We start from the raw sequence: 230686 nt of genomic DNA on the forward strand, positions 1-230686 counted from the left end.
CTCCCGCCTCGTCCCAGATTTCGTTCCAGCGCACCAGCCGCGTATAGACCTGCTGGCTGAGCTTCTTCATCTTTTTCGGCACGGTCAGGTCGCCCACCCCCTGTTCGCGCAGCGTGTCGTCCAGCGCCAGCAACAGCGAATCGAACAGGGCCTGAGAGGTTTCGCGATAGTGTTCGTCGTCCGATTTCAGGCGGTTGATCAGCAGGACGACATGCAGCACCAGAAGCTCGAAACGCGCGCCGATTTCATCCTTCACGCCATAATCGGTATAGAAAACGACCTGACGCGACTGCGCCACAGCCGCCGCATAGAGGGCTTCGCCGGCTGCGCGCGTCGGGCTGGGCTTTTTCAGACCCAGACTTTCGCCGAGCGAGCTGAGGAATTTGTCGAGCATTTACGTCCCCGTCTCCGTTTGCGTTCTTGCCAAGCCGGAATATTTATGGCCTTCATTCGGCCCCAAGATTGCACTAAACAGTCTGGCACCCAAGGTCAAACCCGAACGGAACCTGATGATCAAGCCGTCCACCCTTCTGGCCCTCGCCGCCGTTGCCGCCGCCGCTTCCACACTCGGCGCCTGCGCCCCCAGCGTGTCGCGTCAGGGCTATCTCGCCATCGAAGCCAATCCCGCCACCGACATCAAGGTGGGTGAGGATACGCAGACCAGCGTGCGCACCAAGTTCGGCTCCCCGTCTCAGGTCGCGACCTTCGACCCCGGCGTGTGGTACTATATCACGCAAACGACCTCGAAAATGACCTATAAGCCCGCGACCCTGACCTCGCGCAGCGTCACCATCGTCGAATTCGACAAGGAGACGCAGGCGGTCAAGACCGTGAAGACCCTGTCGCTGGCCGACAGCCGCCAGATCGCGCTGAACCCCAACAAGACGCCAACACGCGGCCGCGAACTGACGGCGCTGGAGCAGATCCTCGGCAATGTCGGTCGCCAGACCCTCACCAACGAAGAAGACACCAATCCGGGTGGCCAGCGCCGCCGCGAATAGTCTTCTCTTGGTATGAAACTGAAAAACCCCTCCGGAGACTGTTCCGGAGGGGTTTTTGTTTCTCCACAGATAGACGGGATGTGGGGCGGCCACTTTAGGGAAACCACAGATTACACAGATTTCTCAGATTATGCGTTTCAAATGGCCGCGACCGCCTCCAGAGGCTCCACGGCGCGGAGCGCCAATCTGTGAAATCTGTGTAATCTGTGGTTCTCAAAAAGTCGAAAATCCCGCAATCGCGTTACGGATGCGAACCTATCCGCGACCATCTGTGTCGAGAGCGGCGCTCACGCCAACGCCGCCCCCCAGTGATCAGGCTACATGCGCCAGCACAGCCAGCAGCAGCAAAGCGACGATATTGGTGATCTTGATCATCGGATTGACCGCCGGGCCCGCTGTGTCCTTATACGGGTCGCCCACCGTGTCGCCGGTCACCGAGGCCTTGTGCGCCTCAGAGCCCTTGAGGTGACGCACACCGTCCTTATCGACAAAGCCATCCTCAAACGACTTTTTGGCATTGTCCCAGGCGCCGCCGCCTGACGTCATCGAAATGGCGACGAACAGGCCGGTGACGATCACCCCCAGCAGCATGGCCCCCAGCGCTTCAAAGGCCGGGACCGCGCCGCCTATGGCATAGACGATCCCGAACAGGACCAGAGGCGACAGGACCGGCAGCAGGGACGGCACGACCATTTCGCGGATGGCCGCCTTGGTCAGCATGTCCACGGCGCGGCCATAGTTGGGCTTGGACGTCCCGGCCATGATGCCGGAGTCTTCGCGGAACTGACGCCGCACCTCTTCGACCACGGCCTGCGCCGCCTTGCCGACCGCCGTCATGCCCATGCCGCCAAAGAGATAGGGCAAAAGGCCGCCGATCAGCAGGCCCACCACCACCCACGGCGAGGACAGGGAGAAGGTCAGTTCCCCCAGCCCCTCGAAGAAGGAGCCCGGCGCTGCATTGGCGGCGAAATATTTGAGGTCCGACGTGTAGGCGGCAAACAGCACCAGCGCCCCCAGACCCGCCGAACCGATGGCGTAGCCCTTGGTGACGGCCTTGGTGGTATTGCCCACGGCATCCAGCGCGTCGGTGGTGTGGCGCACCGCCTTGTCGAGGCCCGCCATTTCGGCGATCCCCCCCGCATTGTCGGTGACCGGCCCGAAGGCATCGAGCGCCACGATCATCCCGGCGAGGGCCAGCATGGTGGTGGTGGCGATCGCAATGCCATAGAGCCCGGCCAGCAGGTAACAGCCAACGATGCCGCCGACGATAATCAGGGCCGGAATGGCCGTGGCTTCCATCGAAACGGCCAGCCCCTGAATGACATTGGTGCCGTGCCCGGTGACCGAGGCCTGGGCGATCGACACCACGGGCCGCTTGCCGGTGCCGGTATAGTATTCGGTGACGACAATGAAGCCCGCCGTCACCGCCAGCCCGATCAGGCCGCACCAGAACAGGGTCAGGCCGGTAAAGCCCGCCGGCGCGCCCGCATAGGTAATCGGCGTATCGAAGCCGATCACCAGTTCGATCACCGCCGCCAGCGCGCCGATGGACAGGACGCCGGTGACGATCAGGCCCTTATACAGGGCGTTCATGATGTGGTTGTCCTTGCCCAGACGGACAAAGAAGGTGCCGACGATAGAGGTGATAATGCACGCGCCGCAGATGACCAGCGGCAACAGCATCATCGGCCCGACCAGAGCCGTGCCCGCAAAGAAGATCGCCCCCAGCACCATGGTGGCGACCGTCGTCACCGCATAGGTTTCAAACAGGTCCGCCGCCATGCCGGCGCAGTCGCCGACATTGTCGCCCACATTGTCGGCAATGGTGGCCGGATTGCGCGGGTCGTCTTCGGGGATGCCCGCCTCGACCTTGCCCACCATGTCGCCCCCGACGTCCGCGCCCTTGGTGAAGATACCGCCGCCCAGACGCGCGAAAATCGAGATCAGCGACGCACCGAAGCCCAAAGCCACTAGGGCGTCGATTACCGGACGGCTGGTAGCCTCAAGGCCCAGCACATCGGTCAGGATGAAATAATAGCCCGCGACGCCCAAAAGCGCGCCGGACGCCACAAAAAGGCCGGTCACGGCCCCGGCTCCGAAGGCGAGGTTCAGCCCCTGTTGCAGGCTGTGCGAGGCGGCTTCGGCGGTACGCACATTGGCGCGCACCGAAATCAGCATCCCGGCAAAGCCCGCCGCCCCGGACAGGACCGCACCGATCAGGAAGCCAACGGCAGCATAGGTGCCCAGCACCAGAAAAGCGGCGATGAAGATGACCACACCCACAATGGCGATCGTCGTATATTGCCGCTTGAGATAGGCCCCGGCCCCTTCCTGAATCGCCGCCGCGATTTCCTGCATCCGGGCATTGCCCTGTGGTTTTTTAAGCAGACTGAGGGTCTGAACGACCCCGTACACCAATCCTAACACGCCAGCCGCTATGACCAGCCCTATCCATGACGTCATACCAAACCCCTGTCGTTCTTTGTTGTGGCACGCCGGGTGACGTGCGCGCCGGGAAGGCACGTCCATACCCTCCCCGCAAGGTCAGGAGAGTGCCGCAACTTTCAGACAGGTGCAAGTTAGGTAATTACGAAAGTAATCGCCGCAAAATGTCGCAGATTTTATTGCGCCGCAACCGGTAATCGGCTTTCACGAACCCGTGAACACTTAACGGATTAGCCGTCGCGACACACCGTCAGTTCATCGACTTCTTGGGGTTCTGAGCCAGTATTTCCAAGGCGGCGATATTGCCCGCGCCGGCGATCTTGGTGAATTCCGGGATCATCACCTGTTTGAAACGCGCCTCATCCAGCTTGTCGCGTTTGTTCGGCAGCGCGAAACTTTGCTTGTGCGCCGCACGGATAAGCGCATCGCGGAAATAGGGTTCCTTGAGTCGCAGGGCGTTGACGTCGGCCTTGGGCGTCAGGTTTATGCGCAGGGTCACAAACAGATAGTTGATCAGCCGCCCGTTGTCGGTCACCGGCAGGGCGACGGGGGCCAGCTTGACATAGGGCTCACCCCCCTCCTTCTTCTCGCCCCCTTCGGAAGCAAAAGCGGGCGCGGCAAGGGCGCAGAGCAACAGGCTGAGCAAAAGGCGTCGGGTCTGGGTCATGGCCTGAATTTAGGCGAAAACGGTTTAGAAGCCGTTTAGGGGGCCGGTTTCATGAGGAACGCCCTCAGAAACGCTTTTGTGAAGATGGTTTTCTAACAAAGCGCGGCACACATGCGGTGCACCTGATGAGACTTTTTCCTGCCTCAGACGTGGACCCAGCCCTTGTCCTCGATCTCGATGACCTTGCCGCCGCTGATGACCGAGACCTCGCCGGTTCCGGCTTCGCAATGGCCGATCTCATAGAAACCGGCGGCCTTCAAAGCCTCAGCCCCGGCGGCATCGGCCGTGCACAGGATCTGGTAATCGTCGCCGCCGGTGATCAGATCGGTCACATCGGCCCCCTGCGCGATGGCGGCGCGGGCAGCCGCTGAGGTCGGTACGCGGTCGAGGTCGATCACAAGCGCCACCTCAGAGGCTCTGGCCATATGCAGGGCGTCAGCGATCAGACCGTCTGAGACATCCATCGAGGCATGGGCATGGTCGAGCACCACCTCAGCCAGATCGTCGCGCGGCTGCGGCAGGCGATAGGCCTGCACCAGATGCGCCTTGTGCGCCTCAGACAGTTCGTCGAATTCCCCGCGCAGCACGCGCAGGCCCAGATGGGCGTCGCCGATAAAGCCGCCGACCAGCACATGATCCCCAACCCGCGCGCCGGCGCGCGACAGGGCGCGGCCTACGGGCGCATGACCAAAGGCGGTAATGCTGAGCAGCAGCGGACCTTCGGTCGAAACCGTATCCCCGCCGAACAGGTCGAAATCAAATTCATCCTGATCGAGGCGCAGACCCGCCGCAAAGGCCGCCTTGCCCTCATAGGCCATGCCCTTGGGCCAGGCGGTCAGGAGTTGATAGCCATAGGGGTCGGCCCCCTTGGCCACGAGGTCGGAGATATTAACCCGCAACAGCTTGCGCGCCACCTGATCGAGCGGGTCGGTCGAGAGGAAATGCACCCCTTCGACCATGGCGTCGGTGGTGACCACAAGGTCATAGCCTTCGCGCGCGCCCAGAACGGCCACGTCGTCGATCAGGCCGCGCGCCTCGGCAGTCAGTCCGGCCAAGGGCTTGAACAACCGGTCGATGACGCTGAATTCGCTGTTGTCGCCGGTCATGGGAGGCTTACCTTGCGTCCTTGGCGATACCGTCCAGAGCACCGTTGACGAAACGCGCCTCTTCATTGCCGAAGAAGGCCTTGGCGATCTCGACATATTCGTTGATCACCACCTCGACGGCGACATCGGGGCGGAATTTCAGCTCCCACGCCCCGGCGCGCAGAATGGCGCGCAGCGTGGTGTCGATGCGGTCGAGACGCCAGTTGGAGGCCAGACGCTCGGCGATCAGCACATCGATTTCGGCCTGAGCCTTGACGATGGTGCGCAGACCGTCGGCGAAAAAGGCCTCATCGGCCGTGCCCAGACGCTGCTCCTCACCGCCCTCGCCTTCGATGTGGCCATCAAAGCGGAAGTCGGCAAATTCGCGGATGACCGACTCAACGCCCGTCCCGGCAATTTCCATCTGATAGAGGGCCTGCACCAGCACCAGACGCGCCACGGTGCGGGCGCGCTTTTCCTTAAGCGACAGACGCCCGGACTCGGCGGACTCATTGGCGTTCAGTTGCTCGATGACCGACTTCAGGCTCAGCGGATCAACCATGGTTGCCTCCGCGCAGCGCCTTCTTCAGGGCGATCATGTCGAGCGCCACCTTGGCGACCGTGCCGCCCTTGTCGCCTTCCGAGCGGCGGGCGCGGGCCCAGGCCTGATCCTCGTCCTCGACGGTCAGGATGCCGTAGCCGATGCACAGAAGCTGTTTCAGCGTCAGGTCCATCAGACCGCGCGCCGATTCTTCGCACACATAATCGTAGTGGGTCGTCTCACCACGAATGACGCAGCCCAGCGCGACATAGCCGTCATATTTGCGCCCGGCGGGTCCCTGAGAGGCGTCTTCGGCCATGGCGATAGCGCCCGGCACCTCAAATGCCCCCGGCACGGTGATCACATCATATTCCGCGCCATAGGCTTCCAGCGCCGCCTTGGCACCGGCCAGAAGCTCATCGGAAATATCCTCATAAAAACGGCTTTCGACGATGAGGATGCGCAGGGGGGTATCAATGGTCAAGAGTTCAATCCTTGAGGACAGGTTCAGTCCGTACTTACTGGCTTATCGAGAACATAAAAAGCCAAATCTGACGACAGGATGCGTTTAGCTGAGCGGCTTCCAGTCGATGATCTGAAGCCCGTAGCCTTCCAGCGCGGCGGGTTTCGGCTTGGAATCCGACAGGGCGATCATGTCACGCACCCCCAGATCGAGGAGGATTTGCGCGCCGACGCCATAGTCGCGCAGGCCGCGTGGCTGAGGCGTTTCGGTGTCATCGGCGGCAAAGCGGTTGGAAATCACCTTGGGGTCGAGGTCGCGGAGCATGACCATGACCGCCGGGCCGTCATAGGCCGCCAGCGCCGTCATCGCCTGTTCGACCAGACCGGCACGACCGTCCGAGGCCCCCAGCACGTCGGCGGCGACATCGAGCTGGTGCATCCGCACCAGGGTCGCCTTGTTCGGTACCGGCTGATGCTTGACCAATGCGATATGTTCGCCCTGATCGAGGCGGTTACGATAGACAAACAGGCGAAACTGACCGCCCCACTGGCTCTCGAACGGCTTTTCCAGCACGCGATCGACGAAGCGCTCGGTGCGGCGGCGATAGGCGATCAGGTCGGCAATGGTGCCGATCTTCAAGCCGTGTGTCTGGGCGAATTTGATGAGGTCGGGCAGGCGCGCCATCGTCCCGTCGTCGTTCATCACCTCACAGATGACGCCCGCCGGGTAAAGGCCCGCCATGCGCGAAATATCGACCACGGCCTCGGTATGACCGGCGCGCACCAGCACGCCGCCATCACGCGCCACCAGCGGGAAGACGTGGCCGGGGCTGACGATATCGTCATAGCCCTTGGTCTGGTCGATGGCCACGGCGATGGTACGGGCGCGGTCGTGCGCCGAAATGCCGGTGGTGATGCCGTCCTTGGCCTCGATGGCGACCGTGAAGGCCGTGCCGTTGCGCGCGCCGTTTTCAGCGGCCATCGGCGGCAGGCGCAACTGACGCGAACGCTCCCCCGTAATGGCCAGACAAATCAGGCCGCGCCCGAAGCGCGCCATGAAGTTAACCACGTCCGGCGTCGCCATCTGGGCCGGGATGCAGATGTCGCCCTCGTTTTCGCGGTCCTCGGCATCGACGAGGATGTAGGGGCGGCCATTGCGGGCGTCCTCCAGAATATCCTCGATGGTCGAGATGGGGCTTTCGGAGCTGACCGGATTGAGGTCGGTGGCGATACGGTTGAAGGTCATGGATGTCTCTTACGAGTACGCTCCCTCACAGGAGCGCAGGAACAGGGGGCGCGAGTTTAGATCGTTTCGCGCCAGCGCGCGGCATAGCGTGCCATCAGGTCGATCTCAAGGTTTAACTTGTCGCCCACCTTGCGGTCGGACAGAGTGGTATGCGTCCAGGTGTGCGGGATGATGGCCACGCCGAACACATCGTCCTCGACCTCGTTGACGGTCAGCGAAATGCCATCCAGCGCAATCGAGCCCTTATGCGCGATGTAACGATGCAGCGGGCGCGGCACCCGCACCTTCAGGCGGTAGGCGTCACCGTCTTCGGTCAGCGTGATCAGCTCCCCTACCCCATCGACGTGACCCGATACGATATGCCCGCCCAGCTCGTCGCCGACCTTCAGCGCCCGCTCAAGGTTGACGCGGTCGCCCACACGCCAGTGATCGAGCGTGGTAACGGCCAGAGTTTCGTTCGACAGGTCGAGCGTGTAACGGTCACCGCGCTTTTCCACCACGGTCAGACAGCAGCCGGAATGGGCGATAGAGGCCCCGATATCGACGGTTGAAAGGTCATAGGCGGTCTGCACCTCAAATCGGGCCCCGCCCTCGTGGCGGTCAATGGCGGTCAGGGTGCCTATATCGGTGATGATGCCTGTAAACATACTGCGTCCTTACTTGCCGTCTCTGCGTCAAACGGAGACGGCGCTACTCCAGCTCGTAGCTTTCCCATAAATCGTCGCCTACCGCTTGAACGCCCACGCGGGTGAAACGGATCACCCGGTTGATGTCCGCAATGTCGAGAAACCCGATCACGGCGCGACCGTCACCGCCCAATATAGTGGGCGCGCGGAACCATTCCAGTCGGTCCACCGCCCCCAGCTTGACAAAGGCCGTGGCGATTTGCCCGCCACCTTCGACAAACAGGCGGTCGATCCCGGCCTCATTGAGTGCTTCCAGCGCCGCGATCAGGTCCACGCGCTGATGCCGTGAAGCGACTTTTAACGCTCGCACGCCCAGCGAGACCAGTTCCGGATTAAGGTCGTGCGTCGTCACCACATAGGTCGGGATGACGCGCGCCGTCTGCACCAGCTTGGAATGCAATGGGATGCGCCCGCGCGAATCCAGAACGACGCGCGCCGGCTGATAGCCCTCATAGCCCTGCAAACGCACAGTCAGTTCGGGATCATCTTTTAAAACAGTTTCGATACCGACCAGCACAGCATCGTGCGAGGCCCGCAGTTCGTGCACGGCACGGCGGGCAGGCTCACCGGTGATCCAGCGGCTTTCGCCCGTGTGGGTGGCGATGCGCCCGTCGAGGGTGGTGGCCAGTTTGAGCGTGACGAACGGACGGATCATAATGCCCCGGTTTCACGCATCGTCTGTGGCGGACAGGTCCTGTTCGCCCAGACCCTGACGGATAGGCGACGGGTCGGTCGGTTCGGGATTGCCGGCCGGGGCGGGCGTGAGCGGGGCATCCATACCGTCGCTGTCAAAGCCTTCGGCCCCCAGAAACTTCGCGAAATCAGAGGTTTCCTGAAAATCCCGATAGACCGAGGCATAGCGCACATAGGCCACGGAATCGAGCGAGCGCAGGGCCTTCATGATCAGTTCGCCGACCACTTCTGACCCGATTTCGGTTTCGCCCAGGCTTTCGAGCTGACGCACAATGCCCGACACCATGCGGTCGATACGCTCCGGGTCAATTTGACGCTTGCGCGTTGCAAGCGAAATCGAGCGTTCCAGCTTTTCGCGGTCGAACGGCGTGCGGCGGCCCGAGCGCTTGACGATAAGCAGTTCGCGCAACTGCACCCGTTCAAAGGTGGTAAAGCGCCCGCCACATTCGCTGCATGAGCGGCGACGGCGAATGGCTGCCCCATCCTCGGAGGGACGGGAGTCCTTGACCTGGGTTTCCGGGTTTCCGCAGAAGGGGCAGCGCATTCAGGGCTCCAAGCGCAATCCGAAACGTGGACACCGGTTTCGGATGAATTGCGCGACAAAAATAACTACGCGTAGATCGGGAAGCGCTGGGTCAGGGTCTTGACCTGCGCGCGCACCTTCGCCGTCACGGCCTCATCCGGCGCGCCGGAGTTAGAGGCCATGCCATCGACCACATCAGCAATCAGGTTGCCGATCAGGCGGAACTCTTCCTCGCGGAAGCCGCGGGTCGTACCCGCCGGGGTGCCCAGACGCACGCCGGAGGTGATGGTGAAGGGCTGCGGGTCGAACGGGATACCGTTCTTGTTACAGGTGATGAAGGCCTCTTCCAGCGCGTGCTCGGTCGCCTTGCCGGTCTGGCCCTTGGGGCGCAGATCGACCGACATGACGTGGCTGTCGGTGCCGCCGGAAACGACCCCCAGACCGCGCGCCATCAGGGTTTCGGCCAGCACCCGGGCATTGGCCACGACCTGCGCCGCATAGGCCTTGAATTCCGGTTGCAGCGCCTCACCAAAGGCCACGGCCTTGGCCGCTATGACGTGCATCAGCGGGCCGCCCTGAAGGCCGGGGAAGACCGCCGAATTGATCTTCTTGCCCAGCGCTTCATCGTTGGAGAGGATCAGGCCGCCGCGCGGACCGCGCAGGGTCTTGTGCGTGGTGGTGGTGACGACGTGGGCGTGCGGCAGCGGGTCCGGATAGACGCCGCCCGCGACCAGACCGGCATAGTGGGCCATATCGACAAACAAATAGGCCCCGACGCTGTCGGCGATCTGACGGAAGCGGGCAAAGTCGATGTGACGGCTGTAGTTGGAGGCCCCGGCGATGATCAGCTTGGGCTGATGTTCCTTGGCCAGCGCTTCGACCTGATCATAGTCGATCAGGTGGTTGTCCTCGCGCACGCCGTAGGGGACGACCTTGAACCACTTGCCCGACTGGTTGGCAGGCGAACCGTGCGTCAGGTGACCGCCACAGGCCAGATCCATGCCCATATAGGTATCACCCGGTTGCAGCAGCGAGAAGAAGACCGCCTGATTGGCATTGGCCCCCGAATGCGGCTGCACATTGGCAAAGGCGCAGTTGAACAGTTGCTTGGCGCGCTCAATGGCCAGCTTTTCAACTTCGTCGGCATATTCACAACCGCCATAGTAGCGGCGGCCCGGATAGCCTTCGGCGTATTTGTTGGTCAGGACCGAACCCTGCGCCTCCAGCACGGCCTTCGAGACGATGTTTTCCGAAGCGATCAGCTCGATCTGGTCCTGCTGACGGGTCAGCTCGCCCTTGATCGCCGCCAGAACGGCCGGGTCGGCATGGGCCAGGTCGCTGTTGAAATAGCCTTGCGGGATGAAGGAAGCGGGAGCGTTCACGAGCTTTATCCTGTCGTCTGGAGGAAGGTCGGCACTATGTATAGCGCATCGTCCGAAATTGCGCGTCTGTTAAACCTTTGAGACAATGAATCCAAGCGAAAACGTCTGGTCTTGAGGTTTAGCAGATAATGCCGCCGCGCCCGCCGTTCAGCGGTGGCGGCTTAAGCGCTTCGAGGCGGTTTTTCAGCTTCTGCACGGCCAGCCGCTTGACCGCCTCCGGGTCCGTGGCGGGCCCCAGGGTTGAGACCTCTTCGCCCGACACCGGATCGACCGCCGTGACCTTCAGATAGGCGCCGTTGCGCTGAAGTTCGAGGAGAAATTCGGACATGGGTTAGCCCCTTTTCTTCCAAAGGCTAGGGTTGCGGCGTGTATGCAGCACCGCCACTACATACAGAGTACGATCCTCCAGCCTCTAATACAGTTGATAAGGAAAATCAGCCAGCCGGGCGCGTCTAAGCCCGGACTGCACTTCTGCATTTCTGAAGGGAGAGCGACAGATGTTTGCCAGTACGTCGGTTACCTGCTGGTTGAAACGGCGACCAAGCTGCGGATTTTTCGATGCGTACCATCTTGACGCCTCCATGACCTCACGCCGGGCAACGGGTGTGAACTCAAAAAGATATTCGGCCACTACAGGTCGCGCTCAAGCTCGGCCCGGATCACGTCCCAACTTACGGAGCGGGCCTTGTCCTGCTCGAAGGTCTGCATCCGTCGCTCAAGCTCGGCCATATGCCACGCCGGAACAGGGACATCCTTTTCCTCAAGACTATCCCACAACGCCTCGATCAGTTCGAGGCGCTCCTCTACCGTCAGATCAGAGATCGCAATTTTGGACAGAGCGTTCATACAGAAAGGGTACGTCCAATTGCCGCTTTCGGCAAGTCTTAGCCTTAGCCCTCAGCGGCTCGAAATATTGAAGGCATTGCCGTCGGGATCGGCCCCCTGACAGAAGGTGATCTCCGGCGTCACCCACAGCTTGCCCATGGGCACACCCTGCGTGATCAGCGACTCGCGCAGCGCCGCTACATCATCCACGTGAAAAGCGATCTTGGGCGTATGGCCGTTGGGTTCGCCCTTGGCCCCGGCGTGAAGGGCGATGCGACAGGCGCCGGCATCCAGTTCGCGCCAGCCGTCTTCATCCTTCACCACAGGCAGCCCCAGAACATCCCGATAGAAGACGGTCATGCCGTCCATATTATCCGTGAAATAGATGATATGCGACAGGCGAAAGGTCATACCCTTGTCAGGCCACCGCCGGCATACGGGCCACGTTGCAGTGGCTCCACAGCTTGTCCATCGCCTTGACCAGCTCATCCATCATATCGTCGTCATGGTCCGGTGACGGCGTGAAACGCAGGCGCTCGGTGCCCTTTGGCACGGTCGGGTAGTTGATCGGCTGCACATAGATATTGAAATCATTGAGCAGCATGTCCGAAATCATCTTGCAATGTACCGGATTGCCGACCAGCACTGGCACGATATGGCTGACCGACGGCAGGACCGGGATACCCAGTTCACGGAACCGACGCATCAAGGTCTGAGCGCGTTCCTGATGGGCGATGCGGCGCTCATTGTGCGCTTTGAGCCAGCGCACACTGGCCGCCGCACCCGCCATCACCGCCGGGGGCAGCGAGGTGGTGAAGATGAAGCCCGAGGCCCACAGGCGGATAGCGTCGCACATGGCGGCCTTACCGGCAATATAGCCACCCATCATGCCAAAGGCCTTACCGAGCGTGCCTTCGATAATGTCGATCTGATCCATCACGCCGTCGCGTTCGGCCACACCGGCCCCGCGCTCCCCGTAGAGGCCCACGGCGTGCACTTCGTCAATATAGGTCAGGGCATTGTATTTCTTGGCCAGCGCGATGGTGCCGGCGATGTCGGCAATATCGCCATCCATCGAATAGACCGACTCAAAGGCGATGAGCTTCGGAGCATTGACCGGCGCGGCCGCCAGCAGTTCTTCGAGGTGCGCCAGATCGTTGTGACGGAAGACGTGACGCGCCCCGCCGCCATTGCGGATACCCGCAATCATCGAGGCGTGGTTCAGCGCATCCGAAAAGATGATCAGGCCCGGCAAAATCTTGTACAGGGTCGTCAGGGTCGCTTCGTTGGCGACATAGCCCGACGAGAAGACCAGAGCGGCCTCCTTGTGGTGCAGATCGGCCAGTTCGGCCTCAAGTTCGTTATGATACCAGGTCGTACCGGAGATATTGCGCGTCCCGCCGGAGCCCGAACCGGCTTCGTCGATGGCGCGGTGCATGGCCTCAATCACCACCGGGTTTTGCCCCTGCCCCAGATAGTCATTGGAACACCAGACCGTGACGTCGCGCTCGCTCCCGTCCTCGCGCTGCCAGGTGGCGCGCGGGAAGGCGCCACGATGACGCTTCAGATTGGCAAAAACGCGGTAACGGCCCTCCTTGCGGACGGCGTCAATGGCGGCCTCGAATGCGGCGGTGTAATCCATGTACTTATCTCAACCCTGTTTCCGCACGAGAAACGGGGCCCTCGGTGGGTTGTTGTCAGGGTCTCAACGCCCTGTTTGACCATAGCCGGTATAGTGGGTTGTACCGCCTGTGACCAGTGTCAATATGCCATAGGTTCAGACCCGTGGCGCATCAAATCTGCACAAGAGGCTGGCGCATAATGACGCACCTGTTTTTTGCCCGCATACCCGCACAATCGAACTGTGTTTGCATTATAATGAATTTTTTGCAAATATAGGCTTTCTTGAGCTCTGTTAAATACAGCCAGCAAAGGTCCGGTCATGAATGCTTCGCCGTCCAAAGCCGTCGCCGATACTGCCTTTAGCGGCCCCTCCGGCAGCGTCGCCTGTGAGGAAGATGAGCGCAACCTGGCCTATGTCGTCTATGGCCTGCTGTTCATCAGCCCCTTTTCGCTGGGCATCACCGCCCTGATCGGCGCCGCGCTGGCCTATATCCGCAAGACCAACTGCACCTCCTATATTCAGACGCATTTTCGCTATCAGATCAAACACTTCTGGGCGGTTTTTGCGCTCTGGGGCATGGCGACCTTTATCGCGGTCATCTGTACTGTGGTGCTGACCTGGACGCTGGCCAATCTCATCTGGTCGCAATACGACATTTCGGACTGGCGACATATCGACCTCGACCTCAGCGATCTTGATATTTCCAGCATCCCCGTTTCCACGATCCTCGGCGTCTCTTCGGGCTATGTGATCTCGGCCCTGCTGACCTTCATGGCCACTGTGTGGATTCTGGCCGCCTCAGTGAATGGCCTTCTCAAGCTCAATAATCACAAGCCGATTGGCAAACGCTTCAGAACGGCGTAAGCCCCTGCCCCGTTGATCTGGTAATTACGCGTCGCGCCGGGCGATGCGTTTGAACGGGGTGCTTACATGACCTTCTCCCCCCTTGTCGGTGCCTACCCTTTGTCCCGCCCGCGCCGCCTGCGTCAGTCGGGGTGGGTGCGTGATCTGGTGGCCGAACACCGCCTCACCGTGGCGGACCTGATCTGGCCGATCTTTGTGCACGACAAAGACATGGCGCGTGACCCCATCCGCTCGCTCGAAGGCGTTGATCGACTGAGCATTGCCGAAGCGGTCAGGGAAGCTAGGGAAGCCCATGCGCTGGGCATACCGGCTCTGGCCCTGTTTCCCAATATCGACCCGTCGCTGCGCAATGATGTCGCCACGGCCGCTTATGACCCCGACGGCCTGATCGCCCGCACCTGTCGCGCCATCAAATCGGCCGTGCCGGAGATAGGTCTGATCGTCGATGTAGCGCTCGATCCCTTCACCTCGCACGGCCACGACGGCATCCTCAGCGACGGCAAGATTCACAACGAAAAGACCATCGAGATTCTCACCCGGCAGGCGCTGGTGCAGGCCGAGGCCGGGGCCGATGTACTCGCCCCCTCTGACATGATGGACGGACGAATCGGCGAGATTCGCAAGGCGCTGGAGGCACAAGGCCTGACCGACAAGCTGATCCTGTCCTACGCCGCCAAATACGCCTCGGCCTTCTACGGCCCGTTCCGCGACGCGGTCGGCACCTCGGCGCTGAAAGGCGACAAGAAGACCTATCAGATGGACAGCGCCAATACGGATGAGGCCCTTCGCGAAGTCGCCATGGACCTTCAGGAAGGCGCCGACATGGTGATGGTCAAGCCCGGCCTGCCCTATCTCGACATTGTGCAGCGCGTGTCGGAAACGTTCAAAGTGCCGACCTTCGTCTATCAGGTGTCGGGCGAATACGCGATGATCAAGGCGGCGGTCAATGCTGGCTTCATGGACCACGACAAGTGCGTATTCGAAACGCTGCTCGCCTTCAAACGGGCCGGCGCATCGGGGGTGCTGACCTATTTTGCCAAATATGTGGCGGAGAAGTTAGCGCGATGAGCGATAACGATTACGAGTATCCGGTCAAAACCCTCAATGTAGCCTTAGCGTCCACCGACTGCGTCAAACTCATAACCGATCATCGCGATGATTATAGTCAATATGAAGGTTATATCATTGCGTTGACGGAAAAGCTTGCCTTGCTCCAAACCATTGACGATTGGCATACCGATGGGTTTGCCGTTTTTGCTCTTAGTCACCTTGTCGGTTGGCGACAAAGCCCGACTGAAACCGGACGTTCAATCATTCTACGTTCTTTCGGTATTCACAAAGGCGTACAACCCGATGGCATAAATTTAAATAGTCTGCCAGAACTCTGCTGGGCACTAAAAACTTTGGAAAAAACCATCGCTGTCAACATAGGTAATGAGTGTGAAGTCGGAGAGATTGCTCAGGTTTCACGTCGCCTTGTTTTGAATGGCATTGATGCTGTGGCCGCGCCTTTGGAAGGCCCCGTCGAAATCGACTGGGAAGACATAAGTCAAATTAGCTTTGACGATGAATATACAACCGGCTTCAAGGCCTATCTCCAGTCTCTGAAAAGTTGAACATTTACTTCCGCCGTGCCTCAAGACGCGCGTGCAGCGATGAGGTGTCCCAGCGCTGGCCGCCCATCGCCTGCACCTCGGAATAGAACTGATCGACCAGCGCGGCGACGCTTAAGTGTGCGCCGTTTGAGCGCGCCTCATCAAGCGCAATCCCCAGATCCTTGCGCATCCAGTCCACGGCAAAGCCGAAGTCGTATTTGCCCTCAGCCATGGTCGCCCAGCGGTTCGACATCTGCCACGACCCCGCCGCACCCTGCGAAATAGCCTGAAACACCAGCTCCGGATCAATATCGGCGCATTTGGTAAAATGGAGCGCCTCGGCAATGCCCTGCACCGCCCCGGCAATGGCGATCTGGTTGCACATCTTGGCCGTCTGGCCCGCGCCCGCCTCGCCGATCCGTGTCAGAGATTTGGTATAGGGCAGGGTCACCGCGCGCACGCGGGCCAGTTGCGACTCTTCGCACCCGACCATGACCGACAAGGCCCCATTGACAGCCCCCGCCTGTCCGCCGGACACTGGCGCATCGGAAAAATGCAAACCTTTCCCGGCACATAGGACCGAAAGCTCACGCGCCAGTCGGGCCGAAGTTGTCGTGTGGTCGATGATCAGACTGCCCGCCGCCATGCGCTCCGCCGCCCGCGTCACCAGATCGCGCACATCGTCATCGCGCCCGACACAGAGGACCAGCACCTCGGCATTTTCCACGGCCTCTTCAAAGTCGGTGGCAAAGGCCGCACGGTGCGCCTCGCCCCACGCCATCGCCTTATCCACCGAGCGGTTGAAGCCCACGACCTCGAAACCGGCCTTCAACAGATGACCAGCCATGGGGGCGCCCATGACGCCCAGACCTGCAAATACGATACGCATGAAATGCCTCAAACGGGTAAAGGGTGAGTCTGGCCATAGCGGCCACGGAAATAGGTCAGGCCGTGGTCGCCAAAATGGGTTTCCGACTGATCGAAGGCTTCGACCTCACCCACGATCACCAGATGATCGCCCAGCACCTGAGTCTGGTACTGACGGCATTTCAGCCACGCCAGCGCCGCTTTCAAACGCAGCGGTTCGTCGGCAAACGACAGGTCGTCGGCTTCGCGGCAATAGGGGTTTTCACGGAAGAAGCGGTCGGACAGATCGCGTTGCGCCGCGCTGAGGATATTGATCCCAAAGCTCTGCGCCTCGGCAAACAGGGCATAGCGCTCCGATTTGAGGTCCAGCGACCACAGAATCAGCTTCGGCTCCAGCGACACCGAGGCGAACGAGTTGATGGTCAGCCCCATGACGCACGGGTGGCCTTCGCGGTCCACCACGGGAATGGTGACGACTGCCACGCCGGTGGCAAAGGTGCCCAGGGCGTGACGATAGGCCAGACGATCAGGGTCGCTCAACGGAACCTCATGGCAACAGGAATACCCCCTCCTTTGACCCCAAAAGCCTGCGAGGGTCAATCGCTGAAACCGCTTCAAAACGGGCGGCTTCAACCGCCTGTTAAGATTAATGACCGATAGATTGATGAACTACCGGAGTTCGTATGGCCAGTCGCGACGCCCCCGTTGTCATCAAGAAAGTCAAGAAGGTCGTCGGCGGCGGACACCACGGCGGCGCGTGGAAGGTCGCCTATGCCGACTTCGTGACCGCCATGATGGCCTTCTTCCTGCTGATGTGGCTGATCAACACCACCTCCCCCGAACAGAAGAAGGGCGTTGCCGATTATTTCGCCCCGGCCAGCGTGTCTCAGACCACCTCCGGCTCCGGCGGGATTCTGGCGGGCACCGCGATTGGGCGCGACGGCGTCAAACAGGAAGGCGCAATGGCCTTTATCGAGCAGATGGCCCCCGAAGCCCCGGACGTACAGGACCGCGATGGTTCCTCAAAAAAAGCCGCCGACCTGTCGCAGAACACCGAAGAGGAACTGCGCGAAGAATTGCAAAAGCGCGAAGAGGCCTCGTTCCGCTCGGCTGCCGAATCGCTGCGTCAGGCGCTTCAGGACATGCCCGAACTGGCCGAACTGTCGAAAAACATCCTCGTCGATCAGACGCCGGAAGGGTTGCGCATCCAGTTGATTGATCAGGAGGGGCGCGCCATGTTCAACGCCAACTCCACCCAGCCCAATGACCGGGCCCGCCTGCTGCTGCGCGCCGTGGCCAAGGTCGTCAATCAGTTGCCAAACCGTATCTCCATCACCGGCCACACGACCGGCACCCCCGGCGCGGGGCAATCCGACAAGGACTGGAAACTGTCGGCAGATCGCGCCGATGCCTCGCGTCAGGTGCTGCAAGGGGCCGGCGTCGATCAGGACCGCATCGCGCAGGTTTCGGGCAAGGCGGCAAAGGAACCTCTCTATCCAGACGACCCCACCCTGGCCGGAAATCGCCGCATCGCCATTATTCTGCTGCGCGAAGCCCCTGTTCTCCCAGAAAACCCTTCTCTTTGAGATAAAAATGGGGTCTGATAAGCCGGTAATCAGATCAGGCACCCTCCCATGAGCGAGCATTTTCCGGGACGAAAGCTCAGATACTATCTGACCATTCCTGGCCCCTGCCCGTATCTGGAGGGTCAGGAGGAGCGGAAGGTGTTTGTGCACCTGCCCCCCCTCGAAGCCATCAATGTCAATGATCAGTTGTCGGCCATCGGCTTCCGTCGCTCTCAGAACATCGCCTACCGCCCGGCCTGCCCCGCCTGCCGCGCCTGTCAGTCGGTGCGCATCCCCGTACATGACTATCAGCACAACCGCACGGACAAGCGCATCCTGAAGCGCAATGCCGGTCTGACGCGGCATTTCCGCGAGGCCGAGGCGACGCGCGAGCAGTACGACCTGCTACAGAAATATCTCAAGGTGCGCCACCCCGACGGCGGCATGATGGACATGACCTGGCCCGATCTGGTGGCCATGGTCGAAGACACGCTGGTGCGTACCCACATCATCGAATACCGGCTGGACGGGCAACTGATCGGCTGCGTGCTGGTCGATGCGCTCAACGACGGCCTGTCGCTGGTCTATAGCTTCTACGATCCGGACCTGATGAACCGCTCGCTGGGCCGCTTTGTCATTCTGGACCACATAGATCAGGCGCAGCGCGCGGGCTATGCCTATGTCTATCTCGGCTACTGGGTGAAGGGCTCGCCCAAGATGGACTATAAGGCGCGCTACAAGCCGCTGGAGGCCCTGACCGATTTCGGCTGGACCGAGATTGATCCCGATCTGACGGACGCAGGGTCAGCCGAGGACTGAGTTGAGGCCGCGCCCGGCAGCAAAGGCGCCATAGACAATGCCGCCGACATACAGCGTGGCCGCCAGCGCAAACACCTGCCCCAACAGCACAAACAGGCCATCGCGCTGGATCATGCCGACCGCCGTCAGCAAAATCGCCACCGCCGGTAGGGTGTTGGAAAAGGGAATGATCCCCAGCGGCAGCATCATGATCACAGCGGCATAGATCAGGACCAGCGCATTGACGCGGTTCGACACCGCCCCGCTGGTCAGCCTCAAAAGGCGGGGTTTGACAAAGCGGTCGATCTTCGACACCACGCCAACCCCGCGTTGCAGTACCGGCACCAGCTTCGCCGTCTCGATCTCACGGTCCAGTATCTTTTCCGGCAGCCACGGCAGGCGGTTGAAAAGGATGGCCACCGCAATCAGGATGATGGCGGCGCTGAACGGGATGGAAATGCCCGGCACCGACACAGGGATCAGAAACGGCAGGCACAGCAGCACACACAGCAGCAGCAGCCCCTGCTCGCCCATCATGTCGATCAATTCCCGCAGCGTCGTATGCTGCCCCTCAATGCGGCCCACCGTGTGGGTCAGCATGGCACTGAGGGTTTCCGAGGTGTCGTGAAAGCCGAAAATCTTGCGCATACCGCATTGCAGCGAAAGCGGCATAAAGACGCAAGTGGAAAATCGTTTGCGTGGCTGGAGGTTTTTAGAGAAAGAGAGAACCACAGATTACACAGATTGCACAGACGACGTGCGCCGTGACTATCGCGGGTTTCCGCCACACACTGTGCCTGCAAAACCGGACAGTATGGGGCTGCGTACCCGGGCCTGACAAAAAAGAGACGCGCCGGGGCGCGTCCCAATCTGTGTAGCCTGTATTTCTTTGAAGTCTTAGGCTGGACGCAGCTTGCGCAGGCCGCGTGGGGCCATCTTGCCGACGCTGGCGCGCTTACCCACAAAGTCTTTCCAGTCCTTGAAGTCGCGCGCCTTGCCTGATCCGTCGTACCACTGCACCGGCCCGGCCTGATCGAAGATCGCGATGTCCTTCACGCCGCCGTCCTTATAGCCTTGCAGCTTGACGCCCTTGCCGCGCGCCATTTCCGGCAGTTCCGAAACCGGATAGACCAGCACCTTGTTGTTTTCACCCAGAATAACCACGTGGTCTCCCGTCACCGGCAAAGCGGCAAAGGCCTCGGTGCCATCCGCATTGAGCACCGACTTACCGGCCTTCTTGTTGCCGACGGCGTCCTCTTCGTTCATCACGAAGCCATAGCCGTTCTTCGACACCATCAGGCGTTTAGCCCCCGGCGTGAACATGAAGACGTTGACGATACGGGTGTTTTCTTCCATCTCCAGCATCAGTTGGAGCGGTTCGCCGTGCCCGCGACCGGACGGCAGCTTGTCGCAGCCCAGCGTAAAGAAACGCCCGTCAGAGGTCATGATCAGCAGCTTGTCGGTATTGTAGCCGGGCACCAGGAAGCCGAGATTATCGCCTTCCTTGAACTTCAGCTCCGACGGATCATCGACGCGGCCCTTAGTGGCGCGAATCCAGCCGCGTTCGGACAGGATGACGGTCAGGGCTTCCTTGGGCAGATAGGACTCGATGGCCGCCACCTCGACGCCCTGCGGCGCTTCGGCAAAGGTGGTGCGGCGCGCCGACAGAAGTTGCTTGCGGACCTCGGTCAGTTGTTCGTCGATCCGCTTCCACTGCTTCTTTTCGGAACCCAGCAGGGACAACAGGCCGTCGCGTTCCTTCGACAGCTTGTCGTGCTCGCCCTTGATGGCCATTTCTTCGAGACGCGCAAGCTGCCGAAGCCGCGTATCGAGGATGTAATCGACCTGCACCTCGGTCAGCTCGAAACGCGCCATCAGGGTCTGCTTCGGCGTCTCGTCCTCACGGATAATGCGGATCACCTCATCCAGATTGAGGAAGGCGATCATCAGGCCGTCGAGGACGTGCAGACGCTTCTCGATCTTGTCCAGACGCCATTGCGACTGCCGGATCAGCACTTCGCGGCGGTGGTCGAGGAACGAGGTCAGGATGGTCTTCAGACCCATGACGCGCGGCGTGCCGGTCTTGTCCAGCACGTTCATGTTGAAGGCAAAGCGCGTTTCCAGATCGGAGATCTTGAACAGGCTTTCCATCAGCACTTCGGGGTCGATATTGCGCGTCTTGGGCTCAAGGATCAGGCGCACCTCTTCGTCGGATTCGTCGCGCACATCGCCTAGCAGCGGGGCCTTCTTGGCCTCGATCAGGTCGGCCAGTTGCTCGATCAGGCGCGACTTCTGCACCTGATACGGGATTTCGGAGACAAGGATGCGCCAGGCCCCACGCCCCAGATCCTCGACCTCATAGCGGGCGCGCACCCGCACGCTGCCGCGCCCCGTCTCATAGGCCTCATAGATGGCTTCGCGGCGCTCGACGCAGATCCCGCCGGTCGGGAAGTCGGGCCCCGGAATGATGGCCATCAGGCCGTTGGTATCGGTATCGGGTTCGGCGATCAGCAGCTTACAGGCGTCGATAAGCTCCGCGACATTGTGCGGCGGGATGGAGGTCGCCATGCCGACAGCGATGCCCGTCGCCCCATTGGCCAGCAGGTTCGGAAACGCCGCCGGCAGGACGACCGGCTCCTCGTCCTGACCGTCATAGGTCGGGCGGAAATCGACGGCGTTCTCGTCTATGCCGTCCAGCAGCAGCATGGCCGCCGTGGTCATCTTACATTCGGTGTAACGCATGGCGGCGGCAGAATCGCCGTCGATATTGCCGAAATTCCCCTGCCCATCGACCATGGGATAGCGTTGGGCGAACCATTGCGCCATCCGCACCAGCGCGTCATAGATCGACTGATCGCCGTGCGGGTGGAAGTTACCCATGACTTCCCCGACGACCTTGGCCGATTTGCGCGCCGCCGCCTGCGGGTTCAGCCGCATATTGTGCATGGCGTACAAGACGCGCCGGTGCACCGGCTTCAGGCCGTCGCGCACGTCCGGCAGGGCGCGGTGCATGATGGTGGACAGCGCATAGGCCAGATAGCGCCGCGACAGGGCCTCGCCCATCGGTTCGCTGAGGATACGGCCACCTTCGTCAGGAATCACATCGTTGCTCATGCCTTATGCGTAAGGCTTTCGCGCTTTTCGCACAAGCACATATGCAGAACAGGTTGTGGAGGGAGAGACCCTCACCAATTGTTGCGGCCATCCAGCGCTTCGACCGGCAGGCTGTTCAGATCAAAGCCATCCACCATGCGCATATTGATGGCGACGATGCGCTGTTCCGGCACGACGCCCGCCTCCCCCTTGGGTGTACCGTCGGCATTATAGGCCGAGGCCCAGTCCGGGCTGTCACCGTGCGTATTGCCGCCGCAATGGCCGCAGAAATGATGCTGATTGAGGCCGCGACTGGCCGAATAGGTGCGATCGTGCGTCGCACTGTGGATCGTCACCTCACCTGGCGCAAAATAGGCCCACACGGCCCCGACGCGATGGCAGTAGGTGCAGTTACAGGTCCGCCCGCCTTCGGGGGCTTTTAAGATGTCGATGCGGGTCGCGCCGCAATGGCAGGTGGCGGTGAGGGTCATGGTTCGCTCCTTTGAAGGCGCGAACGTCGCAGACCGTGATGACAAAATCTGTCAGCAAGGATCAGGGATCAGAACAGGGCGTCCACGGCGTTTTGCAGATCGTTTTCGAGGCGCTCGGCCCGCCCGTGAATATGGGCGTCCATTTCAACGACGCGCGCCTTCAGGCTGTCCAGACGCGCCGCGAGGTCTTCGCGCGCCACTTCGTCTTCAAGATTCGAGCTGAGCAGAATCTGGATGCCGGATTCGAACTCTTCGAGCGCCTTTTCACAAGCCGCATCGAAAGGTTTACGCACAGCCTCCGGCGAGGCCTTATAGGCGGCAATCACCACGTCTTTCTGCTCGAAGCCGGAATTTTCGAAATGCTCGACATAGCCGCGGCGACGCCAGTCCATCAGCTCCTCGGCCATGTCCGGCATGTCGAGGCCCATTTCGAACAGCATGATCGCTTCGTTGAACAGGTTGAGGTAATCCGTCGCCAAACCCGTCTCCGGATTGACGTTCGCCGCCCGCAGTTCCTGTTCGCTATACCCTGACATACCCGCCAAACTACCCGCCCAAATCGAGCCCATCGGCCCAACCTAGTGAAAACACGTTACCAAAGCATGGAGAACAGTGTTTTCGCGCACATTTTAAAAACGGAATCACCCGTCGCGTACACTGTCGATAAGGCGAGTGCGGATTTCGGGCAAGGGCTGATTGAGCGGGTGAAAGATATGCCGTTCCAGAAAATAGCCGGTCAGGTCCAGCCCCCGGCGCAGATCGTCCGCGTGAACGCCACCTTGTGACGACAGCAGAAATCCCGGTAAAGGCAACAGCTTATCCTTATAGGGCTCGCCTTCGCGGCGGCTGACGGCGCGGGCCGAACGCGGCGAGACGTAGATCAGATCGTCGCGGCTGCCGCTCACGGCACAGGCCGACAGGTCGAGACCGAACCCTACCGCCTCCAGCAGGCCCATCTCGAAACGCACATAGACGTAGGGCCAGACGCCGGGCAGGCCAAAGGCATTGATCAACGCTTCAAAGGCATAGAAGGCCCCCGGATAGGCCTCGCGTTCGGGCAGGACGGCGCGCGTCATGACACAGGCGCACTGCACCCCGATCAGGGCCATAGGGTCATCGAAGATGTCCGCCGAGGCATCGCCTTCCGGTTCCAGCGTGGCCGACCCCAGTTGGTCGGCGGTGCGCGCCCGATAGGACAGGCGCACACGGCTGGCCGGTTGCAGATAGGGCTTGAGCCGGCGTGACGCGCCGCCGGGCACATGGGCGGCGATATGGCCGTGTTCCAGAGTCAGAAAATGCACCACCGCACCGGTTTCCCCGTGCGGCCTGGCGCTTAAAACAAAGGCATCGTCTTCGAAGGTCACGACGATCCCCCCTTCACGACGCAAGAAAATTTCACGTCAGGCTGAGACGAAACGTGCGCTTTTCGAGAACCGGCGCGCAGCGTACTTAAGTACGTGAGCACCGGAAGCGCAGAAAAGTGCCCGTTGCAGGCCAGCCTCACGTGAAATTACTCCCCGAACTCCAGACCGAACTGCGCATATAAGGCCCGGTCGTCGCTCCAGCGTTCATTGACCTGCACGTGCAGGAAGAGGTGCACCTTGCGGTCGAGAATCTCCATCAGCTCCTGACGGGCACGCTGACCGATCCATTTCAGGGTCTGACCGTTTTTGCCCAGCACGATGGCGCGCTGACCGTCGCGTTCGACGAAGATGGTCTGTTCGATGCGCGCCGCGCCGTCCGGCATGTCCTTGAAGTCGGTCGTCACGACGGCGCAGGCATAGGGCAGTTCCTCATGCACGCGCAGGAACAGCTTTTCGCGGGTGATTTCGGCGGCCAGAATACGCACCGGCGCATCGGCCGCCTGATCTTCCGGATAAAGCCACGGCCCCGAAGGCATTTTATCGGCAAGCGCCTCCATGAGGTCGGCAATGCCATTGCCCTTTTCGGCCGAGATCATGAAGACCTGATCGAAAACGCCTTCCTTGAACAGGCTGTCGGCCAGGGCCAGCAGGTTGTCACGGCGCAGAAGGTCGATCTTGTTGAGCACCAGAATGGCGCGGCGATTATTGGCCTTCAGGCCCGCCATGATGGTCTCGGCGTCTTCGACCGCCAGCTTGTCGGCACCGGTCGGCTTGGTGTCGGGGGCCGGGAAATGCACGGCCAGATGCGCCGGAGCGTCAATCAGCATGACCACGATGTCAGCATCTTCGGCCCCGCCCCACGCCGATTTGACCATGGCACGGTCGAGACGCCGGCGCGGCTTGAAGATTCCCGGCGTATCGACCAGCACGATCTGCGCCTCACCATGAATGGCGATGCCGCGCACCGGAAAGCGCGTCGTCTGCACTTTTTGGGTGACGATGGAGACCTTGGAGCCGACCAGAGCGTTGACAAGGGTGGATTTGCCCGCATTGGGCGCGCCGATGATGGCGGCGAAACCCGCGCGCGTCGTCGCGGGAGAAGAAGAGGTGATCGTCAATTAAGACCTGCGTATTCGATAAAGCTGAGGGCCGCCGCCTTTTCGGCCTCCTGACGGGACTTGCCGCTGGCGACGACGGGATCATAGCCTTCTAGCGTGAGCGCGACCTTAAAGATAGGGGCATGATCGGGACCGGTGCGCTCCACGATCTCATATTTCGGTGAAGCCAGCTTCTGCTGCGCGGCCCATTCCTGAAGGTGCGACTTGGGGTTCAGGTGCGAACGGGAGTGGCTGGCGCGGATATGCGGTTGCCACAGGGGGGCGAAGATGCGCCGCGCCGTCTCAAAGCCGCCGTCGAGATAGACCGCCGCGATCAGGGCTTCGCAGGCATCGCCCAGAATGGTCAGGTTGGAGCGCCCGCCGCTTTTGGTTTCACCAGGGGCCAGACGCATGGCGGCCCCTACGCCCAGCGATGTGGCCACCGCCGCACAGGTTTCGCGGCTGACCAGCCCGTGCAGGCGCTGCGACATCTCGCCTTCGGCGGCCTGCGGAAAGGCCTGCATCAGGGCTTCGGCCACCAGCAGGCCCAGCACGCGATCCCCAAGAAACTCCAGCCGCTCATTATCGCCGGAGACGGTCTTTTTGGGGCGCCCGTCGCTGACACTGGCGTGGGTAAGCGCGCTGTCGAGCAGTTGGCGGTCCACAAAACGGTATCCGAGTTTCGCCTCCAGTTCATCCAGCACCTTCTGCCGATGACCGGAGGCATCCCTTTGCATACGTGTCATTATTTCAGGGACTTGAAGAAACGGTCCCAGCGCAGGTCGAGCCAAGTCCACGGCTTGAACAGCGACGCGCCCTTGTTCCACGAGATCAGCACCATGACCGCCTTGCCCTCAAGGTTTTCGGCAGGCACGAAGCCGACGCCCGGCTGGAACGGATCGGCAGGCGAGAAACGGCTGTCGAGCGAGTTGTCGCGGTTGTCGCCCATCACAAAATATTGGCCTTCGGGCACGGTAAAGACCTGCGTGTCGTCGGCCTCAGGCTTATAACCCATGTCCTGCGTCAGGTGGGTCGCGCCGTCAGGCAGGTCTTCCTGCATGACCTCGACGCCCTGCGTCGCATAGGTAATGCCGGCGGAAATCGGCCCCTTGTCGATAGTGGTCACCGGCTGGTCGTTGATAAAGACCTGACCATTCTTCACCTGAACGCGGTCGCCGGGCAGGCCGATGACGCGCTTGATGTAATCGACCTTGGTGTTGCTGGGCAGCTTGAACACCACGATGTCGCCGCGTTTGGCCTGCTTTTCGAAGACACGGCCCGAAATCACCGGCGGCGAAAACTGGATGGAGTGCTTCGAATAGCCATAGTCCCACTTGCGCACCACGATGTAGTCACCCTCGTAGAGGTTGGGCTCCATCGACGCCGAGGGGATGGTAAAGGGCTGGAAAAACAGCGTGCGGAAGACCAAAGTGATGATCAGGGCGATCGCGACGGTCTTGATAATATCCGACCATTCGTCCTTGATCGCCGACTTTTCGTCGCCTTCCACGGTTGCTTTTTCGGTCACCGCGTCCTCAACGACCTTGTCTTCAGCGCTCATCACTCAGCCCCATATCCTTTAGCGCTATTAGCTTTAAGCGCATTCCTTCGACCTGTCTATTTTTAGATTTCGGCCAAAAATAGACGTTACATTTTATTCAGGGTTAGTCCGGCACGGCCTCGATAATCACATAGGCCCCGGCCAGATCGCCCTCATCCGTCAGGCTGAGGTGGATGCGTGCCGCACTGCGCTGCGGCAGCAGCGCCTGAAGCCGGTCAAGCGCGCCGTTTTTAAGCGTCACCTCAGGCTTGCCCAGCGCATCATTGCGCACCTCTATGTCGGTGAAATGAAAGCCGCGCAAACCGGTGCCCAGCGCCTTCATCACCGCCTCCTTGGCGGCAAAACGCTTGGCCAGAGCGGCATGAACCGGCGTTTTCGACAGGGCATAGGCCTGCTCGGCGGGCGTGAACACGCGGTCTAGGAATTTCTGACCGAAGCGTTCGACCGACTGCCGGATGCGCCGCGCGTCGGTCAGGTCCATGCCCACGCCAAGGATCATAGGCGCGCAGCGTCCATCAGGTGCCGCATACGGCTGACCGAAGCCTCAAGCCCTACAAAGATGGCTTCACCGATCAGGAAGTGGCCGATATTCAGTTCTTTGATCTGAGGCACACGCGAAATAAAGGTCACGGTATCATAGTCGATGCCGTGGCCCGCATGGACCTCGATGCCGACCTCGGCCGCCATATGCGCCGCCCATTCGAGCTTCTTCATCTCGGACTCAACGATGGAGCGTTCGCCTTCGCGCCAGGCGTCGCACAGGGCGCCCGTGTGAAATTCGACGACGGGCGCGCCGATATTCGACGCTGCCGAAAGCTGTACCGGATCGGTGGCAATAAACAGCGAGGTACGGATGCCCGCCGCATTGAGTCGCGCGACCGCGGGCCCAACGACGTCTATATTACCCGCCACATCCAGACCGCCTTCGGTGGTACGCTCCTGACGGCGTTCGGGCACCAGACAGCAGGCGTGCGGCTTGAGATCGAGCGCAATGCCCATCATCTCATCGGTCACCGCCATCTCAAAGTTTAACGGCTTACCAAACTCATCACAGACGGCCTTCAATGCCCAGATATCCTTATCGAGCACATGGCGGCGATCTTCGCGCAGATGCGCCGTGATGCCATCGACTCCGGCCTCCAGCACCTGACGGGCGCCGCGCACCGGGTCAGGCGCATGGCCGCCGCGCGCATTACGCACCGTGGCGATGTGATCAATATTGATCCCCAGACGAATGCGATTCATGGACGTCAGGCCTTTTGCGACAGACGGCGGCTGCCGGGGTCCTGCACCGGAATGGCGGCCAGTTCCGGCGGCAGGGCATCGGCGGGATAGGCGGGCACTTCCAGGCTGGCCAGCGAGATCAGCGGCACGCCGACATCCGCCTTGCCCCCCGACCGATCCACGATGCAGGCCGCCGCGACGACTTTGCCGCCCAGCGCCTGAATGGCGGCAATGCATTCGCGCGACGACAGGCCGGTGGTGACGATGTCTTCGACCATGACCACCTTCGCGCCGGGTTCGATGTGAAAGCCGCGACGCAGCTTGAACTCACCCTCGACACGCTCAACATACATGGACGGGACCTTCAGGTGACGCGCCGTCTCATAACCGGGGATGATGCCGCCCACGGCCGGTGAAATCGCCACATCGACCTGCCCGGCCTGCGCCACGATCTTTTCGGCCAGCGCCTTGCACAGGCGCTCACAACGATCCGCATTCATGAAGACGAGGTTTTTTTGCAGGAACAGCGGCGAATGCAGCCCGCTCGACAACACAAAATGCCCCTCTCTCAGGGCATTGGCGTCACGAAATTCATTGATCACGTCTTCAGAAGTCATGGGAGGTCCCGGCCGTATGGGTTTTGCCGCTACATAGGCCAAATCGCCGCCGAACCCAATAAATATTTAGACCGCATCGTGTGACTTTGTGATTTGCCTGCATTTCCACCTTACTTTAAAGTAAGGAAGTAAAGGAGCGTCAAAAATGAGCACTGCCACTCTCACCACTAAAGGTCAGATCACGATACCCGCTGAGGTGCGCAAAGCCATGGCTGTGGGTCAGGGCGACCGGGTGGAATTTGTGGAGGTGGAACCCGGCAAGTTTCTGCTGTTTGCTGCCACGCGCTCTATGACAGAACTGAAAGGCCGCTTCGGCAAGCCGGACCGCCCCGTCCGTATCGAAGAGATGAATGACGCCATTGCGAGGGCGGCATCCGGCAAATGATCGGGCTCGATACCAACGTCATCGTTCGCTACATCATGCAGGACGATCCGGATCAGGCGGCTTTAGCCTCAGCGGTTATCGAAAGCCTGACCGACGATCAGCCGGGTTTTGTATCCGTGGTGACCTGTGTCGAAACCGTGTGGGTGCTGACGCGCAGTTATAAACTCACACGCGACGCCATCATTGAGACGCTGGAGATTTTACTGGGGGCCTATCAGCTCCGTTTTGAGCACAAGCCAGACCTCTATCGCGCGCTTGCCGATTACAAAGCCGGCAAGGCGGACTTTGCCGACGCCCTGATCCACCGGCTAAATCTGAGCGCCGGATGCGAAAGGACCCTGACCTTTGATGTGGCGGCGGCAGATCACGCAGGCATGACCCTCATCACGCCGGAATAAACCCGGCTCAGCCTCTGATCCGCTCAACCCCCTCGACCGAGGGATTGGTGCGGATGGCGGCCGTGATATTGGTCAGGTGGCGGGCATCCAGCACCTCGACCTCGAATTCAGCATCGAGAAAATCGACCTGCTGATTGGACAGGCGGATATTGACGATATTGCCCTTTGCCTCGCCGATCAGGGTGCAGACCTGCCCCAGCACGCCCGGCTTGTTGCGCATATTGGCGCGGATGCGGGCGGGCGAGACGGTGTTCTTTTCGGCGTTGAGCGTCCATTGCAGGTCGATCCACACCTCCTTACGGCCCTCATAGGCCTCAAGTTGCTCGCATTCGATGGAATGGACGTGGACCTCTGCGCCTTCAACAATGCCGACGATACGGTCGCCCGGCACCGGGGTGCAGCAGCGCGAAAAGACGATCTTCTGCTGCGGCCGCAGGGCGTGGCCGCGCACAAAGGCTGTGGCGTCTTCGCCGTCCTTGATGCGACTGAACGAATCGGTGGTCAGGGTGGCGGGCAGTTTCAGGCCGGGGAACAGGGCCTCCAGCACCTTGGCCGGCGCGATCTTGCCGCGGCCACAGAGTTCAAACAGTTCGTCCTCGCTCTGCACCTGAAAGCGCTCGAAGGCCGGACGCCAGGACATGTCGGTCAGGGTCTTTTCGACCTGGGCAGCCCCGCGTTCCAGCGCCGAGCGCCCCAGACGGATGAAGTCGTCGCGCTGGGTCTGACGGATACTGCGGCGGATGGCGGCGCGCGCCCGACCGGTAATGGTCAGGGACTGCCAGTCCGGGTTCACGCGCGCTTCGACGCCGGTGATGATTTCGACCTGATCGCCATTCTGCAAGGGCGTGCGCAGCGGCTTGTGCTCGCCATTGATGACCGCGCCAATGGCCTTATCGCCCACCTCGGTATGGACGGCATAGGCGAAGTCGAGCGGCATGGCCCCGCGCGGCAAGGAGATCAGGCGGCCCTTGGGTGAGAAGCAAAAGACCTGATCGAGGAACATTTCGAGCTTGGCGTGTTCGACCCATTCTTCGGAATCGCCGCCGTTTTCCGCGATCTGCACGATGGCGCGCAGATTGGCGATGGGGTTGCGCTCGGCCCACTGGGTCGCCGCCGCCTCATCGAAGCCATAGGACTGGTTCTTATAGCCCCAGTGCGCCGCCAGCCCCTCTTCGGCCACCCGGTCCATCACCTCGGTGCGGATCTGCATTTCGATGCGCGCGCCCTTGTGGCCGATGACGGTGGTGTGCAGGGACTGATAGTTGTTGGATTTCGGCGTCGAGATAAAGTCCTTGAAGCGGTCCTGCACGCAGGGCCACTTACGATGCAGCACGCCCAGCGACAGGTAGCAGTCGTCCGGGCTATCGACGATGACGCGAAACGCCACAATATCCGACAGTTGCGAGAAGCCGATCGACTTGCGTTGCAGCTTGCGCCAGATCGAATAGGGCGATTTCTCCCGCCCCGACACCCGCGCCCGGATACCAGCCACCGACAGGGTGTCCTGAATGTCGCGGGCGATATCGGCGACCGCCGCGCCCTTCTGATCGCGCAGATCGGCCAGTCTTTGCAGGATGGCCGCCCTCCCGCGCGGATTGATGAAGGTAAAGGCCAGGTCTTCCAGCTCAGTGGCGAAGCGGTTGCAGCCGATCTGACGGGCCAGCGGCGCATAGACCTCCAGCGTCTCGCGCGAGATGCGCTCACGCTTGTGCTCCGGCACGTATTGCAGGGTGCGCATATTGTGCAGCCGGTCGGCCAGCTTGACCAGCAGCACGCGCACGTCCTTGGAAATGGCCAGAATGAATTTGCGCAGGTTTTCCGACTGCTTGGTATATTCGGACTTCAGCTCCAGCCGCGTCAGCTTGGTGACGCCTTCGACCAGTTGCGCGATCTCTTCGCCAAACAGCGACGCGATTTCCTCGCGCGTGGCGGGCGTGTCCTCAATAGTGTCGTGCAGCAGCGCCGTAACAATGGCGGCCGAGTCCAGCTTGTAGTCGGTGAGAATCCCCGCCACCTCGATCGGATGAGCGAAATAGGGGTCGCCGGAGGCGCGCAACTGCGCCCCGTGCATCCGCATGGCATAGACATAGGCGCGGTTGAGCAGCGCCTCATCGACGGTCGGATCATAGGCCGCCACCCGGTCGATCAGTTCCATCTGACGCAGGAAACGACGCTTGGGAGCCGGTTTAGCCTCGGAGGTCTGCGAAGACGCAGGCTTTTCAGCCTGCGTCTTCTCCGTCAGAGACGGCATTTCAGGGGGTGTCTGGATCGGAGGGGCTTCCGCCGGCGGATCGAGCGGCGGGGTTTCCGCCGGATCGACGGGGGGCGTTTCGGGAGGGGGGATAACATCCCCTTCCTCAGGCTCACCCGGCGGGACTTCCGGCGGCGTTTCTTCCGGGAAACCGGGCGGCACAGCAGGCGGTTCGCTTTCAGACGAAACCCGTGCCGTGATTACCGATTGCCCTTCTGCCGACATTTCCAGAACCGTACTCTCTTCATACATGCAGGCTCCTTAGATAAGAGCCCCGCCACGCGAGTCAAAGAGTAACCCCGCAAGCCCTTAATCGCCAATAAAAAAGGACGGTTTACAGGCAAAGTTACGGGCACGGTGGCGCACAGATAAAAACACCGGCCTGAGCGTCAGACCGGTGTTTTAAAAACGCTTTGAATAGCAGAGGCTTAGTAGCGTTCTTCCTGACCGCCATCGCGGTCGGACTGAAGCGCGCGGATCAGCTCGCTTTCCGACATCTGCTGGTGCTGCGGATCAGCCAGCAGGGCCAGGGTCTCGGCCTCTTCCTCAGCCTCGGTACGCTCATCGACGCGTTGCAGCGAGGCGATCAGGCTTTCGGTCAGGCTTTCCGGCGGCAGCTTGTCCTCGGCGATCTCACGCAGGGCTACGACCGGGTTCTTGTCGTTGTCGCGGTCAAGCAGGATCGAAGCACCCGAAGAGATGGCGCGGGCGCGATGCGCCGCCAGCAGCACCAGATTGAAACGGTTATCGACCTTCTCGACGCAATCTTCGACGGTAACGCGAGCCATGCAGAACCCTTTGCAAATAATGACAAAAACGCCGCCGTCAAGACGTATCTCGCCTTGACCGACAGCGTGAGCCGTGTTCGTTCGCCCCGTCTTTACCCAGTGTCGCTGCAAAAGACAAGAATTACTTGTCATTTGCGTTCAAGCCGCCGTGCAGCGGTTGCACCCCCGCCCCGCCTCGCCTAAGAGACGCGCATCATGTCCGCTGCGCCCTCCCCTGTTACGTCCCCGTCCGCCCTGTCGCGCTGGAGCGGCTATGCCCTGGCTCTGGCCGGGGCGTTCCTGTTTGCCACCAAGGGCATCTTTATCAAGCTGGCCTATGCCTATGATGTCGATGCCTCAACGCTGCTGACCCTGCGCCTTCTGATCGCCACCCCCTTCTTTATCGCAGTGGGCCTGATCACCCGCTACCGTCAGCGCAAGGCCGCGCCCCTGTCGGGCAGCCTCTACCTCAAGGCGCTGGCGGTGGGCGCGCTGGGCTATTGGTTCGCCAGCTATACCGATTTCGAAGGACTGGTGTACCTGTCGCCGCAGTTTGAACGCCTGATCCTGTTCACCTATCCCCTGTTCGTCATCCTTCTGGGGGCGTGGCTGTTCCGTCAGCCTTTGAAGGCCATGGCCCTGCCCGCCTTTGTGATCGCCTATGCCGGTCTGGCCCTCGTCTTCTGGTCCGAAGCGGGCAGCGGCGGGCCGGACGTCGCCATCGGCGCCGGCTGGGTCATGGCCTCCTCCGTCGCCTTCGCCCTCTATCTGCTGCTGGCCAAGCCGCTGATCGCGCAGATGGGCGCCGCCCTCTTCACGTCAGTGGGAATGGTCGGAGCCGCCCTCGCCACCTTCATCCACTTCGGTCTGACCCATCAGGCCAGCGCCATCCCGGCCGATGCAGGTCTGTGGGTGCTGGCGCTGGGTCTGGCCATAGGCGCGACGGTCCTGCCCGGTTATCTGGTTAGCTTCGCTCTGGCGCGCATAAGTTCTCAGGCCAATGCCGTCATCGGCTTTATCAATCCCATCTTCACCATGGGACTGAGCGTTCTGATCCTGAAAGAAAGCCTGTCGCTCATCGACCTGATCGGCACGGTTCTGGTGCTGGGCGGCGTCGGTCTCTACACCTGGCTGGAACAGCGTCCTCAGTTGCTCAGCAAGGCGGACGTATCCTCCGCCGGATAGGCATCCGTCCCCACCGTCACCCGCGCGTAAAGGTCCCGCGCGCTTAGCCCCAACATCGGATGCACCCAGTCGGGAGCAATCTCCGTCAGCGGCCCCATGACAAAGCCCCGCTCATGGGCGCGCGGATGCGGCAGTATCATGTCACCGTCGATTACGACATCCCCATAGGCGATAAGGTCGAGATCGAGCACGCGCGGCTGATTGGGCTGCGGCCCGCGCACACGACCGGCCTCGGCCTCAAGCGCGTGCAACTCTATTAGTAAACGCTGCGGCTTCAAAGTCGTAGAGACCGCGAATACGGCATTATGATAGGGCGGATACTCAGGGTTTGGCCACGCCTGAGAACGCCACAAGGATGAAATCTGCGTAACCTTTATCCCGTATTGGCACAAGCGCTTGACAACCCTGTGTAAGGCCTGCAAAGGATTAAGCTCGTCGTGAGGCAAATTCGCACCGTAGGCTATATAGATAGCCGGTGTGATTTCAGAGAACGACGCTACTGTTTTAGTCATTTTGATTCTTCAATTTTCAAACGAAAGCTATTTGAATGAGTTTTTATCCAACTGACAAGATTGCTCTTTTTATCGACGGCGCCAATCTTTACTCAGCCGCCAAGGCGCTCAACTTCGATATTGATTACCGCAAGCTTCTCGATGAGTTCCGCAAGCGCGGCATTCTTCTGCGTGCCTACTACTATACGGCTCTGGTCGAAGGGGATGACTATTCGCCGATACGCCCGCTCGTGGACTGGCTCGATTATAACGGGTTTGCCCTGATCACCAAGACCGCCAAGGAATATACGGATGCGCAGGGCCGTAAGCGCTGGCGCGGCGATATGGATATCGAAATCGCCTGCGACATGATGGAAATTGCTGAGCACGCGGACCATCTGGTCCTGTTTTCCGGTGACGGCGACTTCCGCCGCCTGATCGAGGCCGTTCAGCGCAAGGGCTGCCGCGTCACTGTCGTGTCCACCGTGAAGTCGCAGCCGCCCATGACTTCCGACGAACTGCGCCGTCAGGCCGACACCTTTGTCGATCTGGCCGATCTGGCCAGTGTCGTGGGCCGCCCGCGTCAGCAGCCCGCCAATACCCGCAACGAAGAGTTTGAGGACTAAAAGAAGAAGGCCCCACCACCCGGCGGGGCCTTCTGTCTATCCGTGATCCTTGAGCAGGCGAGCTTTTTCGCGGCCCCAATCGCGCTTGGCCTCGGTTTCGCGCTTGTCGTGCAGTTTCTTGCCCTTGGCCAGAGCGATCTCGACCTTCACCCTGCCCTTGTCGTTGAAATAGAGCTTGGTGGGCACGATGGTCATGCCTTCGCGCTGCACGGCAATCATGAAGCGTGCAATCTCACGCCGATGCATCAGCAGTTTGCGATGACGGCGCGGCTCATGGTTGAAGCGGTTGGCAAAGCCATAGTGCGGAATGTCGGCATTGATCAGCACCAGTTCGTCGCCATTCTCGATCGAGACATAGGACTCGGCGATATTGGCGCGGCCCTGACGCAGCGACTTGACCTCGGTTCCGGTCAGGACGATGCCCGCCTCGGTATTGTTTTCGAGGAAATAGTCGAAGCGCGCCCGCCGGTTATCGGCGATGACCTTATAGTTGGATTGCTCTTTTTCGGCCAAGTCAGAGCCCCGCGGCTTTCATCGCCTCATCGACCAGCGGTCGCACGGTGGCGGCGCAGGGCACGATGGGCAGGCGCACCTCGTCGGTCGTCTGGCCCAGACGGCTCAGGGCGTATTTGGTGGGCGACGGCGAGGCATCGGCAAACAGCACCTTGTGCAGCTTGATCAGTTTGTCCTGCCAGAGGCGGGCCGTGGCGAAATCGCCGTCTTGCGCAGCCTTGTAAAGCGCCACCATTTCCGCCGGCGCGACGTTGGAGGTGACTGAAATCACGCCGTGACCGCCATGCGCCATATAGCCCAGAAGCGTCGGATCATCGCCGGAGATAAACGAAAAGCCCGGTTCGATAGCGATGCGCAACTGGCTCATGCGCACCAGATCGCCGGTGGCGTCCTTGATGCCGACGATGTTGGGTAGCTTAGACAGGCGCACAATGGTGTCGTTGGAAATGTCGATGACCGTGCGGCCCGGCACGTTATAGAGCATCACCGGTATTTCAACCGAATCGTTGAGTGCCTTGAAATGTTGGTACAAACCCTCCTGCGACGGCTTGTTGTAATAGGGCACGACGACCAGCACGGCATCGGCACCGACCGTCTTGGCGTGGCGCGCCAGTTCCAGCGCTTCGGCGGTGTTGTTCGACCCGGCCCCGGCGATAACCTTCACGCGACCGGCAGCGACTTCGACGCACAGACGCACGATTTCCTTATGCTCGTCCATCGACAGGGTCGAGGTTTCGCCCGTCGTACCTACCGGCACCAAACCGTGCACACCGGCCTTGATCTGCGTCTCCACCAACTGTTTGAAGGCCGCATAGTCCACCTCACCGTCTTTGAACGGCGTTACCAGCGCGGTAATGACGCCGGAAAACAGGGGCAGAGCATCAGCGTTAGACATGGAGGTCATCATCCGGATTAAGCAGATCGAAATGTGGGGATGAGCCTTAAAACCACAATGGATTTGCTGCAACGACTTTGTAAAAAGAAAACGTCGGAATAAGGCGCGACTTGCGTCGAACCTAAATATCCGCACCATTACGCCATCAGGTTTTGCTCTGACGGTTTTTGTGATCGAAGCGTGACCACCGCACCGCGGAAATCACGATAAAAACCCCGGACACATAATTGTGCCGTCATGTGCGGCCATTATGACCCGCCGCCTACGCTTAAGGAATTTGTGATGACCAAGGCTTTCCGGACATTCAATGCGCGCTCGCTGACGTCGTGGTGCCGCTGGATGGGTGGCGCAGCCCTGATCGCGCTGACGGCGGGGGCGGCCCTGTCGCCCGTTCTGGCGCAGGATACGACATCGGCACCGCGCCCCTATCAGGCGGGGCTTATCACGGAAACCGAACGCGCCACGCTGAAACAGGCCCTAGAGGCGGCGCGCAGCAAGAATTTCGCTTTGGCCGAGTCTCTGCGCGGCAGCTTAAGCGATCCGGTGGCGCGCAAGATCGTGCAATGGGCCATCCTCAATAACGACGGTGATGTCTACGGCTTTGCCGCGCTCGATGGCGCGCGCCGCGACCTGTGGGGCTGGCCGCGCGAGCAGAAGCGTCAACTGGCCGCTGAAAAGCAGATCGTCAATTCCAGCCTGACGCCGCCGCAGACCATCGACTGGTTCAAGGGCGCGCCGCCCGTTTCGGTCGATGGGGCCATGGCCCTGATCAGTGCCTATGAGCGCGCCGGTCAGACGGAGGCCGCCTCGGCACTGGCGCGCTCATGGTGGCGCGATCAGGCCTTCGACCTGACCGATCAGACGCGTTTTCAGACCAGCTTTGGCCGCTACCTGACGCCAGAAGACCATAAGGCGCGCCTGACCACCCTGCTGCTCGGCACGCAAGGGCCCGCCACCAATGCCATGCTGCCGCTGGTCGATGAAACCAGCCGCAAGGTGGCCACGGCCGCCATGGCCCTGCGCTCCGGCTCGGCGTCCGGCGTGACCCTGTACGAACAGGCGCTGACGGTCAGCCCGCGCAATCCGGTGCTGGCCTATGAGCGTCTGCGGGCGCTGCGCCGCGCCAAGCTGGAGACGCTGGGCTTTGGCCTGCTGGCCGACCTGCCCGCTGCTCCGGCCTCGGACGCCGCCATGAGCAATCTGTGGGTCGAGCGCCTCTCCTATTTCCGCGCGGCGCTCAAGGCCCGCAATTATCAGGCCGCCTATGAGGCCATGAACGGCGGGGGCTTTCCCAACGGCGAAAAGAAGGCCGAGGGCGAATTCTTCGCCGGGTGGACCTCCCTGATCCGCCTGAACCGCCCCGATCTGGCCCTGCCGCATTTTGAAAAGGTGCGCGAAGCCGGGACCTCTCCCATTACCCGCAGCCGCGCCCACTACTGGCTGGGCCGCGCCTACGAGGCCCGGGCTCAGGCCGGCGACGCCGAAAAGGCGCACGCCCATTTCGTCGAAGGCGGTCAGTTCATCTACGCCTTTTATGGTCAGCTGGCGGCCGAAAAGGCCGGTGTGAAGGCCATCACCCTGGGCAAGGACCCGGTGCCGACCGCCGCCGACCGCGCGCGCTTCGACAATCGCGATATGGTCAAGGCCGCGAAAATTCTGGGGCAGAGCGGAGAACGCGACCTGTTCAACGCCCTGATTCTGGCGCTGGACGACGTATTGCCGACCGCCGAAGAGCAGGCCCTGCTGGTCGATCTGGCCGGGACCTACAGCACGCAGGATCTGGCCATGCGCGTGGCGCGCGTCTCGCAGCAGCGCGGCTTCTACCTGCCGGAACGCGCCTATCCGCTGCGCAAACTGCCCGCCGTGAAATCCCCAGAAGGGGCCTTTGTGCTGGCCATCACGCGTCAGGAATCGGGCTTTGACCCGATGGTACGCTCAAGCGCCAATGCGCGCGGCATGATGCAGTTGATCCCGCCGACCGCAAAGGGCGTGGCGCGGCGTATGTCGCTGACCTATTCCGACTCGATGCTGTACGATCCGGACTATAATATGCAGTTGGGGGCGTATCATCTGGGCGAACTGGTCGATCGCTACGGCGGTTCCTACGTCATGGCCGCCGCCGGCTATAATGCCGGACCGAACCGCCCGCCGCAGTGGATTGTCGATTGCGGCGATCCGCGCGGCGAAACGGCGGACCCCATCGCCTTTATCGAGTGCGCGCCCTTCACCGAAACGCGCAACTACATGATGCGGGTCATGGAAAACCACGCCGTCTATCGCGCCCGCCTCAATGGCGGCACCGCCCCTCTGACGCCGATGGCCGACCTGAAACGCGGCATGATCATCGCCTATACACCGCAAACCGGCGACAGCGAGGATACGGGCAGCCTGCCAACCGGCCCGATCAACTATAATGAGCTGAAGTCTACGTCAGGGAACTGACTGGCCGGGTGGCCAGATAAAGGTCTTGCCCGTCGTCCGTCTGACGGAACCCGCCCGTCAGGTGGAACACTTCGGCCAGAAGGGACGGCGTAAACACCGTCTCAGGGCGGCCGAACCCGGCCCGATACCCGTCGTGCATTACACACAGGTCGTCACAGAAGGCCGCCGCCAGCCCAAGATCGTGCAGACTGGCGATCACGACATGGCCGCGCGCGGCCGCGGCCTTCAGCACGCCCAGAACCTGACGCTGCCACGCCGGATCAAGCGCCGTCAGGGGCTCATCGAGCAGCAGAACCGGACACGCCGTCGCCAGAAGCCGCGCCAGAAGCACCCGCGCTGTCTGACCGCCGGACAGCGAAAAGACGCGTCGGTGCGCCACATCGCCCAAGCCCACCTCCCGCAGTGCCGCCGCCGCGCGCGGCTCGGCATCACGAAAACGCTGCGCCCCCAGTTGCACAATCTCCTGCACCGTCAGGTCCCAGCTTATGCTGCGCGCCTGCGGCAGGTAGCCGATACGGGCGGACCGTTCAGAGAGGGATAAGGACGACAGGGCGCGATCGTCGATCCGCACCGCCCCCGCCGACAGGGCGACCAATCCCGCCAGTGCGCGCAGAAACGTCGTCTTGCCGGAACCGTTGGGTCCGACAAGGCCGTAAAGGCGGCCCGGCTCGAAGCGTAAAGTAACGTCGCGGACGGCTTCGGTCTGCCCCAGACGGACATGGATGTTCTGTGTTTCGATCATCCCTGCACCCATTCCTTCGCGCTTTTCCACGCCAGAAGCGCGAACAGGGGCGCACCGATCAGCGAGGTCAGCACCCCCAGTCGAATATCGGTCGAGGTCGGCAGCAGGCGCACCGCCCCATCGGCCAGCAGCACCATCACACCGCCCGCCAGTCCTGATGGCGCGATCAGCCGATAGGGGTCGCGCACGCCCAGACCGCGCACCAGATGCGGCGCGGCCAGCCCCACAAAGCCGATCACCCCCGATACGGCCACGGCCAGCCCGGCCAGCACGCTGATGGCGACAACCGACAGGGCCGCCAGTTGGCGCAGATCGACGCCTTGCGAGCGCGCCGTATCCTCGCCGAGCGTCAACACCCTCAGACCCGGCCCCACCCGCCAAAGCATAAGCGCCGCCAGCAGAAGCCCCCCCGCCGCCAGGGCCGCATCCGTCCAGCTACGGTTTTCCACCGAACCCATCATCCAGCCCAGAATCTCGGCGGTCGTCACCGGCGAGGGCGACAGATTGAAGACCAGCGCCATCAGCGCCCCGGTCAGGCTCGACAACCCAACCCCCAGAAGAATCAGCGCTTGCCGGTCGGGAAAGCGGCTGACAAAGGCCAGAATAATCAGCGACACGCCGCCTGCAAACAGCAGGGCAAAGCCTTCAACGGCCCCCGGTGTCAGCCCGAGGCCCAGCACGATGGCCACCGCAGCCCCCAGACCGGCCCCGCCCGACACGCCCATCAGCCCGGGTTCGGCCAGCGGGTTGCGGAAATAGCCCTGCGCCACTGCGCCGGCCACCCCCAGCATGGCGCCGACCAGCAGCGCACACAGATTGCGCGGCAAGCGGATCTGCCAAACGATCTCTCCGGCCAGACTGCCGGGTGCGCGCAGGGCTTCGGCATAGTCGGCGGGGCTCAGGGCCACCTCGCCCATGCCCATCAGCAGGATCAGCAAAAAAGCCGCCGAAAGGGCCAAAATCGTCCAGAGTTTCAAGAGAGTGTCTCCGCCAGTTCAGGCAGGCCAAACGCCGCGTACCACGCACTGCACGCCAGCATCGGGCTGGGGATGGTTACATGTGCCGCCCGCTCGATACGCGCCCGCACCAGCGGATGCCGCCCCGGCGCGCGACGCATGGCATAGGCGTCGTCATAGAAGCCCAGAGCATAGACGTCCGCCCTCTCCCGCAGGAAAAGTTCGGGCGACAGATAATAGAAATAGGGCTGCGACGCCACCAGCCGATGACCGGTCGCGCCTATGATCTGCCCCACCCAGGTCGAGGCCCCCGCTGAAAAGCCGGAAGGCGTATAGTAGAGCACCTTACGCGGCCGGACCGGCACCGGAACCCGTAACAGGGCGGCAGTCATGTTTTGCGCTTCGCGTGTTCCGGCCTGCGGCACCCCCAGTTGGGACGCCACGGTTTCAACCTCAGCCCCAGCCTGAGCGAAGGTCGAAACCTCGTTGATCTGAACGGTTTTTATGCCATGCGCCTGCGCCTGAGCGATCAGTCGGGCATCGCCGCCCCAAGTCCGCAGAATAGCGTCAGGCTTCAAAGCCAAAAGCGCCTCAAGCGTCGGGCGGCGTAGCGGTATCGCCCCCGCACGGCTGCGATAAAAACTGTCCTGATGGCGCGCGCGCGGCGACAGACTGAGGATATGATCGGACGGCAGCAAGGCCAGCGCATACTGGTCGGCGCACATGTCCAGCGACACAACACGCAGGGGTTTAGCCCCGGCACCACACGCAAAAAGGCCCAACCCGCCAAAAAACAACCATAGGATGATATTTTTCACCCGATTTACCACCTCTGATTGGTTATCCACAGGGCCTTTTTCCGTCTTACTGGCCACTCCACAGGCCGTCGCGCCAGTTTCCGAAGAAGGGTATCCACCCTGTCGGATTACGCGTCATGGGGGGAGACATGCCGCCGGAACCCAAACGCCAGCCCGCTCTGTCGCCGGACCTTGCCGAAAGCGCGCGCCCGAACCTATACGTCGTCTCCGATTCCGCAAGGGGCATCGCGCCCCTGCCCGCGCGTTTTTCGGCTCGCACCCCGCCCGCCGTCTGGCAGTGGGCGGCACTGGCGGCTCTGACCCTCGCCCTGGTGAGCGGCCTGTGGCTGGCCTTCGGTCCGCTGACTCAGGCGCTCTACTGGCTGTGCTGGGGCGTGTTCATGCTCAATGCCAGCCTGCGTCTGGCGGCCTGCGTCGTGCCGGTCGTCACGCACACGCCGGCCCCCCTCGCCGATGCCGACCTGCCGGTCTATTCGGTGATCGTTGCCCTCTATAAGGAAGCCGCCATTGCGCCGCAACTGATCGCCGCGCTCGAAGCGCTCGACTATCCGCGCCACCGGTTGGAAATTCTGTTCGCCATCGAAGACGACGACCCTGAAACCCTCATCGCCTTTGAACATCATCTGAACCGCGACCTGCACCCGCATCGGGCGCACATGCGCGTCGTGCGGGTCGAAACCGCGCCCCCGCGCACCAAGCCGCGCGCTCTCAATTTTGCGCTTCAAAGGGCGCTGGGCGATCTGGTCGCGATCTATGACCCCGAAGACATCCCCGTGCCCAGGCAGTTACGCGAAGCGGCGGCGCATTTTGCCAGCCTGCCCGCCAGGGTCGCCTGCCTTCAGGCCCCCTTGCGCCCCACAGGGGCACGCGGCTTCATCGCCCGTCAGTTCGCCGCCGAATACGCCGTGCAATTCGACGTGCTTCTGCCGGCCCTGCACCGGGCGGGCCTGACCTTTCCGCTGGGCGGTACCAGCAACCATTTCCGTGTCGAGGCGTTGAAAGCCGCAGGCGCGTGGGACGCGCATAATGTCACCGAAGACGCCGACCTCGCCTACCGTCTGGCGCGACAGGGCTATGGCAGCGGTCTGATAGCCGCGCCGACGCGCGAAACTCCGCCACCGGACACGCGGACCTGGTTGCCGCAACGCACGAGCTGGCTAAAAGGACATATGCAAACCCTGCTGGTCCATACGCGCAGCCTACGCGATCTGCCGGTGATGACGGGGTTAGGCCTGATGCTCAGCCTGGGCATGAACGTCTTTTCCGCCCTGTTCTACGCCCCGTTTGTGGCGCTGGTGCTGGCCGGGCGGCTCATCAACCTCTTGCAACCCGGCCTCGGTGGCATGGCCATACCCGATCTGATACTGCTGATTTGCGGGCCGGGCTTTGCTCAGATCGCCCTGCACGGGGCCGCCCGCCGCGCGGGCCTGAACCTGAGCCTGTGGGATCGCCTGAGCCTGCCTGTTTACTGGGGGCTGCAATCCTTTGGTGCTGCCTTTGCCCTCTATCAGCTTGTGAGGCGTCCCTTTCACTGGGACAAGACCGAGCACCTTCCCGCCGAACCCGCACCTGCCCCGGCCTCATAGACGTAACCGCAGGATTTGACGCGGACGGCGGCTGGCGGTATGGCCAGCGCATGACCCAGATCAGCCCGACGCCCCTGACCCTGCGCACCCTGCCGTGGCGCGACTACGCCCTGATTGACTCCGGCAAAGGGCTCAAGCTCGAACGCTATGGCGACTATCTGGTTATCCGGCCAGAGCCGCAATGCTGGTGGTCGCCGAAATATCCCGAGTTGTGGGACAAGGCCGACGCCGTCTTCGATGCGGAAAACGAAGACGAAGATGGCGGCCGCTGGTCGTTCCGCCGCCGCCCGGAAGAGCAGTGGGCGCTGGGATATGATCGAGTCAAATTTTACGGCCGCTTCACGTCCTTCCGCCACCTTGCCTTTTTCCCGGAACAGGCCGCCAACTGGGCATGGCAGAAAACCGCCATCGAAGCGCGCAACGACCAGCCGCGCGTCCTCAACCTGTTCGGCTATACCGGCGTCGCCAGCCTCGTTTGCACCGCGGCCGGGGCGCGCGTCACCCATGTCGATGCCTCCAAGAAATCCGTCGCCTATGCCCGTGACAATGCCGCATTGTCCGGCATGGAAGACGCCCCCATCCGCTGGATCGTCGAAGACGCCCGCAAGTACGTGCAGCGCGAGGTGAAGCGCGGTTCCAAGTACGAAGGCATCATCCTCGACCCCCCGAAATATGGACGCGGCCCCACTGGCGAAGTGTGGCGGCTGTTCGAAGACCTGCCCGAACTGCTCGATCTGTGCGCGCAGCTTCTGTCGGACGACGCGGCCTTTTTCCTGCTCAACGCCTACGCGGCGCGCGTCTCAGGCCCGGCCCTGGCCCATCTGATGGCCGAGACGATTGGCCAGCGTCCCGGCCGCATCGACTACGGCGAACTGACTTTGTGCGAAGACCCAAAGACGCCCAAGGGCGCGAAGCCATCCCTGATCGCCCCACGCGAATTCGGCCTGTCCTTCTTTGCACGCTGGATGAAGGAGCCGGTCTAAGCTCATGTCTATAAAACAGATTACATCCCTCACCAACCAGACGATCAAGGACATTCGCGCGCTACATATGCGCAAGGAACGCGAGGCCACGAAGCAGTTTCTGGCCGAGGGTCTGAAGATCATTATCGACGCGCTGGATCAGGGAATTGCGCCGCAAATCCTGATCTATGGCAAGGACGCCGATCACCACCCTCTGCTTCAGCGGGCCATTGACGAGACGCTGAAAGCCCGCGGGCAGGTGCTTGAAGTGACGCGCGACATCCTCGAAAAAATCTCGCGCAAGGAAAATCCGCAGATGGTGCTAGCGGTCTTTGCCCAGCGCATCCGGCGTCTGTCGGAGATCGACCCCGACAGCCATGAGGTCTGGGTGGCGCTGGAGCAGGTGCGCGATCCCGGCAATCTGGGGACCATCATCCGCACCGCCGATGCGGCGGCCATCGGCGGTGTCATCCTGATCGGGGACTGCGTCGATCCGTTCAGCGTCGAAACCGTGCGCGCCACCATGGGCTCGATCTTCGCCTTGCCGATCGTCAAATGCACACGCGAGGAATTTATCGCCGATCGCGGTCGCTGGAGGGGCTCCGTCGTCGGCACCTTACTGACAGCCAAACACGATCACCGCAGCGCGCCGTACAAGCGTCCGACGCTTTTGCTGATGGGCACCGAGCAGTCGGGCCTGACGCCGGACATTGCCAACACCTGCGACCTGCACGTCAAGATTCCGATGCGCGGGCGGGCCGACAGCCTCAACCTGTCGGTGGCCACCGGCATCATGATCTACGCCGCCTGCGGCCTGTAATCGCTTCTTTACGCCGCCGCAGCGTCATACCTATTTCGCCTTTCGCCACTCTGCGGCAGCCTCTCCGGCAGGAAAGGGCGTCACATGGTCTCGAAAATCGTCAAAGGTCTGATGCTGCTGGGCACGTTCGCTGCCCTTGGGGCCTGTGGTTCCTATGGCGCGCGCTATCACTATAACGGTGCGTATTATCAGAAATCCCCGCCCAATTACGAAGAACCGCGCTGCGATCGCCTCTACGATACCCGCCATTGCGAACGCTATTACGAGCGTCACCCCAAGGGTTAAGTGCCCTGGTTTGCGAAGATAAACTCCGCGCCGCAGCCCCCCTAATGCCTCCCCTGTGAGCCACCTCGCTCAAGCCGCGAGATTCATTACATATTTGTCATTCAGACTGCGTTCAGATTCAGGGCAGTATGCCTTGGCTGGGGCTTGGGCTGGGTGCTTGGTCCCCTGTATCACTAACGGGATCAACACCAATGAAACTGACCTTGAAACTTCTGGCGGTAGCGGCTGTGGCCGTGACGCTCTCCGGATGCCTGATGTATCTGGATGGGAAGGCCGACGCGAACGGTGCCCTGCAACCCCAAGGTGCCCTCACCCTCAAAGCGCAATGAACTTCATTACCGCTGTTCCTACCTCCCCTTACCCAGAGAGACTCAAGATGAAATCGCTTATCCTCAAAGTGGCCGCCCTGACCGTCCTCGCCGCCAGCCTGTCGGGCTGCGTCGTCATCGTCAAGGACGATCAGTCGAAGCCCATCCACAACCACGAAACCAAGACGACCACGACCAAGACTCAGGCGTAGTCGTAAGGCCCGCCACGGGACAGGGCGCGTTGATAGGCGTCGCGGGCGTGGATGCGCGCGACAAAATCCTGCAAGATCGCGCTCTGTCCCGCTCCGGCGCGGCTCACCGCCGCCTCGACCGGGAAGCTCATCATGATGTCGGCGGCGCTCAAGGCGTGGCCCGCGAACCAGCCTGTGTCTTTCAGCGACGCCTCCCAGAAGGCCAGATGCGTCGTCAGGCCCGGCGTCACCATCTTGGCCTCAAGCCCCTTGGCGATCTGACGCGCGATCGGGCGGATCAGCCCCGGCACCTTGCCCGGCAACTGGCTGGTGATCAGTTTCAGCAGCAATAGCGGCATGGCCGACCCTTCGGCATAGTGCAGCCAGTAGCGCATCTGTAGCCGCGCCTTCAGATCTGCGGGCACCAGCCGTCCCTGCCCATAGGTGTCCAGAATATAGTCCACAATCGCGCCCGTTTCAGCGATGGTCAGGCCGTTATCGGTAATGACCGGCGACTTGCCGAGCGGATGAATGGCCTTCAGTTCGGGCGGCGCGAACATGTCGGGATCGCGCTGATAGCGCACGATCTCATAGTCGAGCCCCAGTTCTTCCAGAAGCCACAGCACGCGCTGCGAACGCGAATTGTTCAGGTGATGGACGGTGATCATGGCAACTCCTGTGGCTTATACGTGGGGTGTAGAGCGCATTCCGAAAAGTGTGCAACGGTTTTGGCTTCGCCGAACTCCGTTTCGGAATCAAATGCGCGACAAAAAAATGTTTTACGTACCACGCGGCTTGGCCCGCGTGGTGGGGTCGGCGTCGCGGGGGTTTTCCGGCCAGACGTGGCGCGGATAGCGACCCTTCATGTCGCTGCGCACCTCCGCCCATGAGCCGTCCCAGAAGGCAGGGAGGTTTTTCGTAATCTGGATAGGGCGATGCGCCGGCGACAGCAGAGCCAGGGTCAGTGGCGTCCGCTGCGGCCCCACCACGGGGTGCTGCGTCACGCCATACAGTTCCTGCACCCGCACCTCCAGCCGCGGCCCGCCTTCGGCCCCATAGTCGATGCGGATATTCGACCCCGTCGGCATCCGCCAGTGTTCGGGCGCCAGTGTATCGAGCGCGCGTTGCTGGTCATAATCGAGCCGCCCCAGCAGGGCCTGATACACGTCGCTGGCGGTCAGCGAAAGAAGGGGCCGCCCCGCGGCATAGGGGCCCAGCCAGTCGGCCAGACCGCTCAGCAGGGCCTCATCCGACAGGTCGGGCCAGGTCGGGTCCTGCGCGTGTAGAAAATTGACCCGCGCGCGCAGGCTTTCGGCATTTTCGGAAAATTTGAGGACTTTCAGCCCCTTGGTGCGGATTTCTTCAGCCTCGGCCTCAATCAGCAATTCCGGTGGCACGGCGGGTAAGGGCTGGCTCGACAGGATCAGCTCGCCGAAGCGCACCTGCGCCAGCGCGCGGTAGCGGCCATTAAAGCGCTCCAGCACGGTGCGCTTTTCCAGTCGGTCCGCAAACAGGCTCAAGACCTCGGCCTCGCTCAGGGCCGCCCCCAGCAGCACGCGGTCGCGCCCGGCCCCGCCGCCCAGATCGCCCACCGCGATATAGGGCGCGCGCGCCAGCGGATCATGTTCATCGACATAGACGCCGCGCCCATTGGCCATGACAAATTCCCCGGCCTTCCCCCGCGCCTTGGCCACGCGCTCCGGGAAACATTCGGCCAGCAGGGCATGGACCGATTTGACGGCGCTTTGCGCATACGCTGCGTCCTTCGGCAGATCACGCACCAGTTGCCCGGCCAGACGCGCCCAGGTCTGCGCCAGCTGCCGCGCCTGCGCCACCTTGGGCGAACGCTCCTTCGACAGGCCCTCCAGCCGCAGGTCGAGATCGGTCGCCTTGCCCCCCAGACCGTTTTCCGACAGTAACACCGCCAGAGCCGCCCCCTGATCGCTCAGGCCATCGCGCGCCGCCAGCAGCAGCATGTGCCCCAGACGCGGCGACATGGGCAGCCGCCCAACCAGCCGCCCGTGCGGCGTGACTTCACCCTTTGCATCAAGAATATCCAGCCCGCGCAGCAGCTTTTCGGCCTCGTGCAAAGCCGCCTTCGGTGGATGATCAAGCAGAGCTAATCCGTCTGTCGATTTCGCCCCCCACAGGCGCAGGTCAAGCACCAGCCGCGACAGGTCGGTATCGAGGATTTCCGGCCGCGCAAAGGGGATCAGAGACCGGTCGTTTTCTTCATCCCACAGGCGGTAGCAGTCGCCCGCCTGCGTCCGCCCGGCCCGCCCGCGCCGCTGATCGGCGGCCGCTTTTGAGACGCGCTCGGTCACCATGCGCACCACGCCGCGCGCCGCATCGAAGCGCCCCAGCCGCGCCACGCCGCTATCGACCACCATCGACACCTTGTCGAGCGTCAGCGAGGTTTCGGCAATGGCCGTGGCCAGCACGATGCGCGGCGTGCCGGGGGCATTTTTGGCCAGCACCCGCGTCTGATCCTTCGCCTCCATCGCGCCATAGAGCTTGTGCACCTCAATGAAGGGCGGCAGGCCCTTTTCGGCCAGCAGAGTCGCCACACGGTGGATTTCGCCCTGCCCCGGCAGGAAGACCAGCATCGTCTCGGCACGCTCGGGCGTCAGCCGCGCCGCCACCCGCGCCACGACCTTCGCCACATCCTCTTCCAGCCGCAGAGTCTGATCGCGGCCGGTATAGTGGGTGGTCACCGGAAAGGCGCGGCCCAGAGAATGAAACACCTCCGCATCGGGCAACACGCTTCGGACGCGCTCCCCGTCCAGCGTTGCCGACATGACAAGAATACGCAGATCGTCGCGCAGCACGCTCTGGCTGTCGCGGGCGAAGGCCAGCCCCAGATCGGCATCGAGGCTGCGTTCATGAAATTCGTCGAAAATGACGCAGCCCATGCCTTCCAGCGTCGGATCATCGACGATCAGCCGCGAAAACACCCCTTCGGTGACGACTTCGATGCGCGTCTGTTTGGATACCCGGCTGTCGCCGCGCACGCGGTAGCCGACCGTCTGGCCCACGGGTTCGCCCAAGACCTCCGCCATACGCATGGCCGCCGCCCGCGCCGCCAACCGGCGCGGCTCCAGCATCACGATCTTTTGCCCGGCCAGCCACGCTTCATCGAGCAGGGCCAGTGGCACGCCCGTCGTCTTGCCCGCCCCCGGCGGCGCGATCAGGATGGCGGTCGTCCGCTCAGCCAGAAAGGCCCTCAGCGGCGCAAAAATCTCTTCAATGGGCAGCACGGTCTGTTCCGACAAAAAACGCCCCGGCTCTGGAGCCGAGGCGTTCTCTGTAACCTATGCTTGTCAGCAATCAAGGCTTAGCTGATTGGCGGCACCGAGCTGGGCGGCACATCCGAGTCGTCCTCATGCACCTCGATCAGACCCTTGCCGACGTGCGAATGGCTGCGGCTGTAGCCAAAGTAGATGACCAGACCGATGGCGCCCCAGATGGGCAGCACCAGCTTGGCCACCAGCGGCAGGTTGAGGTAGAGGCCCAGCGTTCCGGCAATGGCCAGCGGGGCGACGATCCAGATCAGCGGCGTCTTGAACGGACGGCGACGGTTCGGATCGGTCTTGCGCAGGACCAGAACCGCGATGGCCACCATGAAGAAGGCAAACAGCGTACCGGAGTTGGAGATGTCCGCCAGTTGACCGACCGGGAAGAAGGCGGCCGCAATGGCGACGAAGATACCGGTGAAGATGGTGACCTTCCACGGCGTCTTCCACTTCGGGTGCACATCGGCCAGCTTTTCCGGCAGCAGGCCATCGCGGGCCATGACGAAGAAGATGCGCGTCTGGCCATAGATCATCATCAGGATAACCGACGGCAGGGCGATCGAGGCCGCCAAACCGACCAGATTGCCGACCTGAGCGAAGCCGTTGATGCGCAGAACCTCGGCCAGAGCTTCGCGCGAACAAACAATGGGGGCATTCCCCGCCGCCGCCAGTTCCTTACAGTGGGCCGCAAAGGCCGCCGAATCGGGTGACAGGACGACACCGGCGGCGTCACGCAGGGGCTGAGCGCCGACCGTGCCGATCACACCGGCGGCGACCAGCAGGTAGAAGATGGTGCAGATGGCCAGCGACCCGATCAGGCCGATGGGGACATTGCGCTGCGGGTTCTTGGTTTCTTCGGCGGCGGTCGAAACCGCATCGAAGCCGACATAGGCGAAGAAGATTGAGGCGGCGGCCCCGATGACCCCCAGACCGTCATGGCCGAACAGACCCGTCGGCATCAGGGGCGTGAAATTCTCGCCTTTGAGCAGCGGCAGGCTGAGGACGATGAAGGCCGTCAGCGCCGTCACCTTGATCACCACCAGAATGGCATTGACCATGGCGCTTTCGGACGTCCCCATGACCAGCAACCACGTCACCAGCCCCGCCACGATGATGGCCGGCAGGTTGACGATACCGTGGCTGAAGTCGGCGACCGGCATATAGCCGTTCATCGACCAGGCCGGCCCGTTACTGAGGAGTTCCGGCAACGCAAACCCCGTCGCGTGTTCGATCAGCCCCATAATATAGCCGGACCAGCCAACGCAGACGGCAGACGCGGCCACCGCGTATTCGAGAATGAGGGCCCAGCCGACCATCCAGGCCAGCAGTTCGCCCATCACCGCATAGGTGTAGGTATAGGCCGAACCCGACACCGGCACCATCGAAGCCAGTTCGGAATAGCAGAGCGCGGCCACCGCACAGACAAAACCGGCCACGATAAAAGAAAGCATCATCCCCGGACCGGCCTTCTGAGCCGCCGCTGCCGTCAGGACGAAGATACCCGTCCCGATGATCGCCCCAATCCCCAGCATGGTGAGCTGGAAAGCGCCCAGCGAGCGATGCAGAGACTTCTTTTCTGCGGTCGCCAGGATCGCATCCAATGGCTTAATGCGCCAAGTGTTCATTTGTCACCCTTTGATGAACTCTGATCTGGTCGGGACCATCCCCTGAGGATTATCCAGACCCCCCTATCTTTTTTACTGACTTCCGTTGATGCGAAGCCGAAGGTTTTGAGCCTATAATGCAAAAGTTCACTCTGCAACCAAGTTCACGCCACAGGCTTAACCATTCTGTCACGAAGTGCCACAGTGCGTGATCCAAATGCCTCTATCCGGACCCTTATGACCGCTGACCCCCCTATCCGTTTGTTCGTTGCCCCCGTCACGCCGCTACAGCAGAACTGCACCGTCGTGTGGTGCACGAAAACGCAGAAAGCCGCCGTGATCGACCCCGGCGGCGATATCGAGCCGGTGCTGTCCGAAATAAAGCGACGCGGCCTGACGGTTGAGAAAATCTGGGTGACGCACGGCCACGCCGACCACGCGGGCGGGACGGAGGCTTTGCATGAGGCGACGGGCGCGCCCATCGAAGGCCCGCACGAGGACGACCGCTTCTGGATCGAACGCATCCCGGAAGACGCCAAACGCTGGGGGATTTACGACGCCCGAAGCTTCGAGCCGACGCGCTGGCTCACGCACGGCGACACGGTGACCCTGGGCGAAACCGAATGGCAGGTGATCCACTGCCCCGGCCATACGCCGGGCCACGTCATCTTCTACCACCCCGAAAGCCAGTTCGCCCAGGTGGGGGATATTCTGTTTCGCGGCTCGATCGGGCGCACCGACTTTCCGCGCGGCAACCATGCCGACCTGATCAACGCCATCACCACGCGGCTTTGGCCGCTGGGCGATGTGCAGTTCGTCTGCGGGCACGGCCCGATGTCGAGCTTCGCCGCCGAACGCGCCCACAATCCGTTTGTCGGCGACCGGGTGATCGCGCAGTCGGCCCCCAATCGCTCGGGGCCGGGCTAACAAAAAAACCCCGCCGAAGCGGGGCTTTCGAGGTTTAGCCTTTGAGTAGCGGCACCAGCTTCTGGGCGATGCCCATGTCGCCGATGATCTTCAGCTTGCCCTGCATGAAGGCCATCATCGGATCGAGCTGGCCCTGCGCCAGCGCCTTCAGGTTGTCGATGGAGACGACGACCGTAGTATCGGCGGGGCCGTCTTCGTTGGAGACGACGTTCGGCACATTGGCGGCATTGATCAGGATCTTGCCATCGTCACCGAAGTCGAGCTTGACGATCTTGCCCAGACCGGAGTTTTCGCCCACGGCGGCGGTGATTTTTTGCGTAATGGCGGCCAGATCGGACATGGTCATTTCCTCTGAGTGTGTGTAAGGCGCTTGAGTTGACGCCGTCGGGCTTGACCTTAACGGCAATTTTTTCAGACACAAGCGTGACCAAGCGTCAGGTCGCGGTAAATTTTTCGGGATAAGTCCATGCGTAGCTTTGAGGCGGTCATAATCGGGGCCGGTGCCGCCGGATTGATGTGCGGCATCGAAGCGGCAAAGCGCGGTCGCAAGGTGGTCGTCATCGACCATGCGCGGGCCCCGGCGGAGAAGATCCGCATTTCCGGCGGCGGGCGTTGCAACTTTACGCACCTTGAGGCCGCGCCCAAACACTATCTGTCGCAAAACCCGCATTTCTGCAAATCGGCGCTCAAGCGCTTCGGACCGTGGGATTTTCTCGACCGCGTCATCGCCCACAATATCCCCTATCATCACAAGACCGAAGGCCAGTTGTTCTGCGACAACTCGGCCAAAGACATTATCGACATGCTGCTGGGCGATCTGCGCGCCCACGGCGGCGAACTGTGGCTGCAAAGCCCGGTGCAGGGGCTCGACAAGACGCCAGAGGGGTTTCGCCTCTCCCTGCCGGATGGCGTGATCGAGACGACGAAGCTGGTGCTGGCCACGGGTGGTCTGTCGATCCCCAAGATGGGGGCGACGGGCTTTGCCTATGAGGTGGCGCAACGCTTCGGGCATGGGCTGATTGCCCCGCGTGCGGGCCTTGTGCCCTTTACGCTGGGCGGACAAAAACTCGATTATATTTCAGGACTTTCCGGCGTCTCTCTTCAGGCACGCGCCCGCATCGGCAAGACGGTGTTTGAGGACGGATTCCTGTTTACCCACCGCGGCCTGTCGGGGCCGGCCATGTTGCAGATTTCGTCCTTCTGGACACCGGGACAGACGGTGGAAATCGACCTCCTGCCGGGTACCGACGCTTTGGCCGTTTTGAAGGAGCGCCGCCAATCCACGCCGCGCCAGCATATCGGCAATGTCCTGCCCGACCTCGTGCCGGCGCGCCTGAGTGAACGCATTCTGGAGGCCACGATCATCGCCCCTGAGACTCGCATTGCCGACCTTTCGGACAAGCGCTTAAGCGCGCTGACGGCCCTGATGCAGCCGTGGGCGCTGATCCCCGACGGCACCGAAGGTTACCGCACCGCCGAGGTGACCGTGGGGGGGATTGACACCCGGCAAATCTCTTCGCAAACCATGGAAAGTCTGCTCTGTCCCGGCCTGTACGTTATTGGCGAAGCGCTGGATGTTACGGGTTGGCTGGGCGGCTATAATTTCCAGTGGGCCTGGTCATCAGGCTGGGCGGCGGGGCAAGCCATATGACATCACTCCTGTTTCGCGATCGCAACGCCGCTCATTCAGGCCGGGTCAGCTTTATCGAGCTGTTCTTCGATCTGGTTTTTGTGTTCGCTATCACGCAGTTATCGCATTCGCTTCTGGCTCATTTCACCCCAAGAGGCGCGCTGGAAACGGGGTTTCTGCTGCTCGCCGTATGGTGGGTATGGATCTATACCTCGTGGGTGACCAACTGGATGAATCCCGAAAGCGGGCCGGTTCGGGTCATGCTGTTCGTTCTGATGCTGGTCGGGCTTGGACTGACAACCTCTCTGCCGCAGGCCTTTTCCAGCCCGACCCACGGACTGATCTTCGCCGGCTGCTACGTGGCCATGCAGGTGGGGCGGTCGCTGTTCATGGCTATCAATGTGCGCGCCCATAGTCATGAAAACCATCTGAATTTTATTCGCATTACGACGTGGTTCGTGGTGTCGGGTGCCTTCTGGATAGGGGGCGCATTCAGTCACGGCGACGCCCGGCTGGGTCTGTGGGCGATAGCTCTTCTGATCGAATATATCGGGCCGCGCGCCTTTTACTGGGTGCCGGGTATTGGCAAGTCGTCATTTGAAACCTGGGACGTCGATGGCGAACATCTGGCCGAACGCTGCGGCTTATTTGTTATCATCGCCCTCGGCGAGTCGATCCTCGTCATGGGGGCCAGCTTTGCAAAGGAAGCCCTGTCCATTGATACCACCCTCGCCTTCCTGCAATCCTTTATCACCTGTATCGCTATGTGGTGGCTCTATTTTGGCATCACGGCCAGTAAGGCCAGCCATAAGATCGCCACGGCGGAGTTGCCCGGCGAACTGGCGCAGGTCGCCTATACCTATGTCCATCTGTTATTGGTTGCGGGGATTATACTGACGGCCGTCGGTGACGAGCACGTTCTTCTGCATCCGCATGAAGCGGCGGGGGTTGTCAATATGACGTCGATCCTTGGCGGCCCCGCCCTCTACCTCCTTGGTAACCTGCTGTTTATCCGCGTTACGAGCGGTCAGTGGGCCCCCTTACATGTGCTAGGGATCGTTATGCTCATCGCTACAGGCGGTTGCGCCTGTTACGGAGCCTTGGCGCTGAACGCGCTGGGTCTGGCCTTTGCCAGCGCCGCCGTTATGGTTGTCGTGTCGCTTGTTGAGCCGTGCCTTTACCGACAGTTGAAGCCGTCTGCCCGCCTTCACGCCGAATGATTCTTATAGAAGTAGGACGGCGGACAGGCGTCGTCATCACCGCACAATAAAGGCCAGACTGACCAGCCAGGCCATACCCCCTAAAGTACCGCTCCATAGCGCAATCTGGACAGCCACCTGCATCATGGCCTTGCGGCGCTGCTCAGCATTCTCAAAACGCTTTTTCCGATACTGTTTATCGGCCTGCATACAGTTCATCGGGAGCCTCCTTCCAGATAGAACAGGTCTTCGACACGACAATCGAGCACCTCGGCCATTTTGAGCGCCAGCAGGGTCGAAGGCACGAAGACCTCGTTTTCAATGGTATTGATTGTCTTGCGCGATACACCGGCCATCACGGCCAGATCGGCCTGCGTCAGATTGCGGGCTGAACGGATATCTTTCAGCCGGTTTTTAAGCCTCACTTCGTGCATTGGGCCCTATCCCCGGTAAAGCCAGGCATAGATAAACGAATTGAGCGTGACCCCCGTTGCCAACAGTAGCGGCAGGACGACGCGGGCATCCACCTGAGTAAAGAAGGTCGCCGCATAGACGGCGGCGACCGCCAGTAACAACCCCCAATATCCCCCTTGATAGGCGTATCTTGTGACATGGGCGGTGCGCTCATCATCGATCAGTCGCGTCACCTGTCGGTTGCGTCGCAACCACGCCATCTGCACGAACACGCCCCCCAGACTTATCGCCCAGATCGGCCAGCTGAGTGTCTGGATGAGGCTCCACTCTTGCGGGGACCAGCCGAGGAGGCCGGTCTGGTTTAAACCTTGCGAACCGATCCACGCAAAATAGGCAACACCATTAATGGCCAGCAACAAACGCCGCCAGAGTCTCTGTCTTTCGGCCTGCTCAATCCGCTTTTCGTTATCCACGTCGGTCGCCTTAGAAATATAACCCATAGGTTACATGTAACCCATGGGTGACATATCGTCAAGAACCGAAAAAAGCCTCCGGAGCGAACCCCGGAGGCTTTTTTGTTTCGGGGTCGAGGGGTCGAGACCCCTCGCCTTTCATTCCTTACTACTCGGCCGCAGGGCCTTCGAGCAGGACTTCCGCCGGCAGCGGCTCCATCGTCTCTTCGCGCTGATGGGCCAAAGCCTCGTCGCGCTTCATGGCGATGCGTTGCAGGCGGCGCAGATAGGCGCCGGTGCCGACCGGGATCAGACGGCCGACGATGACGTTTTCCTTCAGGCCGTCGAGGGTGTCGATCTTGCCCTGCACCGAGGCTTCGGTCAGGACGCGCGTCGTTTCCTGGAATGAAGCGGCCGAGAAGAAGCTCTTGGTGTTGAGCGAGGCCTTGGTGATACCGAGCAGGACCGGGGCCGTGAGGGCCGGACGACCGCCACGCTTTTCGGCCTTGAGGTTCTCGGCTTCCACTTCGCCCTTGTCGAGCTGATCGCCCTTGATGAGGCCGGTATCGCCGGGCTCCAGAATTTCGACCTTTTGCAGCATCTGACGGACCACGACTTCGATGTGCTTGTCGTTGATCGGCACGCCCTGCAGACGATAGACCTCCTGCACCTCGTTGACGAGGTATTCGGCCAGCGCCTCAACGCCCTGAATACGCAGCAGATCGTGCGGATCCGGGTTGCCGTCGATGATGTAGTCGCCCTTTTGGATGATATCGCCGTCGTGGACGGAGATATGCTTGCCCTTCGGGATCAGGAATTCGACGGGTTCGCCACCGTCCTCCGGGGTGATCTTGATGCGGCGCTTGTTCTTGTAGTCGCGACCGAATTCGACGCGGCCATCCATTTCGGCGATGACGGCGCAATCCTTCGGACGGCGGGCTTCGAACAGTTCGGCGACGCGCGGCAGACCGCCGGTGATGTCGCGGGTCTTGGCACCTTCGGTCGGGATACGGGCGATGATTTCACCCGGACGGACCTCGTCGCCATTGCCGACGGATAGAATGGCCCCGACCGGCAGCAGGTAGCGGGCTTCGGCCCCGTTCGACAGACGCTTATAGGCGCCGCTGTCATCAACCAGACCGAGGGTCGGACGCAGATCCGCCGCGCGCGAAGAGGCGCGGAAGTCGGTGACGACGCGGTTGGTGATGCCGGTGGCTTCGTCGGTTTCCTCGCGGACCGATTGACCTTCGGTCAGATCTTCGAAGCGGATCTTACCGCCGACTTCGGTGATGATCGGGGTGGTATAGGGGTCCCACTCCGCCAGACGCTGGCCCTTCTTGACCTCGGTGCCCTCTTCGACGCGCAGACGCGAGCCGTAGGGCACCTTGTAGGTTTCGCGATCCTTGCCATCGTGATGGATGGTGATGATCAGGTTGCGCGACATGGAGATCAGGTCGCCGTGCGAGCCACGGACGGTCGGAGCCGCCGACAGCTTGATCACGCCGTCCGACGTCGTCTCATAGAAGGACTGCTCGGCCACCTGAGCCGTACCGCCGATGTGGAAGGTACGCATGGTGAGCTGGGTGCCCGGTTCACCGATCGACTGCGCGGCGATGACGCCGACCGCTTCACCCATATTGACGCGGGTGCCGCGGGCCAGGTCACGACCGTAGCAGGCGGCGCAGGTGCCCTGTTCGGCCTCACAGGTGAGGACCGAGCGCACCTTGACCGACTGAACGCCGGAAGCTTCGATCTGATCGACGACGTTTTCATCGACATAGGTGTCGGCCGACACCACGACTTCGCCCGAAGCGACGTCCTTGATGTCTTCGGCCGTGGTGCGACCAAGGACGCGCGCGCCCAGAGACACCAGCACGTCACCGCCTTCGACGACGGCGCGCATGGTGATGCCCTTGGTCGTGCCGCAGTCCTCTTCCATGATGATGCAGTCCTGAGCCACGTCCACGAGACGACGGGTCAGGTAACCGGAGTTCGCCGTCTTCAGAGCCGTATCGGCCAGACCCTTACGCGCACCGTGGGTCGAGTTGAAGTATTCAAGAACGGTCAGGCCTTCCTTGAAGTTCGAGATGATCGGCGTTTCGATGATCGAACCGTCCGGCTTGGCCATCAGGCCGCGCATCCCGCCGAGCTGCTTCATCTGGGCCTGCGAACCGCGGGCACCGGAGTTGGCCATCATGTAGATCGAGTTGATCTCCTTTTCACGGCCATCGTCGGTCTTCAGCTTGCGGCTGATTTCCTTCATCATCTCGTCCGACACGCGGTCGGTCGCCTTGGACCAGGCGTCAACCACCTTGTTGTACTTCTCACCCTTGGTGATCAGACCGTCGGCGTATTGCTGCTCGTATTCTTCCACCAGCTTGCGCGTCTCTTCGACGATGCCGTGCTTGGTTTCGGGGATAACGATGTCGTCCTTACCGAACGAGATACCGGCGCGGGCAGCTTCCTTGAAGCCCAGAGCCATCATCTGGTCGGCGAAGATCACCGTCGCCTTCTGACCGCAGTGGCGATAGACCACGTCGATCAGGTTACCGATTTCCTTCTTGGTCAGGTTCTTTTCCAGAACGCGGACGCCGATGGAAGCGTGCAGCGGCAGCAGGGCAGCGATCTTCATGCGGCCCGGCGTCGTGTCGATGACGCGGGTGCGCTGAACGCCGTCCGGGTCCACTTCGGTGAAGCGGCACTTGACCTTGGCGTGCATGGAAACGACACCGGCGTCGAGCGCCGACTGGATTTCGTTGAGGTCGGCGAAGATCATGCCTTCACCCAGCTCACCGTCCTTGACCAGCGACAGGTAGTAGAGACCCAGCACGATGTCCTGCGACGGCACGATGATCGGCTTGCCGTTAGCGGGGCTGAGGATGTTGTTGGTGGACATCATCAGCACGCGCGCTTCAAGCTGCGCTTCGAGCGACAGGGGCACGTGGACGGCCATCTGGTCGCCGTCGAAGTCGGCGTTGAAGGCCGAACAGACGAGCGGGTGCAGACGGATCGCCTTGCCTTCGATCAGCTTCGGTTCAAAGGCCTGAATGCCGAGGCGGTGCAGGGTCGGGGCGCGGTTGAGCAGGACCGGGTGTTCACGGATGACCTCTTCGAGGATGTCCCACACCTGCGGCTGCTCGCGCTCGACCATGCGCTTGGACTGCTTGACGGTGCCCGACAGGCCCTTGGCGTCGAGTCGCGCATAGATGAAGGGCTTGAACAGTTCCAGCGCCATCTTCTTGGGCAGGCCGCATTCGTGCAGCTTCAGTTCCGGACCGACGGTGATAACCGAACGACCGGAATAGTCCACGCGCTTACCAAGCAGGTTCTGACGGAAGCGACCCTGCTTACCCTTCAGCATGTCGGCCAGCGACTTCAGCGGACGCTTGTTGGCACCTGTGATGACGCGACCGCGACGGCCGTTGTCAAACAGGGCATCGACCGATTCCTGCAACATCCGCTTTTCATTGCGGATGATGATGTCCGGCGCGCGCAGTTCCATCAGGCGCTTCAGACGGTTGTTGCGGTTGATGACGCGGCGATAGAGGTCGTTGAGGTCAGAGGTGGCGAAACGGCCACCGTCCAGCGGCACCAGCGGGCGCAGTTCCGGCGGGATGACCGGCACGACCGTCAGCACCATCCATTCCGGACGGTTGCCGGATTCGATGAAGTTTTCGATCAGCTTGAGGCGCTTGGAGGCCTTCTTGGCCTTCATTTCCGACGGATTGTCGGCCAGTTCGGCACGCAGCTTGTCGGCGACCTCGTTGAGGTCCATCGACATCAGCATGTTGCGGATGGCTTCGGCCCCGATTTCAGCGGTGAAGCTGTCGTCGCCGAACTCTTCCTGATAGCGATAGTACTCGTCTTCGCTGAGCAGCGAGTTGAGCTTCAGCGGCGTCAGGCCCGGCTCGGTGACGATGTAGTTTTCGAAGTACAGAACGCGCTCAACGTCCTTCAGCGCCATGTCGAGGAACATGGCGATGCGCGAGGGCAGCGACTTCAGGAACCAGATGTGCGCAACCGGCGACGCCAGCTCGATATGGCCCATGCGTTCACGGCGAACGCGCGACAGGGTCACTTCGACGCCGCACTTTTCGCAGATAATGCCCTTGTACTTCATGCGCTTGTACTTGCCGCACAGGCATTCGTAGTCCTTGGTCGGACCGAAGATACGGGCGCAGAACAGGCCGTCACGTTCCGGCTTGAACGTGCGGTAGTTGATGGTTTCCGGCTTCTTGATCTCACCGAACGACCACGACAGGATCTTTTCGGGCGAGGCCAAGGTGATGCGGATCTGGTCGAAGGTCGGGGCGACCTGGACCGGATTGAAGATATTGAGGACTTCCTGGTTCATATGAATTCCAGCTTTCCGTCATTAGAACTTAGTGGGCAGCGATGCGGGAGAAGGCCCCCTCCACCACTTCGTGGTTCCCCTCCCCCGCTACGCAGGGGAGGAGCTTAGGCGAAGGTCAGGACTATCCCTGCCCGTTTTCCAGTTCCACGTTCAGACCCAACGAACGCATTTCCTTGATCAGGACGTTGAAGCTTTCCGGGATACCGGCTTCGAAGCTGTCGTCGCCGCGGACGATGGCTTCGTACACCTTGGTCCGGCCGGCCACGTCGTCCGACTTCACGGTCAGCATTTCCTGCAGGGTATAGGCGGCACCATAGGCTTCCAGAGCCCAGACCTCCATTTCCCCGAAGCGCTGACCGCCGAACTGCGCCTTACCGCCCAGCGGCTGCTGGGTGACGAGCGAGTATGGCCCTATGGAGCGTGCGTGGATCTTGTCATCGACGAGGTGGTGCAGCTTCAGCATGTAGATGATGCCGACGGTGACCGGACGCTTGAACTGCTCACCCGTCAGACCATCGTACAGGATCGACTGACCCGAACGATCGAGACCGGCAAACTCAAGCATGTTCTCGATGTCGTTGATGTGCGCACCGTCGAAAACCGGGGTCGCGATCGGCACGCCGCGCGCGAGGTTTTTCGCCAGTTCGATCAGCTCTTCTTCCGTTTCCGGCAGCTCCTGATCGGCACCGTAAGCGCCCTTCAGGTGGTCGATGAGCGCCTGCTTCTGACCGCCGTTCTGCCACTCTTCGAGCAGGTTGGTGATCTGCTTGCCGATATTAGCGCAGGCCCAGCCGAGGTGGGTTTCGAAGATCTGACCGACGTTCATGCGCGACGGCACGCCCAGCGGGTTCAGCACGATATCGACGTGCTCACCATCGGCGAGGAACGGCATGTCTTCGACCGGGAGGATCTTGGAGATAACCCCCTTGTTGCCGTGACGGCCGGCCATCTTGTCGCCCGGCTGAAGCTTGCGCTTCACGGCCACGAAGACCTTGACCATCTTCATGACGCCCGGCGGCAGTTCGTCGCCGCGTTGCAGCTTTTCGACCTTGTCCTCGAAGCGGCGGTCCAGACGCTTGCGGGCGTCTTCGAACTGGCGCTTCATGGCCTCCAGTTCGCCCATCAGCTTCTCGTCTTCGAGCGCGATCTGCCACCACAGGCCCTTAGAGATTTCGGAGAGCTTCTCTTCGGTGATTTCACCGCGACCCAGACCCTTCGGGCCCGAAACGGCGGTCTGACCGAGGATGACTTCCTTCAGACGGCCATAGATGTTGCGCTCAAGGATCGACAGTTCGTCGTCGCGGTCCTTGCCTAGACGCTCGATTTCGGCGCGCTCGATAGCCATGGCGCGTTCGTCCTTGTCCACACCGTGACGGTTGAAGACGCGGACTTCGACGATGGTACCGGCGACGCCGGGGGGCAGACGGAGCGAGGTGTCGCGCACGTCCGAAGCCTTTTCACCGAAGATGGCGCGCAAAAGCTTTTCTTCCGGCGTCATCGGGCTTTCGCCCTTCGGCGTCACCTTGCCGACGAGGATGTCGCCCGGCTGCACTTCGGCACCGATGGCCACGATACCGGCTTCGTCGAGGTTGCGCAGGGCTTCTTCGCCGACGTTCGGGATGTCGCGGGTGATTTCTTCCGGCCCAAGCTTCGTGTCGCGGGCCATGACTTCAAACTCTTCCAGGTGGATAGAGGTGAAGATGTCGTCGCGCACGATGCGTTCGGAAATCAGGATCGAGTCTTCGAAGTTGTAGCCGTTCCACGGCATGAAGGCGACGAGGACGTTGCGGCCCAGAGCCAGATCGCCGAGGTCGGTCGAAGGGCCGTCCGCGATGATGTCACCGGCCGACACCTTGTCACCCACGTTCACGATCGGACGCTGGTTGATACAGGTGTTCTGGTTCGAGCGCTGGAACTTCGACAGGCGATAGATATCGACGCCCGGCTTGGTGGGATCAAGCTCGTCCGTGGCGCGCACGACGATACGGGTGGCGTCAACCTGCTCGATCACGCCGGTGCGGCGGGCAGCGATGGTCGCCCCGGAGTCGCGGGCGACGACCGATTCCATGCCGGTACCGACGAAGGGCGCATCGGCCTTCACCAGCGGCACGGCCTGACGCTGCATGTTCGAACCCATCAGCGCGCGGTTGGCGTCGTCGTTTTCGAGGAACGGGATCAGGGCCGCGGCGACCGAAACGACCTGCTTCGGCGACACGTCCATATAATCGACGGTCGGAGCCGGTTGCAGACCCGGCTCACCGTTGACACGGCCCGGCACGAGGTCTTCGACAATGCCTTCGCTGCCCAGCTTGATATTGGCCTGAGCGATGACGTGCTTGGACTCTTCCATCGCCGACATATAGACGACTTCGTCCTGCGGCTTGCCGTCGATGACCTTGCGGTACGGGCTTTCGATGAAGCCGTACTTGTTGACGCGGGCGTGGGTGGCCAGCGAGTTGATCAGACCGATGTTCGGGCCTTCCGGCGTTTCAATCGGGCAGATACGGCCATAGTGGGTCGGGTGCACGTCGCGGACTTCGAAGCCCGCGCGTTCGCGCGTCAGACCGCCCGGCCCAAGGGCCGACAGGCGGCGCTTGTGCGTGATTTCCGACAGCGGGTTCGTCTGGTCCATGAACTGCGACAGCTGCGACGAGCCGAAGAATTCACGCACCGCCGCCGCGGCCGGCTTGGCATTGATCAGATCGTGCGGCATGACGGTGTCGATATCGACCGACGACATGCGCTCCTTGATGGCGCGTTCCATGCGCAGTAGGCCGACGCGGTACTGGTTTTCCAGCAGCTCGCCCACCGAACGCACGCGACGGTTACCGAGGTTGTCGATATCGTCGATTTCGCCGCGACCGTCGCGCAGACCGATCAGGATGCGCAGGATCTTCAGAATATCGTCCTTGCGCAGGGTGCGCTCAGAGTCGGCGACGTCCTGCTCAAGGCGCATGTTCATCTTGACGCGGCCCACGGCCGACAGGTCGTAGCGCTCCAGTTCGAAGAACAGGCCTTGGAACATGGCTTCGGCGGCTTCGATCGTGGGCGGCTCGCCCGGACGCATGACGCGGTAGATGTCGAACAGCGCATCTTCGCGCGACGTGTTCTTATCGACGCGCAGCGTATTGCGCAGATAGGCACCCACGGTCACGTGGTCGATATCGAGGACGTCGATGGTGGTGAAGCCCTGCTCTTCCAGTACCTTGATGGCGGCGGGGTCCAGCTCGTCACCGGCTTCGGCGTAGATTTCGCCGGTCTCGAAATTGACCGCGTCGCGCGCCAGATACTTGCCATTCAGGGCGTCCGGCGACAGCAGCAGCGCCTTCACCGTGTCACCCAGCTTCTTGGCGGTACGCGCCGAAATCTTGGTCCCGGCCTGCGCGACCACTTCGCCCGAGTCGGCGTCGATCAGGTCGAATTCCGGCTTCACACCGCGCCAGCGCTCGAACTTGTACGGCGTGACCCAGCCGGCATCGCGCTTCTCATAGGGCACGACGTCGTAGAAGGTGGTGAGGATTTCTTCGCCGTCCATGCCCAGCGCCGACAGGAAGGTCGTGGCGGGCAGCTTGCGGCGGCGGTCGATACGCACATAGACGATGTCCTTGGCGTCGAATTCGAAATCGAGCCACGAACCGCGGTACGGGATGATGCGCGCGCCGAACAGGAGCTTGCCCGACGAATGGGTCTTGCCCTTGTCGTGGTCGAAGAAGACGCCCGGCGAGCGGTGCATCTGCGACACGATCACGCGCTCGGTGCCGTTGACAATAAAGGTGCCCTTGTCCGTCATGAGTGGGATATCGCCCATATAGACGTCCTGCTCCTTGATGTCCTTCACCGAACGGGCACCCGTGTCCTCGTCCGTTTCAAACACGATCAGGCGCAGCTTGACCTTCAGCGGAGCGGCATAGGTGATGTCGCGCTGAATGCACTCTTCGACGTCGTATTTCGGCTCTTCGAACTCGTAAGAGACGTATTCGAGGGTCGCACGCTCGTTGAAGTCCTTGACCGGGAAGACGCTCTTGAACACGGCTTCCAGACCGTCGTCAACGCGCTCCGAAGCGCGGACGAAACGTTGCAGGAATTGTTCGTAGGAGGAGCGCTGAACCTCGATCAGGTTCGGCATACGGATCGCTTCGGGGATTCGGCCAAAAGACTTCCGAATCCGCTTCTTTTCGGTGAACGATAAGGCCATCGTTGTTCCTGTAAAGCGTTTGAGACGCAGTGAATGTGTCGAGAGACCCCGGATGGGGCATTGAGAAACAGTTGGATGCGCCCGCTCTTTTATGACCGTTTGCGGTCAAAGACGCTGTTTTTCAATAACTTTCCAAAACAGAAAGTCAGGCCCCATCGCCGGTGGAAAGAGCAGAAGACCGGCATTCGGGCAGGTTTAAGGACGCAATACGCCTTAAAAGGGAGGATGCCATAGCGCAACTGTCCCCACTTGTCGAGGGGGTGTGGGGGATTATTTTGCAAGTCACGCGAGGCTCAATTGCCCGTGCCACTTTAGCCCCTCACCCTTGAATCAGAGAAGGCTACTTAGTGCGAACGCCCGTAGTCCCCGTTGAGCAGGTCTTTAAACCCCGGATCGGCAATGGCCTCCCCGGCCCCCAGTGGCTGACCCAGCATGGCGGCGGCGTCCCCGTCCGGCGACCAATAGAGATTGGCGCTGTGCGTGGCCGACATAAAGCCGTGGGGATTGTCCGGCCCTAGGTAGATGCGATGCGGGGCCGTCAGATAGAAGATATTGCGGGTGATGCTCACCCCGGCGTCGCGGTCGCCGGCGCAGCCGTTCCAGCAGATCGACCAGAAGATTGCGCGCAGCGACCAGAAGTCCTTGTCCGTAATGTCCGGAATCCGTGTACGGATGATGATATTGCCGTCGATCTTCAGGTTGCGGATGCCATTGGTCCCGACGAACTTATCGACATCGTCGCTGATATTGTTGGCGATGGTCACGTCGTGCGTATTGCCGGCGATTTCCAGAAAGCCGCCCTTGGTATTGCGCGACAGATTGTGGTGCACAAAGGTGTGGTGCGCGTCGAAGAAACGGTCCTCGCCGTCCAGTTCGACCGCCGCTCCGTCATTGACATAGGCCCCGCCATAGAAGCCGTAGTTTTCAATGCGGTTGTGCGCCACCTCATTGTGCGGCCCGACAATGACAATGGCCATCGCGCCCCAGTATTCGGTGATGCGCGAGGCGTCGTGAAAATAATTGCCCTTCACAAGTGAGTTCGCGCCACGCACGCGAACACCCACCGGCATATTGTTGAATTCATTGTTTTGCAGGGTGACGTGGTGGGTGGTGGCATCGGTATAGATACCGGCCATATCGGTCACCAGTTTGTGCTGGTGGCTTTCCTTCCACGGCAAGGGCGGCTCATCCGGCGGCGGGGTGGCCCCGTCATAGAGGTAGAGGTTTTCGACGGTCACATAGCTGCCGTACACCGACACAACCCGCCCGAATTCCAGCCCGAAGCGCGGGTTCATCAGCTTCGGCGCGGGCCCCTCGCCATAGGCGCTGACCACGATGGGTTTGGCCTCAGTGCCGGACTGGGCAATAGTCAGATGCCCGACAAAGGCGGTGCCACGCGCCAGCAAGACACGATCGCCGGGTTCAAGCGTCTGGGCATTGACGCGGCTGAGGCTGCGCCAGGGTTGCGCCTGAGTACCCGGCTGGGCGTCGTTACCGGTCGTCCCATTGACGTAATAGTCCGCCGCCATGGCCGGTCCAGCCAGACAGCACAGCACACCGATCCATTTCCACATCGCAGCCTCCATTGCCCCTCAGTAAGGCAGGGCGCACGAGAAATGACAAGTGGGCGATCATCACGCCACCCTCAAAAGCGGCACCGGAAAGGTTGCATGGCACCGCGACGCAAACATAAATAGGTATTTAAAAACATGCGCTTACTCCATGTCTCATTAACCAAACCGAAAGACCGGCCGAGGAATAACATCACTATAAGTGCGCCGCGAAACCGACGGCCCGATACAGTTCAGCAGGGAGGCATTAAGAGATGGGCTTATTTTCCAACGCGAAGACCGATACGGAAAGCCAGTCGTTCAAGGAGCTGTGGTCGGTTTTGAGCCGTCACGCCGGAGTCGGCCTGTGGGACGCGGTGCTGCATAATGGCGACCCGATGCACCGCGAAAGCCAGTGGCGCTGGTCGGAAGAGTTCCGCCGTCTGCTGGGCTTTCAGCCCGGCGATGTGGCGGGCTTCCCCGAAGAGGTCCATTCGTGGTCGGACCGCCTGCACCCTGAAGACGCGCAGGCGACCTTTGACGCCTTTGGTGCCTGTCTGGCGGACCGCTCGGGGCAGACGAAATACGACGTGCAATATCGTCTGAAGAGGCGCGACGGGGCCTATCGCTGGTTCCGCGCCATCGGCGGCGTGGTGCGCAATACGCAGGGTACAGCCGTTCGCGCCTGCGGGGCATTGATCGACATCCACGAGGAACGCGACGCGGTCACCCGCTTTGAGCTGCTGGACAGCTTTGCAGGCGTCGGTCTGTGGGACGCCATCATCCACAATGCCGATCCGATGCACGCCCAAAGCCGCTGGCGCTGGTCCCCCGAACTGCGGCGTGTGATGGGTTTTGCCCCGCACGACTATAAGGGATTTCCGGACGTGGTATCCTCCTGGGCCGACCGCCTGCATCCCGAAGACGCCCAGCCGACCTTCGATGCCTTTTCCGCCTGCCTCAATGATCGCACGGGCAAGCTGAGCTATGATGTGACCTACCGTCTCAAGATCGCTGACGGCAGCTACAAATGGTTCCGGGCGGTGGGCGGCGTGCTGCGCGACCGTTCCGGCACCCCGCTGCGGGCCTGCGGCTCGCTGATCGACGTGCACGAACAGAAACTGGCCGAGCTCAGCCGCGTTGAAGAAGGCCGCATTCATCACCGCATTACGCAACTGGTCGAAAGCATGGTCACCGACTCCACCGCCGTCGCCACCCAGTCCTCCGGCGAAATCGCCGCCATTGCCGGGGCGACTGACGAACTGGCCCTGTCTATCCGTGAAATCGCCAGCCGTGTGCGCCGTTCCTCCGAAGCCACGGCACAGGCGTCGGCCAATGTCGGCGAAACCTCAAAGGTCTTTTCAGAGCTACAGGCTTCTATCGCCCAGATTTCCGAAGTGGTGACCCTGATCAACGGCATCGCGTCGCAGACCAATCTGCTGGCCCTCAATGCCACCATAGAGGCGGCGCGCGCGGGCGAAGCGGGCAAGGGCTTCGCCGTCGTGGCGACCGAGGTCAAGCAACTGGCGACGCAATCGGCCAATGCCACCAAGCAAATCCAGTCGCATATCTCCACCATCCAGACGGCGGCCGAAAAAGCCTCGGCCTCGATGAACGAAGTGACCCACGTAACCCAGACCACGGAATCTATCGGTTCGGAAATCGCGGGCGCGGTGTCGCAGCAGGATGCCGCCTCTCAGGAGATCGCCCGCCGCGTCGATGAGGTCTCGCAAAAGTCGCTGCAACTGGAAACCCTAATCCAGAATTTCGCCTCCGACGTCCGCGAAAACATCAACCAGCTCGAAAAGCTGCGGGCCTGAGCCCTGGGTCGCTCAAGGCGTGTCTGAGCCGCTGATCAGCGCCAGACGCGCCCTGTCCTTCGGGCGTCCGAAGAGGCGCAGCAGGGCCGCCTGTTCGCTCGGGGTCGGCACCCGCACCCCTTCGATCCACGCATCACTTTCGATTCGCAACTCACGCCAGTCGCCCGCTGAAAACACTTGCAATCCGCCCATAAAGTCGATCTCCAGCCCGCCCGGTGGACGGTACTGAAAATAAGGGCGGGAGCGAAAGCGATTGTCGGCGCGCGGCGGACTCACGGGCACGCCCAGGGCGATCCGGGCGGCCTCGATGACCTCTGAGGGGCCATAAACATCCACGTCGCGTACCGTGACCGGCAGCCCGCTCAGTGACAGGGCCGCCGAGCCGATCAGCCACCACGGCTGTTCGGGCGGCATCAGGCGGCGGATCAAATCCAGTGAGCGGCGAAGGTCGGGCGGCATGGACGTATCGGCTATGGGTACAAAAAAAGCCGGGGTTTGTGCCCCGGCTTTTTGGTTTTATTCTTCGACGGCATCGCGGGTCGCGCCGACCCGCTGGGCCAGAGACGCCCCCATGAAGGCGTCCAGATCACCGTCCAGAACCCCTTGCGAATCCGAGGTTTCGACGTCGGTACGCAGGTCCTTGACCATCTGATAGGGCTGAAGCACGTAGGAGCGAATCTGGTGACCCCACCCGATATCGGTCTTCTGGTCTTCGAGAGCCGCCTGCGCCGCCTCGCGTTTTTGCAGTTCCAGCTCGTACAGGCGGGCACGCAGCATCTTCCACGCTTCGTCGCGGTTGGCGTGCTGCGAGCGTCCGGCCTGACAGGCCACAGCAATACCGGTCGGGATGTGCGTCAGGCGCACCGCCGAGTCGGTCTTGTTGACGTGCTGACCGCCCGCCCCCGACGCGCGGTAGGTATCGGTGCGCACATCGGCCGGATTGATGTCGATGACGATGGTGTCATCGACCACCGGATATACCCACACCGAAGCAAACGAGGTGTGGCGGCGCGCATTGGAATCGAAGGGCGAGATACGCACCAGACGGTGCACCCCGGCCTCGGTCTTCAGCCAGCCATAGGCATTGGTGCCCTTGACCATGATGGTCGCCGACTTGATGCCCGCCTGTTCGCCGGGCGTCTCTTCTTCGATGGATACCGTCATGCCGTGCTGGGTGGCCCAGCGCGTGTACATGCGCAAAAGGATACCGGCCCAGTCGCACGACTCCGTGCCCCCGGCCCCGGAATTGATTTCGACATAGGCGTCGTTGCCGTCGGCTTCGCCGGACAGGAGCGCCTCAAGCTCGGCGCGGGCCGCCTTGTCCTTGATGGCTTTCAGCATGGCGCGGGCTTCTTCGAGCAGTTCCTCGTCGCCCTCCATATCGGCCAGTTCGGCATAGTCGAGCGCGTCCTTAAGCTCTTTGGTCAGGCTGTTGACCGCCTCGACGCCGCCGCTCAGCTTGGTGCGTTCGCGCATCACGGACTGCGCCTCTTCGGGCTTGTCCCACAGCGTCGGGTCTTCGACCCGCGCATTCAGTTCGTCGAGACGTCTTAGAGCGACGTCCCAGTCAAAGACGCCTCCTGAGCAATCCGATGGATTGCTCGATGTCCCTGGCCGAAGCCTCAACATCCAGTCGCATTACAATGTCCTTACGGTAAAAAAGGTAGCCGTGGGGGATAGCCGCGCCCGCGCAAAATGGCAACACGTTTCGCGGTCAGGTGGCCGCGATCGGAGGAGGTTCAGTAAAGAACCTCTTCCTCGATCTCATCGACGTACTTCTTCTTTTTCGGCTGATCCTGCGGGGTCGCCTGATTGGACGGTTGCCCCGTCAGGCCGTCGCGCCACACCTCGTTATAGGGCTTGGGACCATCGACCACATCGGGGGCGCGCTCAATAACCTTGGGCTCGGTGCCGGGGCGGAAGGCTTCCTCATGGCCGCGGATCGACACATAGACCGCGTCCTTCGGCTTGCGGAAGTCCTTGACGGGCTTGTTCTTCGTCGCCGAGGCCATGAAGTCGATAAAGATCGGCAGGGCCGCCGAGCCGCCGGTTTCCGACTCGCCCAGAGAGCGGTTGTCGTCGAAGCCGACAAACACCCCCGCGACCAGATCGGGCGTAAAGCCGACGAACCACGCCGAGCGGTATTCATTGGTCGTGCCGGTCTTCCCGCCCAGCGGGATGCCCAGCGCACTGGCGCGCGCCGCCGTACCGCGCTGCACCACGCCCTGCAGGAAGGAGTTGATCTGATAGGCGACAATGGGGTCCATCACCTGCTGCCCTTCGGGCGTCAGGCGCGGCGATTCCGTGCCGTCAAAGGCGCGCGTACAGCCGGCCGGACATTTACGCTGATCGGCCCGGTAGATGACCTTGCCCTGATAGTCCTGCACCAGCTCGATCAGGTGCGGCTTGATCCGCCGCCCGCCATTGACGAAGGCCGAATAGGCGGCGGTGAGCTGATAGGGCGTGGTTTCCGTCGAACCCAGCGCGTTGGACAGATAGGGTTCCATACTATCGACGGCACCGTACTGCACCACCTTGGCCGCCACCGTCTTCATGCCCACCTTGTCGGCAAGGCGCACGGTCATGGCGTTGCGCGACAGCTCAAGTCCCTTGCGCAGGGTTTGCGGCCCGTAATAGGTGCGCGAATAGTTCTTGGGCGACCACGACTCGCCATTGGCCCCCTTGAAGGTGATGGGACCATCGACCACGATGGAGGCCGGGGTGAAATCGCCTTCCAAGGCCGTGGCATAGATGAACGGCTTGATGGCCGAACCGGGCTGACGCTTGGCCTGCGTGGCGCGATTGAACTTCGACAGAGAGAAGGAATAGCCGCCGACCATGGCCACGACGCGGCCCGTCCACGGGTCGATGGCGACCAGCGCGCCATTGACCGCCGGTACCTGCTTCAGGGCATAGGCCCCTGTCGCGTCACGCGCCACATAAATCAGGTCACCGGCTTTGAGCCCTGCCCCGCCCTGCGCCCACGCCACGTCCGAAGCGCGGAGATTGCCGTGGTTTTCGCCCGCTGGAGCCTCGGCCAGACGGATGGCGCCACCGGCGCGCTCGACCACCGCGACCTGCCAGTCGGGGCGTTCAAACGGCGCCTTGCGCCGTTCGGGCAGCTTGGCCTCGACAGCGGCGGCCTCCTGCTGCCAGCCCTCATTGATACCGCTGATGTTCCCCCATGCGCCGCGCCAGCCGTGACGGCGGTCATAGAGTTCGAGCCCGTCCATCAGGGCAATGCGCGCCGCCGTCTGGAGTTTGGGGTCGAGCGTGGTCTTCAGATAGTAGCCCGCCGAATAGATGTCCTCACCGAACAGCGCCTTGGAACGGCGCTCGACCTCCGACACGAAGAAGTCGGCATCGCGGTACTTGGTGCGCTGCGGGGCCGACTGCACCACCAGATCCTCACGCATGGCGGCCTCGGCCTCGGCCTTCGTCACCCAGCCAACCGACGCCATTTCGCCCAGAATCCAGTTGCGGCGGGCAATGGCCTGATCCTTGCGACGGATGGGGTGATAGTTGTGCGGCCCCTTGGGCAGGGCGGCCAGATAGGCGGCCTCAGCCAGGGTGAGCTGATCCACCGACTTGCCGAAATAGTTATAGGCCGCCGTGCCGATCCCGTTGGAGCGATAGCCGAGATAGATGTCGTTCAGATAGAGTTCGAGGATCTGTTCCTTGGTCAGGGAGGTTTCGAGCCGCCGCGCCAGAATAAATTCCTTCAGCTTGCGCCCGATGGTCCGCTCATTCGACAAAAGGACGTTCTTGGCCACCTGCTGCGTGATGGTGGACCCGCCTTCGAGGCGGCGGCCCTGCACGAAATTGATCACGTTCTTGACCATGGCCCGCGACAGGCCACCGACATCGACGCCAGAATGGTTGAAGAAGTTGCGGTCTTCGGCCGCCAGAAAGGCGTGGCTGATGCGATCGGGGATGCGGTTATAGGGGATGAAGATGCGGCGTTCCTGCGCAAATTCACCGATCAGCGTGCCGTCCCACGCGAACAGGCGCGTCGAGGTCGGCGGGCGGTAATCCACGATCTCGTTCCCATCGGGCAGGTCATGAAACAGCCATGCGGCATAGATGGCGATGGCAAAGCCCGCTACGGCCACCAGCGACATCAGCACCACCCCCGCCATGGCGAACCAACGCTCAGTGGATTTCACAAACACCCTCCGTCACCGCGACGCGGTTCCGTTACAGAGAGCCGTCCGCATCATATCCCGCCGTGTGTATCAAAGCCCGCCCGTCCCGCAAAGCCCTGATCACGGCCCTCTGCGGCTTATTGCGGGCAAATGCGGCTTATTGGCGACGCTTTGACCGCAACAACAAAGCCCTGCCGCAACGGCAGGGCTTTGTACGCAAGGCGCTTGCGGGATCAGCGGGCGACGAAGCCAAACGAGGCATAGCGCACATCGTTGGCGAAATACTGATCAATCGCCTTCACCAGTTGCGAGGCCAGCCGGTTGCGGTCACCCGAATCGTTGAGACGCTTCTCATCCTCTTCGTTGGTGATGAAGCCCATCTCCAGAAGCACTGCCGGCACGTCCGCCGCCAGAAGGACGACAAAACCCGCCTGACGATGGCTGCTCTTGAGCAGCGGCACATCGCCATCCAGATTATCGAGCATCAATTCGGCAAAGGTCGCCGAACGGTTCTTGGTGGCGCGCTGCGTGAGGTCGATCAGGATGCGCCCGACCGTCTTGTCCGTCGCGCCCGTCGGCAGGGCCCAGTCGCCGCGGTTCATGGCGTTGCGCGCCGCGCGTTCGGTGCCGGAATCCGACAGGGTATAGATAGAGGCCCCCTTGGTGGCCGTGTTCGGGCCGGAATCGGAGTGCAGCGAGATAAACAGGTCGGCATTGGCGTTGCGGGCGATACGGACGCGGGCCACCTTATCGACATAGACGTCGGAATCGCGCGTCATAATGACCTTGTAACGCCCCGTGGCTTCCAGCCTGGCCTTCAGCGCCTTGGCTGCCGCCAGATTGACATCCTTTTCCCACGACGACGCGCCGCGCGCACCGGGGTCGTGACCGCCGTGGCCGGCATCGACGACAATGATCTTCTTGCCCGTGCGCGGTTTGTCAGCCGCTTCGGTGCGCAAGGCAGGGGGAATGGGCGCGGTATCGGCCACGGCCTTTGCCGCAACGGTCTGCGGCGCGGGCGCATCGGCGGGCACAACGTCGATCACGTAGCGGTAGGTGCCGATACCATCGGCGGGCGGCAGCAGAAACCGGCGCGCGATGCGGGCATTGCCGTTGAAATCGAGGCGCAGGCGCGTCATGCCGGCCGTGGTGTCGAGCTTCCAGCCCTTGATAAGGCCCTGCCCCTGCCCGCTCAGCGACGCACCGACATCCGCGCCCGACAGGCCGAGAACAGCGCGTTGCTGATCCGCTTCACGGCTGAGCAGTTCGCCCTTGACCGACGACTGCAGGTCGATGACCAGTCGCGTCTGACCCGGCGCGCCCCCGAGGCGCACATTGACGACATCGCCGCTGGAGGCCGCTTCGACCGGGGTGATGTCCCCTGTCGCGATAACAATGGCGCCCGCCATCAGGGCTGCCAGCCATAGCTGGCCTTTGCCGGCCAAACGCCACGCACGTCGGATCATTCACCCGCTCCACCAAAATACCGTGGACGCCTTTCTGGCGCCGCTGCTTTGTATTGTGACCGTATGGATACACGATGCGGGTAGCGATCTCGTTAACAACAAAAATAATTGCGTGCTTTTCTTTTGCGCAACCTTGTTGCATATTCGCCGCGTGCAAGACGGATTGCGCCCGTCAGGCCCTGGCTCCCCAGCCCGTCTGATAAGCGAGTCCCGCACATTTCCGGTGCCCGGTCCGTGGCCTTTTTTGATTGTCGCGCGCACCTTTCACCGGACAACACCTCTTTTGAGGAGGTCCTGTTCCGGTCCTGTGCGGCCGGTCTGGCCCTCTTCCGGCGAAACCTTCCCTCGCGGAATCCCTCGCCACTCCGAATGAAATTCACCGGCGCGTCCGCCAAAGGGGCCTCAATCGGCACCGGGACGCTTCGGCCAAGCGTAGTTAGAGCATTCGTCGGCTCAGTCGGGCCGCTTCATTGCTCTGATTTTTTGTAACGCCTTACGTGTTTCCGAAACGTGCCAGGAAAGTTTCATGGCCGTTTGGGCACAAGGCTCGAAGGTATTAAACACCCAATGGGCTGTGCCGCTCATTTGAACAGGCTCCGGATATCTGCCGCTCCGCGCTCCTTGCGCGCCGGACCGGGCCTTTGCGCACGCCTTTCACCCCAAATCAGTCAGCGCCCCCTGTCACCGCCCGGCCCTGTGTCCGGCGCGGGTTTAAGGCGAGCGCGCTGCGGAGATCGCGTTAATGTCGAAAACCATGTTAATCGACGCGACGCACGCGGAAGAAACCCGCGTCGTCGTTCTGAACGGCTCAAAAGTTGAGGAATTCGATTTTGAAAGCCACGCCCGCAAGCAGTTGCGCGGCAATATCTACCTCGCCAAGGTCACCCGCGTAGAGCCCTCGCTTCAGGCGGCCTTCGTGGAATATGGCGGCAACCGCCATGGCTTTCTGGCCTTCAACGAAATCCACCCGGACTATTATCAGATACCGGTCGCCGACCGCGAAAAGCTGATGGCCGAGCTGGCGGCGCAGGCTGCCGCCAATGGTCACGACGAGGCCGAGGACGAGGATCACGAAGACGACGGTGACGACCTGCCGGACGAGGAGCGCCGCCTGCGCGCCCACCTGATCAAGCGCTACAAGATTCAGGAAGTCATCAAGCGTCGTCAGATCCTGCTGGTGCAGGTGGTCAAGGAAGAACGCGGCAACAAGGGCGCGGCGCTCACCACCTATCTGTCGCTGGCCGGGCGCTACTGCGTGCTGATGCCCAATACGGCGCGCGGCGGCGGCATCAGCCGCAAGATCACCAACGGGGCCGATCGCAAGCGGCTGAAGGCCGTGGCGCAGTCGCTCGACGTGCCGCAGGGCATGGGCCTGATCGTGCGCACGGCCGGGGCCAAGCGCACCAAGACCGAGATCAAGCGCGACTATGACTACCTGCTGCGCGTGTGGGAAAATATCCGCGAAACGACGCTGCGTTCCAACGCCCCGGCGCTGATCTATGAGGAAGAAGACCTCGTCAAGCGCGCCATCCGCGACCTGTTCGACAAGGATTTCGACCACGTGCAGGTCGAGGGCGTCGAAGGCTACAAGTCCGCCAAGGACTTCATGCGCATGATCATGCCGTCGCAGGCGAAGAAGATTCAGCTCTATAATGGCGGGATGCCGCTGTTTGCGCGCCACGGCATAGACGACATCCTCAACCGCATCTATTCCCCGGTCGTGCCTCTGCGTTCGGGGGGGTATCTGGTCATCAACCAGACCGAAGCCCTGGTCGCCATCGACGTCAACTCCGGCAAATCGACCAAGGAGCGCAATATCGAGGCGACGGCGCTCAAGACCAATCTTGAAGCTGCCGAAGAGGCCGCGCGCCAGATGCGTCTGCGCGATCTGGCCGGTCTGGTGGTCATCGACTTCATCGACATGGATGAGTCGAAGAACAACCGCGCCGTCGAAAAGAAGCTCAAGGACGCCCTCAGCGAAGACCGCGCCCGCATCCAGATGGGCAAGATTTCCGGCTTCGGCCTGATGGAGATCAGCCGTCAGCGCCGCCGCACCGGCTTCCTCGAAGGCACGACGGTCATCTGCCCGCACTGCGAAGGCATGGGCCGCGTCCGTTCGACCGACTCCTCGGCTCTGGCAGCCATGCGCGCCATCGACCTTGAGGCCATGACCAATGGCGCCGGCGCCATCACCATCAAGCTGCCGCAGGCCGTGGCCCTCTATATCCTCAACGAGAAGCAGGTGCATCTGGCCAAGCTGCGCCTCGAATGGGGGCTCAAGGTCAATGTCGAGATCGACTCCGACCTGAACCACGCCGAATTCGAGATCGTGCGCACCGTCCATGCCGATGAGGTGGAATTCACGCCGCCGCCGCGTCCCGATCCGATCATCGACCTCGGTCCCGACCCGGACTATGACGAGGACGAGGACGAAGACGTCATCGCCCTCGACGAAGAGGCCATTGAGCGCGAAGACACGGACGACGATGAGGCGTCCGAGCGGACGGAAGCGCGTGAAGACCGCGATGACCGTCGCGGCCGCCGCCGCCGCCGTCGTCGGGGCCGTCAGGACACCGAAGCGCGCGTCGACTCTGAGACCGCCGATGCCGAATCCGTTGACTCGGAGTCTGAGGCCGACAGCGAAGACGAAGACGCTGAGGACGACGGCGATTTCCGTCGCAACCGTCGCCGTCGTCGCGGCCGCCGCGGGGGCCGTCGCAACGGTCCGGACGCCCGCCCGCGCGAAGCCTATGCCTGGGTGCGCGCCCGCACGCCGTCGCTGGAAGAACCCTATGTGTGGATCGACCCGTTCGACGAATCGCAGGGCAAGCGCGCCCCTCAGCCGGGTGAAACGCCGGACGGCTTCGACGTGATCGAAGTGGCCGCTGAAACACCGGTGATCGCTGGGGATACGCCCGAAGCCGCCTCGGTGCTGGGGGCCGCGACTCAGGCACCGACCTCGCTCGTGCCCGAAGACCTGCGCGATCAGCCCGCCCCCAAGGGCAAGCGTCCGCCGCGTAAGCGGCGTGGCAAGGCCGAAGCCGAAGCCGAAGCGAGCGAACCCGTCGCGGTCGCCGCTGAACCTGCCGCGATGGAAACCGCGCCTGAGCCGGTCATTGACGCCGTGCCGGACGTGGTGGCCGAAGCCGTTGCGGAAGAGGTGGTCAAACCGGCCCGCAAGACCCGCTCGCGCAAGAAAAAGACCGACGAACCGGTGGCCGAAGTCGCCGCAGAGCCCGCACTGGCCGCCGAACCGGCGGTGATGGAAACGGCGGTGGAACCTGCGCCGGTCGAAGCCGTCGCCGAAACCGCTCGGGAACCCGTCCTTGCGGAACCGGTGCTGGAAAACGAACCGATGGGCGGCAGCTTCGCCCTCACAGCGCCCGAGCCCGATCCGGCGGAAATCAACACGCCGCCCGCCAAGCCCAAGCGCGGCTGGTGGCGCCGATAAAAGCACAAGGCCCGCAATGTTCACGTTGCGGGCCTTTTGTTGTCGTCAGCCATCCGGCTTTTCCGGTTGTGTGGGGGCCTTAGATTTGTCACTCTTACTGCCCATATAAAGCTGAACGAAATCCGCGACAGAGACGTGCCTATGGTGTGGAACGGCCTTAAACACAGAGCGTCTGGCTGGCTGAAGCCTCTGGCGGCGGCCTCGCTGATGACTCTGGCCGTCACCGGACTGGCCCCGAAGGCGCAGGCCCAGACCGTCATCCGCGACACCGAGATCGAGCGCTTCCTGCATAAAGAAACGCGCGGCATTCTGACCGCGTCGGGCCTCAATGCCGATCAGGTACAGTTCCTGCTGATCGCCGATCAGTCGATCAACGCCTTTGCCACTTCGCGTCAGATCATCGGCCTCAATACCGGCATGATCGGCGAAGCCGAAACCCCCAATGAGCTGTTCGGCGTCATCGCCCACGAAGCCGGCCACCAGGCGGCCGGCCACACCGTTCGCTCCGACGAAATCTATCAGGCGGCCAAGGCCCCGATGGCCATTTCACTGGGACTGGGGATTATCGCCATTCTCGCCGGGGCCGGGGATGCAGGCGTGGGCCTTCTGGGTTCGTCGCAGACCTTCGGCACGCTGGGGGCGCTGCGCTACATGCAGACGCAGGAATCCGCCGCCGATATCGCGGGCGTCAAGGCGCTGGAGCGCGCCGGCATGTCCGGTCGCGGTCTGGTCGAATTTTTCGATAAGCTGCGCAATTACGAGACCTTTTCCAACGCCGAGCGCTATCAGTATTTCCGCACCCACCCCCTGTCGCGTGACCGTGTCGCCACCCTGCGCCGCCTGGTCGAGCAGCAGCCGCACAAGGACGCGGTGGACTCGCCGGAACTGATCGCGGAATTCAGCATCGTCAAGGCCAAGCTGTCGGGCTTCCTCGATCACCCGCAAAAGGTGTTCATGCGCTATCCCGAAAGCGACCGCTCCTTCCCGTCGCGCTACGCCCACGTCATCGCTTGGTACAAGCAGACCGAGGTGAAGAAGGCGCTGACCGAGCTGGATCAGCTTCTGATCGAACAGCCGAACAATCCCTATCTTTGGGAACTGAAAGGGCAAATCTATTTCGAAACGGGTCAGACGGCGCTGGCCATCCCCGCGCACCGTAAATCGGTGGAGCTGCTGCCCGATGCGCCGCTGTTGATGGTCAATCTGGGGCAGGCCCTGATCGCCGCCGGCGGGGACGACAATCTGCGCGAAGGGATCGACCGCCTCAACGCCTCGCTGAAATACGAGGCCGACAACAGCTTTGCCTGGAACCTGCTGGCGCAGGGCTATGATGGCCTGAAAATGCCGGGTCAGGCGCGTCTGGCCTCGGCCGAAGCCGAATTCTATCAGGGCAATATCCCGCAGGCCCGCACCTTCGCAGTGTGGTCGCAGAAAAACCTGCCCAAGGATTCCGTCGAATACCGCCGCGCCCGCGACATCGTCCTGACCACCTCCTCGCTCATGGGTATCGACCCCGTGGAGGAAGAAACCCGCCTTCGCCGCTAAGAAAGTTGATAAGTGACCGATACCCCCGAAACGCCGACGCCTGCACCGGAAACCAAAACAGAGACGCCCGCCCTCGCCCCGCATGAGCCCCTGCTCAGCAAATCCAATCTGGCGCTGGCTCTGGCGACCGGGGCTTTCGTACTGGCGCTGGCCCCCTATGTCCTGCCTAATATTCAGGGCCTGATCGTGCGCGGTGGCCTGATGACGCGGCCCGAAGTGCTGGTCGATGCCTCCACCGCCCTGCGTGAAAAGCAGGACGCCGAAACGCGCAAGAGCGTTGAAACCGCCATCAAGGCCAATGAAGGTTCGATCATCGCCGCCGACGATCCCATCCTCGGTAACCCGTCGGCCCCCATCACCATTATCGAGTTCCACGACTATCTGTGCAGCGCCTGCCGCGCCAGTCACCCCAGCCTGCTGAGCTTCCTCAAGGCCAATCCCGATGTGCGCGTGGTGATCAAGGAATATCCGATCATCGGTAAGGACAATTCGCGCGTTCTGGCCGGTCTGGCCTTGGCCGCACGCGACACCGGCCACTATGCCGCCGTCCACAACGCGCTCTATAGCCACGAACTCAGCTCTCAGGCCGATGTCGATGCGGCCCTGACCGCTGCCGGGGTCGATCCGGCCAAACTGCACGCCAAGGCCCAGTCGCCGGACGTTCAGGCCAAGATAGATGAGACCCTGCAACTGGGCTACAAGCTGGGCATCGGTGCCACGCCCAACTTCATCGTCGATGGCGTGCTGGTCAATGGCGGCGATATCCCGCAGCTCCAGACTCTGGTGACGGCGGCGCGTCAAAAGGCCAAGTAAGCGAAACGACTCTGGGGGCCGTTGCCCCCAGACCCCTGATAGGGGTTTCACGAGGATCTATCCCCGCGCAATCCGCCTGTGTCATCATGGCCTCATGGATGTCCTCGCGGAAAACAAGGCGGAACTGAGAGCGCTGCTGGCCGAACGTCGCGCCGCCCTGCGCGATTTTGCCGACACGGTGCTGGGGCACGTGACCTCCCTTTCGAAACCGGAAACCGCCCTCGAAGCGGAGCGCACGGCCCGCGCCGTCATGACCGCCGATCGGATGCTGTGTCAGGTGTTTGCCCCGCCACCGGAGCCCAGACCAGCCAAGGCCGCCACCGCACGCCCTGCCCGCTTTGATGAGGACGAGGAAGAGTACGAAGAACGCTATCCCGGCGACAAGCGCTACACGATCGACGAAAAGGCGGCGCAGATTCTGGCGCTGGAGCGTGCCGAGGCCGAAATCGCCCGCCACGAACTGTACGAGACCCGCCTCGGCGAAGTGGAAGAAAAGCTCGTCCGCCTTGCCAAAGGCATGCACCTCGCCCTCTGGCGTGACGACGGTTATGTCGATGGCGACGTCAGCGATCTGATGGCCTTATGGCGTGAATATCACAAACGCATTGTGAACGAGACCGGGAAGCCTCCGGACGTTGAACTGCGTCGCCACCCGGCCATCTTCACCCCCGACTATCACCGGGCACATCTCGAAAGGCTGGAAAAGGGAGAAAGGATCGCCCCGGATTAGATCGTCTTAAGATCAGATCAACCCCGCCAGAGGCGAGGACGGATCGGCATAGAGCTTCTTCGCCATACGCCCGGCCAGATAGGCTTCGCGGCCGGCGATCACCGCGTGCTTCATCGCCACGGCCATGCGGATCGGGTCCTTGGCTTCGGCAATGGCGGTGTTCATCAGAATGGCGTCGCAGCCCAGCTCCATGCCCACAGCCGCATCCGACGCCGTACCCACGCCCGCATCGACCAGCACCGGCACCTTCGCGTTCTCGATAATGATGCGCAGCGTCACGCGATTCTGGATGCCGAGACCCGAACCAATGGGCGCACCCAGGGGCATGATGGCGCACGCCCCGGCCTCTTCCAGCTTCTTGGCATAGACCGGATCGTCCGAGCAGTAGACCATGACGTCGAAACCGTCTTTGACCAGCAGCTTCAGCGACCGCAGCGTTTCTTCCATATCGGGATAAAGCGTCTTGGGGTCGGACAGGACCTCCAGCTTGACGAGGTTCCAGCCGCCGGCCTCACGCGCCAGACGCAGGGTGCGCACCGCATCCTCACCCGTGAAACAGCCCGCCGTATTGGGCAGGTAGGTGAATTCGTCCTGTTTCACATAGTCCATCAGCATGGGCTGGTTCGGATCGGTCAGATTGACCCGCCGCACGGCCACGGTGACGATCTCCGCGCCCGACGCCCGCGCCGCCGCGGCGTTCTGGGCATAGTCCTTATACTTGCCGGTGCCGACGATCAGGCGCGAGGAAAAGGTGCGCCCGGCAACGGTCCAGGTATCAGGGGAAAGAGCGGCGGTCGGTTCGGTCATGAGTATCGGTCCCGTATGAAACGCTTTGGCGTCTCTATACGGCTTTCTGCTGGCAAAACCACCCCTTCACGCGCGGCAATCGCGCCATGAAATAAGTTGTGTTCGGATGAAGCGACGCGATTAAGGCTTAACCACGGATAGACCCGATTCAATCGCCGCCGCCGACAAAGTGGACGATCTCAAAGCGGTCTCCGGCCTCGATAGGCGTGGCGACATAGGCCGATTTGGGCACGATTTCGAGATTGCGCTCCACCGCCACCTTGCGCGGATCAATGCCGATCTGTTCGATCAGCGCCATCACATTGGCGGCCAAAACCTCGGTTTCTTCGCCATTCAACAGAATTTTCGTCATTTTCGGATCGTTTTCGGGCGAAAAAGCCCGCTTTTTCTTGTGAGCACGCGCAACAGGGGATACAAGACCGCATCCCACAGGATCAGGCTTTGCATGTCGAAACCCATATATGTCCTTAACGGCCCAAACCTCAACCTTCTGGGGGTGCGTGAGCCGGAAATTTATGGATATACACGTCTTTCGGACATCGAGGCCCGGTGCACCGCGCTGGCCGCCGCCCGTCATGTCCCGGTCGTCTTTCGCCAGACGAATCACGAAGGCGAACTGATCGACTGGGTGCAGGAGGCGCGCGAACACGCCTCGGTCCTGATTCTCAACCCGGCCGGCTATGGCCACACCTCGGTCGCGTTACTCGACGCGCTGAAGGCCCTGAGCCAGCCAATCATCGAATGCCACCTGTCGAACCCTCACGCCCGCGAACCGTTCCGCCATCACTCCTATGTGTCTCTGGCGGCCAAGGCGGTTATTGCCGGTATGGGGGCGATTGGCTATGAACTGGCTATCGAGGCGGCCCTACGCCTCATCGAACAATAGCCCACCGGCCCGTTCCTACGCACGGCCCCACCCCCTAACCAAGGTAAGCGCATGTCATCGCAAAAACCGGTTGACCCGATCGACCCCCGCCTCATTCGCAAGCTGGCGGACATCCTGAAGGAAACCGAGCTGACCGAAATCGAGGTCGAGCAGGGTGAACTGAAGATCCGCGTCGCGCGCACCCTGACCGCCGCGCCGGTCGCTGCCCCCCTGACGACATACGCCGCTCCGGTCGCCGCTCCCGCCCCTGTGGCCGCGGCTGCGGCTCCGGTTGCGGCCCCTGCCGCCGCCGAAGCGCCGAAAGCCGCCAAGGACGCCCTGAAATCACCCATGGTCGGCACCGTCTATCTGTCGCCGCAACCGGGTGCCGCCACCTTCGTCAAGGTCGGCGACAAGGTGAAGGCCGGTCAGACCCTGCTGATCATCGAAGCCATGAAAACCATGAACCCGATCCCGGCGCCCAAGGACGGCACGGTGTCGGAAATCCTCGTGTCCGACGCCCAGCCCGTCGAATTCGGCGAAGGCCTCGTGGTAATCGACTAACGCCATGTCCGACACCCCCAAACTGTTCGACAAGATCCTCATCGCCAACCGCGGCGAAATCGCCCTGCGCGTCATCCGCGCCTGTAAGGAGATGGGGATTGCCACCGTTGCGGTGCATTCGACCGCCGACGCCAACGCCATGCATGTGCATCTGGCCGACGAAAGCGTCTGCATCGGGCCGCCCGCTGCCGCCAAGTCGTATCTCAACATTCCGTCGATCATCGCCGCCGCCGAAATCACCGGCGCTCAGGCGATCCACCCCGGCTATGGCTTCCTGTCGGAAAACGCCCGCTTCGCCGAAATCGTCGGCGCGCACGGCATGACCTTCATCGGGCCTCAGCCGGACCACATCCGCCTGATGGGCGACAAGATCACCGCCAAGCAGGCGGCCAAGGACTCCGGCATCCCCGTCGTTCCGGGCTCTGACGGCGGCGTGGCCACGGTCGAAGACGCCATCGAAGCGTCGAAATCCATCGGCTTCCCGCTGATCATCAAGGCCGCTGCCGGCGGGGGCGGTCGCGGCATGAAGGTCGCGGCCAATGCCGACGTGCTGGCCGAACAGGTGATGAGCGCCCAGACCGAGGCCGCCGCGGCCTTTGGCGACGGCACGGTCTATATGGAGCGCTACCTCCAGAAGCCGCGCCACATCGAGGTTCAGGTCATCGCTGACAGCCACGGCAATGTGGTGCATCTGGGCGAACGCGACTGCTCGCTGCAACGCCGCCACCAGAAGGTGCTGGAAGAAGCCCCTTCGCCCGTCATCGACGCGACGGCGCGCGACAAGATTGGCATGATCGTCGTCGAGGCCATCCGCAAGATCGGCTATCTGGGCGTCGGCACCATCGAGTTCCTGTACGAGGATGGCGAGTTCTTCTTCATCGAGATGAACACCCGCCTTCAGGTCGAACACCCGGTCACCGAATTTGTCACCGGCGTCGATCTGGTCCGCGAACAGATCCGCATCGCGGCGGGCCTGCCCCTGTCCTTCACCCAGGCCGATATCGACCTGAAAGGCCACTCTATCGAAGTGCGGATCAATGCTGAAAACGCCCGCACCTTCGTCCCGTCGCCCGGTACGGTCACCGACTTCCACACCCCCGGTGGTCTGGGCGTGCGCATGGATTCGGCGGTCTATAACGGCTACACCATCCCGCCCTATTACGACTCGATGATCGGCAAGCTGATCGTCTATGGGCGCGACCGTCCCGAAGCCCTGGCCCGCCTCAAGCGCGCCCTTCAGGAAACCGTTGTGGCCGGTATCGACACCACGATTCCGCTGTTCCTTGACTTGCTGAACGAAGCCGATATCCAGAAAGGGGATTACAATATCCACTGGCTGGAAAAGTGGATCAAGGCGCAGGAAGAGGCGAAGGTATAACGCCCGTTTCTTCGAGAGGGTTTGGCTACATCTCTTATACCTCCCTGCCTTTGGCGGGGAGGAGGACCATTTGCGGAGCAAATGGGGGCGGGGTGGCCTGAGCAAGTTGGCGCTGTTGCCTCACGACAAGAGCCCCCACCACCACATCTCGCCGACTGCGTCGGCTCGTGCGGTCCCCCTCCCCACCACAGGTGGGGAGGTATAATTGGCTTACAGAGGCCCCCAGCCCAGAATGGGGGAGTGTAGATGGCCGACTTTACGTTAGACGATCTCGTTCAATGCTACCGCACCGGGATTTTTCCGATGTCGGATGCGCGCGACGATGAGACCCTGTTTCTGGTCGATCCGCCGCTGCGGGGCATATTGCCGCTGGAGGGCGTCCATGTGCCGTCGCGATTGGCGCGCACCGTGCGCAACACAACCTTCACCGTCAAGATCGACACGGCCTTTCGTCAGGTCATCGAACTGTGCGCCGAAAGCGCCGCCGACCGAGAAAGCACGTGGATTTCCCATTCCATTCAATCGCTTTACGAAGCCCTGTTCGCGCGCGGTCTGGCCCACAGCGTCGAGGTGTGGGACGGCGCAAGGCTGGTCGGCGGGCTTTATGGCGTGGCCATCAACGGGGCCTTTTTCGGCGAAAGCATGGTGTCGCGCGCCACGGATGCCTCAAAGATCGCGCTGGTGCATCTGGTGGCGCGGCTGCGCGCCGGTGGCTATCGCCTGCTCGACTGTCAGTTTTTGACCGACCATCTGCGACAGTTCGGCGTCATCGAAATTCCGCGTGAGGACTACAAGGCGCGCCTGAAAGACGCGCTGTCGGTCGAAGGCGACTTCTACCGGCTGGCGACCGCCGTAACCGGCAAGGGCGTCCTGCAACTGACCACCCAGACGTCATAGACCGGGTGTTCCATCCCGTTAACGCCCGGCGTCGAGGCATAGGTCCAGCCCCGGAACACGTCCTTCGGCTTGGGCACCGTGCCGTTGGCCGCGGGCTGGGGCGAGGTGCGTACCTCCAGATAGGTCATGGTGTCGCTCATCGCCTCGTCCTGCGCCGAGGTTTCGCAGGCCTTTACCGTATAGACCATGCCGCGATAACGCTTGGGCTTGCCCACCGGCGCTTCGAAGCGGATGGCTTCGCCGGTCACCTTGTCGAGCACCGTCAGGATAGCCGCCCCATAGCGCACGCGCTTTTCCGGCGGCACCACAACGGTCGCCACCGAAGACTGAGACGCACTGCTGACGGGTGGCGCATTGCCGACCACCTGACCGGTGGAATCGACATAGGGCGTGGTCGAAGCCGGGCGCGTCGCGGCGGCGGTCGGCGGGGCCGCTGACGGCGTGCCAGCCCCTACCCCCTGCGGCTGAGCCGCGACGGGGGCGGACGGGCGGTTCACCGGCTGGGTCGCGGTGGCGCGCTGCGGCGTATTGCGTTTACCCCCGTTCGGATCGTAGGGCTTATACTCGACGCCGTCGATATAGTAGGGTTCGGGATCGAAGTCGGCATTGTCGCGCGCATCGCGGCGATCACGGCTTGGCTCCCGGCGCGGGGCTTCTTCGTCGGGCGGGATGTTCTGGGCATAGAGCGGCAAGGCGATGGCGGCCACGCCGGCCATCAGCAGCACCGCCCGAACCATCACGCCGGTCTTTCTCATCAGGGCTTCCACGCCTCGTAATCGCCCGACTTCGAGGCCTGACGCTCGCCTTCGGCGTTCAGCGACCCCTTGGGGAACTGCGCAAACGGCGTGCCCGACAGGTTGGGCAGGTGCGGCTTTTCCCACGACTTGCGCGGCAACGGCGCCACCGTCGGCGGCTCGTCGTACATATAGTGCATCCAGCCGTGCCAGTCGGGCGGGATCTTCGAGGCGTCGGCATAACCGTTATAGATCACATAGCGGCGCGGCTTGTCGCCGTAGCTTTCCTTGGTGTTCCGGGCCTGATAGTACTTGTTGCCGAATTCGTCGGTCCCGACGAGCTTCGACGTGCGGCCGATGGTGAACAGCGTACCGAGCGTCGCACCGCTCCACCACAAGAAGGCTTTATCCAGCAAGGTCTTACCCTATTTCACTAAAGACGGAGACGGACTCCGCCGGTTATGCGTCCCCTGACTTATAAAGCGCCGCTGCATCTGCGTAAAGCGCTTCAAAGGCCGCCACTTGCGAATTATCCCCCACGAGAGTCTCACGCAACATATTGTGGATGGATCAGCGCGCCCGCCCCACATTTATTGCTGAAAGGTTAAAATCGGTCTAGGCTTTATCCCCAACTGTGTTCGCCAATCCGGGGAAGCCAATGGCAAAGATAATGTCCGGCGATTCTGTCCTGCCCGATCTGTCCTTTGCGGCGCGCGCCGAACAGGCCCAGCCGGTGCTGGAATGGCGCGAAATCGAACGCGGCCCCGACAGTTTCAGCGTCCTGTGCCCGCGCGACTGGACGACGGCGCAAAGCGAAGCCTGGCACGACTGGGTCGAAGCCCTGCCGCGTGACCTGCCCGAAGGGGCGTTTCCTCCCGTGGCCGAAGGGCTGGATGGCGCTTTCTACCTCTATGCCCATCGCTTAGCGGCGTGGGGGCGGGTGTACGGTATAGTGCGCGAAGACGAGGCGCAGGCCTTTGCCGCCGAACTGGCGGCGACCCTGCGGCTGGGGCTGGCCGCACCGGGGACGGGATTGCGGACGGGGCACCGTGTGCCGCTGCTGGATGGCACGAAATCCGCCCAGACGGAGACCCGCTACGCCGATATCGAAGACCATGCCTGTGTGCGTGAGCTGCGCGACCTTCTGGTCGGGGCGCGCTCCGAAGCCGTCGCCCGCGCCACCCGCGATCAGTTGCACGCCGCCCTGTCCGGCATCACGGCTGCCATTGCCCGCGCCGAGGGCGAACAGCGGGCCAGTCTGCACCACAATCCAGCTCTGGCCCGCGCGGCGCTCAAGGCCCGCCGTCTGGGGGCCTCAGATGCCCTCATTCAGTCAGTTATTCAGTCCACGGACGGTTTGACCGGCGACAGTGCCCTGCCCGACTGGTCTTTGCAAAATGTCGAGGCCGACCGACCCGCCCCGGCCGTCATCGTCACGGCGCGCCGCGACCTGATCGCTGCCGGTGATCCGTCGGCGCGCCTGGCGGCGCAGGCGGCGCTGGAAAGCGGTCGCCTGTGGGTCGCCTTCGATCCGGACGCCGCCGAGGCGCTGGACGACGCCCTGATCGCGCCGCGCGCCGCGCTCAACGCCTATGGTTTCCTTAAGCCAACCGGCTTCGATGTCGAAGGCTTTGCCGCCTGCGCCGCCCTGTGGACCGTGGCGCTCGATATCGAAAGCCACCTGACCTTTGCCGCCACGCCCGAAGCGGCGCTGCGTCTGGCCGAGCATCGGCCCATCGCCCTGACCGTGGCGGGCCTCAGCGAAACCCTTATGGCGCTGGGGCTGAGCGCCCAGACCGAAGCCGGACAGGACTTTGCCGCGGCCCTGATGGCCGTGCTGGATGCCGAAAGCGTGCACGCCTCTGCCGTGCTGTCGCGTCACCTGACGCCCTATGCCGGGTTCGCCGCCGAGCGCGACGACCGGGTATCGGCGCTGAGTCAGAAGCTCTATCGCCTGTCGGGCCTCAAAAGCGCTGACCTTAAGGCGCACGCCCTGACCCGCCTGCAAGCGGCCCTGAAACTGGCCAAGCCCACCGGCCTGCGCCACGTCCAGACGACGACCCTGTTCGACGATCCGGAATTGTCGCTGCGGCTGGGCGTGACGCTGGGCGATGCGCCCCTGACCGCCCTGACCGTGGCCATGGAAGGCGCCGACGGCGTCTTTGTGCGCGGCCTGCACCCCGCCGTCTGGCAAGGGCTGAGCGGCGATGAGCGCGACGCGGTGCGCACGCATCTGCTGGGGCACCGCACGCTGGACGGCGCACCGCATATCCATGCCCAGACCCTGAAAGCCAAGGGACTGAGCGATTTTGAAATCGCCGCCCTGGAGGCCGCTCTGATCACCGCCCACAGCCTCGATGAGGTGGTGTCCCCGGCGGTGTTGAATACTGATTTTATCAAGGATATCTGGGGCATCAGCGACGAAGACCTGCACGCGCCGGGCTTCAGCCTGCTGCGCCTGATGGGCTTTACCGCCAACGAAATTGCTGAGGCGCAGGCCTTTATCTTCGGCCATGACACCCCGGAGGGGCTGCCTGATGCCCTGCGTCAGCGCCTGAGCCCCCCCGGCCTGAAGGCGCGTCTGGCCCTGCGGCACAAGCTCGAAAGCTTTGCCTCGGCCCCGGCGGCCTCGGCCCTTGTTCTGGAGTGGGATAAGGGCGTGCCAGACGCGCTCAAGGTTCTGGCTCAGGCCGCCGATAGCGGTCTGCGCGCCATCGGCCTCAAGCGTCAGCCGGCCCCGCCGTCGCTGACGCTCGATATTCCGGAATTTGAGGAGGCCCGCCGCCCGGCCCCGGAACCGGTGCGCGAAGCCCCGGCCCAGACGGTCATCGAGAAGATCATCGAACGCGACCGCGAACGCCAGAAGCTGCCCGACCGCCGCAAGGGCTATATCCAGAAGGCCAGCGTCGGCGGCCATAAGGTCTATCTGCATACCGGTGAATACGAAGACGGTTCGGTCGGCGAAATCTTCATCGACATGCACAAGGAGGGCGCGGCCTTCCGTTCACTGATGAATAATTTTGCCATCGCCGTGTCGATCGGCCTGCAATACGGCGTGCCGTTGGACGAATTTGTCGATGCCTTCGTCTTTACGCGCTTTGAACCGGCCGGTCCGGTCAGCGGTAACGACTCGATCCGCTCGGCGACCTCGATCCTCGACTATATCTTCCGTGAGCTGGCGATTTCCTATCTCAACCGCGAAGACCTGTCGAATGCCGACCCGGATGAGTTGAACGCCGACGGTCTGGGGCAAGGGCATGGCCTGTCGAAACTGGCCGATGACGGCAATGAAGGCATTGCCGCCTCGCACCTGATTTCCAAGGGGTTTATGCGCGGACAGCCGGACAATCTGGTCGTCGTGCCCTTTGGACGCAAGACTCCGAAATCCGACGATCAGTCCCTGCCCCCCGAAGCGCAAGGGGAATAGTCTGTTTTATACCTCCCTGCCACTGGCGGGGAGGGGGACCGCACGAGGCGAAGCTGAGATGCGGTGGTGGGGGTGAGCTATTAAAGCGGAATGATTTCCAGTGGAATCATTCCGCTCAAGCCGCCATTGAGGCGGCCGCCGCAGGCAGGGCTCAGAGTGCCTGATCGAAAAGAGCCCCCACCACCCCTAATGCAGTTCACTTAAGGGCCGATACAGTTCTCTGGTCGTATTTTCTGGGCAAAGTTTTGACGACACGGGGGCATGATCGCCCCCGTTTTGTTGAGAGTAACAAATCGCCGAGTCTGTTTCGCAGCCTGACGAGATGTGCTGGGATTTTTCCGGGTGCTTCGATCGCCATCCATCCCCATTCCTGACGCAGATAATGCAATGTGGCGGTAAAGCTGAGCTGAGTTGGCGGAACTTCGGCTTCGACGGCGATTTCGGCCATTTCCAATCGGACCAGATTGTAGGCCAGCAATGCCCCCCAGACCTCTTGGCAGACGGTTTCGGGGGTTCCGCTACGCAGGGTAAGTTCACTGCCAAGAAGCTCCTGCTTGAGTTCGCGATAGCTGGTTTCGATGCGCCAGCGTTCCTCGTACTGATGGACGATGTCCTTGGCCGGATAGGCCTTGGTATCCATCAGGGATGTCAGCAGGATGCGCTTTTTGCCATGTCGCGTGGTCGTCTCGATCGCCCTGGCCTCCCATGAGGCGGGTAATCCCGGTTCAGCCTGGCGGGCCTGCGGTGACACCTTCATACGCACCCGATAGTCACCCGGGGTTTGATCGAGGCGCTCCCACACGCAGTTTGCTTTGGCCGGGATCAACCAATGGCGCTGCGTGCCTTGGGTCTGCAACCGCAGCAAAAGACTAGCACTAAAGAATCCCTTGTCGAAGACTGTCAGAGAATGGTCCGGCACCTGGTCAACAAGGGATTTAGCGTAGAGCATCTCGTTTGTATCGTAGGCGCCAAACACCGCGTCGCGCACCAGATGTGTAGCAAGGGCCGTCAACGTCAGCAGGCGTAACTGCGGATAAATGGCAACAACGCCCGACGTGTAGCTTTGAGCGCCAAAATGTGCACGGTTCTCCTCGCTGTCGGACGTCCGCAACGTGCTTCCATCCACGGCGTAACGCGTAAGTCCGCGCCAGGCTCGACCGTTTTGATGCCGCTCGTCCCAGCAGGCGGCGCATATGGCAAAGAGCTGCGCCAAAGGGGCTTGACCCAAGCGTTGCCGGGCCTGGGTCAGGGCACTCTTGGCAATATCGGGATTCACCTCGTCGGGCAAAGCAAGGCTAAGATGGGCAGCCACATCCGCAATCGACTGATGGCGATAAAGAGCGAGCGCTATCACCAGCCACACCACCTGCTCCGCAGGAAGTTTGCGGCGCCGTACACTCGCCTTGCCTGTCGCCGCTAAGGCCTGCGAGATCCACCCCACATCGACCGAGCGGGAAAGAGCCGTTAAATCAACATGATGTCCAATGCGAGCGCGCATGAAAGTAAAGCCAGAATGATGAACGAATCACCATCCTGGCTCATATATTTTACTGAATGATTCTTAAGTGAACCGCATTACCCCACCACCCCGCCCTTCGGGCGCGGTCCCCCTCCCCAGCAAGCTGGGGAGGTATATGGGTCTTACGCCCAGGCCTTTTGTTTCAGCCATTCTTCGGCAATCTGCACGGCATTGAGCGCCGCGCCCTTGCGCAGGTTGTCGCCGCTGACGAACAAAGTCAGGCCGTGCGCCACGGTCGGATCGCGGCGGATGCGGCCCACCTGCACCGGATCGCGCCCGGTGACGGCCAGCGGATTGGGCACGTCGGCAAGTTCGACGCCGGGGGCTTCGGCCAGCAGGGCCAGCGCCGCCTCCGGCGTCATCGGGCGCTCGAATTCGGCATTGATCGACAGGGAATGGCCCGTAAAGACCGGCACGCGCACGCAGGTCGCCGCTACCTGCAACTCAGGGATGTCAAGGATCTTGCGGCTTTCGTCGCGCAGCTTCAGTTCCTCTTCCGTATAACCGTCCTCGCCAAGCACGTAGTTGAGCGGCACGACATTATAGGCGATCGGCACGGCCCATTTGCGCACCGTTCCCAAATCGACCGCCGTCCCGTCCTGCGCCAGAGCGGCGCAGGCGTCGGCACCCGCCACGATCTGATCACGCAGGATTTCGACCCCTTCCATGCCGCCGCCGGACACGGCCTGATAGGTGCTGGCGATCAGGCGCTTCAGCCCCGCCGCCTCGTGCAGCGGCTTCAGGACCGGCATGGCCGCCATGGTCGTGCAGTTGGGATTGGCGATAATGCCCTTGGGGACGTTGCGCAGGGCGTGCGGATTGACCTCAGCCACCACCAGCGGCACGTCGGAATCGCTGCGCCAGGCCGACGAATTGTCGATGACGATGGCCCCGGCGGCGGCCACCTTTTCGGCCAGCGCCTTTGAGGTCGAACCGCCCGCCGAGAAGAAGACGATATCGAGGCCGCTATAGTCGGCGGCGGAAGCGTCCTCCACCACGATTTCACGGTCTGCGAAGGTCACCCGACTGCCGGCCGAGCGGGCCGAGGCAAACAGGCGCAGCTTGTTCAGCGGAAAGCGGCGTTCAGCCAGAATGGACAGCATCATGCCGCCGACCAGGCCGGTGGCGCCAACTATCCCCACATTGGGAAACTGCGTATAATGGGATTGATCGTTCATAGGTCACGTCTCCTGCGTCAAAAAGGTTTGGCGGGAGGCGCGAGGTGTTGGGTTTTCTGTGAAACCTGCCCCGCGCGTTCCGCGGGGCTTCGTCCAGATGCCTTGGCTTACACCGTCAGCACGACCGGACCGGCCCCGCGAAGCGGGTCGGCTTGGTAGTGGCTTTGGTGGCGGTCATCTGAAACATGAAAGCGGCTTTACCGGGAATGAGGGGTTTTGTAAACCGCTCTTATACCCCCGGTTTATGGGCGGGGTATAGGCGCAGGCCCCGTTCTTGCTTAAGACAAGCGAAACCATAAGAGGTGTCCCATCATGAAACGCATCGCTCTGGCTGTGGCCGCGCTTTCGCTGTTTGCCCTTCCCGCTTCGGCGCAAAACCCTGTGCAGATCGACCGTGCAGGCTCGGGCGCATCCTGCCCCGGCTGCAACCTGTTTCAGGCCGATTTCTCCGGCAAGACGCTGAAAGGCAAGAACTTTGCGGGAGCGCGCCTGCGTCAGGCGGACCTGTCGAGCGGCATCTATAACGGTACGACCTTTGCGGGCGGTGACCTGCGTGACCTTAACGGGTTTGGCTCGCTGTTCGGCCATGCCAATTTCGCGCGCACCAATCTGACCAATGCCAATTTCGTCGGGGCCTATCTCGAAGGGGCCAATTTTGCGGGTGCCAATCTGAGCGGCGTCAACTTCTCCGGGGCCGAGATGGCGTCGGCGCGCGGCATCACCCAGCGCATGATGGATCAGGCCTGCGGCGACAAGACGACCGTGGCACCGAAGGGTATCCGCGTTCCGGTGTGCTAAACCTATGGGGTTTGGGGCCTGCGGCCCCAAGTCTTCATATATTCAAAATAAAAGCCTGCCGGTTTCCGGCAGGCTTTTATTTTGAAAGTAAAAAGGTTTGTGGGGTCACGGACCCCACACCCCATTCACATCAGCTCACCTTGATCGGCAGTTGCGTCCGGATATGCAGTTCCTTCAACTGCTTCTCCGTCACCTCCGACGGCGCGCTCATCATCACGTCCTGCCCCTGCTGGTTCAGCGGGAAGGCGATGACCTCGCGGATCGCCGTCTGACCGGCCAGTAACATCACAATGCGGTCGATACCGGGGGCCAGACCACCGTGCGGCGGCGCGCCGTACTTGAAGGCGTTGAGCATCCCGCCAAACTGGCTTTCGACCACATCGGCCCCATAGCCCGCGATCTCAAAGGCCTTAAGCATGATCTCCTGCTTGTGGTTCCGGATCGCGCCGGAGCACAGCTCATAGCCGTTGCAGACGATGTCGTACTGATAGGCCAGAATGTCGAGCGGGTCCTTGGTGAGGAGCGCCTCCATCTCGCCCTGCGGCATGGAGAAGGGGTTGTGCGAGAAATCGACCTTCTTCTCGTCCTCATTGTACTCGAACATCGGGAAATCGACGATCCAGCAGAAGCGGAACTGATCCTCGTCCACCAGGTTGAGATCGGTGCCGACCTTGGTGCGCGCCAGACCGGCGAACTTGTAGAAGACCTTGGGGTCGCCAGCCACGAAGAAGGCCGCGTCGCCCTGCCCCAGACCCAGAGCCGTCATCAGCGCCGTGGTGGCGTCGTTGCCGAGGTTCTTGGCGATGGGGCCGCCCCACGCGCCCTGATCCTCGGACCAGAAGATGTAGCCGAGGCCCGGCTGGCCCTCGCCCTGCGCCCACGAATTCATGCGGTCGCAGAAGGCGCGCGAGCCGCCCTTGGGGGCCGGAATGGCCCACACGGCATTGGCGCTGTTTTCGAGGATACGCGCGAAGAGGCCAAAGCCGCCGCCGCGGAAATGCTCCGACACGTCCTGCATCTCGATCGGGTTGCGCAGGTCGGGCTTGTCCGAGCCGTACTTGGCGATGGACTCTTTGTAGGGGATGCGCTGGAACGGATAGCTGGACACGCGCTTGCCTTCACCGAACTCGGTAAACAGGCCGTGCATCACCGGCTCGATGGCCGCGAACACGTCTTCCTGCGTCACAAAGCTCATCTCGATATCGAGCTGATAGAATTCCAGCGAACGGTCGGCGCGCAGGTCTTCGTCACGGAAGCACGGGGCGATCTGGAAATAGCGGTCGAAACCCGACACCATCAGCAACTGCTTGAACTGCTGCGGCGCTTGCGGCAGGGCGTAGAACTTGCCCGCATGCAGACGCGACGGCACCAGGAAGTCGCGCGCCCCTTCGGGTGACGAGGCCGTCAGGATGGGGGTCTGGTATTCCAGAAAACCCTGCGCCACCATACGGTTACGGATCGACTGAATGACGCGCGAGCGCAGCACGATGTTCTTGTGCAGGGTTTCGCGACGCAGGTCGAGGAAGCGGTTTTTCAGTCGGATTTCTTCGGGATATTCGGGCTCCCCGAACACCGGCAGCGGCAGCTCGGCGGCTTCGGACAGCACTTCGATATCCGACACCACGACTTCGATAGCCCCGGTCGGCAGGTTGGGATTGACAGTCGCCTCATCCCGCGCCACCACCTTGCCATCGACGCGAATAACGCTTTCAGCACGCAAGCGTTCAACCTTGGCAAAGCCCGCGCTGTCCGGATTGAACACCAGTTGCGTCAGGCCGTAATGGTCGCGCAGATCGATGAACAACAGGCCGCCGTGGTCGCGCTTGCGGTGAATCCAGCCCGACACGCGCACCTCGGCGCCGGCGTCGGTGGCGCGCAGCGCGCCGCAGGTATGGGTACGGTAACTATGCATTGTGAGTCTCTGAATCCGGCTCAAAAAACGGTTGGGGGCTAGGGCACATGACAGGGGCGGATTGTCAAGACTTGTGTCCGGACTCCCGGCAAAAAGCCGCCCCCGAATTTCATTTTATTTTGCAAGTGAGATGTTTTTTTGGATTTTAACCTCGGATGCACACGGATGATCGCCTGCGGCGATTGCACGGATAGTCAGACCCACACGCCTTGATCTGCTCGGGCCTTCCGTGTCTATCCGTAGTAGCTTTTCCCCAGATTAGTCCCCGAAACGACCCAAAGCCATAATGCGCCTGCCGATTGCCTTCTGCGCCCCATCTTCCTAAGTTAAGCGCATGGCGCATCAGTACCCGCTCGACCTGTCCCTGCCTGCCCCCTATGCGGCGGCGAACTTTGTCGTCTCCGACGCCAATCGCGCCCTGTTCGACCTTCTGAGGCCGCCCGCCGAATGGCTGAACCCGCATCTGGTGCTGACCGGACCAGCCGGCACCGGCAAGACCCACGCCGGCCATGTGTTTGCTGAAACGCACGGGGCGCACTGGCTGAGCCCCGGCGTGCCCGTACCCGACACCGCCACCCGGTTCGTGGTTGATGAGGCCGAAAATTTCGATCAGGAGGTCCTGTTCCACCTTTATAACCGCACGGCGGCGAACGGCCGCCTGTTGCTGCTGTCACGGCTGCACCCGGCGCAATGGACCATCCGTGTGCCCGATTTCGAGTCGCGGCTGAAGGCCATGCGCGTCGTCGATATGCCGGAACCGGACGATAGCCTGCTGAAAAGCGTGCTGAAGAAGCTGTTTGAAGCGCGCGTCATCACGCCATCCGACGACGTGCTGGAATATCTCAGCCGCCGCATGGAGCGCTCCGTGGCACACGCCCAAAAAATTGTCACGGGTCTTGAGGCATATGCCAATGGCCGCGCCTTTACCCGGTCTCTGGCCCGTCAATTTATCGAGACGAGTGAAAATATGACTTGGTTCGACGATTGGGATGAGATTTAGTTGGGCCAAAGCGCATAATAAAAAGGATTCTGAACCGCTATGCCCGCCTCCGAAACCGTCAATGACATCATCCGCACGAACGCGCCGGCGGCGGCTGAGCTTCAGCCAGAGTCTCAAATTGACCTGACCTCGGACGAGGCGCTGGGCGATGCGCTCTATATCAACCGCGAACTGTCGTGGCTGGCTTTCAACAAGCGGGTGATCGAAGAGGCCGAAAATCCGCGCCACCCGTTGCTGGAGCGGCTGCGCTTCCTGTCGATTTCGGCCAACAATCTCGATGAATTCTACATGGTGCGCGTCGCCGGTCTTCAGGGTCAGGTGCGCGAAGGCGTGCGTATCCTGTCCGAAGACGGCCACACCCCGGCCGAACAGCTTGAGGCCGTCAACAAGGTCGCTCAGGCCCTGATGAACAAGCAGCAGACCATCTGGTCCAAGCTGAAGGCCGAGCTTTCGGCCAATGGCCTGATCCTGCTGGATCACAAGGAGGTCACCAAGACCGACACGGCGTGGCTGGAAAAGCGCTTCCATGAGCAGCTTTTCCCCGTGCTGACGCCGCTCGCCATCGACCCGGCGCACCCCTTCCCCTTCATACCCAATCTTGGCTTCTGTATCGCGCTGAAACTGCAACGCCGGGCCGATGCCAAGGTGCTCTACGCGCTGGTGCCCATCCCCACGGGCGTGCGTCGCTTCTGGGAGATTGGCGGCAATTCGCGCGGTCAGAACACGCGGCGCAAATTCGTCACGCTGGAGGGCATGGTGGTCATGTTCGCCCAGCAGATCTTCCCCGGCTTCGATATTCTGGGCAAAGGCGTCTTCCGCATCATCCGCGACTCGGACATCGAAATCGAGGAAGAGGCCGAAGACCTGGTGCGTGAGTTCGAGGCCCTGCTGAAGCAGCGCCGCCTCGGTTCGGTGGTGCGCGTCAAGTTCGGCGCCTCCATGCCCGAAGACCTGCGCGAATTCATCATCGAGCAGTTGCACGCCCAGCCGCAGGACGTGACCATTGTCGATGGCATTCTGGGCATGTCCGAGCTGTCGCAGCTTATCCCGCCCGACCGTAACGACCTGAAATTCAAGCCCTACACGCCGCGCTTCCCGGAACGCATCCGCGACAATGCCGGGGACATCTTCTCGGCCATCCGCGAAAAGGACATTCTGGTCCACCACCCGTTTGAAAGTTTCGACGCTGTGGTGCAGTTCCTGCGGCAGGCGGCGCGCGACCCCAACGTCATCGCCATCAAACAGACGCTTTACCGCACCTCAAAGGACTCGCCCATCGTCGCGGCCCTCATCGAAGCCGCCGAGCAGGGCAAGAACGTCACGGCGCTGGTCGAAATCAAGGCGCGCTTTGACGAAGAGGCCAATCTGCGCTGGGCCCGCGCCATGGAACGCGCGGGCGTGCACGTCGTCTATGGCTTTGTGGAGTACAAGACCCACGCCAAGCTGAGCGTCGTGGCGCGCCGCGAAGGCGAGGCCCTGCGCACCTATTGCCACTTCGGCACCGGCAACTATCACCCGGTGACGGCCAAGGTCTATACGGACCTGAGCCTGTTTACCGCCGACCCGGCGCTGGGGCGCGACGCCATGCGCGTCTTCAACTTCATCACCGGCTATGCCCGCCCGGACGTGATGGAAAAGCTCTACTTTTCGCCCGTGACGCTGAAGCAGGGGCTGATCTATCTGATCGAACAGGAAATCGCCAATGCCCGCGCCGGCAAGCCCGCGCAAATCTGGGCCAAGATGAATTCGCTGGTCGATCCGGTGATCATCCGCAAGCTCTATCAGGCCTCGCAGGCCGGGGTGCAGATCGACCTCGTCATCCGCGGCATCTGCTGCCTGCGTCCGGGCGTGGCGGGCTATTCGGACAATATCCGCGTCAAGTCGATCGTCGGGCGCTTCTTGGAGCACACGCGCATCGTCTGCTTTGCCAACGGCCACGCCCTGCCGTCGGATCAGGCCCGCGTCTTCATCTCCTCCGCCGACTGGATGAGCCGCAATCTGGACCGCCGTGTCGAGACCCTGATCCCGGTGGACAATCCCACCGTCCACCGTCAGGTGCTAGATCAGATCATGGTCGCCAACCTCAATGACGAGGCGCAGTCGTGGAACCTGTCGTCAGACGGCACCTATACGCGCTTTGATACGACCGGCCTCGATGCGCCCTTCTCCGCCCACGAATACTTCATGACAAACCCGTCGCTGTCCGGTAGAGGTCGCGGCGTCAAGGATCTCCCCCAAGCGTTTGATCATGTCGGTGCCCGAAAGTAGCTTTGCCCCCCTTCCCGCCGCGACGGCCCTGCCCGCCGCCTACTACACGGCCGTCATCGACATCGGGTCCAACTCGGTGCGTCTGGTCATCTATCGCGTCGAGGGTCGCTCGATCTGGCCGGTGCACAATGAGAAGGTGCTGGCCGGGCTGGGGCGTGAACTGATGAGCAGCGGCCGCCTGAGCCCGTCGGGCTGCCGTGACACGCTGATCGCGCTGAAACGCTTTCGCTTTATCGTTGATTCCTACCCCCTGTCGCAGGTGCACGCCGTGGCGACCGCTGCCATCCGTGAGGCCGAAGACGGCCCGGACATGGTGCAAACTATTGAGGCCGAAACGGGCTTCAAGGTGCGCGTCCTCAGCGGGGCCGAAGAGGCCTATTACTCGGCGCTGGGCGTGCTGTGCGGCCATGATGATGCGGTCGGCGTGGTGGGCGACCTCGGCGGCTCGAGCCTTGAACTGATTGATCTGCAAGGTGAAAACGCCTTCAAAGGCATTACCCTGCCCCTGGGGCCGTTTGCGCTCGGGGCTCCAGCGGCGGTCGATATCGACAAGACCCTGACGCGCATCCGTGAGGTTCTGACGCCGCACAAGGATCGCTTTCAGTTTGCAACCTTTCATGCAGTCGGCGGTGCGTGGCGCAACCTCGCCATCATCTGGATGCAGAAGGCCAACTATCCGCTTCAGATCGTTCAGCAATTTGAGCTGCCCGCGCGCGAAGCCCTCAATATCTGCCGCCTGATCGCTACCCAGTCGCCCGCCTCGCTGGAACGCATCCGCGGCGTCACCAAGCGGCGCATGGAGCATCTGGCCTATGCGGCTCTGGTGCTTCAGGCCCTGATCGAAACCTTCGGCTTCGACACCATCAACTTCTCGGCCAACGGTCTGCGCGAAGGCGTCCTGTTTGAACAACTGCCGAAGGCCGTACAAAAGCGCGACCCGCTGATCGAAGGCTGCGCCGCTCTGGGGGCGCGTCAGGGCATCAGCAATGATATGGGGCCGGCTCTGGCCCAGTGGGTATGCGATTTCTACGATACCACCTCCGGCATCGACATACCGGATGTGCGTCTGATCCGCGCGGCCTCCAAGTTGGCCGACATGGGCGCGCTGCTGCACCCCGACCACCGCGCCGACCTCGTCTGCGATCAGGTGCTGCGTGCCCCCATTCCGGGGCAGAACCACGCCGAGCGCGTCTTCCTCGCCTCGACCCTGTTCACCCGCTATTCCGGCGACGCCTATACCAAGGAGCCGGTGCTGATCAGCCGTATTCTAGGCGATGACGGGCTTGAGCGGGCTACACGGCTGGGTCTGGCCCTGCGGCTGGGCTGCGACCTTTCGGCCAAGTCGGGCGCCCTGCTCAGCCACGCCCACCTGACGCAGCAGGGCCGCGATCTGGTGCTGGAGGCCAAGAGCGGCTGGGAAGACCTGCTCCTGGGCGAACAGACCCGCAAACGCGCCAAGGCGCTGGCCAATGCGCTGAAACTCAACCTGAAAATGGGAAGTTATTGAGGTCTGCCCCTCTCCTCCCTGTTGCGCAGCAATGGGGAGGTGCCGAGCTTGCGAGGCGGAGGGGGATGACACGGAAAAAGGCCGGGGACGCGATTCCCGGCCTTATCTGATTTCAAGGGGCCGCGCGCGTAACCGACGAAGGCGCAATCCCCCTCCGTCAGTCTGCTTCGCAGCCTGCCACCTCCCCATGCCTTCGGCACAGGGAGGCGATTTTGACTTACTTACCGGTCAGTTCTTTCACCAGCGCCTTCTGGTCATAGACCTTGTCCAGCGCTTCAAGGATGGCGGTCGAGGCCACGGTGACGGTGCGGTTGATCGTACCGTCGTAGTAGTACGCACCACCCAGAGAATGGATATTGCCGTCAAAGGCCGCGCCCACGACTTCGGCCTTGGCATTGATCACCGGCGAGCCGGAATTGCCGCCGATGATGTCGTTGGTCGAGGAGAAGTTATAGACGATCTTCGGGTCGATCTTGCCCTTGGCGGCGGCAAACTTCGGCGACAGCTCATAGGGGTCGTTGCCCGTGGCACGGTCATAAAGGCCCGCGAACTGCGTAAAGGCCGGCACGGTCTGACCGCGATAGGTCCAGCCCGTCACCTTGCCATAGGACAGGCGCAGCGAGAAGGTCGCGTCCGGATAGGTCGAGTTGCCGTAGGCCTTGAAGCGGATCTTGGCGACCTTTTCGGCGGCGATGCGCGTCGGGCCCGAAACCCTGGCTTCGTATTCCTTGCGTAGCGCCAGAGCCTGATCGTCGATTTTCAGCGCATACTGAATCATCGGGTCATCAGAGGCCTGAATGGCCGCCAGACCACCCTCCCACAGGGCCTTGCGCACCGCCGGATCACCCAGCTTCGTGCCTTCGATCAGGCGCTTCGACAGGCCTTCGGGCGATTCCTTGCCCAGCATCAACTGGGTGATGGCGTTATCGGTGGTCAGATATTCGCGCGCCTTGAGCAGGCGGAATTCGAGGAAGATGCGCTCATGCGCCGGGATGATGTTCGCCTTATCCAGAAGGCGCTTTTCCACCAGCGGCAGGCGCGTATCGGCAAATTCCGGCAGGCGCTCGGCCGACGGCTTGGCGCGCTCCTTGGCGGCACGCACCAGGGTGCGGGCATAGGAGAAGAGGCTCGACGAATTGAGCGACGAGTCGAGGAAATAGTAGGGCAGATAGAGGTCCTTGGCCGCCACCTGAACCGCCGACAGATCGGCCCACGGATCGCCATAGAGCGCCTTGTCCTCCGCGCTCATACCCGCCTTCAGGGCGACTTCCTCGGCGCGCTTGGCCTCCATGACCTTGGGGTCCTGAAGCGCCAGTTGCTGACCATAGAAGACCTTGAAGCCGTTTTCGAGGCTGGTCAGGGTATCGACGGTGATCTTCTTGTTGGCCTCAGATTCGGCGCCAAACTGGATCAGCCGGCCGCGCAGTTCCGAGCGCATCAGTTGCTGGGTCGGAATGGTCACATCGCGCAGGGTTTCAAGCTGAGAGACGGTCAACAGACGGCTGGTCGAACCGGGGTTACCCGCCACCAGCACCAGCTCGTTTTCCTTGGGCGCCGTCGTGGCGAATTTGAGGTGCTGCGGCGTCTTCACCGGCTGACCATTCTCGTACAGGCGCAGGAAGCCGGAATCGAGGTTGTAGCGCGGGAAGTTGAAATTGTCGGGGTCACCGCCAAAGAAGGCGGCCTTATATTCCGGATAGAAGACCAGACGCACATCGGTGTAGCGACGGTACTTATAGAGCTTGTACTCGCCGCCCTGATAGAAGCTGATCACCTGACAACGGATCGTCTTGTCGTCGCCGCACCCGGCCTTTTCCAGCTCAGCCGACTTGACGTTCTGCGCCTTGACGAAATCGCCGCCGGTCAGGCCCTTGGTGGCGGCATTGATGTCCTTGGTCACGTCGGTGATCGACAAAAGGATTTCCGCCGTCTGACCGGGGCAGGTCTTTTCCTCGGTTCGCGCCTTGGTCACGAAGCCGTCACTGACGTAATCCGTCTGCGGCGTAGACAGGTCCTGCGCACAGGCAATCACGCAGTGGGCATTGGTCAGCACCAGACCGTCCGGCGACACCACTGAGGCCGAGCAGCCCGACAGGCGCACCGCCGCGGCCTGCACCTTGTCCATCCACGCCTTATCGAGCGTCACACCGTAGGTCTCCTTGACCTTGGCGGAGGGGAAGTTGTCGAAGGTCCACATGCCTTCGTCGGCCAGAGCCGTACCCGGCGCGGCAGGAGCCATGACGGCGGCCAGCGCAAAGGCGGCCCCGTAGGTAAGGACGGATTTCAGCGACATGCGAGCGCATCCTGTGTAAATTTATAACAGGCTGCGGACTTTACATGAGCGCCTTTGTTGCGCAAGAAACCTTAACAGCGGCCGGATTACATTTTTGTTAGAATATCGCGCACGGCGGCGGGATAGAGCCGGTGTTCCTCTGTCAGCACCCGCGCCGCCAGCGTATCGGGCGTATCGCCCTCAAGGATCGGCACGCGGGCCTGAGCGATCAAGGCCCCCTCGTCCACCCCGGCGGACACCCAGTGGATGCTGCACCCGGCCTCGGCATCCCCGGCGTCTATGGCGCGTTCGTGGGTGTGCAGGCCCTTGTATCTCGGCAGCAATGACGGGTGAATATTGATCATCCGTCCCTCCCACTGCGTCACCAGCCACGGCGTCAGGATACGCATATAGCCGGCCAGACAGATGAATTCGACGCCACGTGCCCGCAACTCAGCGTCGATGGCGCGCTCATGCGCCTCGCGGTCCTTGCCGAAGGGCTTGTGATCAACGGCCAGCGCCTCGATGCCTTGCGACGCGGCCCACTCAAGCCCGGCGGCGGCAGGATCGTTGGACACCACCACGACACATTCGGCCGGAAAGTCCGGGGCTTTGGCAGCTTCGACAAGGGCCATCATATTGGACCCCCGTCCGGAGATGAAAATGGCGATTCTGGTTTTGTGCGTCATGCAGTCCTCCTACTCCCCCAACCTGTTTGGGGGAGGTGGCATCCGCGGAGCGGATGACGGAGGGGGGCTCGGATAAGCACCAACAACGCAGTGCTTTCGCAGCTTGCGCTGCCCCCCACCACCGCATCTCGCCGCATACATGCGGCATCGTGCGGTCCCAACGCTGACGAAAGCTATACTTTCGCTGGCGCTATACCCCAGCAAGCTGGGGAGGTATATGCCTATTCCGCGACCAACTGGCCGCAAATAAAGGCGTCTTCGCCCGCATTGAGCAGCGCCGCCAGCACCGCGTCGGCATTGTGCGGCTTCACATAGAGCACGAAGCCAACACCACAGTTAAAGGTGCGTAGCATTTCGTGTGTGTCGATATTGCCCGTCTGCATCAGCCACTGGAAGACCGGCGGGAAGGTCCAGCCGTCGAAATCGAACTCGGCCTTCAGACCCTCGGCAATGGCGCGGCCGGGGTTTTCGATCAGGCCGCCGCCCGTGATATGCGCCCCGCCGGTAACCAGACCCGCCTTCATCAGCGGCAGAACCGACGAAATATAGATGCGCGTCGGCTCCAGCAGGGCCTGAGCCAGCGATTTTTCGGTGGCAAACGGCGCATCGTCGGCCCAGCTCAGGCCCGAGAGCTCCACCACCTTGCGGATCAGCGAATAGCCGTTGGAGTGCGGCCCCGACGAGCCCAGAGCGATGATCAGATCGCCCGCCGCCTGTGCCTCCAGCTTCGGCAGCACCTTGTCGCGGTTGACCGCGCCGACGCTGAACCCGGCCAGATCGTAGTCTTCGCCCTCGTACATGCCGGGCATTTCGGCGGTTTCGCCGCCCACCAGCGCGCAGCCCGCGCGCTTGCAGCCTTCGGCAATGCCGGCCACGACGCGGCGCGCCGTATCGACGTCCAGCTTCGACGTCGCGTAATAGTCGAGGAACATCAGGGGCTCCGCCCCTTGCGCCAGCAGATCGTTGACGCACATGGCCACCAGGTCGATACCCACTGTGTCGTGGCGGTTGGTGTCGATGGCGATACGCAGCTTGGTGCCCACGCCGTCCGTCGTCGTGACGATCAGCGGGTCGTCATAGCCCGCGGCCTTCAGATCGAACAGGGCACCGAACCCGCCCAGGCTGGCCTCGGCACCGGGGCGGCGCGTGGCCTTGGCCAGCGGTTTGATGGCGTCCACAAGCGCTTCGCCCGCGTCGATATCGACGCCGGACTGGGCATAGGTAAGGCCGTTGGATTGGGGCTCGGTCATAAAAGCTAACCTTAAGTGTGCGCGCCGGAAAGCGATTTGAGGGTGATTTGCGCGCTCTATAACCGGCTTGACGCTTTTCGTCCCGCAAAAACTTGCTATAGCTATTCGCAAAATCGTCAAATCGTGCGCCGGATTGCCGCCGTGCGGTCTTCCCTCTTCATCGCCGTGGAAAAAGACGGGCATCCCCGTCGCACTTCACGCACAAAGTCGTCTTTATGCCCACCATCACCACGACCGCCGCCCTCACCGACTTCTGCGCCAAAATCGCCAGTGCCCCGTTCATCACCGTCGATACGGAGTTCATGCGCGAAACCACCTACTGGCCCAAGCTGTGCCTGATACAGGCGGCTTCAGAAGACCACGCGGGCATTATCGACCCCCTGTCCCCTGACCTCGATCTTCAGCCGTTTCTGGACCTGCTGACCGATCCGGCCATCCTCAAGGTTTTCCACGCCTGCCGTCAGGACGTGGAAATCTTCAACAATCTGGGGGCCATGCCCGCCCCGGTCTTCGACACGCAGGTCGCGGCCATGGCGGCGGGCTTCGGCGATCAGGTGGCCTACGATTCGCTGGTCCGTCAGGTGATCAAGGTCGATATCGACAAGGGCTCGCGCTTCACCGACTGGTCGCGCCGCCCCCTGTCCGAGCAGCAATTGCAGTACGCGCTGGGCGATGTGACGCATCTGGCCAAGCTCTATCCGAAGCTGGTCGAAAAGCTGAAAGCCCAGAACCGCTACGAATGGGTCGCCGCCGAAATGGCCGATCTGACCGATCCGAAGCTTTATAACACCTCGCCGGACGACGCCTGGAAGCGCCTGCGTCCGCGCAAGCCCTCGCTCAAATACATGGCGGTGTTCAAGGAGGTCGCGGCGTGGCGCGAGCGCGTGGCGCAGGAGCGCGATCAGCCGCGCGGCCGCATCCTCAAGGACGAGGGCGTGGACGAAATCGCCACCCAACTGCCCACCGATGCGGCGGCCTTTGACCGCCTGCGTTCGACCCCCAAGGGCTTCGGGGCGTCCAAATTCGGCATCGAACTGTGCGAGGTGATCCAGACGGCTCTGGCCGAGCCGGAAAAGTACGCGCCTAAGGTCGATAAGGCCCCGCCGCCGGTGCAGGTCCCGGCCAGCGTGGTGGAACTTCTGAAGGTGCTGCTGCGCGTGCGTTGCGAAGACGAAGGTGTGGCCCCGAAACTGATCGCCTCCGTGGCCGATCTGGAAAAGATCGCACTGGATGACAAGGCCAATGTCCCGGCGCTCGAAGGCTGGCGGCGCAAGGTGTTCGGCGACGACGCCATCAAGCTGAAAAAGGGCGAACTGGCGCTGGTGCTCAACGGCACCCGCGTCGAGGTGGTTGAACTGGATTAGGGTCGCGGCCAAAGGATTTAGCCACGAAAAACACGAAAATCACGAACAACGCGGTCAACCTTGGGCGCGCAGCCTTTTTATGCTTTTCGTGTTTTTCGTGGCTAGAGCGAAATGACTTAGGTGGAAACGCCATTTCGCTCTAAATTTTTGTTTTGTCGCGATGTTCTTACGGAAAACCGCTCACACTTTTCCGCACATCGCTCTAATAAAAAACCCCGCCGGGCGTACCGGCGGGGTTTTTAAGTTTCGGCAATAGGCCTCAGATTAACCGACGATTTCGGCTTCCGAGAAGAACTGCGCGATTTCGATGGCAGCGTTTTCGTCGGAGTCCGAACCGTGCGCGGTGTTTTCGCCGATCGACAGGGCGAACAGCTTGCGGACGGTGCCTTCGGCGGCCTGTTCCGGGTTGGTGGCGCCCAGCACTTCACGGTACTTGGCGACGGCGTTTTCGCCTTCCAGAACCTGAACGACGACCGGCGCGGCCGTCATTTGCTCAACCAGTTCGCCGAAGAAGGGGCGCTCCTTGTGGACGCCGTAAAAGCGCTCGGCCTGAGCCTTGGTGAAGTGAACGCGCTTTTGAGCGACGATGCGCAGGCCGGCGGCCTCGATCACGGCGTTGACGGCGCCGGTGATGTTGCGGCGGGTAGCGTCGGGCTTCAGGATGGAGAAGGTACGGGACATGGGAAATCCGTTTTGTCTTGCGTTTAGGTTGGGGCGGCTTATAGCGAGGCCGACGGCTTACGCCAACCGCTTTTTTACGACGTTTTTTACAGTCTCATGCTTCAGATCACCAACCTGACCTACGACGCCTATGGCCGTCGCTTCTTTGATGGCGCCAGCCTGACCCTGACGCCGGGAACCAAGGCCGGTCTGGTGGGGCTGAATGGCGTCGGCAAATCCACCCTGTTCGGGCTGATATTGGGTAAGTCGCAGCCCGGCGGCGGCGAAATCACCACGCCCAAGGGCTGGCGCGTGGCCAGTGTCGATCAGGAAATCGCCGCCTCACCGCAGCACCTGATCGACGCGGTTCTGGCCATCGACACGCGCCGCGCCAGTCTTCTGAAGGCGCTGGAAACCGCCGATCCGATGCAGCAGGCGGAAATCCACCACGACCTCTACGCCATCGGCGCGGACCGTGCGCCGTCGCGCGCTGCGGAAATCCTCAGTGGTCTGGGTTTTTCCAATGCCGACCTGACGCGGCCCATCTCGGATTTTTCCGGTGGCTGGCGGATGCGGGCAGCTTTGGCCGGGGCGTTGCTTGCCGAGCCCGATCTGCTGCTGCTCGATGAGCCGACCAACTATCTCGACCTCGAAGGGGCCCTGTGGCTGGAAGCCAAGCTGAAACGCTACCCCAATGCCGCCCTGATGATCTCGCACGACCGCGACCTGCTCAACGAGTCGGTCGATGCCATCGTGCACGTGGTCGGGCAAAGGCTCGACTATTACAGCGGCAATTACGACACTTTCGAGCGGATGCGCGCCGAAAAGGCTCGACTCAACGCCGCCAATGCCGCCAAGCAGGAGGCCGAACGCGCCCACCTTCAAGCCTTTGTCGATCGGTTCAGGGCCAAGGCATCGAAGGCCTCGCAGGCCCAGTCGCGCATGAAGAAGCTGGAAAAGCTGCCGCCGATTGCCGCCAATATTCAGGACCGCGTCGCGCCCTTCCGCCTGCCCTCGCCTGAAAAGGAACTGGCCCCGCCGATCCTGCGTCTGGACGACGCCAGCGTCGGTTATGGGGATACGGTCATCCTTCGGAACATCAACATCCGGCTCGATCCCGATGATCGGATTGGGGTTCTGGGGGTCAACGGGGCCGGTAAATCGACCTTTGCCAAGCTGCTGGCCGGAGCCCTGACCGAAATGCACGGCACGCAGTGGCGCGACCGCCGTATGACCGTCGCCTGGTTCCATCAGCATCAGATCGAGGCCATGGACCCGGAGGACACGCCTCTGGAGATGATGCGCCGCGCCCGTCCGGATGAGACCGAATCCAAGCGCCGCGGGCGTCTGGGCAGCTTCGGCATGACGGTCGAAAAGGTCGAAACCAAGGTGAAGGACCTGTCAGGCGGTGAGCGCGCGCGCCTCCTGCTCAACATGGTGGCCATGGACGGCCCGCACCTGCTGATCCTCGATGAGCCGACCAACCACCTTGATATCGACTCGCGCCGCGCCCTGCTCGATGCGCTGAACGATTATGAAGGCGCGGTACTGATCATCACCCACGACCGCTCGCTGGTCGAACTGGTGGCGGACAAGCTGTGGCTGGTCAATGACGGGACGGTGAAGACCTATACCGGCACGATGGACGACTATGCCAAGCTGGTGGTCGAACGCGCCAAGACGGCGACGCGCGAGGAAGCGCAGGCCGCCGCCAAGGACAAGCCGGCCAGCGTCAATACCAAGGAGGCGCGCAAGGCCGCCGCCGCCGCCCGTAACGCCATCGCGCCGCTGAAGAAAAAGGCCGATGATCTTGAGCGTCAGATTGAGACCTTGGGCAACAAGATCAAGATGATCGATCTGAAACTTTCGGACCCGGACATCTATGTGAAGGCCCCGGCCGAGGCTGTCAGGCTCGGCAAGGAAAAGGCCAAGCTGGAAGACGATCTGGTGAAGATGGAAGGCGACTGGATGGACGCCGCCGAAGTCTATGAGACGGCCAAAACCGAGGCGGGGCTTTAATCTCATCCCTGGGCGAAGCGTGGGGAGGTGCCGAGCAAGCGAAGCGCGTCGAGGCGGAGGGGGATCACTCGGTTTCACCCACGGACACGACGTTTGTAGTCCGTAGCCTCTTCGCTGGCTCATCTGGCAGAGTCGCCCCCCTCCACCACTTCGTGGTCCCCCTCCCCGCGCTTCGCGCAGGGAGGAGAGAAGTCCGCAAATTGCGTGATTTGCGACGAACTAGGCGCCCAAAGACCGCGATTTGCCCAGAGCATTCGTCGGCTAAGTTGAGCCGCCGAATGGCTCTAAGTTTTTGTGTGGTCGCGCAATTTTTCCGAAAAGTGGTATCCACTTTATCGGATTGCGCTCTAGCCGCAGGTGACCGACTTGATGATCCCCGTCTCCGTATCGAAAATAATCGTCTGACGGTCCGAGCGGAAGTCCATCGTCGCCGCGCAGGTCGAGCACAGAACACGGCGCTTCGAAGGCTCCAGCGGCACCGGGATCTGGGTGCGCGGCTTGCCGATCAGATATTGCAGGTCGGTGGCCCCGCAACGATCCGTATCGACCGGCTTCATTTCCGGCGGCTTTTGCGGTGTGGGGCGCGATACCGGCGGCGGCGGCGGTGAAGGCGGTGGCGGGGCCGGCGTCGAACAGGCCGCCAACAGCAACAGGGCCGAACCGGCCGCGATCTTTTTCATCATTGGACCTTCTCCCAACGACCTTCGTCGTTTTGTTTCCAGTAGGCCAGATCGAGATTTTGGGCCTTCAGCGTCTTCCACTGGGCGCGCGCCCAGTTCAGATGCGTGTCGTCGTGCCCCTCGAACAGGATCAGACATCTCTGATAGGGCGACAGTTCGGGCAAATTCATGGCCGACACCGAGAACAGCACCTCAGCCCCGTTAGCATTGCCCCCGCTGTCCCCCAGAAGGACCGGCTGACGCGCGGCCTGCGGCTCGCCTTCCAGCCCATGCGGCAGGAAGGCCTCCTCACGATAGGCCCACAGATGCTGATCCAGCCCCTCCAGCGTCTCGCCCGCCGCCCCGAGCACATAGGCCTTCCAGCCTTTCTGCAGGGTCTTTTCCAACAGGTCCGGCAAGGCGGCCTTCAGCGGCGTGCGTTCGAGATGATAGAACCAGACCTGAGTCATGGTATCCCTTCTTGTCAGAGGGGGCGTGCCTTACTGCTCGTAATAGGCCTCAACCAGCGCATTGAGCGTGCGCACGCCAAAGCCGGTGCCGCCTTCCGGCACGGTGGTCAGGCGCTGCTCATTGGTCCAGGCGGTCGGGGCGATGTCGATATGCGCCCACGGCACCTCATTGACGAAACGCTGAAGGAACAGGGCCGCCGTGATCGAACCCGCCGGACGCCCGCCAATATTGCGGATGTCGGCGATTTTGGAGTCGATCTGCTTTTCGTACTGCGGCGGCAGCGGCATACGCCAGGTGTTTTCCGACACCGACTTCGATGCATTCGCCAGCTTGTCGGCCAGATCGTCATTGTTGGAGAAGACGCCGGCATAGTCCATGCCCAGAGAAATGATCATGGCCCCGGTCAGGGTGGCCAGATCAATCATGAACTGCGGCTTGAAGCGTTCCTGACAGTACCACAGGGCGTCGGCCAGAACGAGGCGGCCTTCGGCGTCGGTATTGATAACCTCGATCGTGGTGCCCGACATGGCCTTCACCACGTCGCCGGGACGCTGGGCATTGCCATCCGGCATGTTTTCGACAAGACCGACGATACCCACGGCATTGACCTTAGCCTTACGCCCGGCCAGCGCCACCATGGCCCCGACCACGGCGGCCGAACCGCCCATATCCCACTTCATGTCTTCCATGCCCTCAGCGGGCTTGATGGAAATACCGCCGGTGTCAAAGGTCACGCCCTTGCCCACAAAGGCCACGGGCTGCGCATCGCCCGCGCCGTTCCATTGCATGACGACCAGCTTCGATTCCTTGCGCGAGCCCTGCCCCACGCCCAGAAGCGCGTTCATGCCCAAGGCCTTCATTTCGGCCTCGCCCAGCACTTCAACCTTGAGGCCCAGAGTCTCATAACCCCTGATGATTTCGGCATAGGATTCGGGATAGAGGACGTTCGGCGGCTCCGACACCAGATTGCGCGCCAGAATGATGCCCTCGGCTACGGCTTTCAACGGTTGATAAGCCGCTTCGGCCGCCGTCGCGTCCGCCGTCACCAGCGTGATCGTCTTCAGCGCCGGGAGCTTATCCAGCTTGGCCTGACCGAAATATTTGTCGAAGCGATAGGCGGCCAGCGTCAGGGCGAAGCGCACCGTCGCCACCTCTTGCGCCGTGAAGCCAGACAGGTCGAGCGCGACCGCCGTCAGGCCCGACGCCTTCAGGCCATGCCACAGGCTGCCCGCGACCGATTCCAGCACCTGCCCCTTAAGCTCACCCAAAGGCCCGGCCCCCAGCGCCACCAGAGCCGTGTAGGACTGATCCGCAGTAGCCGATACGGTCTGCACCTTGCCTTTGGCGCCGGTAAAGCCGGTCTTTTTCAGCGCGCCGGTGAAGTAACCGCCCGTGGCGGCCTCAAGCGCCTCGGCGGCGGGGCTGAGGGTCAGGCCTTCACCCACCACAACAGCCAGAGCGGCATCGGCGGGACGGACGGAAGACAGTTCGATGTGCATGGAAACTCCATCTGATACAAGCGGCGGGCCGCCCTCAGAAACCTTGGCGACAAAGGGCACCCGTAATCTGCGCCCGTTTAAGCACCATTTCTCCGGCCGTGGCAAGGCGGTCACAGTCGTCTCAGGCGAAACGCCCAACCGATTTTTCACCTGCGTCGGGGCTGATAGCTTGCTATTGCCAGCGGATGCGGTCAAAACAGGCCGTTGCCGCCGCCGGATGTCATGATTTGGACAAAGCGGCCGCCTAAAGCCGTGACCTTATTTTCGCCCCCTTTCAGGCCGTCCATTGCGTACGATCGAATGTTATATCTCGCGCCAGATGCGCACGCCGATTCTGGGCGCGATCGCCGCGCTGACGGCCATTGCCATTTTGTCGCAATCCCTGACGCAGTTCGACGTGATCGTCGAACGCGGTCAGAGCCTGAGCACCTTCCTCAAGGTGACCTTCCTTGCCCTGCCGCAATTGTCGGGCCTGATCTTTCCAGTAGCGATTTTTGTCGGCACGCTGGTGGCGCTCAATCGCCTGCACAACGATCATGAAATCATAGCGGGCTATGCCAATGGCATGTCCTTATGGCGCATCGCCTCCCCGGTGGTGCGCTTCGGGGTATATATTACCCTGACGGGCCTGCTGATGACCCTGTTCATCCAGCCCGCCGCTTCGCGCGCCATGCGTGAGGAACTGTTCAAGATCAAGACCGACGTCATCGCCGCCGCCGTGCGCGAAGGCGACTTTTCGACCACCCGCTCCGGCATGACCATCTATGTGCAACGCATCGACCAGAGCGGGCTGTTGCGGCAGATCTTCATCCGCACACCGGGGGCCAACGGCAATGACCGCACCTATTCGGCGCGCGAAGGGCGCGTCATCACCCCGGCCAAGGGCGGGCAGGTTCTGGTGCTGCGCGACGGATCGACCCAGCAATTGTCGCCCGAAGGCGTGCTGAACCACCTGACCTTCGCCGAATACTCCTTCGATATTTCGCAATATGTCGTCTCCGAGGACTATCTGCATTTCAAGGATTCCGACCGCTACATCCACGAACTCTTCTTTCCCAACCGCGGCATGGAATGGGAGAACGGCAACTGGAAAAAACTGCTGGCCGAGGGGCACGCGCGCATTTCCGGCCCCCTCTATAATCTCGGCTTCTGTCTTCTGGCGGTCGTGGGCGTTCTGGGCGGCAGTTTCAGCCGTCAGGGCTATACCCGGCGCATTGCCGCCGTGTCCTTTATCGCCGCCGGTATCCGTATTGTCGGTTTCGCCGTCGAAGCGGGCTGCGCCAATACGCCCGTGGCCAATGTCCTGCAATATGTGGTGCCCATCGCGCTGATCTGGGGCTGTCTGTCCATTATTGCGCGCAATGACCGCACCTGCGTGCGCGGCAAGGCGAAAGGCGTGCATGGCCTGACCGAGCTGACACCGATCGGAGGTCAGGCATGAACCCGATCACCGCCTTTTTGAACCTGCTGGCCTACGTCAATCCGTGGCGCGGCGAACGTCTGACTACCTACATCATCCTGCGCTGCCTGATGGCCATCGGCACGGCGCTAGTGGTGGTGTCCAGTATCATCTTCCTGATCGACTATGTCGAGGTATCGAAATCGCTGGGGCAACGCGGCGACCTGACCAGCTTTCAGATCGTCGGGCTTCTGCTGCTCAAATCGCCGAATATCATCCTCGTCCTGCTGCCCTTCGCATTCCTGTTCGGCACACTGTCGGCCTTTGTGGGGCTGAACCGGCGCTCCGAACTGATCGCCATGCGCGCCGCCGGCATGTCGGCGTGGCGCTTCGTGCTGCCGGCGACCGGTATGGCGGCGATCCTGGGTGCTCTGACGGTGACGGTGCTCAATCCGGTCGCCACCCTGCTGGCCGACGAATATGACCGCTTCGCCGCCCAGCAAACGCAGTCGGACACGCGCGTCAAAACGGACGAAGTGTATCTGCGTCAGGGGGACGGCAAGCAGCAAACCGTCATCCGCGCCCGCACGCAGAGCGCCGACGGTCGCCTGATGGACGCCAGCTTCTGGACCTTTGCGCTCGACGAAAAGGAAATTCCGCGCTTTCTGACGCGCATCGACGCCTCTGAGGCGGTCCTGCGCCCCGGCACCTGGCAGCTTAAAAACGCGCGAGTCAGCAAGCCGGGCGAAAGCACGCTCTACTACAATACCCTGTCTATCGGCTCGAACCTGAGCCCCGACCGGGCCTTCAGCCGTTTCGCCGCGCCGCAATCGACCAATTTCTGGCAGCTTCCCGGCACCATCGCGGAAATCGAAGCCTCGGGCTTTTCGGCAGCGGGCTATGTCCTGCGTCTGCATCAGTTGCTGGCGACGCCGCTGATGTTTGCCGCCATGACCGCGCTGGGGGCCGCCTTCAGCCTGCGGCTGATGCGGATCGGCGGGCTGGCGCGGCTGACCCTGTCGGGTATTGTGCTGGGCTTTATGGTGTTTTTCCTCAACCAGCTTTGCGGCTCTCTGGGCAAGGCGGAGGTCATTCCGGTGTTTCTGGCCGGATGGGCGACGCCTTTTGTGGCCTTTTTGACGGCCATGACCTTGCTCGTCTATACCGAAGACGGCTAGATTTGGGCGACACCGACCACCCGCGTTTCGCGTTCCCTCTGCATCAGGTTCACCCAATATGAGAAAAGCGTCGCTCAAGCTGAGCGTAGGAGTCCTGACCCTCGTAGCGGCCGGCGTCGTCAGCGGGCAGGCTTCGGCGCGTCCGGAGACCGAGGCGGACGGCGAACTGCGCCTGAGAGGGGTGCGCTTTTTTGCCGACGACAGCGACACGACGACGCCTGTGGCCGAGGCGGCCGCGCCCCCCGCTGCGGTCGTGGCCCCGAAACCGGTGGCGACCCCCAGCGCCCCGCTTCCCGACCTGGCGACGGCTGCCACCCCTGTCGTCACCGCCGCAGCCGCGACAAGCCCGGCGGTGGAAAGTGCGGCACACCCCGCTGTCGAGCCGGCGTCACCCCCGGCGCAGGCCCCGGGGTCCGCGCAGGTCGCCCCCATGGTGATGACCGCGCGCCTGACCGAAGCGCAGGCGCTTCAGGCCGAGCGCGACCGCCTGAACGGCAAGGACAACCCGGCCAGCCCGCAGACGTCCGAACCGCCTCTGCCCGATGACGGGCTGGGCGAAGACGGGGCCTTCATCACGGCGGATGAAGTCACCTCCCCCGAAGAAAACATCATGCTGGCGCGCGGCAAGGTCGAGATGCGCTGGGAAGGCCGCCTGATCCGCGCCGATGAGGTGCGCTACGATCAATCGACGGGCAAGACCGTCGCCAGCGGCCATGTGCAGACAATCAATCCCGACGGCTCGGTGCAGTATGCCGACCGGCTTGAGGTCGATAACGAACACGCCGCCGGTACGGGCGAACGTATCGCCTATATCGACACGGAAAACACCAAGCTGTTTGCCAACAAGGTCGAACGGATCGACGAACAGACCAACCGCCTGTCCGAAGTCATCTTCACGCCCTGCGAACTCTGCGTGAAGAACAATGTCACGCAGGAACCGACCTGGCATATTCAGGCCGGGTCGATTACACAGGACAAGAAGCGCCGCGTCGTCATCTATCGCAACGCCATTATCAAGGCCAAGGGCATACCCGTCTTTTATATGCCCATACTGTGGCACGCCGACGTCACGGCTAAACGCAGCTCGGGCTTCCTGATGCCCAAGCCCGGCTATTCGCAGCGGCGTGGAGCAACGCTGGAAGTGCCGTATCTGTGGGCGGTGTCGCCCTATACGGACATCATCATCAGCCCGGAATTTTCGAGCAATCTCAATCCGCTGCTGAACCTTGAGGTCCATCGCAGATTCTATTCCGGCGACCTGCATACGCGGTTCGGCGTCACCAATGAGCGCTTTTTCGACAATAAGGGGCGCAAATGGGGCGAAAGCGACAACCGTGGCTATATGCTGCTGGACGGCAAGTTCGACATCAATGAGGACTGGCGCTGGAACTTCACCGCACAGCGCGTGTGGGACAAGACCGGCCCCGGCCTTTTGTCGTGGTCAGGACCGGATGCGGCACCGACCTCGCAGGCCATCGCCGTCGATCAGCCGATCTCCAATTTCTATGAGCGGTACAAGATCCACGAAGGCTTCCCCTATGCCGGGGATTTTTCGAGCAATTCCCGTCGCCTGATCAGCCAGATCAATCTGGTACGCCAGACCGATACGGCCTTCTTCAGCGCCTCACTCATCAGCTTCCAGAGCCTGAGTATCGCCGAGCAGTATCGTCTCAGCCCCGATCTGGCGACAAGCCCGGTGCTCTATCTGGCACAGCGTGATCGCTTCCAGCCCGCCGTCGCTCCGATGATCGACGCCTACTGGTCGCCGGATCAGGAGATCTTAGGCGGACGTCTGACCCTGTCGGCCAATGCCGTGTCGATCATTCGCAAGGCCACGCCATCAGAAGATATCTTCCCCGCCCCCGATATCGCCAATCCTGACAATCGCGGCCCCGTCGATACGGCGCGCGCCAATATCGGCCTCTCGTGGCGGCGCGACATGATCACCCCCGGCGGGGTCAAGATCGCGCCCTTCCTCGAAGCGCGACAAGACGAGTATTTACTACGCGACTACTACGCCGCCAACTACCCCATCCCGACCGGCCAGAAGAACAGCCGTCGCGTGTCGCGCAGCCTCGGGACAGTGGGTCTGGACGTCTCTTACCCGCTTTTGCGCAAGTTCAGCGGCCTGACCATGGTGGTCGAGCCGATCGCGCAACTGGCGCTGTCGCCCGATTCGCAGATCGAGCCCTTCCTGACCAACGAAGACTCCAATGCCTTCGAATTTGACGACACGACCCTGTTCAAGGCCAACCGCTCCCCCGGTTTCGACCTCTATGAAGGGGGCAAGCGCCTGAATATCGGCCTCAAGACGCAACTGAGCAACGACTCGGGTTTCCGCTTCTCGTCGCTGATCGGGCGGGCTTTTCGGGAAAACCCGGAAGAAAACTTCTTCCGGACATATAAGATCGGTAATACGACCTACAGGTACGATGCCTCCAGCCTGGCCAATACCAAATCCGACTGGGTGGTGCAGGCCGAGGTCGATACGGGCAAGGGCCTGCGCCTCTATACGCGTCAGCGCATCGACGATGACGGCTCTATCCGACGCGGCGAAAGCGGGGCCAGCTATTTCAGCGCCTCGACACAACTGACTATTCGCCATCAGTACGACAAGACGGCGCTGCGCGGCATGAAAAACGACTATAACTTCACCGTTATCAATGGTGAACTGGTGCCGACCGAGGGCTATCACGATCTGCAATTGTTCGGGCAGCACTTCTTCACGTCCAACTGGGGCGTTTCGGGTCAGATCAGCCGCGACATGCTGCGCGAGCGCTGGCTGCGCTCGGAAGCGTCCATCATCTACAAGGACGATTGCGCCCGCTTCGAACTGGTCTATCAACGCGACGAAACCGCCCTGTTGCAAACCATTCCGGGTAAGGCCAGCGAGTCTATTTCCGTTCGGATAAGTCTTGCCACATTGGCGCCATCGGACGATGATTTTGTCAATGTACGCTAAGAGCCGTATGGTTTATAGATGTCCGACCCGGCCGCAGCGCCGCCTTGCTGAAAAGATTAAAACGAACGACATGACCTCCGTTGCCTTCCGCCGTTCCGCGCTGCTGCTTTGCACCTGTCTCACCCTGGCCGGCCTGCCCGCCGCAGCCCAGTCCCCTGCGACTCAGCCCACCGCCCCTCAGGCGCGCCCGCTGGGTGAAGGGGTGGTGGCGCTGGTCAATGACAAGCTGATCTCCTCCTACGATCTCAAGCAGCGGATGCTGTTGCTGATCATCACGTCCGGGGTGCAGGTCACGCAGCAAAACTATGCCGCCTTCCAGCAGCAGGCCCTGCGCGCCCTGATCGACGAGCATCTGCAACTGGCCGAGGCCGACCATTTCAAGCTGACCATTTCCGACGACGAAATCGACGAGGAAGTCGCCAATATGGCGCAGCAGTCGGGCCTGTCGAAGGACCAGCTTCTGGCCGAATTGAAGCGCGCCGGTATCGAAGCGCAGACCCTGCGCGATCAGATCAAGGCGGAAATCGCCTGGGGGCAGCTGGTCAATGGTCGTTTCCGCCCCAAGGCACGCGTCGGCAAGGATCAGGTCGATGCCTATATGACCAAGCTGACCGAAGACAGCCAGAAGCCGCAATATCTGGTCGCTGAAATCCTGATCGACCCGGAAATCGCCGGGGGTCAGAAAGAAGCCGAAGCCGGGGCGCAGCAATTGTTCGACCAGATCGTGCAGGGCGTGGCCCCGTTCCAGTCTGTCGCGCGTCAGTTCTCCAACGCCCCTTCGGCGGCCAATGGCGGCGATGCCGGGTGGCTGGTGTCCGGTACCATCGACCCCAAGGTCGAAAACGTGCTTCAGGGCATGAAGCCGGGTCAGATGACGCGCCCCATCGTCACCGACGAAGGCGTCTATATCTATTACCTGCGCGAAAAGAAGGAAGGCAAGACCGACGCCAAGGTCCGCCTGAAACAGGCGGCCGTGCCCCTGACCGGCGGCGATTCGGCCATGCGTGCCCTCGCCAGCTTCCGCGCCAAATATCCGACCTGCGATTCGCTCAATAATGAAAAGGGCAATGGTCAGGTCAGCGTCGCCGATCTCGGCTTCACTACCCTGAGCGACCTGAAGCCGGAATATGCGGCGGCCCTGCAACCGCTTAAAGTCGGTCAGAGCACCGAGCCGATGCAAAACGCCATGAATATCAACGTGGTCTATGTCTGCGACAAGACCGCCGCCGGTGACGACGTGCCCTCGCGCGAGCAGATCGAGCAGCGCCTGACGCAACAAAAGGTCGCCATGCTGGGCCGCCGCTACCTGCGTGATATCCGCGACGGCGCCACCATCGAAAGCCGGTAAGGGCCGTTGCGCCCTTTGGCCCCTCTGGTCCTCAGTCTGGGCGATCCGTGCGGCACCGGGCCTGAACTGGTGCATAAGGCGTGGGCCACCCTGCATGGCTATCCCGAACTGGCGTTTGCGGTTGTGGGCGATGCCGATCTGCTGGCGTCGCTGGGTGCCATCCAGCGGATCAACGCCCCTTCCGAGGCCGTCGGCACCTTCGCCAGGGCCCTGCCCGTCCTCGACCGCCCGCTGAGCGCCCCCGCCCGGCCAGGTCACCCCGATCCCGTTCACGCCCCGCACATTATCGGCTGGATACGCGAAGGCGCAGAGCTTTGCCTGTCCGGTGCGGCGCGCGGCCTTGTGACGGCCCCCATAGCCAAGTCGGTCCTCTATGCCACCGGCTTCGCCTTTCCCGGTCATACCGAATATCTGGGGGATCTGACCGCCGGCGCGCCCTATGCCGGTACGCGCGGTCCGGTCATGATGCTGACCGCGCCTGATGCCGCCAATGACAGCGCCCTGCGCGTCGTGCTGGCGACCATTCACGTCCCGCTGTCAGAGGTGAAGGCGCACCTGTCGGCCGACAGCCTCCGCGCCCTCGCCCGCGCCACCCACGAAGCCCTGATCCGCGATTTTGGCGTCACGGCACCCCGTCTGATGCTGGCGGGACTGAACCCCCATGCGGGGGAAGACGGCACCATCGGGCGCGAAGAGGTCGATCTACTGAGGCCGCTGGTGGAAGCTCTGCGCGATGAAGGGCTGAACATTTCCGGCCCCCTGCCGGCCGACACCCTGTTTCATGCGGAGGCCCGACGCACCTATGATGCCGTGCTCTGCCTCTATCACGATCAGGGGCTGATCCCGCTCAAGACGCTGGACTTCTGGGGCGGCGTCAATATAACCCTCGGCCTGCCCATTGTGCGGACGTCTCCGGATCACGGCACCGGGTTTGGCATAGCCGGCAAGGGCGTGGCCCGTCCCGACAGCCTGATCAACGCCATCCGCGCCGCCCACGACCTCAGCCTGAACCGAACACACGCCACACCTGAATGACCCTGCCCTCCCTCCGCGAAAGCCTCGAAGCCCACGGCCTGATGGCCAAAAAGAGCTTCGGTCAGCACTTCCTGCTCGACCTCAATGTGACGCGCAAGATCGTGCGTCTGGGGCAGGACGACGGCAACAGCTTTGACGGTCAGGTGGTTATCGAGGTTGGCCCCGGCCCCGGCGGTCTGACGCGCGCGGCGCTGGAAAGCGAAGCCGCTTATGTGCTGGCGGTCGAAAAAGATTCACGATTTATAGAATTATTGAGCGAGCTGGATACCGCCTATCCGGACCGTTTCGGCGTCGTCGAGGCCGATGCGCTGAAGGTCGATGAGCCTGCCCTGCTGGCGGAACGCGGCTTGCCGCCGCAGGCGCATCTGGTGTCCAACCTGCCCTACAATGTCGGCACACCGCTGCTGATCAAGTGGCTGACCGGGCCGTGGCAGCCCAAATCCCTGACCCTGATGTTTCAGCTTGAGGTCGCCCTGCGCGTCGTGGCCCCGGTGGGTGATGACGATTACGGGCGTCTGGGGGTCATTTCTCAGGTTCTGTGCGATTGTGAGAAGCTGATGGACCTGCCGGCACGCGCCTTCACCCCGCCGCCCAAGGTCGATAGCGCCGTGGTCCGCCTGATCCCCAAAACGCAGCGTCCGGCACCGAATATTATCAGAAATCTGGAAATGATTACGGCCGCGGCCTTCGGTCAGCGGCGTAAAATGTTGCGCGCCTCACTCAAGGGTCTGGGCGGTGAGGCCCTTCTGGCCAAGGTCGGCATCGAGCCTACCCTGCGCGCCGAAAACATCACCCCGGCGGAGTTTTTGCGCTTGGCAGAAGCGCTTTAAGGTTTTGGGGCCAGTTGGCCCCAAGCCCCATAACGGTCCGCGCCCACTCCGACAGTGCCTTTTGCTCCCGGTGACGGGTGAAGGGCCTGTGGTCCTTCAAAACCTTTTCCAGAGCCCCAGCGTCACCGCGCTCGATTTCGGTACATTCTCGCCACTGACGGTCTGACGCACGCCGAACTGCACGCCCAGGGTCTGTTTGGCGTCAAAAAAGCGCACGGCGCTCGTTTCCACGTGTGTCCACCTGGCTTCAAACCCGTTCAGGCGATCCGTCTTGCCTGCAAAGACCTGTGCCATCACGATCCACTTGGGCGACGGGCGCGCCCCGACGGTCAGATCGATGCGCCATTGGTTCGCATTGGGCCCGCTGCGGGCGCGGCGGGCGACCTGCGCATCCACAAAGACCGGCAGCTTGCCGACTTCGGCGCTGTGCCCGGCAGAAAGGCGCACCTCGACGTCCGGGTCGGTCTTGCGCGGGGCGGAAAATTCGTCGCGCCGTCCCTTGCCGAACCCCTCGACCGAGACGCTGGCGCTCACGGCGCTGCGTTCGGAGCGGTAGAGCGGCGTCTTAAGGCCGATTTCAACGGAACCAACACCTGAGAAAGTCTCCGAAGAGATCTGAATATCCTGAATATTTGCCTTGGCAAACACACTCAGCATCTCGTTGAGGCCACGTTCGGTGAAGACGGTGATACGCTTCTCTTTCCACTCCGGGAGATCAACCGCCTGACTGCCGGAGGCGTCAAAACCCTTGCTGGCCGTAACCACCTCGGTCTTGACGATCACCTCGCTGGCCTTGGGGTCCGGTCCCCAGGCCGACGCCCAGGCCGATACCGGCAGCACCGCAACGGCTACGCACGTCAGTACGCCCCCGAATAACCACCGCCCGCACATAGCCACTTCATAAGCCTTTCTAGCTTTCCCAACCGGGATAATGACGCTCAAGCCGCCGCATCAGTCCCGGCCACAACAGTCCAGAGACAAAGCCAACCCCCGCACCGAGCGGAGCGACCTTGTCCTGAACGTCCTGAGGCGCTTCCAGCACCCCGTTTCGTCCGGCCGACAAGGCGGCGATCTGCTGGCGACAGGCCTGTTCCAGAAAATAAATCAGGGTAAAGGCCTCGGCAGCGGAGGCACCATAGGCCAGAGCCCCATGATTACGCAACAGCATGATCTTCTTTTGCCCCAGATCGGCGACGATGCGCTGCCGCTCATCGTGGTCCAGAGCCACGCCCTCATAAGCATGGTAGGCCATATGTGGCCTCAGAAGCAGGGCATTTTGGGTCAGGGGCAGAAGACCCTCGGCTTGCGCCGATACGCCGGTCATGGCGTCCGTATGCAGATGAATAACCACATGCGCATCGGGGCACGCGGCGTGCAGGGCGCTATGGATCGTAAAGCCCGCCGGATTGATGAAGGCGTCTGCCGCGCCGACGACCTGCCCGTCCAGATCGACCTTGACCAGCGCGGAGGCCGTCATCTCCTCAAAGAAGGTGCCGTAAGGATTGATCAGAAAATGATCGACGTCGGACACCACCGGCCCGTCCGGCCCGGCGACACGCGAGTCCTTTGCCGGGACGCGCGCCGAAATATGGGTGAAGATGGTGTCGTCCCAGCCGAACAGGGCAACAAGGCGATAGAGCGCTGCCAGATCCTTGCGGATGGCCCATTCGGCGGGGCTGATCAGCGGATGGGCCGCCGGGGTGTCAGTGGTCATAAGGTCGTCTCCCTGTGTCTTTGGCGTTGATGACACGGGATTGACGTACCGTAAGTCAACCACCTTAGCTGGGCCGGGCCGCCCTCCCCACCCAAGAGAGCAGAATATTTCCGGAAAGCCGGTAATTTAAATCCGAAAGCTACTCAGATTTTCCAATTCCCTGTCAAACTCTTGCGACAATCAGCTTGCCTTCTGTGACAGCTAATATCCGCACCTTTTCGCTTAAGCCGATTGGCGTATCGGTACGTTCGCTCTGGGCCGGCCACTCCACCCCATCGAAGATGACGCGGCCGTTGATACACTGACCGTCGAGATCATCAAAGGCACCAATCACCGTAGCTTCTTGCCCGATCAGGCGGTGATGGGGGTCATTGATGTCGGCCCCTTCGCTTACCGGCGGTTTGAGAAAACGTCGCGACAGAAGCGTCATGATCAGCGTCAGAACGCAGAAGATGACGATCTGCACCAGCAGATTGGCCGGGGCCCCGGTCAGGGTGATGACGGCCACGATCACAGCGGCGGCCGCGGGCCACAGCAGCCACTGGGTGCCGATGACCATTTCCAGCGCCAGAAGCGACCCGCCGATGATCATCCACGCCCAGAAGAGCTGCTGCCCCTGCGGTTGCGCCAGCAAATATTCCAGCATAATGCCCTCCCCCTACTTGCTCCGTGTGCCCGGGGCCTGATCCGTGACGGCCTTCAGCAATTCCGCTACCCCGGCGACGGACCCCGACAGCGAGGCCAGATCGGCCGGCAGAATCAGGGTCTTGGTATTCGGTGAATTGGCAAAGCCGCCAAAGGCTTCGACATATTTCTGCGCCACGAAATAGTTGATGGCCTTGGTATCGCCCGAGGCGATGGCGTCCGACACCACCTGGGTGGCCTTGGCTTCGGCCTCGGCAGAGCGCTCGCGCGCTTCGGCGTCTCGGAAGGCGGCTTCCTTGCGCCCTTCAGCCTCCAGAACGGCGGCCTGCTTGGCCCCTTCGGCGCGGGCAATGGCGGCCTGACGCTCACCGTCGGCTTCGATGATCAGGGCGCGGCGCTCGCGCTCGGCCTTCATCTGACGCGCCATGGCATCGGTGATGTCGTGCGGCGGGCGCAGGTCCTTGATTTCGATGCGCGTCACCTTGATGCCCCAGGGCGAGGTGGCGTGGTCGATAACGGTCAGGAGGCGCGTATTAATGGCGTCGCGCTGCGACAGCACCTCATCCAGTTCCATGGACCCCACCACCGTCCGCAGATTGGTCATAGCCAGTTGCGTGATGGCATTGTTGAGATTATCGACGCGATAGGCGGCGGCCGCAGCGTCCATCACCTGAATGAAGACGATACCGTCCACCTTGACGATGGCATTGTCCTTGGTGATCACGTCCTGCTGCGGCACGTCGAACACCTGCTCCATCATATTGACGCGCTTGCCCACCGTTTCGATGAAGGGCGTCAGGAAGGAGATGCCGGGTTTAAGGATGCGCGTGTAACGGCCAAAGCGTTCGACCGTAAATTCGCGGCCCTGCGGTACGATCTTGATGACCGAAAACAGGATGAAAAAGGTCACGACGATCAGAACGCCGGCAAAGATACTGAACATGGAAACGCCCCTCCGTGGTTATGCGCACAGTGTAGCGCAACCGGGAGGAATAGCTACGAAAACCGGAGGTTAGGTCACTGAATTGTTATAAGGCGGTGCCCGGATTTTACCCGCGCAAACCCCGCGAGCGCGTCACCACGTCCTTCAGATCGTCCTCGATCAGCAAATTCAGCGCTTCGTCATATTTGACGAACCGCGCTTCATCGGCATCGTCCGCCGCGACCGGCTCGCCCACCGTCCATTCGGCCACATAGTCGATCAGCACCAGATGAAAGCCGTCCGGATGGGCCTCGCTGCCCGGTTCGATGATCTCATAGACTGCGATCAGCGGCCCCAGTCGCGCCTCAACGCCCGTCTCTTCGCGCAGTTCACGCAAGGCCGTGTCTTTGAGGGACTCAAAGCGCTCAACCTTGCCGCCGGGGATCGACCACTGGCCTTTGCGCGGCTCGCGTCCGCGACGAATTAGCAGAAGTTCATCGTCGCGCCAGCAAACAACGCCCACCGCCGGGACCGGACGCTCGATTTTGGCTTGCACTTGACGATTCTCCGTTTAAACCCCGTTTCATATATCGCACACCTGTTTGCAGGGATACGCCGCATGACCGCCACCGCCGATTTCGCCCAATGCCCGCCCGTCGCGCCCGAAGTGATTGCGCAGATCAAGGCCGTGGTCGGTGACGCCGGCTGGTCCGATGACGAACTGCGCGTGACGGCCAAGCTGACCGAATGGCGCGGCAAGTGGAAAGGCCACACGCCGCTGCTGGTCCTGCCCAAGACCACCGAAGAACTGTCGCAGGTCGTCAAAATCTGCAACGCGCACGGCGTGGCCATCACCCCTCAGGGCGGCAATACGGGACTGGTCGGCGGTCAGATTCCGTTTGGCGAAATCCTCGTGTCGCTGGAGCGTATGCGCGCTATCCGCGACGTTGCCCCGACCGATGACACCATGGTGCTGGAGGCCGGAATCACCCTCCTTGAGGCGCAGGAGATTGCCGAAAAGGCCAACCGCTTCTTCCCCCTGTCGCTGGCGGCTGAGGGCACAGCGACGGTCGGCGGCGTGATCAGCACCAATGCCGGCGGTACGGCGGTGCTCCGGTACGGCGTGACGCGCGATCTGGTCTCCGGCCTTGAGGTCGTCCTGCCCAATGGGGAGATTTTCAATGGCCTCAAGCGCCTGCGCAAGGACAATACGGGCTACGACCTTAAGCAGATGTTCATTGGGGCCGAAGGCACGCTGGGCATCATCACCGCCGCTTCGCTCAAGCTGTTCCCGGTGATGAATTCGCGTTGCGTAGCCATTGTGGGTTTTGAGACGGCGCAGAAGGCCATCGACCTTTTGGGTCGCGCCAAGCAGGAAACTGGCGGTCAGGTCGAAGCCTTTGAGCTGATGGGGCGCTATGGCCTGTCGCTGGTCCTGAAAAACATCCCCGACACGCGCGAGCCTCTGGAAGGGGAGTATCCCTGGTACGCCCTGATCGAGGTGGCGTCCGGCGATCCGGACGGTGCCGAAGCCTCAATGGAGCGCCTGCTGACGGCGGCGTTTGAAGAAGAGCTGGTTGTCGATGCGGCCATCGCCCAGAACGAAACGCAGGCCGCGGCCTTCTGGCGTCTGCGCGAAGAGCACTCCGCCGCCGAAAAGGTCGAGGGCGCGGCGTGGAAGCACGACATCTCCGTGCCCCTGTCGCAGATGGCCGACTATATCGAAAAGGGCGCGGCGGCGGTCGAAGCCTTCCTGCCCGGCGCCCGTCTGGTCACCTTTGGCCATGTCGGCGACGGCAATGTGCACTTCAATGTCATCGTCCCGGAAGGTATGGACGCCGCCGAATTCAACGCCCTGCGCGATCAGGGCGCCAAGGTGGTGCACGATCTGGTGCATCAGTACGAAGGCTCGATCTCGGCCGAACACGGTCTGGGGCGCATGAAAACGCAGGAGGCCCTGCAATACAAAGACCCGGCCGCCGTCGAAGCCATGCGCGCCATTCGACTTGCTCTGGATCCGAAACGGATTATGAACCCGCACGTCCTGTTCTGAGGTTAGAAGGCGCCGATACCACGGCCGAGGGTGGCCGTCATAAGGATCAGGGCGAAGCCTGCCGTGATGATAAGTCCCCTCTGTCGCGCAATGATCGGCACGTCGCAGGGTTGGCCACGCCAACGAAACAACAGCAGGGGAATGGAGGCGAGCCCAATCCCAAGCAGCGCATCACGTATTGTGGGAAGCCTGTCCCCCTTAAAAGGAAGGGCGGCGATTACAGCGCCCGCCGTCGCCGCCAACCACAGGATCAAGGCGGCCCGCCTGGCCCTGCGCGGGTCGCCCAGGACAGACGCAAACAAACGCGAAATCATCGCTATAACCCACAAATAGAGAACCGCCCCGAGGGTTGCGCCCACAAACGGCCACACGCCGTAGGGGCCGAGCAGGCCATAGGCAAAAAAGTACAGGTCACCGTCTCTGAACAGCATGACCTTGATCAGATAGCCCGCCTCCCAGAACAGGCTGAGCGCCACGACCGTAATCAGGAACAGCCGCAGGGTCGTGTGTGATGCCGGGAGCCTTGCCGCAAGGGTCGCGGCCACCAGAGCGGCGACCAGATTGCCGATCGGTCCTCCCACTGCCACCCAGAACATGGGCACCGAGCAGGCGAACAAGGTCGTCGAGACGTGGGTAATCTGCCCGCCTGCCAGTGCACAGGCAACGCCATGCCCCACAACTTCATGGCTGACCGTAACCAGACACATGGCCAGCACGCCCAAGGCAGCGACCGTGGCCGCATGATCTTTCATTCAGCGCCCCCACGTTGAGCGTTTTCGCCCGGAACATGCCCCCTTACCTTATCAAAGGCAAGCGACAGCTCCTGAGAAGACTTTATGACTAAATCATTATGCTTTTTGTTAGAAACATAATGATCTAGATTTTTGCTTTATCCCTCGCCGGGCGGTGGCTTCGTCACCTCGGCCAACGCCAGCACGTGCATGGCGCCGATCTTGCGCGGGCTCTACAGATACGATGCCGCAGGATTGAACACACCATTGGTCTCAAACCCCTTTGCAGTGCAGGGATTCGCCGTTAAACACACCTCATGATCCTGCTGCTTTCCCCTGCCAAATCGCTCGACGAAACGCCGGTTTCGCCGCCCGTTCCCGCCACCGAACCGCGCTTTACGCGTGAGACACAAAGCCTGCTCAAGGTGATGAAGGGCAAAAAACCGGCAGACCTTCAGCGGCTGATGGATATTTCGGCCAAGCTGGGGGAACTGAACCATCAGCGCTACAAAGCCTTTACCGATCAGCCGGCCCTACCCGCTGCCCTGATGTTCGATGGCGATGTCTATACGGGTCTGAAGGCGCGCGACCTCGATGCTGAGGGGCTGGCCTTCGCGCAGGACCATGTGCGCATCCTGTCGGGGCTTTATGGACTGCTGCGCCCGCTCGACCTGATCCGGCCCTATCGGCTGGAAATGGGCACCGGTCTGGAAACCAGCAAGGGCAATACCCTCTACGCCTTCTGGGGCGACCGCATCGCCAAAGAGATCGTGGCGGATGCGAAAGCCACCGGCAGCGACACGGTGCTCAATCTGGCCAGTCAGGAATATGCCCGCGCCGCCCTGACCAAGGCGTTGAAGCTGAAAGTCATTGAGGTGAAATTCCTGGAGATCAAGGGCGACAAGACCTCGATGATTTCCTTCTTCGCCAAGAAGGCGCGCGGCCTGATGGCGCGCTACGTCATCGACCACCGCATCACCGATCCGCAAGCGGCCAAGGGGTTCGACTCCGAAGGCTATCGCTTTGTGCCGGAACAATCGTCAGAGACGGTGTGGACCTTTTCGCGTAAGCACGCCGACGTTTAACCCACGAACCCTGCCGCGCGTTTGAGGCGGTCATTGATCGCCTCCCCCAGACCGTCCGACGGGATAGGCGCGACGCAGATACGGGCGGGCTTGTAGGCATCGGCTTCGCGCAGATAGGCGAACAGGTTGGCCGCCGCCTCCGACAGCTTGCCCGTCGGGCTGAGATTGAGGAGTGTCCCCGCAAAATCCACAGCCGTATCCACCGGTCCGAAAGCCAGGTACACACAGTCGGCGGGCGGGTTTTCCACATGAATATGCACAGGCGCATCGGGCGCGTAATGCAGGCTGAGGCGGCCCGGTGAGCGGTGCCCTTCGGCGGCGTCATCGGCCAGCGGTCCGACCACCGCCTCGGCCTCTGACCGCGTCACGGCCCCGGGGCGCAGGTAACGCACCTCCCCCAGCAGGCTGACGACCGAGGACTCCAGCCCCACCTGACACTCACCACCATCGACCGACGCCCCGACAAAGGCCCCGGTTTCGCTGAGGGCATCGGCAAAGCGCGTCGGGCTGGGGCGACCTGATCGGTTGGCCGAAGGGGCCACCACACCGCCCGCAAAACCTTCGAGAATAGCGCGCGCCAGTGGATGCGACGGCACGCGGATCGCCACGCTGTCGAGCCCGGCGCGCGCCAGATCACAGACCTTTTGCGTATCGCGCACCGGCACCACCAGCGTCAGCGGGCCGGGCCAGAAGGCCTGAGCCAGGGCTCGCGCACGATCGTCAAACACGCCGATGGCTTCGGCGGCCTCCAGCGACGCCACGTGCACGATCAGCGGATTGAAGCGCGGCCGGCCCTTGGCTTCGAACACCTTCGCCACCGCTGCCGGATCATCGGCACGCGCCCCCAGCCCATAGACCGTCTCGGTCGGCAGGTGGATCAGTTCGCCGCGTCCCAGCGCGGCAATGGCATCGTTTACGGTGGCGGTCATCACAAAATCTCTCCTCCCTGTGCGCAGGCATGGGGAGGTGGCGGCGAGCGAAGCGCGGCCGACGGAGGGGGGTGACTCGATCCCGAACAGGGTCCGAAGCCCTTGAAACAGAGGGGCTATCCTCCTCCACCCTCTACGCTGCGCTTGAGGGTCCCCCTCTCCATCGCTACGCGACAGGGAGGAGAAAAGGATGGCGCGCCATATCACACCACGGCGCGCGCGTAAGCCCTATTTCGTCGTGGCCGTGACCTTGAGATCGAGCGACACAGCATTCGGCACGGCATCCGTGGCCGTCCACTCGCCCGAACCCACCCCGTAGTCCAGTCGATTGAGCCTGGCGGTGGCGGTCATCACCGCCTGTTTACCGTTGATTTTCAGCGTAAACGGCAGGTCGAACGGTTTGGTCTGGCCGTGCAGGGTCAGGCGGCCCCTAGCGAGATACTTATCCGGCCCCGTCTGGGTGAAGGTCGTCGCCTTGAAAGTGGCTTTCGGGGTGGCGGCCGTGTTGAAGAAGCTGTCGCTTTTCAGCGTGTCGTCGCGGGTCTGGTCGCCGCTGTTGACCGAGGCCAGATCAATCACCACCGTCGCCTTCGACTGATCGAGGCGTTGCGGGTCGAAGGTGATGTCCGCCGTGTAGCTGCCGAAACCGCCCTTGATGGCCTCACCGTTAAAGGTGGTGGCAAAGTGGATATAGGAGGCCGCCTTGCTGACCGTCCAGACGGGCACGGCTGTGGATGAGGCTGTGGAAGACGACGCCGACCCTGTGGATGAGGCCGCTTCGCTGGTCACGGTTTCGGGCTCAGCCGAGGCCACCGTTTCCACCCGTTCGGGCGCGGCGACGGGGGCTGGCTCCGGCGCCTTGGCCCCGCGCATCATAAAGGTGGCCAGCACAAACGCCCCCGCCACCGCCACCGCCGGCACCAACCAGCGGACGTTCAGCGCGCTTTGTAGGATCGTCGGTTTGGGTTCCAGCCCCGGCAGGATGCGCGTCACCGTATCGTCCTTGTGGACAAAATGGTGCATAAGCGCCGCGCCGACGTGCAGCGGGATCAGGACGTAGAAGATCAGCTTAGCAAACAGGCCATGCAACGCCTCAAAAACCTCATGCGTGTCGTGGCCCAGCGGCAGGTGGGGGATCGGCACGACACCGAACCACAGGGTCGGCACCGGCACCTTCGCCGTTGACACCAGTGCCCAGCCGGTCAGCGGCAGGCCGATCATCAGCACATAGAAGCCGATATGCACGGCGCGCGCCGCCGCCATCTGCCATTTGGGGCCCTCGATCTCCGGCGGGGCCTTATAGGCCACACGCAGGCCGATGCGCACAAAGGTCAGCAAGAGGATCAGAAAACCCACCGACTTGTGCATCTGATAGCGCGAGAACAGGCCACCGTCCTTGTCCTCCAGCGTCCAGCCCAGAAAGACCATGTAGAAGATCAGGGCGGCCATGGCCCAGTGCAGGTAGCGCGAGGCGCGGTGATAGGTGGCGGGCGTCATGGGGCGACTCCTCAAATGTGCGTTGGTGAACACTATGCCGATGCGGTGTCCAAAATCAACGGCTATATGTAACTAGTAAAATTACATATCAAGCCCGGCTCTGTTTTCCTGCACTTTTTCTCTTATGCCGTAAGGGAAGTTCACGGAACTGTGAATTTCCCTGCCGCCACGTCATGCGTCATCAGAACATCAGTAGAATAAAAGCTGAGGAAATCCCATGACCTACCGTGCCCCGCTCGCGGATCTCAAGTTCAGCCTGACGGCGGTAACGGGCATTGAGCGCCTGTACCAGAGTTCCGCCTATCCCGATTTCGACGGCGATCTGCTTGACGCGATTCTCGACGCCGCCGGGCAATTGTCCGAAGAGGTGCTGGCCCCGCTCAACCGCGTCGGCGATACGCACGGCGCGAAGCTCGAAAACGATAAGGTCATCGTGGCCCCCGGCTTTGCCGAGGCGGTGTCGGCCTTTGCCGAAGGCGGTTGGGCCGGCTTGGGGGCCCCGGTGGAACACGGCGGTCAGGCCATGCCCAAGGCGCTGGAAATGGCCGCCTATGAGATGTTCCACGCCGCCAATATGGCCTTTGCGCTTTATCCCACCCTGTCGCAGGCGGCCATCGAGGCCCTGCACCACCACGGCACCGAGCGTCAGAAGGCACTCTATCTGCCGCATCTGACCGGCGGGGAATGGTCGGGCACCATGAACCTGACCGAGCCGCAGGCCGGCTCCGATCTGGCGCTTCTGACCAGTCAGGCCGTGCCGGACGGCGACGCCTACCGCCTGACCGGGCAGAAAATCTATATCACCTGGGGCGATCACGAAACGCGCGATAATATACTGCATCTGGTGCTGGCGCGACTTCCCGGCGCACCTGAAGGGACACGGGGTATATCGCTGTTTTTATGCCCGAAATACCTCGTCAACGACGACGGCTCTCTAGGCGAACGCAATGCCCTGCGCGCCGTCGGGTTGGAGCATAAACTCGGCATCCATGCCTCGCCCACCTGTGTCATGGCCTTTGAGGGGGCGAAGGCCGAACTGGTCGGGCAGCCGCATCAAGGGTTGATGGCCATGTTCACCATGATGAACGCGGCGCGCCTCGCCGTCGGGGTGCAGGGCGTGGGCATTGCCGAACGCGCCTATCAGCAGGCGCTGGCCTATGCGCGCGACCGTCGTCAGGGCAATTCAATCCTCACCGGCGAAAAGAAGGCCCCGATCTTCGACCACCCCGATGTGCGCCTGATGCTGGCCCTGTCCAGAGCGAAGATCGAAGCGGCGCGCGGCCTCTGCCTGCTGACAGCCATGGCCGCTGACGACTACCGCCTGAATGCGGACGCTCGCGTGAAACGCCGTGAGGATTTTCTGGTCCCGGTCGCCAAGGCCTGGGCCACCGATATCGGTGTTGAAGTGGCCTCGACCGGGGTGCAGGTGCATGGCGGCATGGGCTTTATCGAAGAGACCGGCGCGGCCCAGCATTACCGCGACGCGCGCATCGCCCCGATCTACGAAGGGACCAATGGCATTCAGGCTGGCGACCTTGTGGGTCGCAAACTGGGGGACGACGCCGCTTCTGCTATAGAACTTAAAGAGGACATACAATCCTACATTCAAAATAATAGTTTAAACGATAATTTTAAGAAATCGGTTGAAGCGCTGGAGGCGGCCCTGACGGCCTTTGAAGCCGCCAGTCTGTGGCTGGTGGCGCAGAAAAAGGCCCGACCAGCGGACGTACAGGCCGGGGCGACGGCCTATCTGAAACTGACGGGGGATGTGGTGGGCGGCTACGTCCTGCTGCGCGGCGCGGTCGCAGCCACAGCGCGCCTTGAGGCGAATGAGGGCGATCCGGCATGGCTGAGGGCCAAGGTCGAGCTGTGGAAGCTCTATGCGGCGCATATCCTGTCACATGCGCAGGCGCTGCAAACCGCCATCACGGCCGGAGCCGGATCGCTGGAGGCTTTATCGGAGGGCCTCTAAGCCCGAATTAAGGCTTGCTCTTGCCCTGTCCGGCGGCCGAGGCACCGGACACTTTCGGTGCGCCTTTTTTCGGCAGGATGACCACGGGCGGCGGCGATGCCGATGAGGTGACGCCGGCCTTGACGCCCGGGGCCTGACCGCGGGCCGCAAACAACTGCTCGATGGTCTGGCGCACAAACACCGCGTGGGTGACAAGGCCCAGCTCAAGGCGCTGGGCATTGACCTCGACCTGCTTGGTCAGGATACCGGACACCAGCGTCACCTTCGGCATCTCGGTACCCGGTGCGCGCTCGGTATGTTCGGTCATGAAGACCGGCCCGCCGGAATTACCCGGAATGGCCGTCAGGTCGATCAGGAAGGTCGGGAAGCTGGATACCGGCCCGACCGGATAAGAGGCCAGCCGCCCGGCCCGCAGGATGGGAAAGCCGATCGTATTGGCCGAATAGCCATGCGGATAGCCGAGCGTCATCATCTCGTCGCCCGGTGAGACGTGCAACTGATCGAAGGAGCGCTCGTCGGCCAGCCAGCTCATCGGGATGGCCTTGTCCCTGTAGGACGGCGGCACCTGAACGGGGATGACGGCGATGTCCTGCTTGGGATTTTGTGTCCACATCGGCCCGGCATCGTTGCGGATGGGGATGCGGGTCGGGCTATATTGCCAGGTGCCATTGGCGGCCTTGACGCGCCAGCCGATACGCACTTCGTTCTGCGGCATCCGCTCGAAGACGTGGGCGGCGGTCACCAGCACCACTTCGGGGGCGGCCCCTTCGCGCGGCACAGAGACGAGAAAGCCTGTACCCACCATGCGCTTCTGATCATTGACCGGCTGGTCGATCTGAACGGTGGCTTCGATCAGGTTGAGGGTCAGGTCAGCATCCATATCCTATGTCTTACCCCCCAAATGGGCCAAAACCATGCCCAAAACACAGTCACGAATAAACAAGCCGTAAGTTGACGTCCGTTGGTGGATCGTATCAAGCTCTTACCTGTTCATCCTTGCGTCCCGGACGCAATTTGTCAAAGGTGCCTCCATGAAAAACCACCCGGTTCGTGGCCTTAATCGCCGAAATTTCCTGAATTATAGCGCGGGGGCCACCGTGGCGCTCCACGCCGGTCTGGTGGCTGCCCCTTCCTCCGTCCTTGCCGCAGAGAGTCTGATGTCCAAAACCCCCGCCCCCAAGCCCCTGAAGCAGCCGCATACGATCGAGCAACTGGGCTTCAGGCGCACCGACGACTATTTCTGGATGAAGGATGACAACTGGCAGGCGGTGCTGCGCGATCCCTCCGCCATCAAGGCCGATGTCAAGGCCCAACTGATCGAGGAAAACGCCTATACCAAAGCCCTCCTCAAGCCGACCGAGGCGCTTCAGACGACCATTTTCGAAGAGATCAAGGGCCGCATCAAGGAAGACGATTCGTCGGTACCCGCCCCGGACGGCGTGTGGGAATATTACGTCCGCTACAATATCGGCGGTCAGCATCCGATCAATGCCCGCAAACCGCGCAGCCAGGACAAGATCAGCCGCGAAACCGTGCCCTTCGCCAATATCCCGGCCGATGAGCAGATCCTGCTGGACGAAGACGCCGCCGCCAAGGGCCACGAATATTATGCAACGGCCACCACGACCCACAGCCCCGATCACACGCTCTACGCCTGGGCCGAGGACACGCAGGGCTCTGAGGTCTATAAGATCTACGTCAAAGACCTTGCCACGGGGCAAGTGCTGGGCAAACCGGTCGAAAGCGCCACGGGTGATTTCGTCTTCACGCCGGACTCGCAACATATCTTCTGGACCTTCCGCGACGACAATGGTCGCCCGTCCAAACTCTACCGCCGCCCGGCCAGGGGCGGTGAGGACGTGCTGGTCTATGAGGAAACCGATCCCGGCTTCTTCATGGGCGTTGGCCTGACCTCGGATGAGCAATTCATCCTGATCAGCATCAATGATCACGAAACCTCGGAGGCACTCCTGATCCCGGCCAAAACGCCGACCGCCGCCCCTGTGGTGGTCGAGGCGCGTCACACCGGCGTGCAATACAGCGTCGATCACTGGGACGATCGCTTCGTTATCCTGACCAATGCCGACGGTGCGGTCGATTTCCAGATTATGACTTCAAGCGCGGCGGTCCCGGCGCGCTCAACATGGAAGCCGTGGATCGCGCACCGTCCGGGCATCTACGTCACCGGTTTTGGCCTGTTCAAAGGTCACATGGTGCGTACCGAGCGCGAAAACGCCAATTCGCGCATCGTCATCACCAGAAAGGCCGACCTCAGCGAGCATGAGATCGCGGTGAAGGAAGAGGCCTATGCGCTGGGGCTGGGCGGATCGCTAGAATACGACACGACGGTGATGCGCTACACCTATACTTCACCCACCACGCCGGCCCAGACCTACGACTACGATATGACGACGCAGCAGAAGGTGCTGCGCAAGACCCAGGTCGTGCCGTCGGGCCATAACCCCGCCGACTATGTCGCCAAGCGTCTCTACGCCAAGGCGTCGGACGGGGCAGAGGTGCCGGTGACGGTGCTGATGAAAAAGGACACCCGGCTGGACGGCTCGGCGCCGCTGCTGCTCTACGGCTATGGCTCCTACGGCATTTCGATGGAACCGACCTTCTCGGTTTCGACCCTAAGCCTCGTCAATCGCGGCTTTATCTACGCCATTGCGCACATCCGCGGCGGCACGGAAAAGGGCTATAACTGGTTTCTAGACGGTCGAAAGTTCAAGAAAAAGAACACCTTTACCGACTTTATTGCCGCGGCGGAGCATCTGATTGCCAAGGGCTATGGCGCCAAGGGCCGCATCGTGGCGCAGGGCGGCTCGGCCGGTGGTATGCTGATGGGGGCCATTGCCAATCTGCGTCCGGACTTGTGGGGCGGCGTGATCGGTCAGGTGCCGTTTGTCGACGTGCTCAACACCATGAGCGATACCTCCCTGCCGCTCACGCCGCCCGAATGGCCGGAATGGGGTAACCCGCTGGAGGATAAGGCGGCTTACGAATACATCGCCTCCTATTCGCCCTATGACAATGTGTCGGCCAAGGCCTATCCGCCGGTGCTGGCCACGGGCGGCCTGTCCGATCCGCGCGTCACCTATTGGGAGCCGATGAAGTGGGCCTCCAAGCTGCGCGAATACACCACATCGGGGTCGCCGATCCTGCTCAAGATAAATATGGAGGCCGGGCACGGCGGGGCTTCGGGGCGTTTTGATCGCCTGAAGGAAACCGCGCTCAACTACGCCTTCGCCATCTGGGCGCTGGACAAGGGCTGGACCAAGCCTGCGTAAACCTGCTCTCCTCCCTGCGGCTTTGCTGTGGGGAGGTGGCATTTGAGCGATAGCGAAAATGACGGAGGGGGATACCTCCGAAGGCGTTGCAGACTCAGTCCCTGAACCAGATATCTCGCCAGATATCGCGTTTGAGGAAAGCCCCTCCATCAATCCGCTTCGCGTCCTGACACCTCCCCATGCCTTCGGCACAGGGAGGAGAAACCGACTGTTCTGTTAGAGCTCCCCATGCCCGAAATCCGTAAGGTTCAGGTCACCGACTTTGCCGCCATAGCCGAAATCTATCAGGACGGGGTGCTGAACGGCACCGGCACCTTCGACATCGTACCGCCGGGCGAAGACGCCATGCGGGCGCGCTGGCAGGAATTGCAGTGCATGAACCTGCCCTATCTGGTGGCGACCGAAGGCGATAGCGTCATCGGCTATGCCTATGCTTCGCCGTTTCGGGCGCGCATCGCCTATCGCTACGGCGTCGAGGACAGCATCTATGTCCACCCGGCGCACAAGGGCAAGGGCGTGGGCAAGGCCCTGCTCAGCGCCCTGATGGCGGCCTCCACCGAGGCCGGTTTCTACGCCATGTACGCCGTAATCGGTGACGCCGAAAACACGGGCTCGATCCGCCTGCATGAGCAGGCGGGCTTCGAACACACAGGCAAATTGCCAAAAGCGGGCTATAAGTTCGACCGCTGGCTGGATGTGATTTTCATGAGCAAACCCCTGCGCCCGACCGACGGCCCGGCACAGGGCATGGGCTGGGCGGGCAAAGGTGTTTAGCTAAAAAAAATGAAAGCCCAACTTCGGCAATTGCCAAAAACTTAAATACAAAAAAACTACTCTTGAGTGAGGTTTAGCCTCTCGGCTTTATACGTCCGTTTACCTAATAACCAGAACGGAAACTTCATTCTCCTCGTTTAAGCTTCCCCATCTGTTCATCGCTTAGCATTTGCAGAAGTTTTGATGCTCCTTCATTTGATGGTGCCCAAACGTTGTCCATCACCCCCGATTGAACGTCTGCAACTTTGCTTAGCATTATCGCCGTCTCTTGACGATTAAGAAGGCCCTTCTCAATCATGAGTTCCATCAGACCACGAAGTCCCTCTAATGCCGCAAACGAAATTGCGTCGTTTCAAATCATACCATCGTCACTCATTCTCAACCTATGTTCAAAGCAATTAGCCGCTAGGCAAGTATAACACGATTTACGTGTGATCTGAGAAGTATAGATCTAAAAAGATTAGCCCTCGCGGTGTTCCGCGAGGGCTAATCTTTTTTAGATCGTACCGTCGATTAACGGTAGGACTGGAACTTTTCGACGGTCGCCGTCATGCGCGCGTTCAGCGGCTTGAAGGTGTCCTTGAACGAGGCCGACAGGGTCTCGGTCAGGGCGTTCATTTCCGACACATAGGCTTCGAGCGCCGACTTGGCGTAAGACGACTGAAGCTCGATCACTTCCTGCACCGACTTGGCCGAAGACAGGGTCTTGGCAGCCGTAACGGCCTCTTCCCAGCTCTTCTTGGTGTAGGCCGCGGCCTGCGCGCCGACCGTTTCCGCGCCCTTGGTGGCGGCGGTCAGGCTTTCAACGACGGCCTCAACATTGGCCTTCGACAGGGTGTTGACTTCGTTCAGGGCGCCGAGCGTCTTTTCGACGCCGTCCTTGAACGCTTGGTTGGAAGCGGCAGTCACTTTTTCGACGGTCGCCTTGTAGGTTTCGGTATCCACCATGGCATTATCTCCACTCAGGTTAGGCGGGGTGTCCGCAAACCGGGCTGAACACGTCCGCTGGTGTGAAAGCGTCGCCCGTGATAAGCCTGTGTATAACGCAAGCGCAGCATGGCGTCAATAATTATTGTGCAGCGCACAAAACCTAACGCGATTGTGATAGGCTTTCCTCACCCCTCAGACGAATCCGGGCGCATTTTGGCCAAAAATGACCGCTTGTGTAAGAAGCTGGTAAGGAAATCGGGCGCTCTGATTAAGGATGAATGAATTGAGGCTGACAGACCTGCCCTTTCATGGTCTTATACCTCTTTCCGGTCAGGCGGCCTCTTGCGGCGTTTTGTCGCCGTTCAGTCAGTAGCAGCGTAAAAGCGGGATCATACGAATGCGTCAACAGATGTCTCACACGACCCAGACACGACACACGGCCAGGGTCGCGGCGAAAGAGGTCAACCTCAGGGCCATGCTGGCGACGACCGCCGCGGCTCTGGCGCTGATCGGCGTGCTGGTCGTATCCCCCGCCCGCGCTCAGGACCCGGCCGCCAGCGACCGCTATGCCGCCATCGTCGTTGATGCGCAATCGGGCGAAGTCTTTTACGCCATGCGCGCCGACTCGCCGCGCTACCCCGCCTCACTGACCAAGATCATGACTCTCTACATGGCGTTCGAGGAAATGGCGCAGGGTCGCCTCAAGCCCGATGACGTCATCACCCTGTCGGCTCACGCCGCGTCCATGCCGCCTACCAAGTCGGGCCTGAAAGCCGGTGATACCATCACGGTCGATATGGCCATGCGCCTGATCGCCGCCTATTCCGCCAACGATCTGGCCGCCGCTCTGGGTGAGCATATCGGCGGCTCGGAACAGCGCTTTGCCGCCCTGATGACCGTCAAGGCGCAGGAACTGGGCATGACGCGTTCCAACTTCGTCAATGCCTCGGGCCTGCCCGATTCGCGTCAGGTCTCCTCGGCGCGTGACTTTGCGGTTCTGGCGCGCGCCGTCATGCGCGACTTCCCGCAATATTACGAATATTTCCACGTGCGGTCGGTGCAGTTTAACGGCCGCACCTATTCGAACCACAATCCGCTTCTGGCCTATCCGGGCGTCGATGGCATGAAGACCGGCTTTATCAATGCCGCCGGCTACAATCTCGTCGCGTCGCAGCGCAAGGGCAATCACCGCCTGATCGCCGTCATGCTGGGCGGATCGGACAAGGCGCAGCGCCGCGAACACGTCACCACGCTGATGAATACCGGCTTCGACGTCTTTGCCCGCCGCGACAAGGGTGAGCAAATCGTCGTGGCCCAGAACGAATTCCGCAGCGCCATCGCCCCGAAATATCAGGTGGTGGGTGATTCCACCGCCTTGATGGCCGCGCTTGATGCGCAGGATGACGAGGACGGCACCACGGTGCAGCGCTTGTCCGGCACCGCCAAGGCCCCTGCCGTGGTCGCCGCGCTCAGTAAGGCCGAAAAGGCCGCCGAGGACAAGGCTGCGGCCAAAAAGACCTCGACCACCGCCGCCGCGAAGAAAAAGAAAAAAGACCCGGACGCCATCTGGGCGGTGCAGGTCGGGGCCTTCAAGCAGAAGTCGCTGGCCGCCGACTGGGCCAAGGACATCAAGAAGCGCTTCCCGACGCTCAAAGGGTTTGAAACCGACGTGTCGGAAAACGACGCCGGTCGCTATCGCACGCGCTTTATCGACATGACCAAGGCCGAGGCGCAAAAGGCCTGCAAGGCCATCGAAGCCAAGCGTCTCGATTGCATGGTGGTGAAATCGTAAGGTTTACGGCTGTGCCGGAGCTATTTTCGCTTCAATAACGTGTCCCGCGCGGCGTTGAGCTTCGCCGCCAGCGCATCAGACCCGCCCTGATCCGGGTGCGCGGCCTTCATGCGCTGTTTCCACGCCTTGACGATGGCGCGGCGATCCGCCCCGACCTCCAGCCCCAGCGTGCGATAGGCCTCGATCTCGGCGCTGGTCCAGGCACTCGCCGGTTTGGGCTCAGGCCGATAGCGCGCACCACCGGCCATGGCCAGAGCGACAGACACCAGCACACTGGCCAGAATGTATTGTCCTCGCGCCACGCAGATGACGCCCGCCATGGCCACGGCCACGGCCGATACGGCGGTCAGGGCGCGTCTTTGGCGAATCCACGGGCCGGGTTTGAGCTTCCCCAGGCGCGACTGGCGGCCGACCCAAACGAGCAGGGCAAAGGCAGCAGCAGCGGCAATAATCAGATACACGGGCGCGCTTTCCGGACGGAGGCGAAATTACTCCGCCGCTTCGAAATCGTCCTCGTCCGTTTCTAGCTGAGGCCCCAGTTCCGTCAACTGTTCCGACACCGCCGCCTCGTTTTCGAGATCGAGCGCCAGCATGACGGCACGGATTTCGGCGCGCGCCGACACGTGGGCCATGGACACGGCCACCGGCTTGATCTCCTCGCTGAGGTCGAGCACCGTTAACCCAAATGGGAACAGTTCACGGTACAGCACGCGGTCGCGCAGGCCCGCCGCGACGCGAAAGCCGATCCGCTTGCCCAGCGCCTGAAGCCGGTCGTCGATACGCTTGGCATTACGCGCCTGATTGGTGGCCAGACGGTTACGCAGCACGATCCAGTCGATGGTCTTGCCGTCCCAGGTGGCGCGCACCTTGCGCGAATTCCACACGGTTTCGGCATAGATGGACGGGCGTTTGACGTCGAGCGTCACCGGATCGACCTGCCCCAGCAGATCAAAGTCGATAAAGCTGTCGTTCATCGGCGTGATGATGACGTGCGCCACCGCGTGGGCACGGCGGGACAAAAAGCTGTCGCCGCCCGGCGTGTCGATAATCACATAGTCGGCCACGTCGATCGCTTCGCCGAGCGCGCGGTCAAAGGCGGCCTTGGCCTCGGAATCCGGCACCTTGACCAGCTCGGCCGGGTTTTTGTGCAGGAAGGGCTCGACGGCGTGTGGCAGGATTTTTTCATTGGCCGCCGCCCACTTTTTACGGTTCTCGAAAAAGTGCGCCAGCGAGCGCTGCCGCAGGTCGAGGTCGATGATAGCGACGCGCTTGCCCTGATGCAGCAAGGCCGCCGCGACGTGCATGGCGACGGTGGACTTCCCCGCCCCGCCCTTTTCGTTGCCAAAAACCAGAATACGCGCGTTCGACATGACCCTACTCCACAGCCCGAATCAGCACCCGATCCGGACTCCTTATCTTGGGCCACCCGCATCAGACGTCAATAATCGGTTAACGATTTAACGGGGACAGAACCGTCCGCAGAGCCTAGCCATTTGCGGACGCAGGGACTATATTGCCGTCATGACCACAGATAGCGATTACATCACCCGCACCGACCGTATCAAAATCCACGGGCCCGAAGGCTTCGAAGGTATGCGCCGCGCCGGCAAGGTCGCCGCCGACTGCCTCGACATGCTGATCCCCTATGTGGTGCCCGGCGTGAAGACCTCCTATCTCGATGATCTGGCGCGCGAATTTATCTTCGACCACGGCGCGCTGCCGGCCTGCGTCTTCTATCGCGGCTATATGCACACCGTGTGTATTTCGCCCAACCACGTCGTCTGTCACGGCATCCCGTCCGAAGCCAAGACGCTGAAGGACGGCGATATCGTCAATATTGACGTCACTGCCATTATCGACGGCTGGCATGGCGATACCTCGCGTATGTATGAGGTCGGCAATGTCAATGCCAAGGCCCGGCGTCTTGTCGATGTGACCTATGAGTCGCTGCATCTGGGTCTGGCGCAGATCAAGCCTGGCAACACGTTCGGCGACATCGCCCACGCCATTCAGACATACGCCGAAGCCCAGCGGTGCAGCGTGGTGCGCGACTTCTGCGGCCACGGTCTGGGACAGGTCTTCCATGACAACCCCAATGTCCTGCACTTTGGCCGCGCGGGCACCGGCCCGGTTCTGGAAGAAGGTATGTTCTTCACGGTTGAGCCGATGATCAATCTCGGCCGCCCGGAAGTGAAGGTGCTCAATGACGGCTGGACCGCCGTGACGCGCGACAAGTCGCTGACGGCGCAGTGCGAGCACAGCATCGGCGTGACGAAGGACGGGCTGGAAATCTTCACGGCCTCGGACAAGTTCCGCCCGCAGCCGGTGACCTGAGATAGCGGACATGGCTGAGGGGGAGCCACCGATAAGCGAAACCATCCTGCCCGACCCCGCCTTGCCTGAGCATGGGGGCCACAGACAGCGCCTGCGCGATCGGGCGCGGCGCGGCGGAACGTCGGTCCTGCCCGATTACGAGGTGCTGGAGCTGTTTCTGTTTCGCTCCATCCCGCAACGCGACGTCAAACCGCTGGCCAAGGCGCTGTTGAGCCGCTTCGGCAGCCTGTCCGCCGTGCTGTCGGCCCCGCTTGAGGACATGCTTCAGGTGTCGGCGCTCGACAACAAGGGCCGGTCGCTGAAGATGACGCCGGACATCGCGCTTGATCTGCAACTGATGTTCGAAGCGACGCGCCGCCTGATGGCCGAGCCGCTGAAACGCTCAACGGTCATCTCAAGCTGGCAGGCACTATTGTCGTACCTTCGCGTGACGCTGGCGCACGAACCGCGTGAGCAGTTCCGCCTGCTATTCCTCGACAAGAAGAATCAGTTGATCGCCGATGAGATCATGAATTACGCCCCGGCCTATCCGCGCGAAATCATGCGTCGGGCGCTGGAGCTGTCGGCCTCATCGGTGATTTTATGTCATAACCACCCTTCCGGTGACCCCATGCCGTCGCAGGGCGATATCGACATGACCAAGGCCATTATAGCCGCCGGGAAACCGCTGAAAATCGCCATCCACGACCACCTGATCGTCGGCCGCGAAGGTGTGCTGAGCATGAAACAGGTCGGCGCCATTTGATCTTTTAGCCACGAAAAACACGAAACGAAGTTCGGCGCAGCCAAAGCACCCCATTCATGGCTTGAGCCTTGCGCGCGAAGCGCTTGTTGCAATACCTGCCACAAGCCTTGAGAAGGCTTTTCGAGCACGGCTATTTTCAGCGCTCCGTTCGTGCTTTTCCTGTTTTTGGTGGCTAAACCTTCTTCCTCGCCCACTCCCAGACGCGCCATGCCAGCAGGACCGCGATGATCGCCGCATAGACCAGCGGCATCGACTTGTCGGCCTTGACCAGCAGGAAGTAGTGCAAGGCCCCCAGCGGCACGATCACATAGATCAGCCGGTGCAGATTCCGCCACACCACCCCGCCCAGCCGCCGGATGGCCGCATTGAACGAGGTCAGGGCCAGCGGGATCAGCAGCACAAAGGCCGCCATGCCAAAGGTGATATAGGGTCGCTTGAGGATATCCGACCAGATCTGCGCCCAGTCGAAATACTGATCAATCACCACATAGCTCAGCAGGTGCAGCGTCACATAGCCAAAGGCAAACAGGCCGATGGGCCGCCGCCAGCGGATCAGCCGCCCCTGCCGCAACAGGCGCGCTAATGGCGTCAGGGCCAGACCCAGCACCAGCAGCCGCAATCCCCATACCCCCAGTTGCCGCACCACCGTCTCGACCGGGTTAACCCCCAGATCATTATGGAAAAACCGCCACAGCAGCCACAGCACCGGCAACAGGCACAGGGCGCAGATCAGGGCGATATCCGGCGTAAACCCGCGCTTCGCCTTCATCAGTAGTACTTTTTCAGGTCCATGCCGGCATAGAGGTGCGCGACATTGTCGGCATAGCCGTTGAACATCAGGGTCGGGCGGCGCTTGAATTCCCCGATACGGCGCTCCGTGGCCTGCGACCAGCGCGGATGATCCACCTGCGGGTTCACATTGGAATAAAAGCCGTACTCGTTCGGCGCATACCGGTTCCACGAGGTCGGCGGCTCGCGCGTGGTGAAGGAAATCCGCACGATGGATTTGATCGACTTGAAACCGTACTTCCACGGCACAACCAGCCGGATCGGCGCGCCGTTCTGATTGGGAAGGAGGTCGCCATAGAGCCCGACGGCCAGCAGGGCCAGCGGGTTCATCGCCTCATCCATGCGCAGCCCCTCGACATAGGGCCATTGCAGAATACGGTCGGACACACCGCGCATTTCCTTGGGCCGCAGCGCCGTCTCAAAGGCCATATATTTGGCCTTCGACAACGGTTCGGCCCGCTTGATAACCTCGGCCAGCGGAATACCGATCCACGGGATGACCATCGACCAGCCTTCGACGCAACGCAGACGGTAAATGCGCTCCTCCAGCGCCCCCTTCAGCAGGGTTTCGATATCGACCGTCTGGGGTTTGGCGCAGTCGCCATCGAGCTTGACCGTCCACGGCCGCGTGGTCAGGGCTGAAGCGTATTTGACCGGCTCCAGCTTATCGGTGCCGAACTCATAGAAGTTGTTGTAGCCCGTCACGGCTTCGAGGTCGGTCGGCGTCTCATTGGTCCAGAAGGTACGTTTGGCATTCAGCTTGCCCGTCACCTGTGCGGCTTGCGCCCCCGCCCCGGCCAGCCCCAGGCCGAAGCCGATCCCCGCCGCCATGATCTCGCGCCGCCTGAGATAGATCTCCTTGGGAGTGACGTCGTTGTCGGTCAGATCGGGGGTGTGGCGGATCAACATGGGCAGTCTCCGTGAGTTCTACCAAGGTTATTGAAAATAGCACTCGGTATGCTGTTCGCGGCCGGATGCGATCCGCATCTTGGGCTGCTGGCATTACTCAGGACTATACGCAGAAACCGGCCATTTGGTGACACGCTAAATGCAAAAAGGCCGGTGCCCCCTTGCACCGGCCCTCCCCAACCTAATGTATCTTCACACCGAGGGCCTCAGCCGCCTCGACCGAAATCTGGCCTTGCGGCAGGCCCTGATCGGCCTGAAACTTCTGCATGGCCGCCACGGTCTTCGTCCCCAGCGTGCCATCGACCGGACCGGGATCATAGCCGCGCTGTTTCAGCGCCACCTGAATGGCCTTGACCTTGTCCGGCGTGGTGTTGCGTTCGCACAGAACCTCACGCCACACGGGTTCGGGTGCCTTGACGACGCGCGTCTTTTCGACATTGCGGTATTCGGGTTCGATCCGGCGCGTCTCGGTACGGGCAGGAGACAGAATTTCTTTATATTTTTCGGTGCGATACGTGGCCGCGACCGGCTCCTCGATCACCTTTCCTTCGCGCTCGATGATGACGCGTTCGACCTTTTCGATCCTCGGCTTCACCCAGACCCGGCGCACCGTCGCGGGGGCTACCTCGACAAGGCGCTCTACGCGCCTGTATTCCGCCGGCACCTCTTTCAGGCACCACACGGTCTGGGCCGAGCCTTTTTGCAGATATTCCGTCGTCTCCAGCCCGCCCTGAATCACCACCGGGTCCTTGCCGGGCCAGGTCAGCATACCGTCGGCGCGATAACGCACCGGCTGATGATCGCCGGGCGTCACCAGAGCCGCCCCCGTGGCAATGCCTTCCGAGCGCACCCATTCCTGACGCGCCGGGCGCACCATGACGCTTTCGACGCGCTTTTCATAAACGGGCGGCACCGGCTCCTCGGACCAATACCCTTCCTGAACCACACGGTCTTCGACCACGGTGCGCGTGACCGGTTTGATCACCTCACGCCGGACGTGTGCAGGCTTATCCACCACCTGACGTTCGGCCCAGCGCCATTTTTCTTCCACCGTATAGGTTTCAAAGCGTTCGGGCCTGACGATCTCGCGCTCGGTATAGGCTTCCAGAACCGGAGCCTTCATCAGGCGCGTGTAGCACTGATTGGGCCGCGCCTCTTTAACCACCGAAGCCGGCAGGTCCGGATGATCGCCCGCCACCGCCCCGGCCGGGCAATCGCCCGGGCGGGCTGACGGACTGACGACCGGCGCCTTGGCCTCCCCCATATAGACGCCCTGCGCCCCCGAAGCCCCATAAGCGGACGGGGTGTCCTTCAGCACCGAACCCGAAACCGGTTTCACCACGGGTCGGGTCGTGGCTTCGCCCGCCACGGCCCCTGCGGCGCACGCCACAACCGCCAGCGCCAGCAACGACGCACCGGTGTTCAGCGTCCAGTTCCTCATCTCAGCCACCTCACAGACAAATCAGTCGCCGGAACCTTAACGCCTTATTAACCCTCACGCCAACCCAACTCGCGCCTTTCGGGTAAAATTAAACGCAATCACAGCCTGCTACTTGCGCGTGCCGTCCAGCCACGCCGCCACCCAGAAGAGCGGCGCGTTCCAGTTGACCGCCACCTCATTTGTCGAATAGCTGCCGACACGGTCCACGTAGCAGATCTGTGGCGCGCAGCCCTTGAGATGCGCCACCGCCTCGGCGTCGGAAGGGTTTTGATTCGGCCCGCCCGCGATGACGCCCGGCGGCGGCGGCGGCAACTGGCCGTCATTGGTCCAGAAACGATGATGCGGGTGCTGCATGGCTCGCTCGCCATATCCCGAAACATAGCTGAAATTCAGCGGGTTACGACCCAGAACATAATCCATCAGATTGACGGCTTCGGTGCGATAGGCCAACTCGCCGCTAAAGTCGGCGGCGCGGGCGAAGATCAGGGCGCGGTTCATGAAATCCGCCGTCGAGCCCCAGACATAGGGCTTGTGGAAAGCAATGTGATAGCCCTGCCCGGCGGTTTCACCGCGCATCGCCGCTGCGCGGGCCACTACCGCCTGACGCGCCACCGGGCGCAGAGGCGTATCCACCGTCGCCAGTGTGAGCGTGCCCAGCGTATCGACCTTGCCCCAACTGAAATCCGTGGCGGTCAGATAGTGCGGCGAGGCCTTCACCGCGTCGGCATAGGCCGCGTCCCCCGTGGTGGCATAAAGCTCCGCCGCCGCCCAGTAGAATTCGTCGTTCAGTTGCCCGTCGCCATAGCCCCCGCCGCCGCCCGGCAGGACGTCGATGGCATAGGCGTCGGGCACGCGCTTCGCCGCCGCATAGGCCTTTCTGGCCGCGTTCAGACAGCGGTCGGCATAGGCGTCGTCCACGCCCTTGAAGACCCGCGCGCACTGCGCCGCCGTCGCCGCCAGATTGAGCGTCGCCGCCGTGGAAGGATAGCTGAGGCCGCGCTTTTCCTTATCGAGATGCGGCGGGGTCGGCACAGCGGTCCAGTGTTCGTCGTGCATCTTGTGATGGGCCATGCCCGACGCATCGACGCGGGTAAATTTGAGTTTATACAGAGACTTGCGCTGATCTCCTAAGGGCAGGGTCAGGGTCTGCCCGTCCGGCACCTGCATGGCCAGCAGGAAGTCCATCTCAAAGCGCACTTCGTCGAGGAGGTCATTCCTGCCGTTGCCCGCTTCGGGGATCTTGACGCGGCCATCGTCAAAACTGCGGTCGCCCCGCGCCTGCGCCACCTCATAGGCGTTCATCAGCGTCCAGACGGCGATACCGCCATTGACCACGTACTTGCCCTGATCACCCGCATCGTACCAGCCCTTCGAGACATCAAGCGTATAGGGACAGCCGCCCCAGTCATTGCCGCGATAATCCTTCGGCCCCCAGCAGGTAACGATCTCCTTTTGGTGGGCTACGGGCCGGGCGAAGCGCTCACCGACATATTTCGCCTCGATCGGCACGCTGGCGCGCTGATGATAGAAGAAGGCCAGAGCGTCGTATTTCAACGATTGATAGACGTCGGTGCGAATGTCGAAAGGCGCGCTGACCTTATAGATGTCGCCGTGTTTCACGCCGACCACATAGCCGCTACCCGGCGTCTTAAGGGCGGAAAAGTCGATCTGGTACGCCACCTTGCCCGACCCGGCATTGAGACCAAACGGTTCGCTGCGTCCAGACAGTACGACCGTATTGGCGGCGTCCTTCACCACCCAGTCGATGGCGGGCCATGCCTTACCAGTGGGCGCCGGGGCGTCTTCGGGCACGGCATAGACGGCGATTTTGGACGAATCCGGCTGAAAGCCAGTCTGATTCAGCGTCGGAAATTCCACATAGTGATACTGATACGGTCGCGGCAGGCCCGGCTGAGCCGACGCCACGCCCCCCAGACATGCTATCACGACGGCGGCGGCCGCAAGTGTCTGTTTCATCGCGTTTCTCCCTCATCTCCGCGCCTATGTTAGCGCTGTCAATGCTCTTGCCCTACCAAACCCTGCCCACCGCGAAAAGTACATTTAAATCTTGACTCAGAGGACACATCCGCCCAACAGAACCGCGACCATTTTCTCCCCCTTTTATCTCTCTCCGACCGGACCTTGCTATGATCCCCCGTTATTCCCGTCAGGACGCCGCCGCCATCTGGGACCCTTCGACCAAGTACAAGATCTGGTTCGAAATCGAGGCCCACGCCGCCACCAAGATGGCGGAACTGGGGGTCATCCCGACCGAGGCCGCCGAAACCCTGTGGGCCAAAGGCAAGGACGCGTCATTCGACGCGGACCGTATCGACGAGATCGAGCGCACGGTGAAGCACGACGTCATCGCCTTCCTGACCCACGTCTCGGAAATCGTCGGCCCCGAAGCGCGCTTCCTGCATCAGGGCATGACCTCTTCGGACGTGCTCGACACCTGTTTCGCGGTTCAGCTTCAGCGCTCGGCTGATCTGCTGATAGAAGGCGTCGATCTGGTGCTGGCGGCGCTGAAAAAACGCGCCCTTGAGCACAAGTTCACCCCCACGGTCGGGCGTTCGCACGGCATCCATGCCGAACCGGTGACGTTTGGCCTGAAGCTGGCCGGTTACTACGCCGAATTCGTGCGCGCCCGTAAGCGTCTTGAGGTCGCACGCGAAGAAATCTCGACCTGCGCCATTTCCGGCGCGGTCGGCACCTTCGCCAATGTCTCGCCCGAAGTCGAAGCCTATGTCGCCGAAAAGATGGGTCTGAGCGTCGAGCCCGTCTCGACCCAGGTCATCCCGCGCGACCGTCACGCCGCATTCTTCGCGGCGCTGGGCGTCGTGGCCTCCTCCATCGAGCGTCTGGCCGTGGAAATCCGGCACCTGCAACGCACCGAAGTGCTGGAAGCCGAAGAATTTTTCTCCAAGGGGCAGAAGGGTTCGTCGGCCATGCCGCACAAACGCAACCCCGTCCTGACCGAAAACCTGACCGGTCTGGCCCGTCTGGTGCGCTCGGCCGTCGTCCCGGCCATGGAAAACGTCGCCCTGTGGCACGAGCGCGATATTTCGCACTCCTCGGTCGAACGCGGCATCGCGCCGGACGCCTGCGTGCATCTGGACTTTGCCCTGCGTCGTCTGGCGGGCGTTATGGAAAACCTGATGGTTTATCCGGAAAACATGCAGAAGAACCTCGACCGTCTGGGCGGCCTCGTCCACTCGCAGCGCGTGCTGCTGGCCCTGACGCAAAAGGGTATGTCGCGCGAGGACAGCTACTCGGCGGTTCAGCGCAATGCCATGCGCGTCTGGCGCGGCGAAGGCAATTTCCTCGACTTCCTCAGCGCCGACGAGGACGTGTCCAAATTCTTCACCCGCGAAGAGCTTGAGCCCTTCTTCGACCTCGGCTACCACACCAAGCACGTCGATACGATCTTCGCCCGCGTTTTCGCGTCGTAGTTAAATCATACCTCCCCAGCTTGCTGGGGAGGGGGACCGCACGAACCGCAAGTGAGATGCGGTGGTGGGGTCCTTACCTGTGACTGGCCTTCCAAAGGTTCCCCATGTCCCTTTCCCTTCTGACCGACGCTTTCGACTTTGCCGGCTACCGCGACCGTTTTGCGCGCAAGGGCCGCATCCGGCTCGAAGGGGCCCTGTCGCACGAGGATGCCCACGCCGTTCATCACGCGCTGGAGCAACAGACCCTGTGGGAACTGCATCTGGTCGATAGCGAAGGCCAGCCGGACATCATCTCGCGCACCGAGCTTGAGACGCTCAATCCGTCGGAGATTCAGGACCGCCTCGCCGCCGCCGCCGAACGCGCCCAGACGGGCTTAAGCTTCCTGCATCTGGGCTACGACCTGACCTCAAAAGAGGCGCTGGTAAACCTCGGCGAAGACCATCCGCTGTTTGCACTGGCTAAACTTTTGTGGTCGGCAGACTTTGCGGCCTTCTGCGAAAACCTGACCGGGCTGTCGGGGCTGAAACTGCAAAGCCTGATCGCCACCGGCTACCGCCCCGGCGACTTCTTCACCATGCATACGGACGCGCAGGCCGCCCTGACCTTTGAATGGAACTTCACCCACGACTGGCGCTCGGACTGGGGCGGGCAGATTCTGTTCCATTCGCCGTCGGGCGATATCGAAGGCGGCATCATGCCGCGCCTCAACGATCTGGCCCTCTATGCCGGGGATCAGCCGCGCTCGGTCGCCTCTCTGGCGGCCTATGCCGGCGCGCCACGGTTTGCGGTCACCGGGCGGTTCGTCAGGTAATAAAAAACCCGGCCTTGTGAGCCGGGTTCGTATCTTACTGGTCGTTTTTTACTGTTCGTTTTTGAGAGCTTCGCGCGCCTGAGCCAGAAACTCGACCACCTTGGTTCGCACCTCTGTCTCGCGCACCGGGATGTTGGAGGCGGTCAGGTCACCCAGCACCTTGCGAATCACGTCTTCCTCGCCCGGCTGCTCGAAATCGGCGCGCACCACGGCCTTGGCGTAGTTTTCGAGATTGTCGCCGGACAGGCCCATCTTTTCGCCAGCCCACAGGCCGATCATGCGGTTACGGCGCGCCACAGCCTTGAATTCAAATTCTTCGTTGTGGGCGAACTGCGCTTCGAAACCTTTGGATCGGTCATCAAACGTCGTCATAGGGATAAACCTCACTTGTCCTTTCGGTTTTAATGCGCGCCATGACCCCGCGCAACACAAACCGTCATTTACATCACAAAAGTTTTTGATTATTGGCTGCACCCAATCGCATCCTTGGGATGCCTCTTTCACAGCCGTGCGGCAGACGCCCTTTTCAAACCCTCCCCGACACCCCTCACCGGCTGGCCCGGACGGTTTGACTATTCCGACGTCTGCACATGCGCTGCCCTTTCTGGAGATGGCGCCATGACCACCCGCCGCAAGAAGATTTACGAAGGCAAGGCCAAGATCCTGTACGAAGGCCCTGAGCCCGGTACGCTGGTTCAGTACTTCAAGGACGACGCCACCGCCTTCAATGGCGAGAAGAAGGCCCAGCTTGAAGGCAAGGGCGTCATCAACAACCGCATCAGCGAGTTCGTGATGACCCGTCTGACGCAGATCGGCGTGCAAAACCACTTCATCAAGCGCCTCTCCTTACGCGAACAACTGATCCGCGAAGTCGAGATCATCCCGCTGGAAGTCGTCTGCCGCAATGTCATCGCCGGTTCGATGGCCAAGCGCTTCAACCTGCCCGAAGGCCAGCAACTGCCGCGTTCCATCATCGAGTTCTACTACAAGAACGACGAGATGGGCGATCCCATGATTACGGAAGAGCACATCACGGCCTTTAACTGGGCCACCACGCAGGAAATCGACGACATTCTGGCCATGACGCTGCGCGTCAATGACTTCCTGTGCGGCATGTTCGCCGCCGTCGGCATCACCCTGGTCGATTTCAAGATCGAGTTCGGCCGCCTGTTCGAAGGCGAGTTCGCGCGCGTCATCCTCGCTGACGAGATCAGCCCCGATTCGTGCCGTCTGTGGGACACGCAGTCGGGCGAAAAGCTGGACAAGGACCGCTTCCGCCGCGATCTGGGCGACGTGATCGAGTCCTATACCGAGGTCGCCAAGCGCCTTGGGATCATGAAGGACATGCCCCGCGTCATTGAGGGCGGTGCGCAGTAATCTCCCCCTGAAGTCCATCGGTGACGGTGGACTTTTTGCTTATTCTCTTAAACGAAGTGAAAAGATGAAAGCCACGGTTCATATCTTCCTCAAGGCGGGCGTTCTCGACGTTCAGGGCAAGGCGGTCGAAGGCGCGCTCAACGGGCTGGCGGGCACCGCCGGCTGGAGCGATGTCGCCAATGTCCGCGTCGGCAAGGTGCTGGAGTTCGACCTGAAGAGCACGGACAAGGCCGCCGCCGAAGTCGAGGTGAAGTCCATGTGCGAAAAGCTGCTGGCCAATACGGTCATCGAATCCTACCGCATCGAGGTCGCCTAAGATGAAAGCCGCCGTCCTCGTCTTTCCGGGTTCCAATTGCGACCGCGACTGCAAGGTGGCGGTCGAGGTGACGACCGGCGCCCAAGTCAGCATGGTGTGGCATCAGGACACGAGCCTGCCCGCGGGCCTCGACCTGATCGTCGTGCCGGGCGGCTTCTCATATGGCGACTATCTGCGCTGCGGCGCAATGGCGTCGCTGTCGCCGGTGATGGCTGAGGTGGTCAAGGCGGCGCAGCGCGGCGTCTCGGTCGTCGGCATCTGCAACGGCTTCCAGATCCTGTGCGAAGCGGGCCTGCTGCCGGGCGCGCTGATGCGCAATGCCGGTCTTAAGTACGTCTGCAAACCCATTGAACTGACGATTGAAAATCGCAATACGCGCTTTACCTCGGCCTATGGCGACAAGGCGAGCGTGTGGATGACGCAAGGCAATGGCGACGGCAACTTTTTCGCCGATGCCGAAACCCTGAAAGCCATCGAAGACAATCATCAGGTCGTGTTCCGTTACGTCGAAAACCCCAATGGCTCGGTCAATAACATCGCCGGGATCATGAATGCTGAAGGCAATGTGCTGGGCATGATGCCGCACCCGGACCGCGCCTTTGAACCGGCGCTGGGCTCGGCCGACGGCGCGCCCCTCTTCCACAGCCTGATGCGCGTGCTTCAGGCGGCCTGACGCAAAGGCCGATTGACACAAACGGTTGCAAATGCAACCCCTTGTCCGACCGTCCGGCATCCTGACGGCCGGACAAGGGGTTTTTACATGACGATGCGCGCGGGTCTGTTCTGGATTTCGGCCGCTCTGGCCCTCACGGCGGGGTGCGCCTCGGCCGACAGCTTCCCTGATACGCCGGTGACCAGCGACCTGCCGCTGGGCTATCATGCCAGGGCCTGCCCCGCCGCCTATAAGACCATCGTCACAACCCGCCCCGTCGAATGCGGCGACATGGTCGTCGAAGAGACGCGCGGCAGCGGCAATGGCCGCCGTATCAGCTTTCCCGTTGTCATTGCCCGCGCCGTCGCGCCGGACAAGAAGCCCGATCCCCTGATCTATCTGCACGGCGGCCCCGGCGGCGATATTGTCGAGGCCGCCCCCTATATCGCCAAGGGCGACAAGACCGCGCTCGACCGCGACCTGATCCTGTTCGATCATCGCGGCACCGGACAATCGACACCCTCTCTGGATTGCGGCGAAGCGCCCCTGTCCGACGCCGGTGTGACCAGTGCGGCGGGCGTCGAGGTACTGAAGGCCTGCGCCCTGCACTGGCGCGCCAAAGGCGTGGACACCTCGCAATATCATTCTGCCGTCATCGCTCAGGACATCCGCGACCTGCGTCAGGCGCTGCACATCACCACCTATAACCTGTTCGGCGGCTCCTATGGCACGCGGGTGGCCATGGCCGTCATGCAGCATGACCCCGAAGGCCTGCGCAGCGTTATCCTTTCCTCGACATGGCCGCCGGAAGGCAATGCCACCGCCCCCCTGCCCGGTCTGGTGTCGCGTGAAGTGCGTCAGGTGCTCGCCTATTGCCGCGCCGATGCCACCTGCCGTCAGCGCTTCCCCGATCTGGAAGCGCGCTTCGATGCCCGCCTCAAACAGTGGCTGGACGCGCCGGTCACCCATAACGGCCAGACCTATTCAGCGGATGAGGTCGGCGCCTTCCTGCTTGATGAACTCTACAGCGATCGCGGGGCGCGCCGCCTGCCCCGGACCATGGACGATCTGCTGAAAGGGGATTTTGCCGCGCTGGACCGCTTCAAGAAGGTGCAGGCGGGCTATACCGAGGGCCAGTTCTTTACCACCCTGTGCCGTGAGGAGTTTGCTTTCGAAGACCCGGCGGCGCTTGAGGCCACCGACCGTAACGACCCGATCGCCCTGTCCGTTACCCGCGATGCGCGGCGCTTCTTCGAGGTCTGTCCGGCCTTTGCCACGGGCAGTGCTGCGGCGGTGGAAAACCAGCCCCTTACCAGCGATATCCCGACCCTGATGCTGTCGGCGGATATCGACGCCGGCTGTCCGGCGGAGTTGTCAGATGAGGCCGTCAAGCGCCTCAGCCATGGCCGCAACTACACCTTCGTCAACCGGATGCATACGGTTCAGGGCAGCGCCTGCGCGCAAAAAATGATGGCGCAGTTTCTGCAAACGGCCGATCCCGTCGTGGACACGTCGTGCATGACGGATGATCGCCCCAAATTTCCGTTCATTTACGAGTGAGCCCGGCAATAATAGCTGACAGGGCGCACTGAATCCGCTAAACGCGCGCCCATGAGCACGACATCCTCCGCCCCCGCCCAAACCCAGAAGCCCATGGCCGACTATGCGTCGGAGTTCGGACTGAAACCCGACGAATATCAGGTCATCCTCGACCGGCTGGGACGCGAGCCCAACTATGTCGAGCTGGGCGTCTTCTCGGTCATGTGGTCGGAGCACTGCTCGTACAAATCCTCGCGGATGCACCTGCGCAAATTCCCGGTGACCGGTGAGCGCGTCATCTGCGGACCGGGCGAAAACGCCGGGGTCATCGACATCGGCGACGGTCAGGCCTGCATCTTCAAGATGGAAAGCCACAACCACCCCTCCTATATCGAACCCTATCAGGGCGCGGCGACGGGCGTCGGCGGCATCATGCGCGACGTCTTCACCATGGGCGCGCGCCCGGTGGCGCTGCTCAACGCCCTGCGCTTCGGTGAGCCGTCTCACCCCAAAACCAAACGCATCGTCGAAGGCGTCGTCGCGGGCATTGGCGGTTACGGCAACTGCGTCGGCGTGCCGACCGTAGCCGGCGAAACGAACTTCCACGCGGGCTATAACGGCAACTGCCTCGTTAACGCCATGTGCGTGGGCCTGGCCGATGCCGACAAGATCTTCTATTCCGCCGCGCCGGAACCCGGTCTGCCGGTCGTCTATTTCGGCTCCAAGACCGGCCGCGACGGCATTCACGGCGCGACCATGTCCTCGGCCGAGTTTTCCGAGGACTCCGAGGAAAAGCGCCCCACGGTGCAGGTGGGCGACCCCTTTGCCGAAAAGCTGCTGATCGAAGCGACGCTGGAGCTGATGGCGTCAGGCGCCGTTGCCGCCATTCAGGACATGGGCGCCGCGGGCCTGACCTCCTCGTCGGTTGAAATGGCCGGAAAGGGCGGCCTCGGCATCACGCTCGACCTCGACAAGGTGCCGCAGCGCGAAGCCAACATGTCGGCCTATGAGATGATGCTGTCGGAGTCGCAGGAGCGGATGCTGGCCATCCTCAAGCCGGGCCGCGAAAACGACGGCTACCGCATCTTTGAAAAGTGGGGCCTCGACGCCGCCGTCATCGGCGAAACCAACACCTCGGGCCATATCGTTCTGAAGCACAAGGGCGAGGTCGTCTGCGACCTGCCGCTGGGGCCGCTGAGCGACGACGCGCCTCTGTATGATCGCCCGTGGGTCGAACCGGATACGGAAGCGCCGCTGGCAACGGTGCCGTCGGCCCCGGTCGGCGATGCCTTGCTGACGATTCTGGCCTCGCCTGATATGGCCTCCAAGCGCTGGCTGTGGGAACAGTACGACCGTCACGTCATGGCCGACACCCTGGCCGACTCGGCGACCGGTTCGGACGCCGGTATGGTCCGCGTCCACGGCACCAAGAAGGCGCTGGCCGTCACCTCGGACTGCACGCCGCGCTATGTCAAGGCCAACCCCTATGAGGGCGGAAAGCAGGCCGTGGCCGAAGCCTGGCGCAACCTGACCGCCGTAGGGGCCGACCCTATCGCCATCACCGACAATCTGAACTTCGGCAATCCGGAACGCCCCAAGATCATGGGGCAGATCGTGCGCGCCATCGACGGCATGGCCGAAGCCTGCCGCGAGCTGAACTTCCCCGTCGTGTCAGGGAACGTCTCTCTCTATAACGAAACCAATGGCGTCGCCATCCCGCCGACCCCGACCGTAGGCGCGGTGGGCCTGCTGGCCGACTACGATCAGCGCGTCGGTTTTCACACGCTGAAGGCCGGTCAGGTTCTGGTCCTCATCGGCGAGACGGCGGGCGAACTGGGCTCGTCTCTGTACCTGCGTGAAGTGCACGGCATCGAAGCCGGGGCGCCGCCGAAGGTCGATCTGAGCGTCGAAAAGCGCAATGGTGACTTTGTGCGCGACCTGATCCGCTCCAAAACCGCCAAGGCCGTGCACGATCTGTCGGACGGCGGACTCCTGCCTGCGGCTTTCGACATGGCCTCGGCGTCGGGCGTTGGTATCGAATTGAAAAACCCCACCGCCCTCGAAGACCACATCTTCGCCTTTGCCGAAGATCAGGCGCGCTACCTGATCACGGTGGACGAAGCGTCGGCGCATCTGGTGCTCGCCAAGGCCGCCGAAGCGGGCGTCCCGGCCCTGACCATCGGCGTGGCGGGCGGTTCGGACCTCAGCCTGACCGGCGTGATGTCTCTGAGCCTCGCTGAGCTGAAAACCGCCAATGAGCGCTGGCTGCCGGAATTTATGGGTTAAACACAGCCCCTCCCTTGCTGTCAGGGGAGGGCTTCTTTAAAACGTCACCTGATTTTGCCCCGGACGGACCCGCTCCGGACGGCGGGCGTTGAAACGCTTTTCCGCCTCGGCAAGCTGTGCCTTGGTCATCAGCGGCGTCAATCGTTGCAGATCAGCCGATACCGGTGGCGGGTTGTGCTGCCAGGTGCGCCCTTCATGCGCCAGCGCATAGAAGACATAGGCTTCGGTCAGGTCTTTAACCACCCCCTCACCCGCTTCCAGTCGCCGCGCCCATTCGGCCTGCGCCTCAGGCAAACCGGCTTCGGCCGCCTTGCGGATCAGGTCGATACCCCGCGTGCAGTTGGCCTCGACACCCCGCCCCTCGCACAGCATCTGCCCCGTCAGCAGCAGACCCTCCGGATAGTCCTTGAAGGCCGAGCGCTGGGCCCAGACAAAGGCCTCTTTTTCGTCCTTCGTCACCCCGTCTCCGCTCAGATAATGCCGCGCGAGCTGGTACTGCGCCTCGGCATGGCTCTGGGTCGCCGCCTTTTTATACCATTCGACGGCCTGAGCCGGGTCCTTGTCCACCTGAAAGCCATTATCATAGGCGCGCGCGACATAGACCTGTGAGTTGAGGACGCCGATCTTGGCATAGGCCACTTCGTAATCGAAGGCGGTCTTGTAGATTTTGACTCCGCGCCAGCGCTCGTTTTCGTGCCACAGCCACGCCCCGGCAACGACCAGCGGCACCACAAAGGCCAGCACCTGCACCCAGCGCACCCATGGCTTGGGCTTGGGGTTGCGGATATCCGTCAGATTGGTCATGCGGCGCGCCCGGGATGCGAGGGAAGAGGAGGGTGAAGACAGACAATTGTCACTTGTTAACCCATTCTGTGCTAGTTCCAAACCGATTGTGTTCGTTCATCGAGTCGTTCTCAAGGCCCTTCCCATGCCCGTCGCCCAATCCGATCTCGAAGCCCGCCTGAAGGCCGCCTTCCCCGACGCCGAGATTGTCGTGGAAGATCTGGCCGGAGACGGTGACCATTACAAGGCCTATATCACCGACGCCGGTTTTGCCGGGATGCCACGTGTGCGTCAGCATCAGAAGGTCTATGCCGCCCTGTCCGACCTGATGAGCGGTCCGTTACACGCCCTCGCCCTCGAAACCCGCGCCCCCTGAGACAGGTCCGCCATGCGCTATCGCCCGTTCGGACGCTCCGGTCAGGCCCTTTCCGCCCTGGGCCTCAATGTGTCGTGGGCGAAGCTGGGTCGTAACCCGCAGGCTGTGGCGCGCCTGTTGAACACGGCGCTGGAAAACGGCATCAATACCTTTCATCTGACGTCGGCTCAGCCGGAACTGCTGCGGGTGGCGGCGGACACCTTCGCCATTGCCGATCGCCGCGTCCTGTTTGTCTCCCTCAGCGCCGAGGAAGAAGGCAGCAGCGACCCTGCCGATGAATACCGCCTTGAGCCGCTGCGCGAGCGCCTGCGCGGTGTGATCAAGTCTTCGGGCCTGCAGTGGATCGACCTGCTGGTCTTCCACGCCAACGGCTTTGATCGCATCCCCGACCGAAGCTGGACCTTTCTCACCGCCCTGCGTGAGGCGGGGATGCTGAAATTCACCGGGGCAACGGCCAATGACGACCTGATCAAGGTGGCGGTCGATGACGGACGCTTCAATATCCTCAAGACGGTGTTTGACATCGACACCTCGTGGAACAAGCGCCACCTGCTCGACTATGCCCTGTCGCAGGGTATGGCCGTCTTCGGCCACGACTTCTTTCCGGCCCAGTACCGCAAGGCCGAAGCGGTTGTGCCCAAAAGCGGATGGCGCGGCCTGTTCGGCGGCAAACCGGCCGATCCCCTGGCCGGGCGGGGCACCTATGCCTTCCTGCATCAGACGCCCGACTGGACCGCCGAAGAACTGTGCCTGTCCTACGCCCTGACCCAGCCCAATCTTTCGACCCTGTTTGCCTCAGCGGATGACCCCGAACACCTGGAGGCGCTGGCCGCGGTCGTTGAGCGCGCCATGCCGACCTCGGTACCGGCGCAGATCGAGATGGCGCGCTTTTCGGCGCAGGCCGAGACCTTGGAAAACGCCCGCAAGAAACCGGCCTGATCCACTGGATTTTACAGCGGTCTGCCCCTATATCACACCCATAAAGCTTTTTTTCCGGAGTGCCCGCCGTGAGCGCCGATCTCAACACCGAAGTACATCAGTTCATTGATGGCACCATCAAAAACAATCCCGTCGTCCTGTTCATGAAGGGCACGCCTGATCAGCCGCGCTGCGGCTTCTCCTCGCTGGTGGTGCAGGTGCTGGACCATCTGGGCGTTGAGTTTGCGGGCGTGGATGTGTTGCAGGACAATGATCTTCGTGAAGGGATCAAGGCCTATTCGGACTGGCCGACCATCCCGCAGCTCTATGTGAAAGAAGAGTTTATCGGCGGCGCCGACATCGTGCGCGAACTGTTCCAGAACGGCGAACTGAAGACGCTTCTGACCGATAAGGGCGTGCTGGAGGCCTGATTTTCGCGTCTCTTTCATACGTCTGACACACGCCCTGCCCTATCTGGGTCAGGGCGTTTTGTTTGGCTTGTCAGAACGCGCACAACGGGTATTTTAAAACCGGTTCATCCACGAGGGGGGTTGTGATGCGAAAGACAGCGATCATCGGCCTGAGCGTCTGTCTGTCGCTGATGGCCAGCCTGTCGCAGGCCGCCGAAAAATGGGTACAGGCGGAAAGCCCGAACTTCATCGTCTATTCCAACGTCAACGCGAAGGCCACCGAGGCCTATGTGCGTAATCTGGAGAAGTTTCGCTACATTATCGGGGCCTTTTATGGCCTTTCGGGGCCGGATGCCGAACCACAGCCGCGGATGAAGCTGTATTTTCTGGGTGACCGATCGGACCTTAAACAGGTCAGACCTAGGCTGGATAGCCATGTGGCCGGCTTTGTAAGCATCTGCGCCGCCGGCACGGCCGGGTTTTCGACCTATGAGGGGGAGGCCATCGCGTCGGGTTCCAAGGTTCAGAACCTCGCGGAAAACACCAGCCAGCACATCTTCTTCCATGAATATACGCACATATTCATGTTCCAGAACTCGCAAACCTTCTATCCGCGCTGGTTTGTCGAAGGCTTTGCCGAATATTATGGCACAACGAAAATTCTGAATGATGAGGCCGTTGTTGGAATGGCCTTGTCCTGGCGCATCCGTCAGCTCAGCTCCAGCGGCACCCTGACCTATGAGGACATACTGCGCGATGCCCCCTCGACGCGCCGATCCGGTTCAAACTTCTACCCGCAGTCGTGGTTGCTGACGCACTGGATCCTGAGTGACCCGGCACGGCGTGAGGCCTTCCGCCACTATCTTGAGCGCCGCAGCAAGGGGGAAGAGGCGGTGGCGGCGTTTGAAGCCGCCTTTGGCGTGCCGGTCAAATCGCTGTCGTCCGTCCTGTGGAGCTATATGAATTCACTGAAGGCGACGGTCTATCGCATCCGGGATATGCCGGACCCAAAAATCACGCTTTCGCCCCTGCCGGCCAGTGCCGACAAACTGGCGCTATGGGATGCCGGGTCAATGACCTGCATACCCCGCGACTACAGAGCAGCGCTGCTGGAGAAAGTCCAGAAGGAGGCCAGTAAGTACCCGGACGAGGCCTATGCGCAAGGGGTGCTGGCGCGCGCCCAAATTCAGTATGGCGATGAACAGAAGGGGCTTGACTACTACCAGACCTACACGGCGGCCAACCCCGATGACGCCGAAGGCTTCTATCGTCTGGGTCAGACCTGGTATCTGATGAGCCTTCACAGGCTTTTCCAGCCGGGGGAAACCTTTGACTCCCAGATGCGCAAGGCGCGCGAGGCGTTTCGTAAGGCCTACACCCTTGACCCGATGAACGCCTCCAATCTCAACTATCTGGCGCGCGCGGCGAAGATGGGGCCGGACTATCCGGACGATAACACGGTGAATGCCGCCTATCAGGCTCATATTCTGGCCCCAGCGGTGCGCGACTACGCCATTTTTGCGGCGCAGTTGCTGATCAGGCGCGACCGCTTGGGCGAAGCGGCGGATGTGCTGCGGCCTCTGGCCAATGACCCGCACGGGGCCGCGGCGGCTGAACGGCTGGGTAGCATTGTCGCGGCGATTGATGCCGGAAAATCGAAGGCTGAGGTTTTGGATATGCTCAAGGCCCCTGCCCCAAAGCCCGGCGCGACCGACGATGATGAGGATGGCAAGAAAGACGACCAAAAGTAACAAAAACCCCGGAAGGCGGACCTTCCGGGGTTTTGTTCTCACCGTCGCAGCTTCGACTATTACGAGGAGTAATATTCGACGATCAGGTTCGGCTCCATCTTAACCGGATACGGAACTTCCGACAGTTCCGGCAGGCGCAGATAGGTGGCCTTCATCGCCTTGGCGTCCAGTTCGATATAGTCCGGCACGTCGCGCTCAGGCGATTGCAGGGCTTCGAGCACCAGAGCCATGTTGCGCGAACGCTCGCGGACCTCGATCACGTCGCCGACCTTCACGCGGTAAGAGGCGATGTTCACCTTCTTGCCGTTGACCAGAACGTGGCCGTGGTTGACGAACTGACGGGCCGCCCAGACGGTCGGCACGAACTTGCAACGATAGACGATGGCGTCCAGACGCGACTCCAGCAGCGCGATCAGGTTCTCGGAGGTGTTGCCCTTGCGGCGATCGGCCTCTTCGTAGATCTTCGAGAATTGCTTCTCGGTGATGTTGCCGTAGTAGCCCTTCAGCTTTTGCTTGGCGCGGAGTTGCAGGCCGAAGTCCGAAACCTTGGACTTGCGACGCTGACCGTGCTGGCCGGGGCCGTAGGAGCGCTTGTTGACGGGGGACTTGGGACGGCCCCACAGGTTTTCACCCATGGCGCGGTCGAGCTTGTACTTGGCGCTGTGGCGCTTCGACATAGTCTTACCTTTATATAACCCTGTCCGGCGTCCCGCGAGAGTGCGAGACAGCGATTTCAACGGCGGTTCAGGATCAACCCGTAATGGCCCGCCTACCGAAGGTAAGCAGGAGAAGCGGCGCTTATGACGTCATCGGCCCGCAGAGTCAAGCGCCGCCTGAGAAAGCCCCTTCCGGATAACAGTGTTAAGGTTTCGGCAAGGCGATTCGCTTCATATTAACCCTTGCCCCCTTCCCGCATCCGGACTGTACCCATGTTTTCGCGCTCGCTCTCTGCCCGCATCGCCATTGTGGGTGCCGTGACGGCCGCCGCCGTTTTCGGCGCCGGTTCATGGCTGATTTCGCATCAGACCACCCAGACCTTCGACACGCAAAACACCTCGCTGCAAAACCACGTCGCCGATCAGCAGGTGGCGGCGGTGCGCAACCGGCTCGACGTCGCCGCCCGCACCGCGCATGAAATGGCCTCTACGCTTGGGGCGCTGCGCAGTCAGGGTATCACCGACCGCAAGGTCTATGACGAAGTCCTTCATGCGGCCCTGAGCGCCAGCCCGGACATTATCGGTCTGGGCGTCGGTTTCGAACCCGGGGCACTGGGCGACGATGCGGCCTATGCCGGCAGCGAAGGCCACGACGCCACCGGTCGCTACCTGCCCTATTACAATCGCGGCACGGGCCAGGTGATCCGCGAAGTGCTGGTCGATTATGACAAGCCCGGCGCGGGTGACTATTATCTGCGGCCCAAAAACGAAGACCGCCCCGTGGCCATCGAGCCCTATATCTATCCGATAGCGGGTAAGGACCATCTGCTGTCTTCCTTCTGTGAGCCGATCAAGGTGTCCGGCACTTTCACCGGCGTCGCCTGCGTCGATATTGATCTGTCGCTGCTGTCGGGCGAAATGGCCAGAGCCAAGCCTTTTGGCGACGGCTTTGTCGCCCTCGTCTCGGGCAGCGGTCTGGCGGTCAGCTATCCGGGCGGCAAGGGTCTGGGTAAGCCCATTGCCGAGGCCGATGCCAATGTCGCCAGGGTCGCGAAGGACGCAATCACCAAAAACGGCAGCGCCTCCGGCGATGCCGCCGGGCCGAACGGGGCGTGGCGCTACCTCGCCCTGCCGCTCAATGCCGGAGGGTCGCAGGACAAATGGGCGGTGGTCGTCGCCGTGCCAAAGGCCACGCTGAATGCCGCGGCGGACGGCAACAACCGCACCATGCTCATCCTGTCCCTGATCAGCATTGTCGTGGCGGCGGGTATCCTCTTCGTCCTGCTGGGCCGCATGATCGGCTCACCGCTCAAGGGCCTCGGCAAGACCTTCGACCGCATGGCATCGGGCGATCACAATGCCGAGGTGCCCGAAGCGCGACGCGCCGATGAAATCGGCCTGATCGGCAAGGCGGTGATGGGCTTCCGCGAAAGCCTGCGTCTGCGCGCCCGTGCCGACTCCGACGCCGAAATCCAGCGTCAGGCGGAGGCCGTTGCGGCCCGTAAGGCGGCCATGGCGCATCTCGCCGCGGAGTTCGAAAGCGCCGTGGGCGGCATTGTCGATAATGTGGCGCAGGCCTCGCTCGATATGCGCCAGTCGGCCCAGAGCCTGAACCAGATCGCCGAAAGCGCTTCGGGGCAGACCGCCACCATCGCCTCGGCCACCGAACAGGCGGCCGGAAACGTGCGCACGGTCGCCGCCGCCTCCGAAGAACTGACCGCTTCGATCAACGACATCGCCTTAAAGGCCGAAGCCTCCTCCACCATCGCCCGCAAGGCCGTCGAAGAGGCCAACCGCTCCGATGCGCGTATCCGCGAACTGGAGGCCGCCGCTGGCAAGGTGGGAGAGGTTGTCAGCCTGATCCAGGCCATCGCCCGGCAGACCAATCTTCTGGCGCTCAACGCCACCATCGAAGCCGCGCGCGCCGGCGAAGCCGGAAAAGGCTTTGCGGTCGTCGCCACCGAGGTCAAGTCACTGGCCACCCAGACAGCGCGCGCTACCGACGAAATCGGCGAGCAGATCACCGCCATCCAGCAGGCGACCTCCGCTACAGTGGAGGCCCTGGGGTCGATCCGCGGCATCATCCATGAGATGAGCGAATTCTCCGTCGGCATTTCGTCCGCCATGGCCCAGCAGGGGGCCGCCACGGACGATATCGCCCGCAATGTCCACGAAGCCGCCAAAGGCACGGATGAGGTGGCCGGGCACATTCATTCGGTAGCCATGGCGACGCGCGAAACCGGTGAAGCCTCGACCCGCGTGCTGGAGACGGCGCATCATCTGGTCGATCAGTCCGAAGCCCTTAAAGGACGCGTTCAGGCCTTCGTGGCGCAGGTGCGTCAGGGGTAACAGGCCAAGCCCCGGAGATAAAAAAAGCCCCGGCGTGTCCGGTAATGCAGTTCACTTAAGGGCCGATACAGTTCTCTGGTCGTATTTTCTGGGCAGAGTTTTGACGACACGGGGGCATGATCGCCCCCGTTTTGTTGAGAGTAACAAATCGCCGAGTCTGTTTCGCAGCCTGACGAGATGTGCTGGGATTTTTCCGGGCGCTTCGATCGCCATCCATCCCCATTCCTGACGCAGATAATGCAATGTGGCGGTAAAGCTGAGCTGAGTTGGCGGAACTTCGGCTTCGACGGCGATTTCGGCCATTTCCAATCGGACCAGATTGTAGGCCAGCAATGCCCCCCAGACCTCTTGGCAGACGGTTTCGGGGGTTCCGCTACGCAGGGTAAGTTCACTGCCAAGAAGCTCCTGCTTGAGTTCGCGATAGCTGGTTTCGATGCGCCAGCGTTCCTCGTACTGATGGACGATGTCCTTGGCCGGATAGGCCTTGGTATCCATCAGGGATGTCAGCAGGATGCGCTTTTTGCCATGTCGCGTGGTCGTCTCGATCGCCCTGGCCTCCCATGAGGCGGGTAATCCCGGTTCAGCCTGGCGGGCCTGCGGTGACACCTTCATACGCACCCGATAGTCACCCGGGGTTTGATCGAGGCGCTCCCACACGCAGTTTGCTTTGGCCGGGATCAACCAATGGCGCTGCGTGCCTTGCGTCTGCAACCGCAGCAAAAGACTAGCACTAAAGAATCCCTTGTCGAAGACTGTCAGAGAATGGTCCGGCACCTGGTCAACAAGGGATTTAGCGTAGAGCATCTCGTTTGTATCGTAGGCGCCAAACACCGCGTCGCGCACCAGATGTGTAGCAAGGGCCGTCAACGTCAGCAGGCGTAACTGCGGATAAATGGCAACAACGCCCGACGTGTAGCTTTGAGCGCCAAAATGTGCACGGTTCTCCTCGCTGTCGGACGTCCGCAACGTGCTTCCATCCACGGCGTAACGCGTAAGTCCGCGCCAGGCTCGACCGTTTTGATGCCGCTCGTCCCAGCAGGCGGCGCATATGGCAAAGAGCTGCGCCAAAGGGGCTTGACCCAAGCGTTGCCGGGCCTGGGTCAGGGCACTCTTGGCAATATCGGGATTCACCTCGTCGGGCAAAGCAAGGCTAAGATGGGCAGCCACATCCGCAATCGACTGATGGCGATAAAGAGCGAGCGCTATCACCAGCCACACCACCTGCTCCGCAGGAAGTTTACGGCGCCGTACACTCGCCTTGCCTGTCGCCGCTAAGGCCTGCGAGATCCACCCCACATCGACCGAGCGGGAAAGAGCCGTTAAATCAACATGATGTCCAATGCGAGCGCGCATGAAAGTAAAGCCAGAATGATGAACGAATCACCATCCTGGCTCATATATTTTACTGAATGATTCTTAAGTGAACCGCATTACGGCGTGTCCGGGGCTTTTTGGCATTTGCTGAGACGCTACTCCTCGTCCGCCTCGTCCTTTTCAGGCTTGCGGAGGGGGGTGAACAGCAGCTTGTCGATGCGCCGTTCGTCCATGTCGATCACCTCGACGCGGTGATGACCCAGAGTCAGGATTTCGCCCTCCTTGGGGAAGCGCCCCAGACGGTGCAGGACCAGACCCGCCGCCGTGTGATAGCCGGTGCCCGGCTCATAGGCTTCATCCAGCGCTTCCGACAGTTCGAACAGGTCGGCGCGCCCATCGACCAGACACGAACCGTCCTCACGGTGCAGGATCATCGGCTGTTCGTCGTCGTGCTCCTCATTGAAGTCACCGGCGATCATTTCCAGCAGGTCGGTCGGCGTCAGCACGCCTTCGATGGTGCCGAACTCATTGACGACAAAGGCGATATGCAGCTTCGACGCCTTGAACATGTCGAGCGCCTGAAGAAGCGAGGTCGTGTCGGGAATATAGATGGGCTCGGCAATCAGCTTTTGCAGGTCGAGCGGTTCGCCGCTCAGGAGCGTATCGGCGACGTCGCGCTTGTGTAGGATACCGATGGGGTTTTCCATGTCCTGCCCGCGCACCACGACGATGCGCGAATAGGGGCAGGCGCGGATGTCGTTGCGGATGACCTTTTCTTCGTCATCTATGGAAATCCAGTACACTTCCGGACGCGGCGTCATGGCCACCCGCGCCGGACGGTCACCGAGGCGCATCACCTCGGTCATCATGGCCTGTTCGGCCGGCTCGATCAGGCCCGCGCCCATACCTTCGGCCAGAGCGGTTTCCACCTCTTCCTGCGTGATGGTCTCGCCCTTTTCGTCGCGAATACCCAGAAGACGCAGGACCAGCGTGGTCGAGCCGGTCAACAGCGTCACAAACGGCCCCATACCCATGGCCAGAAACGACAGCGGGCGCGACACAAAACCGGCAATGGTTTCCGGAAAGATCAGCGCCACGCGCTTGGGCACCAGCTCGCCGACGATCAGCGACAGATAGGTCAGGAGGACAACGACGATACCGGTGGCCAGTGCCTCGCTATAGGGGGCGACGGCCGGGAAGTTATGCTCCAGCAGATGATCCAGCTCGCTGGCGATGGTGGCCTGACCATAGGCACCGGCCAGAATACCGATCAGGGTAATGCCGACCTGCACCGCCGAGAGGAAGCGCGTCGGGTCCTGCGACAGCTTGAGCGCCTGTTGTGCCCCCTTATCCCCCTTGTCGGCACGGCTTTGCAGCTTGGCACGTCGAGACGACACCACGGCCAGTTCGGACATGGCAAATATGCCGTTCAGCACCACCAGAAGGAGGACGACGGCACAGGCAAGGAGTAACATTGGGGGGAAGATCCGGAACGAAGCCATCCTGCGGCTCCACGGCTTATGCTAGTCACTAAACTGTGCGGGCGCAATATTTTACGCAAGCGCTTTCCGGATTACACCCTAACAGTTTCGTTATTTGATCCGTGGGCGTTCTGAGCGCGTACTGAACACATCATCAGGGAGGGGTTCATGAAACTCAAGATTACGCTGGGTGTGGGTCTGTGGGCGCTGGGTGCGTCAATGGTCCACGCCGCCGATCTCACGCCCCAGCAGGCGCTGCTCAGTCTGCAAGGGGAATGGACCGGGGCGCTGGAATACCGGGATTACCAGAGCGATCAGTGGTTTGGCCTGCCCGTCAGCCGCACAGTGACGGTGCTGGAGGACAAGGCGACGGTTCTGGAAACCTCACGCTATGACGACGGCCCAAAGACCGGCATCGTCTATATCTATAGCCTCTCCGCCTTTGAGCCGGATGGCAGGACTCTGGCCAGCGCCAGCTTTCGCAAGGGCAAACCGGCCTCCGAAGACCGCGAAACGGTCAGCCTCGCCAAAGGGGCGACGGCGGACAACTGGACCCTCTATTTCGAAAGCACCGCCACGGATGACGAGCGTCCGGCGCGTATCCGCGTTACGATGACGTATAAGGACAATGCCTATACGACGCTGAAACAGATCGACTTTACAGACGATGCCACCGAAACCTGGGTCACGCGCAATCGCTCACACATGAAACGGGTTAAGCCTTAAGCCGCCGGGTGTGGAAGTCGAGGTGGTCGTCGATGAAGCTGGCGATGAAATAATAGCTGTGGTCATAGCCTTCGTGTCGGCGCAGGGTCAGCTTTTGCCCGGCCACCTTGGCTGCCTGCTCCAGAAGATGCGGCATCAGTTGCGTCTCAAGAAAAGGATCGGCCAGCCCCTGATCGACCAGAATCTCATCAAACGGCAGGGCCTTGCCCCTGGCCAGACGCAAGGCCGCGTCAGAACGCTCCCACGCCTCGTGTGAGGGCCCCAGATAGGCAGTCATCGCCTTTTGCCCCCACGGACAGTGGACGGGCGAAGCGATAGGGGCAAAGGCCGAAACCGATTTGAACAGGTGCGGATAGTTCATGGCGAGCGTCAGCGCCCCGTGCCCGCCCATCGAATGGCCGGACAGACCCACGCGACTCATATCCGCCGGAAATTCCGCCGCGATCAGCTCCAGCAGGTCGTGCGTGACGTAGGTTTCCATCTGGAAATGCGCCGCCCACGGGCTTTGCGTGGCATTGACGTAGAAGCCCGCCCCCTGCCCCAGATCATAGGCCTCATCATTGGCAACCCCCTCACCGCGCGGTGAGGTATCCGGTGCCACGATCATCAGACCCAGTTCGGCCGCACGCTTATAGGCCCCGGCCTTTTCCGTGAAATTGTTGGCTGTGCAGGTTAGCCCCGACAGCCAGATCAGCACCGGGAAAGGCCCCTCACCTTCGGGTACGAAGACGCTCAGCGCCATGGGCGTCTGGGTCGCCGCCGAGTCGTGCTTCACAAAGCTCAGCGTGCCTCCGAACAGGCGGTGTTGCGCGGTAATGTCCATGATAAGCCCCTCAGATCAGTCGGCGCAGCAGGATACCGGGCAGGATGACGCCCTCGGCCATGTGAATTTCAATCAGATTTTCACGCTTGAAGCCCAGCGTCCGGTAAAACCCTTCGGCATTGAGCCCCGAATAGCAGACAAACTCGCGCAGGCCCGCCGCCTTGGCCTCTTTGAGGCAGTGCTGGAACAAGCGGCTGCCGACGCCGAACCCGGCAAAGTCCGGATGCGTGGCAAAGTGGCGGATATGGGCGACACCTTCGATCACTTCGCCCGAACCGGGGGCTTCGCGGGTGAAACCGCCGCACGCCGCGATCTGCCCGTCCATATCGGCCATGACGTAGAAGGTGCCGCAGGTCAGGAGCGCCGGGTCAAGCACGGTCAGAAACGGCAGCACCTCCTCGACCAGATCAGAGCCGTAGGACCGGTGCAGGCCCTCCTCATAGGCCAGACCCAGCATGTCCTCGATATCGGCGCGGTCTTCGGGGCGCGCGACCGTCAGCGCCAGCGATTCGGCATAGTCGCGGTCATCACCCGTATCGACACCGAACAGGACGTGTGGCTCCCACGGCCACGACCCGTGCCAGTTCTTTTGCAGGCACGACGAATGACACCAGAAGTCCTGCGCCAGAGGCGAAAACTTGGCGGCGCGCCAGTGCGGCATCCACGTCGCGGTCAGGGTCACGGCGGCGTTTTCGTCCTCGATCGGCTCGGAACAGAAGACGCAGCTATAGGGTTCGACGTGCTCGATTTCGAAATCGTCGTCGTCTTCCATCAGAATACGATCACGCTCCGGATGCTTTCGCCGGCGTGCATCAGGTCGAAGGCTTCGTTGATGCGCTCCAGCGGCAGGGTGTGGGTGATCATCGGGTCGATCTCGATCTTGCCGTCCATGTACCAATCGACGATCTTCGGTACGTCGGTGCGGCCGCGCGCGCCGCCAAAGGCCGAGCCCTTCCACACGCGCCCGGTGACGAGCTGGAACGGACGGGTCTTGATCTCGGCACCCGCCGGGGCCACGCCGATAATGATGCTTTCGCCCCAACCGCGATGGCAGGCTTCGAGCGCCTGACGCATGACCTCGACATTGCCGGTACAATCGAACGTGTAATCCGCCCCGCCGCCGGTCAGTTCGACCAGATGCGCGACGATGTCGCCCGACACCTTTTTCGGATTGACGAAGTGGGTCATGCCGAAGCGACGGCCCCACTCTTCCTTAGAGTCGTTGATATCGACTCCGACAATCTTGTCCGCGCCGACCAGCTTAAGCCCCTGAATGACGTTGAGACCGATACCGCCCAGACCGAACACCACGGCATTGGCCCCCGGCTCGACCTGCGCCGTGTGGATCACCGCACCGACGCCGGTCGTCACGCCGCAGCCAATATAACAGGCCTTGTCGAACGGCGCGTCCGGGCGAATCTTGGCCAGCGCGATCTCCGGCAGGACGGTGTGATTGGCGAAGGTCGAACAGCCCATATAGTGATGGATGGCCTGCCCCTTATACGAAAAGCGCGACGTGCCGTCCGGCATCAGCCCCCTGCCCTGCGTGCCGCGAATGGCGGTACACAGGTTGGTCTTGCGGCTGAGGCAGGATTTGCACTGGCGACATTCCGGCGTGTAGAGCGGGATAACGTGATCGCCGGGTTTCAGCGAGGTGACGCCAGGGCCGACCTCCAGCACGACGCCCGCGCCTTCGTGGCCGAGTATGGAGGGAAACAGCCCCTCGGAATCGAGCCCGTCCAGCGTATAGGCGTCGGTATGGCAAACCCCCGTCGCCTTGATTTCGACCAGCACTTCGCCGTGGCGCGGCCCCTCCAGATCGACCTCGACGATCTCCAGCGGCTTTTTGGCTTCAAACGCGACGGCGGCACGGGTCTTCATGGGGTCTCTCCGTGAGAGCGCATTCCCAAAAGTGTGAAACGGTTTTTGGAACAGAATGCGCGGTCAGACAAAAACGTTAAAAGCACCGCTTCGATTCCCTCTGAACGAAACGCGCCCTAACCTGAAGCCGAACCTAAGACCCCGCTCCGCGCCGGGCAAGCCCAAACCGGCACGTGGCGCCGATAAAAGCTGTGTTTAAACCGCGTCGCAGTATGCCCCCCGACCGGTAATCGAAGACCATCGCCATCCTCTTGTTTTAAAAACAATTTTTTGTGATGCCACTTCGGCGATAGAGAAAGCCTTAAGACTCTGCGCGTAATTTGTAACCCTGTTATATACCGGAGAGGCGCATCTCGGCGGGGTCAACCCTTAGCCGCTTTGGCTTTCCGGACAGAGTTCGGGGTAAAAAATGAGCATCAAGTTCAAGATTCTGGCGCTGGTCGCCGCCTTCGCCATCATCGCTTCGGCCATTACGGGGCTGGGTCTGGCAACCATCGGAGACTACAACAAGATTTTGGCCAGCTACGGCAATGCCAACCAGAACGCCTATAATGGCGAAAAGCTCAACCGGCTTGTGACGCTTGTGGTGATGGAATCCCGCGGCGTGTACATGGCCGAAAACACCGAAAAGGCCAAGAAGTTCGCCGATGGCGTCGATAAGGGTCTCGACGATATTCAGGCGCTTCTGACCTCCTGGAAGGCCACGCTTGAGCCCAACGAACTGCCGGCCTTTGCCGCCGTCGAAGCCAAGGCGCAGCAATTCATCACCTTCCGCCGGGAAATCGCCCGCGTGGGCCGCGACATCGCGCCGGAAGAAGCCAACAAACTGGGCAATAACGAAGCCAACCGCGCCAACCGTTCGGGCTTCCAGAAAGACATCGACGCCATGGTGACCGCCATCCGCGCCGATCTGGATAAGTCGCAGGCCGAGGTGGCCGCCTACAGCAAAACCCGCTCCACCCTCTTCCTGCTGATGGCCGTCACGGGCATTCTAGCCCTTCTGGCCGTCTCCCTGTGGGTCGCCATCAAGGCCATTTCGCGCCCGATCCAGAACATCGACCGCAGCGTGACGCGCATTTCCGAAGGCGCCTATGACACGCCGATTCCGGACCATACGGCGAAGGACGAAATCGGCAGCCTGTGGCGTTCGATCCGCGTCCTGCGCGACCGCGCCGCCGAAGCCGAACAGCTTAAATTCGAGCAGCAGATGGCCGAGAAGCGCGCCTATCAGGAACTGATGGCCGAACGTAACCGCATCGCGGCCGAGTTTGAAAAGCACATGGGCGAACTGGCCACGCGCTTCATCTCCTCGTCGCGTACCGTTGCCGAAGCCGCCCGCGGCCTCAACGAAACCGCTGAGGACACCTCAACCCGCGCCGCTTCGGTGTCGCAGGCCGCTATTGACGCTGCCAACAATGTGCAGAACGTTGCCGCCGCCACCGAGGAATTGTCGGCCAGCGTCGGCGAAATCAACCATCAGGTCGTCCGCACCGCCGAAGTAACGCAAAGCGCCGTCGAAGAAGCCAAGAAGACCGAAGAGGCCATTCAGACGCTTTCGACCGCCGCCCAGCAGATCGGTGAGGTCATCAACCTCATTCAGGCCATCGCCGCCCAGACCAACCTGCTGGCGCTCAACGCCACCATCGAATCGGCACGCGCCGGGGAAGCCGGTAAGGGCTTTGCCGTTGTGGCCTCCGAAGTGAAGCAACTGGCGCAGCAAACCGCCAAGGCCACCGACGACATCCGCTCCAAGATTTCGGAAATCCAGTCGGCAACGGCGGTCACGGTCGGCTCCATCGACGCCATCGTCCGGACGATCGAAACCATCGGCGGTCTGACCGGCTCTATCGCGGCCTCGGTCGAACAACAGGGCGCGGCGACCAATGAAATCGCCGCCAATACCAACCGCGCCGCTACCGGTACGCGCGACGTGACCGGCCACATTACCGGCGTCGATCAGGCGGCCCAGATGACCGGCCACGCGGCGCAGCAACTACTGGGCCTGTCGTCGGAACTGGAAGAACGCTCCGCCGACCTGCAAGGTGAGGTCGTGGCCTTCGTGCAGCGCCTGCGCGCCGCGTAACGCGCTTAAGACAAAGCGTTTCCGATAAAATCCCCCCGCCGGTGCGTGTCTCCGGCGGGGGTTTTTTATGCGTCCAGAGGATTGTCCGGCAGCTTCCAGTCGATAGGCGTCACGCCCTGCGCCTTTAGCCAGTCATTGGTTTTGGAAAAGGGCCGGCTGCCCAGAAAGCCGTTGTGCGCCGACAAAGGCGACGGGTGCGCCGATTTCAGCACCAGATGGCGCGAGGCATCGACAAAGGCCGCTTTTTTCTGCGCATAGGCCCCCCACAGGATGAAGACGACGGGCTGCGGTAACGCATTGACGCGTGCAATCACCGCGTCGGTGAACCTTTCCCAGCCGCGCCCCTGATGCGCCGCCGCCTTGCCCTCCTCGACCGTCAGGACGCTGTTGAGCAGCAGCACCCCCTGCTTGGCCCAGTGTTCCAGAAAGCCATGCCGCGCGGGCGGGATGCCGAGATCGCTCTGCATCTCCTTGTAGATATTGACCAGAGACGGCGGGATGCGCACGCCCGGCCGCACGCTGAAACACAGGCCGTGCGCCTGACCTTCGCCGTGATAGGGGTCCTGCCCCAGAATGACGACCTTGACCTGATCGAGCGGCGTCAGGTCCAGCGCCCGGAAATACTCGCTGCCCTTGGGGAAGATGCGCTTGCCGTGGGCCTTTTCGTCTTTCAGAAAGGCCTTGAGCGATTGCATGTACGGGCTGTGGAATTCCGGCGTCAGCGCTGCCTTCCAGCCGGGTTCGAGGCTAATGCCGTCCGTTGCAGGCGTGGCGGTCATAATATCTATCCTTTGGCACGGTAAGACATGATGTGTGGTGCCGAGACCTGCCCCCGACTCTGCGCCCGCGTCAAGCCGACGGATCGTCTGCCTGTCCGCGTAAAACCGCACAGACCAATTGATAACCGTTCGCAAGCATGAGAGACTGCGAGCGGGCGGGACTGATGAGAGAAGGAATTTCCATGCGCACATTCGCATTCGCCGCGGCCGTGATCCTCGCCGCCACACCGGTCTTTGCCGCCCCGGCCACATCAGACCTGATCGGTAATGACGGCAAGACCATCGGCACCGTCACCGTCACCCCGGCCCCCAAGGGCGTCATCCTGCACATCGAAGCGACGGGCCTCAGCGAAGGCTGGCACGGCGTGCACTTCCATTCAAAAGGCGACTGCGGCGACACGGCCAAGTTCCAGAATTCCGGCGGCCACGTCCATGACGCCAGCCACGGCGCGCTGGTGCACGGCCTGCTTAACCCCGCCGCCAATGACGATGGCGACCTGACCAATATCTATGCCGGTAAGGACGGCGTGGCCAGGGCCGAAATCTTCTCGTCGCTGGTCAGCTATGAACCCACCCCTGGCAAGTCGGCCCTGAAAGACGCCGACGGCGCGGCGGTCGTTGTCCATGCTTCGCCCGACGACTATTCGAGCCAGCCCATCGGGGGTGCCGGGGCGCGCGTTGCCTGTGCGGTGGTGAAATAGCCGGTAAAAAAGCCCCTTCCAGGAGGCCGGAAGGGGCAGTGGCTCAGGGAAGTCACCCAGAAAAGACTTCAATGAGAACTCTCACCCCCTCACTATGACGCTACACGCATAGCGATCCCATCGGGGAAGCGCGCGCGCCCATAAGAAACCGGTAAATTTCAAAACGCGGGTGCGGCAGCGACCTCGATCCTGCGCCCGTCTGCCGGATGCGGAAATGCCAGATATTCGGCATGGAGCCGCAATCGCGGGCTGAGCGCGCGCACCTCATCCGGCGCATAAAACTCATCGCCCAGTATCGGATGGCCCAGCGCCATCATATGCACCCGGAGCTGATGCGAACGCCCGGTAACGGGCTCCAGCACCACCCGCGTGCGCCCCGCCTCGCGCGCCAGAACCGTGTAGCGGGTCAGCGAGGGTTTTCCGACCTCATGATCGACCTTCTGGCGCGGGCGATTGGGCCAGTCGCAGATCAGCGGCAGATCGACCTCGCCCTGCTCGGCGGCCACCTCACCAGCGACCTCTGCCACATAACGCTTGGCGACCTGTCGCTCCGCAAAGGCGATGGACAGGGCACGGTGGGCCTCAGCTCCCCGCGCCATCAGGATCAGGCCGGAGGTCGCCATATCCAGCCGATGCACAATCAGGGCGTCCGGCCACCGGGCCTGCACGCGCAGGGCCAGCGAGTCTTTGTTCTCCGGCAACCGTCCCGGCACAGACAGCAGGCCCGCCGGTTTATCGAAGACCAGCACGCTATCGTCGGCATAAAGCGGCGTCATCACAGGTGCGTCAGCCCCAAAAACGGCCTGGGGTCGGGGCAGACCTGTGTCCACAGGTCGCGCTCGGAGCGTTTAAAGACGCCGGGAAAGTCGCCCGACCGCCCGCCGAGATCGAGAATGACCTGAAAATGCAGGTGCGGCGACCAGCCGCCATTGACGCTGTCATCGCCCAGACGCGCCAGCCTGTCGCCCGCTTTGAACACCTTGCCAGCAAACAGACCGTCGAGACTATCGCGGCTGAGATGCCCGTATAGGGTCCAGAAGGTCAGGCCGGGCCGTGGTTCATGTTGTACAATAACCGTCGGGCCGTAGTCCTTGATATTATTGTTATCCTGAAACGAATGCACTGACCCGGACAATGGCGCAAACACCTCTGTTCCCGCCGCAGCGAACAGGTCGATCCCCAGATGCAGGGTACGCCGTTCGCCGCCGTCTCCGGCAAAGACGTCGCTGTCGTAAATCCCGCGATCCTCGTCATAGCCCCCGATGCGCAGCGGTTCACCCGCCGCCACGGCCCAGCCGCGCGGCATATCGCTCTCCCAGCCTTCGGCCCTCAGCCCTTCGGCATCGAGGCGGATGGAACGGGCGGTTTCAAGCCCCGCCATAATCCCGGCACTGGGTTCGGGGCGCTCAGCCAGCCACAGATGATAGGCGGCCAGCCGTTCGGAAGCAGTCACAGACATCATGCGGCACTTTAGCGATAATAGCTGCGCGACCCTACCCCTTTTTCATACTGACAGCGCCTGTCCATTCGCCGTAGATAGTCGCCGTACCCTTCAAGGAGACAGGCATGAGCATCTATATCGGTATCGGCGGCTGGAACTTCGAGCCGTGGCGCGGCACCTTCTATCCAGACGGCCTGTCGCAAAAGAAAGAGCTGGACTATGCCAGCCGCAAACTGACCTCCATCGAGATCAATTCGACCTATTACGGCGCGCAGAAGCCGGAAACTTTCGCCAAATGGCGCGACGAGACGCCGGAGGGATTCATTTTTTGCGTCAAGGGCTCGCGCTACACCACCAATCGCCGCGTGCTGGCCGAAGCCGGCGAGTCGATTGAAAAATTCATCACCTCCGGCGTCACCGAACTGAAGGACAAGCTGGGTCCGATCAACTGGCAGTTCATGGCCACCAAAAAGTTCGACGCTGAGGATTTCGAGGCCTTTCTGAAGCTCCTGCCCGCTTACTACGACGGGGTGAGCCTGCGCCACGCGGTTGAGGTGCGTAGCCCGACCTTTCAGACGCCGGAATTTATCGACATGGCACGCCACTACAAGGTCGCCGTGGTCAACGCCTTTGACGAAGACTTCCCGCAGATCGGCGATCAAACGGCGGACTTCGCCTATCTGCGTCTGCTGGGCACCGAGGAAAACGAGCCGATCGGCTATACGCAAGCCGCACTCGATGAATGGTCCGGGCGGCTGAAGGCCATCGAAAACGGCACGGTGCCTGACGATATTGCCTGCGTCGGCGAAAGAAACCGTCACGAAAGCGGCGCTAAAAGGCGCGAAGTCTTCGCCTATGTCATCAGCGGGGACAAGGTGAAGAACCCGCACGCCGCCATGGCCCTGATCGAGAGAGTGAAATGAAGCGTATCGCCCTAAGCCTCGTCCTTTTGAGCACCACACCGGTCCTGGCCGCCGAACCCCACGTGGCCGAGCGCGCACGCAAAGATTACAAGAGCTTGCAGCAAATCGCTCAGGGGCTGACCGATCCGCAGATCCGCGCGGCAACCGTTGACGCCTTGTCGCCAAACACATGCCTGCGCCATCGCGCCGGACTGACCGCCGAAGGCAAGGCAGTCATCGTCACGCGACTGGCGGCGGGCGGCTTCGTCGCCGATACCGGCCCGCAAACCACCGCCGGGGTCTTCCCGCCGGTCATTGCCGACGGCAGCGCCTGCCCCACCCTCGCTCAGCCGTTTGTGGCGGCGCCCGGCGGCCCCCTCCATTCGCACCACGGCTGGCCCGGCGGCTTACCGGAGCACGAACGCTTCAATCAGCGTTCCGGCGCGGCCCTGTCGGCGCTCTACAGCGAAAGCGCGGGCCTGCCGGTGGACGCCAGCCTCGTCTCGGCCGCCGCCCTGTGGCACGACTGGGCCAAGGCGCTGGTCTTCCAGTGGCAGGCCGACGGCACCACCCTGCCCGAACTGCGCATCGGCGGGGCCAATGGCACGGGCGCGCACCACGTGCTCGGCCTGTCTGAGAGCATGGCGCGCAAGCTGTCGCCGCGTCTGGTGATCACGCAGGCCTGCGCCCACACGGCCCCGGTCGGTGACGGCGCGGCAAAGGTCGCCACCTGGCTGGAAGCTGCCGCCATCATCGCCCGCGTCGATCCGGTCAAGGCCGGGTATCTGCGCGAAGGCCCTAACGGTCTGGAGATCAACTGGGGTAACGGGGCGAGCGGCGAAACCGGCGTCTGGCGCGAATGCTTCATCCATAACGAATCAGACGCCGGCTATATCCATTCCGGTGCCGCCGAAAAAACCGCCGACACCGTGCTGGAAAGGCTGGCCCCGCGCTTTGGCTATGACCCCAAGGTCAGCGGCTATCTGATGAAATTCCGCCACGTCGTGCTGGCCGAACTGGGGGCCGACCGCATTCAGGCCTTCGTCAGCGCGGGCGACGAAGCGGCGCTGGTGAAAGCGATCGAAGCGCTTAAGACTAAGGGCTTGCTGTAACCGCCTCCCCAGACAAGCTGGGGGAGGCGATAGGTTTACTCCCCCAGCAGCGTCTTCTGCCAGAACATCAGGCTGGTCCAGAACTGATAGTCCTGATTGGCCTTTTTGGCGAAGCCATGCCCTTCATCCATGCCGACCAGATGCCAGGCGAGACCGCCGCGGGCACGCACGGCCTCGACGATCTGATCGGCTTCCGACTTGGGCACACGCGGATCATTGGCCCCGGTGACCACCATCAACGGCACCCGCAGTTCGCTGACCCGCGTCATGGGCGAAATCTCTAGCAGCTTGGCCTTCTGCTTCGGGTCACGCTCGTCGCCATATTCGACACGGCGCAGATCACGGCGATAGCTTTGGGTATTTTCAAGGAAGGTCACGAAGTTGGAAATGGCCACCACGCAATTGGCGCCTTTCAGACGCGCGCCGTAACGGATACCCACAGCGTAACACATATAGCCGCCATAGGAGCCGCCGGTGACCGCAAACTTCGCGGCGTCAAGGCCGGCATCCTTTTCCAGCACATCGAGGAAGGCCCCGATATCCTTCACAGAATCCTCGCGCTTGAACGGCCCGTTATCGAGCGAGACGAAGCGCTTGCCAAAGCCGGTCGAGCCGCGCACGTTCGGATAGAAGATGGCGATACCCAGCTCATTGAGCAGGTAGTTGTTGCGCCCAAGGAAACCGGTCGTCGATTGCCCTTCGGGGCCGCCGTGAATGTTAACAATCAGCGGCCGCTTGCCGGGGAATTTTTTGGGGTCCGGGCGATAGAGGAAGCCTGACACCTTTTCCTTGTCGAACGAGGTGACCTCGACAAATTCCGGCTCAACATTGACATTGGGGTCAAGCCCGCCCGTCTCCGACTGCGTCCAGCGCTTCACCGCCATGGTTTTGGGGTCGATCGAATAGGCGTCCGATGCCGCCTTGGCCGAAGCGACCGTGACGCCAATCTCCCCCCATGGCGCGATGGCAAAACCGCCCACCGTGCCCTGCGGCAAGGCAGTGACCGGCGTGGATGTGCCCGTCTTCGGGTCCAGAAGTTTCAGGCGCGAGACCCCGGCCTCGTTGACCGAATAGGCGATAAAGCTGCCGTCTTCGGCGATCTCGAAACTTTCGACATCCCATTTGGGCTCAGGCGATCTGGGCGTGAACTTGCCCGTCTTTATATCCAGAGTCCCCAGCCGCTTGAAGTCAGAGCCGCTATCCGATGTGACCCACAGAGTACCATCGGGCGCGAACTGCGCGCCGCTCCAGGCAATGTCCGTCTTCTGGTCGCCGATAGGCGTCATCTGACGCGTTTGCAGGTCTAACAGGAAGAGGTTGGACTTGGTGACCGAGATATATTGCGCGACCACCGCCGTTTTTTTGTCCGGTGCAAAGTCCGCGAAGCCCCAGCCGCCGCCGCTGACCTGCGCCACCATACGGTCGGTCTTCGGATCGCGCGGGTTCATCACATAAAGGTCGGTATCGGCACCGTTGCGGCGGGTCGAACTATAGGCGATCAGCTCACCATCCTTGGAAAAGCCCTGAAACGTGTTGCGGCTCTTGCCGTCGGTCAGCAGGGTCAGCCGGCCGTCCTTGAGCGTATAGAGCTGAAAAAACTCATTGCCGCCCGTGTCCTTGGACACCAGCAGCACGTCACCCTTGGGCGAGAGGGTGCCGCCGACCGGCTCGGCCTCAAACGAGATCTGGGTGCGCGCCCCCATCGGCATCTTTACGCTATGCAGTTGCGCCGTATTACCGAAACGCGTCGAAATCAGCATCGAGCGATCGGTCGGGTCCCAGCCGCGGAAGCTGGCCGTGCGAAACTCCATATAAGGCCGTGTGGCCGCGACAATGCTGTCCGGGACGGCCGGAATACCATCGGCGATCAGATTGGCCGGCTTTTCGGCATCCGCCACAGCCATCATCGGCATGAGCGACACACCGGCAGCCAGAGCCACGGTCAACAGGGATTTACGCATGAAAAGAGCCTCCCACCTGAGAATGAGGACTGACTAAATCACAGTCCGGACGCATCTGAAACGGTTTTATCGGCAACCATCGCCCTGCAATCGTTACCACCTCAGGCTTCGGGGCATGGGGCACGGCGCTTTTTTTTCCAAAACGCGTTAAGACTCGAATTTACCGCCACCTTATCCGTGTTAACACATGCCGGATGTCATCCTTACCGGTCCGTCGTGTAGTCCTGTTATCCGGACGTTTGACCGTACACGGCACAATAAAGCGTCCTGATCGCCGAAAAGCGACCGGTTTATGGCCACTATTGCGCCGAATTACAGGCGCAGGGTCGCCCTGAAAACCCGATGGCCGAATGCCATGTCCTACTCATGATGGTCAGGGCTTGCGGACGGCTGATAAACAGACGCTGACGGCCTTCTTCAAAAACGCAGACAGTGTATCGTTTTTCACAAGGGGAGAGGTTCATGACCCCGCAACTGATGCCTGCCCGCCGCCCGTCCCACGCCCTTCCCCGCCTGAGCGCGGTCCGCCGGAGCCTGTCCGATGCGCCCGCACCCGATGTCGCGGATATCTTCGTCGGACTTGTGTCCCGCCTGAACGCCGTGGCGATCCAGGTGCATCGCACCGCCACCCTGCGCTCGGACTGCACCGACATACGCACCTATGCCCGGCACATGGGCGAAAGCCATGTGTGGCTGAATGAGGCCTTGCTGACGGCGCTGGAAAAGGCCGGATCGTCGCTGACGCCCGACTATGTGCCCTCGCCGGAGCAACAGCGCGATATCGACGCCCTGCAACTGAGTGAGACGGCGCGCTTCGATATCGACTATATCCGGTTCCAGAACCGGCTTTATCTCGACATGCTGAGCCTGTGCGAACGCTTCCTGCGCACGCGGCCCTCCATGGCCAATCTCAGCATCTATGCCCTGACCCTGTGCGACTATCTGCGTCATCACCTGACCCAGTTTGCCCCGACCTTGTCCCCGAAACAGGCCTCAGCCGCCTAAAAAACGCACCTCAACGGTCTGTGATCAAAGCGCATTTTCGTTTGCATAGGCGATGGGATCGCCTATCCTTCCTGTTCTATGGAGGGCCTGATGGGCGAACTTTATGATGTGCCGCTGAAGCGGATTGACGGTAGCGAAACCTCGCTGAACGCTTATGCGGGTAAGGTGCTGTTGATCGTCAATGTGGCGTCGAAATGTGGCCTGACCCCGCAATATGAGGCGCTGGAAGCCCTCTATCGCGCCAGACACGCTGACGGTCTGGAAATCCTCGGCTTCCCGGCCAACAATTTCATGGGGCAGGAGCCCGGCACGGATCAGGAGATTGCCAGCTTCTGTCAGACGGCCTTCGACGTGTCCTTCCCGCTGTTCTCCAAGATCAGCGTGGCGGGCCCGGACAAGCATCCGCTGTACGACGCTCTGACCACGGCCTGGCCGGACGCCACCGGGTCCGAGCTGATGCGCGAAAAGTTTGCAGGCTATGGCTTTCCCCCGACTCCGCGCGGCGAAGTCCTGTGGAATTTCGAGAAATTCGTGATTGGCCGCAAAGGTGACGTCGTGGCGCGCTTCTCCCCTGACGTGGCCCCGGACGATGTGCGCCTGATCGACGCCATCAACAAGGCGCTGGCGGCATAGAGCATTCGTCGGCTTAGTTGAGCTGCCGAATAGCTCTAAGTTTTTGTGGGGTCGCGTGACGCTACCTCAAGCGAAGGCCCGCGCTGCCATCAGCAGGGTATGCAGTTGCGAACGGCTGAGACGACGCAGTTCGGGCAGCAGGCGCGGCTGAGCGATATGCACGATCTGCGCATCGCGGTACCACGGCAGGTCGATGAGTGCGTGGGCCGTTGATGAGACGGGCGGCAGCAGGTCCATAGGGTGCGCCCCCAACTGTTCGCAAATCCGGATCAGCATGGAGCAACTGACGCGGTTGGCAGCTTTTTCGTACTTTTGCAACTGCTGAAAGGTGACGCCCAAACCCGCCGCCAGATTTTCCTGAGTCAGGCCGCGCGCCTTGCGGATCAGGCGGATATTCTGCCCCACCACCACATCAACCGGATGTCCTGTCTCTCGCATTAGTGCTCCTCCCTCGCCTGAACAAGGGTGGCGATACACGCACAGATTGTCAATTCATTTTATGCGTTTGATGCTTTTATTCACTCTCACTACGCAACACGATGGGATAGACCCCCGCAATATCGGCCATGGACAGGGTTTCCGTTACCCAACGATGGGCGGACTCTTCGGCCACCAGCCGCTCCACCCAAAGCTCGGCGGCCTGGCGCAGGTAGAAGCGCGGTAGAGAACGCCCGTCACGCAGGCGCACAATGACCCCCTCCCCCGGTTTCGGCGGACGCTCCGTATCGCAGATGGCAAAGGCACCGGCGCGCACATAGGGACTGAGCTCATTGGTGTCGATGCGTACCTGTTGCAGACCGGCGCGGTTAAACGCCGTCAGATCGACGCCAGCCGAGGCCGAAAGCCCCGGTCCCGTCGTGTCTTCGGTGGCATACGACATATCTGTCGCCAGCAGTTCCACCTCCGCCTCCAGATCGCGCAGCGTGAAGCCCAGCGCCCGCACGACTTTCGAGCGCACGGCCAGACGATCGAGGAAGGCGCGACTTTCCCCGCTTTCGTAACGCGCCCAGGTCGGCTGAGACGTACCGGCGGCCTCGGCGGCCTTGTCCTGCGACAGACGTGCGCGCATCCGCAACTGTGCCAGAGCCTGCCCGTAGATAAGCGCCTTGTCCAAATCTCGCCTCCTGCTTGCAGCATAGTGCCGCAAGCGAGCGCCGGACAACAGCCCTAATTCCACAGTCGAGTTGCTATTTTTGCAACGAAGCGTTTTTGATTGCTCCACTATTCGCAACACTGCATCCGTCTATATTGACGCTCAACAGCTACCCTTACTGCGAAAGGCCTAAGCCATGATCCAGCATCGTCCCTTTGAGAAGCTCTATAACGCCAAGCACGGCTGGCTGAACGCCCGTCATCATTTTTCGTTTGCCGACTATTACGACCCCAACAATATGGGCTGGGGGTCGATCCGCGTGTGGAATGACGACGAAATCGACTCGAAGTCGGGCTTTCCGCCGCACCCGCACGCCGACATGGAAATCATCACCTATGTGCGTGAAGGCGCCATCACCCACGAAGACAATCTGGGCAATCGCGGCCGCACCGAAGCCGGGGATGTTCAGGTCATGTCGGCCGGAACCGGCATCCGCCACGCCGAATATAATGTCGAGGACGTGCTGACCAAGATCTTCCAGATCTGGGTCATCCCCGACAAGCGTGGACACGCCCCGCGCTGGGGGGCCAAGCCCTTCCCCAAGGGCGACCGGGCGGGCAGGTTCGTGGCGCTGGCGTCCGGTTTTGATGATGATGCCGAGGCGCTGAAGATCAACACGCCGGCCCGTCTTCTGGGGGCAACGCTCCTGAGCGGCCAGTCGGAAAGCTACGCGCCGCAAAAAGGTCGTCATGTTTACGTGGTCTTAGCCGCCGGACGTGTTAAGCTTAACGGACTGGAGCTGAACGCGCGCGACGGGGCGGCCATCATCGACGAAGATGAGCTGACCTTCGAAGCGCTCGAAGACGCTGAAATTCTGCTTCTGGATGCCGCATAGATGCGACTGAAACCGCTCGTTACCCTCACGGCCCTGATCGGGCTCCCCCTCCTGCTTCAGGGCTGTGTCGCCGTGGCCGTTACCGGGGCTGCGGTCGGCACCGCCGTAGGGGTAACGGGCGCGGTCGTCGGCACCACCGGCAAAGTCATCGGCGCGGCTATTCCCGACGGGGATGACAAGAGAAAAGACAAGAAGAACAAGAAGGACGACGACTGATGCGCCTGACTGCCCTGGGGTCGGCTTCCCTGCTGGCTCTGTTTTCGCTGACGGCGTGCGGCTCGGAGGTCGAGAAGCCGCCCGAGCCCGAATCGACACAGGTCGATTCGCTGTCGGGTGTCGATCTGAACGCGCCGCTGAGCGTCATCGGAACAGAGCCCTTCTGGTCGCTGACACTCACCGAGCGGGACGTCACCTTTGAACGGCCGGGCGAAGAGGCGCAGGTCTTCCCGCGTCACCTGTTCGAGATCAATAAGGACAAGAGCGGCCCCAAGCGCGCCGAGCTGCTGTCCAACGAGATGAGCCTGACCCTGATCGCCCAGACCTGTTCCGACGGTATGAGCAACCGCACCTACCCGCTGACCGCCGAGGTCAATCTGGGCGACGAGGTGCTCAAGGGCTGCGCCACCCCGACCGCAAACCTTGAAAAGGACAAGCCCTGACCCACACCCAAGCCCGGAGATCGTCTTGGAGATGCCGGGCGTCGTTTCAATGACGATCCCAGGCAACAAAAAAGGCCTCCCGCAAAGGGATAATGCAGTTCACTTAAGGGCCGATACAGTTCTCTGGTCGTATTTTCTGGGCAGAGTTTTGACGACACGGGGGCATGATCGCCCCCGTTTTGTTGAGAGTAACAAATCGCCGAGTCTGTTTCGCAGCCTGACGAGATGTGCTGGGATTTTTCCGGGTGCTTCGATCGCCATCCATCCCCATTCCTGACGCAGATAATGCAATGTGGCGGTAAAGCTGAGCTGAGTTGGCGGAACTTCGGCTTCGACGGCGATTTCGGCCATTTCCAATCGGACCAGATTGTAGGCCAGCAATGCCCCCCAGACCTCTTGGCAGACGGTTTCGGGGGTTCCGCTACGCAGGGTAAGTTCACTGCCAAGAAGCTCCTGCTTGAGTTCGCGATAGCTGGTTTCGATGCGCCAGCGTTCCTCGTACTGATGGACGATGTCCTTGGCCGGATAGGCCTTGGTATCCATCAGGGATGTCAGCAGGATGCGCTTTTTGCCATGTCGCGTGGTCGTCTCGATCGCCCTGGCCTCCCATGAGGCGGGTAATCCCGGTTCAGCCTGGCGGGCCTGCGGTGACACCTTCATACGCACCCGATAGTCACCCGGGGTTTGATCCAGGCGCTCCCACACGCAGTTTGCTTTGGCCGGGATCAACCAATGGCGCTGCGTGCCTTGGGTCTGCAACCGCAGCAAAAGACTAGCACTAAAGAATCCCTTGTCGAAGACTGTCAGAGAATGGTCCGGCACCTGGTCAACAAGGGATTTAGCGTAGAGCATCTCGTTTGTATCGTAGGCGCCAAACACCGCGTCGCGCACCAGATGTGTAGCAAGGGCCGTCAACGTCAGCAGGCGTAACTGCGGATAAATGGCAACAACGCCCGACGTGTAGCTTTGAGCGCCAAAATGTGCACGGTTCTCCTCGCTGTCGGACGTCCGCAACGTGCTTCCATCCACGGCGTAACGCGTAAGTCCGCGCCAGGCTCGACCGTTTTGATGCCGCTCGTCCCAGCAGGCGGCGCATATGGCAAAGAGCTGCGCCAAAGGGGCTTGACCCAAGCGTTGCCGGGCCTGGGTCAGGGCACTCTTGGCAATATCGGGATTCACCTCGTCGGGCAAAGCAAGGCTAAGATGGGCAGCCACATCCGCAATCGACTGATGGCGATAAAGAGCGAGCGCTATCACCAGCCACACCACCTGCTCCGCAGGAAGTTTGCGGCGCCGTACACTCGCCTTGCCTGTCGCCGCTAAGGCCTGCGAGATCCACCCGACATCGACCGAGCGGGAAAGAGCCGTTAAATCAACATGATGCCCAATGCGAGCGCGCATGAAAGTAAAGCCAGAATGATGAACGAATCACCATCCTGGCCCATATATTTTACTGAATGATTCTTAAGTGAACCGCATTATCCCGCAAAGGGAGGCCTTTTTATTTTCAGTCATTTGTTCGAATTAGTTCACCTTAACCGGCACCGGCACGTCGCAACCGGTGAGGCCGGCGGGGCTGAGCTTGCGCTTGGCTTCGATCACCGCAGCAAATTCCGGCGAGTGGGTGTCCATTACCTCGATCTTCGGGCGATCGGCTTCCGGCATATCGGCCAGCACCTGCACCTTGGTCATCACATCCGGATCGACCGGCGGCTCACCCAGCTTCAGCTTGCGCACCACATCCAGCCCGACCAGCGTCATGCCGAAGGCCGTATATTTGCGTTCCAGCGCATCCGTATAGGAGCGCATCAGGAAGAACTGGCTGTTGGCCGAATTCGGGTCCCCCGCACGCGCCATGCCGAGCGTACCTGAGCAATAAAGCCCCCAGGTTTCAACCTTGCTGTCCCTGGTGATTGCCATCAGGTCGTTAACCTGCGACTGTACCGGCAGGGCCTTGACATAGCCCGTCAGGATGCCGCGTTCGGTCTTCAGCGGCGTGATATCGAGCGTGGTGTCGCGACGAATGATAAATTCACCTGGTACGTTGGGCAGGCTCGAATTGCCCTCTCCCGTCCCCTTGGGGTCACCCGTCTGGGCCATAAAGCCTTCGATGACGCGGTGGAATTTCAGCCCGTTGTAAAAGCCCTGCCGCGTCAGCGTCTTCATGCGCTCGACGTGCTGCGGGGCCAGTTCGGGATACATTTCAACGATGACACGGCCCTTGTTCGTGTCGATCACCAGCGTGTTCTCGGCATCGACCGGACGATAGCCCGGCGTCGCCGCCATAGCGGCACCGGCCAGAAGCGTTGCGGCGATTGCCAGACCTGCCGCGCGCGCAGCCCCCATCATAGACGTCATTACTCTTTTCCAACCTTAGCCAAGAGCCGCTCAGCGACGCTTTTTGAAACGAACGGCGCGATGTTGCCGCCCAATTGGGCTATTTCTTTGACCAATCGGGACGCAATCGCCTGATGTCGGGGATCAGCCATCAGAAACACCGTCTCGATCTCACGGTTCATCTGCTGGTTCATCGCCGTCATCTGAAACTCGTATTCGAAATCGGCCACCGCGCGCAAGCCGCGAATGATGACAGACGCCCCAAGTTCCTCGGCAAAGTGCATCAAAAGGCTGTCGAAGGGCAAGACCTCGACACGATCGGCGAACGGAGCGCAGCTTTCGCGCAACATCTCGACCCGTTCGTCCAGCGTGAAGACCGGCGCCTTACCGGTATTGCGCGCCACCCCGATCACCAGATGATCAACCAGCTTAACCGCCCGGCCGATAATGTCCGAGTGTCCGTTGGTGATCGGGTCGAAGGTTCCGGGGTAAAGCCCTATCCTTTTGGCCATCTGATGTGGCTCCTTATCTTTTACCGGGCAAACCCTTATCCGGCATCGCCCCCGCTGGCAAGCTCAGCCTCATCCGGACCGTCGTCCTCGGCACTTTCGGCCAGACGCTCGACCGAGACGACCTTTTCACCGGAGGTGCGGAAGATGGTCACGCCCTGCGTGTTGCGGCCCGCCACACGGATCTGCGACACCGGCGTGCGGATCAGTTGCCCGCCATCGGTGACCAGCAGAAGCTGATCGGTGTCTTCGACCGGGAAGGAGGCGACCAGCTTGCCGCCGCGCTTCGACAGGTCGATGGCGACAATGCCCTGACCGCCGCGACCGGTGCGGCGATAGTCATAGGACGAGGTCCGCTTGCCAAAGCCCGTATCGGCGATGGTGAGAATGAACTCTTCCGCCGCGCCCAGTTCGGCAATACGTTCGACGCTCAGCGACGCGTCTTCCGCGCCCTCTTCGGCGTCCTCTTCGACCCCCACCGGGGCATCTTCGCCTTCGCCCGACACCGCCGCCCGCAACGAGGCCGCGTGCTTGAGGTAGGCGGCGCGCTCGGCCGGCGTCGCATCGACGCGGCGCAGTATGGCCATGGAGATAACCGTGTCGTCCTCGCCCAGACGCACGCCGCGCACGCCGGTGGAGTCGCGGCCTTTGAACACGCGCACCTCATCGACGGCGAAACGGATCGAGCGACCGGACGCCGTAGACAGAAGCACGTCCTGATCTTCGGTACACAGCGCCACCCCGACAATGGCATCGCCCTCTTCCAGCTTCATGGCGATCTTGCCGGCACGGTTGACGTTGACGAAATCCGACAGCTTATTGCGGCGCACGTCGCCGGAGCGCGTGGCAAACAGGATATCCAGACGATCCCAGGTGGCTTCATCCTCCGGCAGGGTCAGGATGTTGGTCACCGTCTCGTTCTTGTCCAGCGGCAACAGGTTGACGAAGGCCTTGCCCTTGGATTGCGGATTGCCCAGCGGCAGACGCCACACCTTCAGCTTGTATGCCTTACCCGTCGAGGAGAAGAACAGCATCGGCTGGTGCGTCGAAGCCGCATAGATGCCGGTGATGGCGTCTTCGTCCTTCATCGCCATGCCCGAACGGCCCTTGCCGCCACGATGCTGGGTTCGATAGGCGCTGAGCGGGGTACGCTTGACATAGCCCGAATGGGTGACGGTCACCACCATGTCTTCACGCGGGATCAGGTCTTCGTCTTCCAGATCAGCTTCGCCATCGACGATGGTGGTGCGACGCGGCAGGGCATAGTTGGCGCGGACCTCGACCAGTTCCTCGCGCACAATGCCCATGATCTTTTCGCGCGACGACAGTATGGCCAGATATCCGGCAATGGCATCGGCCAGAGAGCGGGCTTCGCCGAAGATTTCATCGCGGCCCAGACCCGTCAGACGCGACAGGGTCAGCGACAGGATGGCGCGCGCCTGTTCTTCTGTGAGGCGAACTTCGCCGCCTTCGAAGACGATCGAGCGCGGGTCGGCGATCAGGTCGATCAGCGGTGTCATATCACCCGCAGGCCAGTTGCGGGCCGTCAGGCGCTCACGCGCCTCCGACGGATCGGCAGAGGAGCGGATTATGTGGATGATCTCGTCGATATTGGCCACCGCAATGGCCAGACCGACCAGCACATGGCCGCGGTCGCGCGCCTTGTTCAGTTCGAACTTCGTGCGGCGAACGACCACCTCTTCGCGGAAATCCAGGAAGATTTCCAGCAACTTACGCAGACCCATCTGCTGCGGGCGACCGTGGTTGAGCGCCAGCATGTTGACGCCGAAGCTCGATTGCAGGGCCGTATAGCGATAGAGCTGATTGAGCAGCACATCGCCCGAAGCCTCACGCTTCAGCTCGACCACCACGCGCATCCCCTGACGATCCGACTCGTCACGGATATCGGAAATGCCTTCGAGGCGCTTGTCACGCACCATCTCGGCAATGTGCTCGATCATCGCCGCCTTGTTCACCTGATAGGGGATTTCGGTGATGATGATGGCTTCGCGGTCCTTGCGGATGGTTTCGACCGAAGCCTTACCGCGCATAATGACCGAGCCGCGCCCGGTGAGCAGCGCCTGACGCGCGCCGGAGCGGCCAATGATCTCACCTCCCGTCGGGAAGTCGGGCCCCGGCACATAGTCTAGCAATTCTTCGGTGGTGAGCTCCGGATTGTCCAGAAGGGCCAGACAGGCGTCGATGACTTCGCCGAGATTGTGCGGCGGGATGTTCGTCGCCATGCCCACCGCGATACCACCGCCGCCATTGACCAGCAGGTTGGGGATGCGCGTCGGCAGGACGGTCGGTTCTTCTTCCTTGCCATCATAATTGGGCTGGAAATCGACCGTATCCAGTTCAATGTCGGCCAGAAGCGCCGTGGTGGCGGAGGCCATTCGCGCTTCGGTATAACGCATCGAGGCCGGGTCATCACCGTCCACCGAGCCGAAATTGCCCTGACCATCGACCAGAAGCAGCCCCATCGAGAAGGGCTGCGCCATGCGCACCAGCGCCATATAGACCGACTGATCGCCGTGCGGGTGGAAGCGACCGAGCACGTCACCGACGACGCGCGCGCACTTCGAATAGCTGGCGTTCGGCGTCATCTTCAACTGGTGCATCGAGTAAAGGATGCGCCGATGCACGGGCTTCAGGCCGTCGCGCGCGTCCGGCAGGGCGCGCGAAACGATAACGCTCATGGCGTAATCGAGATAGGAACGTTTGAGTTCATCCTCGATGGTGACGTGCGAAATGCCGTGAGGCGCCGGCAGGCCGGTAGCAGGAGTATCGGTCATGAAGCCCGTTTCATTGCATAGTCACGATCGGGTTTCGTTCAGATTGCATCGAACCCCGATCTAACATTTTGTTTGGTCGCGCATGTGAGCCCAAAACCGTTTCACACTTTTGGGTATGCGCTCCAGGTGCCGGACGGGAATCACACGTCGGCGCACTGGTTAACGCGCACCGTAGCACTTTTGCGACTAATCCCCAAATCCGGAAGGCCTTTTGAGCGGTTTCAGACCCCGCCTGTTAACATTTATTTTGCGTGCAGACCCGCCGGAACACCCACAAAAAAGGCCTGCGGCATGACCGCAGGCCCTGGGTGCGAACCTGTCCCAATTTAGAACGGAATTTCGTCGTCCAGATCGAAGTTCTGCTTGGGGCCGGAGCCTTGTGCCTTCGGGCCCGAAGAGGCCGGGGCTCCGTAGCCACCATCATCGAAACCGCCGCCATAGCCGCCGCCCTGATCATAGCCGCCGGAGGACGCGCCGCCGCCGCTGTCGCCGCGGCCGCCCAGAAGCGTCAGATTCCCGTTGAAGCGTTGCAGCACGATTTCGGTGGTATATTTTTCAACGCCCTGCTGATCCGTCCACTTGCGGGTTTGCAGCGAGCCTTCGAGATAGACGGTCGAGCCCTTGCGCAGATACTGCTCGGCAATCTTGGCAAGATTGTCGTTGAAAATGACGACGCGGTGCCACTCGGTCTTTTCCTTGCGCTCGCCCGTCATCTTGTCGCGCCACTGTTCCGAGGTGGCTACCGTCAGGTTGGCGACGCGCTCGCCCGAATTGAGCGTGCGGATTTCCGGGTCTTTGCCCAGATTGCCGATAATGATGACCTTGTTGACCGAGCCCGCCATGCGCTGCGCCTTCCGTTCTGCCCGCGATTCGGCGGACACATTAAATTCCAGGGCGGCAGCATAGGCCGCAAACAGCCGCCTGCCAAGCGCGTGTTAACGTTTTGTTCACATCTTTTCGCGCCGCAGACGAACCCGTGTCTATTTCTTTTTTTCGGGCAGGTTGTCGGGCAGGGTCTGCGGTTCGGAGAAGTTACGGTCGCGCGGCACTTCGAAAGCACTGGGGATGACCAGACGCCCGTCCGGGGCCTTGGTCAGGAAGGGCATGGCCGGACCTTCGAAGTGACGCGAGATGCGGATACCGCGCGGCGTGGACCACAGGAAGGTGCCATTATAGGCCCCGACAATCTCCTTGCGCGGCGAGCCCATGCTGAGGAACTTGATACGCAGGGCATCCAGATGCGCCGCGCAATATTCGAGCGACGGCACGTCCTTTTTGATGATGTTGAACTTCGGCGGCTGATCCTTGGGAAAGCCGATATGGAAGCACACGTTCGGCGCGTCAGGTGCTTCGACGGCGGGCTTTTCACAGCCCGCCAGAGCCACACAGGCCACGCCCGCGACAAGCCACAGAACAGGTTTCGTCGTCATTGATGGCTCCTACTTGACCGAACAGCCCTGACCCTGTTCGAGCAGGGTACGGAAGGTCTTGTTATCGTCGGAGATTTCCACGCGCTTGGGCACCAGGCGCAGGGTTTGAGACCCCCAGCGACCATAGGACGCCGAGCCCGGACGCTCGCAGCGGCCGTCAAACAGCAGGGTGGCGCAGGCATTGAGCGAAATACCGTCCGACAGGCGCGTCCACTCGTTGCCGGCAAAGCGCAGGCAGGCCCCCGCCGGGCCGGTGGTCGGGGCGGTTGCGGCCACCGGCTCCCCGGACTCGACCACCACAGGCGCGACCTTATCGGCCGAAATGACCGGCGGCGGTGCCAGAGAGGCGGTCGGGGCGGCCGTCATTTCACCGCTTTCATCGACACCGACATCCAGGGCATTGGCGGCCACACCGTTCTTTTTGGCGCAGTCCGCAATGGTGAGTTGCCCCACAAATTCGCCATTGACGAAACAGCGCAGCGTCTTCTTGGCATCAAGGGTCGGCGCGTCGTCGATGTCGAGGACAAGGCCCGGACCCTCGGTATTCATGCGCGGCGTTTCTTTTTGCGAACTGGAAATCGCCCATCCGATCAGCACCGCCAGCAGCAGGGCCCCGCCCGCGCCCGCCAGCCAGATCGTCTGCTTTCGATTCAGCGCCATAATCCATCCCCTCGGAGGTGAGTAACACCCCCTAAAGGCCTGTTTATGCGCCGCCTGTCAAGCGGGAGAGCGCAGCGGAATAGTTGGAAGCCTGGGCATTCCAGTAGGCGGTCGAACCGGAGGACGTGGCCTTCTTCTTGCTATCGTCCGACGACGTCGTATCTTCGCCGTAGCGCAGGTAGCGATAGGCCGAACGCACATTCTTCAGGGCGTCGTCCAGCGTCTTGATCGCCGCCGCGATGCTCTCTTCCGAATTGAGGTTCACATCGGCATTGAACTTCAGACCGAAGAGTTTTTCGGTATCCGCCGCCGCCTTTTTCGACGCCGAGGCTGACGCGGAAGCCGAGGGTTTATCCGGTTCCGAACGGACCAGACCTTCGGTCAGACCCAGCCCCTCCAGAGCGTCCTTACCCGCCGGGCCTTTGACGATTTCCATCTGGCTCGACTTGTTTTGCGGCTCGATGATCAGTTGCGACTCAGGCTTGCCCGCCACCTTGGCCACGCTCACCTTCAGCTTGAAACCGGCGGCACGCTGGATCTTCTTGGCCAGGGTATCGAGGGTTTCATTGGCTTCGATGAGGATCTTCTTCTGCGAACCGCTGGAATCGCGCAGGTAAAACGAGTCCCCTGCCCGCGCCGACGTGGCAGAGGTCAGAAGTGTGGAGTCCTTGTATTCGATCGACCCCTTGGGCAGGCCGAGCTTATCCAGCACAGAGGCCCCGCCACTGGTCACGGCGATGGACTGCGGATCGACCTCGCCATCCTTGCCGGAGTAGCGCTGGCTCCATTCCAACGTGCCGCTGTCAACGTCCATGCGGGCGATATAGGCGTCGGCCTCGCCGATTTTAGTCGTGCCGGCGATCTCGCCTTCGGTCTGTCCGGCAAAATAGACCTTGCCGTCAGTGAACTGCACCCGGACGTTCTTTTCTTCGCCCGCGCCGCCGTAATAGACGACCTTGTCGCCGGCGGTGGAGTTGAAATCGGTCGATACGGTGGCCGCGAAGCCGTCGGAATGTCCGTGGAAGGCCGTGCTGCCGGACCCGCCGCCCAGTATGCTGTCATTGCCGGTCGAACCGCCGACATAGACCTTGCCATTATAAACGTCGATGGCCCCGATCTGCCCTCCGCCGATGCCGCCCAGAGTGCGTGTGCCGCTTAAGGTCGGCTTGGCCGGATTGGTTATGTCATAGGCGCGCAGGACGATATTGCTGTCTTCGACACCGGCGACGTACAGCGTATTGCCGTCCACCGCCACCGCATTGGCCTGATCGGTGCCCGAAGTGCCATATTGCACCGTCGCCGTCACCTTGCCCGTAGGGTCGAAGCTGCGCACATAGGCGTCAAAGCCGCCGGCCGAACCGACACCGCCCTGCATAACGCCGCGCGTCTTGCCCGCCACCTGCACCGAACCGTCTGCGCCGAACGATACGGCCAGCGCCGTGTCCTCTTCGTTGGAGCCGAAGCGCTTGGTCCACATTTCCTGACCCGCGGCATCGAAGACGGTCACAAAGCTGTCGGCCACCGTCTTGTTGGTACCGGACGTGCCGGTATCCTCTGTGGTGCTGGTCGTCGAAAAGGTTTTGTCCCCCACCGTGTAGGTTGAGGTCTTGGTCGTGACGGTCGAAAGCGTGCCGGTCACGGACCCGGCAATCGCCACCTTGCCGTCAGAGCCGACGCTCAGCGCATAGCCCGTCGCGGTATCGGCCGCGCCCAGCGTGCGCGTATAGACGACATGCCCGGCGGAATCGTACTTGATCAGGGCCACATCCTGCGTGCCCTTGATGGTCTGCCCATCGACCGTACCGTCCACATCGGCCAGCACATAGACCGAGCCATCCGGACCCGACACACTCTGATGGACGGTCTTGATCGAGCCTTCCAGATCGTTCTGAACGCTGCGCCCTGCGGTCCAGAAGGTGTCGCCGGGGGCCGAGACCGTATCGCCATCCGTGTTGAACTTGACGAGGCCCGTGGTCTGCTTGGGGGTGACGGTTTCGAACTTCTTGGTTTCTTTATTGTATTTCGTCGTCTTGTCGGTGTCGCCGGTCTTCTGCACGACGAAGACGGAATCGCCGGTGGAAGCCGCCGTAAAGCTCAGGGCCTCGGTGGAGTCGCCCTGAATCTTCAGGGAAAAGGTATCGGGATTGGTGCCGACCTTGACCGTCTTGCCGTTGGTCTCAACGGTCTTGTCCGTCCCCGGTGTGCGCTGCACGGCAAACTTGGTCGAAAGACCAGCCTCCTTCAGCTTGCCGTTGATATAGGTGACGACGTTCGACATGGAGCGCGTATCGCCGCCCATTTCCGACAGGTCGATATGGACGTTGATGGGCGTGGCGGTGCCGGTCTTTTTGACCGCAATATCGAAGACCACGGCCCCCTTTAAGGCCTCGACCTCGCTGGTCGCGGTGCCCGAATGAATATCCTTGGCCAGATAGGTGGTGTTGGTGCGCGGCACGCCGACGGTCGATTTCAGCTTATCGGTAATGGCGCCCTGAATCAGGTCCAGATGCTCGTACTCGGCATCCTTAACGTATCCGCTGACCTCGGTAAGACCCGAATCGAAGCGCCGACGCAGGCTGTTCAGTTCCGTCTTGTTGGTTATCGAGTCGGCATTGGCCCCCGTCATTATGGACTGCGCCTTGGCCGCTACGGCGCGCAGGGAATTCAGTCCGGTGTAGAGGGTGTAGAGCTTCTTATAGTCCGCCGAAGCGCCGGCCAGATCGAGAGTGACGGCCGATTCGCGGATAAAACTTTTGCCCGCCAGTATGTTCTTGACCAGCGTGTCGTCGGGCGTGCCGCCCTTTTCCCACGGGGCGGTGGGGGCGCGCGTAGTCCCGGTGGGGCTGGTCGCCGTCGTCGGCGCAGGCGTATTCGACGTCCCCGCCGAGGCGCGAACTTTCGAGTTGAAATAACTCGTCAGCAGGCTGGTATCGAACGATAGGGTCATGCCACCGGTTCCATTGCGACCCCATTATCGCCGATCAAACCTTAAGAAGCGTTAACCCGCGCTCAAAAGCAGGGTTTTTAGAGCGCCTTCCGAAACGGAATCAAATGCGCGACAAAACAAACCGCTCAATCCGAACGACATCCGCTCTAACCCAAAAAACCCGCCGTCGCCGGCGGGTTTCATGTAGCGTCAGGGAGCGGTCGCCTACTGGAAGAGACGCAGGATGGCCTGTGGCGACTGGTTCGCAATCGACAGGGCCTGCGTGCCCAGTTGCTGCTGCACCTGAAGGGCCTGCAAACGGGCGCTTTCCTTGGCCAGATCGGCGTCCACCAGGTTGCCGATACCGACTTCGATAGCCCCCGACAGCTTGGCGACGAAGCTCTGGCGGCCTTCGATCTGCTTGGCTTCCGAGCCGAGCGAGGCCAAGCTGGCATTGACGTTCTGGATTGAGGTGTCCAGCTTGGCCAGGGCCGAGGTGGCTACCGTAATGGACAGGACGTTGGCCACGGAAGACAGGGTGATGATGCTGCCACCGAGGCTGAAGTTACGCGACGACAGGGTAACGACCGAACTGCCGTCCGCATTGTCGATGAATTTGATGCCGTTGGTCAGGCTGCCGTTCAGCAGGTTGGTACCGTCGAACGAGGCATTGGCCACGGCGTGGCTGATCTGACGCAGCAGTTCGCGGAAGTCGCCGTTAAGCGCGTTGCGCGACGCCGTTGACAGCGACGGGTCCATCGCCGACACCACCTTGTCGCGCATCTGCACCAGTAGGTCGGATACCGATTCCCCAGCGGCCAAGGTTACATCCGCGACCGAAGTGGCGCGATTGAGCGAGTTTTTCACCGCGCTCAGCGAGCTGAGATCGGCGCGTTGCCCCTGAGCGATGGAATAGAGCGCCGCATTGTCCTTGGCGCTGGAAACCTCAAGGCCTGTCGAAATCTTGGTTTGCGTCGATTCCAGCTTACGAGTCGTTGCGTTCAGGTTCTGCAACGCCGTCATGGCAGTTTTGTTGGTATTGACGCTTACCGTCGGCATGAGGATTCTCCATATACGCTACGACTCAGAAGTCTTAACGAACATGGTAACCAAAAGGTTAATTCATGCAAACGGCTTTATCCGCGTCCCTCACAGGTACGCGGTAAACAACACAGACTTACGACCGGAAAAAGGACGTCAGATATCGGTTCTGACGATGCTTCCCGCCTTGTAACTTATGGACTTGCGCATCTCGACCAGTTCCTTTTGCGGAAACTGACGGACCACTTCGCCCGTATAGCGATCAATAGCGCGATAGATGAATTCACCGCTGTCGGGGTCCTTATCTATCGTCAGCTTCAGCATATAGGCTGGCTGTGATTGCGCCCGATCGTGATTCGACAGACCGTTCTCCGTCTGACTGCCGGAAGAGGCCGCAGCGACTTCCTGTACAGGCTGTACCGGCTCCACAGGTTTGATCTGCGTGGGGTCGGGGACGGCGGGCTGGTTTACAACATTCGTAATCATCTCCTGTATTACGCCCGGCGCCTTACGCCGGTACGCCCTCTGTTAATGATCCTTACGCCGAGCCGGACGATGGATCAGAGAAAAAGGGGGGCGGACGCCGAAACGCCGCCCCCGTCATTCCTTAGCGGAACAGGCTCAGAACCGTCGATGTGGACTGGTTCGCAATCGACAGGGCCTGGACGCCAAGCTGTTGCTTGGTTTGCAGGGCCTGCAGCTTCGCGCTTTCCTTCGCCAGGTCGGCATCCACAAGGTTGCCGATCCCGTTTTCGATGGAGTCGGACAGCTTGCTGATGAACTTGGCGTGGTTGGCCAGCGACTTGGACGAGGTGCCGAGCTTGGCCAGCTTGGCCGACACGTCATCAATCTTGGTGGCGAGCGTCGAGACCGCGGCCGAAGCCGTCGCCTTGGTGCCGATCGTCGTCGCGTTGATGCTCAGACCCGTCAGAGACAGATCCTGAGCCGCCACGGTGAGCGTGCCGCCCGAAGCGTTAGCCAGAGCGGAGAGCGCCGTGCCGCCATTCTTGATGATGTTGATGCCGTTGAAGGTCGCGTTGGCAACCGTCTTGCCGATCTGATCGCGGATCGCCTTGAAATCTTCGTTCAGAGCGGTACGGCTGGCCGTGCTCAGGCTGGCGTCCGAGGCCGCCAGAGCCTTTTCTTTCAGCTGGGTGAGCATGTCAGAGACGGATTCACCCGCCGAGATCGCCACGTCCACGACCGATTGGTTGCGGGAAAGCGATTCCTGAACCGCATTCAGAGAGGAAACTTCAGCGCGCTGGCCTTGAGCGATGGCGAAAACGGCGCCATTGTCCTTGGCCGAAGCCACCTTCAGACCCGTGTTGATGCGGGTTTGGGTAATTTGCAGGTCAGAGTTCGTCTTGTTCAGGTTTTGCAGAGCAATCATAGCTCCGCTGTTGGTATTCACGCTGTTCAGCGCCATGGGTCTAGTCCTTCTTCTAGATGAACCGGAGACATTTTGTCGTCCGGCGGCATTTTGCCTGACCTGTTGGCTGCAAGTGGCGGGCCAACGCTCCGCTTACGGAAAAAACACCCAAATAATTGAAATATAAGCGTTATACATGCCTTAACCACACCCCGCGCCCGGCAGATTTTGCCGGATTTCGGCACTTTTTGCCTACCCGGCACTTTTTTCCACCCCGGCCGCAGGCAAAAAAGAAGCCGGAGCCGGACCCGTCTGGATCCGCAACTCCGGCTTTTTACGAACGCTACTGGAACAGCCGGGTTACAATACCCGGGGCCTGATTGGCGATCGACAGGGCCTGAACACCGAGCTGCTGCTTGGTCTGCAGGGCCTGCAACTTCGCACTTTCCTTGGCCAGATCAGCATCCACAAGGTTGCCAATCCCCGCCTCCATCGAGTCAACCAACTTCGAGACAAACCGCGCATGGCTTTCGAGCGATTTCGACGACGTCCCCAGTCGGCCGAGGGCCGCAGAGACGTTGGCAATCGACACATCCACCGCGTCGGCTATGGTCTTAGCCTGCGCCGCCGATGTGAAGGTCGAACCCGCCGAAAGCGTGATCGTGCTCCCGGTGAGGCTCAGGTCCTGCGCCGCAATGGTCAGCTGCGAGGAGCCGTCCGCATTGGCCAGAGGTGCCAGAGCCAGCGCCCCGTTCTTGATCAGATTGACCCCGTTGAACGTCGCATTGTTCACCGTCTTCGTAATCTGGTCGCGAAGCGCCTTGAAGTCTTCGTTCAGCGCCTGACGACTCACCGTCGTCAGCGATGTATCCGAAGCCGCGAGAGCCTTCTCCTTCATTTGCGTCAGCATATCCGCAATGCCTTCGCCCGCTGACAGAGCTACATCGACAGCCGATTTAGCCCGATCAAGCGAGTCCGTCACCGCACCGAGAGAAGCCACGTCTGCGCGCTGGCGGCTAGCGATGGCGTAAACCGCCCCGTTATCCTTGGCGCCCGCAACCTTCAACCCAGTATTGATGCGGGTTTGCGTCGTTTGCAGTTCGTTGTTGGTTTTGTTCAGGTTCTGCAGGGCGATCATCGCACCCGCATTGGTATTGATCGACATATTCGGCATCGACAGCGTCCTTTCCATTCTGGTCGGGGATTTGATCGGCATTTTTGCCGCAAAGCCATTTTGGCCTACCCGTCACCTAGCAATGGAAATGCCAGTCAGTAAGGTCACATTAAATATTTTTAGCATTGTTTTTAAAGAATATTTTTAAATTGAAAAAGGCAGGAATCATTGACCCCCGCCCTTCCCGACCGGCCCTGCCCGGCAAAATCTGCAACAGGGTGAATTTTTAACCCAGAGACGCGCGCACCGTGCCCACAAAGGCGCTCTCGGCCGCCGGGGCCTGATCCTGGCGCGGCATCAGCCCCTGCATGATCAGACGGTTGACCTCAATCAGGGGCGTGATCTCTTCCTGACCGCGCATCACCGCAGAGGTGTGCCGGTTGACCCAGATCGACAGCGAGATGATCTGCGCGCGCAGCGCATCCGGCAAACCGTTCCCGGGCAGGGCGCAGTCCGTCCCCAGCACCGACCACAGGCGACGGTTCCAGTCGAGCGCGTCCATACGCCGGGCGACCTCGCTCCTGTCGAGCTCAGCCGCCTCCATCAGGGCGCGGGTAACCTGACCGAACAGACGATACTCCGTCTGACGCGGATCTTCATTCCGCTGAGCCGTCTTCTGATAGGCTTGTAGAGACATGTCCCAGTCTTTCGTCTTCGTACTCGATAAGCTTACGGCACCCCATCAGAGCCTTGTAATATTCACGACCCATGATGGATTTGGAAATCACCACACATTCCGCCAGAATGGTCGGATTGGCGATAACGCTCATGAACTCTGTCATGCGCGTCAGGAATTCGTCGTAGTATTTCTCTGCCCCCGCTTCGTCGAGGTACATCATCATCACCGGGAAGTAGATGTGTCGGGACGGAGACGTGACCTCGCTGACCTGCATGATGTCTTTTTCACGCAGAACCGAAGCCTTGTTCTGAAGCACGAGCGAACACCGACGGTCGCCGTTTTGCACAACAGCACCGTTGAGGACAAATTTTTCACCCGGCTTGAGCGACAGTTTAAGGGGCATGTCAATCCTTTTGGCCAGCAGCTTAGGCTTCGCACAGTTAACATCCGGTTTCGCGCGTCCGCAAATATGCCGGACGCAACGCTATCCTGATCTTAATCGAATCATCGGATAAGATCGCATGTTCAGGACCATCTGTCCCCACCTTCGATGAAATGCGCGGTAAGGGGGGATGGCGCGGAGAGTATCATGCCGAAAAAAACATGGCCGATCAAAACCAGGGCCGGGGACACCCCTCCGTCGGCTGATGCCGCCGACCTGCTCGCGGCGAGGGTGCTGGCGACGCCCGACACGGTCAGCGCCATCGCCATGAACGCCGCCGCGACGCCCGGCAAGGACGCGCTGGCCGACATTGCCTCGACCCTTCTGGGCGACTCCGGCTCCTCGGCAGCCCTCGACGCCCTGATGGAGGCCACCCGCTACATCACCGAAGTGCGTCTGCTGACCCTCCTGAAGGACGCGCTGGTCCTTGTGCAGAAGTCGGACTATGAGACAGCGACGCAAAAGACGCTCGAAGCGCTGCGCATCAACGAGAAATGCGGCACCGCCTGGCACATTCTGGCCGTCTGCCGGGAAAAGGCCGGCGACATCAAAAGTGCCTTCACCTGCTTCGAGGCCGCCCTGCAACTCGAAGAGGACAATACGGGGATCGCCAACGACCTCGGTCGCCTCGCCTACCATCTCGACATGCACGAGCAGGCCGAAAAACTGTTTCGCTACGTACTCGAAAAGACCCCCGACGATGCCGAAGTCGCCAACAACTATGCCTCTTGCCTGCGCGAAGTCAGCCGCTTTGACGAGGCCATCGCGCTTCTGACGCCTTTTCTGGAGAAGAACCCGGCCAATGGCGCCCTGTGGAACACGCTGGGGACCATCGTGAATGCCAAGGGCGATCTGGCCACGGCCCTGCTGTTCTTTGATGAGGCGGTAAAGTTCGTTCCCAACGACCCCAAGCCCTGGCACAACCGCGGTCTGGTTCTCAGCGCCCTGGGCGAAATGGATGCAGCGATAGACAGTCTTGAGAACGCCATCCGGCGCATGACCTCCCCTACGCAGATTGAAGCCGCAGAACTGGCACTGGCCTTCTGCTACTTCGTCAAGGGCGACCTGATGCGCGGCTATCACTACTACGCCGCGCGCAAGTCGCTGCACAGCCTTGAAGGCATGAAGTACGTCACCGATATACCGGCGCTGGATCTGAGCCAGCCCCTGACGGGCAAGTCGGTCTTCGTGACCATGGAACAGGGGCTGGGTGATGAAATCCTGTTCGGCACCCTGCTCCCTGACCTTCTGGCCGAGCTGGGGCCGGACGGCCACCTGACGATCGGGGTCGAAAGACGGCTTATGCCCCTGTTTGCCCGCACCTTTCCGCAGGTGCACGTCACCTATCACGGCACCGGCAAGGTCAATGGAATTATGGTGCGCCACTATCCGCAAATGGACAGCACGCGCCACTATGACGGCTTCATCATGTTGGGCGATCTGCTGCCGCGCTACCGGCAAGACGCCGCCGCCTTCCCGCGCCAGACGCACTTTCTCACCCCCGATCCACAGCGGGTCGCCTACTGGAAGGCCGAGCTGGACAAGCTGGGGCCTAAGCCCAAGGTGGGGCTTTTGTGGAAAAGCCTTGTGCAGCATTCACGACGCGACCGCTACTATTCGCCGTTCGAAAGCTGGGGGGCCATCCTGCGCACGCCGGGCGTGCACTTCGTCAACCTTCAGTACGGCGACGTCAGCGAAGAGCTGCGTCAGGCCGAACGCGAGGGCCTGAGCATCTGGAACCCGCCGGGCATCGACCTGAAACAGGATCTGGACGATCTGGCGGCCCTGTGCGCCGCCATGGATCTGATCATGGGGCCGTCGAACGCCACCAGCAATATCGCCGCCGCCGTCGGGACGGACATCTGGATCATCGCCCCGCCCCATGCCTGGACCATGATGGGCACGGACCATTACCCGTGGTACGGCAGCGCCCGCATGTTTGTGACCCCGACCGCCGGAGAGTGGGGCCCCGGACTGGAGGCTATGCGTCAGGCCCTGATTCACGAAGTTGCCGCCGTGGTCAGCCCGCCGTCCCCCGACGATATTCGGCGACAATTTCAGACGGTTGAGCGGGCCCTGCTCATGCGCGACTGGGACGAGGCCGAACATCAGGCCCGCGCCCTGATCCGGCAGGCCCCCGACCATACGGGGGCGTGGCAGGCGCTGGCCACCGCGCTCGACCGGCAGGACCGCGTACCGGAAGCGCTGGACGCCTATCAGAAGGCCCTGACCCATCAGCCCGACTCGCTGGAGATCGCTGCTGATCTGGCGCAACTGGCCTTCCGCATGGGTCTCTACGACATGGCTGAGCGCTTCTACGGCCTGATTGTGCAGCGCGATCCCGGCCATCTGCTGGCGGTCAACTATTACGCGGCGGCCCTGCGCGAACAGGGCAAGTTCGAACAGGCCATCACCCTGCTTCAGGCCTATCTGACCGACTATCCGCAACAAAGCGCCCTGTGGGACACGCTGGGGACGGTCCTGATGGCGCAGGGCGACGCCGAGACCGCGCTGATCTTTTTCAACGAGGCGGTGACGCTCGACAACTGCCTGCCAGCGCGCTTCAACCGCGCCTGCCTGTGGATGGAGACGGGTCGGGTGGCCGAGGCCATTCCGGAGCTGGAGCTTTGCCTCGATCGCTTCTCGGAACCGACCAATCTGCGCTCGGCCGAGCTGATGCTGGCCTATGCGCAACTGGCGCTCGGCAACCTCAAGGCGGGGTGGGCGGCCTATGCCGCACGCCACATGACCGGCACGCCGAAAGAGGTGCATTTCGATGTGCCAGCCTCACGGCTCAAGCCGGAAGAGATTGCCGGAAAACGCCTGCTTGTGGTGGCCGAACAGGGTCTGGGCGACGAGGTCATGCTGGGCACCCTGCTGCCGGATATCATCGAGCGGCTGGCGGACGGGGTTTTGACTCTGGCCGTCGAAAAGCGCCTTGTGCCGCTGTTTGCCCGTGCCTTCCCCAAGGCGCGCGTCCTGCCGCACCATACCGAGACGCGCGACGGTCGGATCAGCCGCAGCGTACCGGGCCTCTCCGGCGACAGTGTGGACGGCTGGGCGCTGCTCGGCGACTTCCTGCCTTTGTTGCGCAGCCATATCGCCGCCTTCGCGCACAAGACGCCCCTGCTCACGCCGGACCCGGCGCGCGTCGCCTTCTGGAAAAGCGAGCTGGCCAGACAGGGGGCCGGGCGCAAGGTCGGTCTGTTGTGGAAGAGCCTGATCAGCGATTCCCGTCGCCAGCGGCTCTACCCGGCTTTTGAGGCCTTCGCCCCGCTTCTGGCGCAAAAGGACACGGTCTTCGTCAATCTGCAATATGGCGAGACGGTCAGCGAGCAGATCGCCGCCAGGGCGCAAGGCGCGACCTTCTTCACGCCGACCATCGACCTGCAAAACGATCTCGGCGAACTGAGCGCCCTGTGCGCCGCGCTGGACGTCGTCATCGGTCCCGCCAACGCCTCGACCCAGATTGCCGCAGCGACGGGGGCCGCGACCTGGCTGCTTCTGACGCCCGGTTCCTGGACGACGCTGGGGAGCGAGCAGTATCCGTGGTACGCCAATGCCCGCACCTTCGTTGCCGAAGACGGTGAGTGGGGCCCGGTGGTGGCGCGGGTCATCGAGGGGCTGAAATAAAAAAGGCGGTGGAATTTCCACCGCCTTTTCATTGATTTAAGCCCTCAACTTAATGTGCCATATAGAGGTTGAGATTGGTATTGTGCAACAGGGCGCGGGTCGTGCCGCCAAAGGCAAACTCGCGCAGGCGCGACCGCCCGAAGGCCCCGGCCACCATATATTGCGCCTGATGCCGCTGATTGGCCTCGACCAGCGTCCCGATCAGGTCGTTGCTCTTCGGCAGGATATCGACCTCAACGTTCAGGCCGTGCAGCATGTAGTAGCGCGCCAGCTTACCCAGATCGGCGGGATTTTCCCCGACCGGTGCCCCGGCCACCACCACCTTCGACGCTTTTTTGAGCAGGGGGATGGCGCGCCGCGCCGCGCGTGAAGAGGGCTCCTTGCCATCCCACGCCACCAGCGCCGTGCCACCTACCGCAAAGGGTTGGCGGGCGATAAACACTCCGGCGCGCTCTTCCATAAGCACCTGCTGAAAAGCCTCGGACAACAGGCCGCGCCCACGCGCGCTCTCATCACCGAAGACCACAATGTCGGACAGACGCGTTTCTGTCGCCAGACACTGCCACACCGGCGATTTCAGCGGCAGGAACAGCTTATGTTCATAGGCGGTATCATTGTAAGCGTCGCGCGCCACGGCCTCGGCCTCTTCGGCGGCCGATTTCAGCCCGTCCATGGCCGCCATCTGCACCGTGCCCATAAAACCTTCGCCCAGCCACGGGGCCAGTTCCGCCGGATCGGGCGGCGCAAACAGGAAGCTCAGTTGACCGCCAAAGGCCCGCGCGATGTCTGCGGCAATGGCAATCGCCGTCTCTTCAGAGGGGGCACCCGATACCGGCACCGATACGCGCGCCCAGGCGCCACCGGCAGTGAGGGGGGAGTCAGTCATCAGAGGGACCTCCTTTTTTGTGCATGGTCAGCATTTAACCACGACGCAGCGCGCCTTATGGCTGTAAGTATAGGCCCCGCTCCGTGGATTGGACACGCGGCATATGGCCCCAATGCACAAGTATTTCGTCAACACTTTGTGAAACCCGATGGCCCCTCGCACACCTCCGTCCCGACGCACCACCGTCGATCCCGCCCCCCGCGCCTGGCAGCGTATGCTCTCCGGCCGTCGCCTCGACCTGCTCGATCCCTCGGCCATGGATATCGAGATTGACGATATAGCGCTCGGCCTGTCGCGCGTCGCCCGCTGGAACGGCCAAACCACGGGCGAACATGGCTTTTCGGTCGCTCAGCATTCCTTGATCGTCGAAGAGATCTGCGCCCATCTGAGGCCGGGGCTCGATACGCAGTGGCGGCTGGTGGCCCTGTTGCACGACGCGCCCGAATACGTCATCGGCGACATGATTTCACCGTTCAAGGCGGCGCTGGGCCTCGATTACAAGCGGTTTGAGCATCATCTGGAACAGGCCATCCATATCCGCTTTGGCCTGCCCGCCGTGGTGCCACAGGAGGTCAAGGCCCTGATCAAGCGCGCCGATCACGCCTGCGCCTATTTCGAAGCCACGCAACTGGTCGGCTTTTCCGACGCTGAAGCGCGCACCTTTTTCGGCACCCCGCCCGATGGCTACGACCTGAGCCTGACCGCCCTGTCGGGACAGGTCGTCCGTGCACAGTTCGTTGACAGGTTCTATGCCCTCAGCCAAGGTTTATGAGGAGGAGCTTTCTGTGCCGGTCAGCCTGACGATCGAACTGTCCGCCGTGGTTATGGCGATCAAGGACAATGAGGCGATGGTCCTGTGCCTGACCCTGCCCGATGGCACGGCCCTGCCGTCCGGCCCGTTTCGCCCGGAGGCCCACCGCACCTTCGATCTGGCCGTGCGCGCCTTTGTCACCGAACAGACCGGGTTTTCGGCGGGCTATGTCGAGCAACTCTATTCCTTCGGGGATGAGGGGCGTCAGGGCCTGAGTTCGCTTGCCCCCGGCGGCAGCGATCAGCGCGTTATTTCGCTAGGCTATCTGGCCCTCACCGCCGACAGCGCCTTCCAGTCGCAATTATCCGCCCAGTGGAAGCCCTATTCCGCCTTCTTCCCGTGGGAAGACTGGCGGCGCGGCGAACCGGCGGCGGTAGCACCTCTGCGTCGGCGTCTGCGCGACTGGTGCGACGCCGCCCCGGACGCACAGAGCGCCGCCGAACGGCACGGCCGGGTCGAAACCCTGTTCCCCGAAGACAGCGACCTGTGGAACGAAGAACGCGTGCTGGATCGTTATGAACTGCTCTACAGCGCCTGCCTGATCCATGAATCGCGCTGCGCCGAGGCCTCCAGCGGCAGCGGTATCGCCATGCTGTCGGACCACCGCCGCATCCTCGCCACCGGTCTTTCACGGTTAAGGGGTAAGTTGAAATACCGTCCGGTGATCTTTGAGCTGATGCCCGAACGCTTTACGCTGCTGGAATTGCAGCGCTCGCTGGAGGCCATTAGCGGCCTGCCCCTGCACAAACAGAACTTCCGCCGCGCGCTGGAACGCACCGGTTTTGTTCGCCCGACCGGCATTATGCGCGACGACACGGGCGGCCGTCCGGCGGAGCTTTACGCCTATGACCGCGACCGCTTCCGCTTCAGCCCATCTCTGGGGTTAAGTTTGCCCAGAGGATAGGGTTTTAGCCAAGAAAACACGAAAAGCACAAGAAATGGCGGAAGTTGCGTTGCCCGGAGGGCCTTTACATATCGCGTAGCGCAGGCGCTCCGCGCCGAAATATCCGCCTACGCCTTTTCGTGATTTTCGTGGCCAATAAAAAAAGCCGGCAGGTTGCCCTACCGGCTTTTTCGTATTGCCAAAGCGCCAGCTTACGCCGCGCGGCCCGCCAGACGCGCCGCCTGCGCCATCCAATTTTCGCGCACGATGCGCGGGGCCGAATGGACGCGCGCCGACAGCCAGGCCACGTGTTCCGGCGTCCAGCTCGCCACCTGCCAGTAGTGGTAAATGCCCAGCATATTCAATTCGCGCTCGTTATCGGCACCAATGCCCGAAATCAGCGTCAGGTCGTCGGGATAGCCTTCGGGCGCGCTGAGGCGATGCGGCTCAAGGCCGGTGCCCGCCTGCTCGACCGCCGCGCGCACGCTTTCCGGCGTCATGGACGACAGAAGCGAGGCCTTGGGGCGCGAGGTGCGATCCAGCAGTTCCGTCACCGGTTCAGCCTTGACCGCCAGGGCGGGGGCGGCCACGACGGGCGCTTCGGTGCGCTCAATCCCGGCCATGATGGCGGGCTCCAGCTCGGTGGAGACGCCCACGGGCGCAGGCTGCGGAGCGGCCGGTTGCGCCACAGGCACCGCCGCGACCGGTCGCAGCGGGATGATGTCCGCCGATGGACGCGGGGCGTCTGCCTGTGCGGCGGGCGCTTGTACGGCCTGACGCGAAGCATTGAGGGCCTGAGCCGCCGCGACCATCGGGTCGGAAACCGGGCGTTCCACCGCCGGAGCGTTCAGCGGGGCATCGAGAGTGGAGTCAACGATGGAAGCCGGGGCCTCGTCAAATATCGAGACGCGGCGCACGGCGCGCTTCGGCCGGGGCGACAGATGCCAGCCCACAAAGCCGCTGAACAGGAAGACCGCCAGAAGCAGGGCCGCCGATTGTGCAATCAGCAAATACATGTATTCCCCCTACCCTGCGCGACGCGCGAGAAAGCCCGTACACAGGCCCAGCGCCGCCGCACCCAGCAGCAGCCAGCGCAGCTCAAAGATCAGATAAAGCATGATCGGTCTTCCCCATAGACACCCGCATCGGCGTTTCGCTTGTGTCGGTCAGCACTTGCAGCGCCGGCCCGTACAGATACCCCTCGCCCTTCGGGACATAGACCTCGATTTCCGGCGGCAGTTCCGGTTGCAGGCTGCGCACGGCGGCGGCGGCCTGCATCAGACGCGCCTTGCGTTCCTCGGCGGTGACGCCGGGACGAAAATCCTGCGTTTTGAAGCTGAGGCGGACATTGAGACCATCGACCTCATAGGCGATATCGCCCAGCCCCTCGGCCTTCAGCGCGTCGGCGACCCGCACTTCCAGCGCCTGCGGCATGGCCGGAAGCTGTTTATACAGCCCCACCCCTGCCCCGGCGGTCAGAAGCAGCAGTCCCAGTCCCCATACTGTTTTGGACGACATGCCAAGTTCCCGGAAAATCGAAATTCTGAAAGTGTTAACAACTAAAGCCCAAATCCCGACACCTGACAATAGGCCGCAGGTTGCCGGAGAGCGATAAGTTAGACGGCGCGTGTGACAGCGCCAAGACATACGCCTGAGAGGGGAAATGCGATCCCTTTCCGCCACGAAAAAAGCCCGGCGGAGGGCCGGGCTTCTTCCAGTCGGGTACTGTCACCGTATTACTTTGCCGAAATCGCGGCTTGCGCGGCGGCCAGACGCGCCACCGGCACGCGGTAGGGCGAGCACGACACGTAGTCGAGGCCGACCTTTTGACAGAAAGCGATCGAGGCCGGATCACCCCCATGTTCGCCGCAGATGCCGAGCTTGATGTCCGGGCGGGTCGTGCGGCCCTTGGTGCGGGCGATGTCGATCAGTTGCCCTACGCCGTCCGGATCGAGGCTGACGAAGGGGTCCTTCTCGAAAATCCCCTTTTCGATATAGGGGTTGAGGAAGCGGCCCGAGTCGTCACGGCTGATGCCGTAGGTGGTCTGGGTCAGGTCGTTGGTGCCAAACGAGAAGAATTCCGCCGTTTCGGCCAGCTTGTCGGCCAGCAATGCGGCACGCGGCAACTCGATCATGGTGCCGACCTTGTACGCCACCTCGGCCCCGCGCGCCTTGAGCACGCCCTCGGCAATGGCCTTGGTCATGGCAACCAGCTTGGCCATTTCTTCCTTCGTGGCCACCAGCGGGTGCATGATGTCGGGCTGCGGGTCAAAGCCTTCGGCCTTCACGTCGCAGGCGGCTTCGAAAATCGCCGTCACCTGCATCTCGTAGATTTCCGGGAAGGTGATGCCCAGACGGCAGCCGCGCCAGCCCAGCATGGGGTTGGTTTCCGACAGTTCCTTGGTGCGCTTCAGGAGCTTTTCCTCCGGCACTTCGGCGGCTTCGGCCACCAGCTTGATGTCTTCCGGCGTGTGCGGCAGGAACTCATGCAGCGGCGGATCGAGCAGGCGGATGGTCACCGGCAGGCCGTTCATGATCTTGAACAGCTCGACAAAGTCGGCCTTCTGCATCGGCAGGATTTTGGCCAGGGCCTTGCGGCGGCCGGCCTCGTCATCGGCGAGGATCATCTCACGCACAGCGCTGATGCGGTCTTCGTCGAAGAACATATGCTCGGTGCGGCACAGCCCGATGCCTTCGGCGCCGAAGCCGATGGCGGTGCGGGCGTCCGCCGGGGTTTCGGCATTGGTCAGCACCTTCAGCGTGCGGAATTCGTCGGCCCAGTTCATGATCTGGTGGAAGTCGTCCGAGAATTCCGGCTCGATCATACGGATGGAGCCTTTGAACACTTCACCCGTCGAACCGTCCAGCGTGACGATATCGCCAAAGCGGAAGGTTTGACCGCGCGCGCTGAATTCACCGCGTTCGGTCGAAATGACCATCTCCCCGGCCCCGGACACGCAGGGACGGCCCATGCCGCGCGCCACCACGGCGGCGTGCGAGGTCATGCCGCCGCGCGCCGTGATGATCGCCTTGGCCGCGTGCATCCCGTGGATGTCTTCCGGTGAGGTTTCATCCCGCACCAGAATGACATCGTCGCCCGCCGCCGCCAGACGCACGGCGTCATCGGCGGTGAAGACGATCTTGCCGCAGGCGGCACCCGGCGAGGCCGGCAGGCCGCGCGCGATCAGGGTCCGCTCGGCCTTGGGGTCCAGCATGGGGTGCAGAAGCTGATCCAGCGCGCCGGGATCGAGGCGCATCAGCGCTTCCTGCGGCGTGATCAAGCCTTCTTTGGCCATATCCACGGCGATTTTCAGCGCCGCGCGCGAGGTGCGCTTGGCATTGCGGGTTTGCAGCATGAACAGCTTGCCCTGTTCGACTGTGAACTCCACGTCCTGCACGTCGCGGTAATGCTTTTCGAGCGTCTCAACGGTTGAGCGGAACTGCGCAAAGACTTCCGGCAGGGCCTCTTCCATCGAGGGGTTGCGCTCGCCCATCTCTTCGCGGGCTTTTTTCGTCAGGGTTTGCGGCGTGCGGATACCCGCCACCACGTCTTCGCCCTGCGCATTGAGCAGGAATTCGCCGTAGAGCGTGTTGTCGCCGGTCGAAGGATTGCGCGTAAAGGCGACGCCGGTGGCCGAGGTGTCGCCCATATTGCCGAACACCATCGACTGAATATTGACGGCCGTGCCCCAGTCTTCGGGGATGTCGTGCATCTTGCGATAAAACTTGGCGCGGTCGTTCATCCACGAACCGAACACGGCCTTGACCGCCCCCCACAGTTGATCCTGCGGGTCCTGCGGGAAGTCGTGACCCAGATCGGCCTTCACCTTGGCCTTGTAGTCGGCGATGACGCGTTCCCAGTCCTTCGCCGTGATGTCGGTGTCTACCGTGACGCCCAGACGGTCCTTATGGTCGTCCAGAATATCTTCAAAACCGTGATGGCTGACGCCCAGCACGACGTTCGAGTACATGGTGATGAAACGACGGTAGCAGTCGAGCGCGAAGCGGCGGTCGCCGGTCAGGGCGGCAAGCCCTTCGACCGTCTGATCATTGAGGCCCAGATTGAGGACCGTATCCATCATGCCCGGCATCGACGCGCGCGCGCCAGAGCGCACGGAAACCAGCAGCGGGTTTTCGACCGAGCCAAAACCCTTGCCCGTCAAGGCTTCCAGATTGGCCAGAGCCGTCTTCACCTGGGCGTCCAGCCCGTCGGGAAAGGTCTTCTCATTCTGATAATAATGGACGCAGGCCTCGGTCGTCACCGTAAAGCCCGCCGGCACCGGCAGGCCCAGAGACGACATTTCGGCCAGATTGGCGCCCTTGCCGCCCAGCAGGTTCTTCATCGCGGCATTGCCATCGGCCTTACCGGCGGCGAATGCGTAAACCCATTGCTTCGACATTTAAAAATCCCTCTTTCCACAATCAGATAAAACAATCTGTTCACCCGGCTGGCACGGCCGGACGGTAGGCAAAAGGTACACGCGCGCGCGAACTCTGCGGAATAAGTTTTTATGTAATTCAAAATCCCCTCTCCCTGTCGCACCAGCGAAGGGGAGGAGGATTTAGCCTACGCCAGCTTGGACAAATCACCCACGCCGTCGAACAGACGCCGCAGGGCCGACAACAGACTCAGGCGATTTTCGCGCTCAGCCACCACGTCGGAATTGACCAGCACCCCGTCGAGGAAGGCATCGACCGCCCCGCGCAGACCCGCCAGCTTGCCCAGCGCCTCTTCGAACTGTTCGGCGTCGATCAGCCGCTCCACCACCGGCGTCAGGGCGATCACCTGCTGCGTCAGGGCCGTTTCCACCTCCGGCGCCCCGCTGAGCAACTTGGGCTCCGCCGTCGGCAGAGCACCCTTCTTCGCCTCGGCATTGAGGATATTGGCGACGCGCGTATAGGCGGCCTGAAGCTCAGTACCCGCCGGCGACGCCAGCACGCTTTCCAGCGCCCTGATGCGCGCCACGGTGCGCACCATGTCGTCGTCCCTGACGGCAAACCCGGCCTCGACCACGTCAAAACGCACGCCTTCGTCCTTCAGCATAACCTTCAGACGGTCAGCAAAAAAGTCCGCAAACTCCGCCGACACCGCGCGGAAATCGCGGAAGGTCAGCAGGGCGTTATCGACCTTGGGCGTATTGGCGACATGCTCGAATTGCAGGTCCAGATCGTAGTCGCGGTCGGTCGGGATGACAAAGACCGGGCTTTCGAGCAGACCGGCGCGGAAATCGCGCAGATAGTTGTCATAGACCTCGGTTTCGCCTTCGGCCCAACGCGGCCCGGCCGAACCGCGCCAGTTGTCCGTATCGACATAGACGGCGCGACCTTCGCCCGCATAGATCAGCAGCGACTGATACCAGGCGGCGACCAGCTCCGACAGCGAGGCGCGCACATTGTGCTGACGCAGGATGCGCAAAATCCCCAGAGCCGCACGACGCAGGGCATAGGGGTCTTTCGAGCCCGTCGGCTTTTCGTCGATGGCAAAGAAGCCGACCAGCGTGTCGATCTTGTCAGCCAGAGCCACGGCCGCCGACACCGCACCTTCGGGCACCGAGTCCGACGGGCCCTGCGGCTTATAGTGTTCGCGGATGGCTTCGGCCACATCACCGGGTAGCCTGGCCGCTTCGGCGTAATACCCGCCCATAACCCCCTGAAGTTCCGGGAATTCCCCGACCATGTAGGAGGCCAGATCGGCCTTGGCCAGATGCGCGGCCTGCGTGGCCAGCGACACGTCGGCCTTGACCAGCGGCGCAATGACTTGCGCCAGCGCTTCGATGCGCGCCACGCGCTGCGCCATCGTGCCCAGCCTAGCGTGGAAGGTCACGCCGTTCAGCTTTTGCAACCAAGCGTCGAAATTACCTTTGCGATTGTCCTCGGACCAGAAGAAGACGCCGTCCGACAGGCGCGCCGACAGCACCTTGGCATTGCCGCGGCGGATTTCCGCCCCACCGTCGCTGGCCACCTGATTGGCGACGATGACGAACTTCGCGGCCATCTTGCCGGTCGAAAGATCGCGCACGGCAAAGTATTTCTGGTGCGTGCGCATCGAGGTCTTGATGACCTCCGGCGGCAGGCTGAGGAATTTCGGGTCCATATCGCCCAAGAGCGGCGTCGGCCATTCGTTGAGGCCGGCCACCTCTTCCAGCAGGCCATGATCGTCCATCAGAGCGCAGCCCGCGGCGGCGCAGGCCTCATTGGCCTTATCCAGAATCAAGGATTGACGCTCAATGTGGTCGAGGATGACGAAATGATCGCGCAGCTTTTGCTGATAATCGGCGAAGTCCTTGACCGCAAAGGCCTCTCCGGACGACAGGACGCGGTGGCCCTGAGTCAGGTCGCCCGATGTGATACCGCCGATGCTCAGCGGAATGACCTGACCATCAAACAGGAACAGGATGCGCTTCAACGGACGCACCCAGCGGAAGCTCGATGTGCCCGACCGCATCGACTTGGGCCACGGGAAGGTCAGGATAACGTCTTCGAGGATGCCGGGCAGGACCTCGGCCGTGCTCTTGGCCGGCTTTTCGATGCGCGCCATCCACACGCCGTTTTCCAGCACAAGCTGATCCTGCGTCAGGCCAACCTTGCGCAGGAAACCGGCCATGGCCTGTTCCGGCGCACCGTCCTTGGGGCCCTTGACCTCTTCGGTGACGGCGGCCTGTTCCAGCGGCAGGCCTTCGACGTGCAGGGCCAGACGACGCGGACCGACATAGGCCTTGAGACTGTCCCAGGTCAGGCCTTGCGCCCTGGCGCGATCGCCGAACAGGCGCTCGAAATCGCGCGCGGCCTGAAGCTGCATCCGCGCCGGGATTTCTTCTGAAAAAAGTTCGATAAGTAACTGAGCCATTTGTGTTATCTAGCTTCTTCTTGTGCGGCCCATTCAAGCGCGCAGGCCTTGCAGAGGTCGCGGATGCGGCCGATATAGGATTGCCGTTCGGCCACCGCGATGGCGCCGCGCGCATCCATCAGGTTGAACAGGTGCGAGGCCTTCAGCACGTGGTCATAGGCCGGCAGTACCAGCTTATAGCCCAGACTGTTTTCGGTATTGAGGATGCGCAGAACGTTGCGCTCCATGTCCTCAAACTGGCGCTTGAGCGTCGCCACATCGGACGCTTCGAAGTTGAAGGCCGAAAACTGGCGCTCCTGCTCCTTGAACACGTCGCCGTACTTCACGCCGTCATTATTGAATTTCAGATCATAAACGTTATCGACGTTCTGAAGATACATGGCCAGACGCTCCAGCCCGTAGGTCAGTTCACCCGACACCACATCGACCTCGATGCCGCCGACGCCCTGGAAATAGGTGTATTGCGTGACTTCCATGCCGTCGCACCACACTTCCCAGCCGAGGCCCCACGCGCCCACAGTCGGGTTTTCCCAGTCGTCTTCAACGAAGCGGATGTCGTGCAGCGCCGTGTCGAGCCCGATGGCTTTCAGCGATCCGAGATACAGCTCCTGAAGAGTGTCGGGGTTCGGCTTCAGGATCACCTGATACTGATAATAGTGTTGAAGGCGGTTGGGGTTTTCGCCATAGCGGCCATCGACCGGACGGCGCGACGGCTGCACATAGGCGGCCTTCCACGGTTTCTTGCCCAGCGCGCGCAGGACGGTGGCCGGATGCAGGGTACCTGCGCCGACTTCGACGTCATAGGGCTGAAGGATCACGCAGCCCTGCTGGCTCCAGTAATGGTGCAGGGTCAGGATAAGGTCCTGAAAGGACAGGGGCTCTTTGGTCATGTTCGAAAATGCCGGACTCCAGAATGGCCGCGAACATAGAGAGGTGCGTCCGGCCAAGCAAGGTTTGCAGGGAAAGAAAACCTGTTCAGACGGCGGAGAATCGCTTTTTCTGTGCGCCTCCCCGCGACTGGGGAGAGCGGGTTAAAGCCAAATGTCCTCTGCCGATAAGCCCACCCTCCGCGACATCCTGCGCGCCCTGAAAACGCCCAATGCCTGGCTGCTGCTGGTGCTGGGCTTTTCGGCGGGCCTGCCCTTTCTGATGACCGGGGCGACACTGGGCTTCTGGATGCGCGAAGAGGGCACAAGCCTGACCGTCATCGGTTATATGGGCTGGATCAGCCTGTTCTACGGCTTCAAGGTCGTGTGGGCCCCGTGGATGGACAAGGTGCGTCTGCCGCTCCTGCACGTGCGGCTGGGGCAAAGACGGTCCTTCATGCTGCTGGCGCAGGGCGGGGTGATCCTCAGCCTGATCGGCATGGCCGCCATCGGCCCCACGGGGAATATCTGGGCCTTCGTCGCCGTGACCCTGCTGCTGGCGCTTTGCGCCGCCTCGCAGGAAATCGCCATCCACGCCTGGCGCATCGAGCAGACCGAGGGACAGGCGCAAGAAGCGCTCAATCCGACGATCTATTCCCTCGGCTATAAGGTCGCGGCCATCGTCTCCGGCTCGCTGATCCTTATTCCCGCAGACCAATTCGGCTGGCCGGCCACGGTAACCGGGCTGGCGGCGCTGATGCTGGTCGGTGTGGCCGCGACGCTGATTGCGCGGCCGTCGCGCGCCGAAGCCCTGACGCCGCCGGTGCCCTACAGCTTCGACACCTATGTCGTCGCACCGTTGAAAAGCTTTTTTCAGGAACATGCGGGACTGGCGTGGTGGGTGCTGGCGACCGTGGCGCTCTACCGCCTGCCCGACTATCTGATCGGGCCGGTGGCCGGGCCGCTTTACAGCGACACTGGCCTCAGCAATGCCGATATCGCCTATGTGCGTTCGACCATCGGACTGGCGGCCTCGTTCGCCGGGGTGGCGCTGGGCGGCGCCTGCCTTCTGTGGCTGGGGGTTGAGCGCGCCTTCTGGCTGGGGGCGGTGACCGGGCCTTTGTCGAATATCTGCTTTGCCCTGATGGCCGCGCATCCCGGCGATGTCACCGTGTTCGGTGGCACGCTGATCATCGACAATATCGCCAATGGCATAGCCGAAACGGCCTTTATCGCCTTTCTGACGCGCCTCACCGTGAAGGAACACACCCTCACCCACTTTGCCCTGATGTATTCGGCGGCCGACCTGACCGGCAAGCTGCTGAAAGGCTTTTCGGGGCAGATCGTCGATGGCCTGACGGCTTCGCACGGCCTGTTCGGGGCCTATCAGATCTTCTTTATCGGCACAGCAGTGGCCGGGCTTCCCGCATTGAGTCTTTGCCTGATCCTGCGGCAGCGTGGCCTCTTCAAGACGGCCTGAGACAGGCGTATACTCACTGTCCCAAAGGCCGCGACACAGGGACGAAGCCATGATCCGCAACACCTTCATCGCCATCGCCGAAGACTCGAAACACCGCATGGGGGTCGAACCGCCCCGCCGTGACGGCCCGCCGACCCTGGCGCGGCTCCATTATGAGCTGTTGTCGGAACATCCCTACGAACTGACGCTGGATGATCTGAACTTTACCGTCCATTGCCTGAAACACGGCCTCGATACAGCGGATCAGCAGGCGCGCGCGGCGTTTCTCTCCAAAGGCCACCCGTGTATGCGCGCCTCGCCCCTGACCAAAACCTATGGCTTCGGGGCGCATTATAATCACGCAGGCAAGATCGCGCTTTATCCTGCGGATTCTATTGCTTATCGGAAGTTTCTCAAAGACCCGGAGGTCCGCGTCGAAAAAGCCATGCGCAGCAAGCGCGCGGTGGAGATGGTTTAAGCCTTCTACACAGATGGCCGCAGTTTAGAAGAAACCACAGATTGCACAGATTTCACAGATATGCGTTCTAGGCTCTGACTGCGGAAGTCGCGCAAACCCCGGCGCGAAGCGCCATCTGTGAAATCTGTGTAATCTGTGGTTCCCAAAACCCGATCCTCCCCACGGCGGGATGAGTGGCGCTAATCGGATGTGCATGTACATCTGTGGATCACTTCAACGTACAGGCCCGAACCCATGCCTTGGGCCAGTCGGCGCGTAGCCGGGCCGCCAGGGTTTCGGCCTCGCTCAAGGTCTTGCACAGGGCAAAACAGGTCGCCCCCGATCCCGACATGCGGGCAAAGCGTGTCTCAGGCTGCGCACGTAAAGACGCCAGCACCTCACCGATCACCGGCACCAGACGGATGGCGGGCGCTTCCAGATCGTTACGGGTGGTAGCGAGGTCGTCGATCAGGTCCTCCGCCCGCCACTGCGTGTCAACAGGGGCAAATTCCGCTGCCGCATCATAGGCTTTGAACACCGCCGGTGTCGGGCACTCGACGCCCGGATTGATCAGCACAGCGGGCAAGGGCGGCACCGTGACCGGCGTCAATCGCTCACCATAACCTTCGGCAATCGACGCCTGAGCCCACAGGCACATCACGCCGTCCGCCCCCGTCTCTGCCGCCATGGCCGACAGGGCGTCGTCAGTCACCTCTGGCGCGCAGGCTTCACGCAACAGATGCAGAACCGTCCCGGCATCAGCGCTGCCGCCGCCTACGCCTGAGGCTAAAGGGAGGTTTTTGGTCAGGTGGAAATCGTGGTTATCCACGCGCACGCCCGTTGCCGCTTCAAACCGCCGCACGGCCTTGAGAACCAGATTGTCCTCGCCCGCGCTTAAACCCTGCCCGAACGGCCCGTCGATGAACAGCCGCCCCTCCCCCGGGGTCAGGCGCACCTCATCGCCATAGTCGGCAAAAACCACCAGACTGCGCAGGGGGTGATAACCCCGGTGATCCGGGGCGGCGACGTGCAGATAGAGATTGACCTTGGCCGGAGCCAGCCGCGACCGCTTCATTTGCGCGTTTTAACCGGTGTCTTGACCGGGGTTTTGGGCTTGGCTGTCACACCCGTCGGCGCCGTTTCGGCCTCGGCCACGGCCTTGACGTCGGGCACCGCGACCGTATCCAGCTTGGCCTGCACGGCGGCCTTCTGCTTGTCGTCGGCCTCCAGAGTCAGGACGCGCGCCCACTGATAGCGCGCTTCGATGGTGCGCCCCAGCTTGTGATAGACGTCGCCCAGATGGTCGGTGATTTCCGGATCGGCGGGTTCGGCGGCGATGGCCTTTTCGATCCATTCCAGCGCCTCGGTATACTGCCCCTGCTGGTAATAGCCCCAGCCGAGCGAGTCCATGATCGCCCCTGAGCGCGGCGTCTTTTCGAGCGCCTTGCGGATCATCGCCATCCCCTCGGTGACGTTCTCCTTGCGCTCGATCAGGCCATAGCCCAACAGGTTGAGCAGTTCGGAACTGTCCGGTTGCAGGGTGAGGCCCTTTTGCGCCGCCGCCTTGGCCTTGTCCCAGTCACCGGCGGCCTGATACAGCACCGCCACGGTGAACCAGGTTTCCCAGCCGAAATCCGCGTCGCCATAGGCGGCCTGATAGGCCTCCATCAGCTTGAGCGCCCCGGCCGTATCGTCCTTTTGCCACAGAAGGCGCGCCCGCTCGACCGTCAGGCCAATGTCCTTCGGGTCGGCGGCGCTCAGTTCGGTAAACAGGGCCTCGGCCCCATCGAGATCGCCGGCTTCCTTGAGGCTCCAGGCAGCGCGCACCTGCGCCTCACGGTAAAAGGGCGAGTCGGGCTCAATCGACGCCCATTCGGTCTGCGCCGCCTGCACGTCCTTCATGCGCATCAGCACCTGCCCGGCCAGAAGCCGCGTGCGGTCAAGCGTCGGCGTGGCAGCCGCGGTTTCCGGGGCGGCGTATTGCGCCAGCCGCAGCGTCGCAAGCGCCATTTCCGACTGCTGCTCCGAGGCATAAAGCGTGCCGGACAGGAACAGGCTGTCGGCCAGAATCAACCGCACATCCGGCGATTTCGGCTTGCGATAGTCTTTGGCATCGAGCCCGTCGAGGCGCTGACGCACCAGCCGGTCCTCAGATACGTTCAGGATATCGGTGTACAGCTTGCGCGCCTCGTCCTTGCGCCCGCGGCCCTCCAGAAACGCCCCGTAATAGGGGCCGAACAGCACACTGGCCGGGCCGGGCTGACAGATGATTTTGAAGATGGCTTCGGCCTCGGCATGACGGCCCTTCATCTCCAGCAAGCGCGCCTGATTGGCGGCCTGAAGAAACAGCACCAGCCGGTCGCGATTCGGCGTCGTCCCGGCGTTCAACTGGCTTTCCAGCGTCGGGTCAATGGCCTTGTCCCACTGACGCGCGGCGGCATAGGATAGCGGCTTGAGCAAAAGCGTGGCGCGGTCGCTGGCACCGGCCTTTTCGGAGGCCTCCACAATGGCCGCGGCGGCCTTGCCCCTGCCCTCGCGGATCAGAGAAATAGCCCGTACCTGCGCCGCCACCGTGCGCGACAAGCGCCCGCCCTTTTCCGGAATATGGCTGCGCGCAAAGCTCATATCGCCGCTGAGGACCGCCGCCAGAAAGGCCCGTTCCCTTAAGGCCGCATTGGCAGGATCAGCGTCCGCCGCCGCCATCAGGGCGCGCGCGGCCGTCTCCGTATCGCCCTGTGCTGCGGCCAGACGCCCGACCAGAAAGTCGCCATAGGCGCTGGAATAGGCCGCATCGGCGGCCATGGCCGGGGAGGTCAGGCACAGGAGGGCGGCAAGGGCGGAAGAGGCAAGAACGGGCTTCATCAGGGGCGTCTCTCGATTACCGGCACAGTGAACGCAGTAAATCCGGCAGGATCAAGTCCTTATCGAAGATCAAACTTACCAAAAAGCCAAATTCTCAAGGGATAAGCCCGTGAATCTCCTCCCTGTTGCGCCGCAATGGGGAGGTGGATGCGAGCCTTGCGAGCAGACGGAGGGGGACAACGCGAAAACAATCAGAGCCTCAGCGCCCTGAAACTCAAACGCCCTCCCCCCAACAGCTTTGCCGCAGGGAGGAGAGACATCACATATTCGGATAGTTGGGGCCGCCGCCGCCTTCGGGTGTGGTCCACACGATGTTCTGCGTCGGGTCCTTGATATCGCAGGTTTTGCAGTGGACGCAGTTCTGGGCGTTGATCTGGAAGCGCGGCTTGCCGTTATCGTCCACCACCTCATAGACCCCGGCCGGGCAGTAGCGCTGCGCCGGTTCGGCATATTTGGGCAGGTTGATGGCGATGGGCACCTCCGGGTCCTTGAGGCGCAGATGGACCGGCTGGTCCTCCTCGTGGTTGGTGTTGGAGATGAAGACCGAAGACAGCTTGTCGAAACTGATCTTGCCATCGGGCTTCGGATAGGTGATCGGCTTGAATTCCGCAGCGGGTTTGAGCGATTGCGCATCGGTCTTGCCGTGCTTCAGCGTGCCCCAGGGCGACCAGCCGCCCGTGAGATTGCCCACCGTCATGTCGAGACCACCGAGCACCATGCCCAGCGTCGTGCCATAGCGGCTGAGCAGGGGTTTAACGTTACGCACGAGCTTCAACTCTTTGGCGATATCCGACGTCTGATAGGCCTTGTCATAGCCTTCCAGCGTCTGCGGCGCGTCGCCGGACGACAGAGCCGTCCACGCCGCATCGGCGGCCAGAATGGCGCTCTTGATGGCGTTGTGGCTGCCCTTGATGCGCGGCACGTTCACGAAACCCGCCGAACAACCGATCAGCACCCCGCCGGGGAAACTCAATCGAGGCACCGACTGATAACCGCCTTCGGTAATGGCCCGCGCCCCGTAGGAGATACGCTGGCCGCCTTCCAGATGCTCACGCACCACAGGGTGCTGCTTGAAGCGCTGGAACTCGTCGAACGGCGACAGATAGGGGTTCTGATAGTTGAGGTGGACGACGAAGCCGATGGACACGTATTCGTCGCCGAAATGGTACATGAAGGAGCCGCCGCCGGTCTTGTCATCCAGCGGCCAGCCCAGCGTGTGCTGGACCAGACCGGGCTTATGCTTCGCCTTCGGAACCTTCCACAACTCCTTGATGCCAATGCCGTATTTCTGGACGTCGCTGTCCTTGTCCAGCTCAAAGCGCTTGATGATCTGCTGCGACAGAGAGCCGCGCACCCCCTCGGCAAAGAAGGTGTAGCGGGCGCGCAGTTCCAGACCGGGCTGATAATCCGCCTTGGGCTGACCTTCGCGGTCGAGCCCGAACACACCGGCCACGACACCGGCCACGGCCCCGGCTTCGTCGTACAGGACTTCGGAACAGGCCATGCCTGGATAGATTTCAACGCCCAGCGCCTCGGCCTGTTCGGCCATCCAGCGCGTCAGATTGCCCAGAGACCCGATATAGCAGCCGTGATTCTTCATATAGGACGGCATGGGCAGGAAGGAGATATCAAGCGCGCCCTGCGGCCCCAGATAGATGAAGCGATCCTCGGTGACGGCCGTTTCCAGCGGTGCGCCCTGCGCCTTCCAGTCGGGAAAGAGCTGCGTCAGGCCCGACGGGTCGATCACCGCGCCGGACAGAATGTGAGCGCCGATCTCCGACCCCTTTTCCAGCAGGGCCACGGACACGTCGCCGCCCTTGGCCTGTGCCGTCTGTTTGAGACGAATGGCCGCCGCCAGCCCTGCCGGGCCGCCGCCTACGATGACGACGTCATATTCCATCGATTCCCGTTCGGGTGCGTCCGCCATGTCCTGTACTCTTCTCTAATATTTCCTGGTGCCGGTTTGATCTTGTGGCACAGTTTCCGTAAAGACTGTAAAGACCCTGCCGATCATTTTTCTCAAAGATGTCTGTTTATGCCGGAGCCACACGCCATCACGGCCCAAGCGATGCGGGAACTGGAAAGCTATCTCAGCTTTCTCAACGACCACGCGCTGGATGACATCTATGATGTTGAGCCTATTAATCGTCTTTTGGCGGAAAATAAATCGCGTTCTGCGATACTCGCCGCGCAAAACGCCCCGGCAACCGTTACCCCCCTGCCGGGCGCGGTGCGCGTCAATGCCTTAAGACCTGAGTCGCTGCGTCATTTCGACCTTGATCTGGCGGTCGCCTCGGCCAACGCTATCGCCCGGAGCGCCGCTACGGTGGAGGCCCTCTACAGCGCCCTTGAGGCCTTCCCCGATCTGCCGCTGCGCTATGAGGGCGGCAAGGGCCTGATCCGCGGGCGCGGCGCACAGAACGGCGAACTACTCATCATCGGCGATGTGCCCGATGCCGATGAGGACGAGGCGCTTTCGGCCTTTCAGGGCAGACCGGGACGTCTGTGCGATGCGGCCCTGTCGGCGCTGGGGCTCAACGAGCGCACCTTACGCCTGCCCGGCCTGTTCTGGCGTCCAGCGGGCGGGCGGCCGGCCACCGACGAAGACATCCGCCTCACCGCCCCCTTCCTGCGCCGCCTGATCGAACTGAGCGCACCGAAAGTCCTCATCCTGTGCGGCGCGACGGCGGTGCGCAGCGTGCTCGATTCCAACGACAGCGTGCAAAAATTGCGCGGCAAGGCGCACGATCTGACCCTTTCGGGCGGTGCCTCCCTGCGGGTTTTCGTCACCTTCCCCCCGGCGCTTCTGCTGCGCCAGCCCCTTGCCAAAAAGGCGTTCTGGAGCGACATCCTTCTGGCCACGGAGGGTCTGGCCTAAGAGCGCAACCCTTAATGGCTTGCCTCGTCATTAAGTTTTGGTTACTGTCCACAGGCGTCCGCACTTTCCCGCGCTGGCCAGGATGCATCGTTTCGTTCGCAAATGGGTTCTTCGAACCGCGTCCGAAGCCTCCCGATTTGGATAAACAACGACGGAGTGTTGCCTTGACCAGACCTGCGAGCCGCGCCCGCTACCGGCATGTCCTGCTGTCCGCCGCCGCGCTTGCTGCCGTCTGCTTCTGTGCGCCCGCCCTCGCCCAAACCCCCGTTTCGACCGGCGACAAGACTGTCGATTCCCTTCTGCGGGCGCCGCAAACCGCCTATCAGGGCGCGGTGCTGCTGGCCGCCTCTACCGCTGAGACGCCGCGCAAGCCCATCGCCTATACCAATCTCAGCAAAGCCGCTCCGAAGGTACCCGCAGCGCTTGATCCCGGCCTGTCGCCGTGGGACGCGCAGCTTTATCAGGCGGCCTTTGATGCGCTGGACAAGGGCGATTTCGCCACCGCCGACGCTTCGATCGAAAAGATCAGCGACAAGAGCCTGATGGGCTATGTCGAATTCAACAAACTGTTCCACCCGGACTACAGCTCGACCTACGAAGAGTTGATGAGCTGGCTGGAGCGCTATCCCGATCACCCGCAGGCCATGCGCGTGTGGAATCTGGCCAAGCGCAAAAAACCTGATGGAGTCGAAGACCCGCCGTTCCCCAAACTGGCCGGGGCGCAGAAACTGTCTTCCAACAGCCTGCTCGACGGACCGCCGCGCAGCGAGGTCAAGGCCGGCACCGCCGGACCCGACTCGGCCCTGACGCCCAAATCGGCGCGGTCGGCCTATAATGACGGCAAGCTGGATCAGGCGCTGAAACTGGGCGTGCAGATCGGTGATCGCTGGGTAGCCGGTCTCGCCGCCTATCGCCTCAAGCGCTATGACGAGGCGCTAAAACACTTCGATTTCATCGTCAACGACCCCAGCCAGAGCGCCTGGAGCCAGTCGGGCGGCGCCTACTGGGCCGGTCGCATGGCGGCGAAGATGGGCCATAAGGGCGACGCCGAGCTTTATTTCAAATACGCCGCCTCCTTCCCCTTTACCTTCTATGGCCTGCTGGCCGAACAGCGTCTGGGGGCCGAACCCGCCGTCATCCGCGCGCAAAAGGGACAGGCTCCGGTCTTTGCCGAAGAAACGCGCGGCGCTTATACGGCCAAGCTCAATGCCGACTTCAACTGGGCCAAAAACGACGCTCAGGCCCGGCGCGTCTCCATGCTGGTGGCCGTAGGCCGCAAGTCTGACGCCCGCACCGAATTGCAAACCGCCATCCAGCGCTCACCGGATCAGCAGACGCGCAGCAACTGGCTGGCTCTGGCCGATGCGCACGATCTGTCGGTATCGCAAATCCGCACCTCGGACCGTCTGTTCGATCCGTCCAACTATACCATCCCGGATTTCGAGCCGAGCGAAGGCTGGCGCATAGACAAGGCGCTGCTGTTCGCCATCGCCAAAAAAGAGAGCAAGTTCAACGCCAGGGCCAAGAGCTATGCCGGGGCCTATGGCCTTTTGCAACTGATGCCGGCCACCGCCTATGTTGTGACGCGCGATTCCAGCCTGATGAGCAATCCGGACAAGCTGCTCGACCCGGCGGTCAATCTTCAGGTCGGTCAGACCTACATGCTGAAGCTGGCGGCGTCGGGTATCAACAGTTCGGATCTGTTCCGCGTGGTGGCTTCCTACAATTCCGGCGAGAAGTGGGTGCAGGACGCCATGCGTTCGCTGGGCGATGAGGCCGACTCGCTGCTGGTGATGGAATCGATCCCGGTGGCCCAGACGCGGCAATATGTCGAAGAGGTCGTTGCCTCCTACTGGATCTATCGTCAGATCATGGGCAAGCCGTCAAAGACTCTGGCGCTGGCCGCGTCTGACGCCAAGATCGTCGATATTCTGGCCGATAAGTAGCTTCGCATTTAACGCCGAAGCCAGTTTGACCTCAAAAATCAGGTCCGATTTGGCGATATGCTCAGTAACCACAGGTTACACAGATTTCACAGATTGGCGCTTCGCGCCGTTAAGCGTGCGGTTCTATGATCCGCCTCATTGAAACGTCGCTATCTGTGAAATCTGTGTAATCTGTGGTTTATCTACGCCTTTTTCACCGGCGGCTTGGGCGGGAAGCCCAGCAGGTACAGCACAAAGCCGCCCGCCTTACCGAACAGCGACAGGTACCAGCTCCCCTTGCGGAAGCGCTCGCCATTGGTGGTCAGCGATACCGGAATGGGCCGCAGGCGCGCCCGGCCCAGCGCGAGGTCGATGCTCAGGTCTTCAAACGCCACCTGATCCTTATAGCCGCCCACAGCGTCATAAAGGGCGCGCGACAGGAACAGGCCGTGGTCGCCCGACGGGATGGCCAGCCAGCGGGAATTGAAGGCCACCACCTCAGCCCAGAAGCTGGCGAACCACGACGGATCGTCAAAAGCCAGTCGAAAATAGCCGGCGCGCAGCGGAAAATGCTTCATGTGGTCGCGCACATGGTCCATCCAGCCGTCGCCCAAGAGCGAGTCGGCGTGCAGGATCATCAGCCAGTCGCCCTTGGCCGCCTTACACCCCTGCCACAGTTGCAGACCGCGGCTGGCATCGGCGTGCAGCACGGTACAGCCCGTGGATTCGGCGATTTCCAGCGTCGCGTCTTCCGAGCCACCATCGACGATGATCACTTCCTTGATCAGGCCTTCGACCACCGCCGGAACCAGAGCGCCCAGGGTGCGCACCAGTGTGGCTTCGGCATTGAGGGTGGGGATGACGACAGAGATCAAGGCAGTTACCGCGAAAAGACGCCGACCAGCTCGACATGGCCGGACCACAGGAATTGATCTATAGGCGTCACCCGATCCAGTTGAAAGCCCGACTCGGTCAAAATTTTGGCGTCGCGGGCGAAGGTCTGCACGTTACAACTCACGCCGACGACGCGCGCCACTTGTGAGCGGGCGATCTGCTGCGCCTGCGCCTCGGCCCCGGCGCGCGGCGGGTCGAAGACCACGGCGTCCCAGCCGGCCATTTCCTCGGCCACCACCGGCGCGCGGAACAGGTCGCGCGCTTCGACCGTGATCGGTTTCAGACCCGGTGCACGGCCAATGGCGGCCTTGAGTGCCCGCACTGCCCCCCCGGCCCCGTCAGCGGCATAGACCGACGCCGCTTCGGCCAGCGGAAAGGTAAAGGTGCCCGCCCCGCAAAACAGGTCCGCCACGCGTTTGGCCCCTGCCACCGCGTCCTTGACCAGCGCCACCATATTGGCCTCGGACGTCGCGGAGGCCTGCAAGAACGAACCGGTGGGCAAGTCCACCGTGGCGCGGCCGAAGCGCACGCTGGGCAGATGCGACTGATAGAGGATGTCATCGGCCATCGAAATACGCGCCAGACGGATATCCGATGACTGCGCGATCAGGGCGATCTCCTTGCGCGCCTGCGCACTCAGACCGCCGCTTTTGCTGCGCTCGATCCCGCGCACATCGACGTCGAGCCCGGTATCTGAGACGGTCACCGACAGGATGGGGGCGGATTTCGGATGCTCAAACAGGTGAGACGCGATTTCTGTCAGCACAGGTAGGGCCGCAATCAGGGCCGGATCGGCCACCGGACAGACCTCGATCTTCACCTGATCCCAGGAGCGCCGCCGCTTGTAACCCAGCTCGGTACGTACCGTCTTGCCCTGACGATATTGCTTGGCGTGCAGACCGACACGACGGCGCGTGGCGGGCGGCGTGGTCAGAATGGGCGCGATTTCGGTCTCCAGCCCCGCCCGGCGCAGCACAGTTTCGACATTGGCGCGCTTCCAGTCGCTATAGGCCGCCCTCTCCCAATGTTGCAGGCTGCAACCGCCGCACTGACTGAAATGCGGACAGACCGGGGCAACGCGCTGAGGGGACGGCGTCACCACCTCGATCAGGCGGGCATGGCCGTCCCTGGGCGCGGAAGCCCGCACGGTCTCACCGGGCAGGGTCAGGGGCACGAACACGCCGTCCGCCGTCACACCGTCGCCCTGAAAGCCGACTTTTTCGATGGTAAGGGTCACATCACTCATGGGCGGCTAATAAAGGAGTTGGGGTTCAAAGCTGAACAAAAATTTTGAAAAAAGTTATGCGTCAACACAGGCCGCCCTCCCGACTTCAAGCGCAATAGGGGCCATTATGCACTGATATTTCAAATATTTTCGGAAAATTCCAGCCCGTACAGCCCGCAAAAGAAAATGCCAAGATGAACGAAGATGAACAGGGTTCTCAAAAACCGTTCAGGTTGGAGGGCCTATAAAGGTCCTCATCAACGACGGGCTGTCCCGCCGCGGAATGGAAATAAACCCGAAAGGAAACCCACCATGACCAAGTTCAACACCACGAAAAAGATCGTCCTGTCGGCCGTGGCCTCGGCCATGGTTCTGAGCGCCGGTCTGGCCGGTACCGCCTCGGCCTATGACCGCTACGACCGTTACGATCGCCGCGGCTATTCGGAAGCCTGCGCCGAGCGCAAGACGAATAACAAGACCAATGGCGCGGTTCTGGGCGCCGTTGCCGGTGCCGCCGTCGGTAACGGCGTCTCGGCCCGCAACTCGCGCACCGAAGGGACTATCCTGGGTGCCGTCGTCGGCGGCCTGATCGGGGCCAAGGTCGGTTCGGACAATACCCAGTGCCAGTACTACGGCAGCCGCGACCGTTACGATGACCGCTATGACCGCCGCGACCGCTATGACGACCGTTACGACCGTCATGACCGCTACGATCGTTACGATCGCTATGACCGTCGTGATCGCTACTAACCCCCCCATTCCCTGAGTTCAGAGGATATCCAGGCCCACTGACGCCCTGCACCTCTCCCCCTTGGTGCAGGGCGCTTTTTTTAGTTTGTGCCTTTTTTCTGGTTCCAGGCGAAGGCCTTGGCCCCCCAGTAGTTCCACACGCCGCTGAGCAGCGCCGCCGACACCCCGGCTGCGAACCAGTGGATACCGAAATAGTCCTTCAGCAGGATCGCCACCCCGAGGCTGAGCAGCGCCCCGATCGAACAGGCGAAGTAGAAGCCCAGCAGACCGGTAAGCATCGGCCAGCCTTTCAGGCGCTTGTCGCGGAAGGTCAGGACGTTGTTGATGTAGAAGTTCCACGTCATCGACAGCCAGATGGCCAGACCGTAATTGATGATGTCGTCGTAGCGCACCTGATAGCGATAAAGCGGCAGCCCCCCATCAACGCGCAGCAGCGAATGGCTGAGCGCCAGAACCAGCGCATAGACGAAGGCTCCCGAGACACCGACCAGACCGAACAGCACAAAGCGCGCCGAGATGATGCCGTTGGTCGCCTTTTCAACCAGCAGCGCGCCGAGGTCGAGCACGACGCGGATATCGAGCTTGGACTCGCCGCCCTGACGCTGACGCAAAGACGCCTTCACCTCGCCGAAGCGCGGGCGCACCTTGGTTGAGGCCACCAGATCGACCAGAATCTTGAAACCGACGCCGGTCAGGTTCGGGCGCGCGGTTTCGTACCAGTCGCGCGTCATCATAAAGCAGCCGCTCATCGGGTCGGTCAGGGGTGCTTTCAGCACCAGACCGGTGGCCAGCGTTGCCGCCTTGGAGCCCAGATCCCGGATAAAGCTCAGGCCCGTATCCGTCTTGCCGATATAGCGCGAGGCGCAAACAAGGTCCTTGTCGCCTTTGAGGATCATGTCCGCCAGGGCGCGGATGGCCACGGGATCGTGCTGGCCGTCGCCGTCCATAATGCCCAGCACGCGCCCGCGCGCTATGTCCCAGCCCTTGATGGCCGCCGACGACAGGCCACGCTCGCCCTTACGCACAAACAGGCGCACACGCGGGTCGGCCTTGCCCAGATCGGTGACTTCCGCCGCCGTATTGTCCTTCGAATCGTCATCGACCACGACGATTTCGAAATGGATGCCGTTCAGGTGTCCGGCAATCTCGGTGATCACGCTGCGGATGGCCGCGCCTTCGTTCAGCGTGCAGATGATGAGGCTGAGATCGGGCGCGGTAACGTCCGGGGCTTTGTCAGCGGCAAAATTTGCGTCTGGCAAAAACAACTCCTGAAACTTATGGTGCAGGCCTGTGGCCATCTGGGTCGCGGTATATAACAAACTTTTGATTTGGCATAGCGGCATCACAATGGCGCGACGCCGAAGCGGCCTTAAGCGGAGGCCGCGGGGCTGTGTTGAGGTGTGGATGAAACGGTTTCCCCCGGCGGTGCGTAGAGGGCTGATTGTCTTGGTGTTTTTTCTGCCCCTGCTGTCTGGCGTTCTGGGTAAGATCGCCAAATCCCACGCCTGGTTCGGCGACTATCGCGCCGTGGCCTGCGGCGCGCAAAAGGTCATCGACGGCGGCGCGCTGTACGATCTAAACCTCCAATGCGACGCGCTGGAGGGCACGACAGCGGTCTATGTCTATCTGCCCGTCGTCGCAGAAACCTTTGCCGTCGTGATTCGCCTGATCGGTCAGGACGGCCTGATCTGGCTCTATGGCGCGCTCTATGTCCTCAGTCTGGCGATATTGCTCGGGGTGACCTACGCGCCTCGGCTCAAAACGGGCGAAGGACCTCATCCCACCCTGCTCGACAAAATTCCCTTTGCCGCCTTCCTGACCGGCAGCGCGGTGGTGTGGGGCAATATCGCCGTCCTGTGCCACGCCGCCGTGCTGGGCTCAGCGCTGGTCGCCAAGCGCTATCCGTGGCTGTTCGCTGCCGTGGTCGCCGTGTGCGGCGTCATCAAGCCGGTCTTCCTCACCTATCTTCTGGTGCTGCTGTTTATCGACCTACCCCTATGGAAGCGTCTCGGCTGGTCCGCCCTCGCCGCCATCGCCGGGCTTTTGCCGACCGTCCTGTTTGCGACTGACGGCTCGGCCCTGTCGCAAAGCTGGCGCGCCACCCTGTCGGGGTTTGTCTATACGACCACGCCGGGCGAAAGTTTTTACGGCTGGCTGGGCCTCGTGGGCCTGCGCGGCGACAGTGTGGGGGCCAATCTGGGCTGGCTGGTCTTTGCGGGCCTGATGGCCCTGAGCGGCCTTGCCATCGCCGAAGGGCTGAAACTCGACACCCGCGCCCGCATCTGGCTGGGCCTCAGTCTTGGCGTCCTGACCATTCCACGCCTGATGTCGCAGGACGTGTTTCTGATCGGCGTCGGTCTGGCCTATATCGCCTTGTATAGCCCCACCCTGACCGCCGTCTCCAAACCCTTGCGCGTCCTGAAGGATCGCGGCCGCACGATTCTCACCGTCATCTGCGTCTTTTGCCTGATCGGCGGCGCGGCGGAACTTGGCGATTTCACCATGCGCATCAGCACGTTACTTTTAAGTCTTTACGTTCTGGCTGTGGGGACCCTGACCTTTGCCCAGCGCCGCGACGCCATCCTGACCGCTCTCCTGTTCCGAAAGTCTGCCCGTGTCCCTGACTGAATTTTTCCGCAAGCCCCGTCCCGACGCCCTGACGTGGTTGCAGGCGCACACGCAGAAAAAATCCACGCGCTTCTGGTTCCTCTTCCTGATCAGCTTTTCGGTGGTCAGCCACCTGCTGGGCCGTCTGGTCAAGGGCAAGTGGTGGATGAACGATTTTGACGCACTGATCTGCGGGGCCGACTATATGCGGCGCGGCCTCTCGCCCTATGTGCATGAGCCGATGTGCGAGGGGCTGAAGGCGGCCCCCTATGTCTATGCGCCGCAAATCGGGGCCTTTCTGCGCCCGGTCATAGAAGTGACGGGGCTGACCGGGGCGCGCTGGCTCTATGCGCCGTTTCTGATTGCCGCCCTGCTGGTCATTGCGTGGTACGGCCTGAAACGCAGCTTCCCCAACCTGCCGCTGCATATCCGCCTGCTGGGCTATACCATCGTCTCCGGCTCAGCGGTATCCTGCGGCAATATCGCCGTCATCTGCCACGCCGCCGCCATCGGCACAGCCCTGATGATCCGCCGCACCCGCCTGCCCTTCCTGCTGGTCGTGCTGGTGTCGTCGATCATCAAGCCGGTCTTCCTGACCTATCTGATCGTGCTGATGTACGATGCAAGGCCCCTGCGCTCGCGGCTTGTGTGGTCCGCCGCCGGGGCCGCCATTGGTATCGGTCTCTATGTGTGGATTGGCCGCACCGCCGGGCCGCTGTATGAGGTCTGGCAAAAGATCATCTACGACATCACCCTGATCGAGCAGCCGGGCTATACCTTTCTCGCCTGGGCCGAATGGATCGGGTTGCGCGCCGATCATCCCGCCACCCTGATCGCCTTTGCCGTCTATTTCCCGATCATGGCGCTGGCCGGGCTTCTGCTCTGTGATCTCGGTAAGCTCAGTCTCGACACGCGCCTCCTGATCGGATTGGGGATGGCGCAACTGATCAATCCGCGCATGATGTCCTACGACATGCTGTTCCTGCCCACCATGCTGGCGGCGGTCGTTATGGTGGCGCGCGATTACGGCGAGCGCATCTTTTCTCCGGTATCATGGACCTTTTTGTGGATCGGCGTCGCGGGCTTTTTCATGGCCGTCCTGCCCATCAAGGACTTCAAGCCCGCCGACATCATGTCCCCGGCCTTTGTCGCCCTTGTCCTGTGGGTCAGCCTGATCGTGATCCGGCAAAACAAGGATATCATCCGGCAGACCCTGAAAAATCCCAAGCCTTTTATGGGTGCTATTTTACAGGGACGCCTGTAGGCCCGGACACCAAAAAGGACCGGAAACGACATCATTGCCCGGTTTTTGCCACGACTGCGAACCGCCGGACACAGAGTGTCCTTAGTTTCATCCACATGAGCAGCGACCTGTCTTTTCTTTCGATACAGGGAGAAAAGATATGGCCCCCAGTGCCCGCCTGACGCACCTGCCCCCGCTGTGGTGGGGCGCTTTATGCTCGCTTCCGGTTTTGGGGGGACTGGCCGGGCGTTTTGTGCGGGGCACGCCGGGCTTTGAGGACTTCGATGCCGTCACCTGCGCGGGCCTGACCCTGCTGAAAGGCGGCAACCCTTACGACCTCACCCCGGCCTGTGCAGGGTTGAAAAGCGCAACCTTTGTCTATGCGCCGCCGGTCGTCGAAGGCGTGGCCTTTGTGATCGCGCATCTGGGGGCCGACGGATATCGGCTGCTGTTCGGTGGCCTGTGGCTGCTGGCGCTCTGCGGGCTGAGCGTCTATGCCGTCAAATTCGCCCTGCCGGAGGTCGATATCCGGCTGAAACTGCCCCTGCTGGCCCTGTTTACTGGCGGCTGCATCGCCTGCGGCAATATCGCCCTCCTGCTGCATGGGGTGGTGCTATTGGGGGCGCTCAGTCTGCCGCGACGGGTGTGGCCGTTTCTGCTGGCCGTCACCGTCGTCAGCCTGATCAAGCCGGTTCTCCTGACCTATCTGATCGTTCTGGCTTATATGGACCGGCCCGTGCGCTGGCGCCTGGGGTGGACAGCGGCGGGCGTCGTGGCGGGCCTGAGCCTCAGCCTGTGGGTGCTGCACAGCCCTTCGTCGCTCACGCCGCTGTGGAAAGATACCCTGTCGCAGGTGGTGCTCAGCGACCAGACGGGCATCAGCTATTTCGGCTGGCTGCATGGGTGGGGCATAGACAGCACCTCGCCGGTCGCCCTGTCGCTTCTGCCTGTGGTGATGGGGACGCTGGCCCTGTCGGGGCTGGCTCTGGCGGAACTGGGTCAGCTCAGCCGAAAGGAACGGCTGGTTCTGGGGCTGGGGCTAGCGCAGGTACTCAATCCGCGCCTGATGGATTACGACCTGCTGCTGGTGGTGCCCTTTGGCGCGCTGCTGGCGCATCTGGTCGCGCGGCAGGGCGGCCGCTGGGCCCGCGTCAGCACGTGGGGGCTGATCGGCCTGACCGGGAGCATATTGGTGCTGAATGAGATCGAGCAGCGCGCCATCCTGCCCGTGCCCCTGACCCTGCACCTGATCAGCCTTGTAACCGTCGCGCTGGCCGGCACGCTGGCCTTTCAACAGCGGGCACAGGTGGTGCGTGCCGTGGCGCGCCGCCTGCCACTGCGGAGCAGACGTCTGCCGCCCCTGCCCGCAGCGGAATGAAAAAAGCCCCGGCGTAGACCGGGGCTTTGGGTTACAGGGCCGCTTTCAGCCGTTCCAGCGCCGCCGACAGGCGGGCCTTGCCGTCCTCGGCGTCTTTCAGGCGTTCCTGATTCTCGGTGATCACCTCTTCCGGGGCCTTTTTGACGAATTCCGGGTTGTCGAGCTTGCGCCTGGTCCCGTCGATCGTCTTGTCAAAGGCGGCGATGTCCTTGGCCAGTCGCGCCGCCTCGGCCTTCAGGTCGATGAATTCGGCCACGCTGAGGTTGCCGGTCGCCTCGGCGATCACGAAGGGCACCGAGCCCACCGGTGCCGTTTCGCCCACGCCGACCTCGCCCAGACGCCCCAAGAAGAGGATCAGGTCGCGGTGCGTGCTCAGCCAGCCCTGCGTCTGCCCCCCGGCCCCGGTGAGGGTCAGCGGCACCTTGGCCGAGCCCGGCACGTTCATTTCCGAACGCACACTGCGCACTTCTGAAATCAGGTCGATCAGCCAGTTAATCTCGGTATCCGCCGCGGCATCAATGGCCGCCGCGTCATAGACCGGCCACTGTTCGACGATCAGTAAATTAGCGCGGCCATCGGTCGCCGCCCACAGTTTTTCGGTGATGAAGGGCATGACCGGATGCAGCAGGATCAGGCACTGATCCAGCACCCACGCCGTCATGGCGCGGATTTCAGCCTTGGCCTCGGCATCGTCGCCATTGAGGATAGGCTTCGACAGTTCGACATACCAGTCGCAGACGACGTTCCACACGAATTTATACAGGGCATTGGCCGCGTCATCGAAGGCGCAGGCTTCCAGCGCCTCGGTGACGATCTTCACCGTCTTGTGCGTCTCGCCGCGGATCCAGCGGCTGAGCGTCAGCTTGACCGCCGACGGGTCGAAGCCGGCCACCGCCGCGCACTCGTTCATCTGGGCAAAGCGGTGGGCGTTCCATAGCTTGGTGCCGAAATTGCGATAACCTTCAATGCGTTGTTTGGCCAGCTTGATGTCCCGGCCCTGCCCCGACATGGCGGTCAGGGTAAAGCGCAGGGCGTCGGCACCGAATTCGTCGATCAGGACCAGCGGGTCCATCACATTGCCCTTCGACTTCGACATCTTCTGGCCCTTCTCGTCGCGGACAAGGGCGTTGATAAAGACGCGCTGGAAGGGGGCCTTGCCGGTAAAGTGCAGGCCCATCATCATCATGCGGGCGACCCAGAAGAAGATGATGTCGAACCCGGTGACCAGCGTGTGCGTGGGGTAGAAGCGCTCCAGATCGCGCGTCTGTTCCGGCCAGCCCATGGTCGAAAACGGCCACAGGGCCGAGGAGAACCAGGTGTCGAGGACGTCTTCGTCTTGAGTCAGTTCAACCGCTTTGCCGTAATGCGCTTCAGCGGCGGCGTACGCCTCTGCATCTGACATTTCGACAAAGCACTGGCCGTCCGGACCAAACCACGCCGGGATGCGGTGGCCCCACCAGAGCTGGCGCGAAATGCACCACGGCTCGATATTGCGCAGCCATTCGAAATAGGTCTTTTCCCAGTTCTTCGGCTCAAACACCGTGCGGCCGTCTTCGACGGCGGCCAGCGCCTCCTTGGCCAGCTCAGCGGCATTGACGTACCACTGATCGGTCAGGAAGGGCTCGATCACCACGCCCGACCGGTCGCCGTGCGGCACCATGTGTTTGGTCTTTTCGATGGCTTTCAGCCAGCCCTCTTCCTCGGCGCGGGCGATGATCGCCTTGCGCGCCGCGAAACGGTCCTGACCGCGATAGGATTCGGGTACCTCGTCATTGAGGGTGGCGAACGGCGTCAGAATATTGATCAGCGGCAGGTTATGCCGCTTGCCGACCTGAAAATCGTTGAAATCGTGCGCCGGGGTGATCTTCACCGCGCCGGAGCCCTTGGTCGGGTCGGCATAGTCGTCACCGACGATAGGGATGCGACGCCCGGTGATCGGCAGGATGACGTCCTTGCCGATCAGGGCCTGATAGCGTTCATCGTCCGGATGCACGGCCACGGCGGTGTCGCCCAGCATCGTTTCCGGGCGGGTAGTCGCCACGACGATATAGTCACGGGTCTCAAGGGTGTCATTGCCCTCTTCGTCCTTGACCGGATACTCAAACGTCACGCCGTCCGCCAGCTTATAGGCAAAGTGCCAGTAGTGGCCATCGACCTCCTTCTGCTCGACCTCAAGGTCGGAGATGGCGGTCTGGAAATGCGGGTCCCAGTTGACCAGACGCTTGTCGCGGTAGATCAGGTCCTCTTTATAAAGCTGCACGAAGACCTTGCGCACGGCGGCCGACAGGCCCTCATCCAGCGTGAAGCGCTCGCGCGACCAGTCGCACGACGCCCCCAGACGGCGCAACTGGCCCTGAATAGTGCCGCTGCTTTCGGCCTTCCACTGCCACACCTTTTCGACAAAGGCGTCACGGCCCATATCGCGGCGACCGACATTGCCGGCGGCGGCCAGTTGACGCTCGACCACCATCTGCGTGGCGATGCCCGCGTGGTCGGTGCCGGGCAGCCACAGGGCCGCCTTGCCGCGCATCCGCTCAAAGCGCGTCAGCACGTCCTGAAGCGTGTTGTTTAGGGCATGGCCGATGTGCAGGCTGCCCGTCACATTGGGCGGCGGGATGACGATGGAAAAGGGTACGGCGCCTTCGTCCTCGCTCGGCTTGAACGCACCGGACGTTTCCCACATCTCATAGAGGCGCGGTTCAACGGTTTTGGGGTCGAAGGTCTTTTCCAGCATGGTCTTTTCGATAAATTCGGCAGAAACAACAAGAGCGGCGTCCTTAACATAGGACACCGCTCTGGTAACAGGTAAAAAAGCGTTTTGCGCTTAACGGCGCGGCTATCTGCGCGCCTGGCGGGCGAGACGTTCCACTTCCTCACGCACCGCGGTTTCAACGATGCCCGGCAGATTGCCGTCCAGCCAGTTTTGCAGCATCGGGCGCAGAATTTCGGTCAGCAGGTCTTCGATGGTGCGACCTTCGCGCGGCAGCAGGCTGGCGCTGGTCAGTTGACCAAAGGCCGACACCGCGCTCTGAACGGTGCGCTCGGACACCAGATGCGAAGTCGTGTCGTAATCGACGCGCGGCGCGGGTCTGGGGGCCGGTGCCGGGGCGGCCGCCGCGACGACGGGTTCCGGATCGAAGGCATCAATATCGCCGATGGACAGAGCCGGCTTATGGGCCGCGACGGGCGTCGTCAGCTCCAGCACATCCTCTTCCTCGACTTCCATTTCCGGCTCGTCTTCCGGTTCCGGCTCCGCCTCAAAGCTGACTTCGTGCTCAGGCGCGGCCGCCGCAACTTCGGGCTCCGGCGCAGGCTTGGCCTTGTCTTCCGGCGCATCGTCCTCGGAAATGATCCGGCGGATCGAGGCGAGGATTTCCTCCATCGTGGGTTCGTGGGCGGTTTCGGACATGTCGGTGAATCACTCGAAAGGGATAATCTGCGCCATAAAGACACGGCTCTGGGGTTTTTGGCAACTGTTAAGCGATCTTTGCTCGCCCTATTTTCGCCTGACAGGTTCGTTCCTGACCTGCCGGAATCGTCTGCACAAGTGTGCGGCGAACAGGGTTAATAAATTTTAAACCATCCCGGCAAAAACAAGGGCGGCAAGGCTCTGAACCCCGCCGCCCCCCCGGCTTTTGAGACGGATACGCGCCTTAACGCGTCCGGACGATCTCGCCCGACGAATCGGCCACGCCATCGAGCGCGCGAATCACCGGCTCCAGAGGCGTCATGCCCTTACGCTTGACGGCATCGAAGTTTTTGGCCGGATCGTAGATTTCGGCCTGCGGCGTCAGGCTGCGGGCTTCGAGGTCGCCCATTACCGCCAGCACCTGAGAGGCGGCGACATATTCGGCGCGTTGCGCATTGATGAGCGCCAGTTGCGCCTGACGCAGTTCCTGCTCGGCGTTCAGCACTTCGATATTGGTGCGCAAACCGACCTGCTGCTCGTACTTGACGCCTTCGGCCGCCACCGAAGCGGCGCGCACCTGCTCCTGATTGGCCTCAGTCGCCGTGCGAGCCGCCGCCATATTGGCCCAGGCGGTCGAAACGTTCTGCACCACATTGCGGCGCGCCAGCTCAACGCTGATCTTTTGCGCCGTATAGCCTTCGGTGGCCTGACGCACGCGCGACGAATTATAGCCGGCGCTGAACAAAGGCATGGTGAAACGCAGGGTGGCCGTGGCCGCGTCACGCTCATCCAGCCCCTTGAAATCACTGGTCGGCGCGCTGGTGGCGTAGCCGGCCCCCAGCGTCACGCGCGGCCCCAGACCCGACTTGGCCTGAGAGACGCGGGCACGGGCAGCGGCTTCGGCCCACTTGGCCGCGCTCAAAGACGGGTTGTTGGCTTCGGCGCGATCGAGTGCGGCGTCAAATGTGCCCGGCAGATTGGGCAGGCCCGGTACCGGATCGAGCGCCGTCGGCGTCTGACCCACAATGGCCACATATTGCGCCCGGCTGGTGTCGAGCTGCGCGCGCGCCTGCGCCAGAGAGGCGGAGGACGCCGCAAGACGGGCTTCGGACTGCGCCACATCGGTACGTGTCAGTTCACCGGCTTCGAAGCGCGCCTTGGTTTCGTCCAACTGACGCTTGAGAACGTTATAGTTTTCCTCGCCGATGCGCAGGGCTTCCTGATCGCGGCGCACGGCGGTATAGACGCTGATGACGTCGCTCAGGACCTGAGCCTCAACGGCGCGCAGATCCTCACGCCCGGCATTGACGTCGGCCTCAGCCGCCTTGACGCCCGACGACAGGCCGCCGGAGGCAAACAGGGTCTGGCTGGCATTGAGGTTCAGACCGGTTGTGGACTTGGTCGTGCCGGGGCTGGCAACGTCGCTGTAATTCACGCTGGCCCCGGCATCGAGCGTCGGCCCAAGGCCGGAGCGCGCCTGCACATAGGTCTCATCCGTCGAACGCTGCTGGGCGCGGGCGCGTTGCAGGGTCGGGTTATTGGCATAGGCAAGTGTAATGGCGTCGGTGAGCGATTCCGCGAAGGCCGAACCCGCCCCCAAAGTCAGAGCCGACACCGTCAAACCGGCCAGCAGGTACGC

Annotated in this window: 206 protein-coding genes and 1 pseudogene (2 of these 207 running past the window's edge); 83 read left to right on the forward strand and 124 right to left on the reverse strand. The window is 61.8% G+C overall.

Annotation, left to right across the window (positions count from 1 at the left end; genetic code table 11):
* Positions 1-394, reverse strand: the 5' portion of a protein-coding gene (locus AACH73_RS15015; protein ID WP_338735769.1) for a ubiquinol-cytochrome C chaperone family protein. It extends 206 nt beyond the left edge of the window; 394 of the gene's 600 nt are visible here — the first part of the coding sequence; it begins with the start codon at positions 392-394; its stop codon lies beyond the left edge, outside the window.
* Between the two features lie 115 nt (positions 395-509).
* Here AACH73_RS15015 and bamE point away from each other — a divergent pair, with 115 nt between their 5' ends.
* Positions 510-1001 (forward strand): outer membrane protein assembly factor BamE, encoded by a 492-nt coding sequence (gene bamE / locus AACH73_RS15020; protein WP_272742018.1) that lies wholly within the window; start codon positions 510-512, stop codon positions 999-1001.
* Positions 1002-1313: 312 nt separating this feature from the next.
* Here bamE and AACH73_RS15025 read toward each other — a convergent pair whose 3' ends face one another.
* The 14 genes and pseudogenes from AACH73_RS15025 to hemA all read right to left on the reverse strand — a co-directional run bounded on the left by AACH73_RS15025 (position 1314) and on the right by hemA (position 13198).
* Positions 1314-3464, reverse strand: coding sequence for a sodium-translocating pyrophosphatase (locus tag AACH73_RS15025; RefSeq protein ID WP_338735770.1), 2151 nt, complete (start codon positions 3462-3464; stop codon positions 1314-1316).
* 232 nt (positions 3465-3696) lie between these two features.
* The gene (locus AACH73_RS15030) at positions 3697-4113 is read right to left on the reverse strand and encodes a hypothetical protein (RefSeq protein WP_272742016.1); all 417 of its coding nucleotides are present in this window, start codon (positions 4111-4113) and stop codon (positions 3697-3699) included.
* A gap of 143 nt (positions 4114-4256) precedes the next feature.
* The gene (thiL, locus tag AACH73_RS15035) at positions 4257-5219 is read right to left on the reverse strand and encodes a thiamine-phosphate kinase (RefSeq protein ID WP_338735771.1); all 963 of its coding nucleotides are present in this window, start codon (positions 5217-5219) and stop codon (positions 4257-4259) included.
* A 7-nt stretch (positions 5220-5226) separates the two neighbouring features.
* Positions 5227-5760: a transcription antitermination factor NusB gene (gene nusB / locus AACH73_RS15040; protein ID WP_338735772.1), complete on the reverse strand. Its 534-nt coding sequence runs from the start codon at positions 5758-5760 to the stop codon at positions 5227-5229.
* Entirely contained in the window at positions 5753-6223 is a 471-nt protein-coding gene (locus AACH73_RS15045) for a 6,7-dimethyl-8-ribityllumazine synthase (RefSeq protein ID WP_013480399.1), read from the reverse strand. Before AACH73_RS15045 ends, nusB begins: the two co-directional genes overlap by 8 nt.
* Positions 6224-6307: 84 nt before the next feature.
* Positions 6308-7447, reverse strand: a complete 1140-nt coding sequence (gene ribB, locus AACH73_RS15050; protein WP_272742014.1) for a 3,4-dihydroxy-2-butanone-4-phosphate synthase — start codon at positions 7445-7447, stop codon at positions 6308-6310.
* Positions 7448-7503: 56 nt separating this feature from the next.
* Positions 7504-8094 carry a riboflavin synthase gene (locus tag AACH73_RS15055; RefSeq protein ID WP_272742013.1) on the reverse strand — a complete coding sequence of 197 codons (591 nt, stop codon included), beginning with the start codon at positions 8092-8094 and terminating at the stop codon, positions 7504-7506.
* A gap of 43 nt (positions 8095-8137) precedes the next feature.
* On the reverse strand, positions 8138-8788 hold the full coding sequence (locus AACH73_RS15060) for a RibD family protein (protein ID WP_272742012.1): 651 nt from the start codon (positions 8786-8788) through the stop codon (positions 8138-8140).
* Positions 8789-8896: 108 nt separating this feature from the next.
* Positions 8897-9370, reverse strand: a pseudogene (gene nrdR, locus AACH73_RS15065) (transcriptional regulator NrdR); the annotation flags it as partial.
* 65 nt (positions 9371-9435) lie between these two features.
* On the reverse strand, positions 9436-10731 hold the full coding sequence (gene glyA / locus AACH73_RS15070; RefSeq protein ID WP_272742011.1) for a serine hydroxymethyltransferase: 1296 nt from the start codon (positions 10729-10731) through the stop codon (positions 9436-9438).
* 118 nt (positions 10732-10849) lie between these two features.
* Positions 10850-11059 carry a hypothetical protein gene (locus AACH73_RS15075; RefSeq protein WP_272742010.1) on the reverse strand — a complete coding sequence of 70 codons (210 nt, stop codon included), beginning with the start codon at positions 11057-11059 and terminating at the stop codon, positions 10850-10852.
* A gap of 302 nt (positions 11060-11361) precedes the next feature.
* On the reverse strand, positions 11362-11577 hold the full coding sequence (locus AACH73_RS15080; protein WP_013480407.1) for an addiction module protein: 216 nt from the start codon (positions 11575-11577) through the stop codon (positions 11362-11364).
* 51 nt (positions 11578-11628) lie between these two features.
* Entirely contained in the window at positions 11629-11967 is a 339-nt protein-coding gene (locus AACH73_RS15085; protein WP_338735773.1) for a VOC family protein, read from the reverse strand.
* A gap of 7 nt (positions 11968-11974) precedes the next feature.
* Positions 11975-13198, reverse strand: coding sequence for a 5-aminolevulinate synthase (hemA, locus tag AACH73_RS15090; protein WP_338735774.1), 1224 nt, complete (start codon positions 13196-13198; stop codon positions 11975-11977).
* 300 nt (positions 13199-13498) lie between these two features.
* On the opposite strand from hemA, the gene AACH73_RS15095 reads away from it, so the two are divergent.
* The 3 genes from AACH73_RS15095 to AACH73_RS15105 all read left to right on the forward strand — a co-directional run bounded on the left by AACH73_RS15095 (position 13499) and on the right by AACH73_RS15105 (position 15660).
* The gene (locus AACH73_RS15095; protein WP_338735775.1) at positions 13499-14044 is read left to right on the forward strand and encodes a hypothetical protein; all 546 of its coding nucleotides are present in this window, start codon (positions 13499-13501) and stop codon (positions 14042-14044) included.
* A 66-nt stretch (positions 14045-14110) separates the two neighbouring features.
* Positions 14111-15112, forward strand: coding sequence for a porphobilinogen synthase (gene hemB, locus AACH73_RS15100; RefSeq protein WP_338735776.1), 1002 nt, complete (start codon positions 14111-14113; stop codon positions 15110-15112).
* Positions 15109-15660, forward strand: a complete 552-nt coding sequence (locus AACH73_RS15105) for a hypothetical protein (protein WP_338735777.1) — start codon at positions 15109-15111, stop codon at positions 15658-15660. The genes hemB and AACH73_RS15105 overlap by 4 nt, the downstream gene beginning before the upstream one ends.
* Before the next feature lie 4 nt (positions 15661-15664).
* On the opposite strand, the gene AACH73_RS15110 is transcribed toward AACH73_RS15105, so the two are convergent.
* Positions 15665-16528, reverse strand: coding sequence for an NAD(P)-dependent oxidoreductase (locus AACH73_RS15110; RefSeq protein ID WP_338735778.1), 864 nt, complete (start codon positions 16526-16528; stop codon positions 15665-15667).
* Positions 16529-16536: 8 nt separating this feature from the next.
* Positions 16537-17046: a flavin reductase family protein gene (locus AACH73_RS15115; RefSeq protein WP_338735779.1), complete on the reverse strand. Its 510-nt coding sequence runs from the start codon at positions 17044-17046 to the stop codon at positions 16537-16539.
* A gap of 143 nt (positions 17047-17189) precedes the next feature.
* Between AACH73_RS15115 and AACH73_RS15120 the strand changes: the two genes are divergently transcribed.
* Both AACH73_RS15120 and AACH73_RS15125 read left to right on the forward strand, forming a co-directional pair.
* Positions 17190-18092, forward strand: a complete 903-nt coding sequence (locus tag AACH73_RS15120) for a flagellar motor protein MotB (RefSeq protein ID WP_272742002.1) — start codon at positions 17190-17192, stop codon at positions 18090-18092.
* A 48-nt stretch (positions 18093-18140) separates the two neighbouring features.
* Entirely contained in the window at positions 18141-18890 is a 750-nt protein-coding gene (locus AACH73_RS15125; RefSeq protein WP_272742001.1) for an arginyltransferase, read from the forward strand.
* Here AACH73_RS15125 and AACH73_RS15130 read toward each other — a convergent pair.
* The 11 genes from AACH73_RS15130 to pyrE form a co-directional block, all read right to left on the reverse strand.
* Entirely contained in the window at positions 18876-19517 is a 642-nt protein-coding gene (locus AACH73_RS15130; RefSeq protein ID WP_338735781.1) for an exopolysaccharide biosynthesis protein, read from the reverse strand. The two genes, AACH73_RS15125 and AACH73_RS15130, sit on opposite strands and share 15 nt — an antisense overlap.
* 249 nt (positions 19518-19766) lie before the next feature.
* Positions 19767-21983, reverse strand: coding sequence for a DNA topoisomerase IV subunit A (gene parC, locus AACH73_RS15135; RefSeq protein WP_338735782.1), 2217 nt, complete (start codon positions 21981-21983; stop codon positions 19767-19769).
* A gap of 71 nt (positions 21984-22054) precedes the next feature.
* Complete coding sequence (locus tag AACH73_RS15140; protein ID WP_272741998.1) at positions 22055-22453, reverse strand: aldehyde-activating protein; 399 nt, start codon at positions 22451-22453, stop codon at positions 22055-22057.
* A 68-nt stretch (positions 22454-22521) separates the two neighbouring features.
* On the reverse strand, positions 22522-22989 hold the full coding sequence (locus AACH73_RS15145; protein WP_272741997.1) for a hypothetical protein: 468 nt from the start codon (positions 22987-22989) through the stop codon (positions 22522-22524).
* Between the two features lie 105 nt (positions 22990-23094).
* Entirely contained in the window at positions 23095-23817 is a 723-nt protein-coding gene (gene recO / locus AACH73_RS15150) for a DNA repair protein RecO (RefSeq protein WP_272741996.1), read from the reverse strand.
* A 146-nt stretch (positions 23818-23963) separates the two neighbouring features.
* Positions 23964-24935 carry a GTPase Era gene (gene era, locus AACH73_RS15155; RefSeq protein ID WP_272741995.1) on the reverse strand — a complete coding sequence of 324 codons (972 nt, stop codon included), beginning with the start codon at positions 24933-24935 and terminating at the stop codon, positions 23964-23966.
* Complete coding sequence (rnc, locus tag AACH73_RS15160; RefSeq protein ID WP_272741994.1) at positions 24932-25660, reverse strand: ribonuclease III; 729 nt, start codon at positions 25658-25660, stop codon at positions 24932-24934. Before rnc ends, era begins: the two co-directional genes overlap by 4 nt.
* A complete protein-coding gene (lepB, locus tag AACH73_RS15165) occupies positions 25660-26475 on the reverse strand; it encodes a signal peptidase I (RefSeq protein WP_272741993.1) in 816 nt (271 codons plus the stop codon). The genes rnc and lepB overlap by 1 nt, the downstream gene beginning before the upstream one ends.
* Positions 26476-26578: 103 nt before the next feature.
* Positions 26579-26974, reverse strand: a complete 396-nt coding sequence (acpS, locus tag AACH73_RS15170; protein ID WP_272741992.1) for a holo-ACP synthase — start codon at positions 26972-26974, stop codon at positions 26579-26581.
* The gene (locus AACH73_RS15175) at positions 26971-27720 is read right to left on the reverse strand and encodes a pyridoxine 5'-phosphate synthase (protein ID WP_272741991.1); all 750 of its coding nucleotides are present in this window, start codon (positions 27718-27720) and stop codon (positions 26971-26973) included. The genes acpS and AACH73_RS15175 overlap by 4 nt, the downstream gene beginning before the upstream one ends.
* A 5-nt stretch (positions 27721-27725) precedes the next feature.
* Positions 27726-28316: an orotate phosphoribosyltransferase gene (gene pyrE / locus AACH73_RS15180; protein WP_272741990.1), complete on the reverse strand. Its 591-nt coding sequence runs from the start codon at positions 28314-28316 to the stop codon at positions 27726-27728.
* Positions 28317-28461: 145 nt separating this feature from the next.
* Here pyrE and AACH73_RS15185 point away from each other — a divergent pair, with 145 nt between their 5' ends.
* Positions 28462-28701 carry an AbrB/MazE/SpoVT family DNA-binding domain-containing protein gene (locus tag AACH73_RS15185; protein ID WP_272741989.1) on the forward strand — a complete coding sequence of 80 codons (240 nt, stop codon included), beginning with the start codon at positions 28462-28464 and terminating at the stop codon, positions 28699-28701.
* Entirely contained in the window at positions 28698-29099 is a 402-nt protein-coding gene (locus tag AACH73_RS15190) for a type II toxin-antitoxin system VapC family toxin (RefSeq protein ID WP_272741988.1), read from the forward strand. The genes AACH73_RS15185 and AACH73_RS15190 overlap by 4 nt, the downstream gene beginning before the upstream one ends.
* A 7-nt stretch (positions 29100-29106) precedes the next feature.
* On the opposite strand, the gene AACH73_RS15195 is transcribed toward AACH73_RS15190, so the two are convergent.
* The gene (locus AACH73_RS15195; RefSeq protein WP_272742083.1) at positions 29107-31254 is read right to left on the reverse strand and encodes a bifunctional (p)ppGpp synthetase/guanosine-3',5'-bis(diphosphate) 3'-pyrophosphohydrolase; all 2148 of its coding nucleotides are present in this window, start codon (positions 31252-31254) and stop codon (positions 29107-29109) included.
* Between the two features lie 524 nt (positions 31255-31778).
* The gene (rpoZ, locus tag AACH73_RS15200; protein ID WP_013480428.1) at positions 31779-32138 is read right to left on the reverse strand and encodes a DNA-directed RNA polymerase subunit omega; all 360 of its coding nucleotides are present in this window, start codon (positions 32136-32138) and stop codon (positions 31779-31781) included.
* A gap of 195 nt (positions 32139-32333) precedes the next feature.
* On the opposite strand from rpoZ, the gene AACH73_RS15205 reads away from it, so the two are divergent.
* Complete coding sequence (locus AACH73_RS15205) at positions 32334-33302, forward strand: DMT family transporter (protein ID WP_272741987.1); 969 nt, start codon at positions 32334-32336, stop codon at positions 33300-33302.
* On the opposite strand, the gene folK is transcribed toward AACH73_RS15205, so the two are convergent.
* Entirely contained in the window at positions 33263-33814 is a 552-nt protein-coding gene (folK, locus tag AACH73_RS15210; protein WP_272741986.1) for a 2-amino-4-hydroxy-6-hydroxymethyldihydropteridine diphosphokinase, read from the reverse strand. The two genes, AACH73_RS15205 and folK, sit on opposite strands and share 40 nt — an antisense overlap.
* 35 nt (positions 33815-33849) lie before the next feature.
* Here folK and AACH73_RS15215 point away from each other — a divergent pair, with 35 nt between their 5' ends.
* On the forward strand, positions 33850-34419 hold the full coding sequence (locus AACH73_RS15215; protein WP_272741985.1) for an NYN domain-containing protein: 570 nt from the start codon (positions 33850-33852) through the stop codon (positions 34417-34419).
* Between the two features lie 36 nt (positions 34420-34455).
* Here the strand turns inward: AACH73_RS15215 and smpB are convergent, their stop codons facing one another.
* Both smpB and dapA read right to left on the reverse strand, forming a co-directional pair.
* Complete coding sequence (gene smpB / locus AACH73_RS15220) at positions 34456-34932, reverse strand: SsrA-binding protein SmpB (protein ID WP_013480432.1); 477 nt, start codon at positions 34930-34932, stop codon at positions 34456-34458.
* 1 nt (position 34933) lies between these two features.
* A complete protein-coding gene (gene dapA, locus AACH73_RS15225) occupies positions 34934-35827 on the reverse strand; it encodes a 4-hydroxy-tetrahydrodipicolinate synthase (RefSeq protein WP_272741984.1) in 894 nt (297 codons plus the stop codon).
* 282 nt (positions 35828-36109) lie between these two features.
* On the opposite strand from dapA, the gene AACH73_RS15230 reads away from it, so the two are divergent.
* On the forward strand, positions 36110-38269 hold the full coding sequence (locus AACH73_RS15230; protein ID WP_338735783.1) for a lytic transglycosylase domain-containing protein: 2160 nt from the start codon (positions 36110-36112) through the stop codon (positions 38267-38269).
* Here the strand turns inward: AACH73_RS15230 and AACH73_RS15235 are convergent.
* The 3 genes from AACH73_RS15235 to AACH73_RS15245 are packed head-to-tail and all read right to left on the reverse strand — an operon-like array spanning position 38253 to position 40785.
* A complete protein-coding gene (locus AACH73_RS15235) occupies positions 38253-39011 on the reverse strand; it encodes an ABC transporter ATP-binding protein (RefSeq protein ID WP_338735784.1) in 759 nt (252 codons plus the stop codon). The genes AACH73_RS15230 and AACH73_RS15235 overlap by 17 nt on opposite strands.
* On the reverse strand, positions 39008-39988 hold the full coding sequence (locus AACH73_RS15240; protein WP_338735785.1) for an iron ABC transporter permease: 981 nt from the start codon (positions 39986-39988) through the stop codon (positions 39008-39010). The genes AACH73_RS15235 and AACH73_RS15240 overlap by 4 nt, the downstream gene beginning before the upstream one ends.
* The gene (locus AACH73_RS15245) at positions 39985-40785 is read right to left on the reverse strand and encodes an iron ABC transporter substrate-binding protein (RefSeq protein ID WP_338735786.1); all 801 of its coding nucleotides are present in this window, start codon (positions 40783-40785) and stop codon (positions 39985-39987) included. The genes AACH73_RS15240 and AACH73_RS15245 overlap by 4 nt, the downstream gene beginning before the upstream one ends.
* A 128-nt stretch (positions 40786-40913) precedes the next feature.
* Here AACH73_RS15245 and AACH73_RS15250 point away from each other — a divergent pair, with 128 nt between their 5' ends.
* From AACH73_RS15250 to AACH73_RS15275, 6 genes are all read left to right on the forward strand, one after another.
* The gene (locus AACH73_RS15250; RefSeq protein ID WP_338735787.1) at positions 40914-42371 is read left to right on the forward strand and encodes a glycosyltransferase family 2 protein; all 1458 of its coding nucleotides are present in this window, start codon (positions 40914-40916) and stop codon (positions 42369-42371) included.
* Positions 42372-42421: 50 nt separating this feature from the next.
* On the forward strand, positions 42422-43354 hold the full coding sequence (locus AACH73_RS15255) for a class I SAM-dependent methyltransferase (RefSeq protein ID WP_338735788.1): 933 nt from the start codon (positions 42422-42424) through the stop codon (positions 43352-43354).
* A gap of 4 nt (positions 43355-43358) precedes the next feature.
* Entirely contained in the window at positions 43359-44153 is a 795-nt protein-coding gene (locus AACH73_RS15260; RefSeq protein WP_272741976.1) for an RNA methyltransferase, read from the forward strand.
* An 84-nt stretch (positions 44154-44237) separates the two neighbouring features.
* Positions 44238-44438, forward strand: coding sequence for a hypothetical protein (locus AACH73_RS15265; RefSeq protein ID WP_338735789.1), 201 nt, complete (start codon positions 44238-44240; stop codon positions 44436-44438).
* A 191-nt stretch (positions 44439-44629) separates the two neighbouring features.
* On the forward strand, positions 44630-44767 hold the full coding sequence (locus AACH73_RS15270; protein WP_272741974.1) for a hypothetical protein: 138 nt from the start codon (positions 44630-44632) through the stop codon (positions 44765-44767).
* Between the two features lie 47 nt (positions 44768-44814).
* Positions 44815-44958, forward strand: coding sequence for a hypothetical protein (locus tag AACH73_RS15275; RefSeq protein WP_172961272.1), 144 nt, complete (start codon positions 44815-44817; stop codon positions 44956-44958).
* Here AACH73_RS15275 and AACH73_RS15280 read toward each other — a convergent pair.
* The 3 genes from AACH73_RS15280 to AACH73_RS15290 form a co-directional block, all read right to left on the reverse strand.
* Positions 44949-45605 (reverse strand): glutathione S-transferase, encoded by a 657-nt coding sequence (locus AACH73_RS15280; RefSeq protein WP_338735790.1) that lies wholly within the window; start codon positions 45603-45605, stop codon positions 44949-44951. The two genes, AACH73_RS15275 and AACH73_RS15280, sit on opposite strands and share 10 nt — an antisense overlap.
* A gap of 111 nt (positions 45606-45716) precedes the next feature.
* Positions 45717-48194, reverse strand: a complete 2478-nt coding sequence (hrpB, locus tag AACH73_RS15285; RefSeq protein ID WP_272742082.1) for an ATP-dependent helicase HrpB — start codon at positions 48192-48194, stop codon at positions 45717-45719.
* 77 nt (positions 48195-48271) lie between these two features.
* The gene (locus AACH73_RS15290) at positions 48272-49855 is read right to left on the reverse strand and encodes an amino acid permease (protein ID WP_272741972.1); all 1584 of its coding nucleotides are present in this window, start codon (positions 49853-49855) and stop codon (positions 48272-48274) included.
* Positions 49856-50071: 216 nt separating this feature from the next.
* Between AACH73_RS15290 and AACH73_RS15295 the strand changes: the two genes are divergently transcribed.
* Positions 50072-50761 carry an MBL fold metallo-hydrolase gene (locus tag AACH73_RS15295; RefSeq protein WP_338735791.1) on the forward strand — a complete coding sequence of 230 codons (690 nt, stop codon included), beginning with the start codon at positions 50072-50074 and terminating at the stop codon, positions 50759-50761.
* 34 nt (positions 50762-50795) lie between these two features.
* Here AACH73_RS15295 and AACH73_RS15300 read toward each other — a convergent pair whose 3' ends face one another.
* The gene (locus tag AACH73_RS15300; RefSeq protein ID WP_013480446.1) at positions 50796-51101 is read right to left on the reverse strand and encodes an SCP2 sterol-binding domain-containing protein; all 306 of its coding nucleotides are present in this window, start codon (positions 51099-51101) and stop codon (positions 50796-50798) included.
* Positions 51102-51227: 126 nt separating this feature from the next.
* On the opposite strand from AACH73_RS15300, the gene AACH73_RS15305 reads away from it, so the two are divergent.
* Positions 51228-52412: an NAD(P)/FAD-dependent oxidoreductase gene (locus AACH73_RS15305; RefSeq protein ID WP_338735792.1), complete on the forward strand. Its 1185-nt coding sequence runs from the start codon at positions 51228-51230 to the stop codon at positions 52410-52412.
* Complete coding sequence (locus AACH73_RS15310) at positions 52409-53611, forward strand: low temperature requirement protein A (protein WP_338735793.1); 1203 nt, start codon at positions 52409-52411, stop codon at positions 53609-53611. The genes AACH73_RS15305 and AACH73_RS15310 overlap by 4 nt, the downstream gene beginning before the upstream one ends.
* A gap of 36 nt (positions 53612-53647) precedes the next feature.
* On the opposite strand, the gene AACH73_RS15315 is transcribed toward AACH73_RS15310, so the two are convergent.
* From AACH73_RS15315 to AACH73_RS15340, 6 genes are all read right to left on the reverse strand, one after another.
* Positions 53648-53809, reverse strand: coding sequence for a hypothetical protein (locus AACH73_RS15315; RefSeq protein WP_338735794.1), 162 nt, complete (start codon positions 53807-53809; stop codon positions 53648-53650).
* Positions 53806-54024 carry a helix-turn-helix transcriptional regulator gene (locus AACH73_RS15320; RefSeq protein ID WP_290796768.1) on the reverse strand — a complete coding sequence of 73 codons (219 nt, stop codon included), beginning with the start codon at positions 54022-54024 and terminating at the stop codon, positions 53806-53808. The genes AACH73_RS15315 and AACH73_RS15320 overlap by 4 nt, the downstream gene beginning before the upstream one ends.
* A 6-nt stretch (positions 54025-54030) precedes the next feature.
* Positions 54031-54504, reverse strand: coding sequence for a hypothetical protein (locus tag AACH73_RS15325; RefSeq protein WP_338735795.1), 474 nt, complete (start codon positions 54502-54504; stop codon positions 54031-54033).
* Positions 54505-54625: 121 nt separating this feature from the next.
* Entirely contained in the window at positions 54626-58810 is a 4185-nt protein-coding gene (gene rpoC / locus AACH73_RS15330; protein ID WP_338735796.1) for a DNA-directed RNA polymerase subunit beta', read from the reverse strand.
* A 121-nt stretch (positions 58811-58931) separates the two neighbouring features.
* A complete protein-coding gene (gene rpoB / locus AACH73_RS15335) occupies positions 58932-63005 on the reverse strand; it encodes a DNA-directed RNA polymerase subunit beta (RefSeq protein WP_272741963.1) in 4074 nt (1357 codons plus the stop codon).
* 344 nt (positions 63006-63349) lie between these two features.
* Entirely contained in the window at positions 63350-64579 is a 1230-nt protein-coding gene (locus AACH73_RS15340) for a hypothetical protein (RefSeq protein ID WP_338735797.1), read from the reverse strand.
* A gap of 251 nt (positions 64580-64830) precedes the next feature.
* On the opposite strand from AACH73_RS15340, the gene AACH73_RS15345 reads away from it, so the two are divergent.
* Entirely contained in the window at positions 64831-66375 is a 1545-nt protein-coding gene (locus AACH73_RS15345) for a PAS domain-containing protein (RefSeq protein ID WP_338735798.1), read from the forward strand.
* A gap of 12 nt (positions 66376-66387) precedes the next feature.
* Here the strand turns inward: AACH73_RS15345 and AACH73_RS15350 are convergent, their stop codons facing one another.
* The 4 genes from AACH73_RS15350 to AACH73_RS15365 form a co-directional block, all read right to left on the reverse strand.
* The gene (locus AACH73_RS15350) at positions 66388-66834 is read right to left on the reverse strand and encodes a hypothetical protein (RefSeq protein ID WP_338735799.1); all 447 of its coding nucleotides are present in this window, start codon (positions 66832-66834) and stop codon (positions 66388-66390) included.
* Positions 66835-66891: 57 nt separating this feature from the next.
* A protein-coding gene (gene prfB, locus AACH73_RS15355) for a peptide chain release factor 2 (protein ID WP_272741958.1) occupies positions 66892-68014 on the reverse strand; the annotation gives its coding sequence in 2 pieces (ribosomal slippage) (positions 66892-67944 and positions 67946-68014; 1122 coding nt in all).
* A gap of 100 nt (positions 68015-68114) precedes the next feature.
* Positions 68115-70547, reverse strand: a complete 2433-nt coding sequence (locus AACH73_RS15360) for a penicillin-binding protein 1A (RefSeq protein ID WP_338735800.1) — start codon at positions 70545-70547, stop codon at positions 68115-68117.
* Between the two features lie 206 nt (positions 70548-70753).
* On the reverse strand, positions 70754-71986 hold the full coding sequence (locus AACH73_RS15365; RefSeq protein WP_272741957.1) for an N-acetylmuramoyl-L-alanine amidase: 1233 nt from the start codon (positions 71984-71986) through the stop codon (positions 70754-70756).
* A 742-nt stretch (positions 71987-72728) separates the two neighbouring features.
* On the opposite strand from AACH73_RS15365, the gene AACH73_RS15370 reads away from it, so the two are divergent.
* The 4 genes from AACH73_RS15370 (at position 72729) to AACH73_RS15385 (ending at position 78525) form a co-directional block, all read left to right on the forward strand.
* Positions 72729-75437 (forward strand): ribonuclease E/G, encoded by a 2709-nt coding sequence (locus AACH73_RS15370; protein ID WP_338735801.1) that lies wholly within the window; start codon positions 72729-72731, stop codon positions 75435-75437.
* Between the two features lie 141 nt (positions 75438-75578).
* Complete coding sequence (locus AACH73_RS15375; protein WP_272741955.1) at positions 75579-76982, forward strand: M48 family metalloprotease; 1404 nt, start codon at positions 75579-75581, stop codon at positions 76980-76982.
* 12 nt (positions 76983-76994) lie between these two features.
* Positions 76995-77795 carry a thioredoxin domain-containing protein gene (locus AACH73_RS15380; RefSeq protein ID WP_272741954.1) on the forward strand — a complete coding sequence of 267 codons (801 nt, stop codon included), beginning with the start codon at positions 76995-76997 and terminating at the stop codon, positions 77793-77795.
* A gap of 94 nt (positions 77796-77889) precedes the next feature.
* Entirely contained in the window at positions 77890-78525 is a 636-nt protein-coding gene (locus AACH73_RS15385; protein WP_338735803.1) for a hypothetical protein, read from the forward strand.
* A 12-nt stretch (positions 78526-78537) separates the two neighbouring features.
* On the opposite strand, the gene AACH73_RS15390 is transcribed toward AACH73_RS15385, so the two are convergent.
* On the reverse strand, positions 78538-79332 hold the full coding sequence (locus AACH73_RS15390) for a thiazole synthase (RefSeq protein ID WP_126423929.1): 795 nt from the start codon (positions 79330-79332) through the stop codon (positions 78538-78540).
* A 148-nt stretch (positions 79333-79480) separates the two neighbouring features.
* The gene (thiS, locus tag AACH73_RS15395; RefSeq protein ID WP_272741952.1) at positions 79481-79684 is read right to left on the reverse strand and encodes a sulfur carrier protein ThiS; all 204 of its coding nucleotides are present in this window, start codon (positions 79682-79684) and stop codon (positions 79481-79483) included.
* A 93-nt stretch (positions 79685-79777) separates the two neighbouring features.
* Here thiS and aroQ point away from each other — a divergent pair, with 93 nt between their 5' ends.
* From aroQ to aat, 4 genes are all read left to right on the forward strand, one after another.
* Complete coding sequence (gene aroQ / locus AACH73_RS15400) at positions 79778-80218, forward strand: type II 3-dehydroquinate dehydratase (RefSeq protein WP_272741951.1); 441 nt, start codon at positions 79778-79780, stop codon at positions 80216-80218.
* Positions 80219-80269: 51 nt separating this feature from the next.
* Positions 80270-80761 carry an acetyl-CoA carboxylase biotin carboxyl carrier protein gene (gene accB / locus AACH73_RS15405; RefSeq protein WP_272741950.1) on the forward strand — a complete coding sequence of 164 codons (492 nt, stop codon included), beginning with the start codon at positions 80270-80272 and terminating at the stop codon, positions 80759-80761.
* Positions 80762-80783: 22 nt separating this feature from the next.
* Positions 80784-82139 carry an acetyl-CoA carboxylase biotin carboxylase subunit gene (gene accC, locus AACH73_RS15410; RefSeq protein WP_338736359.1) on the forward strand — a complete coding sequence of 452 codons (1356 nt, stop codon included), beginning with the start codon at positions 80784-80786 and terminating at the stop codon, positions 82137-82139.
* Positions 82140-82385: 246 nt separating this feature from the next.
* Complete coding sequence (gene aat / locus AACH73_RS15415) at positions 82386-83036, forward strand: leucyl/phenylalanyl-tRNA--protein transferase (RefSeq protein ID WP_272741949.1); 651 nt, start codon at positions 82386-82388, stop codon at positions 83034-83036.
* On the opposite strand, the gene AACH73_RS15420 is transcribed toward aat, so the two are convergent.
* A complete protein-coding gene (locus AACH73_RS15420; protein WP_272741948.1) occupies positions 82973-83791 on the reverse strand; it encodes a DUF2155 domain-containing protein in 819 nt (272 codons plus the stop codon). The two genes, aat and AACH73_RS15420, sit on opposite strands and share 64 nt — an antisense overlap.
* A complete protein-coding gene (locus tag AACH73_RS15425; protein WP_013480471.1) occupies positions 83791-84186 on the reverse strand; it encodes an NADH:ubiquinone oxidoreductase subunit NDUFA12 in 396 nt (131 codons plus the stop codon). Before AACH73_RS15425 ends, AACH73_RS15420 begins: the two co-directional genes overlap by 1 nt.
* A gap of 242 nt (positions 84187-84428) precedes the next feature.
* Between AACH73_RS15425 and AACH73_RS15430 the strand changes: the two genes are divergently transcribed.
* The gene (locus tag AACH73_RS15430) at positions 84429-87197 is read left to right on the forward strand and encodes a ribonucleoside-diphosphate reductase (protein WP_338735804.1); all 2769 of its coding nucleotides are present in this window, start codon (positions 84429-84431) and stop codon (positions 87195-87197) included.
* A gap of 196 nt (positions 87198-87393) precedes the next feature.
* Here AACH73_RS15430 and AACH73_RS15435 read toward each other — a convergent pair whose 3' ends face one another.
* Both AACH73_RS15435 and AACH73_RS15440 read right to left on the reverse strand, forming a co-directional pair.
* Positions 87394-88695, reverse strand: a complete 1302-nt coding sequence (locus AACH73_RS15435) for an IS4 family transposase (protein ID WP_338734844.1) — start codon at positions 88693-88695, stop codon at positions 87394-87396.
* A 143-nt stretch (positions 88696-88838) separates the two neighbouring features.
* A complete protein-coding gene (locus AACH73_RS15440) occupies positions 88839-89894 on the reverse strand; it encodes an aspartate-semialdehyde dehydrogenase (RefSeq protein ID WP_272742537.1) in 1056 nt (351 codons plus the stop codon).
* A gap of 312 nt (positions 89895-90206) precedes the next feature.
* Here AACH73_RS15440 and AACH73_RS15445 point away from each other — a divergent pair, with 312 nt between their 5' ends.
* A complete protein-coding gene (locus tag AACH73_RS15445) occupies positions 90207-90692 on the forward strand; it encodes a pentapeptide repeat-containing protein (RefSeq protein WP_272742538.1) in 486 nt (161 codons plus the stop codon).
* A gap of 130 nt (positions 90693-90822) precedes the next feature.
* Here AACH73_RS15445 and aspS read toward each other — a convergent pair whose 3' ends face one another.
* Positions 90823-92604, reverse strand: a complete 1782-nt coding sequence (gene aspS / locus AACH73_RS15450) for an aspartate--tRNA ligase (RefSeq protein ID WP_272742539.1) — start codon at positions 92602-92604, stop codon at positions 90823-90825.
* A 334-nt stretch (positions 92605-92938) separates the two neighbouring features.
* On the opposite strand from aspS, the gene AACH73_RS15455 reads away from it, so the two are divergent.
* Genes AACH73_RS15455 through AACH73_RS15465 form a run of 3 tightly spaced genes read left to right on the forward strand, consistent with a single transcriptional unit; the run spans position 92939 to position 97379 of the window.
* Positions 92939-93604, forward strand: coding sequence for a DnaA/Hda family protein (locus AACH73_RS15455; protein ID WP_272742540.1), 666 nt, complete (start codon positions 92939-92941; stop codon positions 93602-93604).
* 39 nt (positions 93605-93643) lie between these two features.
* Complete coding sequence (locus AACH73_RS15460; RefSeq protein ID WP_338735805.1) at positions 93644-95872, forward strand: RNA degradosome polyphosphate kinase; 2229 nt, start codon at positions 93644-93646, stop codon at positions 95870-95872.
* On the forward strand, positions 95853-97379 hold the full coding sequence (locus tag AACH73_RS15465; protein ID WP_272742542.1) for a Ppx/GppA family phosphatase: 1527 nt from the start codon (positions 95853-95855) through the stop codon (positions 97377-97379). Before AACH73_RS15460 ends, AACH73_RS15465 begins: the two co-directional genes overlap by 20 nt.
* Before the next feature lie 217 nt (positions 97380-97596).
* Here AACH73_RS15465 and AACH73_RS15470 read toward each other — a convergent pair whose 3' ends face one another.
* From AACH73_RS15470 to purM, 3 genes are all read right to left on the reverse strand, one after another.
* A complete protein-coding gene (locus tag AACH73_RS15470) occupies positions 97597-99672 on the reverse strand; it encodes a S46 family peptidase (protein ID WP_338735806.1) in 2076 nt (691 codons plus the stop codon).
* An 86-nt stretch (positions 99673-99758) separates the two neighbouring features.
* Positions 99759-100340: a phosphoribosylglycinamide formyltransferase gene (gene purN, locus AACH73_RS15475; protein WP_338735807.1), complete on the reverse strand. Its 582-nt coding sequence runs from the start codon at positions 100338-100340 to the stop codon at positions 99759-99761.
* Between the two features lie 221 nt (positions 100341-100561).
* Positions 100562-101590 (reverse strand): phosphoribosylformylglycinamidine cyclo-ligase, encoded by a 1029-nt coding sequence (gene purM / locus AACH73_RS15480; protein WP_338735808.1) that lies wholly within the window; start codon positions 101588-101590, stop codon positions 100562-100564.
* 215 nt (positions 101591-101805) lie between these two features.
* Here purM and rnd point away from each other — a divergent pair, with 215 nt between their 5' ends.
* The gene (gene rnd, locus AACH73_RS15485) at positions 101806-102954 is read left to right on the forward strand and encodes a ribonuclease D (protein WP_272742546.1); all 1149 of its coding nucleotides are present in this window, start codon (positions 101806-101808) and stop codon (positions 102952-102954) included.
* A 264-nt stretch (positions 102955-103218) separates the two neighbouring features.
* Here the strand turns inward: rnd and ndk are convergent, their stop codons facing one another.
* Positions 103219-103635, reverse strand: coding sequence for a nucleoside-diphosphate kinase (gene ndk, locus AACH73_RS15490; RefSeq protein ID WP_013480483.1), 417 nt, complete (start codon positions 103633-103635; stop codon positions 103219-103221).
* 96 nt (positions 103636-103731) lie between these two features.
* On the opposite strand from ndk, the gene AACH73_RS15495 reads away from it, so the two are divergent.
* Entirely contained in the window at positions 103732-105633 is a 1902-nt protein-coding gene (locus tag AACH73_RS15495) for an ABC-F family ATP-binding cassette domain-containing protein (protein WP_272742547.1), read from the forward strand.
* A gap of 347 nt (positions 105634-105980) precedes the next feature.
* Here AACH73_RS15495 and AACH73_RS15500 read toward each other — a convergent pair whose 3' ends face one another.
* Genes AACH73_RS15500 through AACH73_RS15510 form a run of 3 tightly spaced genes read right to left on the reverse strand, consistent with a single transcriptional unit; the run spans position 105981 to position 108262 of the window.
* Positions 105981-106316 carry a proteinase inhibitor i78 gene (locus AACH73_RS15500; RefSeq protein WP_272742548.1) on the reverse strand — a complete coding sequence of 112 codons (336 nt, stop codon included), beginning with the start codon at positions 106314-106316 and terminating at the stop codon, positions 105981-105983.
* Positions 106313-106762, reverse strand: coding sequence for a DNA polymerase III subunit chi (locus tag AACH73_RS15505; RefSeq protein WP_272742549.1), 450 nt, complete (start codon positions 106760-106762; stop codon positions 106313-106315). Before AACH73_RS15505 ends, AACH73_RS15500 begins: the two co-directional genes overlap by 4 nt.
* Before the next feature lie 30 nt (positions 106763-106792).
* Entirely contained in the window at positions 106793-108262 is a 1470-nt protein-coding gene (locus tag AACH73_RS15510; RefSeq protein WP_272742550.1) for a leucyl aminopeptidase, read from the reverse strand.
* Positions 108263-108548: 286 nt separating this feature from the next.
* Here AACH73_RS15510 and lptF point away from each other — a divergent pair, with 286 nt between their 5' ends.
* The 6 genes from lptF to rsmA all read left to right on the forward strand — a co-directional run bounded on the left by lptF (position 108549) and on the right by rsmA (position 117014).
* Entirely contained in the window at positions 108549-109703 is a 1155-nt protein-coding gene (lptF, locus tag AACH73_RS15515) for an LPS export ABC transporter permease LptF (protein ID WP_272742551.1), read from the forward strand.
* Positions 109700-110839 (forward strand): LptF/LptG family permease, encoded by a 1140-nt coding sequence (locus AACH73_RS15520; RefSeq protein WP_272742552.1) that lies wholly within the window; start codon positions 109700-109702, stop codon positions 110837-110839. Before lptF ends, AACH73_RS15520 begins: the two co-directional genes overlap by 4 nt.
* A 58-nt stretch (positions 110840-110897) precedes the next feature.
* Positions 110898-113801 (forward strand): LPS assembly protein LptD, encoded by a 2904-nt coding sequence (gene lptD, locus AACH73_RS15525; RefSeq protein ID WP_338735809.1) that lies wholly within the window; start codon positions 110898-110900, stop codon positions 113799-113801.
* 70 nt (positions 113802-113871) lie between these two features.
* Positions 113872-115149 (forward strand): peptidylprolyl isomerase, encoded by a 1278-nt coding sequence (locus AACH73_RS15530; protein ID WP_272742554.1) that lies wholly within the window; start codon positions 113872-113874, stop codon positions 115147-115149.
* A gap of 6 nt (positions 115150-115155) precedes the next feature.
* Positions 115156-116184 (forward strand): 4-hydroxythreonine-4-phosphate dehydrogenase PdxA, encoded by a 1029-nt coding sequence (pdxA, locus tag AACH73_RS15535; RefSeq protein WP_338735810.1) that lies wholly within the window; start codon positions 115156-115158, stop codon positions 116182-116184.
* Complete coding sequence (rsmA, locus tag AACH73_RS15540; protein ID WP_272742556.1) at positions 116181-117014, forward strand: 16S rRNA (adenine(1518)-N(6)/adenine(1519)-N(6))-dimethyltransferase RsmA; 834 nt, start codon at positions 116181-116183, stop codon at positions 117012-117014. The genes pdxA and rsmA overlap by 4 nt, the downstream gene beginning before the upstream one ends.
* 96 nt (positions 117015-117110) lie before the next feature.
* Here the strand turns inward: rsmA and AACH73_RS15545 are convergent, their stop codons facing one another.
* From AACH73_RS15545 to AACH73_RS15565, 5 genes are all read right to left on the reverse strand, one after another.
* Positions 117111-117854: a hypothetical protein gene (locus AACH73_RS15545; protein ID WP_338735811.1), complete on the reverse strand. Its 744-nt coding sequence runs from the start codon at positions 117852-117854 to the stop codon at positions 117111-117113.
* 70 nt (positions 117855-117924) lie between these two features.
* Positions 117925-118728 carry a class II aldolase/adducin family protein gene (locus AACH73_RS15550; RefSeq protein ID WP_272742558.1) on the reverse strand — a complete coding sequence of 268 codons (804 nt, stop codon included), beginning with the start codon at positions 118726-118728 and terminating at the stop codon, positions 117925-117927.
* Between the two features lie 163 nt (positions 118729-118891).
* Positions 118892-119374: an NfeD family protein gene (locus AACH73_RS15555; RefSeq protein ID WP_272742559.1), complete on the reverse strand. Its 483-nt coding sequence runs from the start codon at positions 119372-119374 to the stop codon at positions 118892-118894.
* A gap of 12 nt (positions 119375-119386) precedes the next feature.
* Positions 119387-120316: an SPFH domain-containing protein gene (locus AACH73_RS15560; protein ID WP_272742560.1), complete on the reverse strand. Its 930-nt coding sequence runs from the start codon at positions 120314-120316 to the stop codon at positions 119387-119389.
* 106 nt (positions 120317-120422) lie between these two features.
* Entirely contained in the window at positions 120423-120851 is a 429-nt protein-coding gene (locus AACH73_RS15565; protein WP_338735812.1) for an NUDIX hydrolase, read from the reverse strand.
* Between the two features lie 63 nt (positions 120852-120914).
* Here AACH73_RS15565 and AACH73_RS15570 point away from each other — a divergent pair, with 63 nt between their 5' ends.
* Positions 120915-122348, forward strand: a complete 1434-nt coding sequence (locus AACH73_RS15570; protein ID WP_338735813.1) for an FAD-binding oxidoreductase — start codon at positions 120915-120917, stop codon at positions 122346-122348.
* Between the two features lie 2 nt (positions 122349-122350).
* Here AACH73_RS15570 and AACH73_RS15575 read toward each other — a convergent pair whose 3' ends face one another.
* Entirely contained in the window at positions 122351-123100 is a 750-nt protein-coding gene (locus AACH73_RS15575; protein ID WP_338735814.1) for a hypothetical protein, read from the reverse strand.
* 296 nt (positions 123101-123396) lie between these two features.
* Here AACH73_RS15575 and yaaA point away from each other — a divergent pair, with 296 nt between their 5' ends.
* Complete coding sequence (gene yaaA / locus AACH73_RS15580; RefSeq protein ID WP_338735815.1) at positions 123397-124164, forward strand: peroxide stress protein YaaA; 768 nt, start codon at positions 123397-123399, stop codon at positions 124162-124164.
* Here yaaA and AACH73_RS15585 read toward each other — a convergent pair.
* Positions 124161-125093 carry an L-threonylcarbamoyladenylate synthase gene (locus AACH73_RS15585; RefSeq protein WP_338735816.1) on the reverse strand — a complete coding sequence of 311 codons (933 nt, stop codon included), beginning with the start codon at positions 125091-125093 and terminating at the stop codon, positions 124161-124163. The genes yaaA and AACH73_RS15585 overlap by 4 nt on opposite strands.
* Positions 125094-125321: 228 nt before the next feature.
* The gene (locus AACH73_RS15590; protein WP_272742566.1) at positions 125322-126590 is read right to left on the reverse strand and encodes a YceI family protein; all 1269 of its coding nucleotides are present in this window, start codon (positions 126588-126590) and stop codon (positions 125322-125324) included.
* Between the two features lie 217 nt (positions 126591-126807).
* Here AACH73_RS15590 and AACH73_RS15595 point away from each other — a divergent pair, with 217 nt between their 5' ends.
* Complete coding sequence (locus AACH73_RS15595) at positions 126808-128562, forward strand: acyl-CoA dehydrogenase (RefSeq protein ID WP_338735817.1); 1755 nt, start codon at positions 126808-126810, stop codon at positions 128560-128562.
* Between the two features lie 7 nt (positions 128563-128569).
* On the opposite strand, the gene AACH73_RS15600 is transcribed toward AACH73_RS15595, so the two are convergent.
* Positions 128570-129442 (reverse strand): serine protease, encoded by an 873-nt coding sequence (locus AACH73_RS15600; RefSeq protein WP_338735818.1) that lies wholly within the window; start codon positions 129440-129442, stop codon positions 128570-128572.
* A 277-nt stretch (positions 129443-129719) separates the two neighbouring features.
* On the opposite strand from AACH73_RS15600, the gene AACH73_RS15605 reads away from it, so the two are divergent.
* Both AACH73_RS15605 and AACH73_RS15610 read left to right on the forward strand, forming a co-directional pair.
* Entirely contained in the window at positions 129720-131852 is a 2133-nt protein-coding gene (locus AACH73_RS15605) for a S9 family peptidase (RefSeq protein WP_338735819.1), read from the forward strand.
* Between the two features lie 228 nt (positions 131853-132080).
* Positions 132081-132626: an N-acetyltransferase family protein gene (locus AACH73_RS15610; RefSeq protein ID WP_338735820.1), complete on the forward strand. Its 546-nt coding sequence runs from the start codon at positions 132081-132083 to the stop codon at positions 132624-132626.
* A 124-nt stretch (positions 132627-132750) separates the two neighbouring features.
* Here the strand turns inward: AACH73_RS15610 and AACH73_RS15615 are convergent, their stop codons facing one another.
* Together AACH73_RS15615 and phaP are read right to left on the reverse strand one after the other, a co-directional pair.
* Positions 132751-132933: a hypothetical protein gene (locus AACH73_RS15615; protein WP_338735821.1), complete on the reverse strand. Its 183-nt coding sequence runs from the start codon at positions 132931-132933 to the stop codon at positions 132751-132753.
* Positions 132934-133139: 206 nt separating this feature from the next.
* Positions 133140-133574, reverse strand: a complete 435-nt coding sequence (phaP, locus tag AACH73_RS15620; RefSeq protein ID WP_126423973.1) for a TIGR01841 family phasin — start codon at positions 133572-133574, stop codon at positions 133140-133142.
* 391 nt (positions 133575-133965) lie between these two features.
* Here phaP and AACH73_RS15625 point away from each other — a divergent pair, with 391 nt between their 5' ends.
* Positions 133966-135348: a D-alanyl-D-alanine carboxypeptidase gene (locus AACH73_RS15625; RefSeq protein ID WP_338735822.1), complete on the forward strand. Its 1383-nt coding sequence runs from the start codon at positions 133966-133968 to the stop codon at positions 135346-135348.
* A 20-nt stretch (positions 135349-135368) separates the two neighbouring features.
* On the opposite strand, the gene AACH73_RS15630 is transcribed toward AACH73_RS15625, so the two are convergent.
* Both AACH73_RS15630 and AACH73_RS15635 read right to left on the reverse strand, forming a co-directional pair.
* Positions 135369-135809, reverse strand: coding sequence for a molecular chaperone DnaJ (locus tag AACH73_RS15630; protein WP_272742572.1), 441 nt, complete (start codon positions 135807-135809; stop codon positions 135369-135371).
* 27 nt (positions 135810-135836) lie between these two features.
* Positions 135837-136718 carry a division plane positioning ATPase MipZ gene (locus AACH73_RS15635; protein WP_272742573.1) on the reverse strand — a complete coding sequence of 294 codons (882 nt, stop codon included), beginning with the start codon at positions 136716-136718 and terminating at the stop codon, positions 135837-135839.
* Positions 136719-136869: 151 nt separating this feature from the next.
* On the opposite strand from AACH73_RS15635, the gene map reads away from it, so the two are divergent.
* On the forward strand, positions 136870-137682 hold the full coding sequence (map, locus tag AACH73_RS15640) for a type I methionyl aminopeptidase (protein ID WP_338735823.1): 813 nt from the start codon (positions 136870-136872) through the stop codon (positions 137680-137682).
* A 10-nt stretch (positions 137683-137692) separates the two neighbouring features.
* Positions 137693-138427, forward strand: coding sequence for a DNA repair protein RadC (gene radC, locus AACH73_RS15645; protein ID WP_338735824.1), 735 nt, complete (start codon positions 137693-137695; stop codon positions 138425-138427).
* A gap of 172 nt (positions 138428-138599) precedes the next feature.
* On the opposite strand, the gene AACH73_RS15650 is transcribed toward radC, so the two are convergent.
* The 4 genes from AACH73_RS15650 to AACH73_RS15665 all read right to left on the reverse strand — a co-directional run bounded on the left by AACH73_RS15650 (position 138600) and on the right by AACH73_RS15665 (position 143543).
* A complete protein-coding gene (locus AACH73_RS15650; protein WP_338735825.1) occupies positions 138600-139196 on the reverse strand; it encodes a protein-methionine-sulfoxide reductase heme-binding subunit MsrQ in 597 nt (198 codons plus the stop codon).
* Positions 139196-140125, reverse strand: coding sequence for a protein-methionine-sulfoxide reductase catalytic subunit MsrP (gene msrP, locus AACH73_RS15655; RefSeq protein ID WP_338735826.1), 930 nt, complete (start codon positions 140123-140125; stop codon positions 139196-139198). Before msrP ends, AACH73_RS15650 begins: the two co-directional genes overlap by 1 nt.
* 181 nt (positions 140126-140306) lie before the next feature.
* Entirely contained in the window at positions 140307-141566 is a 1260-nt protein-coding gene (locus AACH73_RS15660; RefSeq protein ID WP_338735827.1) for a peptidoglycan-binding domain-containing protein, read from the reverse strand.
* A 108-nt stretch (positions 141567-141674) separates the two neighbouring features.
* On the reverse strand, positions 141675-143543 hold the full coding sequence (locus AACH73_RS15665; protein WP_338735828.1) for a glycoside hydrolase family 9 protein: 1869 nt from the start codon (positions 143541-143543) through the stop codon (positions 141675-141677).
* Positions 143544-143713: 170 nt separating this feature from the next.
* On the opposite strand from AACH73_RS15665, the gene purB reads away from it, so the two are divergent.
* Positions 143714-145018 carry an adenylosuccinate lyase gene (gene purB, locus AACH73_RS15670; RefSeq protein WP_338735829.1) on the forward strand — a complete coding sequence of 435 codons (1305 nt, stop codon included), beginning with the start codon at positions 143714-143716 and terminating at the stop codon, positions 145016-145018.
* Between the two features lie 104 nt (positions 145019-145122).
* Entirely contained in the window at positions 145123-145830 is a 708-nt protein-coding gene (locus AACH73_RS15675; protein WP_338735830.1) for a 2OG-Fe(II) oxygenase family protein, read from the forward strand.
* Positions 145831-145878: 48 nt separating this feature from the next.
* Here the strand turns inward: AACH73_RS15675 and AACH73_RS15680 are convergent, their stop codons facing one another.
* Positions 145879-146202 (reverse strand): DUF1476 domain-containing protein, encoded by a 324-nt coding sequence (locus tag AACH73_RS15680; RefSeq protein WP_013480523.1) that lies wholly within the window; start codon positions 146200-146202, stop codon positions 145879-145881.
* Positions 146203-146448: 246 nt separating this feature from the next.
* Between AACH73_RS15680 and purC the strand changes: the two genes are divergently transcribed.
* From purC to purL, 5 genes are all read left to right on the forward strand, one after another.
* Complete coding sequence (purC, locus tag AACH73_RS15685) at positions 146449-147207, forward strand: phosphoribosylaminoimidazolesuccinocarboxamide synthase (RefSeq protein ID WP_338735831.1); 759 nt, start codon at positions 146449-146451, stop codon at positions 147205-147207.
* A gap of 64 nt (positions 147208-147271) precedes the next feature.
* Positions 147272-147523 (forward strand): phosphoribosylformylglycinamidine synthase subunit PurS, encoded by a 252-nt coding sequence (purS, locus tag AACH73_RS15690; RefSeq protein WP_338735832.1) that lies wholly within the window; start codon positions 147272-147274, stop codon positions 147521-147523.
* A 1-nt stretch (position 147524) separates the two neighbouring features.
* Positions 147525-148196, forward strand: a complete 672-nt coding sequence (gene purQ, locus AACH73_RS15695; protein WP_338735833.1) for a phosphoribosylformylglycinamidine synthase subunit PurQ — start codon at positions 147525-147527, stop codon at positions 148194-148196.
* A gap of 87 nt (positions 148197-148283) precedes the next feature.
* Positions 148284-149735: an alpha/beta fold hydrolase gene (locus AACH73_RS15700; protein ID WP_338735834.1), complete on the forward strand. Its 1452-nt coding sequence runs from the start codon at positions 148284-148286 to the stop codon at positions 149733-149735.
* A 51-nt stretch (positions 149736-149786) separates the two neighbouring features.
* Positions 149787-152000, forward strand: coding sequence for a phosphoribosylformylglycinamidine synthase subunit PurL (purL, locus tag AACH73_RS15705; RefSeq protein WP_338735835.1), 2214 nt, complete (start codon positions 149787-149789; stop codon positions 151998-152000).
* 36 nt (positions 152001-152036) lie between these two features.
* On the opposite strand, the gene AACH73_RS15710 is transcribed toward purL, so the two are convergent.
* Positions 152037-152804, reverse strand: a complete 768-nt coding sequence (locus AACH73_RS15710) for a tetratricopeptide repeat protein (protein ID WP_338735836.1) — start codon at positions 152802-152804, stop codon at positions 152037-152039.
* A gap of 124 nt (positions 152805-152928) precedes the next feature.
* On the opposite strand from AACH73_RS15710, the gene AACH73_RS15715 reads away from it, so the two are divergent.
* The 4 genes from AACH73_RS15715 to AACH73_RS15730 all read left to right on the forward strand — a co-directional run bounded on the left by AACH73_RS15715 (position 152929) and on the right by AACH73_RS15730 (position 156238).
* A complete protein-coding gene (locus tag AACH73_RS15715) occupies positions 152929-153159 on the forward strand; it encodes a BolA family transcriptional regulator (RefSeq protein ID WP_272742589.1) in 231 nt (76 codons plus the stop codon).
* Between the two features lie 12 nt (positions 153160-153171).
* Positions 153172-154098 carry an aldo/keto reductase gene (locus AACH73_RS15720; RefSeq protein WP_272742590.1) on the forward strand — a complete coding sequence of 309 codons (927 nt, stop codon included), beginning with the start codon at positions 153172-153174 and terminating at the stop codon, positions 154096-154098.
* 68 nt (positions 154099-154166) lie between these two features.
* Entirely contained in the window at positions 154167-154508 is a 342-nt protein-coding gene (gene grxD / locus AACH73_RS15725) for a Grx4 family monothiol glutaredoxin (RefSeq protein ID WP_272742591.1), read from the forward strand.
* A 125-nt stretch (positions 154509-154633) separates the two neighbouring features.
* Entirely contained in the window at positions 154634-156238 is a 1605-nt protein-coding gene (locus AACH73_RS15730) for a hypothetical protein (RefSeq protein WP_338735837.1), read from the forward strand.
* Between the two features lie 59 nt (positions 156239-156297).
* On the opposite strand, the gene rpsD is transcribed toward AACH73_RS15730, so the two are convergent.
* On the reverse strand, positions 156298-156915 hold the full coding sequence (gene rpsD, locus AACH73_RS15735) for a 30S ribosomal protein S4 (protein ID WP_013480534.1): 618 nt from the start codon (positions 156913-156915) through the stop codon (positions 156298-156300).
* 252 nt (positions 156916-157167) lie between these two features.
* Between rpsD and AACH73_RS15740 the strand changes: the two genes are divergently transcribed.
* Positions 157168-159243 carry a methyl-accepting chemotaxis protein gene (locus tag AACH73_RS15740; RefSeq protein WP_338735838.1) on the forward strand — a complete coding sequence of 692 codons (2076 nt, stop codon included), beginning with the start codon at positions 157168-157170 and terminating at the stop codon, positions 159241-159243.
* 51 nt (positions 159244-159294) lie between these two features.
* On the opposite strand, the gene AACH73_RS15745 is transcribed toward AACH73_RS15740, so the two are convergent.
* Both AACH73_RS15745 and AACH73_RS15750 read right to left on the reverse strand, forming a co-directional pair.
* Positions 159295-160596: an IS4 family transposase gene (locus tag AACH73_RS15745; protein ID WP_338734844.1), complete on the reverse strand. Its 1302-nt coding sequence runs from the start codon at positions 160594-160596 to the stop codon at positions 159295-159297.
* A 116-nt stretch (positions 160597-160712) separates the two neighbouring features.
* Positions 160713-162032, reverse strand: coding sequence for a hemolysin family protein (locus AACH73_RS15750; RefSeq protein ID WP_272742594.1), 1320 nt, complete (start codon positions 162030-162032; stop codon positions 160713-160715).
* Positions 162033-162206: 174 nt separating this feature from the next.
* Here AACH73_RS15750 and AACH73_RS15755 point away from each other — a divergent pair, with 174 nt between their 5' ends.
* Entirely contained in the window at positions 162207-162764 is a 558-nt protein-coding gene (locus AACH73_RS15755; RefSeq protein ID WP_272742595.1) for a hypothetical protein, read from the forward strand.
* Here the strand turns inward: AACH73_RS15755 and fghA are convergent.
* From fghA to AACH73_RS15770, 3 genes are read right to left on the reverse strand one after another with little or no spacing between them, the layout of a single operon-like run.
* Positions 162754-163587 carry an S-formylglutathione hydrolase gene (fghA, locus tag AACH73_RS15760; protein WP_272742596.1) on the reverse strand — a complete coding sequence of 278 codons (834 nt, stop codon included), beginning with the start codon at positions 163585-163587 and terminating at the stop codon, positions 162754-162756. The genes AACH73_RS15755 and fghA overlap by 11 nt on opposite strands.
* Positions 163588-163597: 10 nt before the next feature.
* Entirely contained in the window at positions 163598-164359 is a 762-nt protein-coding gene (locus tag AACH73_RS15765; protein ID WP_272742597.1) for a GNAT family N-acetyltransferase, read from the reverse strand.
* Positions 164359-165468: an S-(hydroxymethyl)glutathione dehydrogenase/class III alcohol dehydrogenase gene (locus AACH73_RS15770; protein WP_272742598.1), complete on the reverse strand. Its 1110-nt coding sequence runs from the start codon at positions 165466-165468 to the stop codon at positions 164359-164361. Before AACH73_RS15770 ends, AACH73_RS15765 begins: the two co-directional genes overlap by 1 nt.
* Before the next feature lie 409 nt (positions 165469-165877).
* Between AACH73_RS15770 and AACH73_RS15775 the strand changes: the two genes are divergently transcribed.
* Positions 165878-167551, forward strand: coding sequence for a methyl-accepting chemotaxis protein (locus AACH73_RS15775; RefSeq protein WP_272742599.1), 1674 nt, complete (start codon positions 165878-165880; stop codon positions 167549-167551).
* Positions 167552-167616: 65 nt separating this feature from the next.
* Here the strand turns inward: AACH73_RS15775 and ung are convergent, their stop codons facing one another.
* Positions 167617-168330: a uracil-DNA glycosylase gene (gene ung, locus AACH73_RS15780; protein ID WP_272742600.1), complete on the reverse strand. Its 714-nt coding sequence runs from the start codon at positions 168328-168330 to the stop codon at positions 167617-167619.
* A 182-nt stretch (positions 168331-168512) separates the two neighbouring features.
* Here ung and AACH73_RS15785 point away from each other — a divergent pair, with 182 nt between their 5' ends.
* Positions 168513-169031, forward strand: a complete 519-nt coding sequence (locus AACH73_RS15785; RefSeq protein ID WP_272742601.1) for a superoxide dismutase family protein — start codon at positions 168513-168515, stop codon at positions 169029-169031.
* A gap of 158 nt (positions 169032-169189) precedes the next feature.
* Here AACH73_RS15785 and AACH73_RS15790 read toward each other — a convergent pair whose 3' ends face one another.
* A complete protein-coding gene (locus AACH73_RS15790) occupies positions 169190-169807 on the reverse strand; it encodes a pseudouridine synthase (RefSeq protein WP_272742613.1) in 618 nt (205 codons plus the stop codon).
* Entirely contained in the window at positions 169807-170493 is a 687-nt protein-coding gene (locus tag AACH73_RS15795; protein WP_272742602.1) for a peptidoglycan DD-metalloendopeptidase family protein, read from the reverse strand. The genes AACH73_RS15790 and AACH73_RS15795 overlap by 1 nt, the downstream gene beginning before the upstream one ends.
* Before the next feature lie 104 nt (positions 170494-170597).
* Between AACH73_RS15795 and AACH73_RS15800 the strand changes: the two genes are divergently transcribed.
* Positions 170598-171395 (forward strand): DUF72 domain-containing protein, encoded by a 798-nt coding sequence (locus AACH73_RS15800; protein WP_338735839.1) that lies wholly within the window; start codon positions 170598-170600, stop codon positions 171393-171395.
* Positions 171392-172486: a hypothetical protein gene (locus tag AACH73_RS15805; RefSeq protein WP_338735840.1), complete on the forward strand. Its 1095-nt coding sequence runs from the start codon at positions 171392-171394 to the stop codon at positions 172484-172486. Before AACH73_RS15800 ends, AACH73_RS15805 begins: the two co-directional genes overlap by 4 nt.
* Positions 172487-172521: 35 nt before the next feature.
* On the opposite strand, the gene AACH73_RS15810 is transcribed toward AACH73_RS15805, so the two are convergent.
* Positions 172522-174447, reverse strand: a complete 1926-nt coding sequence (locus AACH73_RS15810; RefSeq protein WP_338735841.1) for a prolyl oligopeptidase family serine peptidase — start codon at positions 174445-174447, stop codon at positions 172522-172524.
* A gap of 462 nt (positions 174448-174909) precedes the next feature.
* Here AACH73_RS15810 and AACH73_RS15815 point away from each other — a divergent pair, with 462 nt between their 5' ends.
* Positions 174910-175452 (forward strand): DUF4142 domain-containing protein, encoded by a 543-nt coding sequence (locus tag AACH73_RS15815; protein ID WP_272742606.1) that lies wholly within the window; start codon positions 174910-174912, stop codon positions 175450-175452.
* A gap of 90 nt (positions 175453-175542) precedes the next feature.
* On the forward strand, positions 175543-176085 hold the full coding sequence (locus AACH73_RS15820) for a glutathione peroxidase (RefSeq protein WP_272742607.1): 543 nt from the start codon (positions 175543-175545) through the stop codon (positions 176083-176085).
* A gap of 66 nt (positions 176086-176151) precedes the next feature.
* Here the strand turns inward: AACH73_RS15820 and AACH73_RS15825 are convergent, their stop codons facing one another.
* A complete protein-coding gene (locus AACH73_RS15825) occupies positions 176152-176523 on the reverse strand; it encodes a helix-turn-helix transcriptional regulator (protein ID WP_272742608.1) in 372 nt (123 codons plus the stop codon).
* A gap of 76 nt (positions 176524-176599) precedes the next feature.
* Entirely contained in the window at positions 176600-177199 is a 600-nt protein-coding gene (locus AACH73_RS15830; RefSeq protein WP_272742609.1) for a helix-turn-helix transcriptional regulator, read from the reverse strand.
* 175 nt (positions 177200-177374) lie between these two features.
* Between AACH73_RS15830 and AACH73_RS15835 the strand changes: the two genes are divergently transcribed.
* From AACH73_RS15835 to AACH73_RS15845, 3 genes are read left to right on the forward strand one after another with little or no spacing between them, the layout of a single operon-like run.
* Positions 177375-178073, forward strand: coding sequence for a pirin family protein (locus tag AACH73_RS15835; protein ID WP_272742610.1), 699 nt, complete (start codon positions 177375-177377; stop codon positions 178071-178073).
* Positions 178074-178289 carry an NF038104 family lipoprotein gene (locus tag AACH73_RS15840; RefSeq protein ID WP_272742611.1) on the forward strand — a complete coding sequence of 72 codons (216 nt, stop codon included), beginning with the start codon at positions 178074-178076 and terminating at the stop codon, positions 178287-178289.
* A complete protein-coding gene (locus tag AACH73_RS15845) occupies positions 178289-178732 on the forward strand; it encodes a hypothetical protein (protein WP_272742612.1) in 444 nt (147 codons plus the stop codon). Before AACH73_RS15840 ends, AACH73_RS15845 begins: the two co-directional genes overlap by 1 nt.
* A 99-nt stretch (positions 178733-178831) precedes the next feature.
* Here the strand turns inward: AACH73_RS15845 and AACH73_RS15850 are convergent, their stop codons facing one another.
* From AACH73_RS15850 to flbT, 14 genes are all read right to left on the reverse strand, one after another.
* Complete coding sequence (locus AACH73_RS15850; protein WP_338734844.1) at positions 178832-180133, reverse strand: IS4 family transposase; 1302 nt, start codon at positions 180131-180133, stop codon at positions 178832-178834.
* Positions 180134-180256: 123 nt separating this feature from the next.
* Entirely contained in the window at positions 180257-181090 is an 834-nt protein-coding gene (locus AACH73_RS15855) for a peptidylprolyl isomerase (RefSeq protein WP_338735842.1), read from the reverse strand.
* Positions 181090-181581 carry a pantetheine-phosphate adenylyltransferase gene (gene coaD, locus AACH73_RS15860; RefSeq protein WP_013480556.1) on the reverse strand — a complete coding sequence of 164 codons (492 nt, stop codon included), beginning with the start codon at positions 181579-181581 and terminating at the stop codon, positions 181090-181092. The genes AACH73_RS15855 and coaD overlap by 1 nt, the downstream gene beginning before the upstream one ends.
* 35 nt (positions 181582-181616) lie before the next feature.
* The gene (gene gyrA, locus AACH73_RS15865; protein WP_272741936.1) at positions 181617-184373 is read right to left on the reverse strand and encodes a DNA gyrase subunit A; all 2757 of its coding nucleotides are present in this window, start codon (positions 184371-184373) and stop codon (positions 181617-181619) included.
* A gap of 326 nt (positions 184374-184699) precedes the next feature.
* Complete coding sequence (gene ssb / locus AACH73_RS15870; RefSeq protein ID WP_272741946.1) at positions 184700-185215, reverse strand: single-stranded DNA-binding protein; 516 nt, start codon at positions 185213-185215, stop codon at positions 184700-184702.
* A gap of 138 nt (positions 185216-185353) precedes the next feature.
* Complete coding sequence (locus tag AACH73_RS15875; RefSeq protein WP_272741935.1) at positions 185354-185803, reverse strand: hypothetical protein; 450 nt, start codon at positions 185801-185803, stop codon at positions 185354-185356.
* A 9-nt stretch (positions 185804-185812) separates the two neighbouring features.
* Positions 185813-186463 (reverse strand): hypothetical protein, encoded by a 651-nt coding sequence (locus AACH73_RS15880; RefSeq protein ID WP_272741934.1) that lies wholly within the window; start codon positions 186461-186463, stop codon positions 185813-185815.
* Positions 186464-186506: 43 nt separating this feature from the next.
* Positions 186507-189410, reverse strand: a complete 2904-nt coding sequence (locus AACH73_RS15885; RefSeq protein ID WP_338735843.1) for a transcriptional regulator — start codon at positions 189408-189410, stop codon at positions 186507-186509.
* A gap of 204 nt (positions 189411-189614) precedes the next feature.
* Positions 189615-190448: a flagellin gene (locus AACH73_RS15890; RefSeq protein ID WP_272741932.1), complete on the reverse strand. Its 834-nt coding sequence runs from the start codon at positions 190446-190448 to the stop codon at positions 189615-189617.
* A gap of 138 nt (positions 190449-190586) precedes the next feature.
* Complete coding sequence (locus AACH73_RS15895) at positions 190587-190916, reverse strand: flagellar protein FlaG (protein WP_272741931.1); 330 nt, start codon at positions 190914-190916, stop codon at positions 190587-190589.
* Positions 190917-191037: 121 nt separating this feature from the next.
* Positions 191038-191856 carry a flagellin gene (locus AACH73_RS15900; RefSeq protein WP_338735844.1) on the reverse strand — a complete coding sequence of 273 codons (819 nt, stop codon included), beginning with the start codon at positions 191854-191856 and terminating at the stop codon, positions 191038-191040.
* Between the two features lie 286 nt (positions 191857-192142).
* A complete protein-coding gene (locus AACH73_RS15905; RefSeq protein WP_272741929.1) occupies positions 192143-192973 on the reverse strand; it encodes a flagellin in 831 nt (276 codons plus the stop codon).
* 226 nt (positions 192974-193199) lie between these two features.
* Positions 193200-193610 carry a flagellar biosynthesis regulator FlaF gene (gene flaF / locus AACH73_RS15910; RefSeq protein ID WP_272741928.1) on the reverse strand — a complete coding sequence of 137 codons (411 nt, stop codon included), beginning with the start codon at positions 193608-193610 and terminating at the stop codon, positions 193200-193202.
* Entirely contained in the window at positions 193570-193995 is a 426-nt protein-coding gene (gene flbT / locus AACH73_RS15915) for a flagellar biosynthesis repressor FlbT (RefSeq protein ID WP_272741927.1), read from the reverse strand. The genes flaF and flbT overlap by 41 nt, the downstream gene beginning before the upstream one ends.
* Before the next feature lie 186 nt (positions 193996-194181).
* On the opposite strand from flbT, the gene AACH73_RS15920 reads away from it, so the two are divergent.
* Positions 194182-197667, forward strand: coding sequence for a tetratricopeptide repeat protein (locus tag AACH73_RS15920; RefSeq protein WP_338735845.1), 3486 nt, complete (start codon positions 194182-194184; stop codon positions 197665-197667).
* Between the two features lie 49 nt (positions 197668-197716).
* On the opposite strand, the gene AACH73_RS15925 is transcribed toward AACH73_RS15920, so the two are convergent.
* On the reverse strand, positions 197717-198553 hold the full coding sequence (locus tag AACH73_RS15925; protein ID WP_272741925.1) for a universal stress protein: 837 nt from the start codon (positions 198551-198553) through the stop codon (positions 197717-197719).
* A gap of 148 nt (positions 198554-198701) precedes the next feature.
* On the opposite strand from AACH73_RS15925, the gene AACH73_RS15930 reads away from it, so the two are divergent.
* Both AACH73_RS15930 and AACH73_RS15935 read left to right on the forward strand, forming a co-directional pair.
* Positions 198702-199325, forward strand: a complete 624-nt coding sequence (locus AACH73_RS15930; protein WP_272741924.1) for an HD family hydrolase — start codon at positions 198702-198704, stop codon at positions 199323-199325.
* Positions 199303-200268: an NAD regulator gene (locus tag AACH73_RS15935; RefSeq protein ID WP_338735847.1), complete on the forward strand. Its 966-nt coding sequence runs from the start codon at positions 199303-199305 to the stop codon at positions 200266-200268. Before AACH73_RS15930 ends, AACH73_RS15935 begins: the two co-directional genes overlap by 23 nt.
* Positions 200269-200459: 191 nt before the next feature.
* Here the strand turns inward: AACH73_RS15935 and AACH73_RS15940 are convergent, their stop codons facing one another.
* The 5 genes from AACH73_RS15940 to AACH73_RS15960 all read right to left on the reverse strand — a co-directional run bounded on the left by AACH73_RS15940 (position 200460) and on the right by AACH73_RS15960 (position 207984).
* A complete protein-coding gene (locus tag AACH73_RS15940; protein ID WP_338735848.1) occupies positions 200460-201263 on the reverse strand; it encodes a hypothetical protein in 804 nt (267 codons plus the stop codon).
* An 82-nt stretch (positions 201264-201345) separates the two neighbouring features.
* On the reverse strand, positions 201346-201765 hold the full coding sequence (locus AACH73_RS15945; protein WP_338735849.1) for a hypothetical protein: 420 nt from the start codon (positions 201763-201765) through the stop codon (positions 201346-201348).
* A gap of 218 nt (positions 201766-201983) precedes the next feature.
* Entirely contained in the window at positions 201984-204647 is a 2664-nt protein-coding gene (gene ppdK, locus AACH73_RS15950; RefSeq protein WP_338735852.1) for a pyruvate, phosphate dikinase, read from the reverse strand.
* 167 nt (positions 204648-204814) lie between these two features.
* The gene (gene glyS / locus AACH73_RS15955; protein ID WP_338735853.1) at positions 204815-207094 is read right to left on the reverse strand and encodes a glycine--tRNA ligase subunit beta; all 2280 of its coding nucleotides are present in this window, start codon (positions 207092-207094) and stop codon (positions 204815-204817) included.
* A 5-nt stretch (positions 207095-207099) separates the two neighbouring features.
* Entirely contained in the window at positions 207100-207984 is an 885-nt protein-coding gene (locus AACH73_RS15960) for a glycine--tRNA ligase subunit alpha (protein ID WP_272741918.1), read from the reverse strand.
* Between the two features lie 151 nt (positions 207985-208135).
* Between AACH73_RS15960 and AACH73_RS15965 the strand changes: the two genes are divergently transcribed.
* Both AACH73_RS15965 and AACH73_RS15970 read left to right on the forward strand, forming a co-directional pair.
* On the forward strand, positions 208136-209440 hold the full coding sequence (locus tag AACH73_RS15965) for an MFS transporter (RefSeq protein WP_338735855.1): 1305 nt from the start codon (positions 208136-208138) through the stop codon (positions 209438-209440).
* Positions 209441-209489: 49 nt separating this feature from the next.
* Positions 209490-209897, forward strand: coding sequence for a DUF6157 family protein (locus tag AACH73_RS15970; RefSeq protein WP_272741916.1), 408 nt, complete (start codon positions 209490-209492; stop codon positions 209895-209897).
* 208 nt (positions 209898-210105) lie between these two features.
* Here AACH73_RS15970 and AACH73_RS15975 read toward each other — a convergent pair whose 3' ends face one another.
* The 3 genes from AACH73_RS15975 to AACH73_RS15985 all read right to left on the reverse strand — a co-directional run bounded on the left by AACH73_RS15975 (position 210106) and on the right by AACH73_RS15985 (position 214665).
* Positions 210106-210951: a 4-(cytidine 5'-diphospho)-2-C-methyl-D-erythritol kinase gene (locus AACH73_RS15975; RefSeq protein ID WP_272741915.1), complete on the reverse strand. Its 846-nt coding sequence runs from the start codon at positions 210949-210951 to the stop codon at positions 210106-210108.
* Positions 210948-212738, reverse strand: a complete 1791-nt coding sequence (locus tag AACH73_RS15980; RefSeq protein ID WP_338735856.1) for a tetratricopeptide repeat protein — start codon at positions 212736-212738, stop codon at positions 210948-210950. The genes AACH73_RS15975 and AACH73_RS15980 overlap by 4 nt, the downstream gene beginning before the upstream one ends.
* A gap of 259 nt (positions 212739-212997) precedes the next feature.
* Positions 212998-214665, reverse strand: a complete 1668-nt coding sequence (locus tag AACH73_RS15985; RefSeq protein WP_338735857.1) for an electron transfer flavoprotein-ubiquinone oxidoreductase — start codon at positions 214663-214665, stop codon at positions 212998-213000.
* Positions 214666-214773: 108 nt separating this feature from the next.
* On the opposite strand from AACH73_RS15985, the gene AACH73_RS15990 reads away from it, so the two are divergent.
* Positions 214774-215616, forward strand: coding sequence for a uracil-DNA glycosylase (locus tag AACH73_RS15990; protein WP_338735858.1), 843 nt, complete (start codon positions 214774-214776; stop codon positions 215614-215616).
* A gap of 164 nt (positions 215617-215780) precedes the next feature.
* Complete coding sequence (locus AACH73_RS15995) at positions 215781-217562, forward strand: transglycosylase SLT domain-containing protein (protein ID WP_338735859.1); 1782 nt, start codon at positions 215781-215783, stop codon at positions 217560-217562.
* A gap of 182 nt (positions 217563-217744) precedes the next feature.
* Here the strand turns inward: AACH73_RS15995 and AACH73_RS16000 are convergent, their stop codons facing one another.
* On the reverse strand, positions 217745-218416 hold the full coding sequence (locus tag AACH73_RS16000) for a glycosyltransferase (protein ID WP_272741910.1): 672 nt from the start codon (positions 218414-218416) through the stop codon (positions 217745-217747).
* Positions 218417-218421: 5 nt separating this feature from the next.
* The gene (locus tag AACH73_RS16005; RefSeq protein WP_338735860.1) at positions 218422-219681 is read right to left on the reverse strand and encodes a class I SAM-dependent RNA methyltransferase; all 1260 of its coding nucleotides are present in this window, start codon (positions 219679-219681) and stop codon (positions 218422-218424) included.
* A 291-nt stretch (positions 219682-219972) separates the two neighbouring features.
* Between AACH73_RS16005 and AACH73_RS16010 the strand changes: the two genes are divergently transcribed.
* Positions 219973-220410, forward strand: coding sequence for a glycine zipper 2TM domain-containing protein (locus tag AACH73_RS16010; protein WP_272741908.1), 438 nt, complete (start codon positions 219973-219975; stop codon positions 220408-220410).
* Positions 220411-220490: 80 nt separating this feature from the next.
* Here AACH73_RS16010 and AACH73_RS16015 read toward each other — a convergent pair whose 3' ends face one another.
* Positions 220491-221669 (reverse strand): glycosyltransferase, encoded by a 1179-nt coding sequence (locus AACH73_RS16015; protein ID WP_272741907.1) that lies wholly within the window; start codon positions 221667-221669, stop codon positions 220491-220493.
* Positions 221670-221814: 145 nt separating this feature from the next.
* Between AACH73_RS16015 and AACH73_RS16020 the strand changes: the two genes are divergently transcribed.
* From AACH73_RS16020 to AACH73_RS16030, 3 genes are all read left to right on the forward strand, one after another.
* Positions 221815-223038, forward strand: coding sequence for a hypothetical protein (locus AACH73_RS16020; protein ID WP_338735861.1), 1224 nt, complete (start codon positions 221815-221817; stop codon positions 223036-223038).
* Positions 223025-224281, forward strand: a complete 1257-nt coding sequence (locus AACH73_RS16025; protein ID WP_272741905.1) for a hypothetical protein — start codon at positions 223025-223027, stop codon at positions 224279-224281. Before AACH73_RS16020 ends, AACH73_RS16025 begins: the two co-directional genes overlap by 14 nt.
* A 139-nt stretch (positions 224282-224420) precedes the next feature.
* A complete protein-coding gene (locus AACH73_RS16030; protein WP_338735862.1) occupies positions 224421-225638 on the forward strand; it encodes a hypothetical protein in 1218 nt (405 codons plus the stop codon).
* 31 nt (positions 225639-225669) lie between these two features.
* Here the strand turns inward: AACH73_RS16030 and AACH73_RS16035 are convergent, their stop codons facing one another.
* The 3 genes from AACH73_RS16035 to AACH73_RS16045 all read right to left on the reverse strand — a co-directional run.
* Positions 225670-228372 (reverse strand): valine--tRNA ligase, encoded by a 2703-nt coding sequence (locus AACH73_RS16035; protein WP_338736360.1) that lies wholly within the window; start codon positions 228370-228372, stop codon positions 225670-225672.
* A 102-nt stretch (positions 228373-228474) separates the two neighbouring features.
* Positions 228475-229047: a DUF2497 domain-containing protein gene (locus AACH73_RS16040; protein WP_272741903.1), complete on the reverse strand. Its 573-nt coding sequence runs from the start codon at positions 229045-229047 to the stop codon at positions 228475-228477.
* A 244-nt stretch (positions 229048-229291) separates the two neighbouring features.
* Positions 229292-230686, reverse strand: the 3' portion of a protein-coding gene (locus tag AACH73_RS16045) for a TolC family outer membrane protein (RefSeq protein WP_272741902.1). The gene runs 48 nt beyond the window's last position; only the last 1395 of its 1443 coding nucleotides appear in the window; its start codon lies beyond the right edge, outside the window; the stop codon is at positions 229292-229294.

The organism is Asticcacaulis sp. DW145, assembly GCF_037101385.1.
In the GTDB taxonomy this organism is placed as follows: Bacteria; Pseudomonadota; Alphaproteobacteria; order Caulobacterales; family Caulobacteraceae; genus Asticcacaulis; species Asticcacaulis currens.

Bases quoted from the DNA above. Each gene is read 5' to 3' on its own strand.
- bamE (WP_272742018.1), top strand. From the start codon at position 510: ATGATCAAGCCGTCCACCCTTCTGGCCCTCGCCGCCGTTGCCGCCGCC.
- AACH73_RS15025 (WP_338735770.1), bottom strand. From the start codon at position 3,464: ATGACGTCATGGATAGGGCTGGTCATAGCGGCTGGCGTGTTAGGATTG.
- AACH73_RS15030 (WP_272742016.1), bottom strand. From the start codon at position 4,113: ATGACCCAGACCCGACGCCTTTTGCTCAGCCTGTTGCTCTGCGCCCTT.
- thiL (WP_338735771.1), bottom strand. From the start codon at position 5,219: ATGACCGGCGACAACAGCGAATTCAGCGTCATCGACCGGTTGTTCAAG.
- nusB (WP_338735772.1), bottom strand. From the start codon at position 5,760: ATGGTTGATCCGCTGAGCCTGAAGTCGGTCATCGAGCAACTGAACGCC.
- ribB (WP_272742014.1), bottom strand. From the start codon at position 7,447: ATGACCTTCAACCGTATCGCCACCGACCTCAATCCGGTCAGCTCCGAA.
- AACH73_RS15055 (WP_272742013.1), bottom strand. From the start codon at position 8,094: ATGTTTACAGGCATCATCACCGATATAGGCACCCTGACCGCCATTGAC.
- AACH73_RS15060 (WP_272742012.1), bottom strand. From the start codon at position 8,788: ATGATCCGTCCGTTCGTCACGCTCAAACTGGCCACCACCCTCGACGGG.
- AACH73_RS15075 (WP_272742010.1), bottom strand. From the start codon at position 11,059: ATGTCCGAATTTCTCCTCGAACTTCAGCGCAACGGCGCCTATCTGAAG.
- AACH73_RS15080 (WP_013480407.1), bottom strand. From the start codon at position 11,577: ATGAACGCTCTGTCCAAAATTGCGATCTCTGATCTGACGGTAGAGGAG.
- AACH73_RS15085 (WP_338735773.1), bottom strand. From the start codon at position 11,967: ATGACCTTTCGCCTGTCGCATATCATCTATTTCACGGATAATATGGAC.
- hemA (WP_338735774.1), bottom strand. From the start codon at position 13,198: ATGGATTACACCGCCGCATTCGAGGCCGCCATTGACGCCGTCCGCAAG.
- AACH73_RS15095 (WP_338735775.1), top strand. From the start codon at position 13,499: ATGAATGCTTCGCCGTCCAAAGCCGTCGCCGATACTGCCTTTAGCGGC.
- hemB (WP_338735776.1), top strand. From the start codon at position 14,111: ATGACCTTCTCCCCCCTTGTCGGTGCCTACCCTTTGTCCCGCCCGCGC.
- AACH73_RS15105 (WP_338735777.1), top strand. From the start codon at position 15,109: ATGAGCGATAACGATTACGAGTATCCGGTCAAAACCCTCAATGTAGCC.
- AACH73_RS15110 (WP_338735778.1), bottom strand. From the start codon at position 16,528: ATGCGTATCGTATTTGCAGGTCTGGGCGTCATGGGCGCCCCCATGGCT.
- AACH73_RS15120 (WP_272742002.1), top strand. From the start codon at position 17,190: ATGGCCAGTCGCGACGCCCCCGTTGTCATCAAGAAAGTCAAGAAGGTC.
- AACH73_RS15125 (WP_272742001.1), top strand. From the start codon at position 18,141: ATGAGCGAGCATTTTCCGGGACGAAAGCTCAGATACTATCTGACCATT.
- AACH73_RS15130 (WP_338735781.1), bottom strand. From the start codon at position 19,517: ATGCGCAAGATTTTCGGCTTTCACGACACCTCGGAAACCCTCAGTGCC.
- parC (WP_338735782.1), bottom strand. From the start codon at position 21,983: ATGAGCAACGATGTGATTCCTGACGAAGGTGGCCGTATCCTCAGCGAA.
- AACH73_RS15140 (WP_272741998.1), bottom strand. From the start codon at position 22,453: ATGACCCTCACCGCCACCTGCCATTGCGGCGCGACCCGCATCGACATC.
- AACH73_RS15145 (WP_272741997.1), bottom strand. From the start codon at position 22,989: ATGTCAGGGTATAGCGAACAGGAACTGCGGGCGGCGAACGTCAATCCG.
- rnc (WP_272741994.1), bottom strand. From the start codon at position 25,660: ATGACACGTATGCAAAGGGATGCCTCCGGTCATCGGCAGAAGGTGCTG.
- lepB (WP_272741993.1), bottom strand. From the start codon at position 26,475: ATGAGCGCTGAAGACAAGGTCGTTGAGGACGCGGTGACCGAAAAAGCA.
- acpS (WP_272741992.1), bottom strand. From the start codon at position 26,974: ATGATCCTTGGCGTGGGCATGGACCTGACCGACGCGCGGCGCATCCGG.
- AACH73_RS15175 (WP_272741991.1), bottom strand. From the start codon at position 27,720: ATGAATCGCATTCGTCTGGGGATCAATATTGATCACATCGCCACGGTG.
- pyrE (WP_272741990.1), bottom strand. From the start codon at position 28,316: ATGACTTCTGAAGACGTGATCAATGAATTTCGTGACGCCAATGCCCTG.
- AACH73_RS15185 (WP_272741989.1), top strand. From the start codon at position 28,462: ATGAGCACTGCCACTCTCACCACTAAAGGTCAGATCACGATACCCGCT.
- AACH73_RS15190 (WP_272741988.1), top strand. From the start codon at position 28,698: ATGATCGGGCTCGATACCAACGTCATCGTTCGCTACATCATGCAGGAC.
- AACH73_RS15195 (WP_272742083.1), bottom strand. From the start codon at position 31,254: ATGGAACTGATCGACCGGGTGGCGGCCTATGATCCGACCGTCGATGAG.
- rpoZ (WP_013480428.1), bottom strand. From the start codon at position 32,138: ATGGCTCGCGTTACCGTCGAAGATTGCGTCGAGAAGGTCGATAACCGT.
- AACH73_RS15205 (WP_272741987.1), top strand. From the start codon at position 32,334: ATGTCCGCTGCGCCCTCCCCTGTTACGTCCCCGTCCGCCCTGTCGCGC.
- folK (WP_272741986.1), bottom strand. From the start codon at position 33,814: ATGACTAAAACAGTAGCGTCGTTCTCTGAAATCACACCGGCTATCTAT.
- AACH73_RS15215 (WP_272741985.1), top strand. From the start codon at position 33,850: ATGAGTTTTTATCCAACTGACAAGATTGCTCTTTTTATCGACGGCGCC.
- dapA (WP_272741984.1), bottom strand. From the start codon at position 35,827: ATGTCTAACGCTGATGCTCTGCCCCTGTTTTCCGGCGTCATTACCGCG.
- AACH73_RS15230 (WP_338735783.1), top strand. From the start codon at position 36,110: ATGACCAAGGCTTTCCGGACATTCAATGCGCGCTCGCTGACGTCGTGG.
- AACH73_RS15235 (WP_338735784.1), bottom strand. From the start codon at position 39,011: ATGATCGAAACACAGAACATCCATGTCCGTCTGGGGCAGACCGAAGCC.
- AACH73_RS15250 (WP_338735787.1), top strand. From the start codon at position 40,914: ATGCCGCCGGAACCCAAACGCCAGCCCGCTCTGTCGCCGGACCTTGCC.
- AACH73_RS15255 (WP_338735788.1), top strand. From the start codon at position 42,422: ATGACCCAGATCAGCCCGACGCCCCTGACCCTGCGCACCCTGCCGTGG.
- AACH73_RS15260 (WP_272741976.1), top strand. From the start codon at position 43,359: ATGTCTATAAAACAGATTACATCCCTCACCAACCAGACGATCAAGGAC.
- AACH73_RS15265 (WP_338735789.1), top strand. From the start codon at position 44,238: ATGGTCTCGAAAATCGTCAAAGGTCTGATGCTGCTGGGCACGTTCGCT.
- AACH73_RS15270 (WP_272741974.1), top strand. From the start codon at position 44,630: ATGAAACTGACCTTGAAACTTCTGGCGGTAGCGGCTGTGGCCGTGACG.
- AACH73_RS15275 (WP_172961272.1), top strand. From the start codon at position 44,815: ATGAAATCGCTTATCCTCAAAGTGGCCGCCCTGACCGTCCTCGCCGCC.
- AACH73_RS15280 (WP_338735790.1), bottom strand. From the start codon at position 45,605: ATGATCACCGTCCATCACCTGAACAATTCGCGTTCGCAGCGCGTGCTG.
- AACH73_RS15290 (WP_272741972.1), bottom strand. From the start codon at position 49,855: ATGAACACTTGGCGCATTAAGCCATTGGATGCGATCCTGGCGACCGCA.
- AACH73_RS15295 (WP_338735791.1), top strand. From the start codon at position 50,072: ATGACCGCTGACCCCCCTATCCGTTTGTTCGTTGCCCCCGTCACGCCG.
- AACH73_RS15300 (WP_013480446.1), bottom strand. From the start codon at position 51,101: ATGTCCGATCTGGCCGCCATTACGCAAAAAATCACCGCCGCCGTGGGC.
- AACH73_RS15305 (WP_338735792.1), top strand. From the start codon at position 51,228: ATGCGTAGCTTTGAGGCGGTCATAATCGGGGCCGGTGCCGCCGGATTG.
- AACH73_RS15310 (WP_338735793.1), top strand. From the start codon at position 52,409: ATGACATCACTCCTGTTTCGCGATCGCAACGCCGCTCATTCAGGCCGG.
- AACH73_RS15315 (WP_338735794.1), bottom strand. From the start codon at position 53,809: ATGAACTGTATGCAGGCCGATAAACAGTATCGGAAAAAGCGTTTTGAG.
- AACH73_RS15320 (WP_290796768.1), bottom strand. From the start codon at position 54,024: ATGCACGAAGTGAGGCTTAAAAACCGGCTGAAAGATATCCGTTCAGCC.
- AACH73_RS15325 (WP_338735795.1), bottom strand. From the start codon at position 54,504: ATGGGTTATATTTCTAAGGCGACCGACGTGGATAACGAAAAGCGGATT.
- rpoC (WP_338735796.1), bottom strand. From the start codon at position 58,810: ATGAACCAGGAAGTCCTCAATATCTTCAATCCGGTCCAGGTCGCCCCG.
- rpoB (WP_272741963.1), bottom strand. From the start codon at position 63,005: ATGGCCTTATCGTTCACCGAAAAGAAGCGGATTCGGAAGTCTTTTGGC.
- AACH73_RS15340 (WP_338735797.1), bottom strand. From the start codon at position 64,579: ATGTGGAAATGGATCGGTGTGCTGTGCTGTCTGGCTGGACCGGCCATG.
- AACH73_RS15345 (WP_338735798.1), top strand. From the start codon at position 64,831: ATGGGCTTATTTTCCAACGCGAAGACCGATACGGAAAGCCAGTCGTTC.
- AACH73_RS15350 (WP_338735799.1), bottom strand. From the start codon at position 66,834: ATGCCGCCCGACCTTCGCCGCTCACTGGATTTGATCCGCCGCCTGATG.
- AACH73_RS15365 (WP_272741957.1), bottom strand. From the start codon at position 71,986: ATGATCCGACGTGCGTGGCGTTTGGCCGGCAAAGGCCAGCTATGGCTG.
- AACH73_RS15370 (WP_338735801.1), top strand. From the start codon at position 72,729: ATGTCGAAAACCATGTTAATCGACGCGACGCACGCGGAAGAAACCCGC.
- AACH73_RS15375 (WP_272741955.1), top strand. From the start codon at position 75,579: ATGGTGTGGAACGGCCTTAAACACAGAGCGTCTGGCTGGCTGAAGCCT.
- AACH73_RS15385 (WP_338735803.1), top strand. From the start codon at position 77,890: ATGGATGTCCTCGCGGAAAACAAGGCGGAACTGAGAGCGCTGCTGGCC.
- AACH73_RS15390 (WP_126423929.1), bottom strand. From the start codon at position 79,332: ATGACCGAACCGACCGCCGCTCTTTCCCCTGATACCTGGACCGTTGCC.
- thiS (WP_272741952.1), bottom strand. From the start codon at position 79,684: ATGACGAAAATTCTGTTGAATGGCGAAGAAACCGAGGTTTTGGCCGCC.
- aroQ (WP_272741951.1), top strand. From the start codon at position 79,778: ATGTCGAAACCCATATATGTCCTTAACGGCCCAAACCTCAACCTTCTG.
- accB (WP_272741950.1), top strand. From the start codon at position 80,270: ATGTCATCGCAAAAACCGGTTGACCCGATCGACCCCCGCCTCATTCGC.
- aat (WP_272741949.1), top strand. From the start codon at position 82,386: ATGGCCGACTTTACGTTAGACGATCTCGTTCAATGCTACCGCACCGGG.
- AACH73_RS15420 (WP_272741948.1), bottom strand. From the start codon at position 83,791: ATGAGAAAGACCGGCGTGATGGTTCGGGCGGTGCTGCTGATGGCCGGC.
- AACH73_RS15430 (WP_338735804.1), top strand. From the start codon at position 84,429: ATGGCAAAGATAATGTCCGGCGATTCTGTCCTGCCCGATCTGTCCTTT.
- AACH73_RS15435 (WP_338734844.1), bottom strand. From the start codon at position 88,695: ATGCGCGCTCGCATTGGACATCATGTTGATTTAACGGCTCTTTCCCGC.
- AACH73_RS15440 (WP_272742537.1), bottom strand. From the start codon at position 89,894: ATGAACGATCAATCCCATTATACGCAGTTTCCCAATGTGGGGATAGTT.
- AACH73_RS15445 (WP_272742538.1), top strand. From the start codon at position 90,207: ATGAAACGCATCGCTCTGGCTGTGGCCGCGCTTTCGCTGTTTGCCCTT.
- aspS (WP_272742539.1), bottom strand. From the start codon at position 92,604: ATGCATAGTTACCGTACCCATACCTGCGGCGCGCTGCGCGCCACCGAC.
- AACH73_RS15455 (WP_272742540.1), top strand. From the start codon at position 92,939: ATGGCGCATCAGTACCCGCTCGACCTGTCCCTGCCTGCCCCCTATGCG.
- AACH73_RS15460 (WP_338735805.1), top strand. From the start codon at position 93,644: ATGCCCGCCTCCGAAACCGTCAATGACATCATCCGCACGAACGCGCCG.
- AACH73_RS15465 (WP_272742542.1), top strand. From the start codon at position 95,853: ATGTCGGTGCCCGAAAGTAGCTTTGCCCCCCTTCCCGCCGCGACGGCC.
- AACH73_RS15470 (WP_338735806.1), bottom strand. From the start codon at position 99,672: ATGTCGCTGAAATCCGTCCTTACCTACGGGGCCGCCTTTGCGCTGGCC.
- purN (WP_338735807.1), bottom strand. From the start codon at position 100,340: ATGACGCACAAAACCAGAATCGCCATTTTCATCTCCGGACGGGGGTCC.
- purM (WP_338735808.1), bottom strand. From the start codon at position 101,590: ATGACCGAGCCCCAATCCAACGGCCTTACCTATGCCCAGTCCGGCGTC.
- rnd (WP_272742546.1), top strand. From the start codon at position 101,806: ATGCCCACCATCACCACGACCGCCGCCCTCACCGACTTCTGCGCCAAA.
- ndk (WP_013480483.1), bottom strand. From the start codon at position 103,635: ATGTCCCGTACCTTCTCCATCCTGAAGCCCGACGCTACCCGCCGCAAC.
- AACH73_RS15495 (WP_272742547.1), top strand. From the start codon at position 103,732: ATGCTTCAGATCACCAACCTGACCTACGACGCCTATGGCCGTCGCTTC.
- AACH73_RS15500 (WP_272742548.1), bottom strand. From the start codon at position 106,316: ATGATGAAAAAGATCGCGGCCGGTTCGGCCCTGTTGCTGTTGGCGGCC.
- AACH73_RS15505 (WP_272742549.1), bottom strand. From the start codon at position 106,762: ATGACTCAGGTCTGGTTCTATCATCTCGAACGCACGCCGCTGAAGGCC.
- AACH73_RS15510 (WP_272742550.1), bottom strand. From the start codon at position 108,262: ATGCACATCGAACTGTCTTCCGTCCGTCCCGCCGATGCCGCTCTGGCT.
- AACH73_RS15520 (WP_272742552.1), top strand. From the start codon at position 109,700: ATGAACCCGATCACCGCCTTTTTGAACCTGCTGGCCTACGTCAATCCG.
- lptD (WP_338735809.1), top strand. From the start codon at position 110,898: ATGAGAAAAGCGTCGCTCAAGCTGAGCGTAGGAGTCCTGACCCTCGTA.
- AACH73_RS15530 (WP_272742554.1), top strand. From the start codon at position 113,872: ATGACCTCCGTTGCCTTCCGCCGTTCCGCGCTGCTGCTTTGCACCTGT.
- rsmA (WP_272742556.1), top strand. From the start codon at position 116,181: ATGACCCTGCCCTCCCTCCGCGAAAGCCTCGAAGCCCACGGCCTGATG.
- AACH73_RS15550 (WP_272742558.1), bottom strand. From the start codon at position 118,728: ATGACCACTGACACCCCGGCGGCCCATCCGCTGATCAGCCCCGCCGAA.
- AACH73_RS15555 (WP_272742559.1), bottom strand. From the start codon at position 119,374: ATGCTGGAATATTTGCTGGCGCAACCGCAGGGGCAGCAGCTCTTCTGG.
- AACH73_RS15560 (WP_272742560.1), bottom strand. From the start codon at position 120,316: ATGTTCAGTATCTTTGCCGGCGTTCTGATCGTCGTGACCTTTTTCATC.
- AACH73_RS15570 (WP_338735813.1), top strand. From the start codon at position 120,915: ATGACCGCCACCGCCGATTTCGCCCAATGCCCGCCCGTCGCGCCCGAA.
- AACH73_RS15575 (WP_338735814.1), bottom strand. From the start codon at position 123,100: ATGAAAGATCATGCGGCCACGGTCGCTGCCTTGGGCGTGCTGGCCATG.
- yaaA (WP_338735815.1), top strand. From the start codon at position 123,397: ATGATCCTGCTGCTTTCCCCTGCCAAATCGCTCGACGAAACGCCGGTT.
- AACH73_RS15585 (WP_338735816.1), bottom strand. From the start codon at position 125,093: ATGACCGCCACCGTAAACGATGCCATTGCCGCGCTGGGACGCGGCGAA.
- AACH73_RS15590 (WP_272742566.1), bottom strand. From the start codon at position 126,590: ATGACGCCCGCCACCTATCACCGCGCCTCGCGCTACCTGCACTGGGCC.
- AACH73_RS15595 (WP_338735817.1), top strand. From the start codon at position 126,808: ATGACCTACCGTGCCCCGCTCGCGGATCTCAAGTTCAGCCTGACGGCG.
- AACH73_RS15600 (WP_338735818.1), bottom strand. From the start codon at position 129,442: ATGGATGCTGACCTGACCCTCAACCTGATCGAAGCCACCGTTCAGATC.
- AACH73_RS15605 (WP_338735819.1), top strand. From the start codon at position 129,720: ATGTCCAAAACCCCCGCCCCCAAGCCCCTGAAGCAGCCGCATACGATC.
- AACH73_RS15610 (WP_338735820.1), top strand. From the start codon at position 132,081: ATGCCCGAAATCCGTAAGGTTCAGGTCACCGACTTTGCCGCCATAGCC.
- AACH73_RS15615 (WP_338735821.1), bottom strand. From the start codon at position 132,933: ATGGAACTCATGATTGAGAAGGGCCTTCTTAATCGTCAAGAGACGGCG.
- phaP (WP_126423973.1), bottom strand. From the start codon at position 133,574: ATGGTGGATACCGAAACCTACAAGGCGACCGTCGAAAAAGTGACTGCC.
- AACH73_RS15625 (WP_338735822.1), top strand. From the start codon at position 133,966: ATGTCTCACACGACCCAGACACGACACACGGCCAGGGTCGCGGCGAAA.
- AACH73_RS15635 (WP_272742573.1), bottom strand. From the start codon at position 136,718: ATGTCGAACGCGCGTATTCTGGTTTTTGGCAACGAAAAGGGCGGGGCG.
- map (WP_338735823.1), top strand. From the start codon at position 136,870: ATGACCACAGATAGCGATTACATCACCCGCACCGACCGTATCAAAATC.
- radC (WP_338735824.1), top strand. From the start codon at position 137,693: ATGGCTGAGGGGGAGCCACCGATAAGCGAAACCATCCTGCCCGACCCC.
- AACH73_RS15650 (WP_338735825.1), bottom strand. From the start codon at position 139,196: ATGAAGGCGAAGCGCGGGTTTACGCCGGATATCGCCCTGATCTGCGCC.
- msrP (WP_338735826.1), bottom strand. From the start codon at position 140,125: ATGTTGATCCGCCACACCCCCGATCTGACCGACAACGACGTCACTCCC.
- AACH73_RS15660 (WP_338735827.1), bottom strand. From the start codon at position 141,566: ATGAGGAACTGGACGCTGAACACCGGTGCGTCGTTGCTGGCGCTGGCG.
- AACH73_RS15665 (WP_338735828.1), bottom strand. From the start codon at position 143,543: ATGAAACAGACACTTGCGGCCGCCGCCGTCGTGATAGCATGTCTGGGG.
- purB (WP_338735829.1), top strand. From the start codon at position 143,714: ATGATCCCCCGTTATTCCCGTCAGGACGCCGCCGCCATCTGGGACCCT.
- AACH73_RS15675 (WP_338735830.1), top strand. From the start codon at position 145,123: ATGTCCCTTTCCCTTCTGACCGACGCTTTCGACTTTGCCGGCTACCGC.
- AACH73_RS15680 (WP_013480523.1), bottom strand. From the start codon at position 146,202: ATGACGACGTTTGATGACCGATCCAAAGGTTTCGAAGCGCAGTTCGCC.
- purC (WP_338735831.1), top strand. From the start codon at position 146,449: ATGACCACCCGCCGCAAGAAGATTTACGAAGGCAAGGCCAAGATCCTG.
- purS (WP_338735832.1), top strand. From the start codon at position 147,272: ATGAAAGCCACGGTTCATATCTTCCTCAAGGCGGGCGTTCTCGACGTT.
- purQ (WP_338735833.1), top strand. From the start codon at position 147,525: ATGAAAGCCGCCGTCCTCGTCTTTCCGGGTTCCAATTGCGACCGCGAC.
- AACH73_RS15700 (WP_338735834.1), top strand. From the start codon at position 148,284: ATGACGATGCGCGCGGGTCTGTTCTGGATTTCGGCCGCTCTGGCCCTC.
- purL (WP_338735835.1), top strand. From the start codon at position 149,787: ATGAGCACGACATCCTCCGCCCCCGCCCAAACCCAGAAGCCCATGGCC.
- AACH73_RS15710 (WP_338735836.1), bottom strand. From the start codon at position 152,804: ATGACCAATCTGACGGATATCCGCAACCCCAAGCCCAAGCCATGGGTG.
- AACH73_RS15715 (WP_272742589.1), top strand. From the start codon at position 152,929: ATGCCCGTCGCCCAATCCGATCTCGAAGCCCGCCTGAAGGCCGCCTTC.
- AACH73_RS15720 (WP_272742590.1), top strand. From the start codon at position 153,172: ATGCGCTATCGCCCGTTCGGACGCTCCGGTCAGGCCCTTTCCGCCCTG.
- AACH73_RS15730 (WP_338735837.1), top strand. From the start codon at position 154,634: ATGCGAAAGACAGCGATCATCGGCCTGAGCGTCTGTCTGTCGCTGATG.
- rpsD (WP_013480534.1), bottom strand. From the start codon at position 156,915: ATGTCGAAGCGCCACAGCGCCAAGTACAAGCTCGACCGCGCCATGGGT.
- AACH73_RS15740 (WP_338735838.1), top strand. From the start codon at position 157,168: ATGTTTTCGCGCTCGCTCTCTGCCCGCATCGCCATTGTGGGTGCCGTG.
- AACH73_RS15745 (WP_338734844.1), bottom strand. From the start codon at position 160,596: ATGCGCGCTCGCATTGGACATCATGTTGATTTAACGGCTCTTTCCCGC.
- AACH73_RS15750 (WP_272742594.1), bottom strand. From the start codon at position 162,032: ATGTTACTCCTTGCCTGTGCCGTCGTCCTCCTTCTGGTGGTGCTGAAC.
- AACH73_RS15755 (WP_272742595.1), top strand. From the start codon at position 162,207: ATGAAACTCAAGATTACGCTGGGTGTGGGTCTGTGGGCGCTGGGTGCG.
- fghA (WP_272742596.1), bottom strand. From the start codon at position 163,587: ATGGACATTACCGCGCAACACCGCCTGTTCGGAGGCACGCTGAGCTTT.
- AACH73_RS15765 (WP_272742597.1), bottom strand. From the start codon at position 164,359: ATGGAAGACGACGACGATTTCGAAATCGAGCACGTCGAACCCTATAGC.
- AACH73_RS15770 (WP_272742598.1), bottom strand. From the start codon at position 165,468: ATGAAGACCCGTGCCGCCGTCGCGTTTGAAGCCAAAAAGCCGCTGGAG.
- AACH73_RS15775 (WP_272742599.1), top strand. From the start codon at position 165,878: ATGAGCATCAAGTTCAAGATTCTGGCGCTGGTCGCCGCCTTCGCCATC.
- ung (WP_272742600.1), bottom strand. From the start codon at position 168,330: ATGACCGCCACGCCTGCAACGGACGGCATTAGCCTCGAACCCGGCTGG.
- AACH73_RS15785 (WP_272742601.1), top strand. From the start codon at position 168,513: ATGCGCACATTCGCATTCGCCGCGGCCGTGATCCTCGCCGCCACACCG.
- AACH73_RS15790 (WP_272742613.1), bottom strand. From the start codon at position 169,807: ATGACGCCGCTTTATGCCGACGATAGCGTGCTGGTCTTCGATAAACCG.
- AACH73_RS15795 (WP_272742602.1), bottom strand. From the start codon at position 170,493: ATGATGTCTGTGACTGCTTCCGAACGGCTGGCCGCCTATCATCTGTGG.
- AACH73_RS15800 (WP_338735839.1), top strand. From the start codon at position 170,598: ATGAGCATCTATATCGGTATCGGCGGCTGGAACTTCGAGCCGTGGCGC.
- AACH73_RS15805 (WP_338735840.1), top strand. From the start codon at position 171,392: ATGAAGCGTATCGCCCTAAGCCTCGTCCTTTTGAGCACCACACCGGTC.
- AACH73_RS15810 (WP_338735841.1), bottom strand. From the start codon at position 174,447: ATGCGTAAATCCCTGTTGACCGTGGCTCTGGCTGCCGGTGTGTCGCTC.
- AACH73_RS15815 (WP_272742606.1), top strand. From the start codon at position 174,910: ATGACCCCGCAACTGATGCCTGCCCGCCGCCCGTCCCACGCCCTTCCC.
- AACH73_RS15820 (WP_272742607.1), top strand. From the start codon at position 175,543: ATGGGCGAACTTTATGATGTGCCGCTGAAGCGGATTGACGGTAGCGAA.
- AACH73_RS15825 (WP_272742608.1), bottom strand. From the start codon at position 176,523: ATGCGAGAGACAGGACATCCGGTTGATGTGGTGGTGGGGCAGAATATC.
- AACH73_RS15835 (WP_272742610.1), top strand. From the start codon at position 177,375: ATGATCCAGCATCGTCCCTTTGAGAAGCTCTATAACGCCAAGCACGGC.
- AACH73_RS15840 (WP_272742611.1), top strand. From the start codon at position 178,074: ATGCGACTGAAACCGCTCGTTACCCTCACGGCCCTGATCGGGCTCCCC.
- AACH73_RS15845 (WP_272742612.1), top strand. From the start codon at position 178,289: ATGCGCCTGACTGCCCTGGGGTCGGCTTCCCTGCTGGCTCTGTTTTCG.
- AACH73_RS15850 (WP_338734844.1), bottom strand. From the start codon at position 180,133: ATGCGCGCTCGCATTGGGCATCATGTTGATTTAACGGCTCTTTCCCGC.
- AACH73_RS15855 (WP_338735842.1), bottom strand. From the start codon at position 181,090: ATGACGTCTATGATGGGGGCTGCGCGCGCGGCAGGTCTGGCAATCGCC.
- coaD (WP_013480556.1), bottom strand. From the start codon at position 181,581: ATGGCCAAAAGGATAGGGCTTTACCCCGGAACCTTCGACCCGATCACC.
- gyrA (WP_272741936.1), bottom strand. From the start codon at position 184,373: ATGACCGATACTCCTGCTACCGGCCTGCCGGCGCCTCACGGCATTTCG.
- ssb (WP_272741946.1), bottom strand. From the start codon at position 185,215: ATGGCGGGCTCGGTCAACAAGGTCATCATTATCGGCAATCTGGGCAAA.
- AACH73_RS15875 (WP_272741935.1), bottom strand. From the start codon at position 185,803: ATGACGACGAAACCTGTTCTGTGGCTTGTCGCGGGCGTGGCCTGTGTG.
- AACH73_RS15880 (WP_272741934.1), bottom strand. From the start codon at position 186,463: ATGGCGCTGAATCGAAAGCAGACGATCTGGCTGGCGGGCGCGGGCGGG.
- AACH73_RS15885 (WP_338735843.1), bottom strand. From the start codon at position 189,410: ATGACCCTATCGTTCGATACCAGCCTGCTGACGAGTTATTTCAACTCG.
- AACH73_RS15890 (WP_272741932.1), bottom strand. From the start codon at position 190,448: ATGCCGACGGTAAGCGTCAATACCAACAAAACTGCCATGACGGCGTTG.
- AACH73_RS15895 (WP_272741931.1), bottom strand. From the start codon at position 190,916: ATGATTACGAATGTTGTAAACCAGCCCGCCGTCCCCGACCCCACGCAG.
- AACH73_RS15900 (WP_338735844.1), bottom strand. From the start codon at position 191,856: ATGGCGCTGAACAGCGTGAATACCAACAGCGGAGCTATGATTGCTCTG.
- AACH73_RS15905 (WP_272741929.1), bottom strand. From the start codon at position 192,973: ATGCCGAATATGTCGATCAATACCAATGCGGGTGCGATGATCGCCCTG.
- flaF (WP_272741928.1), bottom strand. From the start codon at position 193,610: ATGTCTCTACAAGCCTATCAGAAGACGGCTCAGCGGAATGAAGATCCG.
- flbT (WP_272741927.1), bottom strand. From the start codon at position 193,995: ATGCCCCTTAAACTGTCGCTCAAGCCGGGTGAAAAATTTGTCCTCAAC.
- AACH73_RS15920 (WP_338735845.1), top strand. From the start codon at position 194,182: ATGCCGAAAAAAACATGGCCGATCAAAACCAGGGCCGGGGACACCCCT.
- AACH73_RS15925 (WP_272741925.1), bottom strand. From the start codon at position 198,553: ATGACTGACTCCCCCCTCACTGCCGGTGGCGCCTGGGCGCGCGTATCG.
- AACH73_RS15930 (WP_272741924.1), top strand. From the start codon at position 198,702: ATGGCCCCTCGCACACCTCCGTCCCGACGCACCACCGTCGATCCCGCC.
- AACH73_RS15935 (WP_338735847.1), top strand. From the start codon at position 199,303: ATGCCCTCAGCCAAGGTTTATGAGGAGGAGCTTTCTGTGCCGGTCAGC.
- AACH73_RS15940 (WP_338735848.1), bottom strand. From the start codon at position 201,263: ATGTATTTGCTGATTGCACAATCGGCGGCCCTGCTTCTGGCGGTCTTC.
- AACH73_RS15945 (WP_338735849.1), bottom strand. From the start codon at position 201,765: ATGTCGTCCAAAACAGTATGGGGACTGGGACTGCTGCTTCTGACCGCC.
- ppdK (WP_338735852.1), bottom strand. From the start codon at position 204,647: ATGTCGAAGCAATGGGTTTACGCATTCGCCGCCGGTAAGGCCGATGGC.
- glyS (WP_338735853.1), bottom strand. From the start codon at position 207,094: ATGGCTCAGTTACTTATCGAACTTTTTTCAGAAGAAATCCCGGCGCGG.
- AACH73_RS15960 (WP_272741918.1), bottom strand. From the start codon at position 207,984: ATGACCAAAGAGCCCCTGTCCTTTCAGGACCTTATCCTGACCCTGCAC.
- AACH73_RS15965 (WP_338735855.1), top strand. From the start codon at position 208,136: ATGTCCTCTGCCGATAAGCCCACCCTCCGCGACATCCTGCGCGCCCTG.
- AACH73_RS15970 (WP_272741916.1), top strand. From the start codon at position 209,490: ATGATCCGCAACACCTTCATCGCCATCGCCGAAGACTCGAAACACCGC.
- AACH73_RS15975 (WP_272741915.1), bottom strand. From the start codon at position 210,951: ATGAAGCGGTCGCGGCTGGCTCCGGCCAAGGTCAATCTCTATCTGCAC.
- AACH73_RS15980 (WP_338735856.1), bottom strand. From the start codon at position 212,738: ATGAAGCCCGTTCTTGCCTCTTCCGCCCTTGCCGCCCTCCTGTGCCTG.
- AACH73_RS15985 (WP_338735857.1), bottom strand. From the start codon at position 214,665: ATGGCGGACGCACCCGAACGGGAATCGATGGAATATGACGTCGTCATC.
- AACH73_RS15990 (WP_338735858.1), top strand. From the start codon at position 214,774: ATGCCGGAGCCACACGCCATCACGGCCCAAGCGATGCGGGAACTGGAA.
- AACH73_RS16005 (WP_338735860.1), bottom strand. From the start codon at position 219,681: ATGAGTGATGTGACCCTTACCATCGAAAAAGTCGGCTTTCAGGGCGAC.
- AACH73_RS16010 (WP_272741908.1), top strand. From the start codon at position 219,973: ATGACCAAGTTCAACACCACGAAAAAGATCGTCCTGTCGGCCGTGGCC.
- AACH73_RS16020 (WP_338735861.1), top strand. From the start codon at position 221,815: ATGAAACGGTTTCCCCCGGCGGTGCGTAGAGGGCTGATTGTCTTGGTG.
- AACH73_RS16030 (WP_338735862.1), top strand. From the start codon at position 224,421: ATGGCCCCCAGTGCCCGCCTGACGCACCTGCCCCCGCTGTGGTGGGGC.
- AACH73_RS16035 (WP_338736360.1), bottom strand. From the start codon at position 228,372: ATGCTGGAAAAGACCTTCGACCCCAAAACCGTTGAACCGCGCCTCTAT.
- AACH73_RS16040 (WP_272741903.1), bottom strand. From the start codon at position 229,047: ATGTCCGAAACCGCCCACGAACCCACGATGGAGGAAATCCTCGCCTCG.